The 230,131-nt window shown below is 58.6% G+C and carries 190 protein-coding genes, 2 tRNA genes, 8 pseudogenes and 3 riboswitches (1 of these 203 running past the window's edge); of the genes and pseudogenes, 102 read left to right on the top strand and 98 right to left on the bottom strand.

Annotation, left to right across the window (positions count from 1 at the left end; genetic code table 11):
* A protein-coding gene (locus tag ACZZ0D_RS09540; RefSeq protein WP_282358001.1) for an autotransporter domain-containing protein crosses the window boundary here: on the top strand, window positions 1-217 show its final stretch. The gene continues 854 nt to the left of window position 1, outside the view; the window shows 217 of its 1,071 coding nt (coding positions 855-1,071); its start codon lies off the left edge, out of view; it ends in the stop codon at window positions 215-217.
* Between the two features lie 146 nt (window positions 218-363).
* Here ACZZ0D_RS09540 and glgB read toward each other — a convergent pair.
* From glgB to ACZZ0D_RS09525, 3 genes and pseudogenes are all read right to left on the bottom strand, one after another.
* Window positions 364-2,593, bottom strand: a pseudogene (gene glgB, locus ACZZ0D_RS09535) (1,4-alpha-glucan branching protein GlgB).
* A gap of 2 nt (window positions 2,594-2,595) precedes the next feature.
* Window positions 2,596-5,937 (bottom strand): maltose alpha-D-glucosyltransferase, encoded by a 3,342-nt coding sequence (gene treS / locus ACZZ0D_RS09530; RefSeq protein ID WP_053120593.1) that lies wholly within the window; start codon window positions 5,935-5,937, stop codon window positions 2,596-2,598.
* 195 nt (window positions 5,938-6,132) lie between these two features.
* On the bottom strand, window positions 6,133-8,130 hold the full coding sequence (locus ACZZ0D_RS09525) for an alpha-1,4-glucan--maltose-1-phosphate maltosyltransferase (RefSeq protein WP_463553040.1): 1,998 nt from the start codon (window positions 8,128-8,130) through the stop codon (window positions 6,133-6,135).
* 216 nt (window positions 8,131-8,346) lie between these two features.
* Between ACZZ0D_RS09525 and ACZZ0D_RS09520 the strand changes: the two genes are divergently transcribed.
* Window positions 8,347-8,505 carry a hypothetical protein gene (locus tag ACZZ0D_RS09520; protein WP_003224520.1) on the top strand — a complete coding sequence of 53 codons (159 nt, stop codon included), beginning with the start codon at window positions 8,347-8,349 and terminating at the stop codon, window positions 8,503-8,505.
* Between the two features lie 112 nt (window positions 8,506-8,617).
* On the opposite strand, the gene ACZZ0D_RS09515 is transcribed toward ACZZ0D_RS09520, so the two are convergent.
* The gene (locus ACZZ0D_RS09515; RefSeq protein ID WP_053120597.1) at window positions 8,618-9,130 is read right to left on the bottom strand and encodes an MgtC/SapB family protein; all 513 of its coding nucleotides are present in this window, start codon (window positions 9,128-9,130) and stop codon (window positions 8,618-8,620) included.
* 122 nt (window positions 9,131-9,252) lie between these two features.
* Between ACZZ0D_RS09515 and ACZZ0D_RS09510 the strand changes: the two genes are divergently transcribed.
* The 3 genes from ACZZ0D_RS09510 to mapR all read left to right on the top strand — a co-directional run bounded on the left by ACZZ0D_RS09510 (window position 9,253) and on the right by mapR (window position 12,776).
* Entirely contained in the window at window positions 9,253-9,501 is a 249-nt protein-coding gene (locus ACZZ0D_RS09510) for a DUF3203 family protein (protein ID WP_053120599.1), read from the top strand.
* Between the two features lie 195 nt (window positions 9,502-9,696).
* Window positions 9,697-11,127 (top strand): cytochrome c oxidase accessory protein CcoG, encoded by a 1,431-nt coding sequence (gene ccoG, locus ACZZ0D_RS09505; protein WP_463553039.1) that lies wholly within the window; start codon window positions 9,697-9,699, stop codon window positions 11,125-11,127.
* A 239-nt stretch (window positions 11,128-11,366) separates the two neighbouring features.
* Window positions 11,367-12,776, top strand: a complete 1,410-nt coding sequence (mapR, locus tag ACZZ0D_RS09500) for a GntR family transcriptional regulator MpaR (protein ID WP_463553038.1) — start codon at window positions 11,367-11,369, stop codon at window positions 12,774-12,776.
* A 133-nt stretch (window positions 12,777-12,909) separates the two neighbouring features.
* On the opposite strand, the gene ACZZ0D_RS09495 is transcribed toward mapR, so the two are convergent.
* The 7 genes and pseudogenes from ACZZ0D_RS09495 to tpx all read right to left on the bottom strand — a co-directional run bounded on the left by ACZZ0D_RS09495 (window position 12,910) and on the right by tpx (window position 26,050).
* Window positions 12,910-13,656, bottom strand: coding sequence for an SDR family oxidoreductase (locus ACZZ0D_RS09495; protein WP_053120606.1), 747 nt, complete (start codon window positions 13,654-13,656; stop codon window positions 12,910-12,912).
* A gap of 249 nt (window positions 13,657-13,905) precedes the next feature.
* Window positions 13,906-15,987, bottom strand: coding sequence for a putative bifunctional diguanylate cyclase/phosphodiesterase (locus ACZZ0D_RS09490; protein ID WP_463553037.1), 2,082 nt, complete (start codon window positions 15,985-15,987; stop codon window positions 13,906-13,908).
* A 262-nt stretch (window positions 15,988-16,249) separates the two neighbouring features.
* Window positions 16,250-17,719, bottom strand: coding sequence for an efflux transporter outer membrane subunit (locus ACZZ0D_RS09485; protein ID WP_463553036.1), 1,470 nt, complete (start codon window positions 17,717-17,719; stop codon window positions 16,250-16,252).
* Window positions 17,716-20,816 (bottom strand): annotated as a pseudogene (locus ACZZ0D_RS09480) (efflux RND transporter permease subunit). The gene ACZZ0D_RS09485 and the pseudogene ACZZ0D_RS09480 overlap by 4 nt, the downstream one beginning before the upstream one ends.
* Before the next feature lie 142 nt (window positions 20,817-20,958).
* Window positions 20,959-24,060 carry an MdtB/MuxB family multidrug efflux RND transporter permease subunit gene (locus ACZZ0D_RS09475; RefSeq protein ID WP_463553035.1) on the bottom strand — a complete coding sequence of 1,034 codons (3,102 nt, stop codon included), beginning with the start codon at window positions 24,058-24,060 and terminating at the stop codon, window positions 20,959-20,961.
* Window positions 24,057-25,364, bottom strand: a complete 1,308-nt coding sequence (locus tag ACZZ0D_RS09470; protein WP_463553034.1) for an MdtA/MuxA family multidrug efflux RND transporter periplasmic adaptor subunit — start codon at window positions 25,362-25,364, stop codon at window positions 24,057-24,059. The genes ACZZ0D_RS09475 and ACZZ0D_RS09470 overlap by 4 nt, the downstream gene beginning before the upstream one ends.
* A gap of 185 nt (window positions 25,365-25,549) precedes the next feature.
* Window positions 25,550-26,050: a thiol peroxidase gene (gene tpx / locus ACZZ0D_RS09465; protein WP_008086450.1), complete on the bottom strand. Its 501-nt coding sequence runs from the start codon at window positions 26,048-26,050 to the stop codon at window positions 25,550-25,552.
* Window positions 26,051-26,363: 313 nt separating this feature from the next.
* Here tpx and ACZZ0D_RS09460 point away from each other — a divergent pair, with 313 nt between their 5' ends.
* From ACZZ0D_RS09460 to ACZZ0D_RS09400, 13 genes are all read left to right on the top strand, one after another.
* Window positions 26,364-26,792, top strand: coding sequence for a YciI family protein (locus tag ACZZ0D_RS09460; protein ID WP_463553033.1), 429 nt, complete (start codon window positions 26,364-26,366; stop codon window positions 26,790-26,792).
* A gap of 346 nt (window positions 26,793-27,138) precedes the next feature.
* Window positions 27,139-27,876: a hypothetical protein gene (locus ACZZ0D_RS09455; protein WP_463554786.1), complete on the top strand. Its 738-nt coding sequence runs from the start codon at window positions 27,139-27,141 to the stop codon at window positions 27,874-27,876.
* Between the two features lie 10 nt (window positions 27,877-27,886).
* Window positions 27,887-28,072 (top strand): hypothetical protein, encoded by a 186-nt coding sequence (locus ACZZ0D_RS09450; protein WP_212550704.1) that lies wholly within the window; start codon window positions 27,887-27,889, stop codon window positions 28,070-28,072.
* Window positions 28,072-29,022, top strand: a complete 951-nt coding sequence (locus ACZZ0D_RS09445) for a SphA family protein (protein WP_400749888.1) — start codon at window positions 28,072-28,074, stop codon at window positions 29,020-29,022. Before ACZZ0D_RS09450 ends, ACZZ0D_RS09445 begins: the two co-directional genes overlap by 1 nt.
* 23 nt (window positions 29,023-29,045) lie before the next feature.
* Complete coding sequence (locus tag ACZZ0D_RS09440; protein ID WP_159812048.1) at window positions 29,046-30,026, top strand: AAA family ATPase; 981 nt, start codon at window positions 29,046-29,048, stop codon at window positions 30,024-30,026.
* Window positions 30,026-30,973 carry a DUF58 domain-containing protein gene (locus ACZZ0D_RS09435; RefSeq protein ID WP_463553032.1) on the top strand — a complete coding sequence of 316 codons (948 nt, stop codon included), beginning with the start codon at window positions 30,026-30,028 and terminating at the stop codon, window positions 30,971-30,973. The genes ACZZ0D_RS09440 and ACZZ0D_RS09435 overlap by 1 nt, the downstream gene beginning before the upstream one ends.
* Complete coding sequence (locus tag ACZZ0D_RS09430) at window positions 30,970-31,569, top strand: DUF4381 domain-containing protein (RefSeq protein WP_463553031.1); 600 nt, start codon at window positions 30,970-30,972, stop codon at window positions 31,567-31,569. Before ACZZ0D_RS09435 ends, ACZZ0D_RS09430 begins: the two co-directional genes overlap by 4 nt.
* Window positions 31,556-32,548 carry a vWA domain-containing protein gene (locus tag ACZZ0D_RS09425; protein WP_053120633.1) on the top strand — a complete coding sequence of 331 codons (993 nt, stop codon included), beginning with the start codon at window positions 31,556-31,558 and terminating at the stop codon, window positions 32,546-32,548. The genes ACZZ0D_RS09430 and ACZZ0D_RS09425 overlap by 14 nt, the downstream gene beginning before the upstream one ends.
* A 1-nt stretch (window position 32,549) precedes the next feature.
* On the top strand, window positions 32,550-34,130 hold the full coding sequence (locus ACZZ0D_RS09420) for a VWA domain-containing protein (RefSeq protein ID WP_463553030.1): 1,581 nt from the start codon (window positions 32,550-32,552) through the stop codon (window positions 34,128-34,130).
* Entirely contained in the window at window positions 34,127-35,551 is a 1,425-nt protein-coding gene (locus ACZZ0D_RS09415) for a BatD family protein (protein WP_463553029.1), read from the top strand. The genes ACZZ0D_RS09420 and ACZZ0D_RS09415 overlap by 4 nt, the downstream gene beginning before the upstream one ends.
* Complete coding sequence (locus ACZZ0D_RS09410) at window positions 35,548-36,570, top strand: HAD family hydrolase (protein ID WP_053120639.1); 1,023 nt, start codon at window positions 35,548-35,550, stop codon at window positions 36,568-36,570. Before ACZZ0D_RS09415 ends, ACZZ0D_RS09410 begins: the two co-directional genes overlap by 4 nt.
* 72 nt (window positions 36,571-36,642) lie before the next feature.
* Complete coding sequence (locus ACZZ0D_RS09405; RefSeq protein ID WP_463553028.1) at window positions 36,643-38,223, top strand: arylsulfatase; 1,581 nt, start codon at window positions 36,643-36,645, stop codon at window positions 38,221-38,223.
* Between the two features lie 328 nt (window positions 38,224-38,551).
* The gene (locus ACZZ0D_RS09400) at window positions 38,552-41,056 is read left to right on the top strand and encodes a spermidine synthase (protein WP_463553027.1); all 2,505 of its coding nucleotides are present in this window, start codon (window positions 38,552-38,554) and stop codon (window positions 41,054-41,056) included.
* A 102-nt stretch (window positions 41,057-41,158) separates the two neighbouring features.
* On the opposite strand, the gene ACZZ0D_RS09395 is transcribed toward ACZZ0D_RS09400, so the two are convergent.
* Complete coding sequence (locus ACZZ0D_RS09395) at window positions 41,159-41,836, bottom strand: DUF3313 domain-containing protein (protein ID WP_212550695.1); 678 nt, start codon at window positions 41,834-41,836, stop codon at window positions 41,159-41,161.
* 213 nt (window positions 41,837-42,049) lie between these two features.
* Here ACZZ0D_RS09395 and ACZZ0D_RS09390 point away from each other — a divergent pair, with 213 nt between their 5' ends.
* Entirely contained in the window at window positions 42,050-44,419 is a 2,370-nt protein-coding gene (locus ACZZ0D_RS09390; protein ID WP_463553026.1) for a tetratricopeptide repeat protein, read from the top strand.
* A 216-nt stretch (window positions 44,420-44,635) separates the two neighbouring features.
* On the opposite strand, the gene ACZZ0D_RS09385 is transcribed toward ACZZ0D_RS09390, so the two are convergent.
* A complete protein-coding gene (locus tag ACZZ0D_RS09385; RefSeq protein WP_463553025.1) occupies window positions 44,636-45,610 on the bottom strand; it encodes a hypothetical protein in 975 nt (324 codons plus the stop codon).
* A 521-nt stretch (window positions 45,611-46,131) separates the two neighbouring features.
* On the opposite strand from ACZZ0D_RS09385, the gene ccoN reads away from it, so the two are divergent.
* Window positions 46,132-47,559: a cytochrome-c oxidase, cbb3-type subunit I gene (gene ccoN / locus ACZZ0D_RS09380; protein ID WP_463553024.1), complete on the top strand. Its 1,428-nt coding sequence runs from the start codon at window positions 46,132-46,134 to the stop codon at window positions 47,557-47,559.
* Between the two features lie 15 nt (window positions 47,560-47,574).
* Window positions 47,575-47,796 carry a cbb3-type cytochrome c oxidase subunit 3 gene (locus ACZZ0D_RS09375; RefSeq protein WP_282355004.1) on the top strand — a complete coding sequence of 74 codons (222 nt, stop codon included), beginning with the start codon at window positions 47,575-47,577 and terminating at the stop codon, window positions 47,794-47,796.
* Between the two features lie 189 nt (window positions 47,797-47,985).
* On the opposite strand, the gene ACZZ0D_RS09370 is transcribed toward ACZZ0D_RS09375, so the two are convergent.
* Window positions 47,986-48,477, bottom strand: a complete 492-nt coding sequence (locus ACZZ0D_RS09370; RefSeq protein ID WP_053120651.1) for a hypothetical protein — start codon at window positions 48,475-48,477, stop codon at window positions 47,986-47,988.
* A gap of 199 nt (window positions 48,478-48,676) precedes the next feature.
* On the opposite strand from ACZZ0D_RS09370, the gene ACZZ0D_RS09365 reads away from it, so the two are divergent.
* Window positions 48,677-49,369 (top strand): aspartate/glutamate racemase family protein, encoded by a 693-nt coding sequence (locus ACZZ0D_RS09365; protein ID WP_463553023.1) that lies wholly within the window; start codon window positions 48,677-48,679, stop codon window positions 49,367-49,369.
* 1 nt (window position 49,370) lies between these two features.
* On the opposite strand, the gene ACZZ0D_RS09360 is transcribed toward ACZZ0D_RS09365, so the two are convergent.
* From ACZZ0D_RS09360 to ACZZ0D_RS09340, 5 genes are all read right to left on the bottom strand, one after another.
* On the bottom strand, window positions 49,371-49,880 hold the full coding sequence (locus ACZZ0D_RS09360) for a GNAT family N-acetyltransferase (protein ID WP_463553022.1): 510 nt from the start codon (window positions 49,878-49,880) through the stop codon (window positions 49,371-49,373).
* A gap of 172 nt (window positions 49,881-50,052) precedes the next feature.
* Window positions 50,053-50,526, bottom strand: coding sequence for a YbjN domain-containing protein (locus tag ACZZ0D_RS09355; protein WP_212550690.1), 474 nt, complete (start codon window positions 50,524-50,526; stop codon window positions 50,053-50,055).
* Window positions 50,527-50,742: 216 nt separating this feature from the next.
* The gene (locus ACZZ0D_RS09350) at window positions 50,743-51,951 is read right to left on the bottom strand and encodes a DSD1 family PLP-dependent enzyme (protein WP_463554785.1); all 1,209 of its coding nucleotides are present in this window, start codon (window positions 51,949-51,951) and stop codon (window positions 50,743-50,745) included.
* A gap of 74 nt (window positions 51,952-52,025) precedes the next feature.
* Window positions 52,026-53,354, bottom strand: coding sequence for a D-arabinono-1,4-lactone oxidase (locus tag ACZZ0D_RS09345; protein WP_463554784.1), 1,329 nt, complete (start codon window positions 53,352-53,354; stop codon window positions 52,026-52,028).
* A gap of 76 nt (window positions 53,355-53,430) precedes the next feature.
* Window positions 53,431-53,787 carry a c-type cytochrome gene (locus ACZZ0D_RS09340; RefSeq protein WP_400749850.1) on the bottom strand — a complete coding sequence of 119 codons (357 nt, stop codon included), beginning with the start codon at window positions 53,785-53,787 and terminating at the stop codon, window positions 53,431-53,433.
* A gap of 414 nt (window positions 53,788-54,201) precedes the next feature.
* Between ACZZ0D_RS09340 and ACZZ0D_RS09335 the strand changes: the two genes are divergently transcribed.
* From ACZZ0D_RS09335 to ACZZ0D_RS09315, 5 genes are all read left to right on the top strand, one after another.
* Window positions 54,202-55,827 carry an NADP-dependent glyceraldehyde-3-phosphate dehydrogenase gene (locus ACZZ0D_RS09335; RefSeq protein ID WP_463553021.1) on the top strand — a complete coding sequence of 542 codons (1,626 nt, stop codon included), beginning with the start codon at window positions 54,202-54,204 and terminating at the stop codon, window positions 55,825-55,827.
* 102 nt (window positions 55,828-55,929) lie between these two features.
* Entirely contained in the window at window positions 55,930-56,277 is a 348-nt protein-coding gene (locus ACZZ0D_RS09330) for a DUF3302 domain-containing protein (RefSeq protein WP_053120668.1), read from the top strand.
* Between the two features lie 2 nt (window positions 56,278-56,279).
* Window positions 56,280-57,239, top strand: a complete 960-nt coding sequence (locus ACZZ0D_RS09325; RefSeq protein ID WP_212550686.1) for an HlyD family secretion protein — start codon at window positions 56,280-56,282, stop codon at window positions 57,237-57,239.
* A gap of 61 nt (window positions 57,240-57,300) precedes the next feature.
* Window positions 57,301-58,341 (top strand): FUSC family protein, encoded by a 1,041-nt coding sequence (locus ACZZ0D_RS09320; RefSeq protein ID WP_463554783.1) that lies wholly within the window; start codon window positions 57,301-57,303, stop codon window positions 58,339-58,341.
* An 81-nt stretch (window positions 58,342-58,422) separates the two neighbouring features.
* Window positions 58,423-60,321 (top strand): acyltransferase family protein, encoded by a 1,899-nt coding sequence (locus ACZZ0D_RS09315; protein ID WP_463553020.1) that lies wholly within the window; start codon window positions 58,423-58,425, stop codon window positions 60,319-60,321.
* Here the strand turns inward: ACZZ0D_RS09315 and ACZZ0D_RS09310 are convergent.
* Window positions 60,318-61,217 carry a DMT family transporter gene (locus ACZZ0D_RS09310; protein ID WP_463553019.1) on the bottom strand — a complete coding sequence of 300 codons (900 nt, stop codon included), beginning with the start codon at window positions 61,215-61,217 and terminating at the stop codon, window positions 60,318-60,320. The two genes, ACZZ0D_RS09315 and ACZZ0D_RS09310, sit on opposite strands and share 4 nt — an antisense overlap.
* Before the next feature lie 138 nt (window positions 61,218-61,355).
* Here ACZZ0D_RS09310 and ACZZ0D_RS09305 point away from each other — a divergent pair, with 138 nt between their 5' ends.
* Both ACZZ0D_RS09305 and ACZZ0D_RS09300 read left to right on the top strand, forming a co-directional pair.
* On the top strand, window positions 61,356-61,793 hold the full coding sequence (locus ACZZ0D_RS09305) for an Lrp/AsnC family transcriptional regulator (RefSeq protein WP_053120674.1): 438 nt from the start codon (window positions 61,356-61,358) through the stop codon (window positions 61,791-61,793).
* A 58-nt stretch (window positions 61,794-61,851) separates the two neighbouring features.
* On the top strand, window positions 61,852-62,178 hold the full coding sequence (locus tag ACZZ0D_RS09300; RefSeq protein WP_463553018.1) for a YceK/YidQ family lipoprotein: 327 nt from the start codon (window positions 61,852-61,854) through the stop codon (window positions 62,176-62,178).
* Window positions 62,179-62,247: 69 nt separating this feature from the next.
* On the opposite strand, the gene ACZZ0D_RS09295 is transcribed toward ACZZ0D_RS09300, so the two are convergent.
* A complete protein-coding gene (locus ACZZ0D_RS09295) occupies window positions 62,248-62,919 on the bottom strand; it encodes a Bax inhibitor-1/YccA family protein (protein WP_053120677.1) in 672 nt (223 codons plus the stop codon).
* 122 nt (window positions 62,920-63,041) lie between these two features.
* Here ACZZ0D_RS09295 and ACZZ0D_RS09290 point away from each other — a divergent pair.
* Window positions 63,042-63,129, top strand: a tRNA-Ser gene (locus tag ACZZ0D_RS09290).
* A complete protein-coding gene (locus tag ACZZ0D_RS09285; RefSeq protein ID WP_463553017.1) occupies window positions 63,102-63,380 on the top strand; it encodes a hypothetical protein in 279 nt (92 codons plus the stop codon). Before ACZZ0D_RS09290 ends, ACZZ0D_RS09285 begins: the two co-directional genes overlap by 28 nt.
* Before the next feature lie 28 nt (window positions 63,381-63,408).
* On the opposite strand, the gene ACZZ0D_RS09280 is transcribed toward ACZZ0D_RS09285, so the two are convergent.
* The 3 genes and pseudogenes from ACZZ0D_RS09280 to ACZZ0D_RS09270 all read right to left on the bottom strand — a co-directional run bounded on the left by ACZZ0D_RS09280 (window position 63,409) and on the right by ACZZ0D_RS09270 (window position 68,370).
* The gene (locus ACZZ0D_RS09280) at window positions 63,409-63,951 is read right to left on the bottom strand and encodes a P-loop NTPase family protein (RefSeq protein ID WP_463554782.1); all 543 of its coding nucleotides are present in this window, start codon (window positions 63,949-63,951) and stop codon (window positions 63,409-63,411) included.
* Between the two features lie 197 nt (window positions 63,952-64,148).
* Window positions 64,149-65,885, bottom strand: coding sequence for a diguanylate cyclase (locus tag ACZZ0D_RS09275; RefSeq protein ID WP_463553016.1), 1,737 nt, complete (start codon window positions 65,883-65,885; stop codon window positions 64,149-64,151).
* A 358-nt stretch (window positions 65,886-66,243) separates the two neighbouring features.
* Window positions 66,244-68,370: pseudogene (locus ACZZ0D_RS09270) on the bottom strand (TonB-dependent siderophore receptor).
* Window positions 68,371-68,589: 219 nt separating this feature from the next.
* On the opposite strand from ACZZ0D_RS09270, the gene ACZZ0D_RS09265 reads away from it, so the two are divergent.
* From ACZZ0D_RS09265 to ACZZ0D_RS09255, 3 genes are all read left to right on the top strand, one after another.
* A complete protein-coding gene (locus ACZZ0D_RS09265; protein ID WP_053120679.1) occupies window positions 68,590-69,105 on the top strand; it encodes a sigma-70 family RNA polymerase sigma factor in 516 nt (171 codons plus the stop codon).
* Window positions 69,092-70,081: a FecR domain-containing protein gene (locus tag ACZZ0D_RS09260; RefSeq protein WP_463553015.1), complete on the top strand. Its 990-nt coding sequence runs from the start codon at window positions 69,092-69,094 to the stop codon at window positions 70,079-70,081. Before ACZZ0D_RS09265 ends, ACZZ0D_RS09260 begins: the two co-directional genes overlap by 14 nt.
* Before the next feature lie 118 nt (window positions 70,082-70,199).
* Entirely contained in the window at window positions 70,200-72,590 is a 2,391-nt protein-coding gene (locus ACZZ0D_RS09255; protein ID WP_426620200.1) for a TonB-dependent siderophore receptor, read from the top strand.
* A gap of 58 nt (window positions 72,591-72,648) precedes the next feature.
* Here the strand turns inward: ACZZ0D_RS09255 and ACZZ0D_RS09250 are convergent, their stop codons facing one another.
* Both ACZZ0D_RS09250 and ACZZ0D_RS09245 read right to left on the bottom strand, forming a co-directional pair.
* On the bottom strand, window positions 72,649-72,927 hold the full coding sequence (locus ACZZ0D_RS09250) for a hypothetical protein (RefSeq protein WP_159812071.1): 279 nt from the start codon (window positions 72,925-72,927) through the stop codon (window positions 72,649-72,651).
* 123 nt (window positions 72,928-73,050) lie between these two features.
* Window positions 73,051-74,223: an MFS transporter gene (locus ACZZ0D_RS09245; RefSeq protein WP_053120689.1), complete on the bottom strand. Its 1,173-nt coding sequence runs from the start codon at window positions 74,221-74,223 to the stop codon at window positions 73,051-73,053.
* A 95-nt stretch (window positions 74,224-74,318) separates the two neighbouring features.
* Between ACZZ0D_RS09245 and ACZZ0D_RS09240 the strand changes: the two genes are divergently transcribed.
* Window positions 74,319-75,212: a LysR family transcriptional regulator gene (locus tag ACZZ0D_RS09240; RefSeq protein ID WP_178124156.1), complete on the top strand. Its 894-nt coding sequence runs from the start codon at window positions 74,319-74,321 to the stop codon at window positions 75,210-75,212.
* 308 nt (window positions 75,213-75,520) lie between these two features.
* Window positions 75,521-76,819 carry an MFS transporter gene (locus ACZZ0D_RS09235; RefSeq protein ID WP_053120692.1) on the top strand — a complete coding sequence of 433 codons (1,299 nt, stop codon included), beginning with the start codon at window positions 75,521-75,523 and terminating at the stop codon, window positions 76,817-76,819.
* 41 nt (window positions 76,820-76,860) lie between these two features.
* Here ACZZ0D_RS09235 and ACZZ0D_RS09230 read toward each other — a convergent pair whose 3' ends face one another.
* The 3 genes from ACZZ0D_RS09230 to ACZZ0D_RS09220 form a co-directional block, all read right to left on the bottom strand.
* Complete coding sequence (locus tag ACZZ0D_RS09230; RefSeq protein ID WP_463554781.1) at window positions 76,861-77,790, bottom strand: LysR family transcriptional regulator; 930 nt, start codon at window positions 77,788-77,790, stop codon at window positions 76,861-76,863.
* 153 nt (window positions 77,791-77,943) lie between these two features.
* Window positions 77,944-79,074, bottom strand: coding sequence for an alkene reductase (locus ACZZ0D_RS09225; protein WP_463553014.1), 1,131 nt, complete (start codon window positions 79,072-79,074; stop codon window positions 77,944-77,946).
* Between the two features lie 302 nt (window positions 79,075-79,376).
* Window positions 79,377-79,937: a hypothetical protein gene (locus ACZZ0D_RS09220; protein WP_463553013.1), complete on the bottom strand. Its 561-nt coding sequence runs from the start codon at window positions 79,935-79,937 to the stop codon at window positions 79,377-79,379.
* 212 nt (window positions 79,938-80,149) lie between these two features.
* Between ACZZ0D_RS09220 and ACZZ0D_RS09215 the strand changes: the two genes are divergently transcribed.
* Window positions 80,150-80,359, top strand: a complete 210-nt coding sequence (locus tag ACZZ0D_RS09215) for a hypothetical protein (protein ID WP_463553012.1) — start codon at window positions 80,150-80,152, stop codon at window positions 80,357-80,359.
* Window positions 80,360-80,363: 4 nt separating this feature from the next.
* On the opposite strand, the gene ACZZ0D_RS09210 is transcribed toward ACZZ0D_RS09215, so the two are convergent.
* Entirely contained in the window at window positions 80,364-81,254 is an 891-nt protein-coding gene (locus ACZZ0D_RS09210; protein WP_463553011.1) for a transcriptional regulator GcvA, read from the bottom strand.
* A 109-nt stretch (window positions 81,255-81,363) separates the two neighbouring features.
* On the opposite strand from ACZZ0D_RS09210, the gene gstA reads away from it, so the two are divergent.
* Entirely contained in the window at window positions 81,364-81,975 is a 612-nt protein-coding gene (gene gstA, locus ACZZ0D_RS09205; protein WP_463553010.1) for a glutathione transferase GstA, read from the top strand.
* A 3-nt stretch (window positions 81,976-81,978) separates the two neighbouring features.
* Here gstA and ACZZ0D_RS09200 read toward each other — a convergent pair whose 3' ends face one another.
* Window positions 81,979-82,677: an alpha/beta hydrolase gene (locus tag ACZZ0D_RS09200; protein ID WP_400749777.1), complete on the bottom strand. Its 699-nt coding sequence runs from the start codon at window positions 82,675-82,677 to the stop codon at window positions 81,979-81,981.
* A gap of 138 nt (window positions 82,678-82,815) precedes the next feature.
* Between ACZZ0D_RS09200 and ACZZ0D_RS09195 the strand changes: the two genes are divergently transcribed.
* Together ACZZ0D_RS09195 and ACZZ0D_RS09190 are read left to right on the top strand one after the other, a co-directional pair.
* Window positions 82,816-83,196, top strand: a complete 381-nt coding sequence (locus tag ACZZ0D_RS09195; protein WP_053120702.1) for a RidA family protein — start codon at window positions 82,816-82,818, stop codon at window positions 83,194-83,196.
* Between the two features lie 409 nt (window positions 83,197-83,605).
* Entirely contained in the window at window positions 83,606-85,594 is a 1,989-nt protein-coding gene (locus tag ACZZ0D_RS09190) for a peptidase U32 family protein (RefSeq protein ID WP_463553009.1), read from the top strand.
* 114 nt (window positions 85,595-85,708) lie between these two features.
* On the opposite strand, the gene ACZZ0D_RS09185 is transcribed toward ACZZ0D_RS09190, so the two are convergent.
* The 6 genes from ACZZ0D_RS09185 to ACZZ0D_RS09160 form a co-directional block, all read right to left on the bottom strand.
* Window positions 85,709-85,783 (bottom strand) — tRNA-Gln (locus tag ACZZ0D_RS09185).
* A 127-nt stretch (window positions 85,784-85,910) separates the two neighbouring features.
* A complete protein-coding gene (locus tag ACZZ0D_RS09180) occupies window positions 85,911-86,936 on the bottom strand; it encodes a GlxA family transcriptional regulator (protein WP_463553008.1) in 1,026 nt (341 codons plus the stop codon).
* A 50-nt stretch (window positions 86,937-86,986) separates the two neighbouring features.
* A complete protein-coding gene (locus ACZZ0D_RS09175; RefSeq protein WP_463553007.1) occupies window positions 86,987-88,108 on the bottom strand; it encodes an agmatine deiminase family protein in 1,122 nt (373 codons plus the stop codon).
* Window positions 88,109-88,156: 48 nt separating this feature from the next.
* Window positions 88,157-89,260 carry an extracellular solute-binding protein gene (locus tag ACZZ0D_RS09170; RefSeq protein ID WP_400749768.1) on the bottom strand — a complete coding sequence of 368 codons (1,104 nt, stop codon included), beginning with the start codon at window positions 89,258-89,260 and terminating at the stop codon, window positions 88,157-88,159.
* Between the two features lies 1 nt (window position 89,261).
* Window positions 89,262-90,170, bottom strand: coding sequence for an N-carbamoylputrescine amidase (gene aguB, locus ACZZ0D_RS09165; protein WP_463553006.1), 909 nt, complete (start codon window positions 90,168-90,170; stop codon window positions 89,262-89,264).
* Between the two features lie 4 nt (window positions 90,171-90,174).
* Complete coding sequence (locus ACZZ0D_RS09160) at window positions 90,175-91,227, bottom strand: agmatine deiminase family protein (RefSeq protein WP_463553005.1); 1,053 nt, start codon at window positions 91,225-91,227, stop codon at window positions 90,175-90,177.
* 111 nt (window positions 91,228-91,338) lie between these two features.
* Here ACZZ0D_RS09160 and ACZZ0D_RS09155 point away from each other — a divergent pair, with 111 nt between their 5' ends.
* Complete coding sequence (locus ACZZ0D_RS09155; RefSeq protein WP_463553004.1) at window positions 91,339-92,226, top strand: LysR substrate-binding domain-containing protein; 888 nt, start codon at window positions 91,339-91,341, stop codon at window positions 92,224-92,226.
* Here the strand turns inward: ACZZ0D_RS09155 and ACZZ0D_RS09150 are convergent.
* Together ACZZ0D_RS09150 and ACZZ0D_RS09145 are read right to left on the bottom strand one after the other, a co-directional pair.
* Window positions 92,197-93,357, bottom strand: coding sequence for a radical SAM/SPASM domain-containing protein (locus tag ACZZ0D_RS09150; protein WP_463553003.1), 1,161 nt, complete (start codon window positions 93,355-93,357; stop codon window positions 92,197-92,199). The two genes, ACZZ0D_RS09155 and ACZZ0D_RS09150, sit on opposite strands and share 30 nt — an antisense overlap.
* 121 nt (window positions 93,358-93,478) lie before the next feature.
* Window positions 93,479-94,372 carry a LysR family transcriptional regulator gene (locus tag ACZZ0D_RS09145; RefSeq protein WP_463553002.1) on the bottom strand — a complete coding sequence of 298 codons (894 nt, stop codon included), beginning with the start codon at window positions 94,370-94,372 and terminating at the stop codon, window positions 93,479-93,481.
* Between the two features lie 114 nt (window positions 94,373-94,486).
* On the opposite strand from ACZZ0D_RS09145, the gene ACZZ0D_RS09140 reads away from it, so the two are divergent.
* On the top strand, window positions 94,487-94,879 hold the full coding sequence (locus tag ACZZ0D_RS09140; protein WP_463553001.1) for a RidA family protein: 393 nt from the start codon (window positions 94,487-94,489) through the stop codon (window positions 94,877-94,879).
* Between the two features lie 15 nt (window positions 94,880-94,894).
* On the opposite strand, the gene ACZZ0D_RS09135 is transcribed toward ACZZ0D_RS09140, so the two are convergent.
* Entirely contained in the window at window positions 94,895-96,451 is a 1,557-nt protein-coding gene (locus ACZZ0D_RS09135) for a sensor domain-containing diguanylate cyclase (RefSeq protein WP_463553000.1), read from the bottom strand.
* Between the two features lie 454 nt (window positions 96,452-96,905).
* Here ACZZ0D_RS09135 and ACZZ0D_RS09130 point away from each other — a divergent pair.
* The 6 genes and pseudogenes from ACZZ0D_RS09130 to ACZZ0D_RS09105 all read left to right on the top strand — a co-directional run.
* Window positions 96,906-97,109 (top strand): annotated as a pseudogene (locus tag ACZZ0D_RS09130) (SDR family NAD(P)-dependent oxidoreductase); the annotation flags it as partial.
* Between the two features lie 130 nt (window positions 97,110-97,239).
* Complete coding sequence (locus ACZZ0D_RS09125; RefSeq protein ID WP_053120727.1) at window positions 97,240-98,103, top strand: putative selenate ABC transporter substrate-binding protein; 864 nt, start codon at window positions 97,240-97,242, stop codon at window positions 98,101-98,103.
* A complete protein-coding gene (locus ACZZ0D_RS09120) occupies window positions 98,100-98,897 on the top strand; it encodes a phosphonate ABC transporter ATP-binding protein (protein ID WP_053120729.1) in 798 nt (265 codons plus the stop codon). The genes ACZZ0D_RS09125 and ACZZ0D_RS09120 overlap by 4 nt, the downstream gene beginning before the upstream one ends.
* Window positions 98,891-99,715, top strand: a complete 825-nt coding sequence (locus ACZZ0D_RS09115) for a PhnE/PtxC family ABC transporter permease (protein WP_463552999.1) — start codon at window positions 98,891-98,893, stop codon at window positions 99,713-99,715. The genes ACZZ0D_RS09120 and ACZZ0D_RS09115 overlap by 7 nt, the downstream gene beginning before the upstream one ends.
* Window positions 99,712-100,479 (top strand): phosphonate ABC transporter, permease protein PhnE, encoded by a 768-nt coding sequence (phnE, locus tag ACZZ0D_RS09110; protein ID WP_212550664.1) that lies wholly within the window; start codon window positions 99,712-99,714, stop codon window positions 100,477-100,479. Before ACZZ0D_RS09115 ends, phnE begins: the two co-directional genes overlap by 4 nt.
* Before the next feature lie 188 nt (window positions 100,480-100,667).
* Complete coding sequence (locus ACZZ0D_RS09105) at window positions 100,668-102,347, top strand: MFS transporter (protein ID WP_463552998.1); 1,680 nt, start codon at window positions 100,668-100,670, stop codon at window positions 102,345-102,347.
* 103 nt (window positions 102,348-102,450) lie between these two features.
* Here ACZZ0D_RS09105 and ACZZ0D_RS09100 read toward each other — a convergent pair whose 3' ends face one another.
* Window positions 102,451-102,807, bottom strand: coding sequence for a lysozyme inhibitor LprI family protein (locus ACZZ0D_RS09100; protein WP_463552997.1), 357 nt, complete (start codon window positions 102,805-102,807; stop codon window positions 102,451-102,453).
* A gap of 115 nt (window positions 102,808-102,922) precedes the next feature.
* Here ACZZ0D_RS09100 and ACZZ0D_RS09095 point away from each other — a divergent pair, with 115 nt between their 5' ends.
* Both ACZZ0D_RS09095 and mntP read left to right on the top strand, forming a co-directional pair.
* Window positions 102,923-103,141 carry a hypothetical protein gene (locus ACZZ0D_RS09095; RefSeq protein WP_159812095.1) on the top strand — a complete coding sequence of 73 codons (219 nt, stop codon included), beginning with the start codon at window positions 102,923-102,925 and terminating at the stop codon, window positions 103,139-103,141.
* Window positions 103,142-103,338: 197 nt separating this feature from the next.
* A riboswitch (yybP-ykoY riboswitch) is annotated at window positions 103,339-103,509 on the top strand.
* 6 nt (window positions 103,510-103,515) lie between these two features.
* Window positions 103,516-104,079: a manganese efflux pump MntP gene (mntP, locus tag ACZZ0D_RS09090; protein ID WP_053120748.1), complete on the top strand. Its 564-nt coding sequence runs from the start codon at window positions 103,516-103,518 to the stop codon at window positions 104,077-104,079.
* A 2-nt stretch (window positions 104,080-104,081) separates the two neighbouring features.
* Here the strand turns inward: mntP and ACZZ0D_RS09085 are convergent, their stop codons facing one another.
* Together ACZZ0D_RS09085 and ACZZ0D_RS09080 are read right to left on the bottom strand one after the other, a co-directional pair.
* Window positions 104,082-104,825, bottom strand: coding sequence for a DUF72 domain-containing protein (locus tag ACZZ0D_RS09085; RefSeq protein ID WP_463552996.1), 744 nt, complete (start codon window positions 104,823-104,825; stop codon window positions 104,082-104,084).
* An 85-nt stretch (window positions 104,826-104,910) separates the two neighbouring features.
* Window positions 104,911-106,698 carry a thiamine pyrophosphate-requiring protein gene (locus tag ACZZ0D_RS09080; protein WP_463552995.1) on the bottom strand — a complete coding sequence of 596 codons (1,788 nt, stop codon included), beginning with the start codon at window positions 106,696-106,698 and terminating at the stop codon, window positions 104,911-104,913.
* A gap of 154 nt (window positions 106,699-106,852) precedes the next feature.
* Between ACZZ0D_RS09080 and ACZZ0D_RS09075 the strand changes: the two genes are divergently transcribed.
* The gene (locus ACZZ0D_RS09075; protein WP_463552994.1) at window positions 106,853-107,623 is read left to right on the top strand and encodes an APH(3')-II family aminoglycoside O-phosphotransferase; all 771 of its coding nucleotides are present in this window, start codon (window positions 106,853-106,855) and stop codon (window positions 107,621-107,623) included.
* A gap of 342 nt (window positions 107,624-107,965) precedes the next feature.
* Here the strand turns inward: ACZZ0D_RS09075 and ACZZ0D_RS09070 are convergent, their stop codons facing one another.
* The gene (locus ACZZ0D_RS09070) at window positions 107,966-108,241 is read right to left on the bottom strand and encodes a DUF2798 domain-containing protein (protein WP_463552993.1); all 276 of its coding nucleotides are present in this window, start codon (window positions 108,239-108,241) and stop codon (window positions 107,966-107,968) included.
* Window positions 108,242-108,366: 125 nt separating this feature from the next.
* Here ACZZ0D_RS09070 and ACZZ0D_RS09065 point away from each other — a divergent pair, with 125 nt between their 5' ends.
* From ACZZ0D_RS09065 to ACZZ0D_RS09055, 3 genes are all read left to right on the top strand, one after another.
* Window positions 108,367-109,293 (top strand): LysR family transcriptional regulator, encoded by a 927-nt coding sequence (locus ACZZ0D_RS09065; protein WP_463552992.1) that lies wholly within the window; start codon window positions 108,367-108,369, stop codon window positions 109,291-109,293.
* Between the two features lie 89 nt (window positions 109,294-109,382).
* Complete coding sequence (locus ACZZ0D_RS09060) at window positions 109,383-109,799, top strand: GFA family protein (RefSeq protein WP_463552991.1); 417 nt, start codon at window positions 109,383-109,385, stop codon at window positions 109,797-109,799.
* 96 nt (window positions 109,800-109,895) lie between these two features.
* Entirely contained in the window at window positions 109,896-110,333 is a 438-nt protein-coding gene (locus tag ACZZ0D_RS09055) for a hypothetical protein (RefSeq protein WP_463552990.1), read from the top strand.
* 862 nt (window positions 110,334-111,195) lie between these two features.
* On the opposite strand, the gene ACZZ0D_RS09050 is transcribed toward ACZZ0D_RS09055, so the two are convergent.
* Window positions 111,196-111,588: a hypothetical protein gene (locus tag ACZZ0D_RS09050; protein WP_463552989.1), complete on the bottom strand. Its 393-nt coding sequence runs from the start codon at window positions 111,586-111,588 to the stop codon at window positions 111,196-111,198.
* Between the two features lie 190 nt (window positions 111,589-111,778).
* Here ACZZ0D_RS09050 and yghU point away from each other — a divergent pair, with 190 nt between their 5' ends.
* The gene (yghU, locus tag ACZZ0D_RS09045) at window positions 111,779-112,618 is read left to right on the top strand and encodes a glutathione-dependent disulfide-bond oxidoreductase (RefSeq protein ID WP_463552988.1); all 840 of its coding nucleotides are present in this window, start codon (window positions 111,779-111,781) and stop codon (window positions 112,616-112,618) included.
* A gap of 93 nt (window positions 112,619-112,711) precedes the next feature.
* Window positions 112,712-113,905 (top strand): GAF domain-containing sensor histidine kinase, encoded by a 1,194-nt coding sequence (locus tag ACZZ0D_RS09040; RefSeq protein WP_463552987.1) that lies wholly within the window; start codon window positions 112,712-112,714, stop codon window positions 113,903-113,905.
* Window positions 113,906-114,962: 1,057 nt separating this feature from the next.
* Here the strand turns inward: ACZZ0D_RS09040 and ACZZ0D_RS09035 are convergent.
* The 3 genes from ACZZ0D_RS09035 to ACZZ0D_RS09025 all read right to left on the bottom strand — a co-directional run bounded on the left by ACZZ0D_RS09035 (window position 114,963) and on the right by ACZZ0D_RS09025 (window position 116,974).
* The gene (locus ACZZ0D_RS09035) at window positions 114,963-115,595 is read right to left on the bottom strand and encodes a LysE family translocator (RefSeq protein ID WP_463552986.1); all 633 of its coding nucleotides are present in this window, start codon (window positions 115,593-115,595) and stop codon (window positions 114,963-114,965) included.
* A gap of 307 nt (window positions 115,596-115,902) precedes the next feature.
* Window positions 115,903-116,244 carry a hypothetical protein gene (locus tag ACZZ0D_RS09030; protein ID WP_463552985.1) on the bottom strand — a complete coding sequence of 114 codons (342 nt, stop codon included), beginning with the start codon at window positions 116,242-116,244 and terminating at the stop codon, window positions 115,903-115,905.
* A gap of 85 nt (window positions 116,245-116,329) precedes the next feature.
* Window positions 116,330-116,974 carry an ATPase gene (locus ACZZ0D_RS09025; protein ID WP_463552984.1) on the bottom strand — a complete coding sequence of 215 codons (645 nt, stop codon included), beginning with the start codon at window positions 116,972-116,974 and terminating at the stop codon, window positions 116,330-116,332.
* 169 nt (window positions 116,975-117,143) lie between these two features.
* Here ACZZ0D_RS09025 and ACZZ0D_RS09020 point away from each other — a divergent pair, with 169 nt between their 5' ends.
* The 5 genes from ACZZ0D_RS09020 to ACZZ0D_RS09000 all read left to right on the top strand — a co-directional run bounded on the left by ACZZ0D_RS09020 (window position 117,144) and on the right by ACZZ0D_RS09000 (window position 120,736).
* Complete coding sequence (locus ACZZ0D_RS09020) at window positions 117,144-117,392, top strand: hypothetical protein (RefSeq protein WP_159812110.1); 249 nt, start codon at window positions 117,144-117,146, stop codon at window positions 117,390-117,392.
* 55 nt (window positions 117,393-117,447) lie between these two features.
* Window positions 117,448-118,476, top strand: a complete 1,029-nt coding sequence (gene ahr / locus ACZZ0D_RS09015; RefSeq protein WP_463552983.1) for an NADPH-dependent aldehyde reductase Ahr — start codon at window positions 117,448-117,450, stop codon at window positions 118,474-118,476.
* A 106-nt stretch (window positions 118,477-118,582) separates the two neighbouring features.
* Window positions 118,583-119,740, top strand: a complete 1,158-nt coding sequence (locus tag ACZZ0D_RS09010) for a GGDEF domain-containing protein (RefSeq protein WP_463552982.1) — start codon at window positions 118,583-118,585, stop codon at window positions 119,738-119,740.
* A gap of 7 nt (window positions 119,741-119,747) precedes the next feature.
* Window positions 119,748-120,242, top strand: coding sequence for a PaaI family thioesterase (locus ACZZ0D_RS09005; protein ID WP_463552981.1), 495 nt, complete (start codon window positions 119,748-119,750; stop codon window positions 120,240-120,242).
* A 38-nt stretch (window positions 120,243-120,280) separates the two neighbouring features.
* Window positions 120,281-120,736, top strand: a complete 456-nt coding sequence (locus ACZZ0D_RS09000; protein ID WP_463552980.1) for an HIT family protein — start codon at window positions 120,281-120,283, stop codon at window positions 120,734-120,736.
* Between the two features lie 160 nt (window positions 120,737-120,896).
* On the opposite strand, the gene ACZZ0D_RS08995 is transcribed toward ACZZ0D_RS09000, so the two are convergent.
* The 17 genes and pseudogenes from ACZZ0D_RS08995 to ACZZ0D_RS08915 all read right to left on the bottom strand — a co-directional run bounded on the left by ACZZ0D_RS08995 (window position 120,897) and on the right by ACZZ0D_RS08915 (window position 142,786).
* Entirely contained in the window at window positions 120,897-123,089 is a 2,193-nt protein-coding gene (locus tag ACZZ0D_RS08995) for an OsmC domain/YcaO domain-containing protein (protein ID WP_463552979.1), read from the bottom strand.
* Window positions 123,090-123,205: 116 nt separating this feature from the next.
* Complete coding sequence (locus ACZZ0D_RS08990) at window positions 123,206-124,762, bottom strand: diguanylate cyclase domain-containing protein (RefSeq protein WP_463552978.1); 1,557 nt, start codon at window positions 124,760-124,762, stop codon at window positions 123,206-123,208.
* A gap of 35 nt (window positions 124,763-124,797) precedes the next feature.
* On the bottom strand, window positions 124,798-125,103 hold the full coding sequence (locus tag ACZZ0D_RS08985; protein ID WP_463552977.1) for a hypothetical protein: 306 nt from the start codon (window positions 125,101-125,103) through the stop codon (window positions 124,798-124,800).
* Window positions 125,104-125,193: 90 nt separating this feature from the next.
* Window positions 125,194-126,825 carry a methyl-accepting chemotaxis protein gene (locus tag ACZZ0D_RS08980; RefSeq protein WP_463552976.1) on the bottom strand — a complete coding sequence of 544 codons (1,632 nt, stop codon included), beginning with the start codon at window positions 126,823-126,825 and terminating at the stop codon, window positions 125,194-125,196.
* A gap of 276 nt (window positions 126,826-127,101) precedes the next feature.
* Entirely contained in the window at window positions 127,102-127,749 is a 648-nt protein-coding gene (locus ACZZ0D_RS08975; protein WP_159812139.1) for a response regulator, read from the bottom strand.
* Between the two features lie 42 nt (window positions 127,750-127,791).
* The gene (locus ACZZ0D_RS08970; protein WP_463552975.1) at window positions 127,792-130,884 is read right to left on the bottom strand and encodes a hybrid sensor histidine kinase/response regulator; all 3,093 of its coding nucleotides are present in this window, start codon (window positions 130,882-130,884) and stop codon (window positions 127,792-127,794) included.
* 203 nt (window positions 130,885-131,087) lie between these two features.
* Window positions 131,088-132,275 (bottom strand): response regulator cyclic di-GMP phosphodiesterase PvrR, encoded by a 1,188-nt coding sequence (pvrR, locus tag ACZZ0D_RS08965; RefSeq protein ID WP_463552974.1) that lies wholly within the window; start codon window positions 132,273-132,275, stop codon window positions 131,088-131,090.
* Window positions 132,265-135,035 (bottom strand): annotated as a pseudogene (locus ACZZ0D_RS08960) (response regulator). Before ACZZ0D_RS08960 ends, pvrR begins: the two are co-directional and overlap by 11 nt.
* An 83-nt stretch (window positions 135,036-135,118) precedes the next feature.
* On the bottom strand, window positions 135,119-135,421 hold the full coding sequence (locus ACZZ0D_RS08955) for a hypothetical protein (protein ID WP_463552973.1): 303 nt from the start codon (window positions 135,419-135,421) through the stop codon (window positions 135,119-135,121).
* A gap of 68 nt (window positions 135,422-135,489) precedes the next feature.
* Window positions 135,490-135,873, bottom strand: coding sequence for a hypothetical protein (locus ACZZ0D_RS08950; protein WP_463552972.1), 384 nt, complete (start codon window positions 135,871-135,873; stop codon window positions 135,490-135,492).
* Window positions 135,874-135,903: 30 nt separating this feature from the next.
* Window positions 135,904-136,554 (bottom strand): response regulator, encoded by a 651-nt coding sequence (locus ACZZ0D_RS08945; protein ID WP_463552971.1) that lies wholly within the window; start codon window positions 136,552-136,554, stop codon window positions 135,904-135,906.
* Window positions 136,555-136,727: 173 nt separating this feature from the next.
* A complete protein-coding gene (locus ACZZ0D_RS08940; RefSeq protein WP_463552970.1) occupies window positions 136,728-138,587 on the bottom strand; it encodes an ATP-binding protein in 1,860 nt (619 codons plus the stop codon).
* 87 nt (window positions 138,588-138,674) lie between these two features.
* Window positions 138,675-138,908: a hypothetical protein gene (locus ACZZ0D_RS08935; protein WP_212544476.1), complete on the bottom strand. Its 234-nt coding sequence runs from the start codon at window positions 138,906-138,908 to the stop codon at window positions 138,675-138,677.
* A gap of 153 nt (window positions 138,909-139,061) precedes the next feature.
* Window positions 139,062-140,063, bottom strand: coding sequence for a cytochrome d ubiquinol oxidase subunit II (cydB, locus tag ACZZ0D_RS08930; RefSeq protein ID WP_463552969.1), 1,002 nt, complete (start codon window positions 140,061-140,063; stop codon window positions 139,062-139,064).
* Window positions 140,063-141,439, bottom strand: a complete 1,377-nt coding sequence (locus tag ACZZ0D_RS08925; protein ID WP_463552968.1) for a cytochrome ubiquinol oxidase subunit I — start codon at window positions 141,437-141,439, stop codon at window positions 140,063-140,065. Before ACZZ0D_RS08925 ends, cydB begins: the two co-directional genes overlap by 1 nt.
* 24 nt (window positions 141,440-141,463) lie before the next feature.
* Window positions 141,464-141,676, bottom strand: coding sequence for a hypothetical protein (locus ACZZ0D_RS08920; protein WP_159812128.1), 213 nt, complete (start codon window positions 141,674-141,676; stop codon window positions 141,464-141,466).
* A gap of 81 nt (window positions 141,677-141,757) precedes the next feature.
* A complete protein-coding gene (locus ACZZ0D_RS08915) occupies window positions 141,758-142,786 on the bottom strand; it encodes an AbrB family transcriptional regulator (RefSeq protein WP_463552967.1) in 1,029 nt (342 codons plus the stop codon).
* A gap of 135 nt (window positions 142,787-142,921) precedes the next feature.
* Here ACZZ0D_RS08915 and ACZZ0D_RS08910 point away from each other — a divergent pair, with 135 nt between their 5' ends.
* Window positions 142,922-143,827 carry a LysR family transcriptional regulator gene (locus ACZZ0D_RS08910; protein WP_463552966.1) on the top strand — a complete coding sequence of 302 codons (906 nt, stop codon included), beginning with the start codon at window positions 142,922-142,924 and terminating at the stop codon, window positions 143,825-143,827.
* Between the two features lie 449 nt (window positions 143,828-144,276).
* Here ACZZ0D_RS08910 and ppk2 read toward each other — a convergent pair whose 3' ends face one another.
* Window positions 144,277-145,092: a polyphosphate kinase 2 gene (gene ppk2, locus ACZZ0D_RS08905; protein WP_159812131.1), complete on the bottom strand. Its 816-nt coding sequence runs from the start codon at window positions 145,090-145,092 to the stop codon at window positions 144,277-144,279.
* Window positions 145,093-145,282: 190 nt separating this feature from the next.
* On the opposite strand from ppk2, the gene ACZZ0D_RS08900 reads away from it, so the two are divergent.
* Window positions 145,283-147,409, top strand: a complete 2,127-nt coding sequence (locus tag ACZZ0D_RS08900) for a TonB-dependent receptor family protein (protein ID WP_463552965.1) — start codon at window positions 145,283-145,285, stop codon at window positions 147,407-147,409.
* Window positions 147,410-147,418: 9 nt separating this feature from the next.
* Here ACZZ0D_RS08900 and ACZZ0D_RS08895 read toward each other — a convergent pair whose 3' ends face one another.
* Window positions 147,419-148,333 carry a LysR family transcriptional regulator gene (locus ACZZ0D_RS08895; protein ID WP_426619913.1) on the bottom strand — a complete coding sequence of 305 codons (915 nt, stop codon included), beginning with the start codon at window positions 148,331-148,333 and terminating at the stop codon, window positions 147,419-147,421.
* 83 nt (window positions 148,334-148,416) lie between these two features.
* On the opposite strand from ACZZ0D_RS08895, the gene ACZZ0D_RS08890 reads away from it, so the two are divergent.
* The 6 genes from ACZZ0D_RS08890 (at window position 148,417) to ACZZ0D_RS08865 (ending at window position 155,033) form a co-directional block, all read left to right on the top strand.
* The gene (locus ACZZ0D_RS08890; RefSeq protein ID WP_212550641.1) at window positions 148,417-149,484 is read left to right on the top strand and encodes an LLM class flavin-dependent oxidoreductase; all 1,068 of its coding nucleotides are present in this window, start codon (window positions 148,417-148,419) and stop codon (window positions 149,482-149,484) included.
* 89 nt (window positions 149,485-149,573) lie between these two features.
* Window positions 149,574-150,566 carry a flavin reductase gene (locus ACZZ0D_RS08885; RefSeq protein WP_463552964.1) on the top strand — a complete coding sequence of 331 codons (993 nt, stop codon included), beginning with the start codon at window positions 149,574-149,576 and terminating at the stop codon, window positions 150,564-150,566.
* 91 nt (window positions 150,567-150,657) lie between these two features.
* The gene (locus ACZZ0D_RS08880) at window positions 150,658-152,046 is read left to right on the top strand and encodes an MFS transporter (protein ID WP_463552963.1); all 1,389 of its coding nucleotides are present in this window, start codon (window positions 150,658-150,660) and stop codon (window positions 152,044-152,046) included.
* Between the two features lie 30 nt (window positions 152,047-152,076).
* The gene (locus ACZZ0D_RS08875; RefSeq protein ID WP_463552962.1) at window positions 152,077-152,490 is read left to right on the top strand and encodes a GFA family protein; all 414 of its coding nucleotides are present in this window, start codon (window positions 152,077-152,079) and stop codon (window positions 152,488-152,490) included.
* A gap of 30 nt (window positions 152,491-152,520) precedes the next feature.
* On the top strand, window positions 152,521-153,570 hold the full coding sequence (locus tag ACZZ0D_RS08870; RefSeq protein WP_463552961.1) for a YeiH family protein: 1,050 nt from the start codon (window positions 152,521-152,523) through the stop codon (window positions 153,568-153,570).
* Between the two features lie 89 nt (window positions 153,571-153,659).
* Window positions 153,660-155,033, top strand: a complete 1,374-nt coding sequence (locus ACZZ0D_RS08865; protein WP_463552960.1) for a DUF1329 domain-containing protein — start codon at window positions 153,660-153,662, stop codon at window positions 155,031-155,033.
* A 721-nt stretch (window positions 155,034-155,754) separates the two neighbouring features.
* On the opposite strand, the gene ACZZ0D_RS08860 is transcribed toward ACZZ0D_RS08865, so the two are convergent.
* Genes ACZZ0D_RS08860 through napE form a run of 5 tightly spaced genes read right to left on the bottom strand, consistent with a single transcriptional unit; the run spans window position 155,755 to window position 159,826 of the window.
* Window positions 155,755-156,351, bottom strand: a complete 597-nt coding sequence (locus ACZZ0D_RS08860; protein ID WP_159814502.1) for a cytochrome c3 family protein — start codon at window positions 156,349-156,351, stop codon at window positions 155,755-155,757.
* Window positions 156,352-156,360: 9 nt separating this feature from the next.
* Window positions 156,361-156,846: a nitrate reductase cytochrome c-type subunit gene (locus ACZZ0D_RS08855; RefSeq protein ID WP_159814501.1), complete on the bottom strand. Its 486-nt coding sequence runs from the start codon at window positions 156,844-156,846 to the stop codon at window positions 156,361-156,363.
* 11 nt (window positions 156,847-156,857) lie between these two features.
* A complete protein-coding gene (napA, locus tag ACZZ0D_RS08850; protein WP_463552959.1) occupies window positions 156,858-159,362 on the bottom strand; it encodes a nitrate reductase catalytic subunit NapA in 2,505 nt (834 codons plus the stop codon).
* Entirely contained in the window at window positions 159,359-159,619 is a 261-nt protein-coding gene (locus tag ACZZ0D_RS08845; protein ID WP_159814496.1) for a chaperone NapD, read from the bottom strand. The genes napA and ACZZ0D_RS08845 overlap by 4 nt, the downstream gene beginning before the upstream one ends.
* 30 nt (window positions 159,620-159,649) lie before the next feature.
* Complete coding sequence (napE, locus tag ACZZ0D_RS08840; protein ID WP_463552958.1) at window positions 159,650-159,826, bottom strand: periplasmic nitrate reductase, NapE protein; 177 nt, start codon at window positions 159,824-159,826, stop codon at window positions 159,650-159,652.
* Between the two features lie 805 nt (window positions 159,827-160,631).
* Here napE and ACZZ0D_RS08835 point away from each other — a divergent pair.
* Window positions 160,632-160,991 (top strand): hypothetical protein, encoded by a 360-nt coding sequence (locus ACZZ0D_RS08835; protein ID WP_212550636.1) that lies wholly within the window; start codon window positions 160,632-160,634, stop codon window positions 160,989-160,991.
* Window positions 160,992-161,536: 545 nt separating this feature from the next.
* Here ACZZ0D_RS08835 and ACZZ0D_RS08830 read toward each other — a convergent pair.
* On the bottom strand, window positions 161,537-161,830 hold the full coding sequence (locus ACZZ0D_RS08830) for a DUF7660 family protein (RefSeq protein ID WP_218187433.1): 294 nt from the start codon (window positions 161,828-161,830) through the stop codon (window positions 161,537-161,539).
* Between the two features lie 63 nt (window positions 161,831-161,893).
* Window positions 161,894-162,259, bottom strand: coding sequence for a hypothetical protein (locus ACZZ0D_RS08825; protein WP_463554780.1), 366 nt, complete (start codon window positions 162,257-162,259; stop codon window positions 161,894-161,896).
* A 235-nt stretch (window positions 162,260-162,494) separates the two neighbouring features.
* Between ACZZ0D_RS08825 and ACZZ0D_RS08820 the strand changes: the two genes are divergently transcribed.
* The 5 genes from ACZZ0D_RS08820 (at window position 162,495) to ACZZ0D_RS08800 (ending at window position 167,885) form a co-directional block, all read left to right on the top strand.
* A complete protein-coding gene (locus tag ACZZ0D_RS08820) occupies window positions 162,495-164,156 on the top strand; it encodes an ATP-binding cassette domain-containing protein (RefSeq protein WP_463552957.1) in 1,662 nt (553 codons plus the stop codon).
* A 130-nt stretch (window positions 164,157-164,286) separates the two neighbouring features.
* On the top strand, window positions 164,287-164,847 hold the full coding sequence (locus ACZZ0D_RS08815; protein WP_463552956.1) for a hypothetical protein: 561 nt from the start codon (window positions 164,287-164,289) through the stop codon (window positions 164,845-164,847).
* A gap of 250 nt (window positions 164,848-165,097) precedes the next feature.
* The gene (locus ACZZ0D_RS08810; RefSeq protein WP_463554779.1) at window positions 165,098-166,621 is read left to right on the top strand and encodes a T6SS phospholipase effector Tle1-like catalytic domain-containing protein; all 1,524 of its coding nucleotides are present in this window, start codon (window positions 165,098-165,100) and stop codon (window positions 166,619-166,621) included.
* An 8-nt stretch (window positions 166,622-166,629) separates the two neighbouring features.
* On the top strand, window positions 166,630-167,292 hold the full coding sequence (locus tag ACZZ0D_RS08805) for a DUF2931 family protein (protein WP_463552955.1): 663 nt from the start codon (window positions 166,630-166,632) through the stop codon (window positions 167,290-167,292).
* A gap of 95 nt (window positions 167,293-167,387) precedes the next feature.
* On the top strand, window positions 167,388-167,885 hold the full coding sequence (locus ACZZ0D_RS08800) for a GNAT family N-acetyltransferase (RefSeq protein ID WP_463554778.1): 498 nt from the start codon (window positions 167,388-167,390) through the stop codon (window positions 167,883-167,885).
* A gap of 81 nt (window positions 167,886-167,966) precedes the next feature.
* Here ACZZ0D_RS08800 and ACZZ0D_RS08795 read toward each other — a convergent pair whose 3' ends face one another.
* From ACZZ0D_RS08795 to ACZZ0D_RS08780, 4 genes are all read right to left on the bottom strand, one after another.
* Window positions 167,967-168,332: a DUF6124 family protein gene (locus tag ACZZ0D_RS08795; RefSeq protein ID WP_463552954.1), complete on the bottom strand. Its 366-nt coding sequence runs from the start codon at window positions 168,330-168,332 to the stop codon at window positions 167,967-167,969.
* Window positions 168,333-168,480: 148 nt separating this feature from the next.
* On the bottom strand, window positions 168,481-168,846 hold the full coding sequence (locus ACZZ0D_RS08790) for a DUF6124 family protein (RefSeq protein WP_463552953.1): 366 nt from the start codon (window positions 168,844-168,846) through the stop codon (window positions 168,481-168,483).
* A 534-nt stretch (window positions 168,847-169,380) separates the two neighbouring features.
* Entirely contained in the window at window positions 169,381-169,698 is a 318-nt protein-coding gene (locus ACZZ0D_RS08785) for a DUF7677 family protein (protein ID WP_034154003.1), read from the bottom strand.
* Window positions 169,699-169,880: 182 nt separating this feature from the next.
* Window positions 169,881-170,501 (bottom strand): tyrosine-type recombinase/integrase, encoded by a 621-nt coding sequence (locus tag ACZZ0D_RS08780; RefSeq protein ID WP_463552952.1) that lies wholly within the window; start codon window positions 170,499-170,501, stop codon window positions 169,881-169,883.
* Between the two features lie 215 nt (window positions 170,502-170,716).
* On the opposite strand from ACZZ0D_RS08780, the gene ACZZ0D_RS08775 reads away from it, so the two are divergent.
* The 4 genes from ACZZ0D_RS08775 to ACZZ0D_RS08760 all read left to right on the top strand — a co-directional run bounded on the left by ACZZ0D_RS08775 (window position 170,717) and on the right by ACZZ0D_RS08760 (window position 174,316).
* Entirely contained in the window at window positions 170,717-171,199 is a 483-nt protein-coding gene (locus ACZZ0D_RS08775) for a hypothetical protein (protein WP_463552950.1), read from the top strand.
* 342 nt (window positions 171,200-171,541) lie between these two features.
* Entirely contained in the window at window positions 171,542-172,738 is a 1,197-nt protein-coding gene (locus tag ACZZ0D_RS08770) for an AAA family ATPase (protein ID WP_463552949.1), read from the top strand.
* A gap of 2 nt (window positions 172,739-172,740) precedes the next feature.
* Window positions 172,741-173,388, top strand: coding sequence for an HNH endonuclease (locus tag ACZZ0D_RS08765; RefSeq protein WP_463552948.1), 648 nt, complete (start codon window positions 172,741-172,743; stop codon window positions 173,386-173,388).
* Between the two features lie 574 nt (window positions 173,389-173,962).
* The gene (locus ACZZ0D_RS08760) at window positions 173,963-174,316 is read left to right on the top strand and encodes a CPCC family cysteine-rich protein (protein WP_463552947.1); all 354 of its coding nucleotides are present in this window, start codon (window positions 173,963-173,965) and stop codon (window positions 174,314-174,316) included.
* Between the two features lie 137 nt (window positions 174,317-174,453).
* Here the strand turns inward: ACZZ0D_RS08760 and ACZZ0D_RS08755 are convergent, their stop codons facing one another.
* Entirely contained in the window at window positions 174,454-175,257 is an 804-nt protein-coding gene (locus tag ACZZ0D_RS08755; RefSeq protein ID WP_463552946.1) for a 2OG-Fe(II) oxygenase, read from the bottom strand.
* Between the two features lie 268 nt (window positions 175,258-175,525).
* Between ACZZ0D_RS08755 and ACZZ0D_RS08750 the strand changes: the two genes are divergently transcribed.
* The gene (locus tag ACZZ0D_RS08750) at window positions 175,526-176,497 is read left to right on the top strand and encodes an AraC family transcriptional regulator (RefSeq protein ID WP_401238568.1); all 972 of its coding nucleotides are present in this window, start codon (window positions 175,526-175,528) and stop codon (window positions 176,495-176,497) included.
* Between the two features lie 736 nt (window positions 176,498-177,233).
* Here the strand turns inward: ACZZ0D_RS08750 and ACZZ0D_RS08745 are convergent.
* Together ACZZ0D_RS08745 and ACZZ0D_RS08740 are read right to left on the bottom strand one after the other, a co-directional pair.
* Window positions 177,234-179,152, bottom strand: a pseudogene (locus ACZZ0D_RS08745) (tyrosine-protein phosphatase).
* A gap of 402 nt (window positions 179,153-179,554) precedes the next feature.
* The gene (locus ACZZ0D_RS08740) at window positions 179,555-180,478 is read right to left on the bottom strand and encodes a carbon-nitrogen hydrolase family protein (protein ID WP_463552945.1); all 924 of its coding nucleotides are present in this window, start codon (window positions 180,476-180,478) and stop codon (window positions 179,555-179,557) included.
* A gap of 84 nt (window positions 180,479-180,562) precedes the next feature.
* Between ACZZ0D_RS08740 and ACZZ0D_RS08735 the strand changes: the two genes are divergently transcribed.
* Entirely contained in the window at window positions 180,563-181,477 is a 915-nt protein-coding gene (locus tag ACZZ0D_RS08735; protein WP_463552944.1) for a LysR family transcriptional regulator, read from the top strand.
* A gap of 4 nt (window positions 181,478-181,481) precedes the next feature.
* Here ACZZ0D_RS08735 and ACZZ0D_RS08730 read toward each other — a convergent pair whose 3' ends face one another.
* The gene (locus ACZZ0D_RS08730; RefSeq protein WP_053120827.1) at window positions 181,482-181,736 is read right to left on the bottom strand and encodes a hypothetical protein; all 255 of its coding nucleotides are present in this window, start codon (window positions 181,734-181,736) and stop codon (window positions 181,482-181,484) included.
* A gap of 153 nt (window positions 181,737-181,889) precedes the next feature.
* Here ACZZ0D_RS08730 and ACZZ0D_RS08725 point away from each other — a divergent pair, with 153 nt between their 5' ends.
* The gene (locus ACZZ0D_RS08725; protein ID WP_008088645.1) at window positions 181,890-182,207 is read left to right on the top strand and encodes an ElaB/YgaM/YqjD family protein; all 318 of its coding nucleotides are present in this window, start codon (window positions 181,890-181,892) and stop codon (window positions 182,205-182,207) included.
* Window positions 182,208-182,318: 111 nt separating this feature from the next.
* On the opposite strand, the gene ACZZ0D_RS08720 is transcribed toward ACZZ0D_RS08725, so the two are convergent.
* The 4 genes from ACZZ0D_RS08720 to cobW all read right to left on the bottom strand — a co-directional run bounded on the left by ACZZ0D_RS08720 (window position 182,319) and on the right by cobW (window position 189,048).
* On the bottom strand, window positions 182,319-183,002 hold the full coding sequence (locus ACZZ0D_RS08720) for a vWA domain-containing protein (protein WP_463554777.1): 684 nt from the start codon (window positions 183,000-183,002) through the stop codon (window positions 182,319-182,321).
* Window positions 182,984-183,985: an ATP-binding protein gene (locus tag ACZZ0D_RS08715; protein WP_463552943.1), complete on the bottom strand. Its 1,002-nt coding sequence runs from the start codon at window positions 183,983-183,985 to the stop codon at window positions 182,984-182,986. Before ACZZ0D_RS08715 ends, ACZZ0D_RS08720 begins: the two co-directional genes overlap by 19 nt.
* Before the next feature lie 137 nt (window positions 183,986-184,122).
* Complete coding sequence (gene cobN, locus ACZZ0D_RS08710; RefSeq protein ID WP_463552942.1) at window positions 184,123-187,971, bottom strand: cobaltochelatase subunit CobN; 3,849 nt, start codon at window positions 187,969-187,971, stop codon at window positions 184,123-184,125.
* Between the two features lie 3 nt (window positions 187,972-187,974).
* Complete coding sequence (cobW, locus tag ACZZ0D_RS08705; RefSeq protein WP_463552941.1) at window positions 187,975-189,048, bottom strand: cobalamin biosynthesis protein CobW; 1,074 nt, start codon at window positions 189,046-189,048, stop codon at window positions 187,975-187,977.
* Window positions 189,049-189,148: 100 nt separating this feature from the next.
* A riboswitch (cobalamin riboswitch) is annotated at window positions 189,149-189,360 on the bottom strand.
* A gap of 1,038 nt (window positions 189,361-190,398) precedes the next feature.
* Window positions 190,399-190,618: riboswitch (cobalamin riboswitch) on the top strand.
* A gap of 124 nt (window positions 190,619-190,742) precedes the next feature.
* On the opposite strand from cobW, the gene ACZZ0D_RS08700 reads away from it, so the two are divergent.
* The 4 genes from ACZZ0D_RS08700 to cobM all read left to right on the top strand — a co-directional run bounded on the left by ACZZ0D_RS08700 (window position 190,743) and on the right by cobM (window position 192,891).
* Window positions 190,743-190,940 carry a CbtB domain-containing protein gene (locus tag ACZZ0D_RS08700; protein ID WP_053120833.1) on the top strand — a complete coding sequence of 66 codons (198 nt, stop codon included), beginning with the start codon at window positions 190,743-190,745 and terminating at the stop codon, window positions 190,938-190,940.
* 11 nt (window positions 190,941-190,951) lie between these two features.
* Complete coding sequence (locus ACZZ0D_RS08695; protein ID WP_463552940.1) at window positions 190,952-191,653, top strand: CbtA family protein; 702 nt, start codon at window positions 190,952-190,954, stop codon at window positions 191,651-191,653.
* Window positions 191,650-192,063, top strand: a complete 414-nt coding sequence (locus tag ACZZ0D_RS08690) for a cobalamin biosynthesis protein (protein WP_053120837.1) — start codon at window positions 191,650-191,652, stop codon at window positions 192,061-192,063. The genes ACZZ0D_RS08695 and ACZZ0D_RS08690 overlap by 4 nt, the downstream gene beginning before the upstream one ends.
* Before the next feature lie 81 nt (window positions 192,064-192,144).
* Entirely contained in the window at window positions 192,145-192,891 is a 747-nt protein-coding gene (gene cobM, locus ACZZ0D_RS08685) for a precorrin-4 C(11)-methyltransferase (RefSeq protein WP_463552939.1), read from the top strand.
* A 209-nt stretch (window positions 192,892-193,100) separates the two neighbouring features.
* Here cobM and nfuA read toward each other — a convergent pair whose 3' ends face one another.
* The 3 genes from nfuA to ACZZ0D_RS08670 all read right to left on the bottom strand — a co-directional run bounded on the left by nfuA (window position 193,101) and on the right by ACZZ0D_RS08670 (window position 197,254).
* On the bottom strand, window positions 193,101-193,685 hold the full coding sequence (gene nfuA / locus ACZZ0D_RS08680; RefSeq protein WP_007912592.1) for a Fe-S biogenesis protein NfuA: 585 nt from the start codon (window positions 193,683-193,685) through the stop codon (window positions 193,101-193,103).
* Between the two features lie 57 nt (window positions 193,686-193,742).
* Window positions 193,743-194,765, bottom strand: coding sequence for an acyltransferase family protein (locus ACZZ0D_RS08675; RefSeq protein ID WP_463552938.1), 1,023 nt, complete (start codon window positions 194,763-194,765; stop codon window positions 193,743-193,745).
* A gap of 182 nt (window positions 194,766-194,947) precedes the next feature.
* Entirely contained in the window at window positions 194,948-197,254 is a 2,307-nt protein-coding gene (locus tag ACZZ0D_RS08670; protein ID WP_463552937.1) for a fatty acid cis/trans isomerase, read from the bottom strand.
* A gap of 156 nt (window positions 197,255-197,410) precedes the next feature.
* On the opposite strand from ACZZ0D_RS08670, the gene metH reads away from it, so the two are divergent.
* Entirely contained in the window at window positions 197,411-201,121 is a 3,711-nt protein-coding gene (gene metH / locus ACZZ0D_RS08665) for a methionine synthase (protein ID WP_463552936.1), read from the top strand.
* Between the two features lie 62 nt (window positions 201,122-201,183).
* Here metH and ACZZ0D_RS08660 read toward each other — a convergent pair whose 3' ends face one another.
* Window positions 201,184-207,846, bottom strand: coding sequence for an NEL-type E3 ubiquitin ligase domain-containing protein (locus ACZZ0D_RS08660; RefSeq protein ID WP_463552935.1), 6,663 nt, complete (start codon window positions 207,844-207,846; stop codon window positions 201,184-201,186).
* Window positions 207,847-207,998: 152 nt separating this feature from the next.
* On the opposite strand from ACZZ0D_RS08660, the gene ACZZ0D_RS08655 reads away from it, so the two are divergent.
* Entirely contained in the window at window positions 207,999-208,217 is a 219-nt protein-coding gene (locus ACZZ0D_RS08655; RefSeq protein ID WP_463552934.1) for a DUF2970 domain-containing protein, read from the top strand.
* A gap of 7 nt (window positions 208,218-208,224) precedes the next feature.
* On the opposite strand, the gene ACZZ0D_RS08650 is transcribed toward ACZZ0D_RS08655, so the two are convergent.
* Window positions 208,225-209,298: an ABC transporter substrate-binding protein gene (locus ACZZ0D_RS08650; protein WP_463552933.1), complete on the bottom strand. Its 1,074-nt coding sequence runs from the start codon at window positions 209,296-209,298 to the stop codon at window positions 208,225-208,227.
* Window positions 209,299-209,822: 524 nt separating this feature from the next.
* Between ACZZ0D_RS08650 and ACZZ0D_RS08645 the strand changes: the two are divergent.
* Together ACZZ0D_RS08645 and ACZZ0D_RS08640 are read left to right on the top strand one after the other, a co-directional pair.
* Window positions 209,823-211,482 (top strand): annotated as a pseudogene (locus ACZZ0D_RS08645) (nitrite/sulfite reductase).
* Complete coding sequence (locus tag ACZZ0D_RS08640) at window positions 211,466-211,960, top strand: DUF934 domain-containing protein (RefSeq protein WP_008080464.1); 495 nt, start codon at window positions 211,466-211,468, stop codon at window positions 211,958-211,960. Before ACZZ0D_RS08645 ends, ACZZ0D_RS08640 begins: the two are co-directional and overlap by 17 nt.
* 375 nt (window positions 211,961-212,335) lie before the next feature.
* Here the strand turns inward: ACZZ0D_RS08640 and sohB are convergent, their stop codons facing one another.
* Window positions 212,336-213,367, bottom strand: coding sequence for a protease SohB (sohB, locus tag ACZZ0D_RS08635; protein ID WP_053120855.1), 1,032 nt, complete (start codon window positions 213,365-213,367; stop codon window positions 212,336-212,338).
* 204 nt (window positions 213,368-213,571) lie between these two features.
* Here sohB and ACZZ0D_RS08630 point away from each other — a divergent pair, with 204 nt between their 5' ends.
* Both ACZZ0D_RS08630 and ACZZ0D_RS08625 read left to right on the top strand, forming a co-directional pair.
* Window positions 213,572-214,282 (top strand): histidine phosphatase family protein, encoded by a 711-nt coding sequence (locus ACZZ0D_RS08630; RefSeq protein ID WP_463552932.1) that lies wholly within the window; start codon window positions 213,572-213,574, stop codon window positions 214,280-214,282.
* Between the two features lie 64 nt (window positions 214,283-214,346).
* Complete coding sequence (locus ACZZ0D_RS08625) at window positions 214,347-214,664, top strand: SCP2 sterol-binding domain-containing protein (protein ID WP_053120860.1); 318 nt, start codon at window positions 214,347-214,349, stop codon at window positions 214,662-214,664.
* A gap of 72 nt (window positions 214,665-214,736) precedes the next feature.
* Here the strand turns inward: ACZZ0D_RS08625 and ACZZ0D_RS08620 are convergent, their stop codons facing one another.
* Together ACZZ0D_RS08620 and ACZZ0D_RS08615 are read right to left on the bottom strand one after the other, a co-directional pair.
* On the bottom strand, window positions 214,737-215,240 hold the full coding sequence (locus ACZZ0D_RS08620) for an RES family NAD+ phosphorylase (protein WP_053120862.1): 504 nt from the start codon (window positions 215,238-215,240) through the stop codon (window positions 214,737-214,739).
* Window positions 215,237-215,713 carry an antitoxin Xre/MbcA/ParS toxin-binding domain-containing protein gene (locus ACZZ0D_RS08615; RefSeq protein WP_053120865.1) on the bottom strand — a complete coding sequence of 159 codons (477 nt, stop codon included), beginning with the start codon at window positions 215,711-215,713 and terminating at the stop codon, window positions 215,237-215,239. The genes ACZZ0D_RS08620 and ACZZ0D_RS08615 overlap by 4 nt, the downstream gene beginning before the upstream one ends.
* A gap of 663 nt (window positions 215,714-216,376) precedes the next feature.
* Between ACZZ0D_RS08615 and ACZZ0D_RS08610 the strand changes: the two genes are divergently transcribed.
* From ACZZ0D_RS08610 to ACZZ0D_RS08600, 3 genes are all read left to right on the top strand, one after another.
* Entirely contained in the window at window positions 216,377-217,240 is an 864-nt protein-coding gene (locus ACZZ0D_RS08610) for a LysR family transcriptional regulator (protein WP_463552931.1), read from the top strand.
* Between the two features lie 110 nt (window positions 217,241-217,350).
* Window positions 217,351-218,496, top strand: coding sequence for a sterol desaturase/SRPBCC family protein (locus ACZZ0D_RS08605; protein ID WP_463552930.1), 1,146 nt, complete (start codon window positions 217,351-217,353; stop codon window positions 218,494-218,496).
* Window positions 218,497-218,552: 56 nt separating this feature from the next.
* A complete protein-coding gene (locus ACZZ0D_RS08600) occupies window positions 218,553-219,569 on the top strand; it encodes an SMP-30/gluconolactonase/LRE family protein (protein WP_463554776.1) in 1,017 nt (338 codons plus the stop codon).
* Window positions 219,570-219,677: 108 nt separating this feature from the next.
* Here the strand turns inward: ACZZ0D_RS08600 and ACZZ0D_RS08595 are convergent, their stop codons facing one another.
* A complete protein-coding gene (locus ACZZ0D_RS08595) occupies window positions 219,678-219,842 on the bottom strand; it encodes a hypothetical protein (protein WP_223026004.1) in 165 nt (54 codons plus the stop codon).
* 109 nt (window positions 219,843-219,951) lie between these two features.
* Window positions 219,952-220,194: a YdcH family protein gene (locus ACZZ0D_RS08590; RefSeq protein ID WP_053120870.1), complete on the bottom strand. Its 243-nt coding sequence runs from the start codon at window positions 220,192-220,194 to the stop codon at window positions 219,952-219,954.
* A 206-nt stretch (window positions 220,195-220,400) separates the two neighbouring features.
* On the opposite strand from ACZZ0D_RS08590, the gene ACZZ0D_RS08585 reads away from it, so the two are divergent.
* Complete coding sequence (locus tag ACZZ0D_RS08585; RefSeq protein ID WP_053120872.1) at window positions 220,401-220,922, top strand: DUF4142 domain-containing protein; 522 nt, start codon at window positions 220,401-220,403, stop codon at window positions 220,920-220,922.
* Window positions 220,923-221,225: 303 nt separating this feature from the next.
* On the opposite strand, the gene ACZZ0D_RS08580 is transcribed toward ACZZ0D_RS08585, so the two are convergent.
* On the bottom strand, window positions 221,226-221,495 hold the full coding sequence (locus ACZZ0D_RS08580; RefSeq protein WP_053120874.1) for a hypothetical protein: 270 nt from the start codon (window positions 221,493-221,495) through the stop codon (window positions 221,226-221,228).
* Between the two features lie 252 nt (window positions 221,496-221,747).
* Between ACZZ0D_RS08580 and ACZZ0D_RS08575 the strand changes: the two genes are divergently transcribed.
* The 6 genes and pseudogenes from ACZZ0D_RS08575 to ACZZ0D_RS08550 all read left to right on the top strand — a co-directional run bounded on the left by ACZZ0D_RS08575 (window position 221,748) and on the right by ACZZ0D_RS08550 (window position 227,174).
* Window positions 221,748-222,599 (top strand): STAS domain-containing protein, encoded by an 852-nt coding sequence (locus ACZZ0D_RS08575; RefSeq protein WP_053120876.1) that lies wholly within the window; start codon window positions 221,748-221,750, stop codon window positions 222,597-222,599.
* 2 nt (window positions 222,600-222,601) lie between these two features.
* Entirely contained in the window at window positions 222,602-222,964 is a 363-nt protein-coding gene (locus ACZZ0D_RS08570; protein WP_034155679.1) for an STAS domain-containing protein, read from the top strand.
* A pseudogene (locus ACZZ0D_RS08565) lies at window positions 222,961-223,366 on the top strand (anti-sigma regulatory factor). Before ACZZ0D_RS08570 ends, ACZZ0D_RS08565 begins: the two are co-directional and overlap by 4 nt.
* Window positions 223,363-224,373: an ATP-binding protein gene (locus ACZZ0D_RS08560; RefSeq protein ID WP_463554775.1), complete on the top strand. Its 1,011-nt coding sequence runs from the start codon at window positions 223,363-223,365 to the stop codon at window positions 224,371-224,373. The pseudogene ACZZ0D_RS08565 and the gene ACZZ0D_RS08560 overlap by 4 nt, the downstream one beginning before the upstream one ends.
* Window positions 224,366-225,241, top strand: a complete 876-nt coding sequence (locus tag ACZZ0D_RS08555; RefSeq protein WP_053120878.1) for a sensor histidine kinase — start codon at window positions 224,366-224,368, stop codon at window positions 225,239-225,241. Before ACZZ0D_RS08560 ends, ACZZ0D_RS08555 begins: the two co-directional genes overlap by 8 nt.
* Window positions 225,231-227,174, top strand: coding sequence for a response regulator (locus tag ACZZ0D_RS08550; protein WP_463552929.1), 1,944 nt, complete (start codon window positions 225,231-225,233; stop codon window positions 227,172-227,174). Before ACZZ0D_RS08555 ends, ACZZ0D_RS08550 begins: the two co-directional genes overlap by 11 nt.
* Before the next feature lie 107 nt (window positions 227,175-227,281).
* On the opposite strand, the gene ACZZ0D_RS08545 is transcribed toward ACZZ0D_RS08550, so the two are convergent.
* The gene (locus ACZZ0D_RS08545) at window positions 227,282-229,915 is read right to left on the bottom strand and encodes an excinuclease ABC subunit UvrA (protein ID WP_463552928.1); all 2,634 of its coding nucleotides are present in this window, start codon (window positions 229,913-229,915) and stop codon (window positions 227,282-227,284) included.
* Between the last annotated feature and the right edge of the window lie 216 nt (window positions 229,916-230,131).

Below are 230,131 nucleotides of genomic sequence, written 5' to 3'. Positions count from 1 at the left end.
CTGGCACACGGTGTACACCGGCAACACGGTGACGCTGGATCAGGTCGACAAGATCAGCAGCAGCCGCAACTCGTCGTTTGTCGAATTGGGCTTGGGCCTGGTGGCGCGGGTGACGCCGTCGGTGAGTTTGTATGTGAGCGCGGATTACAGCAGTGATGTGGATGACAATGATCTGAACGGAATTATTGGTAGCCTCGGGGTGCGGATGCGGTGGTAGACAGCGGGTATTGATGTTGTTTGCGCCGGCGCCTTCGCGAGCAAGCCCGTTCCCACAGTAGATCTCCACTGAACACAAAATTTGTGAACACCCGGGATCCATTGTGGGAGCGAGCTTGCTCGCGAAGGCCGCGACTCGGTTCTAGATCAACCCTCAGGTTTAAGGATCAACACCGCCAACGGCGGCAGATTCAGTTCCAGCGACATCGACTGCCCATGGCTCGGCACTTCTTCGGTAAACACCCCGCCACCATTGCCGTAATTGGAACCCGCATACGTGTCAGCATCACTGTTGAGCAACTCCGTCCAGCGCCCGGCAAACGGCACGCCGACCCGATACGCCTGACGCGGCACCGGCGTGAAGTTCGCCACCACCAGCACCGGTTTGCCGTCCTTACTCCAGCGCAGCCAGGCATAAACACTGTTGATCGCATCATCACCAATCAACCACTGGAAACCCTGAGGCGCATCGTCCTGATCGTGCAGTGCCGGTTCTTCGCGGTACAGCCGATTAAGGTCGCCAACCAGTTTCTGCACACCTTTGTGCTCGGAATACTGCAGCAGATACCAATCCAGCTGCTGATCGTGATTCCACTCGCGCCACTGACCAAACTCGCAGCCCATGAACAGCAGCTTCTTGCCCGGATGCGTCCACATGAAACTCAGATAAGCACGCAGATTCGCAAATTTCTGCCAGCGATCGCCGGGCATCTTGTCGATCAGCGAATGTTTGCCGTGCACCACTTCATCGTGGGAGATCGGCAGGATAAAACGTTCGGACCAGCGCGTAAACCAGACCGAAACTCAGCTCATTGTGATGATGGGCGCGGTACACCGGATCCTGCTGAATGTAATGCAGCGAATCGTGCATCCAGCCCATGTTCCATTTGTAGGCGAAACCCAAACCGCCTTGCTGCGTGCTCTGGCTGACCCCCGGCCACGCTGTCGATTCTTCGGCGATTACCAGCGCGCCCGGTGCCTCCAGCTCAACCACGTCGTTCAAATGACGGAGGAAGTCGATGGCTTCCAGATTCTCGCGACCGCCATGGCGGTTCGGCACCCATTCGCCAGCCTTGCGCGAATAGTCGCGATACAACATCGAAGCCACGGCATCCACGCGCAGACCGTCAATGTGGAAATGCTTCAGCCAATGCAACGCCGAAGCGAGCATGTAGCCATGCACTTCAGTGCGCCCGAGGTTGTAAATCAGCGTGTCCCAATCCTGGTGGAAACCTTCCAGCGGATTGCCGTATTCGTACAGCGCGGTGCCGTCGAATTGCGCCAGACCGTGGGTATCGGTAGGGAAATGCGCCGGCACCCAGTCGAGGATCACGCCGATATCCGCCTGGTGGCAGACGTTGACGAAGTCGCCGAACTGTTCCGGCGTGCCGTAGCGCGCACTCGGGGCGAATTGCGAGAGCAACTGATAGCCCCAGGAACCGCCGAACGGGTGCTCCATGATCGGCATCAATTCGATGTGGGTGAAACCAAGTTCTTTCACGTACGGAATCAGCCGCTCAGCCAGTTCCGGCCAGGTGTACTGGCGCGCGACTTCGCCAAGATCATCCAGCTCACATTGCCACGAACCGGCGTGCAGCTCATAAATCGACAGTGGCGCTGAATGTTTTTGCCGATCATGACGGCTGTTCATCCAGTCCTGATCCTGCCAATTGACTTGCAGCGGCGCGGCGACTTTCGATGCGGTGTCCGGCGGCAGGCTGGTGGCCAGCGCCATCGGGTCAGCCTTGAGCGGCAGAATCCCGTGCGCGCCGAGAATCTCGTATTTATACAACTCGCCCGCTTGCAGGCGCGGGATAAACAACTCCCAGACCCCGGACGGATGGCGCAAACGCATCGGATGACGACGGCCATCCCAGACGTTGAAGTCACCGACCACCGAAACGCGTCGCGCATTCGGCGCCCACACGGCAAAGCGCACGCCGTCGACACCATCAACGCTTGTCAGTTGCGCGCCGAGGCAGCTACTGAGGTCGCGGTGATTGCCCTCGGCAAACAGATACAAATCCATTTCACCGAGTAACTGGCCGAAGCTGTACGGATCTTCCGCCACTTGCTCGCCACCGGCCCAACGCGTGCGCAGCTGATACGGTCGCGCCTGATCAAAATGGCCGACAAGCAGCCCCGGTGTTTCGGTCTGTTCCAGAGGCCCGCGTTCTTCGCCGGAGTCCTTGTCCAGCACGACAACGCTCAATGCACCGGGTAAATACGCACGAATAAACTGCCCGCCGGCGCCATCGCCGTGGGGCCCCAGAATCGAAAACGGATCGTGATGTTCAGCACGTACCAGCGCGTCGATGTCCTTCGCCGCCGGCAACAATGCTTCTTTCTGACCCTGTTCCTTGTTCGAGAAACTCATGACTACTCTCCACCAAGATCGGAAAAGGGTTTAAGCCCTGTCAATAACCCATACAAACCGTGCAACGGCACGGGCAGCCACGTCGGGCGATTTTCGGCTTCATAGGCCACTTCATAGGCCGCCTTCTCCAGACCGAACAATGCCAGCGCAGCGTCGGCCCCTTCAGGATCTTGCCAAGCATGATCAAGACTAGCTGCCGCTCGGCGATATGCCTGAACAAATGCCGCTCGCGCTTCATTCAAATAACGTTGCGCGACACGACGACGTGCGTCTTCAGACTCCGCGCCGTGATCAACGTTCTGCACATTGATGGTCATCGCCGCGGCGTAATCGAACGAACGCAGCACGCCGCTGACATCTTTGTACGGACTGTGTTTGCCGCGGCGCTCACTCAATGGCCGCGCTGGTTCGCCCTCGAAGTCGATCAGGTACGCATCACCCTTGATCACCAGCACCTGGCCCAAATGCAGGTCGCCGTGAACACGAATCTGCAAACCACCGACAGCTTTTTTCGCCAGATCCTGGACGTGGGCCAGAATGGTTTTCTTCTCGTCGAGCAAGCGTTTGACCAGTTGCTGATCCGCCGCGCTGAGTTCGCCCTGATGCTGCTTGAGCAGTTTCAGCGCGTGCTCGACTTGCGCGGCGATATCTTTGCCCGTGGCCTGCGCATCCTTGGCCGTCGACACCTGCGGCGCAAAATCGACGTTGTCAGTCGGCGCGGCGAGCACTTTGTGCATCTCGCCCAAACGCTGACCGAGCATGCCGGCGAAGTCCTTCAACTCGCCGAGTGCGTTGTAATGCTGTTCCTGCTCGGACATGGCATCGGCGAGTTCGTCGCGCAGCGCCCGTTCGAGGTTGTTCTGCGTCCATTCCCAGGCATCGCCCTGATTGCTCAGATAGCCTTGGGCGATCATCAACAGATTGTCTTGACCCTTGGCGTCGCGGCGAATCACCGAACCAAGCAGCGGCGAGATATTTTCGAAACCGGCCTCGGTCAGGTACGCGCTCATCTCCAGTTCCGGGTGCACGCCCGAGGCGACTTTGCGGATCAGTTTCAACACCAGGCTGTTGCCGATCACCACCGAACTGTTCGATTGCTCCGCCGACAGGTAGCGCACTTCCGACTCGACACCGAGGCCGAGTTTTTCCAGTTGCGCCGTTGGTGCGAAGCGAATTTCACCCTCGCTCGATTCCAGCACGGTGTTGTTCTGCATGCCTTGCAGCACGGCGCGAATAAACGCTTCGAGGCTGAACGCATCGGTGATCAAGCCGACCTGACGCACGCGTCGAACCCGAGCCAACGCCAGTTGCTGCGGCAATGCCGGGCCGACCTGATCTTCAGCAATGAAACCGAATGGCAGTTGATAACGGCTGGTGTGGCCAGCGCTGGTGACCTCGATTTCGCTGAGCAACACCGGGTGCTGGGCATCGCCGAAGCGCACGCCGTAAGCCATTTGCACGTTGTCGATGGCCGCGCCTTTGCCGGCGAACCAGCGACGGTTTTGCAGCCAGTTCGGCAGGATGTTTTGCTCCAGCGTCGCGCGGGATGGCGCTTCAAGCAGTTCTTCCATGCGTTTTTTCAGCACCAGCGTGGTGAAGTCCGGCAAGCTCTGCGCGGGCTCGACGTGCCAGCTCGGCATCTGGTTTTCCGAGGCCAAGGCAAACCAGTAGAAGCCGTACGGCGCCAGGGTCAGGAGGAAATTCAGTTGGCCAATCGGTGGGAAGGCATTACCGCCCAACATTTCCACCGGCACCATGCCGACGTAGGCCGACAAATCCAGCTCCGCCGCTTGCGCACTGCGCGAGACGTTAGCCACGCAGAGAATGATTTCGTGCTTGCCGTCGGCATCGGTGAATTCGCGGGTGTACGCGAGAATGCGGCGGTTGCTTGGCGAGAGCATTTTCAGCGTGCCGCGACCAAAGGCTTTCGACTGTTTGCGCACGGCAAGCATGCGCCGCGTCCAGTTGAGCAACGAATGCGGATCGCCCGCCTGCGTTTCGACGTTGACCGACAGATAACCGTACTGCGGATCCATGATCGGCGGCAGCACCAGACTGGCCGGGTCGGCGCGGGAAAAACCGCCGTTGCGGTCGATCGACCATTGCATCGGCGTACGCACGCCGTCGCGGTCGCCTAGATAGATATTGTCGCCCATGCCGATTTCATCGCCGTAATACAGAGTCGGCGTGCCCGGCATCGACAGCAGCAGGCTGTTGAGCAGTTCGACGCGACGACGATCGCGTTCCATCAACGGCGCCAGACGTCGACGAATACCAAGGTTGATCCGCGCGCGACGGTCAGCGGCGTAGTAATTCCACAGGTAGTCACGTTCTTTGTCGGTGACCATTTCCAGGGTCAGTTCATCGTGGTTGCGCAGGAAAATCGCCCATTGGCAGTTCGCCGGAATTTCCGGGGTCTGACGCAAAATATCGGTAATCGGGAAACGGTCTTCCTGAGCCAGCGCCATGTACATGCGCGGCATCAGCGGGAAGTGAAAGGCCATGTGGCATTCGTCGCCATTCAGGCCTTTGGCGTCGGTGTCGCCGAAATACAGCTGGGTGTCTTCCGGCCACTGATTGGCTTCGGCGAGCAGCATGCGGTCGGGATAGTTTGCGTCGATTTCGGCGCGAATCTGCTTGAGAACGTCGTGTGTCTCAGGAAGGTTTTCGTTGTTGGTGCCGTCGCGCTCGATCAGGTACGGAATGGCGTCGAGGCGCAGACCGTCGATACCCATGTCCAGCCAGTAACGCATCACCGAGAGCACGGCCTTCATCACTTGCGGGTTATCAAAATTAAGGTCGGGCTGGTGCGAATAGAAGCGGTGCCAGAAGTATTGGCCAGCGACCGGATCCCACGTCCAGTTGGACTTTTCGGTGTCGAGGAAGATGATCCGCGTGCCGTCGTATTTCTGATCGTCATCCGACCACACGTAAAAGTCGCGCGCCGCCGAGCCGGGTTTGGCTTTGCGAGCACGCTGGAACCACGGGTGCTGGTCGGAGGTGTGGTTGATGACCAGCTCGGTGATTACTCGCAAGCCGCGTTTGTGCGCTTCGGCGATAAAGCGTTTGGCGTCGGCCATGGTGCCGTAATCGCTGTGCACGCCACGGTATTCGGCAATGTCGTAGCCATCATCGCGACGTGGCGACGGGTAGAACGGCAGGAGCCAAATGGTGTTGACGCCGAGTTCGGCAATGTAATCGAGCTTGGCGATCAGGCCGGGAAAGTCGCCGATCCCGTCGTTGTTGGAGTCGAAAAACGATTTGACGTGAACCTGGTAAATCACCGCATCCTTGTACCAGAGCGGGTCTTTGATGAAGGTGGCTGCATTGGGTTTCTTCGCCATGTGAAACTCCTGCTGAATTCTCTGGCACCACACAAATACCTCTGAATTGAGGACTCCTGTGGCGAGGGGATTTATCCCCGTTGGGGCGCGAAGCGGCCCCGTTTTTACCAAAACATACCGCGCTGCATGAAATTGGCGACTGCTGCGCAGCCGAACGGGGATAAATCCCCTCGCCACAGGGTGCAGTGCAGTGATTTACGTAGTGGTAATCCGCCAAATCCCGAACGGCTGATATGCCGGGTCAATCCGCATGAACTGGTATTTGCCATGCCAGTCCCAGCGATGCCCGTTCATCAAATCCTCACCGTGGGTCGTCGCGTCGTCCGGCAGGCCCATTTCCCACAGCGGCAGTTCAAAATTCGCTTCCTGCACGTTATGCGGATCGAGGCTGACCGCGACTAGAATGAAGTTGCTGCCATCGGCGCTGCGCTTGCCGAAATAGAGAATGTTGTCGTTCCAGGCGTTGTAGACCTTCAGCCCCAAATGCGTGTGCAACGCCGTGTTCTGTCGGCGGATGCGGTTGAGCTGGGCAATCTCGGCAATGATGTTGCCCGGCGCGGTGAAGTCGCGGACGCGGATCTCGTACTTCTCCGAATCAAGGTATTCCTCCTTGCCCGGCACCGGCGCCGCTTCGCACAGTTCGTACCCCGAATACATGCCCCACAGGCCCGAGCCCATGGTGGCCAGCGCTGCGCGAATCAGAAAACCCGGGCGTCCCGATTCATGCAAAAACGCCGGGTTGATGTCGGGTGTATTGACGAAGAAATTCGGCCGGTAGCACTCGCGCCACGGCGATTCATTCAGCTCGGTGAGGTACGTGGCCAGTTCGGCCTTGGTGTTGCGCCAGGTGAAATAGGTGTAACTCTGCGTGTACCCGACCTTGCCCAGACGCGCCATCATCGCCGGCGTGGTAAACGCCTCGGCGAGGAAGATCACTTCCGGATGCAGCGCGCGCACATCGGCAATCAGCCACTGCCAGAACGGCAACGGTTTGGTGTGCGGGTTGTCGACGCGGAAGATCTTCACGCCTTCATTGACCCAACCGACGACGATGTCACGCAACTCGACCCACAGACTCGGAATCGCATCCGGCGCGTAAAAGTCGACGTTGACGATGTCCTGATATTTCTTCGGCGGGTTTTCCGCGTATTTGATCGTGCCGTCCGGGCGCCAGTTGAACCAACCCGGATGCTGCTTGAGCCACGGGTGATCCTGAGAACACTGAATGGCGAAATCGAGAGCGATTTCCAAACCATGATCAGCGGCGGCTGCAACCAGTCGACGGAAGTCCTCGCGGGTGCCGAGTTGCGAGTGAATCGCCTCGTGACCGCCCTCCTCGCTGCCAATCGCGTACGGACTGCCCGGATCATCCGGCCCCGCCGTCAGCGAGTTATTACGGCCCTTGCGATGCGCGCGGCCAATCGGGTGGATCGGCGTGAAGTACAACACGTCGAAACCCATGTCCTGAATCATCGGCAAGCGCGAGTGCACGTCATTAAAGGTGCCGTGACGTTTGGGGTCGTCGGTGATCGAGCGCGGAAACAGCTCGTACCAACTGGCGAACTCGGCCAGTTCGCGTTCGACGTCCATCGGGAATTCAGCGCTGACGCTCAGGTAGGCGCGGTGATCGGCCTCGGCCATCAATTGCGCACTGCGCGAGTGCAGAAACAGCGCGACCTGCTCGGTTTCGAGCAGCCCGGACAGTTCATGGTGCAGCGCGGCGAGCTGTTCGCTGAGCTGACCTTCGCTGCGTTCGGCGGCCTGCTGCACCATCGTGCGACCTTCCTGCAACTCCAGCGAGACCGGCACGGCGGCGGTGTGCTTCTTTTCCAGTTCGTACTGAAAACTGGCGAAATGATCGATCCACGCTTCGATGCAATACAGAAAGCGACCCTGATGCTCGGGGCGGAATCGACCCTTCCAGCCATTGTTACCCTGGTCGGACATGACCTCGCTTTGCCAGGTCTCCTCGCCTTCCTCGCGCCAGCGAATGCGCACCGCCAGCTTGTCGTGACCGTCGGCGAAGACTTTGCTGGTGACCACCACTTCACGGCCGGCAATCGACTTCACGGCGAACTGCCCGCCATCGAGGGTCGGCATGGTGTCTTCAATGGCGATGCGTGGCAGCAACAAAGCCTGCGACAGCGGAATGTGCGGGTTGTAGCTTAGTTCTGAGGGGTTTTCAGCAGTCATTGAGCATCTCTCCTTAACGCCCAAAGGACGCTCTTGTGCCGGTTCAGCGTTCGCAATCGAGCGCCCGTCCGGAATGAACTCACTTAGGTTCCGAGCGACCGGTGCCGGGAAAAGTTCAGATGAAATTGCCGTTACAGAAAAGCGGATCGAATTCGCCACGAGGTGGTCAATCCACTTAAGCACTTCTCACGCCATGTGCCACACGGAGGTCTACTGATGAACATCCCGATCCCGGCCGAAACGCCTGATCCGAACATCGACAAACCCACTCTTCCGGAAACCGAACCGCAACCGATTCCAGAGCAAGAGCCGCCAGGCACCACGCCTCCGCCGAAAGAAGAACCACCAACGACGATGCCGCCGGTGATCGTCTGATATCCCCTGACATCACCCCTGTAGGAGCTGCCGAAGGCTGCGATCTTTTGATGTTGCTTTTTATAAAGATCAAAAGATCGCAGCCTTCGGCAGCTCCTACACGAATTTGTGGTTAGAGCAGATCGTTTTTCTGTTCATCCTTCTCAAACAAACGCACGATCCGGGGCATCACGCTGAAAATCCCCAGCGCCAGCAAAGTACTCAGCAGCGCCGTCGCCTCCTTGCCCAACCCCGCCGCCACCCCAATCGCCGCCGTCATCCACAGCCCCGCTGCCGTGGTCAGGCCTTTGACGTGACCTTCATCGCCTTCCTTGTTCTTCAAAATCGTGCCCGCACCAAGGAAGCCGATCCCGGCGATAACCCCCTGCAGCACCCGGCTCATCGCATCGGACTCCGCCCCTGACGTCTGTGGCACCAGCACAAACAGCGCCGCGCCGAGCGCCACCAACATGTGCGTGCGCACCCCGGCCGCCTTGCCTTTATGCTCGCGTTCGAAACCGAGAATCCCGCCCAATACCGCCGCCATCACCAGCCGTACGGTGATTCGCGTCAGCTGCGACGCGTCACCAATGTCGGCAAATTCCGCTTGCAGCGTCACCCACACTTCATGCCACCAGGCGTTCATCGTGCCGTCCTTTTTATGAGTCGATAGATGATGGACAGCGGCGACCATTAATCGGTTGCGCCGAACGATCGGCAAAGCATGCGCCCTAACGTTTCAGACACCCCCGGAAAAAGGACAGCCCCATGCCCCTGCGCGTCGATGAATCCAATCCCGAGCAAAAAGTGTGTTTCTTTACCGTCGAACATGGCGAGGAAATTCGCATCTGCGACACCCTGGAAGTCAAAACGGACAGTGAAAAAGCCATGTCTTTCGTTGAGATAGAAGGCAAGCGCGTGTACATCACCGAAGCAGAAGCCGACGCCTTGACCGTAGCAGGTGCCAAGGACGGTCGTAAGCATCTCAAGGCTGATGAGAGTGATTCGGTGATTTGACTGACCTTGGTCAACACCCGGCGCAGACGCCTGCGATAGGCGTTTGCGCCTTTGCCTGCGGGCTGCTTCAAGTTGTCGCAGGACATGTCCAAAAGCGCATCTGATACGCTTTTTATTCAAATACCTGAGTCTGTTATGCAAACAGATCGACGCCCATAGTTCGCTGGCCTGATGGAGGCTGATGAGCGAACGACCATGAGCGAACAAATCCCCGTCCGAACCGTAGACGCATCTCCAACTATAAAAAGCATTCCCGCACGCCCAATGAAGGCGACGGCAAAATCCAGCGACAATCAAATCCACACCCGCAGCTTCACCGGCCTGTTCCGCACCTTGCGTATGAGCGGCGCGGGGTTTCTGTTTTTGTTGTTTTTCGGCACGGTGTGGCTGAACTGGGGCGGGCGTCAGGCCGTGCTCTGGGATCTGTCGGAAAGCAAATTCCACATCTTCGGCGCGACCTTCTGGCCACAGGATTTCATCTTGCTGTCGGCACTGCTGATCATCGCCGCGTTCGGCCTGTTCGCCATCACCGTGTTTGCCGGCCGGGTCTGGTGCGGTTACACCTGCCCGCAGAGCTCGTGGACGTGGATTTTCATGTGGTGCGAGAAGATCACTGAAGGCGAACGCAACCAGCGGATCAAACTGCAAGCGGCGCCGTGGAGCCTGAACAAACTGGCGCGCCGTGCCGCCAAACACACTTTGTGGCTGGCGATCAGCGTGCTGACCGGGCTGACGTTTGTCGGCTACTTCACGCCGATTCGTCCGCTCGCTGAAGAGTTGCTGACGTTGCAAATCGGCGGGGTCAGTCTGTTCTGGGTGCTGTTCTTTACCGCCGCCACCTACATCAACGCCGGCTGGCTGCGCGAAGCGGTGTGCATGCACATGTGCCCGTATGCGCGATTCCAGAGCGTGATGTTCGACAAAGACACCCTGACGATTGCCTACGACGTGGCGCGCGGCGAAAACCGTGGCCCGCGCAAACGCGATGTGAAACCCGCCGAGGCCGGTTTGGGCGACTGCATCGACTGCCAACTGTGTGTGCAGGTATGTCCGACCGGCATCGACATCCGCGACGGCTTGCAGATGGAATGCATCGGTTGCGCGGCGTGTATCGATGCCTGCGATTCGATCATGGACAAAATGAACTACCCGCGCGGGCTGATTCGCTATAGCTCTGAACGCGAACTGCAGGGCGGTAAAACCCACCTGCTGCGGCCTCGGCTGATCGGTTACACGGTGGTGTTGCTGCTGATGATCGGCGCACTCGCCCTGGCGTTGGTTGAACGGCCGATGGTCTCGCTGGACGTCACCAAGGATCGCGGGCTGTTCCGAGAGAACGCTCAAGGCCAGATCGAAAACATCTACAGTCTCAAAGTCATCAACAAAACCCAGCAACGTCAGGTTTACAATCTGAGCCTTTTGGACGGGGACGGCTTTCAGTTGCAGGGTAAGACTGAGTTGAGTCTTGCACCGGGCGAGATTGTCGATGTGCCGGTGTCGGTGGCAATGACGACGGAACGGCCCGCGAGTAGTTCGCAAACGTTGAATTTCAAAGTGAGTGATAGCGATGAGCCGGAGGTTTACAGCGTGGCGAAGAGCCGGTTTGTGGCGCCGATGAATCGCTGAAACCTTGCAATTGCGGCCCCTCACCCCAGCGCTCTCCCAGAGGTAGAGGGAGCCGACCGAGGTGTCTGGCGTTACACATCGACCTGAAAGACCGAGGCGATTATGGATTCAACACAGCACTTTCAGGTCGGCGTACTTCGCCAGCATCCCCCAATCAGTCCCCTCTCCCTCCGGGAGAGGGCTAGGGTGAGGGGCTTTTCCCCTGACACCTATCAATCAACAAGCACCAAGGCTCCTCGATGAAACGCTACGAAAAATTCGCCGACGACATCGCTGAACTGATCCGCTCCGGCGTCCTCGGTCCCGGCCAGCGCGTGCCCTCGGTGCGCTACGCCAGCCAGACCTACGGCGTCAGCCCCTCCACCGTGTTCCAGGCCTACTACCTGCTCGAGCGCCGAGGCCTGATCCGCGCCCGCCCCCGTTCCGGCTACTTCGTCAACGCCCATGCGCCGAGCCCGTTCTCGGAGCCGGTGATCAGCCATCAGGTCAACGAATCCACCGAAGTCGACGTCAGTGAACTGGTGTTCTCGGTACTCGATTCGATCAAAGATCCAAACACCGTGCCCTTCGGCTCAGCCTTCCCCAGCCCGACCCTGTTCCCCCTGCAACGCCTGTCCCGGTCGCTGGCCAGCGCCGCGCGGGAGATGGATCCGCGCATGGTCGTCACCGACATGTCGCCGGGCAACCCGCAACTGCGCCGCCAGATCGCCCTGCGTTACATGGTCGGCGGCCTGATGCTGCCAATGGAAGAGTTGCTGATCACCAACGGCGCCCTCGAAGCGCTGAACCTGTGCCTGCAAGCGGTGACCGAACCCGGCGATCTGGTGGCCATCGAAGCCCCGGCGTTCTATGCGAGTCTGCAAGTGCTCGAACGCCTCAAACTTAAAGCCGTGGAAATCCCCGTGCACCCGCGCGACGGCATCGACCTCAATGTGCTCGCGCAGACGCTCGAACGTCACCCGATCAAAGCCTGCTGGTGCATGACCAGTTTCCAGAACCCGATGGGCGCAACCATGCCCGAGGCGAAGAAACAGGAACTGGTCGAACTGCTGCGCCGTCACCAAGTGCCGCTGATCGAAGACGACGTCTACGCCGAACTCTATTACGGCCAGCAAGCGCCGAAACCGGCGAAAGCCTTCGACACCGAAGGTCTGGTCATGCACTGCGGTTCGTTCGCCAAAAGCCTGGCTCCCGGCTACCGCATCGGCTGGGTCGCTGCCGGGCGCTTCGCGCAAAAAATCGAACGGCTGAAGCTGATGACCTCGCTGTGCGCCTCGATGCCCGCGCAAGCAGCGATTGCCGACTACCTGCAGCACGGCGGCTACGACCGCCACCTGCGCAAATTGCGCTATGCCCTGGAAGAGCAGCAAAGCGCCATGCTCGCCGCCATCGCCCGTTACTTCCCGGCCCAGACACGCGTCAGCCAACCCGCCGGCGGCTACTTTTTGTGGCTGGAGCTGCCAGAGCAGATGGATTCGTTGAAGTTGTTTCAGATGGCGCTGGCACAAGGCATCAGCATCGCCCCGGGGCCGATCTTTTCGCCGACGCAGCGCTTCAGGAATTGCATTCGCCTGAACTATGGCAGCCCGTGGACGGAGGATTCGGAAAAAGCGATGGAGACGTTGGGGCGGATTGTGCGGTCGTTCTGACAGCTTGATGTTGCCGCCGCTACCGCCTTCGCGAGCAAGCCCGCTCCCACACTGGTTATGTGTCGTTCACACATCCAATGTGGGAGCGGGCTTGCTCGCGAAGAGGCCAGAACTGCCCATGCAAATTCAGGTCTTAACGCCCGCCACCCAAATCAACAAACGTCCCCGTCGCATACGAAGCCTTGTCCGACAACAACCAGACAATCGCCTCCGCCACTTCATCCGGTCGCCCCCCACGGGCCATCGGAATCGCTGACTCAAGCTTGCTGACCCGATCAGGATCGCCGCTCAGCGCGTGGAAATCGGTGTAGATGTAACCCGGGCGCACCGCGTTAACGCGAATGCCCTCGCCTGCCACTTCCTTGGACAGGCCGATGGTGAACGTATCGAGCGCGCCTTTGGAGGCGGCGTAATCGACGTACTCATTCGGCGAGCCCAGACGCGCCGCCACCGACGAGACGTTGACGATGCTGCCGCCCTGCCCGCCATGTTTTGGCGACATGCGCAGGATCGCGTGCTTGGCACAGAGGATCGGTGCCAAAACATTGGTTTTCATGATTTTGAGGATGCGGAATTCGGACATTTCGTCGACCCGCGATTTGTGCCCGACGGTGCCGGCGTTGTTCACCAGGGCGGTGACCCGGCCCAGTTCGGTGTCGACGCGCTGAAACAGCGCGACCACTTCGTCTTCGATGCTGACGTCGGCGCGAACCGCAATGGCTTGTGCGCCCAGTGCACGGACTTGCTCCAGCACGCTATGCGCGGCCTGTTCATCCGACTGATAATTGATGCAGATCCGATAGCCTTGTTCGGCCGCCAACAACGCCGTAGCAGCGCCAATCCCGCGCCCGCCACCGGTGATCACAATGACTTTATCCATGCTGGCCCTTCCCCCGAATGCACCCATAACAGTCGGGGGAAAGAATAACCGCCATTGCCGGGTTTTGCATGGGTTGTCGTAAACATCCACCCTGTTGAACACCGCCCCCTGTAGCGAGGGGATTTATCCCCGATGGGTTGCGCAGCAGCCCCAAAAACATCCAGTGCGGTGTGTCAGCAAGAACTGGGTGCAGGTATGAGGGGCCGCTTCGCAGCCCATCGGGGATAAATCCCCTCACCACAAGGAATCTCAGACTTGAGCGAGTTGTTCGCCGCGCACGATGTCCTGCATAAACCGCTCCGCCGGCATCGGGTGCCCGAGCAGATAACCCTGCAACGAATCACAGCCCAATTGCGTCAGAAAATCCTGCTGTACGCCTGTCTCCACGCCTTCAGCAACAATGCGCAAACCCAGCGCCTGGCCCAGCGCGACAATCGCCGAAACGATCGCCGCATCATCGCTGTCATGCTCCAGATCACGCACAAAGCCACGATCAATCTTCAGTTCATTGGCCGGCAAACGCTTGAGGTACATCAGGCTCGAATAACCGGTACCGAAGTCGTCGATCGATAAATCGACGCCCATGTCCGACAACTCCTGCAACACCGTCATGCTCGCATCGGCGTCGCTCATGGCGGTGGTTTCGGTGATTTCCAGGGTCAGGCTGTTGGCCGGCAGACGATGAGTCGCTAACGCTTTGGCCACGCTCTGCACCAACCCGGCATGACAGAACTGCAACGCCGACAGGTTTACTGCGATGCGCCAGTCGGTGTAACCGAGCACGTACCACTCGCGCATCTGGCGGCAGGCTTCATTGAGCACCCACTCGCCGATCGGAATGATCAAACCGGTTTTCTCCGCCAGATCAATGAACTTGTCCGGCATCAGCATGCCGTGCAGCGGATGCTCCCAGCGCAGCAGCGCCTCGGCACCGACCGGGCAACCGTTGGCCGCATCGAATTTGGGTTGGTAATGCAGGCTGAACTGGCTGTGTTCCAGCGCCGCACGCAAATCCTGCAGGAGTTGCAGTTGCTTGCGCGCATTGCTGTTCATCGACGCGTCGAAGAAGCTGTAACCGTTTTTGCCGCCACCCTTGGCGTGGTACATCGCCGCGTCGGCGTTCATCAGCAGTTCTTGCGTGGTCTGGCCATTGCCCGGATACAGGGCGATGCCGACGCTGGCAGAGATCTGCAAATCGTGTTCAGCCACGCGGAACGAGCGTGCGATCAGGCCAACCTGACGCGCCGCCAGGCTCAATGCATCGTTCGTTTCGGCGAGGCGCACCAGCAAAACGAATTCGTCGCCGCCGATGCGCGCGAGCGTGTCCTGACTGCGCAGATCTTCGCGCAGGCGTTGCGCCACTTCGCGCAGCAACTGGTCGCCCATGTGATGGCCGAACGCATCGTTGACTGGTTTAAAGCCATCCAGATCGATGAACATCAAGGCGAAACAGCCGCCCTGTTCATGCACCTTTTTCATCGCCTGATTGATGCGGTCATCGAGCAACATGCGGTTCGGCAAACCGGTCAGCGTGTCGTGCAGGGCCAGTTGCGTCAGTTCGCGGTTGGCTGCGGTCAGCGAGTGCGCCAGATCAGCGGTGCGCGCTTCGAGGCGAGCATCAAGAATCGAGGTGAGCAAGGCGATCGACAGCACCGCCAACGTGGTGATCAGCACCAGACTGTCGAGGCCATTGCCCTTCAGGCCATCGATGGTCGCGCCACAGAAGCTGCCGTCAGGAAACTTCGCAGCGGCCATGCCGGTGTAGTGCATGCCGACAATGGCGATGCCCATGATCACCGCCGCACCGCCACGAATCAGCCGTACATACGGCGAATGCTGGCGCAGGCGAAAGGCAATCCACAGCGCGGCGGCCGAGGCGCCGACCGCGATCAGCAACGATGCGCTGAACAGTGTCGGGTCGTAATCGATGCCTGGGGTCATGCGCATCGCGGCCATGCCGGTGTAATGCATGGTGCTGATACCGGCGCCCATGATCAGCGCACCGAAGGCCAGTTGCCAGATTGGTAGCTTCGGCTGACTGACCAGCCATAGTGCAAAGCCGCACGACAGCACGGCGATCAGCAGCGACAGCGCGGTGATGCCAATGTCGTAACCCAGATCAATCGGCAGTTTGAAGGCGAGCATGCCAATGAAGTGCATTGACCAGACGCCGACCCCCATGGCCAATGCGCCGCCCGCCGTCCAGAAATGCACGGCGCGGCCCTTGGCGGTGGCGATGCGGCCGCTGAGGTCGAGGGCGGTGTACGAGGCGAGAATCGCCACGCATAACGAGATGAGTACGAGGGTGGAGGAATAGCTACCAGTGAGCATGAAAGTTCTCTTGACCACCCAAACCGTACTGCGTCCATTCTCGGCTGGGCAAATGCGGCGATTGTACTGATTGCGCGGAAGAACGCACTGACAAAGTAAGCAAATTGCCATCAAGCCGATGAAACGCTTGTTTGATCGTCCTACAAGGCTCTGGAAAGCACCTCTTACCCTGTAGGAGCTGCCGAAGGCTGCGATCTTTTGACACTGTTTTAAAGATCAAAAGATCGCAGCCTTCGGCAGCTCCTACAGGGGGGGAAGCGCCTTATTGGGTGTCGGTTACGTCCAGTTGGCCATCCCAGCCACCGCCCAGCGCGGCGATCAGTTGCACGCTGGCGATGAGGCGGCTTTGCAGAATGTTCAGCACGCTGCGTTCGTTGCTCAGCGCCGTGGCTTGCACCACCACCACATCGATATAGGCGATCAGCCCGGCCTTGTACTGGTTTTCCGTCAGGCGCAGAGAGTCGCGCGCCGCATCCAGCGCTTCCTGGCGCACGGCGGCTTCGTCCTGATACACCTTGAGCTGCACCAGATAGTTTTCCACTTCGCGGAAACCGTCGAGCACGGTCTGGCGGTATTTGGCCACGGTCTGATCGTACACAGCTTCAGTGCGATCGACTTCGGCGGAACGGATGCCGCCGTCAAAAAGTGGCAGATCCAGTTTCGGCCCGACTGACCAGAAGCGGTTCGGCAAGCTGACCAGGTCTCGCGAGGTACTGCTGCTGTAACCACCGCTCAGACTCAGCGACAGATCCGGGTAATACGCCGCTTTCGCCACGCCAATATTCGCGTTGGCCGCAATCACCGAGCGTTCGGCCGAGGCGATGTCCGGGCGGCGTTCCAGCAGTTGCGACGGCAAGCTCAACGGCACTTGCGGCAGGTTCGGGATGTTCTGGGTTTCGGCAATGTTGAAATCGGCTGGCGCCTGCCCGGTCAGCACGGCAATGGCGTTTTCGAATTGCGCGCGTTGCCAGATCAGGTCGACCAGATCGGCCTGAGTGCTTTTCAGCTGGGTTTGCGCCTGCGCCACCGCATCACGTCCGGACACACCGGCGCGATACTGGTTCTGGGTCATTTTCAGCGAACGCTCGTACGCCGCCACCGTGGCTTCGAGCAAACGTTTCTGCTGATCAATCACCCGCAACTGCAGGTAGTTCTGCACCAGTTCCGACTGCTGGCTCAGACGCATCGCCGCCAGATCGGCATAACTCGCTTGAGCACTGGCCTGATCGGCCTCAAGACCACGGCGCAGTTTGCCCCAGATATCGGCTTCCCAACTGACGCCCAACTGCGCGTTGTAGGTGTCGCGAATACCGCTGGAAGAACTGCTCAAACTCGAACTGCTGCTGCCGGTGCCCTGGCTGGAGCGGGTTTTGCCCACGCTCAGGTCAACGCTCGGATAGAACGCGCCGCGCGCACTGCGTACCAAGGCCTGCGCCTGACGGAACTGCGCTTCCGATTGCGCGACGGTCTGGTTGGAGCTGTTGAGTTTTTCGATCAGGCCATTGAGCTGCTGATCGCCGTACAGCTCCCACCAGGCGCCACGGGCCAGCGAGTCACTCGGATTGGCCTGACGCCAGCCCTCGGCTTCCTTGTACTGAGCGATTTCAGCGGTTTGCGGGCGCTGATAATCGGGGCCGACAGCACAGGCACTGAGCATCGCCACGCACAGCGATAGGCTTAACAGACGCGAGCCGCGCACAGTGGCCATATGGATAAGCGAACGATCAGTCATAGCGGAGTTTCCAGAGCGGCGTCAGTACGCACGCCACGCCATTTGTTGAAACGATGGCGCAGCTTGTCGAGATAGAGGTAAACCACAGGTGTGGTGTAAAGCGTCAGCACCTGGCTGAAAACCAGCCCGCCGATGATGGTCAGGCCCAGTGGCTGGCGCATTTCCGCACCTTCCGCGCGGCTGAGCAGCAACGGCAAGGCGCCGAGAATCGCTGCCAGCGTGGTCATCAAAATCGGCCGCAGACGTTGCAGGCAAGCACTGCGGATCGACTCCAGTGGAGTCATGCCTTGGTGGCGTTCAAGTTGCAGCGCCAGGTCGATCATCAGAATCGCGTTTTTCTTCACCACGCCAATCAACAGGAACAGGCCGAGCAGCGAGATCAGGCTGAACTCGCCACCCAAGGCATAGATCGACAGCAACGCGCCGACCCCGGCCGACGGCAACGTCGACAGAATCGTCAGCGGGTGAATGTAGCTTTCATACAGCACACCCAACACCAGATACACCGCGAGCAACGCGCCAAGAATCATGAACGGCTGGCTCTTCTGCGTGGCGGCGAAAGCATCGGCGGTACCGGCCATTTTTGCGATCACGTCTTCAGGCAAGCCAAGTTTGGCAATCGCCCGTTCGATGGCGGCACTGCCCTGCTCCACCGTCACGCCTTCGGCCATGTCGAAGGAAATGTCCTCGGAGGCGAACTGCCCTTCGTGGCTGACGCGGTCGTCTTCCAGACTGCTTTCATAGTGGGCAAAGGTCGACAACGGCACGCGCGCACCGTCGGCGGTAATCACCTGTACTTGCTTGAGCGTCACCGGATCCTGCGCATATTTCGGATTGACCTCCATCACCACCTGATACTGGTTGAGGCTGTCGTAGATCGTCGAAATCTGCCGCTGGCTGTAGGCGTTGTTCAGCACCGAAGTGACCATGTCCATGTCGATGCCCAGACGCTTGGCCTGATCACGGTCGACAATCAGTGTCACCTGTTGCGCGCCTCGGCCTTCGCGGGCATCAATGGCGGTCAACTCTGGCAGCGCACGCAACGCGGTCACCACTTTCGGGTACCACTCGCGCAGCGAACCGAGATCTGCACTTTGCAGGATATAGCTGTACTGTGAGGTGGTCTGTTCGCGGCCACCGCCGAACTGCAGATCCTGATCCGCCATCAGCATCAATTGCGCGCCAGCCACCTTGGGCATTTCCTTGCGCAGCCGCTCGATGACTTTCTGCGCCGATATTTGACGTTCCTTGATCGGTTTCAAACGCACGAGCATGAAGGCGTTGTTGGTGCCGCCGATAAACCCGGCAACACTTTCCACCGCTTCGGTCCTTGAGCACAGCACGACGGAAGGTCTCCATTTTCGGCTGCATCACACTGAACGACAGACCATCGTCGCCGCGCACGAAACCGATCAACTGGCCGGTGTCCTGCTGCGGCATGAAGGTTTTCGGCACGACCACATACAAGGCAACGTTGACGCCGACCGTGATCAACAGACTGAGCAAGGTCAGGCGGCGATGACGCAGCACCCAATCGAGGCTGGTGGCATATTTGCCAACCATCCAGTCGTTGGTGCGGCGGCTGAAACGTTGCAGACGGTTTTCCTGCCCCGGCGTGTGCGGCTTGAGCCAGCGCGCGCAGAGCATCGGCGTCAGCGTCAGGGACACCACCAGCGATACCACAATCGACGCCGCCAGGGTGATGGAGAATTCGCGGAACAGGCTCTCGATGATCCCGCCCATAAACAGGATCGACAGGAACACCGCCACTAGCGAGACGTTCATCGACAGCAAGGTAAAACCGACTTCCTTGGCCCCGAGGTAAGCAGCCTCCATCGGTTTGACGCCTTCGTCGATGTGCCGGGAAATGTTCTCCAGCACCACGATGGCGTCGTCGACCACCAGACCGGTGGCCAGAATCAGCGCCATCAGCGACAGGTTGTTCAGCGAGAATCCATAGAGGTACATCACCGCAAAGGTGCCGACCAGCGACACCGGTACCGCCAACGTCGGGATCAGCGAGGCGCGGAAGTTACCGAGGAACAGGAACACCACCAGAATCACCAGCGCCACGGCGATCAGCAGGGTCATTTCCGCTTCGTGCAACGTCGCCTTGATCACCGGCGAGCGATCCATCGCCAGATTAAGCTTCACGCTGGCTGGCAATACCGCTTGCAGTGCCGGCAGTTGCGCCTTGATTTCGTTGACCGTCTCGATGATGTTGGCGCCGGCCTGACGGTTGATCACCAGCAACACCGCGGCGTCATCGTTGAAGAAACCGCTGTTGTAGCGGTCTTCCACACCATCGCTGACTTTGGCCACGTCTTTGAGGCGCAATGCGGCGCCATCGGCGTAGTGGATGATCAGCGACTCGTAATCCTTGGCTTTCTCCAGTTGATCGTTGGCCTGAATCTGCCACAACCGCTGGCCGTCCTCGACCGAACCTTTGGGCCGGCGCACGTTGGCGTCAGCAATGGTTTTGCGCACGTCATCCAGCGCCACGCCGTACTGGTTCAGCGCCTGCGGTTCGAGTTCGATGCGCACTGCCGGCAACGAACTGCCGCCGATCTGCACTTCGCCGACGCCCTGCACCTGCGACAGGCTCTGCGACAGAATCGTCGAGGCCAAATCGTAAAGCTGACCTTTTTCCAGCACATCCGAGGTCAGCGACAGCACCATGATCGGCGCCTGCGACGGGTTGACCTTTTTATAGGTCGGCATGCTGCGCATCCCGCTCGGCAACAGATTGCGCGAGGCGTTGATTGCCGCCTGCACTTCCCGCGCCGCACCGTTGATGTCGCGGTCGAGGTCAAATTGCAGAATGACCCGCGTCGAACCCTGGCTGGAGCGGCTGCTCATGGTGTTGACGCCGGCGATGGCGCCAAATGAGCGCTCCAGCGGCGTGGCCACGGTGGACGCCATGACCTCCGGACTGGCACCGGGCAGGCTGGCCTGCACGACGATCACCGGGAAATCCATTTGCGGCAGCGGCGCCACCGGCAGCAGGCCGAAGCTGACACCGCCCAGCAGCATGATCGCCAGGCTCAGCAGCATGGTCGCGACCGGGCGCTTGATGAAATGAACCGGACAGATTCATTGACCGCAATCCCCAGCTTCACACCATTCCCCTGTGGGAGCGGGCTTGCTCGCGATAGCAATTTGTCTGCTCACATAAATGTTGGATGTGCCGGCCTCATCGCGAGCAGGCTCACTCCTACATCGGGAATGCGTGCAGACAGTCATACCGGCACCTCTGCGCTGTCGGCATTGGTTTTGCCAAACCGGCGACCGAGGCGGTCGAAGTACAGGTAGATCACGGGCGTGGTGAACAACGTCAGTACCTGGCTCACCAGCAACCCGCCAACCATCACCAGACCCAGCGGCTGACGCAATTCCGCGCCAGAGCCGGTGGCGAGCATCAGCGGCACCGCGCCGAACAGCGCCGCCAGCGTGGTCATCAGAATCGGCCGGAAACGCAGCAGTGCGGCTTGATAGATCGCCTGCTCGGGCGCCATGCCCTGATTGCGTTCGGCATCAAGGGCGAAGTCGATCATCATGATCGCGTTTTTCTTCACGATACCGATCAGCAAGATGATGCCGATGATCGCGATCATCCCCAGATCATTGCCGCTGAGCAGCAGTGCCAGCAAGGCACCGACCGCCGCCGACGGCAAGGTCGAGAGAATGGTGATCGGGTGGATGTAGCTCTCGTAGAGCACGCCGAGCACGATGTACATGGTCACCACCGCCGCCAGAATCAGCAGCAAGGTGCTCGACAGCGACGCCTGGAATGCTTCGGCCGCGCCCTGGAACTGCGTCTGCACGCCGACCGGCATACCGATGTCTTTCTGCACTTGATCAATGATGTCCACCGCATGCCCCAGCGCCACGCCCGGGGCGAGGTTGAACGACATCATCACTGCCGGGAACTGGCCGATGTGGGTGATCGCCAGTTGTGCCTGACGCTCCTCGACGTGGGCCAGACTCGACAGGCGCACCTGCGCGCCGTCCGTGGTTTTCACGTGAATCTGATCCAGCGCCTGCGGGCCGATTTTCTCGCCGGACTGCGCTTGCAGCACCACGCGGTATTGGCTGGCCTGGGTGTAGATGGTCGAAATCTGCCGCTGACCGAACGCGTCGTACAGTGCATCGGTGATATTCGCCACCGACACACCCAGGCGCGAGGCCGCATCGCGGTCAATCACCAGGTACACCTGCAAGCCTTTGTCCTGCAAATCACTGGCGACGTCGGTCAGTTCCGGGCGTTGCGCCAATGCCTCGACCAAACGCCCGCTCCATTCACTGAGCAACTCCGAGTCTGGCGACGACATGCTGAACTGGTATTGCGTGCGGCTGACGCGGTCTTCGATAGTCAGATCCTGCACCGGCTGCATAAACAGACGGATGCCGACCAGTTTGTCCAGGTTCGGCTGCAGGCGGGCAATCACTTCCGTGGCGGTGAGATCCCGTTGATTGTGCGGTTTGAGGTTGATCAGCAAGCGGCCGCTGTTGAGCGTCGAGTTGTCGCCATCGACACCGATGTACGACGACAGGCTTTGTACCGCCGGGTCTTCAAGAATGATCTTCGCCAGTTCTTGCTGGCGCTCGCCCATGGCGGCGAAGGAAATCGACTGCGGCGCCTCGGAAATCCCCTGAATCACCCCGGTGTCCTGCACCGGAAAGAAGCCCTTCGGCACGATCATGTAAAGGAACACGGTCAACGCCAAAGTGCCGATAGCGACCAGCAAGGTCAGCGGTTGGTGCTTGAGCACCCAACGCAGCATCCGCCCGTACTCGGCGATCATCCAGTCGATCACTGCGCCACTGGCACGGTAGAAGCGGCCCTGCTCATGCGGCTCAGGTTCACGCTTGAGCAGACGTGCGCACATCATTGGCGTCAGGGTCAGCGAGACCACCAGCGAAATCAGGATCGCTACCGCGAGGGTGATGGCAAATTCACGGAACAAGCGCCCGACCACATCCGCCATGAACAGCAGCGGAATCAGTACGGCGATCAACGAAAGAGTCAGGGAAATCAAGGTGAAGCCAATCTGCTTGGCGCCCTTGAGCGCTGCCTGCATGGGGCTGTCGCCCTCTTCGATAAATCGAGAGATGTTTTCCAGCATGACGATGGCATCGTCGACCACAAAACCGGTGGCGATGGTCAACGCCATCAGCGTCAGGTTGTTGACCGAGAACCCGGCGAGGTACATCACACCGAAGGTGCCGATCAGCGACAACGGCACCGCCACCGATGGAATGATCGTGGCGCTGGCACGACGCAAGAACAGGAACGTGACCATGACCACCAGCGCGATGGCTATCAGCAGTTCGTGCTGAACATCGGTTACCGAAGCGCGAATGGTTTGCGTACGGTCTGTCAGTACCGTGACATCGAGGCCGGCCGGCAGGTTGTCGGTGATGCTTGGCAGCAGCGCCTTGATCCGGTCGACCACTTCAATGACGTTGGCGCCCGGCTGGCGCTGAATGTTCAGCAACACTGCCTGATTCTGGTTGGCCCACGCGGCGAGGCGTTCGTTCTCGGCGCCATCGACGATTTCCGCTACGTCCTTGAGCCGCAACGGCGCGCCGTTTTTGTAGGCGAGGATCAGGTTGGCGTAATCCTTGGGCGACGTCAGTTGATCGTTGGCGTCGAGCATCGACACCCGGGTCGGGCCGTCGAAGTTACCTTTCGGCTGGTTGACGTTGGAGGCACCGATCAAAGTGCGCACGTCAGACAGGTTGAGGCTGTTGGCCGCCAAGGCTTCGGGGTTGACCTTGATCCGTACCGCCTGACGCTGACCGCCAGCAATGCTGACCATGCCGACGCCGCTGATCTGGGCGATTTTCTGCGCCATGCGCGTATCGACCAGATCATTAAGTTTGGGCAGCAACATGGTTTTCGAGGTGATGGCCAGGGTCAACACCGGGGTGTCTGCCGGGTTGACCTTGTTGTACACCGGCGGTGCCGGCAAGTCGGTCGGCAGCAGATTGGTCGCGGCGTTGATCGCGGCCTGCACCTGTTGTTCGGCAACATCCATGTTGATGTCGAGGCTGAAACGCAGGGTCAGCACCGACGCGCCGCCGGAGCTGGTCGAGGCCATTTGCGTCAGACCCGGCATCTGCCCGAACTGACGTTCAAGTGGCGCGGTCACGGCGCTGGTCATTACGTCCGGGCTGGCGCCGGGATACAGGGTCATGACGCGGATGGTCGGGTAATCGACCTGCGGCAACGCCGAGACCGGCAGCAGGCGATAAGCGATCAGGCCGGCCAGAACAATGGCCAGCATGCTCAGGGTAGTGGCTACCGGACGGAGGATGAACAGCCGCGAAATGTTCATGCGCCCTTCTTGGCCTTGTCAGTCACGGCAGCGTCTGGCGCGGCGGCAGCGGATTTGCCCTGCAAGTGTTCGGTTGGGGTGGTCGGCACGGCATTGCTGTCGTTGACCACTTCCACTTCACTGCCCTCTTTCAAGCGGTCAGTGCCTTCCAGCACCACACGGTCGCCTGCCGCCAGGCCTTCGGTGATCACGGTGTTATTACCATCGCTGGCACCGATTTTCAGTTGGCGGATGGTGACTTTCTTGTCACCGTCGAGCGCATAAACAAAGGTGCCGTTGGTGCCGAACTGGATCGCAGCAGACGGGGCCAGTACCACGCCTGTGAGGGTGTCGGCCAGCAAGTGCACGTTGACGAACTGATTCGGAAACAGCGCTTGATCGCGGTTGTCGTAACGGGCCTTGAATTTCAGGGTGCCAGTGGCAACGTCGATCTGGTTGTCGAGGCTTTGCAATACGCCAGTGGCTTGCAGTTTGGTGTCGCCACGATCCCACGCTTCGGCCGGCAATTTGGCGCCGCTGCGGTAGCGGGCGAGCACGGTTTCGAGGCTGTTTTCCGGCAGCGTGAAGGCGACGCTGATCGGTTGGGTCTGGGTGATCACCGCGAGGAATGTGGTGTCGTTGGCCGCCACAAGGTTGCCGACGTCAACCTGACGCAGACCGACGCGACCGGCAATCGGTGCACGGATCTTGGTGAATTCAAGATTGAGCTTGGCGTCGTTGACCGCCGCCTGATTGGTTTTTACCGTGCCCAGATACTGGCCGACCAGCGCTTCGGCGGTGTCCAGAGTCTGCTTGGCAATACTGTCTTCCTTGAAAAGACCGCGATAACGCTCGACGTCGACCTGAGCGTTCTTCAATTGCGCCTGATTCTGCAACAAGGTGCCCTCAGCCTGCAGTAACGCATTCTGGTAAGGACGCGGATCGATCTCTGCCAGTAGGTCGCCCGCCTTGACCATCTGCCCTTCTTCGAAATTGATCTTCACCAATTCGCCGCCCACCCGGCTGCGCACATTGATGGTGTTGAGCGCCGTTACCGTGCCCAGCGCTTTGTAATACAGCGGAAAGTCACCGGTGACCGCCGGCGCCACGCGCACCGGAATCGGCCCGGTGCCGCCGCCGAAGCCTGGCCTCATCATCCCCGAACGCCCGGCATGACCGGCCGCCGCCTTATCACCGCCCTCCTTGTGGGCTGAACCGGCCGGCCAGAATTTCCAGCACAGAACAGCGATAACCAACAAGACAAGCAGGCTGATCAGCCAGCGACGGGTGTTGCGGGGGGACGATTGCATGGAGTGATTAACCATTGGGCGCGTGGGCTTCTTTTACGGGAGGCTGAACGATAAGCACTGGTGACGATTAAGCAAAGCAGCTTTACCGGCAATTTACCTTCATCTTACGTTTCAAGGTGTGAGGCAAAACACTGATACACAAATGAAAACGGCCTGGACAGAGCCAGGCCGTTAACAATTGTAAAGCGCTGTGGCAGAGCTTACTTCAGGACGGCCAGAGCAGCGTCGTAATTCGGCTCTTCAGCGATTTCCTTGACCAGTTCGCTGTGCAGCACGTTGTCGTTCTCGTCCAGCACCACAACGGCACGGGCAGTCAGACCTTTCAGCGGGCCGTCAGCAATAGCCACGCCGTAGTTTTCGATGAACTCGGCACCGCGCAGGGTCGACAGGTTCTGAACGTTTTCCAGACCTTCGGCGCCGCAGAAGCGTGCTTGAGCGAACGGCAGGTCAGCGGAGATGCACAGCACGACAGTGTTGGCGACTTCGTTGGCCTGAGCGTTGAATTTGCGCACGGAAGTGGCGCAGGTCGGGGTGTCAACGCTTGGGAAGATGTTGAGGACTTTGCGCTTGCCGGCGAAGTCTTTCAGGGTGACGTCGGACAGATTGCCGGCAACCAGGGAAAAGGCTGGCGCCTTGGAACCGGCTTGTGGCAACTGGCCGTTAACTTGAACCGGATTGCCTTTAAGGGTGACTTGAGCCATGACTTGAGTCCTTCTAACGTTGTGGTTGGAGAGCATGCAAGAAGCGGAAGTTAACCACGAAATTGTCCGACGACCTATGCCCAAAATGAAATTGTCAGGTGCCAGCACACGAAATTGTATACACATTGAAAGCGATTCAATGTAGGAGTGAGCCTGCTCGCGATGGCGGCATGTCATACGACACCAATGCTGACTGACACACCGCCATCGCGAGCAGGCTCACTCCTACAGAAAGCTTTTTCAGCAACGCTGTCGATTCATGTCCGGCCCGTTCGATTAAGCAGTGAACCCCACACTTTTCGGAGTAACCGCCATGCGATTCATGATCCTCGTAAAAGCCAGCGCCGATTCGGAAGCCGGCGTCATGCCCAGTGAAGAACTGCTCACCGCGATGGGCAATTTCAACGAGGAACTGGCCAAGGCCGGCATCCTTGTCGAAGCGGACGGTTTACACCCGAGTAGCAAAGGCGCCCGTGTGCGCTTCTCCGGCGACAAACGTACGGTGACTGATGGCCCTTTCATCGAAACCAAGGAATTGGTCGCCGGGTATTGGATCTGGGACGTTAAATCCAAGGAAGAAGCCGTTGAGTGGGTCAAGCGCTGTCCGAACCCTATGCCGGGCACCGATTCCGACATCGAGATTCGCCAGATATTTTCCGCTGAAGACTTTGGCGCAGAATTCACTCCTGAGGCTCGCGCCCAAGAAGAGCGCATCCGCGACCAAGCAAAGAAAAACAGCTAAGCCCCTCACGCCCCTGTAGGAGCTGCCGAAGGCTGCGATCTTTTGATCTTGTCCGTAAAAACAAAATCAAAAGATCGCAGCCTTCGGCAGCTCCTACAGGCGAGTTAACTTTTTAGTACACAACCGAATAGTGAACAAGTACACAAAACCAACGAATTAATACATTCGACTGGCAGACTTTGGATAAGCTGCTAGCGTAAACAAGACGTGTCCTAGAGGCTTGAAAAGAAAGGGATTACGCCGTACGGCCGACAAGTGCCGAGTTGTCCATTGAGCCACCAGGGAATCGGGGATGAAGTTCAATCGAGTGGGGAAGACTCTTTTTCTGGCAAGTTCGCTGGCGTCTATGCCGTTCGCGCAAGCAGACAACGCCGAAGACTCCAATAAAAGTAACAACCCGCTGAACGTGGCGCCGGGCGCCAATCTTCAGGACTACTACACCCCCAAACTCTACGACAGCAACGCTCATACCAATGACGTCCTGCTGCGCGGCACGTTGCCGATCGCCCCGAACGACTTCATCGGTGTGCCGCAGCTGGTGCGCGCGACACTGCCTATCAGCACCCGCCCCGATCCGCATAACGGTTACAGCACCGGGATGGGCGATCTAAACCTGTTCGACATTTTTATTCTGAAAACCGAAGGCGTGCAGCTGGGCATTGGCCCGCTGATCACCGCGCCGACCGCCGAACAGGACGAGCTCGGCACCGGCAAATGGCAAGGGGGCCTCGCGGCTGTCGCGATCGACGCCTCCCTGCGCGGATTGCTCGGCGCACTGGTGCAGTATCAAAGTTCCTTCGCTGGCGACAGCGACCGCGCCCACGTTGAAAGCGCGACCATGCAGCCGTTCATCATCCATAACCTGGAAAAAGGCTGGTACCTGCGCTCCACCGGCACCTGGACGTTCGACCTGAAAAACGACACCCACTACATCCCGCTCGGTCTGGGTGTGGGCAAAGCCTGGAAATCGGGCGGCAACATCCTCAATGCTTTCGTCGAACCGCAGTGGACTGTCGATCGCAAGGGCGATGGCCTGCCGCAATTCGTCGTGTATACCGGGATTAACGTGACGTTTGGCAAGTAAGGAAAACGCTATGCAAGTCACCCTCAAGGCCGCCGGCTATAGCTTGATGACGATGTTTGTCAGCTGTGGCGTCGGCGCCCAGGAATCCATCGCCAGCCCGCAAACTGATCGGAGCGCTGTCTACGCAGCGACCGAGCGCCCGGCGGCGCCACTATTCGAATATTTATACAGCCAGAACTTTAAGCGGAGTCGTTGATGGTCAAGCCTTACGTTGTGCGCCCGTTACTGGCGCTGTGCATGATCGGCAGTCCGCTGCTGTACGCCGCCGAGGGCGGTGTTGGCCGGCCAATTACCGGTCAGCAGGTGTTTTCCAACGCCGGTATCGTGCCGCCTGAGCCGGGCTGGGTCATGTCGTTGACCAGCATCTGGTACGACGGCTCGCTCAAGGGCAGCACAGGGGCGCCGATTTCCGGCGCGGTCAGTGGCGGGATCGACATGAAAGTGTCGTACACCATGGCCAACTTTACCCATGTCTGGGACACCGGCAAAGGTCGCTGGAACTACGCCTCGGCCGTTGGCATTCCGGTGCAGTACACCGACATCAAAGCCAGCATCACCGGCCCGCGCGGGCGCACGCTGGGTGACAGCGACTCCGGCACCCAATTCGCCGACGCCCTGATCACGCCGATCGCCGCCGGTTACCACTTCGACGAGTTGAACCACATCTCGCTGTCCCTGCCGATCTACGTGCCGACCGGTGCCTATAACGACGATCGACTGGCCAACCCGGGGCAGAACAATTACACGTTCATGCCGACCGTGGCGTTCACCCACCTCGACGGCAAGGGTGGCGAGCTGACGCTGTCCAGCGGTCTGGAGTTCTACACCGAGAACGACGCCACCGATTATCGCAACGGCAACATCTTCACCCTCGACGCCCTGTGGACCCACGGTTTCGGCAATGGCTGGAGCGCCGGCGTTGCGGCGGGTTATATCCAGCAACTGACCGACGACAAAGGCCAGACTGCCGATACGTTCAACGGTTATCGCGGTCGTTCCGTTGGCGCCGGCCCGGTGGTGGGCTGGTCGGGTAAATTCGCCGACGCCCAAGCCAATATCAGCGCCCGTTGGGTACCGGAGTTCGACACCAAAAATCGTCCTGAAGGCAACGGCTTCAGCGTCAACATGACCCTGGCATTTTTCTAGACCCGGACACAAAGGACTGCCCCATGACTGCACTTACCGACCTCAATGCCCTGCAAGCCAGCATCGCCGAATCGGTGCTCGGTCAGGATCAAGTGATTCGGCAGATCCTGCTGGGCCTGTTGGCCAACGGCCATTTACTGTTGGAAAGTCTGCCGGGGCTGGCCAAGACGCGTACGGTCAAGGCGCTGGCCAAACACCTCGACGCGAAAATGAGCCGTATCCAGTTCACCCCGGATTTGCTGCCGTCGGACATCACCGGTGCCGAAGTGCTGCATCAGGTTGAAGGCAAAAACGAGATCCGTTTCCAGCCCGGCCCGCTGTTCGGCAACCTGATTCTTGCTGACGAAATCAACCGTGCCCCGGCCAAGGTTCAGGCGGCGCTGCTGGAAGCGATGGAAGAACGCCAGATCACCGTGGCCGGCACCAGCCATCCGTTGCCGGATTTGTTCATTGTGGTCGCCACACAAAACCCGATCGAACAGGAAGGCACGTATCCGCTGCCGGAAGCGCAGATGGATCGTTTCCTGATGAAAGTGCTGCTCGATTATCCGAGCGCCGACAACGAAAGCCAGGTGCTGCGCCTGCTGCGCGCCGAAGAGTTCGCACAAGGCGCCAACACCGCGCCGAGCAAGGGTTTCAGCCTGTCGCAGGAGGTAATTTTCGCGGCACGCAAGGAAGTCAGCGCGGTGCATGTGTCACCGGCCATCGACAGTTATCTGATCGACATCATCAACGCCACCCGCCACCCCGCCGATTACGACGAAGACCTCGCGCGCTGGATTTCGATTGGTGCCAGCCCGCGTGGCGGCATTGGTCTGGATCGTTGCGCCCGCGCCGATGCGTGGCTGCAGGGGCAGGATTTTGTTTCGCCGGACAATGTGCGCGCGGTGGTGCACCCGGTGCTGCGTCATCGTTTGCAATTGAGTTATGACGCGGTGGCTGACGGCGTTAATGCCGATCAAGTGCTCGATCGGATTCTCGATAAAGTAGCGATTCCGGCCTGATGTCAAATACGAAGAGCAGCGACGGCCTGGTCTATGTTTCTCTCGCGCAGTTGATGGCGCTGGAGTTCAAGGCCCGTGACCTGAGTTTTCTCGCTCGTCAGCCGCAAGGCAGCATCCTTGCCGGCAACCATGCCTCGCGCCTGCGTGGTCGTGGCTTGAACTTCGATGAACTACGCCGTTACCAGCCGGGCGACGACCTGCGTCACCTCGACTGGCGTGCTTCGCTGCGCACCGGCAAACCGGTGGTGCGCACTTTTACTGAAGAGCGTGATCGTCCGGCGTTGATCGTGGTTGATCAGCGCATGTCGATGTTTTTCGGTTCGCAACGCAGCTTCAAATCCGCCCTCGCCGCCGAACTCGGCGCACTGGCCGCGTGGATGGTGTTCAACGCCGGCGACCGGGTTGGTGGGATGGTGTTCAACGATCAACGTATCGACAGCATCGCGCCGTTGCGCAGCCGTAAACGCGTTGAAGCGCTGCTCAGCCGCATCGCCGAACAGAATCAGGCGCTCGACGCGGCTAACCCGGATGCCGAAGGTGAAGACCAGCTCGACAAAGTCTTGCAGCGTTGCCTGGCGCTGGCCGGTCACGACCATTTGATCTGCATCGTCAGCGACTTCGCCGGGGCCGGCGAACGTACGTTGCAACTGATGCGCCAGCTGTCGGCGCACAACGACGTGATCGCCCTGCAAGTCTACGATCCGCTGGCATTGAAGCTGCCGAATAATGGTCGCTTGCTGATTACCCAAGGCCAGTTGCAGGTAGAACTGGCCATCGAAAAACGCAATGTGCATCAACCGCTGGGGGATTTTCTCGGTGGTCGTTTGAAGGACGTCGCCACCCTGCTGCGCCGCAGTCAGGTGCCACTGATGATGTTCAGCACCGCCGAAGAAGCCCACGCGCAACTGCGTGCCGAACTGGGCAAAAGCGCCGGGGCACGGCGATGAATCCGAATATCCCGAGCATCGAACAACTCAAAGAGTTGGCCCCGCCCGCGCCGGTCAGTTATGCGCCGCAGACGTGGGGTTGGTGGGTGTTGCTTGGGCTGCTGATCGTATTGGCAATCGTGATTGGCGTGCGCCGTTACCTGCAATGGCGCCGCGATGAATACCGCCGTGAAGGCTTGGCGCGACTGACGCAATTGCGTAGCCGCAGTGACGACCTCAATGCGTTGCGCGAATTGCCCGAGCTGCTCAAGCGAGTGGCACTCTCGATGCCTGGCCAATCTCTCAAACGCACTGCGATTCCTGTAGGAGTGAGCCTGCTCGCGAAGGGGCCAGTACATTCAACAGTTTCATCGACTGATGCGACGCCATCGCGAGCAGGCTCACTCCTACAGGGGGTTGCGGCGTTGGGGAGGGAGGATTGGCAGCGCTTCTTGCAAGCGCACAGCAAGAAGCCGCTCCCGGCCGATTTCAGCGCACAACTCGCGCAACTCGCCTACGCCCCCGACGACACCCTGCGCGCCCTCCCCACGCCGCAGCGTCAGGCATTGTTCGACACGTGTCAGGACTGGGTGGAGCATCATCATGTGGCAGCTTGATTACCCATGGTTGTTGCTTCTGCTGCCGCTACCGTGGCTGGCTTACCGCTACCTGCCGGCCTACAACGAAGCGCGCAGCGCCGTGCGCGTACCATTTTTTGCGGCGATGAGCCGCGCTGTCGGCGAAGCGCCCACCCATGCCGGCACTCGGCGCAACGTCTGGCAATTACTCTTGAACCTGTTGGTCTGGGCGCTGATTTTGCTCGCCGTGGCACGTCCGGTGTTCGTTGAAAAACCCATCGAACGCCAGCAACCGGTGCGCGACCTGATGCTCGCCATCGACATCTCGCAGTCGATGGAAACCGAAGATTTCACCAACGCCAACGGCGAAAAAATCAATCGCCTCGCCGCCGTCAAAGACGTGGTGCAAGGCTTTATCGACAAGCGCAAGGACGACCGCCTCGGCCTGATCGTCTTCGGCAGCGGCGCTTATCCGCAGGCACCGCTGACCCTCGATCATGCGAGTCTGTCGCTGTTACTAGCCGACACCGGCATCGGCATGGCCGGGCCGAACACCGCGATCGGCGATGCCATCGGCCTCAGCCTGAAGCTGTTGGATAAAGCCCATGAGCAGGAAAAAGTGCTGATTCTGCTCACCGATGGCAACGATACCAGCAGCGCGATCACCCCCGATCACGCCGCCGAAATGGCCGCCAACAAAGGCGTGATCATTCACACCATCGGCATCGGCGACCCGAGTGCTTCGGGCGAGGCCAAGGTCAATCTGCCGGGTCTGGAGCAGATCGCGAAAACCACCGGCGGCCAGTTCTTCCGCGCTGAAGACCGCTCCGCGCTCGATCAGGTTTACAGCACCCTCGACCGTCTCACCCCGCATCAGGTGAAAACCCTCAGTCATCAGCCGCAACGCGAGTTGTTCTATTGGCCGCTGGGGGCGGCGATGTTGCTGCTGGGCCTGTATCACCTCGGCGCGCTGCTGTGGCCTCGGCTGTCATTCGCCCGTCAGCGGCAGGAGGTCTGAGATGGACATCAACCTCAGCGACTTCCATTTCCTGCGCCCGTTCTGGCTTCTGCTCGCGCTGTTCGGCGCGTTGTTGCCGTTGATCTGGCGCCGCAGCCGAGATCTGCAACGACAGCTGCGCGGCAACATCGCCGAGCATTTGCTGCCGCACCTGTTGATCACGCCACAAGACAATCAACGCCTGCGCCCGGTGCATCTGCTCTGTGCGCTGTTGATTCTCGGCGCCATCGCGGCGGCCGGGCCGACCTGGGAACAAGATCGTCCGGACTTTCTCGAAAACCGTGCACCGCTGATCGTCGCTGTCGATCTGTCACCGTCGATGGACGCCAGCGATGTGCAACCGACGCGACTGGAAGCGGCCAAGCACAAACTGCATGACCTGATTCAGCGTCGCGCCGGTGCCCGTACGGCACTGATTGCCTACGCCGGCAGCGCGCACCTGGTGTTGCCGCCGACCGACGATCCCGCCCTGCTCGACTCATTTATTCAGGCGTTGGGCACCGGGTTGATCGACAAACCGGGGAAAAACGTCGCCGAAGTGATTGAGCAGGCGAAACGCTTGCTCAGCGCAGAAAAGACGCCGGGCAGCCTGCTGCTGATCACCGACGGCGCCGATACCGCGCAACTTGATGGTCTCGACAAGCAGTTGAGCGGCAGTCAGTTGCAAGTGTTAGTGCTGGCGGTGGGCAGCGAGGACGGCGGCATGATCCACGACGCCAGCGGGCAGCCGCGCACCGATGCCAACGGGCGCCCGGAACTGGGCAGTTTTGATCAAGCGGCAATCAAACAATTGGCTTCTGCTGTCGACGCGCCCCTCGGCAGCCTGACCCTGAATGACGATGATCTGGACTGGATCGAACTGCACGCGCAACAGCACTTCCAAAGCGCCAGCGCCGAACAGCGTGAATTGCACTGGAAAGACGCCGGTTATTGGCTGTGCTGGCCGTTGCTGTTGCTGGCATTTTTCGGCGTGCGCAAAGGCTGGAGCGTGAACTGGATGGCGGCGTTGCTGCTGGCCGTGGGGCTGGGTGGCATGCCGGCTCCGGCGCAAGCGAATGCACTGACCGACGCCTTCTTCACTCGCGATCAGCAAGGTCGCTGGGCCTTTGAGCACGGGCACCTGCCTCAGGCAGCGGCGCTGTTTGTCGATCCGTACTGGAAAGGTGTCGCTGCGTATCACGCGTCTGACTATGACTTGGCGCTGGCGACTTTCGCGCGCCTGGACACGCCACAGGCGTACTTCTATCTGGGCAATATTTACGTGCGCCGTTTCAAGTTTGATGAGGCGATCGCCGCGTACACCCAAGCCTTGAAACTGCAGCCGCAATTCCCGGAGGCCACGGCCAATCTGGCGTTGGCGCAGGCGTTGCTCAAAGACACCGAAAGTGCCGAGAAAAACGCGCCTGAGACCAAACCGGATGAAGTGAAATTCGACAAGGCGAAGGGCAAGGGGCAGAGCAAGAAGGTCGAGTCGGAGCAGGCGGCTTCGGATGCGCTGTGGTTGCAGAACCTGACGACATCGCCGGCGAAGTTTCTCAAGCAGAAATTCAGCTTGCAGGATCAGGCGGGGGTTAAGCCATGAATCTCCGAAACCGAGTTGCGGCCATCGCGAGCAGGCTCACTCCTACATTGATTTTGTGTACGGCAAAGATCCCCTGTAGGAGTGAGCCTGCTCGCGATGAGGCCAGAGCAATCACTACAAAACTCAGCATTTTGTTCCTGACAGGCCTGCTGAGCCTCAATGCCCTCGCAGCCGCCCCACAACTCAAAGTCCAGGCCCATCTGCAACCCGCCGAAGGCGCCATGGTCGGAGGCCTGATCGAGCTGCAAGTCGATGTCCTCACCGACACCTGGTTCACCAGCGCCGCCACCCTCCCCGATCTCACACTCGACGGCGCTCTGGTCATGCCCCCGGACGGTCAGGCCCAGCACCTGAACCAGACCATCGACGGCCAATCCTTCAACGGTTTGCGCTACACCTACCTGATCACGCCGAACGTCGCGCGATCGTTCGATATCCCGGCCCTCACCGTCAGCGCCACCCCCGGTCAGGCTGAAAGCGAAATCAGCGCACACAGCGAACCGCTGCAATTCAGCGCCGCCCGGCCGCCCGGTTTCAACCCCGGGGAAACGCCACTGGTTGCCACCGGACTGACCTTCAGCCAGAACGTGATCAACTCGGCCACACCACTGAAAGTCGGCGACAGCATTACCCGGCAACTCACCTTGAAGGCCGACGGCGCACTGGCCATGTCCTTGCCGATCCCGGCACTGGGCGATGTCGACGGCCTCAGCCGCTATGCGAAAACCCCGCAAGTCACCAGCCTTGATGACGGCCGTGGCGACATTCTCGGCGGCCAGCGCATCGACAGCGTCACCTATCGCATCGACCGCGCCGGTTCGCACACACTGCCGGCCATCGAAGTGAAATGGTGGGACGCGAGCAGCAATCAAACGCGCACCGCGCAAGTGCCGGCAGTGACGTTCGCTGCCGCCGCCAACAGCGCCTACAAACCTGTGTTCTCCATCGCCGAAGACCTCAAGCAACTCGGCCAGAATCGCCTGCGGTTCTCCACACAATGGCTGATCTGGCTCGTGGCGCTCATCGCGATTATCGGCCTCGGCTACCTGAGCCGCCCGGCCCTGACTCGCGGCTACCGCACCCTGCAAGCGCGCAAACAAGCGCGGCACGCAGCGTGGTTGCAGTCAGCCGATTACGCCTGGCAACAAATCAATCCGCAACTTGAAGCCAAACCAGCGCAACTCAGTGCGCTGTATCTGTGGCTGCGCCGCAGTCGACTGGGCCTGAAGCTCGTCGATGCCGGCCCGCGTCTGCAAGGCCTGTTGCGTGGGCTTTACGGTCGCGAACCGGCCACCGAGCAGACACTTGTCCAACTGCGCCAATCGTTGACTACGCTTCACAGTCAGGCCGAACAGCAGCACGCGAAACCGGCCTCGGCGCTGCGCCCGCTCAACCCTGTACACGAGAAGGATTTCCCATGACGCACCCGTTGCTGCACCGCCAACGTTTTGGCCTGGCTCTGCTGTTCGGTCTGGCCCTGCCGCTGCTGGCCCAGGCCAACGAGCCGCTGCCTTCGTGGAACGACGGCCCGGCGAAGAAAAGCATCATCGAATTCGTGCAGACCGTGACCGACCAGACGAGCAAGGACTTCGTCAAACCCGCCGACCGCATCGCCGTGTTCGATAACGATGGCACGCTGTGGAGCGAGCAACCGGCGTACTTCGAATTGCTGTTCGCTTTCGACGAGGTCAAGCGCACCGCCGATCAGCACCCGGAATGGAAAACCACGCAGCCATTCAAAGCGGTGATCGAAAACGACCACAAGGCCCTCGCGGCGTCAGGCATGGAAGGCCTGCTGAAAATCGTCGGCGCCACCCACAGTGGCATGACCACCGAAGCGTTTGATGATTACGCGAAAACCTGGCTGAGCCAGGCCCGTCATCCGAAAACCGGCAAGCCGTACAGCGAGATGATCTTCCAGCCGATGCTGGAAATGCTCGACTACCTGCGCAGCCAGGATTTCAAGACCTACATCGTCTCCGGCGGCGACACCGGCTTCATGCGCGCCTTCGCCGAGAAGGTTTACGGCATTCCGCCGGAACAGGTGATCGGCACCACATTTGTCACTTCTTTCGAATACAAGGATGGCAAGGCCTCGATCGTGCGCACGCCAAAACTGGCGCACAACGACGACGGCCCGGGCAAACCGGAAAGCATTGATGCGGTGATCGGCAAGCGGCCGATTCTCGCCTTCGGCAACTCCGACGGCGACCTGCAAATGCTGCAGTGGACGGCCGCGGGTACCGGCAAACGTTTCATGGGTTTGGTGCACCACACCGACGCCAAGCGCGAGTGGGCCTACGACCGCAAATCAGACATCGGCAAGCTCGACAAAGCTCTCGATGAAGCAAATTCCCGCGGCTGGACCGTGGTGGACATGGCGACCGAATGGCGCCGGATCTACCCGTTCGATCCGCCGGTAAACGAGCAGGTGCAATAAAAAAAGCGTGCTGCAGGACTGCAATAAACGTTATCAGCAATAAATGACCCCCCGCGAAAAGGAGCAAGTCAGATGACTCGCATACGCAAGTGGCTACCGAAATTCGCCTTGGTTGCGACCTCGGTGATGGCGCTGTCGGCAACCGCCACAGCGGCTGAAAAACCCAACATCCTGGTGATCTTCGGCGACGACATCGGCCAGACCAACATCAGTGCCTATTCAATGGGTGTTGTCGGTTACAAAACGCCGAACATCGACCGGATTGCCAAAGAAGGCATGATGTTCACCGATTACTACGCGGAGAACAGCTGCACCGCGGGTCGATCCTCGTTCATCACCGGTCAGACGCCACTGCGTACCGGTCTGTCGAAAGTCGGCATCCCCGGCGCTCCGGTAGGCCTGCAAAAGCGTGACATCACCATTGCTCAGGCACTCAAATCTCAGGGTTATGCGACCGGTCAATTCGGCAAGAACCACTTGGGCGACAAGGATGAATACCTGCCGACCAACCACGGTTTCGACGAGTTCTTCGGCAACCTGTATCACCTGAATGCCGAGGAAGAACCTGAGCGTCCGTACTGGCCTAAAGATGACCCTGACTTCGTCAAGGCCACTTCCCCACGCGGTGTGATTCACAGTTTTGCCGATGGCAAGATTGAAGACACCGGCGCGTTGACCGCCAAGCGTATGGAAACCATCGACGACGAAACCACCGCTGCTGCGCAAGCGTTCATCGAGAAACAGGCCAAGGCGGACAAACCGTTCTTCGTCTGGATGAACACCACCCGTATGCACTTGTTCACCCACGTCCGTGATTCGATGAAGGGCCAAAGCGGCATGCCCGGCAACGAATACGCAGACGGCATGGTTGAACACGACGGCGACGTCGGCAAACTGCTGAAAACCCTCGATGACCTGAAAATCACCGACAACACCATCGTGGTTTACACCACCGATAACGGCCCGAACCAGTTCTCCTGGCCGGACGCGGCAACCACGCCGTTCCGCAACGAGAAAAACTCCAACTGGGAAGGTGCGTATCGCGTACCAGCCATGGTTCGCTGGCCGGGCAAGATCAAACCGGGTGAAGTCTCCAACGAGCTGTTCTCAGGTCTGGACTGGTTCCCGACCTTGCTCGCAGCCGCCGGTGAGACCGATGTCACCAACAAGTTGCTCAAAGGCTGGGCGCCGACTTCCGGTGGCACCAACTTCAAAGTGCACCTGGACGGCTACAACCAACTGCCTTACTTGACCGGCCAAAGCCCTAAGAGTGAGCGCAAAGAGTTCTACTACTTCAACGACGATGGCGTGCTGGTGTCGATGCGCTTCGGCAACTGGAAAGCCGTGTTCTGCGAGCAACGCGCACCGGGCGGTTTCAAGGTCTGGAGCGAACCGTTCGTGTGCCTGCGCGTACCGAAAATCTTCAACCTGCGCATGGACCCGTATGAACGAGCCGATATCGTTTCCGACCAGTACTACGACTGGACGACCAAAAACGTTTATCTGACCGAAATGGCTGTCGGCAAGTCCGCAGCATTCCTGCAGACCTTCATCGAGTATCCACCAAGCCAGAAACCGGCCAGCTTCAGTGTTGACCAGATCCGTGCTGCGGTAGATGCGAAAATCGCTGAAAAAATGAAAGCTGCACAGTAAGACCGCAAGACTGCCGCCCGCCTTCACCGGCGGGTGGACTTATTTTTAGTCGGATATCCCCCTTGTAGGAGCTGCCGAAGGCTGCGATCTTTTGATCTCCATTGATAACCATAAAGATCAAAAGATCGCAGCCTTCGGCAGCTCCTACAGGGAGCAGGCCCGATCATTTGTATTGATCGTTCCCACGCTCTGCGTGGTAACGCATCCCGGGATGCTCTGCGTCCCATGCCAAAGCGGACGCGGAGCGTCCAGTGAGGCATTCCCACGCAGAGCGTGGGAACGATCAGCACAGTCGCCGTTTTTATCGAATTGAAATAAGGCAATCCGCATGTCCTCACGTATCGCCAGCAAGCCGTCGGCCATACCCGCCTCGCACACCGTCTCCCCTTCACTGCTGATCCCCGCCCTGCTGCTGTGCATCTCCGGTGCCGCAGCACTGGTCTATCAGGTGCTGTGGATCAAGCAACTGTCGCTGGTGGTTGGCGTCGAGGTGTATGCGATCACCACGGGCATCAGCGCATTCTTCGCCGGTCTGGCCATCGGTGGCTGGCTGTTCGGACGCTGGGCGGATCGCTTGCAGCAACCGGTGCTGCTGTATGCCGGGCTGGAAGTACTGGTGGCGATATTGGGCGTTGGCGCGACCGTGGCCATGAGCATGGCGGCCAGTCCGTTCGCCTGGCTGCAGGATCACGTCGGTGTGTTCGCATGGTTGCTGCCGTTCGCCCTCGTGGGCATTCCGGCGGTGTTGATGGGCGGCACGCTGCCGGTGCTGGTGCGTTCGCTCGCGGCTGATCCGGGCAAGGCTGGCGGTCAGTTGTACGCCGCGAACACCTTGGGCGCGATTGTCGGCACATTGCTCGCCGCGTTCTTTTTGATCGCCACCCTCGGTGTACGAGGCAGCTCGCTGGCCGCAGCGATGCTCAATCTGTTGGCGGCGGCTGGCGCCTTGTGGTTCGCCCGTCAGCATCCGGCACCGGTTGTCACGCCGATCCATCACTATCCGGAAAAAGCTGCGGATCGCACGGCGCTGTGGCTGTATTCCATCGCCGGCGGTGTGGCGCTGGGTTATGAAGTGGTCTGGTCGCAATCGATCGTGCAGTTCATGAGCACCCGCACCTATGCGTTTGCCGTGGTTTTGGCGACGTACCTGACCGGCCTGTTTATCGGCAGTGCCCTGCTCGCGCGTCGCGTTGATCGCATTCGTGATCCGTGGGGCGTGTTCGGCTTACTGATCGCCGGTGCAGGACTGATCGCACTGTTGGAAATCGCCCTGCTCGGTCGTTGGCTGATTTACGCCCAGACCCAGACCGAGATGTGGTTGCTGAGTCTGGGCGCCAGTGAGCTGCTCGGCATGAGTGCTCGCTTTGCCGTCGCGGCGCTGAGCATTGTGTTTGTGCCGACATTGCTGCTGGGGGCGGCGTTTCCCTTGGCGCTGCGTTTGAGTGTCGGCCATGAGCGCGTCGGTCGCGATGTCGGCGCGGTGGTGGCGTTCAATACCTTGGGCGGGATTGTCGGGGTGATGCTCTGCGGCTTCCTGCTCATTCCGCTGCTGGGGCTGGTGCGCACGCTGGGCCTGCTGGCGATCATCGCGGCAGGCATCGGCTACCTCGCCGTGCGCAAGGGCCATGGTGTGAAGAAAGGCCGGCGTCAGGCAGTGGTCGCACTGAGCCTGGTCTCGGTCGCATTGGCGGTGCTGACGCCCGTCGACAAAATCGCCGGCCTGCTGCCCGGCGCACGCAACGGTACGTTGGCGTTTTACGAAGAAGGTCGTGGCGGCACTGTGGCGGTGGTCGCCCAAGGTCGCGGCGAGAACAATTTCCATCGTCTGTACATTCAGGGCGTCTCGAACACCGGCGATGCCATGCCGTCGCTGCGCTACATGCGCATTCAGGCGTTGCTACCGCTATTGATCCACAAAGGCGAACCGCGCTCGACCCTGGTGATCGGTTTCGGCACCGGCATCACTGCGGGCGCCATGCTGCGCTATCCGGGGCTGGAGCATCGCGTGGTTGCCGAGTTGCTGCCGTCGGTGGTGAAAGCGGCGCCGTTGTTCAAGGGCAACTTCAATGCTGCCAGTGATCCGGGTGTGGAAGTGCGTCTGCGTGATGGTCGTCAGGAATTGCTGCGCAGTGCGCAGACCTACGACCTGGTCACACTGGAGCCGCCACCGCCCTCCGCGGCCGGCGTGGTCAATCTGTACTCGCGCGACTTCTACCAATTGGCCGCGAGTCGTCTGCAGAAAAACGGCATCGTCGCGCAATGGCTGCCGCTGCCGACGCAAAACATCGACGACTCGCGCTCGCTGGTGCGCAGCTTCCTTGATGTATTTCCGTATGCCTCGCTATGGACCAGCGAATTCCACGAGATGTTATTGGTGGGTTCGATGGAGCCGATGGAACTGGACGCCGCGAAAATCACCGAACGTTTCCAGCAGGACAGTGTGCGCAGCACCTTGCAGGATGTCGGCATCGGTTCAGCGGCGGCGTTGCTTGCGACGTGGGTGACCGATCGCGCCGGCCTTGAGCGCTTTGCCGCCGATGCACCGGCGGTGACCGATGATCAGCCGCGCATTGAGTACGCGCCATGGGTGCGCAGCAAGGAAATCACCCGAGTGCTGCCGGCATTGCTGGATCTGTATCAGCCACCGCCACTGGTGAATGCCGATGCCGCTTTCACTGAGCGCATGGAAACCCATCGTCAACGGCTGATGCAGTTCTATCGTGCGAGCCTGCATGCGTATGACGGCGATCGGGATGCGTGGGGGCGGGACATGCGCGAGGTGATGCAGTGGGATGGCGCGAATCCGTATTACCGCTGGTTTACCGGGCAGTAATGCTGCCGAATGTAGGAGCTGCCGAAGGCTGCGATCTTTTGATCTTGCTGTTTATAAGATCAAAAGATCGCAGCCTTCGGCAGCTCCTACAAGGTTTTGCGGTTACTTGGACTCGGATTTCAGTTTCAGATAGGTCTGGTGCATATCAGACGCCCAGCCATCGATCACGGCTTTAACGTCTTCGGCCTTCAGCGCCTGTGAATCATTTTCCAGCGGTTTGCCAGTGCCTTTGCGCACAACTTGCGCCACGACCTTATTGCTGCCGCCGTCCATGAACACCGCTTCAGTGGCCAGGGTGGTTTCCTGATCACGGATGCCGGTGGCCGTGCTGACCGCCGCGGCTACCAAAGCAATCGGGATCACTTCATACGCGTGCAGCCCTTCGGTTTTGCTGCTGACGGCGGTGATGGCCGGACGCAGTACGATCACACCCGGCCCAGGCCCGGTGGCCAGTGGCAGCGATTTGCCCAGCTCACGCTTGAGCGCCTGATCGTAATAGCTGGTGATGCCATTGAGGGTTTGCTGAGAGATTTTTGCGGTCGGTTGCGGCTTCGGATAGAGCTGGCTTGGCTCGACGTAAACGCTGGTGAATTTATTGATGTCGAGTTTCGGATCCATCCAGCGCATCACCTCGGCACCCGACGGTGACTTGGCTTCCTTGAGCTGACTGTAATCCTTGAGAAACCCGGAGTACTCATCTGGAGCGACGGTTTTGCTCGAGCAACCCACCACGCCAAGGGTGGCGATGCACAGCGTGCCCATCATTACTGCTAGCTTCATGCTGTAACTCCTGTCAGAAAGCCGAAAGATTTGCATAAGGGGAGTTACAGGTATAGCTAAAACCTCAACTTTTGCGATGTAAAAGCAGAAAATTCACACGAGGCTGCGCGCCCGATCACAATGGTCATTTGACAGACGCCGGTCATCCGGCAAAGCTGCACCGAGCTTGAATGCACACCAGACGGTAAATGCACCTGAACCACGGAAGTCGTAATGCCCAAGCATAAAAATAAAGCGGTACAACCTGACCCTGATTCGTCTCAATCTTCACTTTCTCGTTACCTGTTCCCTGTCTCCATCGGCGTGCTGCTGGCGGCCGTGGCGGGGATCGGCTGGTTTCTGTTCAGCCCTGCGCCCGTTACCGCGCCGCTCACGGTGCCCCCGATCAGCGCGCCGGCTCCCGCGCCTGCCGCGCCCAAGCCGCAAGCGGTCGCACTGAAACCGGCGAGCATGGTCGATGAGCAGCAATGCCAAGGCTGCCACACCGAGCAAGTCAAAGACTGGCAAGGCTCGCACCACCAATTGGCGATGCAACCGGCGAACGCCGAGACCATGCTCGGTGACTTCAATAACGTCACGTTCAAGGCTGAAAAAGAGACCACGAAGTTCACACGCAAGGGCGACGAGTTCTGGGTCAATACGCAGGGCATCGACGGCAAGAACGCCGATTTCAAAGTGGCCTACACCTTCGGCATCGCGCCGCTGCAGCAGTACCTGATCGAGGTTGGCGAAGGCCGTTTGCAGGCGCTTGGCGTGGCCTGGGATACCCAGAAAAACCGCTGGTTTCATCTCTATCCCGGCCAAGGCGTGAACTTCAAGAATCCGCTGCACTGGAGCAAGCCGAGCCAGAACGCCAACTTCATGTGCGTCGAGTGCCACACCACCGGTTTCAAGCGCAATTTCGATGCCGCCAGCAATACCTTTAACAGTCAGTGGAACAGCCTTGGCGTCGGTTGTCAGGCCTGCCATGGCCCGGCCTCCAATCACCTGGAATGGACGCAGAAAAAGGGCGACCTGATCCATCAAGGTTTCGACGTCGACCTCAAGGACAAGAACGCCACGGTCGAGATCGAAACCTGCGCCCGTTGCCATGCGCGTCGTGCGCCGCTGGGTGATGGCTACACCGTCGGCAAACGCCTGATGGACGATTACCTGCCGAGCACCCTCACCCGCGAGTTGTATGCGCTGGACGGCAAGATCAAGGACGAGGTGTTCGAACACGGCTCATTCCTGCAAAGCAAAATGTTCGACAAAGGTGTGCGTTGCAGCAATTGCCACAACCCGCACAGCAACGAACTGAAAGCGCCGGGCAACGCGGTGTGCCTGCAATGCCACAACACCGCCGGCAAAACCTCGATTGAAGGGGTCGACGGCAAAGGCCTGCAAGCGAAGAATTACGACTCCATCGAACACACGCGTCACACCATGGGCCAACCGGGTTCGCAGTGCGTGGATTGCCACATGCCCGGCAAGTTCTACATGGGCAACGACTTCCGTCATGACCACAGTTTCAGCATTCCCAACCCGGAACGCGCGCAGAAGCTCGGCACGCCGGACGCGTGTCTGACCTGCCATCAGGGCAAGGCTGGCGACAAAGTCACCGCGCAGTTCAACCTGTGGCGCGCTTCCACCGCGCCGCAAGCACCGCGTTATGACGAAAGCCTGTGGCTGATCCGCAATGGCCAGCCCGGCGCCGCCGACGCGCTGTTTACGCAACTGCAACGCAGCAATCTGCCGGCAATCCAGCGCGCCACCCTGCTGGCGGAATTGCCGCTGTATCCAAGCGAACAGGCGTTGAAACTGGCGACACAGGATCTGAAAAATCCTGAGCCGCAAGTGCGTGAAAGCGCAGCGCGGGCAATCAGTGCGTTTCTGCCTCCGCCTGAACGTGCGCCATTGTTGTCGCCACTGTTGGGCGATCCGGTGAAAGCGGTACGCATTGTGGTCGCGCGCGATTTGCTCAGCGTCGCCCGCAGCAGCGGTCTCGGTGCGGCGCAAGCCAACTGGGAAGCCGCGATTGGCGAGTACGAGGCGGTGCAGAAGAGTCTGCTGGAACGCGCCGAAGCGAACCTCAATCTGGCCATGCTCTATCAGGCCAGTGGGCGCAGTTCGGAAGTTGAAGCGTTGCTGCGAGATGCGCTCAAACGTGATCCGGACTTCTACCCGGCGCTGGTGACACTGGTGCAATGGCTGGAGGCCAGCGGCCGCAGTCAGGAAGCGCAGACACTGCTCGACGACAGCATCAAGGAACACCCGGACGCGGCGCTGTTGCAGCACACTCGGGGTTTGTCATTGATCCGCGCCGGCAAGACGACTGAAGCGATGGTTGCGCTGCACAAAGCTGCGCAACTGGAGCCGCAGAATGCCCAGTACGGTTATGTGCTGGCGGTGGCGTTGCACGAGGGCGGCAAGGTCGATGAAGCGTGCGCGATTCTTGAAGGCCTGCTCAAAGTGCAACCGGCGAACCGTAATGCGCGGCTGTCGCTGATCCAGTACTACCTCGACAGCGGCCAGGAGCCCAAGGCGCAGGTGTTGTTGCAGGGGTGGAAGAAGATGAATATGGGAGATCCGGCGCTTAAGTGATTGGCTGGAAAATGTCGTCCCCTCACCCTAGCCCTCTCCCGAGGGAGAGGGGACTGACCGAGTTGTCGGGCGAGGTTCATCGACCTGAAATACCGCGTCGATTATGGATTCAAAGACAATCCTGCAAGTCGGCGCACTTCCTCAATATCCCCCAATCAGTCCCCTCTCCCTCCGGGAGAGGGTTAGGGTGAGGGGCTTTTGATGGTTAAACCACAATCACCAGGAAGACGTCTCCCCACTCCTCAACGCCATCTCCCGCCGACTACTCGCCCGCATCGCCTTGATCAGCGACACCGTGCCCACCAGCAATATCGCCGCACCAAACACAAAGTCGATGTTGTACAACTGAAAGTCCTGCACCGGCCCGACCAGCATCACCCGCACCACAGCAATCCCCACCAGCGTGGCCAGAAAATCGATCCCCGGTTCGTCGCGATAAAACACCAGCATCAGCGGCAGGCACAGCACCAGCAACATCAACAACACCACGACTTTGAACGAGTCCTTACGCTCAACGCTAAAGGCACATTCGTGCGCCCCGTAAGCCTTGTAATCCTCGTCGCGGATCAGCGAGTTTTTCTCGTTGATGTAGTCGACGCGGTTGTACTTCTGGATTGGCGTGAAGGTGTTGGACATTTCCATCAGCGTGGTGATGTTCCTGAAACGCAGGTCGATGCGCTCGCTGCCCTTGAGGTAATAGAGCACCGGTTTGTAGCCATAGCGATAGGTGTCAAACGGGAACGCGGCGACCTGGCCCTGAACGCCGATCGGACGTGGTTCCAGTTCGGCGTAAGCGCTTTTGTTGGATGAGGCGAGGTTGCGACTGAGCGGCTGAACCTTGACTTGTTCAAGGAAGATCGGCGTGGCGCCGAAGGTCCACTGTAACGGTTCCATTCTCAGGCGCAGTTCATTGCGACCGAGGTCGTAGCGATTGAACGTGCGCTCGGACACCACCAATGAGCCGCCGACAATGAACTCGCCGCGCAGATTATTGGTGACGCGCAAGGTCAGTTGATCCTTGCCCAGCAACGCTGCTTGCGTGGACGGTGGCGTGCCGCACCACGCGGTACTTTCGCCAACACCGCCGAGCTGGCCGTTGCGGTTTTCCTTGAACACATAGAAGTAACTGGCCCACAGCGTCAGCATCAACAGCACCGCTGTGAGACCCAAAATCTTTTTGCCCACACTCACAAACCCGACTCCCTTCATCGATTCCATCGTCCAGCCGAATCCCGCTGGCGGGCGGGACTTTAACAAAATGCCATCATCGACCCAAGGAAATATCCCCGATGGCAGAGGCCCGTAAGGGTTTCCCCCACATCCAATGGCCGCAATACTTCTGCTGCCACACTGGCCCATTGTGGCGAGGGGATTTATCCCCGATGGGTTGCGAAGCAGCCCCAAAACCTGCCGACCCGGTACATCAGACACACCGCATGCAACGGGCTTGCGACTGCTGCGCAGCCGAGCGGGGATAAATCCCCTCGCCACAACGGAGTTCTCCTGACAGTGTCGGCGAAGCGATAAACAGGCTCGTCGAAGGTACAAAAAACCATATCAGACCGCGTCAGATAGCCGCAGGCAAAGCAAAAATCTGATCCGCACAAATCAACAATTCCTGAGCCTGTTTTGTTTTCCACGGTATTCCTACAGTGCAGCCCATGCCAGACCGGGTGGCTTGGCAAGACTTTGCAACCGTGGATGAACTGACCATGAGCACAGCAACAATCGGACAGGCTTATAACTACAAGGTCGTCCGCCAATTCGTCATCGCGACTATTTTATGGGGTGTCGTGGGGATGGCGATGGGGGTATGGATCGCCTCTCAATTGGTATGGCCGGACATGAATCTGGACTTGCCGTGGACCACCTTCGGCCGCTTGCGACCGTTGCACACCAGCCTGGTGATTTTCGGCTTCGCCGGCAGCGCGCAATTCGCCGCCAGTTACTACGCAGTACAGCGCACCTGCCAGGTGAGGCTGTACTCGGACACCCTCGCAGCGTTCACTTTCTGGGGCTGGCAATCGGTGATCGTGATCATGCTAATCACCCTGCCGCTGGGCTACACCACCACCAAGGAATACGCCGAAATAGAATTTTCCGGCGCGGTGTGGATGGCCGTGGTCTGGGTCGCCTACGCCGTGGTGTTCTTCACCACCGTGGTGCAGCGCAAAACCAAACACATTTACGTCGGCAACTGGTTTTTCGGCGCGTTCATTTTGGTGATTGCGATGCTGCACGTGGTCAATCATCTGTCGATTCCGGTCGACTGGTTCAAGTCGTATCCGGTGTATTCCGGGGCCACCGACGCGATGGTGCAGTGGTGGTACGGGCACAACGCGGTGGGTTTTTTCCTCACCACCGGTTTCCTCGGGATGATGTATTACTTCGTGCCGAAACAGGTCAATCGGCCGGTGTATTCGTATCGGTTGTCGATCGTGCACTTCTGGGCGTTGATCACCCTGTACATCTGGGCCGGCCCGCATCACTTGCATTACACCGCGCTGCCGGACTGGGCGCAGTCATTGGGCATGGCCATGTCGCTGATCCTGCTCGCGCCGAGCTGGGGCGGGATGATCAACGGCATGATGACGCTCTCCGGCGCCTGGCATAAATTGCGCACCGACCCGATTCTGCGCTTCCTCGTGCTGTCGCTGGCGTTCTACGGCATGTCGACGTTCGAAGGGCCGATGATGGCGATCAAAACCGTCAACGCCCTCTCCCACTACACCGACTGGACCATCGGCCACGTTCACGCCGGGGCGTTGGGCTGGGTGGCGATGATCACTTTCGGCGCGACCTACCACATGGTGCCGAAAGTCTTCGGCCGCGAGCAGATGTACAGCACGCCGCTGATCAACCTGCACTTCTGGCTGGCGACGATTGGCACGGTGTTGTACATCGCCTCGATGTGGGTCAACGGCATCACTCAGGGCCTGATGTGGCGGGCGATCAACGAGGACGGCACGCTGACGTACTCGTTTGTCGAAGCGCTGCAGGCCAGTCACCCGGGGTTCATCGTGCGTTTTGCCGGCGGGGTGTTCTTTCTTAGCGGGATGTTGCTGATGGCTTACAACGTCTGGCGCACGGTGCGCGTGGCTGATGTGGCATTGGCTCAGCGTGAAGCGCAGATTGCCTGAGGCTGGGAGGCCGTCATGATCGAGGTGTTTTTTGATGGGCTGGGCGTGGTGTTTTTGTGGCTGGCGGTGGAGTACTGCTTGCGACGGGAGACGGCGGAGAGTCTGGATGAGGCGAGTATGGTGCCGTTTGCTGATGATCCGGAGGTGGCGCGGCGGGTTGAGTTGGCTACCGGGAAAAGCGTGAAAGCGGTGGCACCGGAGGTGGTGAAATCGGGTTGGGGTAATCTGGAGATTTGAGGTGGGTCTGGGGTTGCCCTCACCCTAGCCCTCTCCCGGAGGGAGAGGGAACTGACCGGGTTGGATATTCGAGGTACATCGACCTGAAAGTCCTGAGTCGAACTTGCAATTGAACACAACAAAGATCGGCTCCCTTTCCCCTCGCCCCCTTGGGGGAGAGGGCTGGGGTGAGGGGGTATGCCCTTGATCTTAGCCGCGTTCGCGGGGGATAAGGCTCTGCAATTGCAACGCCAAAAAATTCGCATCGAACACAAACGTGTCCGGATCTTTCAAACCATTGGTCTTGCGCCACTGCCACTCGCCGCCCGGCAGCCCCACCAACGAAATACTGCCGTAACGCGCCGCCGTCAGACCCATTACCGCCAACGAAATCTGCCCGGCGCTGCCCATCACATCCGGCACAAACTCCACCGGTTTTCCGGCAATCACGATGCTCAGTTTCTCGGTCTTGAACGTCGAGGTCTCGACCGGCGTACTCGGGCCGAACGCAACGTACGCCTCGCGGCTGACTTCCAGCAGATTCGGCGCCTGCACCGGCTCCAGCCATCGCTGAATATCGCCGAACAGCCCTTCGATCCGGCTCGCCCAGACCTGCGACTGCGTTTCGAACAGTTGCTTTTTGTGCGCTTCGCTTTCGGCGTAATGACGAAGCATCTCGCCCAGTTGCTGTACGTCGCTCATTGCTGTGTGCCTCGGAAAGGATCCTGCGATGTTCGATAGTGGCAGATCGAAGCCCCGGTGTACGGTAAATCGCCTGCGGTTTTGCAACACACCGTGACACTTGCGTGAAAGATCAGCGGTACAGTCAATTGCTGCTGGCATCAGGCCTTGAAGAAAAGGACACTCGGGGAAAACACAGATCATTGATCGAGGAATTTCAATGCGCACCATCGGCCTGATCGGCGGTATGAGCTGGGAGTCCAGCGCCGAATATTATCGACTCATCAACCAACAGGTTCGCGACCGGCTCGGGCCACTGCGTTCGGCGCAAATACTGATGTACAGCGTCGACTTTGGCCCGGTCGAACAAGCCCAGCACGCCGGGCGCTGGGACGATGCGGCGGCGATTCTGGTGGACGCTGCACGCAGGCTCGAAGCCGGCGGCGCTGATTGCGTGGTGCTGTGTACCAACACCATGCACAAGGTCGCCGAGCAGATTCAGGCAGCGATCAACATTCCGTTTTTGCACATCGCCGAACCGGCAGCCCAGGCTGCGATCGCAATCGACGCACGCACCGTTGGCCTGCTCGGCACAGCGTTCACCATGGAACAGGATTTCCTCAAGCAACGTCTGATCGCTCAGGGTTTGAAGGTTCTGGTGCCGGACGAAGCCGAACGCAAGGACGTGCACCGGATCATCTACGACGAACTCTGTGTCGGCGTGATCAGCGAAGCCTCGCGGCAGACCTACCAAAAAGTCATTGAGTCCCTGACCGCACGCGGCGCGCAGGCGATCATCCTCGGTTGCACCGAAATCGGTATGTTGGTCAAACCCGCACACAGCGCCCTACCCCTGCTCGACACCACCGAACTGCATGCACAGTCGGCGGTGGCGTTCGCACTGGGCGACTGAGTCAGGTTTTAGTGCTGCGTCGCAGACGGGCCATGCTCAGGGTGTCGACCCATTGCCCGTCACGCACCGCGTAATCGCGGAACAGCCCTTCATCCTCGAACCCGAACTTGCGGTAGAGGCTGATCGCCGCTTCGTTATCGGCATACACCGAAAGCTCGACGCGGTGCAGGTTCATCCAGTTGTCGGCGACGTCCAGTGCCGCCGTCAACAGTTTCGACCCGACACCCTTGCCCTGCCACGCCACCGCAACGGCCATGCCGAAACTGCCGGCATGCGCCCGGCGAATCCGTGAAAACGCTTCAAGCCCGAGATTGCCGATCACTACACCTTCATGCAGCGCCACCAGCTTCACCGCCCGATCGTTTTCCGCCTGCAACCGCTGCCGCCAGACTTCGGTGGATTGAAACGGCATCTGCAACACCTGCCGCGCGACGGCCGGGTCGTTATAGAGCGCAGTGATGCCCTCGATGTGGGCTTCGCTGGAGCGTTCGATATGGATGTCGTCAGGCATGGTAGATCCGTCCGTGATCTCTATGTGGCCGTCCACTCTAAACCGACAACGCCCTCATCCGCCACAGACAAACCCGTGTAGGAGCTGCCGAAGGCTGCGATCTCTTGATCTTGATCTTAAAAACCAGGATCAAAAGATCGCAGCCTTCGGCAGCTCCTACAGGGGGATTGTGTTAGGTCAGGGCGACTTCTTCTTGCTCGGCGACGGCGACGGTTGCCGGGGTGGCTTGCGCGGTCTGGCTGAAATCGCGCAGATAGACGATGAACTCCTGCAACAGGCGATCCCACAATTCGAGGTTGCCGCGCAGGTGATCGTTGCTGACCCCGGCGCCGACCACCACGTCCATTTCCATCACCAGAAATTCGCCCTGCAACGACAACCGCGCAAAACGCCGAGTGGCGTTCCAGCGTTCCGCGACGCCGGCCGGCAGCTCACCTTGCACGCGCAATGCGCAACTGAAGGTGAAGTCGACGTAGCTGCCCTGCTCCGCCGCCGGATTGCCGAAACGCACGGCGTAGCCAATGCCCTGGCTGGCGCTGAGTAGCTGGACGATGCCGTTCTGTTCGGTCTGGTTGACGCGATAACCGGCGGCTTGCAGCACGTCGGTCAAGGATTGCGGGGACACCTGGGTGATCAATTGAGTCATTGGATCTTCCTTGTTCTTCAGATTGAGACGCCATGCTTGGGCTGATTCGGTCATGGCGTTTTCAAGCGTAGACCGTTCTGCGGTTTCGGCACGGGCCGCGAAAAAAATGTGGGAGCGGGCTTGCTCGCGAAAGCGGTGGATCAGCCACACATGCGTTGACTGACACTCCTTCGCGAGCAAGCCCGCTCCCACAGGGGTTTTGCGGTGGCTGAGGGATCAGGAATAGACCGGCCAGGTGTCGACGATTTTGCCGCCGCGCACCGCCAGCAGGTCGCCAAATTGCAGCAGTACGGCTTCAGTCTGGGTCGGGCGCAGGAACACTTGATCTTCGATATTCAGGCCCACCGCGCTGGAGCCGTTGACCATCTCCTGATTCGAGCTGCGCCCGTATACCGTGTTGCTTTGCAAACCCTGCGGCGATTCGAATTCGGCCATCCAGTTGCCGCCGTAGATGAAAAAGGTCTCGCGCTGATTCGCGTCCCACCAAGAAAACAGCCGCGACTTGTCGTCCAGCGCCGGGATGTTCACCGCGCCGGTGCTTTTCAACACCGGCGTGGCGATATAGGTCGCGGGTACATGCTCGGTCAGCGACGGCAAATCGTAGTGCGTCGGCTTGAGCATCGCCGTGCCCACCGACACTTCCGTGCTGAGTTGCTCGTTTTCATGCATGCGATAACTCGGGCTACCGGCAGTGTTCAGGCACAAATCTTCGTGCCACAAACCGGGAAACTGCTGTCGAGTGAAATCAACGCAGCGCTGATAAATCACCATGACCTTGGCGAACAATTCCTCGGGCGAACCGAGTATCCCCGGCACGCCCATGCCCACGAACGGGTCGTAGCCCATAAACCCGGCAAACTGCAGATGCTGCGGGTTGGCGCTGATCAGCTTGAGCATCTGCCCCAGTACATTCACATCGCTGACCCCACCACGATGCAAGCCAACATCCAGCTCGATGCTGATGCGCATCCGCGTGCCCAGGCCCTGCGCGAGTTGCAGGTATTGCTGCAATCGTTCAGGGCCGTCGAGCAGCCATTGCAACTGTTTCGACGGATCAAACGGGCCTTTGTGGGTTTGGTAAAACAACTCGGCTGAACGTACCGGCAACGGCTTGCCGAGCAAAATATCCGACTGCGGAAACGTCACCGCATCGTGATTGAGAAACGGCTGATGAAACGACATCAAACGCTGTGTCCCTGCGCGTTGCGCGATGTAGCTCAGCAGCCCCGGCGACGGCAGTGATTTCTCCACCAGGCGCAACTGTTTGCCGCCGCGCTTCACCGATTGCATGACCACGTCGATGTTGTGATCGAGTCGATCCAGATCGATCAGCAGCACCGGCCGCATCGGGCCTTTATCTTTCAACTCGCGATTGAGCGCACGAAAATAATCGCTGTACGGCCCGCCACGATCGCCCGGCCGCAACCACGCGCCAACCCCGACCAGCAAGGCGCCGACGCCCAATGTACCGAGCAGGAAGTTACGTCGATTAACCGCCATCAGCTCACCCCCAGAATCGATGACAAATGCGCGTTCAAGAATCGCCCGCTAGGATCCAGCGCCTGGCGCACGTCGACAAACTCGCGCCAGCGCGGGTACAGCGGTTGCAGGTTTTTCGCGTTGAGCGTGTGCAATTTGCCCCAGTGCGGGCGGCCGTTGTACTTCCAGAAAATCGGCTCGACCGCCGCAAAGAAATTGTGATGATCCATCTGGTAATGCTGGTGCACCGAGATCGAACAGCTGTCGCGGCCCTCGAACATGCTCAGCGGAATGTCGTCGGCTTTGACGTAGCGGTACTCGATGGGAAACCAGGTGCGCAGATCCTTGTCCTGAATCAGCTTGAGAATCTCGCGCAGACAGGCCGGGCCGTGTTCGGCGGGCACCGAATATTCCATCTCGTTGAAGCGCACGGTGCGCACGTTGGCGTAGATGTCAAACGAGTCGCCGATGCGATCATCGAAACTCGCCAGATGGCGCAGGCTGTTGAGCATGGTGCGGCGCAGGTCGGGGAAGTCGCTGCCATATTTGTCGATCTTTTCGATCAGAGTGACGAACTCGTTGCCGCCCTCTTCTTCCGGCGGGATGGGCGGCGTGGCCGGCTCATCGGTTTCGTTGAGGGCGATGGACAAGGCGTAGTCGGAGTGGGTGACGACGAGCATTTCCCAGTGCTGGTTTTCGCTGGTGTTCTTGTCGATGTCTTCCAGCAGCTCTTCGGTCTTGGCGATCCATTGGCGTTCGCGCAGGCGATAAGCCGGACGGTTTTGCAGACGAATTTTGGTCGCCACGCCTAGGGCGCCGAGGGAGACGCGCGCCGCGTTGAACACCTCGGGATGACGCTGACTGTCGCAGTCGAGCACCTCGCCATTGGCGGTCACCAGTTGCATGCCGCAGACGTGGGCTGAGTAGGACTGAAAGTTTTTGCCGGTGCCGTGGGTCGAGGTGGAGATCGCGCCGGCGAGGGTCTGGTAGTCGATGTCGGCCATGTTTTGCAGGGCCTGGCCGATGTCTTTCAACGGTACGCCCATGCGCGACATTGGTGTGCCGGCGGCGAATTCCGCCTGTAAGGTTTTTGCATCGTGATCGAGCAGGCCATTGAAGTAGCTCAGCGACAGCAGCGTGCCGTCGGTGGGCACCAGAGCGCTGAAGGAATGCGCCGAACCGACCGGGCGGATCTTGCCTTGGGCCAGTTTGATCAAACTTGTCAATTCGTCGAGATTCTTCGGCGCAAGGCGCGCCGCCGGCAGGCAACTCTGCCCGCCCGACCAGTTGCGCCACGGAATCAGCCGTGGCGCGCGCATCAATTGGCCGAGAGCCGGATTGCTCGCCAACGCGCTGAACGCGCCGATGATGCTAGCCCGTTGCAATAACTGGCGCCGTGTCAGATCCATCGTCATGCCGGGCACCTTATTGTGGGAGCGGCTGGTCGGCCATGAAGCCGATCAATTGCAGAAATTGTTCTTCGCTGCACTCGACGCACTGACCCATCGGCGGCATGCCGTTGTAGCCGTTGATGGCGTGGTCGAGCAGCGTGTCGGCGCCTTGCTGGATGCGCGGTTCCCAGGCTTTGCGATCACCGGTGAGTGGCGCGTTGGCGGCGGGATTGGCGTGGCAGAGCTGGCAACTGTTGGCGTAGATCTGCGCCAGTGCCGGGTCTTTGGGCATGGCGTTGCTGGCGGTGGTGGCCGGGGGTTTGGGGTCTTCGCCGCAGCCAAACAGCGCCACGGATAAAGTCAGCAGTAATGTGATGGGAATTGCCCGCATGACGATCCTCAAGGGTGGCATCGCTTATTGTTGTGATCACACCTTAAGGCAGGCGCGCCAGCGGGTTGAGGGCATTGCGGGACAGTGAGGGGGGCAAACGGGGCCAGTAGAAAACTCTCAAAACACCACAAATCCATTGTGGGAGGGGGCTTGCTCCCGAAGGTGGTCGATCATTCAACAATGATGTCGCCTGACACCACGCCTTCGCGAGCAAGCCCGCTCCCACACTGGATCGCATAGGCCTGATAGATCAAAAGATCGCAGCCTTCGGCAGCTCCTACAGGGATACTTTGTGACCACCCCTTTTGTTCTGGGGGTTTGGGTGACATTCGGGTGACATTTGCGGGTTTAAATTTCGCGGCATTCAGGCGTATAACCGTTACAGACTTTCAAATTGGCACGCGGGGTAGCGACATGAGCACAGCAAACATCCTTGGCAATCTGTTCCCTTCTGTCAGCGACATCCCGGAAAAATATCGCCTCGACGGTCAGGTCGAGCAACGTGAATATCTGGTCGACGGCCAGTTGCGCCGCTGGGACGGCCCGCTCGCGACGGTGCGCAGCCCGGTGTATCTGCACCGTGACAATGGAGACGAGCAAGTCATCCTCGGCAGCACGCCGTTGCTTGATGCCGACACCGCCCTCACCGCCCTCGACGCCGCCGTGCGTGCCTACGACCGTGGCCAGGGCCTGTGGCCGACCATGCGCGTGGCCGAACGCATTCAGCACGTCGAAGCCTTCCTCGGCCGCATGCGCCAACAGCGCGACGCCGTGGTGAAACTGCTGATGTGGGAAATCGGCAAGAACCTCAAGGACTCGGAAAAAGAGTTCGACCGCACCTGCGATTACATCGTCGATACCATCAACGCGCTCAAGGAACTCGACCGCCGCTCCAGCCGTTTCGAGCTGGAACAGGACACCCTCGGCCAGATCCGCCGCGTACCACTCGGCGTCGCGCTGTGCATGGGCCCTTACAACTATCCGCTGAACGAGACCTTCACCACGCTGATCCCGGCGCTGATCATGGGCAACACCGTGGTGTTCAAACCGGCCAAGCTCGGCGTTCTGCTGATCCGTCCTCTGCTTGAAGCTTTCCGCGACAGCTTCCCGACCGGCGTGATCAACGTGATCTACGGCAGTGGCCGCGAAACTGTCAGCGCGCTGATGGCCAGCGGCAAGATCGATATTTTCGCCTTCATCGGCACCAACAAAGCCGCCAGCGACCTGAAAAAACTGCACCCGAAACCACACCGCTTGCGCGCCGCCCTGGGTCTGGACGCGAAGAACCCGGGCATCGTCTTGCCGGAGGTCGATCTAGACAATGCCGTCAGCGAAGCCGTCACCGGCTCGCTGTCGTTCAACGGCCAGCGCTGCACCGCATTGAAAATCCTCTTCGTCCATGAAGACGTGGTCGACAGCTTTATCGAAAAATTCAACGCCAAACTGGCCACGCTGAAACCGGGCATGCCGTGGGACAGCGGTGTGTCGCTGACGCCGTTGCCGGAGGCTGGCAAAGTCGATTATCTGCACGGTCTGGTGGCCGACGCGCAGAGCAAAGGCGCGCAAGTGGTCAACCCCAATGGCGGCGAATCCCGCGAGTCGTTCTTCTACCCGGCGGTGCTTTACCCGGTGAACCCGCAGATGCGCGTTTATCAGGAAGAGCAGTTCGGCCCGGTGGTGCCGATCGTGCCGTACCGTCACCTCGATACGGTGATCGATTACGTACTGGAGTCGGATTTCGGCCAGCAGTTGAGCATCTTCGGCACCAACCCGGTGGCGGTCGGCCGACTGGTCGACACCTTTGCCAATCAGGTCGGGCGGATCAACCTCAACGCACAATGCCAGCGTGGCCCGGACACTTATCCGTTCAACGGGCGCAAAAACTCGGCCGAAGGGACGTTGTCGGTGCACGACGCCTTGCGGGTGTTTTCGATCCGCACGCTGGTGGCGACCAAGTTCCAGGACAGCAACAAGGATCTGATCAGCGAAATCATTCGTGGCCGCGATTCGAGTTTCCTGACCACGGACTACATCTTCTAAGCGAATTGGGAAGTCATCAGCTTCTCGTCTGAATACGTGAAGCTCCCGGCATTTCAGTGTCTACACTGATTCCAGCGCTGCACTGGATGCCGGGAGCTGAACATGCTTGATTACGTCGCGTTGGGTCTGTTGGTGTTTGTCGGTCTCGTGCTGTTCTACGGGATCATCGTGCTGCATGACATTCCGTACGAAATTGCCGTTCACCGTAATCACCCGCATCAGGATGCGATCCATGCCACGGGCTGGGTCAGCCTGTTCACCCTGCACGCGTTGTGGCCGTTTCTGTGGATCTGGGCGATGGCGTATCGCGAGGATCGCGGTTGGGGTTTCGGTGACGGCAAACCGGTGCAGAACCACGTGCTGCGGCTGGAGCAGCAAGTCATAGAGCTGCAAGGTCGCATTGAGCGGCTTGAAGCGCAGTCACCGCGCTCTGATAAAGAGGGGAACTGAGCATGGATCTGCTGCTCATCCTCACGTACGCCGCATTCTGTGTCGCGCTGTTCAAGATCTTCCGCATCCCGCTGAATAAATGGACGGTGCCCACCGCCGTTCTGGGCGGAATCCTGATCATCGGTGCGCTGATTTTCACCATGAACTACAACCACCCCTACTCCGAGGTGGCGCGTTCCTACTTCGTCTCTGTGCCAGTGATTCCCATCGTCAGCGGTCAGGTGATCGAAGTACCGGTGCACGGCAACGAGCCGCTGGAAAAAGGCGATGTGCTGTTTCGCATTGATCCGACGCCGTTTGAAAACCGGGTGAAATCGCTGAAGGCGCAACTGGTCGCGGCCAAGGGCGATCGTTATCGCATCACCGAATTGATCCGCCGTAACTTCGGCACTCAGCGCGAACTGGATGCCGCCATCTCACGCACCGATGACCTGCAGGCGCAACTCGACAACGCCCAGTTCGAGCTGGACAACACCACCGTTCGCGCGCCGAGCAAAGGTTTCGTCACCCACGTTTCGTTGCGTCCGGGGATGATGGCGAGCAAGTTGCCGCTGCGCCCGTCCATGGTGTTTATTCCCGAAGAAGGCCAGTATTTTGCTGCGTGGATGCGTCAGAACAGCCTGCTGCGTCTGACCGTCGGCGACGAGGCAGAAGTCGCCTTCGACGGCATTCCCGGCAAGGTCTTCGAAGGTCGGGTGAAAAGCGTCATCGGCGTGATTGCCGAAGGGCAGATTCAACCGTCCGGCACGTTGATCAGCTACACCGGTTCGCCCCCGGCCGGGCGAGTGCCGGTGATCATTGAGATCACCGATCCGGACTACGCCCAGTACGCCAAACAGATGCCCGGCGGCGCTTACGGTCAGGCGGCGCTGTACAGTCAGCACTTTCATCACATCGGCGCGATGCGCAAAATTCTCCTGCGCATGGCGGCCTGGATGAATTACATTTTCCCTTTCCATTGATCTGAAAAACACTGACGAGAGGTTCGCACTGAGTACTCACAGCACCCATCGACTGCCACCGCTGTTGCGCCGAATCCTGCGACCGTTGCTCGATCCGTACCGGCGCTACCGCCACGCCCGACTGATCCACGCCGTGCGTGTTGCCCTCGGGTTGCTGGCGACGATTCTGCTGACCACCGGCATCAATCTGCCCCACGGCGAGTGGGCTTCGGTGACCATGTTGGTGGTGATTGGCGGCTTGCAGCACCACGGCAACATCGGCAAAAAAGCCGCCGAGCGCGCCACCGGCACGTTGATCGGCGCCGCCGTAGGCTTGGTTCTCGTGGCGCAACAGGCGTGGCTCGGCATGCCGTGGCTGACGTACTTTGCGATGGCGGTGGTCTGCGGATTCTTCTCCTATCACGCCATCGGCAAGGGGGGTTACACCGCCCTGCTCTCGGCGATCACGGTGTTTATCGTCGCCGGGCATGGTGACAACCCGATCACCGACGGCTTGTGGCGCGGCGTCGATATTCTGATCGGCATCGCCCTCGCCCTGGCCTTTTCCTTCGCGCTGCCGCTGTACGCCGTGTACTCGTGGCGCTACAACCTCGCCGATGCGCTGCGCGATTGCGCCACGGTGTATGGACGGATCATCAGCGGCCAACCGGTCAGCGCCGATGAACATCTGAAACTGATGGGCCGTTTGGGCGCGGTGATGGTGCAACTGCGCTCGCTGATGCCGTCGGTGTCCAAGGAAGTGAAGATTTCCATGACCGAACTGGATGCGATCCAGCGCAACCTGCGCATGTGCATCAGCACCCTGGAAATCCTCGGCAACACCCGCCCGGACGCTAACGACCCCGAGGCCATGGCGCATCTGCAATCAGCGCTTAAGGCCGAACACCGGCAGATTCGGGTGCAATTGATCGGCATGGCACGGGCGTTGAAAACCGGCGCAAGCCAACGTCTCGATCGACCTGTGGAGTTGCCGGACGCCGGCCTGGACGCACCGGTTTACAGCGCGCTGGACGGTTATCGCTTATTGACCCGACAGCTCGCCGCGAACATCGGCGACATGCGTCAGCGGCTGGCGAAAACCGCGCCGCGCTGGAACATCTGACGCGCGGCGAATTTTCCCGTGTAACAACGCAGACATGATCACTACAATGCGCCATCGCAAAGTACGTGAATGGATGCGCACATGCAGTTCAGGGAAAACATCAATGCTTTGAGGGCACTCGCCGTTTTGTCGGTGGTGCTCTTTCACTTCAACGTCCTCGGTTTCGATGGCGGCTTTGCCGGGGTCGACGTGTTTTTCGTGATCTCCGGTTTCCTCATGACCGGGATCATCTTCAACGGCCTGCAACAACAGAAGTTTTCCCTGCTCGGCTTCTACGCCTCCAGAGCCCGACGGATCATCCCGGCGCTGGCGACACTGTGCGTGGCGCTGTTGATTTTCGGCTACGTGTATCTGCCGCTGGATGATTTCCGCGAATCGATCCGCACGATCAAAAGCAGTCTGCTGTTCAGCTCGAACTTCTTGTTCGCTAAAGACGGCAACTACTTCGACGCACCGCTGCACGAGAACTGGCTGCTGCACACCTGGTCGCTCTCCGTCGAATGGCAGTTCTACATGCTCTACCCCGTGCTGGTCATGGGGCTGTACAAATTCTTCGGTTCGCAAAAGACCCGCTATGCGCTGCTCGCACTGGCGGTGATCTCATTCGCCGCATCGGTAGTGGTGACGGAGAAAAATCCGACCTTTGCCTTCTATATGCTGCCCACCCGCGCGTGGGAAATGATTGCCGGCGGACTGGTCTTTCTGTTTCCGCTGCGGCTCAGCCAGCGTAAAGGCTTACTCAGCGAAGCGTTTGGCTTGATCGCGATTTTGATCAGCGTTCTGGGCTTTTCCGAAAACGATCTCTGGCCAGGTTATCTGGCGCTGCTGCCGGTGCTGGGGACGATGCTGGTGATTTACGGCAATACGCATTCGCTGTTCAGCCGCAACAAGGCGCTGCAATTTACCGGGAGCATTTCCTACTCCGTTTACCTCTGGCACTGGCCGCTGGTGGTGCTGCTGTATCTGTGCGGTTTGCTCAGCAGTTGGCCGCATGTGCTGGGCGGCATTGTTCTGTCATTCGTGCTCGGTGCGCTGTCCTTCCGATACGTAGAATCGAAAACCCGCAAGATCACCACGCCGCCGCGCACGCTGTTCAAGTTCGCCGCGCTGACGGTGGCGGTCATTGTCGTGGCGTCGGTGACCTCGTCGCTAGTGAAGAAGTATCCCGCTGCGCGGTTTGCATTCGTCGACCTCGGACAACCGCAATACGCCAGCAAACTCTACCCAAAAGCGTGCTACGCCAACGCCTACGACGCGGCGGACTGCAAACTGGGCACCGGGGATGTTTCGGTGATTCTGTTCGGCGACAGCCATGCCGAATCGACCGCCGCTGCGGTGCAGATGAACAATCCGCACGCCGCGCTATCGTGGTCACGCGGTGGCTGTCCTCAATTGCAGAACTTCGAAATGCACGACAAGGATCTTCAAGCCAAGTGCCAAGCCTTCAACCATGAAAAGCTGCAGATCTTGAAGGATTCGTACAAGGGTGTTCCGGTGGTGCTGTTCAGTCGGGCCGCGCTGTACTCCGATCCCGGCCGGGGCAACAGCTATCGCATTCACTTCCCTGACAGCCCCAAAGGTGAATCGGCCTTCATCGACGAATACGTGGCCGAGTACAGCAAAACCGTGTGTGAGATCGCGCAAAACCATCCGGTGTATATCGTCCGGCCGATCCCGGAAATGCCCTTCAGCGTATATAAAGGCCTGAACCTCAATCAGCGGATTTTCCAGCAGACCGCCGATATCTCAGTGCCTTTGGTCGACTATCAAAAACGCAACAGGATCGCCAATTTCACCATCGAAGCCGCTGCCAAACAGTGCAACGCAACAGTAATCGACCCGACGCCATTGCTGTGCCCCGATGGCGATTGCATGGGCTCGCTGAATGGCGAGCCGCTGTACTTTGATGACAATCATCTGGTCGATGCCGGCAATCAGCTTTTGAAAGGCGCGTTCAAAGATTTGATCAAAGCCATTTAAGGGCGTGCAGCGACACCGGCTCTGGACTTGAAACCCCAGCCCTGTTGCATGCCCGCTGCCGCCAGCAGAATCGCTGCCACGCCGAGCCATTGCAGCGGTTGCAGTCGATGACCGAAGGCGAACCAATCGACGAAAATCGCCGCAATCGGATAGATGAACGACAGCGCACCGGTCAGTGCGGTCGGCAGTTTCTGGATCGCGCCGTAGAGCAACACGTACATCAGGCCGGTGTGGACGATGCCCAGCGTGATCAGGCTGGCCCACGCACTCGGCGCTTGCGGCAGCGCGGAGAAATGCGCGAATGGTGCGAGCAAGAGTACGCCGGTGCAGACCTGAATCAGCGCGATCAGATGCGGCGGTGTGCCGGTCAAACGCTTGATGATCAGCGCGGCTATCGCGTAAAGAAACGCCGCGCCCAGCGCCAGGGCAATGCCCAAAAGGTAATCGTTTCCGCTCTCGCCCTGCGTACCGTGGGCGCTGACAATCGCCAGCATCCCCATAAATGAAATCGCCAGCCAGAACAGTTTCTGCAGGGTGATTTTTTCGCCGAGAAACAGCGCCGCCAACCCCACCAACATGAACGGCTGCACGTTGTACACCGCCGTGCCGATGGCAATTGAGGCTTTCGAATATGAGGCGAACAACAGCAGCCAGTTGCCGACAATCGCCACACCGCTGAGCACCGCCAGCAAGAATGTGGTGCGAGTGAGGATGCCCGGGCGCAGAAAGCCGAACGCAGCGCAAATCAGCAACAAGGTGCCAGCGCCGAACACGCAGCGCCAGAACACCACGTCCAGCACCGGTTGCCCGGAGACCAACACGAACCAGCCGATGGTTCCTGATATCAGCATGGCGGCGGTCATTTCAAATGAGCCGCGGCGGGTTGTTGTGTCCATCATTTATCTCCTGTCTTTGTGACAAAAGTATGCCTAGCGGACAGGGGCTCTCTCCAGAGCAAAAGACAGGCTAAACTGCGAATCTGCCTTTTTTATCGCGGGTGATTATCGGAAATCGCCTAATCCGGGAGTAGATACATGACTGACGATATCGACCAGATTCTGATTAGCGCATTGATGGAAGACTCGCGCCGCTCGCTCAAGGCATTGGCGCAGATCAGCGGATTGTCGTCACCCAGCGTGGCCGAGCGCTTGAAGCGTCTGGAAGAACGCGGCGTACTCAAGGGCTACACCGTCGAGATCGATCCGAAATGCTTCGGCTATCAACTGCAAGCCATCGTCCGCGTGCGCCCGTTGCCGGGGCAGTTGCAGGAAGTCGAGCGGCAGATCATGTCGATCCCCGAATTCACCGAATGCGACAAGGTGACGGGCGAAGACTGCTTTATCGCCCGCCTGCATGTGCGCTCGATGGAACAACTGGACACCCTCCTCGACCGCCTCAATACGCTGGCGGAAACCAACACCGCGATCGTCAAGAAAACTCCGGTCAAGCGCCGTCTGCCACCGATGGCGTGAGTGCTTTTTCAGCACGTTCAGCGTAGATTGAGTTTTTTCCGGCGAAGGATTGGCGGTAATGAAAACTCAGGTCATGTTGATTGCAGCGGTGATGCTCAGTGGTTGCGGGACGGTGCAGACGGTCGTGCGCAGCGATGAAGCCGCGGCCAAGAGCCTCAAGGACGAAAAAACCTACTGCGGCGCCGTGCCCCGAATCTACAGCGGCGTGACCTACGACTTCTGCCTGATGCACGCGGAAGTGAAGGACGGTGTCGACACCTTCGACTACAACAATGCCAACCCCGGCGTGCTGATCGATGCAGCGGCGTCCGGCGTCCTCGATACGCTGTTGCTGCCTTACACCATCTATAAACAGCACACAGACGGCAGCATCATTATCAATTGATCCCGTAAGCTTTCCTGCAGACAACAAAAAACCCGCCGAGGCGGGTTTTTCGTTTTCTAACGACAGCGATCAGTCGTCGCGGCTCATGATGCCGAAGATCTGCAACAAGCTGATGAACAGGTTGTAGATCGATACATACAGGCTGATGGTCGCCATGATGTAGTTACGCTCGCCGCCATGGATGATGGCGCTGGTCTGGAACAGAATGCAGACCGACGAGAACAGCACGAAACCTGCGCTGATCGCCAGTTGCAGGCCGCTGATCTGGAAGAAGAAGCTAGCCAGCGTTGCGCCCAGCAGGACGAAGAAACCAGCGGTGATGAAGCCACCGAGGAAGCTCATGTCCTTGCGGGTAATCAACACGTAAGCCGACAGACCACCGAAGACCAGTGCGGTCATGGCAAATGCCGAGCTGACCACTTCAGCGCCGCCCTGCATGCCCAGGTAACGGTTGAGGATCGGGCCGAGCAGGAAACCCATGAAACCGGTCAAGGCAAACGCCGACACCAGGCCCCACGCGGAGTCGCGGAGTTTGTTAGTGAGGAAGAACAGCCCGTAGAAGCCGATCAGCACCACGAAAATGTTCGGGTAGCCAACGCGCATCTGCTGCGCAACGAAAGCCATCACGCCGCTGAATGCGAGGGTCAGAGCCAGTAGGCCGTAAGTGTTGCGCAGGACGCGGCTAACCTCTAGCTGCTCAGCCTGCACGCCGTTATTAACTGCGTAATCCTGTTCGCGCATGGCGACACTCCTGTTGGTTTGAAACGTTCAGTCGCAAAGATCATAACAGACGCTCTGTAACAAGCCATGCAGAGAGTTTGACAGTGTGTTTCATTCAGGTATTATGGCGCCCGCAACGCAACGGAGGTGTGGCCGAGTGGTTTAAGGCAACGGTCTTGAAAACCGTCGACTGTAACAGGTCCATGAGTTCGAATCCCATCGCCTCCGCCATATTTGGTACCGACAAAGCCCTGATTATTCAGGGCTTTGTCGTTTCTGCAATTCGATTTTCCTGGTCATCCCTTTCTGGATTGTTTCCGCAACTTTTCGGTCATTTCCGCAACTCTATCCCTTCGATATCGATGATCCGACCTCGACACTCAGGTGAGTTTGGCTATCTTCAACAGGCAGCTTCCGGCCAAAAGCAGACGTTCAAAAATGGCAGGTATCGACCCGAAGCGGGCATTACTAAAGCGTGTTGAGTCGTGCCTCAGCCGTTCCGGTCTCGAGCTATTGCGCTACTTGCGACAACGCATGAATGACATCCGCAACCATCTTTTCAGCACTGTTCATCCCGTCAATCCGTAAGACCGGAGCGGTCTGCTCTGATAGCCACGCCTCGTGCCACGCCCAGTTGCGTCCTGAAAAGTTCGGATCGTCATACTGCGAAGCCCATTCCCGAAAGGCTACATGTATCTCATGCATGTCACCGCCCGGTGCTATCCGATCTCCAAAACGCTCCTTTTCACGGGCGGCCAGCCGTTCAAGGCGAGTGGGTGTTGGAGTTACAACGAAAACAATCAGATCGACATGGGTAATCAGTGCTTCTCCCCAGACCATGCAAGAACCGGTCAGCACCCAATCGTCATCACCGAACTTTTGCTGGATCAATGACACGCGCTCACTGGGAGTTCGCTTGGTCGTAAAAGGAGGGTCAGTGCGCATCCAGAAGTAATCATCGACATCGACTTGGCGTACACCGAGCAGAGTTGCGACGTTTTGACCCAAAGTAGTCACGCCCGCACACGAAGCACCTGTAATGTAAATCCGCAATTTTTCCTCCATGAATACAAGTCTGTTTCGAGGCAGGCAATATATCCCTTACTCGATTGGGTCTCACTTTTTTCTGGGCTGCAAATGACTGCTTCTGATCGGAAGCAGTAGTTCCCGGATGTCCGCTTCTGGCCGGATCCCGTCCTTCCCGACAGGGAGATTTTGTTCACCCCGTCTTGAATTATTGCTCTGAATACTCAAATGGGTATCGGGCCTAATGAAAGGCAGTCATCGCAGATCACTCTGTTTCTGCCGTTCTGCTTCGCTAGGTAAAGACGTCCATCAGCTTTGGCTACCAGATGATCCAGATGATCGCAGCCGTCACCTCCCAACTCAGCTACTCCGATGGACACGGTAATGCGTATCTCGGTCGATGGTGCCGTGCGCGACAAGGTTCGAGGATCGGGAAGGCAGACGGAATTAGCGATGGCATTCCGTATTTTTTCCGCAATCGAAGTCGCCTCCTTCAGAGTTGCACCGGGTAGCAGCACACAGAACTCTTCGCCGCCATATCGAACTACCAAATCCTGCGTACGCACCAACGCACGACATAACGTCGCCAGATGCTTGAGAACTTCGTCACCAGCCGAATGCCCCCAGTTGTCGTTGATGGCTTTGAATTTGTCTATATCGAGCATCATCAAGGCAATGGGTTTTTCGCCACGTAGGCGCTTGGTCATCGTCGCGAAATCAGCCATCAAGCGACGACGATTGGCCAACTGAGTCAATGTATCTATCAGGCTTAACTCGCTCAATTGAGCAATGAGCGCCAATTGTCTTTTCAGCAGTAGATCCACAATCAATAGTGTCATCAACATCAACAAACCCAAAGAAATCCAGATCCACACAAACACATTGCTAAATTGCGATACGACCGTCCAACGGAGGTTTGCTTTCGAAATTTTGTCGATCAACATGAGCCCCGAACGATCGAGCTTGCGATAGAGAAAATAGTCGCTCCCTGTTTCAAATTCGCCGGATGCCCGCTGAAACAACTCGGACACGGTGACTGAAGGCCGGTTTTCCAAGGTTATCTTGAGCCAGTCCTCCTCTCGCGTGGAGAAACTTTTCTCGTTTGAACCTATCAGAACGCCTCGCTGATCGAGCAGGACATGTATTTCCCCGGGAGACGTCGTCTCTTGCATGTAAGCTTGCAGCCGTTGTTGAGGCACATCGAACACGATCGCACCCCTGACCTTTCCGTTGACTAGCAACGGTGTCCCGAACTGCAAGCGATTCCCTGAAGAGATCGGACGGCCCACGCGTGCGAAGAATGCAATAGAAGAACCGAATTGCGCCGTAGGGCTGCTCTGAAGCAGGCTCGAGGTAGCAATCTCATGCAGCGCAGGTTCGACCTGATCGGCATCGATCGCGGGATGGGCCACGATTACGCCGGAAGTAGACAGGTACAGGACATTTGCAAGATTCTTACCTTGCTGATACTGCACGGGCAGGAGCTGGCTCATCAACTGCGCCAGTTGCAGATCTTCGCGTAATTGAGCGGGATCACGCTGGAACTCGGGAATCGTCTGCAAACGCGTAACGCCAAGGGCTAGAATAGGAGCGTTCTCTGGCGCAACCGGCAAATTCCAAACATCATTTTTTGCCGAGTACTGTGTCATTTTTGGCGCGAGTTCAGAATTGGTATTTTCTGGATTTTTTCGTTCATTGAGCAGAGTGCGTTCTGCGGTTGAACGCAGGAAGCGCAGTTGCTCCTTCAAGGTATCGATTCCGGAATCGACGGCGATGGCCTGCAACTGCAAATTGTACTGACGAGAGTTAATTTCACGATGCCAACTCACCCAGTACTGGCGGCCAGCCAGTACCGTGGTCACGATGAATACCGCGAAAAAACATAACATCACGATGCGCCTGGGGCGGGTATCTCCAGAGAAGAAGCGTCGAATACCCTTCGATAGCCGCTGCCATTGCATTTGACGCCCCCACGATCAGAGATGAGCAGTAAAGATAGATCACCCTAGATGCACCTGCTTCTAACGTCAGATACATCGGCCATGGGTGGTGATCTCGATTGCTCTGCATTTGCTTTCCTCAACGCACAAAAAGCCCCCAATCTTTGTCGTTAAGGAATGGCTAAAAGGGGTCGAAAAACACAGCCACCTGACTGGCCGCTACTGGCCGAACGCGGACAATACAGGCCACGTCATAAATGCAGCTGTTTTACTCTTCCAGTGCAAATCCATAGTCGCCGTTTCTGCCATTCGGGAATGGCGCACATTGCCTCACCTCCCGCGTGATCGCGGCAGGTGAGGCCTGCACCGGCATTGCACGTTAAAAGGTGTAGGCAATACCGACTTGTACTGTTCGCGGCGCTCCCGGATAGGCATAGACGTTACCGAATGCACCCTCTTCATAATCACGGTCAAACAGGTTCTTCACGTCAAGATTGAGCCGCACCTTGTCATTGACCTTATAGAAGCTGAGCAGGTCGACCACGGTGTAGCTGCCCATCGAAAACGCGGTGTTGGCGGTTTGTCCCGCGCGCTCGTCGACGTACTTGAGCCCGGTGCCCAAGCCCAACCCCTTAAAGGTGCCATCCTGGAACTCATACATATTCAGCAGGCTGAAGCTGTTTTTCGGGATGTTCAGCAGTCGCGTGCCGGAGCGTAATACGTTGTCTTTGGTCACTTCGGCATCGACATAGGCGTACCCACCAATCACGCGCCATTCGGGCGTCAGGTTGCCGGCCACGTTGACGTCGAAACCACGACTGCGCACCTCACCCGCCGCGACGCTGAAGGTCGAATCAACAGGATCGGTGGTCAGCACGTTACGCTTTTCGATCTGATAGATCGCCGCGTCGACACTCAACTGCTGATCCAGCGCTTCCCACTTGATGCCCATTTCGTACGACTTGCCTTTCTCCGGCTCGAACCCGCCGCCCTGACGACTGGCGCCGGTGTTCGGTTTGAACGAGCGCGCGGTGTTGGCATAGATCGCTAATGTGTCGGTCAAGTCGTAGGTGACGCCGATGCGCGGCGTTACCGCGTTGTCACTCGCCTGCCAGCTCTTGGCGCCGGGCACATAGGTTTCGTAGTCATGTTCAAAGCGCTCGAAACGCGCCCCGGCCAGTACTTTCAGTCTGTCAGTCAACGCCACCTGATCCTGCACGAACGCGGCATACGTCTTGAGATTTTCCATGTCATCAGTGGGCGTGCGGGTGAGTGCCGGACGTGGTTGGCCGTACACCGGATCGAAGATGTCGATCGGGTACGCACCAACGGCTCCGCTGGAGCGTTGAATGATCGACTTGTAGTCGTAATCCTCATACTCGATACCGGTGAGCAACGTGTGCTGCAAACCCGCGATTTCGAAATGGCCAGTCAGATTGAGCTGGGTATCCTTGTCGGTTCACTCCAGCTTGCGATAGTTGAAATTGCGCCCCAGAGTGCGGCCGTCAGCGGCAATACCGTTGGCCTCTATGGCATTGCCCTTGAGCGATCCGTCGAGCCACTGGAAGCCGCCGCCTAACGTCCAGTCGTCGTTGAGCATGTGCTCGAAACGCAGTTGCGCCATGTTGTTGTCGTTATGCAGTTTACCAACGTCTTTTTCGCCAAAAAAACTGTCGCGCGAGGCAGTCCCTATCTGCTTCGCATAGCGAGTAACGCCTCGATCCAGAGGCGCGTTGTTGCGCATGAAATCGCCTTCGAAAATCAGCTTGGTCGCGTCGGTTGCCTGCCAGGTGAGCACGGGCGCGATGCCGTAGCGCTCGGTTTCAACGTGATCTCGAAAGGTGTCGCCGCCCTCGCCCACTACGTTAACTCGGTAGGCCAGACGCCCTTCCTCGTCGAGCGGGCCGGAAGCATCCAGCGTGCCGCGCTTCATGCCCTGATCATTGAGTTGGCTGCCAAGAGTGACGGCGCGCTCGGGCAACGGCTGTCTGGACACCACGTTGAAGGTGCCGCCAGGATCACCCCGACCATAGAGCATGGTGGCCGGGCCGCGCAGCACTTCGAGGCGTTCGATCGTGTTGGCATCCGGCATGTTCGGATAGCCGCGGTTGATCGGGAAACCGTTGCGATAAAACTCGCCGGTGGTGAAGCCACGCACGGTAAATGTGGTCAGGCCCTGGCCACCAAAATTGTTCGCCCGCCCGACGCCACCGGCGTAGTCCAGCGCGTCCTGCAAACGGGTGGCGCCCAGATCCTCGACCACATCCTTCGAAACCACACTGATCGATTGTGGGGTTTCGTGGATCGACGTGTCGGTACGTGTGGCACTGGCCGATCGAGTCGCCCGATAACTCTGCACCGGGCCGTCCGCCCTCTCGTAATTGGCAGTACCGATGACATCGGTTGCGTCGAGTTCGAGCGTTGAGGGTGTCCCCTCCACTTGTTCAGCCCAAGAGGCAGGCGACAAGGCTTGCAGCACACAAATGGAAAGCAGGGTTCGACGCATGAAGAGAGAAACCTTTACGAATAGGCCAATACAGGGAGTAAAACCGCCAAAATCCCGCGCATGCTATACAAACACATTCGCAATTGACACAAATTCCCATTAACGTATGCAGCACTCGTATAACTCGCCCCGCGCAGACCCTGCGCCCGCATTTGCCTGAGGTGCTATCGCCTGAGTAGAATGCGAGTCATTATCAATCATGTACTTACCGGGATGCCGATGAGCAGCGACGACACACTAGGCACTGCAGATCTAGCGCTGCTCTATCGCACCCACCACTCGTGGTTACATGGCTGGTTGAGCCGACGCATTGGTTGTCGCGATAACGCCGCAGACCTGGCGCAAGACACCTTTGTGCGTCTGCTCAAATCCCGGCAATCAAGCCCCTTGCGCGAACCCCGTGCCTATCTGAGCAGCATTGCCCGCGGGCTGATGATTGATCAGTATCGTCGTCGCGAACTCGAACGTGCTTACCTGGAAAGCGTCGCGTTGCTGCCTCAACACGAGGTGCCCTCGGAAGAAAGCCGACTGCTCATTCTCGATTCGCTGGAGCGCATCGACCGCATGCTCGACATGCTCAAACCGCGAGTTCGCCAGGCGTTTTTATTTGCCCGGCTCGACGGTTTGACCTGTGCGCAAATAGCCGAAAAACTCGGCGTTTCCCGGGCGACGGTGGAGCGCGACCTGGCCACCGCCCTGCAACACTGCTATCGGTTGCGTTATGTCGAGGCATGAGTCGCAGGCGCTGGATCCGGCCGTTGTAGACCAGGCCATCCACTGGCAGGTGCGCCTTCGCTTCAACAAGGCAGATGAGCAAACGCAGCGCACTTTTGAGCTTTGGCTGCAGCAGCGTCCGGAGCATCGATTGGCGTGGCAGCGTGTGGAATCGCTTGGGGATGAGTTCGCGAGCATGCCGCCGCAATTGGCCCGACAAACCCTTGATGGTTCCCGCCATGGCCTGCGCCGACGGGAAAGCCTGAAGCTGTTAGGCCTTTTGGCCACGGTTGGCGCCGCCGCCTGGCTCGGCCGGGACTACACACCCGTACCGGCCATGCTTGCGCAGCAACGCAGCAGCACCGGCGAGCAGCGCCGCGTGCAACTCGATGACGGCAGCCTTGTCCAGCTCAATAGCGACAGCGCTGTCGACAGTGATTTCGACGCCCAGCGACGTCTGCTCATTCTGCGGCGTGGTGAGGTCATCGTGAATGTCGGCGCGGATGAACACGCGGCGCGCGCGCGTCCCTTTTGGGTACAAACACGCGACGGAATCATGCGCGCGCAAAGTCCCCGCTTCCTGGCGCGGGAACGTGACGACGGCACCTTGCTCGCGGTTCAGGGAGGCACCGTCACGGTATTTCCTGGCGCCAGTCAAACCCTGGCCGCCAGCAGTAGCCGCAGTGCCCAGACCGCCAATCAGCTGCTGTTCACATCAAGTGGCGCCCGTGAGTTCAGGGACAATGGCCTGGATGTCTGGGGCTGGAATGATGGTGTGATCAGCGCACGCAATATGCGTCTTGGGGATTTTATCGCGGAGTTGTCGCGCTACCGCCCCGGCGTATTGCGCTGCGCCGAAGAGGTTGCCGACCTTCGGGTTTCCGGCACTTTTCAGCTCGCCGACAACGATCAGGTACTGACATTGGTCGCGCAGTCGCTGCATTTGCGCGTTGATTATCGGACGCGTTATTGGGTGACGTTGACCGCTGCCAGTTGAATAAGCTTCTTTTGTCTTATTTAGCAAAAATAATGAGGTAGTTTCTCATTCTCGTTCGACTTGTAAGGAAGGCCGACTTACAGGCCAATCTGTCGATACCCTTCCTTGGAGCGAGAAAATGAGTTCGTCCGCGGTCACACAGCGCCATCCACTGAGCCACGCCGTACACGGTGTGATTCTGGGTTTGATGGTCAGCAGCTACGCCCTGCCGTCGCTGGCGCAATCTTCGAGCGCCGAACAGCGCAAACAGGTTCAGCAGTGGAATATCGCTGCCGGCCCACTGGCGCCGGCGCTTGACCGCTTTGCGCGCGAGGCTGGCATCAGTCTTTCCTACGATGCATCGAGCGTTGCGAATCGCACAACGGCAGGCGTGAACGGCACGCTGGATACGTCGACCGCACTGTCCACGTTGTTGCAGGGAAGCGAATTGCAGATCGAGCAGCAAGGCCCGTCCGCTTACCTGCTGACACCTCAACCAGCGCCTGCCGGCCCACTTGAACTCGACGCAACGGGTATCGAGGACTACCGCCTCGCCCCCCTCATCATTAATGCCAAGGTCAGGGTCAGTGCCGACGACGACGCCAACTCGGTGGTCGCCAAGGAACTCTGGGTTGGCGGCAAAGTGGCCACCAGCATTCTCAATACACCGGCATCGGTATCGGTGGTCACCAACAAGGAAATGGAACAGCGCAGCGTCAGCACCACGGAAGAGGCGCTGCAATACACGCCGGGCGTGATCACTGACTTCTACGGTACGGATGACCGTAACGACTATTTCCAGATCCGCGGTTTCCAGGCGACCACCTACCGTGACGGCTTGACCCTGAGTTCGATGCGCGGCGTGCGCGAAGATCCATTCGCTTACGAGCGCATCGAAATTCTGCGCGGCGCCAACTCCACCCTGTTCGGCCCCGCGGATCCTGGAGGCTCGGTAAACTTCGTGACCAAACAGCCGCGCTTCGAGCAGTTTGGCCAAGGCTATGTGACCTACGGCTCCTTTGACCATGTCGAGACAGGCATCGATGTCGGCGATGCGTTGAACGACGAAAAAACCCTGGCTGGCCGCTTTACTGCCAAAGGCCAAAACAGCGACCGCGAGTACGATCACTCGCAGGACGACAACCAGTTGTTTATGGGTGGCCTCACCTGGGCACCGACGGATTACACGTCGGCGACGATGATTCTGGACTACCTGAAAACCGAAAGTTCGCCCAACAGTGGTGGCTATCCGCTGGACAAAGAATACGACCGCAGCAAGTTCTATGGCGAGCCCAGCTACAACTTTCACGATGTCGAGCGCACCAGCCTCAGCGGTAACATCACCCATGACTTTGACAACGGTTTCGTACTGCGCAGCAACCTGCGTTACAGCAAGTTGACCGATGATTTCGGCTACGTTTACCTCAGCGACAGCGCCGCGCGAGTCGGTACTACCGTTGACCGCTATCAGTTTGGAACGGACACCGAAGCCGATCAGTTCAACGGCAATCTGATGCTGCAATACGATGCCCGTTTCGAGAACATCGACAGCAGCAGTCTGGTCGGCGTGGAGTACCTCGATTCAACCACCAAGGAAAGCTCGGTCTACGCCCCGACGACCTCGATTGACATTGCAAACCCCGTCTTCACTGGCGTTTCACGCTCAATCGCGCCGTATGCCGTGAACAAGCGAGACGCGACCACCAAAGCCGTATTCCTGCAGCAGAACCTGTCGTTCTACGAGCGTTTCATCGTCACCGGGGGCGTGCGCAACGACTCGATGGATCTGACCAGCAAAGGCCTGGAATCGACTGAGAAAGACACCTTCTCCGAAACCTCTTACCGAGGTGCATTGACCTACATCGTCAACGATGAGGTGTCGACCTATGTGAGCATGGTGGAATCCGTCTCGCCGCCGCAGGTTGGCGTCACACCGCAGACGGGCAGGCAGTACGAAATAGGCGTGAAGTATGCGCCGATGGGGATGGACGCCCTGTTCTCCGCAGCCGTTTATGACCTGACCCAGGAAAACGTCACCATCGCCGTGGTGCTGCCGAGCGGCATCATTGAGCAACAGACGGTAGGCGAATCGCGTGCGCGTGGTCTCGACCTGGAGGCCAAGGCGCAGGTGACGCAGAACCTCAGCCTGATCGGTGGTTATTCCTATATGGAGTCCGAGGTACAGCGCGGTTCGTTGTACGACGGCAGCTCCCTGAAGGGCAATGAATTCGCCACGGCACCCAAGCATTCCGCTTCGCTCTGGAGTTATTACGACGTCCCCGCCACGGATGTCAGCGTTGGCTTGGGTGCGCGCTACGTCGGCTCGTATTACTTCGACGCCGCCAACTCCGGCAAAAGCGATGGCACCACGCTGTTCGACGCCGCGTTCAACTACAAAATCGCCAAGGGCACCGACCTTGCGGTGAACCTCAGCAACCTGCTGGATGAGCAGCACGTGGTCGGTTCCGGCACCGCGAACTTCTACAACCCGGGCCGTGAGATTACCGCCAAAGTGAGTTACAAGTGGTAAGCCGGTAGGCAGGCCTTCTCGCACATTGGAAGCGGTACCCGCTGTACGGCGGGTACCGTCAACCTCGATACACACTAGCTTGATGACCTGCATGATAATCCTCACCCGCCACCGCACGCAGATAGGCTTCGTCTGCGTCCCTTCGCAGGTCGCACCATTCGGTCAGCGTTAACATGCCCAACCGATCCATTTCGTCGGACTGGCGCAACAGTTCGTCGTGCCAGGCATCGGGGCAGTCCATGCGCAGTGCTCGATTCTCCGACATCCGATGCCAGGCATCCAAAGCCAGCAGTCTTGCTTCTTGCTCAGTCGTCAGCTGATTTCTGAAAACATTCATCACATCTACCCCCGAACATTTCCCGGTTGAGCAGGCTGTTTTGAAATAGGTTCAAAAGGGCTGACGAAGCACCGTCTTGCGCAAAGTTCGAATCACTCGTGATGGCGCCTGACCGCCCTCTCGTTAGGGTTGGGTCAGCGCCGCTGCACTTGCTTTCGAGCGCCAGGTAAACGCCAGCACCATCAGCAGGCCCAGACTCGCCATCGCTGCACCGGCCAGGGAGATCGCCGGATAACCCAGCCCGGCATTGATCACCGCGCCGCCCAGCGCCGCGCCAATCGCATTACCAAAATTGAAGGCACCGATGTTGACCGCCGAGGCCAGATTGGGCGCGTCTTTGGCCGCTTCCATGACGCGCATCTGCAGCGGTGGTACCAGGGCGAAGCTGGCGATACCCCAGATCAAAATGGCCACCGCGGCCGGCAAAGGCCAGCGCATCAGGACGGTAAACGCCAGCAAGATCACAATCAGCACGCTCAGCGAAACGATCAGTGTGCGATCGATCGAACGATCCGCAGCCTTGCCGCCCCACATGTTGCCCAGTGTCAGGCCCACACCGAATAGCACCAGCATGGCGGTGATGAAAGCGGAGGACGCGTGGGTCTCGCTGCTGAGGATCGGTGCAATGTAGGTGAAGACCGTAAACATCGCACTCGAGCCGACGACGGTCAGGGCTAACGCGCCCAGCACCGGGCCTCGGCCCAGCACGCGTATTTCGGCCAGTACGCCCACGCTTTGCGGTGCGCGCAGATTGGGCAGCGCGAACCACAACGCCGCCATGGTCACCACGCCAAGGCCGGTAATCCCCCAAAATGCAGTGCGCCAGCCGAACAACTCGCCAAACCACGCGGCCAGCGGCACACCGCCGATGGTCGCCAGGGTCAGGCCCATGAACATTGCCGCGACCGCCCCGGCACGTTTCTCCGGCGCGACCACACTGGCAGCAACGACGGAGCCAACGCCAAAGAACGCTCCGTGATTCAGTGAGGTCACCACCCTGGCGATCATGAGGCTGTAGTAATCGGTCGCCAGCGCTGACATCAGATTACCCAAGGTAAAAATCGCCATAAGACCGATCAGCAACGTTCGGCGCGGAATTTTGCCGGTGGTGAGGATCATCAACGGCGCGCCGAGCAGTACGCCCAACGCGTAAGCACTGACCAGCAGGCCTGCGGCGGGAATTGACACGCCGAGATCCGCAGCAATGCCCGGCAGCATGCCCATCGGGGCGAACTCGGTAACGCCGATGCCAAAGGCACCAATGGCGAGTGCAACAAGGGGTGGATTGATACGCATGGAAAGGCTCCTTATCTATGCCGCCAATGCTACGATCCAAGCGTTTGAGGCGGTAGATAGCGATTTCGGCAATCACCTTTGCGTAAGAGGCACAAATGGACGTCAATGGCAGGTCAGGTGAAATGAGTGTGTTCGTCACGGTGGCGCAGGAAGGCAGTCTTTCGGCGGCGGCGCGCGCCTTGGGGCTGACGCCCTCGGCAGTCAGCCGGATCATCGCGCGCGCCGAACAGCGTCTGGGCACGCGCCTGCTGTTGCGAACCACGCGAGCGATCACCTTCACCGCTGAGGGCGAAGCATTCTTGCGGGGCGCCCGACGTATTCTGGCGGACATGGACGAGGTTGAAGACGCCATCGCCGATCAAGGCGTACCCAAGGGCCGATTGCGCGTCAGCGCGGCGCTTGGCCATGGTCGGCTGGCTATCGTGCCGTTGGTGGCCGCGTTCAGCGCGCAGTACCCGAATATCGTCGTCGACCTCACGCTCGGCGACGAAGTGGTCGACATCCTCGCTGGCCAGGCCGACGTGGCGGTGCGCTTTGGCCATCTGCCCGACAGCCCGCTGACCGCGCGCAGGATCGGCACAACCGGCCAAGTGGTGGTCGCATCGCCCGCGTATCTGCAGCGTCACGGCACCCCGCAAGAACCGCAAGACTTGCTCCGTCACAACTGCCTGCGCTTCAACTTTCGCCGTGCCGAACCCAACTGGCCGTTTATGCGCGACGGCCGCGAGTTTTCCCTGAAAGTCAGCGGCAACATCGAATGCAGCAGTGGTGAAGCACTGGCACAACTCGCCCGAGTCGGCGCCGGCATTGCGCGCATCGGCGAGTTCAGCGTCAGCGAGGATCTGCAGCGCGGCGACCTCATACCGCTATTGGAAACCTGGAACCCCGGCGATCAGGAACCGATTCATGCGGTGTTCGTCGGTGGCTCGACAATGCCGGCGCGAGTGCGCTTGTTCGTCGACTTCTTGCTCGAGCATCACCGGATGTAAGCGGTGTTCATGGTTCGATGCTCAGGCGGCGGATCTGCCGTAACTCACCTGCGTCCTAACGTCGCAGCAAACAGCTATTGGCAAATCCTGCACAAGCCTTAGAATCCCGCGCTCTCAAACAGTCACCCGAGTCGGTGGCTGAAAGCATCGCTGTTAAAAATCACGTACCAGAATGGCTGGCCACACTTGCTCAAGTGCGGCCGATTGAACTGCCCTGCCCGTTCGGCGGGCGCTTGCACAACACACTTCGGTTTGGCATTGCCCTGCGCAGAGACGCACGTTCCGCTGCCCGATCCCTTGAGGTTTCTATGTCTCCGCGTTTGCTGGCCATGGCGCTGGCGCCCCTGCTCGGGCTGTTCATTATTGCCTTGGGCAACGGATTTCTGTCGTCCCTGACCACCCTTCGCCTGGACGCCGCCGGTGCATCGGCGACGATGATCGGTGTCGTGTCATCGGCCTATTTCATCGGTCTGACCTTGGGCGCCTTGTTCAACGATCGCCTGATTCTGCGCATCGGCCATATCCGTGCCTACGGCAGCTTTGCCTCGCTGATCGCCGTAACCATCCTCATGCAGGGTTTGTTTTACGACACGTGGGGCTGGTTCGCCCTGCGCCTGATCAATGGTTGGGCCACGGTCGGCGTGTTTCTGGTGATCGAGAGTTGGCTGCTGCTGGCGGGTGACGCGAAGATTCGCGGACGCTTGCTCGCGCTGTACATGATCGTCTTGTACGGCGCTGGCGTGCTGGGCCAGGCAACGCTGGGCAAGATCACGGGTTTGAGCGACAGCGCACCGTTCATGGTTGCCGGCATGCTCGCATCGCTGTCGGTGCTGCCGATTGTGATCCTGCCGCGCGTGTCGCCTCTGCTCGATCAGGTCGAGCCGCTCAAGCCACGGCAACTGCTGGGCGTGACGCCGACCGGGCTGGTCGGGTGTTTCGGCTCGGGCGTGAGCATCGCGGCGATTTACACGTTGCTGCCGCTGTACCTGCAACGCATGGGTCTGAACGTGGGTGAAGTCGGCAGCATGATGGCCTGGACGATCCTTGGCGCCATGCTTCTGCAATACCCGGTCGGACGCTGGTCTGACCGTCAGGATCGCCTTCAGGTGCTGACCCTTCTGACGGTGGCGTGCACGGTGTTATCGCTGGTGATCGTGTGGCTGCCGTTGTCGTCGACGATGCTCGCGGTGATGCTGTTCTTGCTCGGCGGCGGCGTGTTTGCGCTGTATCCGGTTGCCGTCAGTCATGCCGCCGACCGCGCCCCGGCGGAAGCGTTGGTGCCGATGATTCAGGGTTTGCTGCTGATCAACTCTTTGGGCTCGGCGATCAGTCCGATGATGATCTCACCGGTGATGAACTCGTTCGGCGCAAACGGTCTGTTCTGGGTCTTCGCCCTGGTCAATCTGTGCATGGTCACGTTCTTTTTCTGGCGACGCGGCAAACGCCCGGTTCCGGCCAACCCCGCGCCTTTCGCAGCCGCAGCGACTTTCTCGCCGACAGGCGCGGAATTGCGCGTGACCGAAGATTTGCGCCAAGCGGTGCAAGAGCACCCGCCCATGGTCGATGCATTGAGCGGCGAGCCGGCGCCGCAGTGCGAAACGCGCTGAGTCTCACGCCAGTGCGGACGCTGGCGGCCCGCGCCTAAGCATCAATCCCCCAGATCATCCCAATAAGGCGGAGTGCCGATCGCTTTGATGAAGTACTCCCACACCACGCGAACCTTCTGGGAGCGCATGCGATTCTCCGGGGACAGCAGATGGATCGGGCTAGGCGTTGGCTCCACCGATCCTTGCCAATCCGGTAACAGCCGAATGAGTTGCTGGCTCACGAAACTCTCGCGGCTAAACAGCCAGGACGGAAAGAACACGATCCCCCTGCCCGCCAGCGCCGCTTCCACCAAGACCTGACCATTGTTACTTCGAAGCGGCCCCTGCACGTCGATGATGTCGGCCTTGTCGCTGCCAGGCTTTGTGAAATACCAGCGCTGCGCCCCGCCCGTGCCCTTGTAAACCAGACAGGCGTGATGCCGCAGATCCTCTGGCGACGCGGGTTTGCCGTGCTTCGCGATGTACTGCGCACTGGCGCAAAGGACGTATTGCTGATCGCAGATTTTGCGGCCGATCAACCCGGAGTCGCCCAGGTGTCCGACCCGGAAGATGATGTCGACGCCCTCCTGCACCGGGTCGATAAAGGCATCGGTGACGGTCAGCTCGACCGTCAATTCGGGATACTGGTCATACAGACCGTTCAACAGTTTGACGATGTGCAGGCTGCCGAACGCGACCGGTGCGTTAATCCGTACCAGTCCACGAACCTCGCCACCCTTGCCGGTGATTTCCTCATCAGCGGCATCAAGCAGTTCGAGCACTTCGCGGATTTGCTGGTAGTAGCGCTCACCCGCGTCCGTCAGTTTCACTGCGCGGGTGTTTCGATACAAAAGTTGCTGACCGACCTCTCGCTCCAACGCCGCGATGAAGCGAGAAACGGAGGACGCCGGTACGCGAAAGTGCCGAGCCGTCGCCGAGAAACTTCCAGTCACGGCGACCATGGCAAAGTACCGGTGCGCTTTGAGGTGCATAAAAAGTCCGATCATCAAGAACAGTTGATGGGCACTACAGCAGAACTTCGTCTGCTTGTCCCGCCGCGAGATCCTTTCAGGCCTGTTTGCACCGGACACGAAAAAGCAGCCGCCCCGAATAACGGTGGCGGCTGCCAATGTGTCAGCGGCTACTTAGCCTTTATAAGGCGGGTAATCGACATAACCCTCGGCGCCACCGCCATAGAAGGTTTCGCGCTTGGCTTCGCTCAGCGGCCAGTCGTTCTGCAGCCGCGCCACCAGATCAGGGTTGCTGATGTAAGCGGTGCCGAACGCGGCGAGGTCGATGATGCCGTCATTAATCAAGTCATCCGCACGCTGGCGCGACATGCCGCCCGCCAGAATCAACGCGGTGTCAGGCAGTTTCGACTGAATGGTCGACAGCAAATCGAGGAATGTTTCCTTCGGCCCGCCACCACCGCCCTCGGTACCCGGAGCCGGAAACCCGGACTGATCCATCATATGAACGTAGGCCAATTGCCGCGCGCCAATCTCGGCTGCCAACGCGGTGTAGGTTTCATCGATCTGCTCATACAACGGCATGTCGAACAGCTGACCATACGGCGAAATACGGATGCCCACCCGAGCCGCGCCAATGCGTGCGACCACGGCATCGATCACTTCCAGAGTGAAGCGCAGACGGTTTTCCAGGCGATCCGCCGAGTACTGATCGGTTCGATCATTGACCAGCGGGTTCATGAACTGCTCGAACAGATAGCCATTGGCACCGTGAATTTCCACGCCATCAAAACCCGCCTCGATCGCGTTGTGCGCAGCCTGGGCGAACTCACCGACGATCCGCGACACCTCGGCCGTTTCCAGTTGGCGTGGCGCCGGTGGCTGTACCAGCGCCGGCTTGCCGTCAGCGTCGTAACCAAACGCAGTCGCGCCGACCGCTTGCTTCGACGTGGCGCTCACTGGCAGTTTTCCACCTTCCTGAATCGACGGGTGCGAGACGCGACCGACATGCCAGAGCTGCGCAAACATCTTGCCGCCCACCGCATGCACCGAGTCGGTGGTGAGGCGCCATCCGGCGATCTGCTCGGCCGTGAAGATACCGGGGTTGAACAGATAGCCCTGCCCCTCACGGGAAATCGGCGTGCCTTCGCTGACGATCAAACCGGCGGTAGCGCGTTGTGCGTAATACAACGCGATGCGTTCATCGGCAGCATCATGGGGTGCGCGCGAGCGGGTCAGCGGCGCCATGACAATACGGTTTTTCAGCGTGGTGTCGCCCAGCGCGAATTCGTTGAAGAGTTTGGACATTGGAGTTTCCGATGTAGATCGAATGTGGCGACGATCAGCGGGAGCGACAGTTTGACGATGCGAACTGTCTCGAACTCGCGCCAAAGGCCCTGAGTTGCAACGATGGATCGATGCTAACTTCTGAGCCAGACGGCAACAATCCGCCGAAATCGCAAATGACTATTGCTTTTTCAGCAACGGGATTCGGCTTTTCTCTTCGGAATTTCTGGAGGGTTGTTGCTGGTGCGAGAGAGATAAAGCAAATGGGCGGCTACTTGAGCCGCCCATTTGAGGGTCACGCTTGAATCCATTTCAGGAAAGGCCTAGTTCTTCAACGCAACCTGTTTGGCCTCGATTTTCAGATCACTGAGGCGCTTGAGCATGGCGATGATGTTGACGCGAGCAGAGCCTTCATTGGCCAGGCGCAGACGTTTGACGCCGATAACGGAATCACCGAAACCCGCGGTAAAAGGCGTACGGATGATTTCACGCAGAACAACCTTGTTGGTCGCGGCTTCCACCAACGTGTACTCCACCTCACTGGTAACCTCGAAATTCAGCCCGAACAGCGGCTGGTCAACGCGCAGCAAATTCGCCCGCAGGGCATAAGCAGCGGATTCGCTGCCCAGCAAATCAGCGTTTGCGAGCGATTGCTTGAGTGCAGCGCCAAAGTCAGGGCTGTCGATTTCCGACGTCCACAGAGGATTGGTTTTATCCCCGCCATTCACTTCCGAAACCCGTACGTTATTTTTCAGCTGTGCGTCATAGGTGCTTGCCTTGTCTTGATCGACCGCGACCGTCATGCCGGAAATTTGAGCGGACGTGGCACAGCCCGTGCAGAGGGCGATCAGGGCAGAAGCTAAAAGCAGGCGCAGATAAGTCATTCGAAAATCCTTGAGAGTGTAAAATCCAACGAAGTCGCGAATGCTAGCACTTAGCCACTTTTTCAGCCACCTGGCGATTCCTAGGTTCTTGGCAACTGACTGAAAAACTTGTCCTGTTGGTATCGCAATGGTTGGATAGGCCGGCAGGACGAGGAAACATGTTTGTCGAAGCCGCTCTATTCAGCGGCTGGACTCAGTGAACAGGTTGATCAATGCCGAAGAAAACGCCACCAAACAAAGAAGCCGCCAGCGCCGCCGAAATCGAGCGATCGATTCAGGCCTTGAACAAAATGGCTGAGCGCCTGTGGGGCGATGGTCGCGAAGCTGAGGCTAAAGCCCTGCTTGATGCGCTGGATGCTTTGAATCGCGCACTCGACCGGATCCGCATTGGCGAGAGTCGCCGGGTGGTTACGCTGCACTGAGTTCTTAAGCGTTTGATCGCGCTAACAACCAGTTTCTCAACGCGGTGTTCTTCTTCGAACCTGCGGTTTCATGTGGCGTAACCAGATAGAAACCCAAGTCATCCTGCAAACGCAGAGCAAACGGCGCCACCAGCCGTCCCGCGCGCAAATCATCCTCGACATACGTCGAACGCCCGATGCACACGCCCTGCCCGTCTATTGCCGCTTGCACGGCCATCAATGCCAGATCGAAAGTTAACCGTGATCCTTCCGCCAATTGCTGCGGCTGACCTGCCGCGGCGAGCCACGCCGCCCAGTCTTGAGTGGTCATGCCGCTGACTTGCAGCAAGGTGTGATGGGCCAGGTCTGCCGGGGCGTTCAACGGATTGCTGTGCAACAACGCCGGGCTGCACACCGGGAAAATTTCATCGGACATCAGCCAATCGGCGCGTAACCCCGGCCAGTCGCCACGGCCGTAACGAATCGCCGCATCAATGCCGCCCTTGCGAAAATCTACCAGATCGGTGGAAGCGCTGACCCGCACGTCGATGTCGGGAAAGGCTTGCTGAAAGGCTGGCAAGCGCGGCAGCAACCATTTTGATGCCACCGAGACCAGCGTGCTGATGGTCAGCACGCTGTTATGGCGAGACTCAAGCAGTTGTTCGGTGGATTGGTGTAGAGCTTGAAACGCCGTGCGGATGCCGGGCAGATAAGCTTGTCCGTCGTCGGTGAGCGCGAGTCCGTCCTTCAGTCTCAAAAACAACTGAACACCGAGTTCCTCTTCGAGCCGGCGGATCTGATGACTGATGGCGGTCTGAGTGACATTCAGCTCAGCGGCAGCCAAGGTAAAGCTCATGTGGCGGGCGGCGGCGTCAAAGGCGCGCAATCCATTGAGTGAAGGCAGTCGGCTAGCCATCGTTCGTTCAGTGCTCATGAGATTTTGTCATACGCTAGCACTGGAAATGACCTTTGCCAAAGCCTTGGCGGAAAACGATTCTGACGCTTCTCGATTGCCAGGAAGTGCCATGAAACTGTATTTCGCGCCGATGACCTGCTCTTTATCTCCGCACATTGTGCTGCGGGAATTGGGGCTGCCGTTCGAGCTGATTCGCGTCAATAACCAAACCAAACGCACCGCTGACGGGCGTGATTTTCGCGAGATCAATCCCAAGGGTTATGTGGCGGCGTTGATGCTGGACGACGGCAAGGTGCTAACGGAGGGGCCGGCGATTCTGCAGTTCCTCGCCGATCGGGTGCCGGGGCATGCGCTGGCGCCGGCCAATGGCACGTGGGAGCGCGTGCGTTTGCAGGAGTGGTTGAACTTCATCAGTTCGGAAATTCATGGCGCCAGTGCGCCGCTATTCAGCAGCGAGATCCCGGAACCGGTGAAGGATATTTTCAAGTTGAAGCTGTACAAGCGTCTGGATTTTTTGAGCCAGACGCTAGCCGAGCAGGATTATCTGCTGGGTTGGTTTAGCGTCGCCGACGCCTATCTGTTCACCGTTCTGACTTGGCTGCCGACCTTCAACATCAGTATTGAGGATTGGCCGACGCTGGCTGCTTACATGCAGCGCATCGCCGCTCGACCGAGTGTCCTTGCAGCCCTCGCGGCTGAGGCGGCGACGCAGCCGGTCTGATCCCTAAGGTTTAACCGCAGCGGTTGCCGCCTCATCGATAAACGCCGCGACTTCGGCAGCACGCGAGGCCAACGACGCATGGCTGGCATCCAGTGTGATGATCTTTTTCGCACCGAGTTTTGCCGACATCTGCCGCTGATTGTCGGGATGGATCATGTGATCTTCCGTGGAGATCTGATACCACGACGGCTTGTTCTTCCATGCCGGATTGCTGATCGTGTCGCCGAAGGTGCTGGCCAACGGTGCCTTCTGTGCGACGGCCATGACCAGTGCTTCATCAGCGCTGAGATCCTGGCAAAAACTTTCGTGAAATTTATCGGCTTTGAGCCAGAGGAAACCGTCGCTGTCCGGCGCAAGATTCGGTGCGGCGGCGGGCAGGTGTTGCTGGGTCAGACCGCCGGGGCTTTCGCCGGCATCCGGGGCGAACGCGGCGATGTACACCAGGCCGACGACGTTCGGCTGATTGCCCGCCTCGGTGATCACTGCGCCGCCGTAAGAGTGGCCGACCAGCAACACCGGGCCGCTTTGTTGCGCGATCATTTTGCGCGTGCGTTCGGCGTCGTCGGCGAGGGATGTCAGTGGCATCTCCACCGCGTGAATATCGGTGTAGCCCTTGCGCGCCAACTCGAGGATGACTTTGCCCCAATGCGCGGCGCCACCCCAGAATCCGTGAACCAGCACAATCGTCGGTTTGTTGCTCATGGCCCTGCTCCTGTCTGAGAAGAGAAGATCGTTTGCCAATACCGCGCCGAAGTATGGTGCCGAATGCCGAAACGGGCCATGTCGGTGACGAATCTGTAAACTGGCGCGATTCTTAGTCGCTCACACAAGGGATCACCCATGGCCAACCAAGACATCATCTTCACTCCCGATCCGGACGCGGACTCCATTTCCTCGGACGTGACCACGTTCAACGGGATCATGATGTCCACGCAGATTCCGACCCGTGCCGATGGCAGCCTGGAACTCGGCGATATCACCCTGCAAAGCGAATGCACCCTGCAAGCGCTGAAGGTTGCGCTGGAACGTGCGGGCAGTTCGATGGATCGCGTGATGCACCTGACCATCTACCTCACCGACATGGCCGATCGCGCCGCGTTTAACGAAGTTTACAAACGCTACTTCGCCAAGCCATGGCCGGTACGTGCTGCGGTTGGCGTTGCGTCCCTGGCCGTCGAAGGCATGCGCGTAGAAGTCACCGCCATGGCTGCCAAGGCTTGATTTTCACCCCAGCCTTGCGCCGAACCAACTGACGCCTTCGCGAGCAGGCTAACTCCCACAGGTTTCTATGTCGCCCACCTACTCGGCGACCACCGCTGGATCCTGTGGGAGCGGGCTTGCTCGCGAAGGCGTCAGGTCAGGCAACATCTTTATTGAATGCACCACCGCTTTCGCGAGCAGGCTCACTCCTACAGGTTTGTGTGTCGCCCACCTATTTGGTGACCACCGCTGGATCCTGTAGGAGCTGCGGCACGCTGCGATCTTTTGATCTTGATCTGAAAAGGTCAAAAGATCGCAGTGTGCCGTAGCTCCTGCAAGGGCCCGGTGCCATCGGGCAGCACGGGCGTGCCGGGCGCGCGTTTCGGGGGTAGAATGCGCGCCTAACCGTGACAGCCTGACTAAAAAAACTATGTCCTTGCCCAAGCATCATCTGGAATTGCTCAGCCCTGCCCGCGATGTCGCCATCGCCCGTGAGGCGATCCTGCACGGCGCCGATGCCGTGTACATCGGCGGCCCGAGCTTCGGTGCCCGCCACAACGCCTGCAACGAAGTCGGCGAAATCGCCGAACTGGTCGAATTCGCCCGCCGTTACCACGCGCGCATTTTCACCACCATCAACACCATCCTGCACGACAACGAACTGGAGCCGGCGCGCAAGCTGATCCATCAGTTGTACGACGCCGGTGTCGACGCGCTGATCGTTCAGGATCTGGGTGTGATGGAGCTGGACATTCCGCCGATCGAGCTGCACGCCTCGACCCAGACCGACATCCGCACCCTTGAGCGAGCGAAGTTCCTCGATCAGGCCGGCTTCTCGCAGTTGGTATTGGCCCGTGAGCTGAACCTGCAAGAAATCCGCGCAATCGCCGACGAAACCGACGCTGCCATCGAATTCTTCATCCATGGCGCGTTGTGCGTGGCCTTCTCCGGCCAGTGCAACATTTCCCACGCGCAAACCGGGCGCAGCGCCAACCGTGGCGACTGCTCGCAAGCCTGCCGCTTGCCGTACACCCTGAAAGATGAAAAGGGTGGCGTGATTGCCTACGAAAAACACCTGCTGTCGATGAAAGACAACAACCAGAGCGCCAACATCCGCGCGCTGGTCGAGGCCGGCGTGCGTTCGTTCAAGATCGAAGGTCGCTACAAGGACATGGGCTATGTGAAGAACATCACCGCCTATTACCGCCAGCGCCTCGACGACGTGCTCGAAGACCGCCCGGATCTGGCCCGCGCTTCCAGCGGCCGCACCGCGCATTTCTTCCTGCCTGACCCGGAAAAAACCTTCCACCGTGGCAGCACCGATTACTTCGTTACCGATCGCAAGATCGACATCGGCGCCTTCGATTCGCCGACCTTCACCGGCCTGCCGGTGGGCACCGTCGAGAAAGTCGGCAAACGCGACATGCAGGTCATCACCCACGAACCGCTGTCCAACGGCGACGGCTTGAACGTGCTGGTCATACGCGAAGTGGTCGGTTTCCGCGCCAACATCGCTGAAGCCAAGGGCGAGTTCGAAGAGGACGGCGAGAAGCGCTATCGCTATCGCGTCGAGCCGAACGAAATGCCCGAAGGCTTGTTCAAACTGCGCCCGAATCACCCGCTCAATCGCAACCTCGACCACAACTGGCAACAGGCGCTGCAAAAGACCTCGTCCGAACGTCGCGTCGCCCTGAGCTGGGTCGCACGTCTGCGTGAAGAACAGCTGGAAGTCACCGCCACCAGTGAAGAAGGCATCAGCGCCAGCGTCACCCTCAACGGCCCGTTCGGCGTTGCCAACAAGCCTGAGCAAGCGCTGGAACAGTTGCGCGATCTGCTCGGCCAGCTCGGCACCACGCAGTACCACGCCACCGACATCAAGCTGGATGCGCCACAGGCCTTCTTCATCCCCAACTCGCAGCTTAAAGCCCTGCGCCGTGAAGTGATCGAGAACCTGACTGCCGCGCGTGTCGCCGCTCACCCGCGTGGCGGCCGTAAAGCCGAAACCAGCCCGCCGCCGGTGTACCCGGATTCGCACCTGACCTTCCTCGCCAACGTCTACAACCAGAAGGCGCGCGACTTCTACCACCGTCACGGCGTGAAGCTGATCGACGCGGCGTATGAAGCTCACGAAGAGCCGGGCGAAGTGCCGGTGATGATCACCAAGCACTGCCTGCGCTTCTCCTTCAACCTGTGCCCGAAACAGGCGAAAGGCGTGACCGGCGTGCGCACCAAAGTCGCGCCGATGCAGTTGATCCACGGCGATGAAGTGCTGACGCTGAAGTTCGATTGCAAGCCGTGCGAGATGCACATCATCGGCAAGATGAAGGGCCACATCCTCAACCTGCCGCAACCGGGCAGCGTGGTCGGCCATATCAGCCCTGAAGACCTGATGAAAACCATTCCGCGCGCACCGCACTGAGTGGACGGCGTGCGCGGTGCTTCGGCGCCGCGCACGCCTGTATCACCAAGCCTGGCCAAATCGCAGGCATAAAAAAACGCCAACTTCTTGCGAAGTTGGCGTTTTTTTCGAATATGGCAGGGGCGGCTGGATTCGAACCAACGCATGGCAGGATCAAAACCTGCTGCCTTACCGCTTGGCGACGCCCCTACTGCTCTGTCCAGCTACTTCGTTAGGTTCGCTGTGAGAACGGGGCGCAATTTACCAAGGTTTGTGAGGTTTGGGAAGCACGAAGTGAAATATTTTTTGTTTTAAAACAGAGACTTCCAAAACGCGCCTATTTCACCAGACGCTTTTCCTTTGAAGGCCGGTAACCAAAGAACGCGCTGTAGCACTTGCTGAAATGGCTCGGCGAGACAAAACCGCAGGCCACCAACACTTCAACCTGCGACAACTCGGTGTGTTGCAGCAAACGCCGCGCTTCGGTAATCCGCAGTTCCAGGTAATAGCGCTGCGGCGTGGTGCCCAGTTGTTCCTTGAACAATCGCTCCAGTTGCCGACGCGAGCGCCCGGCGTACACCGCCAGTTGTTCCAGCTCCAGCGGCTCTTCCAGATTGGCGTCCATCAGCTTCACCACTTCACGCAGCGGCGCACTGACGCAGATGTTCTCGTCAGGCTTGATCCGCCGGTAACGCGATTCCTCAAACGCCAGAATGTCTTCGATGCCTTCAACCAGCGCCTTGCCGTACAGGCTTTTGATCCAGTCCAGCGCCATGTGGAAAGCACCTGATGGACTCGACGCCGTGAGCCGATCGCGATCGATCACATACGGTTCGCTGCTGACGTGGGTGGCTTTGGCGATTTCGGTCAGTGCCGGGCGATGCTCCGGGTGGATCGCGCAACGATAGCCATCGAGCAAACCCGCGCGGCCGAGAAACCACGAACCATTCCACAAACCGGCGAGACTGATGCCCCGCTCCGCCGCCGCTTTGAGCAGATGGATAAACTCATCACTCGCACGCAGCTCAGTGCGATAACCGCCGCACACCACCAGCAGATCCAGCTCTTCAAGCGCTGCCAAATCAAGGCGTGTATCGGGCCGAATCACCAGCCCCAGATCACTGACCACTTCACCGTCGCCCAAGCCGAACGTGCGCGAGGCAAACAACCCCGGGCGCAGCAGATTGGTGGTCACAACCGTGTCCAGCGCCTGAGTAAACGCCGGCAGCGAAAAGTGTTCCAGCAGCAGAAAACCGGTACGGGTCAGGCGCGGGCTATCAGCGCTTTGCTCATTCAGATAGCGGAGGTTTTTCCCCTTCATGCCTCCGCTGAATTGGCGTCGTTCGATCAAGTTTTGTTCCATCGGTCATGTTGTTATGCGCCGATAGTTGGCTTGATCCGCGAAAGAGTCAATCACGCCTGTGGTTGATGGCTGGTTACGCAGTGAATCCCGCCGCCACCGGCCGCGATGGCATCGATGTTCAGCTGCACGATGTCGCGATCCGGGTACAGCGCGGACAGCAGATCGAAGGCCTTCTTGTCCGCCGCTTTGTCGCCGAATTCCGGGGCGATGATCGCGCCGTTGATCACGAAGTAGTTGATGTAGCCGGCAGCAAAGTCCGGGTTGTTTTTGCTGAACTTGCTTTTGCGCGGATTGAGTGGCGGCGAAATCGTGTGGATCTGCAATTTGCGGCCGTCAGCATCAGTGGCGTTCTTGAGAATTTCCAGGTGCGCCAGCGTGACCTTGTGATCGTAGGATTCAGGGTCGGTGTCGAGGTTGGCGATCACCACGCCTGGCCTGATGAAGCGCGCGTAGAAATCGACGTGAGCATCGGTGATGTCCTTGCCCTTGATCCCCGGCAGCCAGATGATTTTGCGCAGCCCCAAACGCTCTTTCAGTTCCGCTTCGACGTCGACCTTGCTCCAGTCCGGATTGCGATTGCGGTTGATCCAGCTGCTCTCGGTCATGATTCCGGTGCCGTGGCCATCGACTTCGATAGCACCGCCCTCGCCCGTCAACTCACTGCGGATATAGGTCGCTTGTGCGCCGTTGGACACGAGCGCGGCGATTTTCGCGTCTTTGCTGTGCTGCTGTTTATCGCCCCAACCGTTGAAGTTGAAATCCACCGCGCCCAATCCGCCTTTGTCATCGATGACAAAGTTGGCGCCGATGTCGCGCATCCAGATGTCGTCCAGCGCCGTGGTGACGTAGGTGATGTTGCGGGTGCCACAAAATTCTTCGGCAATGCTGCGCTCGTTCTGGCGGCAGAACACCGTGACTGGCTCATATTTGGCGATGGCACGGGCGATGCGACCGAGGGCTTCCTGGACGTCTTCGGTGAAGTCTTCCCAGATCGCGTCCTGCGCGCCGAAAGCGATGTAGGCACGTTCGTGCTTGTCGCCTTCGTCGGGCATGAACCAGCGCCCCTGAGCGGCCGCAAGCACCTTGCCCGGCGACAGACCGAGGCCCATGAACGCAGCGCCCACACCGGCGGCAACCGTTACTTGTTTGATGAACTCACGACGAGTCGACATGCTGTTTCTTCCTGTAAAAACAGGGCCGGCGAACACGCCGGCCGTGGATCATTGGCCAGTGGCAGTTTTGAATTTAGTCCAGGTACGCATGCGTGCGCGCATGTCGGCCTGAGGGATGTCTTTGCCCGGGATCAAACGCGCATAGGTCGCTTCGTCGAGGTAGATGTCCGGGTTGTCGCGCATACTTGCATCGACACTCGCCCGCGCCTTGGCGTTGGACGTCGGGTAACCAGTGAAATTGCTGATCGCCGCCATGTTCGCCGGGCGCATGACAAAGTTGATGAACGCGTAAGCGTATTCCGGGTGTCTGGCGTCGACCGGAATGGCCATAGTGTCCATCCACACCGTGGTGCCCTCGCGCGGCACACGGTACTGAAACTTCGTGTGCTTGCCGGCGCTGTCCGAGGTGCGCTGGGCTTGAGTCATGTCGCCGCTGTAACCCAGCGACAGGCACAGGTTGCCGTTGACCAGATCGGTCACTGGTTGCGACTGGAATTTGCGGATGTACGGACGCAGCTTCATCAACAATTCACTGGCTGCTGCCAGATCCTCGGCTTTGCCGCTGCGCGGATCGCGACCGAGGTAATTGAGCACCACCGCCAGCGCTTCGTCCGGCGAATCGATCATCGAAATTCCGCAGTCGGCAAACTTCGCCGCCAGCTCCGGTTTGAACAACATGTCGAGGCTGTTGACCGGCGCATCAGCCATGCGCTTTTTGATCTCTTCCTCGTTGTAGGTCAGGCCGATGGTGCCCCAGGTATACGGCACCGTGGCTTTGCTGGAGTGCTCGTAATGGCTGCGCAGTTTCTGCAAACCGGGCTCAATGTCGGCCAGTTCCGTCAGTTTCGATTGATCCAGCGGCATCAGGCTGCCGGCGCGCATCAGGCGCTCGGCCACGGTGTCGCCGGGGAAGATCAGGTCGTACCCGCTGCCGCCGGAGAGCATCTTCGCTTCGAGGGTTTCGCTGCCGTCCATGACGTCGTAAATCACCTTGATCCCGGTCTCGGCGGTAAAGCGGCTCAGCGTGTCTTCGGCAAAATAATCGGCCCAGTTGTACAGCCGCAAGGTTTTGTCTTCGGCGTGCAGCGACGGCATTACACAGATCAGGGCCAGGCCCATCGCGCCGAGCAATCGTTTGTGGTGGGTAACCATGTCAAACCCCTTGAGTGTTCCAGCGTGCATGAAGGTGGCGACCGTCCTGACTCAGCAGCGGCCCATACATTTCCGGACGACGATCGCGGTAGATGCCCCAGCTCAAACGTTCTTCACGCATGGCCGCCAGATCGACGCTTTGCAGTAAAAACCCGGTGCTGTCACGGTCGGCTGTGGCGAGTAACTGGCCCTTGTGATCGCTGATGAACGAGGAACCGTAGAAGCTCATTTGCAGGCTCGAATCGGTGGTCGCGATTTCGCGCCCGACGCGGTTCGACGCCACCACCGGCAGCAGATTGGCAGCGGCGTGACCACGCATGGTCATCTGCCAATGGTCGCGGGAATCCAGCGCCGCGCAGCCCGGCTCGGAGCCGATGGCGGTCGGATACAGCAGCACTTCAGCGCCCATCAAGGCCAGGCAACGCGCGGTTTCCGGGAACCACTGATCCCAGCAGATGCCGACACCGAGACGGCCGAACGCGGTGTCACAGACTTTGAAACCGGTGTCACCGGGGCTGAAATATTCCTTCTCCTGATAGCCGATGGCGTTGGGAATGTGCGTCTTGCGATACACGCCCAACAAACGCCCGTCGGCATCGGCCACGCTCAGCGAATTGAAGTACGCGTTGCCGGCCTTCTCGAACCAGCTCAGCGGCAACACCACGCCCAACTCGCGGGCCAGTGTGGCGAAACGCGCGAGCACGCGGCTGTCGCGATACTCCTCGGCCAACGCCATGTGTTTATGGCTTTGTTCGATGCAGAAGTACGGCGTGGCGAACAGTTCCTGCAAAAGGATCACTTGCGCGCCCTGCTTCGCCGCATCACGGACGAGTTGCTCGGCACGATCAAGGTTGCCGGGTAAATCCCAGGTGCACGGCATCTGTGTGGTAGCAATGGTCAGCGTTGTCATGATTTCAACCCTTCATCGGCCAGGCAGGCTGCTGCTGGGTGATGCAATGCACACCGCCGCCGCCGTGCGCCAAATGGTTGATCTGCACCGGCACCACTTCACGACCGGGGAAGGCTTTTTCCAGCACTTTCGCTGCGACGTTGTCCGCGTCGATGCCATAGGCCGGCATGATGATCGCGCCGTTGGCGATGTAGAAATTGGTGTAAGAGGCGCAGAACACTTCCGCTTCGGTGTCGACCGCGTCGGTGGCTTCGAACAGTTCGATCAGCGCGAATTTGCGTCCTTGCGCATCGGTGGCCAGCTCCAGCGCTCGACGGTTTTCCCGCGCCACTTCGGCGTACACCGACGATTGATCGTGCGTCGCATCGACCAGCAACACACCGGGACGGGCAAAAGCGCAGACGCCGTCAACGTGGCCATCGGTCATGTCGCCGGTGACATAATCCGGATCGCCCGGCAGCCAGATGGTTTTCTTCACGCCGAGCAGGCGGCTGAAGATCTCTTCCATCTCGGCTTTGCTCATGCCCGGGTTGCGATTGGGGTTGAGCAGCACCGATTCGGTGGTGATCAGCGTGCCTTCGCCATCGACATGAATCGCCCCGCCCTCGTTGCTCAGCGGCGTACCGAAGCATTCCAGACCGAGGTGATTGAGCGCGCGGCGCGCCAGGCTTTCGTCCAGATCGTGCGCCGACTTGCCGCCCCAGGCGTTGAAGCGCCAGCTCACGCCAGCCAGGCCTTGCTGCGGGTGGCAGACAAACGTCGGGCCAGAGTCGCGGCACCAACTGTCATTCACCGCCAACGGGATCAACTCGATGTTCGGCCCGCACAAGGCTTTGGCGCTGGCAATGGCCGATGGATCGACCACCAGTTTCACCGGCTCAAACCGGGCGATGGCATTGGCGACGCGAGCGAAATCTTCCTGCACCTGCGCCAGCGTCACGCGCCAACTGGATTCCCACAACGTCTGGTTGTGCGGCCAGACCATCCACGTCGCGGCATGAGTCACCCACTCTGCCGGCATCATCCAGGCGCTGTTTTTATTGTCGTTGTGCTGCATGATAAGCCTCGTTAGTTAAGCCGCTGTGTTCAATGCGCTTATGCTACGGGCCGTAAAATCGGCAAACAAACGATGGATTTAGCAGACAACTGATTAGCGGAGCTTATCAATATGCTTAAACACTGGCCGCCGCTCAGCTCCCTGCGCGGCTTCGAAGCGGCCGCTCGACTGGGCAGTTTTCACAAGGCCGCTGAAGAGCTGAGCCTGACGCAGTCGGCGATCAGCCAGCAGATCCGCAGCCTTGAGGCGTATCTGGAGCAGCCGCTGTTTTTTCGCAGCGGACGCAGCGTGGCGCTGACCGATGCCGGCCACGATTTGCTCAGCACCACCCAGGCCATGCTGCAGCAATTGGCGGTGGGGATTCGCCGTTTGGGCCAGTATCAAAAGCCCAATCAATTGGTGCTCAACACCACGCCGGCGTTTGCCCGGCACTGGTTGTTGCCCCGACTGGCGGATTTCCGCGCGCTGCACCCTGAGGTTGATCTGTGGATCTACAGCACCGACGAAGTGCCGGACATGGCCACGCAAACCATCGATCTGGCGGTGCGCGACGACATCAGTTCACAGGCTGAATGCAGCTTCAAAGTGCTGCACGCCGATAGCCTCTATCCGGCATGTCACCCGAGTGTTTTGGCTCTGCCGGCGGCACGGCGCACGACGTTGCATGGCGAGCGGGAAATGGATTGGAGCCATTGGGCGGTCGAGGCCGGAATCGATGTCGGCCAGCAGGATCAGGGCCTGAATTTCTCCGATCCGGGATTGCTGCTGGACGCCGCATGTTCGGGGCTTGGCATCGCACTGGTGAGCCAGTTGCTCAGCCGTCAGGCGCGGGCTGACGGCGTGTTGCAACCGCTGGTGGAAGACAGCATTCGTGGGCCGAACTGGGCGTTGCTGACCCACCGCGACAGTGAAAATGATCCCATGGCGAAAAGCTTTATCGCGTGGTTATCCGCCAATCTGAGCATTGACTCAAATGACGGAAAAAACGCCAGCGCCTAAACGTCCCTCAAGCCGACCACACAGCACGTAGTGCTGATAGCCGCTGGCAAAGCCACCATTGGAAACCGCGACCCGGACATCTTCGTTCAATTGAAGATACTGAGCTTCATCAAAGTTTTCGGCGCTGACTTCGCCGGAGCGCCCCAGTTGCCGGCTATCCACGGCAAGCCCTTGGCTGTTGCGACTTTCGAAATCAATGATGCGATTGACTGCGTGCCGCTCCAGCACACCCTGATTGGGGTACATCGAGTAGACGTGCAGGCCTTTTTTCGCACAGCGATTGCACATATCGACGCAATTTTTCTGCGTCGACTTGCGCCCCATGAGCTCAGCAAGGGGCATGTCGAGGTACTTGCCGACCTGATATTCGGTCTGATTGAAAATCGTGCAGCACAGCACGGTATTGCCATTGCAATCGATCACCAGCCAATCATCTTTGAGCGTGCAAGCTTGCTTGGGATAGTGCTGGACAACGTTGATCAGATCGTCGTACGGCGGCAACGCAAGGCGTTCCAGGGTTTCATAATCGGTTGCCGTGACGGAAGGATCGCGCTCGACGATAGCCAGCGTCTTCTCCAGCGGCATCATCACCGAATAACCCGTCGAGAAATCAAAACCCAGGGCTTCACTGAACTCGCGCATCAGTGATTCTTCTTCGATGTTATCCAGATAGCGATGATAGTAAACGTCGATACGAGTGTTTAAACCCAGTCGCTGCTTAATCTCAGACAGAGCAATCATGTTCTGTTTCACCACTTCGATATCGCCGCCTACATGACCCTTTTTGTAGGTGTCCTGGTAGAAGCCTGACAGCGATATACGGAAGTAACCTGGCTCGGCCGCCAAGGCTTTCTCCATGTTCTTGGCAAGATTCAAATTGGTACTGATGCCACTTTCCATGCCGGCAGCGTTGATGACCTCAATAAACTCGCCAATTTTTGGATGAACCAAAGGCTCAGTCCAGTTGTAGAGAAAAATCGTGCGAACACCCTCGCCCTTGGCCTTCTCGACAATTTGTTTGAACATGTCGAGCTGCATGGCTTTTTTGAAATTGAGATTTTCCGAGTTGCCCATCGGGCATGAAGGGCAGCTCAAATTGCAGGCGCCGACGATATCGATATACATGTTCATTTGGGTGTTGCTCCATGATTCGAAAGCCGTGCATCTCATCACTGCACACTGTCGATTCGCCGGTTGCGTTGGTTTTTTGACGACATTGACAGCCTCACCTGCAAATACCGCACCAAGTGTTTCAGGCCATTAAATTCACCACCCAGTCGATGAACACGCGCAACTTGAGACTGATATGCCGGTTCGGCGGATAAGCGATATAGAGGGGCATGGGTTCGAGCTGCCAGTCTTCGAACAGGCGTACGAGCTCACCTTTAGCGACGTGGGCATCGGACATGTAAGTCGGCAACCACAACACGCCCATTCCGGCGAGACCGGCAGCCAGATAGGCATTGCCGTCATCGACCGCCAGCACATGCCGACCCTTGATTTGTAGCTTTTCACTGGCGTTGTGCAAGGCATACGGCACCGGTTTGCCGGTACGCGCCCACAGAAAACCAACTACGCGATGATGGGAATCCTCCAGATCGCGCGGGTGTTCGGGGACACCCTCGCGGGCAAGATAGGCCGGTGCCGCAAACACGCCCAACTGCAGATCGGCAACCTTGCGCGCCATCAACGACTGATCGAGCAACTCGCCGCCACGCACCACGCAATCCACGTTTTCATCAATGATGTCGACGATCCTGTCGCTGACGCCCATGTGGATTTGAATGTCAGGATATTGCCGATGAAAGTCGGGCAGCGCAGGCATCAGAATGTGCCGGGCGAATGGGCTCGGGACGTCGACGCGCAAGCGGCCTGAGGGCACCACCGCTGCGCCAGGCAGATTACTCTCAGCGTCATCCATATCCGCCAACAGCCTGACGACTCGCTCGTAATACGCCGCGCCATCGGCGGTGATATTGACCTTGCGTGTGGTGCGATTGAGCAACTTCACCCGCAGCCGGGCTTCGAGTTGCTGCACCAGTTGCGTCACGGTGGTCTTGCTCATGTGCAAGGTTTCGGCGGCTTTGGTGAAGCTCCCCGCCTCGACCACCCGGGCGAACGCCTGCATTGCGTCAAATCGATCCAAGGTTCGCGCCTCGATTGTTTGGGATTCACAAACAGTGAACGCCAAGCTTGCGCGTTTATCGCCCGCCTGCAAATACCTACAGTGGCTTCATGAACTCACCGATGGAGCCCCCCCATGACTCAGCGCGATGTCGTTTTTCCGGCCGCACGCCGTACCCTTTATGAGCGCAATCGCTACTCGCCAGCGATTCGCTCCAACGGTTTTCTATTTGTCTCGGGGCAAGTCGGCAGCACCGACGACGGTACGCCGGAGCCGGATTTGCAGAACCAGGTTCGGCAGGCGTTCAACAACCTCAACGCCATTCTTACTGAGGCCGGTAGCACGTTCGAGGACGTGGTCGACGTGACGATCTTCATCGTCGATCCGCACAGCAAATTCGAGACGATCTGGAATGTTGTGCTCACCGAATTCTGGGGCGATGCGCCGCATCCGACGGTCACCGCAGTGGGTGTGACGTGGCTGTATGGCTTTGATTTCGAGATCAAGGTGATTGCCAAACTGCCGTAAGCGATTTTCGGCCTTTCATACAACTTTGTTGCGTCCGCTCTGCTTGGCGGCGTAAAGGCGTTCATCTGCGAGTTTCAACACGCTTGGGGATGTCGCAGTGTCTGCATCGCGGCACGCCACACCGATGGACATCGTCAACTTGCCCACCTGCGGCACCTCGGTTTCTTCGAGGTGCGCGCGGATTCTTTCGGCAATCATCCGCGCGGTCTCCAGCGGGGTATCCGGAAGAATCAGTGCGAACTCCTCACCACCGGAGCGGCACGCCCAGTCACCCGAGCGCGAGTTCTGTTTGAGGATGTCGGCAACGCTTCGCAGGGCCACGTCGCCGGCGTCATGTCCAAAGGTGTCGTTGACGCGTTTGAAATGATCGATATCCAGCGCCAGCACGGAATACCCCTGCCCGGACTGATCCAGCAGGTTCAGCGCAGCGTCCATGGCGCGACGATTGGCCAGGCCTGTGAGGGGATCACTTTGCGCTTCATGACTGAGCTGACCGAGTTTCTGATGGAGCAATTGCACCCCGGCCAGCATCGCCTGACGGATTGCAGCGGCGTCGCGGTACCAGGCATGCACCCGGTTCAAGCGCTCCGTGGTGTCAGGCGCGGCCAACTGGTCGGCGGCCGCAGACAACTGCCGTAGCGGTCGAGCAATCAACGCTGTCCCGGCGAGGATCAGCGCCAGCCCGATCAGCCCCGCAGGAATCATCCCCACGACCATATCGCGCATCAGTTGCCCCAACGGCGCAAGGCTGCGCTCCCGAGGTTGCTGAACCACCACCGCCCAATTAGCGTCCGGCACCCGGGCATAGCCGGCGAGCATGGGCACACCTTTATAGTTATCGCCTTGCAAGGTTCCACTCTCACCACGCAGCGCGGCATCGACCGTCAGACTCCAGCCCAACACTTCGCCGATCCGCTTCGAGTCGGGGTGATACAGCAGGCGCCGATTACTGTCGGCGACGAAGGCGAACGTGCCACCGTGATGAAAGTGACGACTGATAACGGTGTGAAACGCACTCTGTTCGAGCAAGTAGACAGAGCCGCCAACCACACCAAGAAACGTACCTGACGCACTGAAGACCGGCTGCGAAACAAACACCACCAGATTGCCTGCCGAGGAAACGTACACCTCGCTGACCAAAGGTCGTCGCTCTTTGAGGGCTTGCTGGATACCCTGCGATTGCAGCGTGGCACCGACGATCTGCAAGCTGTCCGGATATGCCTGAAGCACTTGCCCGTTCGCATCGAGAATCGTCACCGAGTTGAAATCGGTGTCCTGCGCCTGCAAGCGCATGGCTTCTCTGCGCAATGCCCCAGGCTCATCCCAGTGATCGCCCAGCACCGTCGCGCTGTAACTCAAATGATTGTGCGCGGCGCCGAGAAACTCGCCGATGCTCGAAGCTACTTTCGCCGCGTAGGCGCCATTGGCTTCCAGCGTCGCGTGAATCAACGCGTCGCGCTGTACGCGATAGGCGACATAGAGGCTGTTGCACAGCGTCGCCACGACCGATAGCAGGACAAACAGCAGTATCAGCCCGCGCAGGTCGATTGGCAGCGGTCTGGAAAGCTTCATTCCGCCACCCACTGCGTGGATATCAACATTGGGGCATTGAGCGATCTGGGTAACAGTAGATCCATGAACAAGACTTTTGCTGAGGGGAGCGAAGCAGGAAACCGTCGCTGCCACGTTGGGAATGTCATGGAGGATAGGCAGAGACCTTGCCTTTGTCACAGCCCGGAATAGTGCGGTAACAGTTTCTCGGGGGTGAGTAATAAACAAACCTGTGGTGAGGGAATTTATCCCGATGGGGCGCGCAGCGGCCCCTCTTTTAAAAGCTGGGAGCGCTGCGCACTCCATCGGGGATAAATCCCCTCGCCACAGGAGGTAGCGTTCATTGTCCATAAATATTCCGACACACCCAACCGTTTGCCATTTCCGAGGTCGTCTGTTTGCATGCTGTACGGAATCAGCAACTGGATCAGGGAAACGATCGATGAATATTTTGATGGTGGGTGCGAGCAAAGGTCTGGCGGTGACTTGCCTCAATCTCGGCTATCTGAATACCGAGCCCCCCCTGAGCACACCAATCTGCTTCGCGGCGCAGCGTGGTGAGGGACATTTGATTCCCGTACACGATGTCGTCGAGGTGGTGCGCATGATCCTTAGTTTGTCTCCGGCCAGCTACGTCAGCGAACTGACCTTGCCTGCGATCCTCGACGAACGTTTCTGAACGCGTCACCCCCGATAGCACTGGCCTTTGCACGCGTGAGTACGTATAACCTCGCCGATTCGTCTACCCTCACGTAGCGCCCTCTTTCAGCTCTTCACATCTTTTTGCCGCTCATGAAACGGAGATTTCCATGCTCAAACGAACTCTGGCATTGACCGCCGGCCTGGCCCTGTCCCTTTCTACGTTGATGGCTCAAGCCGCAGACGTTTTGCGCGTCAGCGCGATTCCCGATGAAGCGCCGACCGAACTGCTGCGCAAGTTCGAACCGCTGGGGGCTTATCTGGAGCAGCAAATTGGCATGAAAGTACAGTTTGTGCCGGTGGCCGATTACCCGGCCGTGGTTGAAGCACTCGCTACCGATCGCCTCGATATGGCCTGGCTGGGCGGTTTCACCTTCGTTCAGGCACGTTTGAAGACCGACGCCACCACGCCGGTGATCCCGTTGGTGCAGCGTGAACAGGATGCGCAGTTCACCAGTAAATTCATCACCGCTGACCCTAACGTGCACAGCCTCGCTGACCTGAAAGGCAAGACCTTCGCCTTCGGTTCGGTGTCATCGACCTCCGGCAGCCTGATGCCGCGTTACTTCATGCTGAAAAACGACGGCATCAAGCCGGAAGCGTATTTCAGCCGCGTTGCCTACTCCGGCGCTCACGACGCCACCGTGGCCTGGGTGCAGGCCGGCAAGGTTGACGCCGGTGTGCTGAACGCCAGCGTCTGGCAAAAACTGGTAGACGCCGGCAAGGTCGACACCAACAAGGTGAAAGTCTTCGCCACCACCCCGACCTACTTTGATTACAACTGGACCGTGCGCGGCACCCTTGATCCAGCACTCGCGGCGAAGATCAAAAAAGCCTTCCTTGATCTCGACCCGGCCAACCCTGAGCAGAAGAAAATTCTGGATCTGCAAGCCGCCAGCCGCTTCATCGACACCAAGCCCGAGAACTACAAGGGCATCGAGGAAGCCGCCCGCGCCGCCGAACTGCTGAAATGACCTTAAGCCTCAAACAGGGCAGCCTGCGCCACGCCAATGGCGTCGATGCCCTGCGCGGTATCGATTTGCAGATTGGCGTTGGCGAACAGGTTGCGATCATCGGCCCGTCAGGGGCTGGCAAGTCGAGTCTGCTTAATCTGCTGGCCACCGCGTTGCGGCCCAGCAGCGGTGAAATCGAAGTACTTGGCGAGCGCGCCTGGCACTTGTCTGCCCGCCTGCGTCAACGCCTGCGTGCACGTATCGGCCTGGTGCATCAGGCACCGCCGCTGCCGCCGCGTCAGCGCGTGGTCACGGCGGTACTGGCCGGCAAACTCGGCCAGTGGAGTCTGGGCAAAAGTCTCTTGAACCTGCTGCATCCACTGGATGTGGCCGGTGCGCGTGCGGCATTGGCGCGACTGGATCTGGGCGACAAACTGTTTGCCCACTGCCAGCAATTGTCTGGCGGCCAGTTACAGCGCGTCGGCATTGCTCGTGTGCTGTATCAAGCGCCGGAGATTTTGCTGGCCGATGAACCGGTGTCGGCGATGGATCCGGTGATGGCCGGGCATACCTTGTCGATCCTTTCGCGCCATGCCCGTGAGCACAACGTCACACTGATCGCGAGCCTGCATGCGGTCGATCTGGCGTTGTCGCACTTCCCACGGATCATCGGTTTGCGCGAAGGGCAGATTCTGTTCGACAGCCCGTCCGATCAAGTCAGCCCGGACATGCTCGACGCGCTGTACGCCAACGAAAAGCTGCAATCGCCGACCGCTGTGGCCGTGCCTTTGACTGTGCAGATTCCACGATGCTGAAAGCCGATTCACGCGATCCCGCTGCATGGCCACGGCTGCTACTGACGTTGCTGACCATTGCTTTGTTGTGGCCGGGGATTCAACTCAGCGAACTGGATCTGAGTGTGCTTTTGCCCGACAGCCAAAATGAAATGGGCCAGTTTGTCGCGCAATTCTGGCCGCCAGCGCACGACGAAGCCTTTCTGCAAATCCTGCTTAAAGCCACTCTGCAAACCCTGGCCATTGCCACTGCCGGCATGGCTTTGGCGTTGCTGCTGGCGGTACCTGCCGGTTTGATTGCCAGTCGCGCCCTGTCACTGTCCGCCGCCTCTCGCGGTGGCGTGCCGAGTCGTTTGGGACGTTTGCTGCGCTGGCCGGTTCGCGGGCTGCTGATTTTCCTGCGCAGCGTGCCGGAAATTGTCTGGGCACTGCTGTTCGTGCGTGCGGTCGGCCTCGGCCCGGCAGCGGGCGTGCTGGCGATTGCCATTACCTACAGCGGCATGCTCGGCAAGGTCTACGCGGAGATTTTCGAATCCACCGACCAACGCCCGGCGCATGCGTTGTTGCAGGCTGGCAGCGGCCGACTGGCGGCATTCGCTTACGGCACGCTGCCCAATGTCGGCGCGGAATTGCTCTCGTACACCGTGTATCGCTGGGAATGCGCGATCCGAGCTTCTGTGGTGATGGGTTTCGTCGGTGCGGGTGGCCTGGGTCAGCAAATCGATCTGTCGATCCGCATGTTCGCTGGCGGTGAAGTCGCCAGCATGTTGCTGACGTTCCTGCTGCTGGTGCTGGCCGCCGATCAACTCAGCCGCTTGCTGCGCTGGAGGCTGGCATGAATCGCCTGATCAATCTGCTGCTGATCGCCGCTATCGGGGTTGCAGTGATTGCGTCCTTCGCCTACCTGGGTCTGGATCTCGGTGAACTGGGCAGCGCCACCAGCCTGAAGCAGATGGGCGCTTACGTGCAGCGTTTTCTCAGCCCGGATTTGAGCGCGGGTTACCTGAAAGCGATCTTCCACGGCTCCATGGAAACCCTGGCCATGTCCGCTGTCGGCACGCTATTGGCGGCAGTTGTTGGCATTGTTCTGGCGCTGCCGGCGGCGGGACGTTTCGGCTGGCCGCTGCAAAGTGTTGCGCGCCTGCTGCTGAATGCCTTGCGGGCGATTCCGGAACTGGTCTGGGCGGCGCTGATGGTGCTCGCTGCCGGCCTTGGCCCGAATGCCGGCGCCCTCGCCCTCGCCTTACACACCACGGGAGTACTCGGCCGGTTGTTCGCCGAAGCGCTGGAAAACACGCCGCCGCAACCCGCCGAGGCGATCCGTTTGCAGGGCGGCAACCCGATTCTCGCCTTCTGCTACGGCACCCTGCCCAATCTGGCGCCGCAACTGCTCGCCTACATCCTCTATCGCTGGGAAAACAACATTCGCATGGCCAGTGTGCTGGGTTTTGTCGGTGCTGGCGGTCTCGGCCAGATGCTCTACGTGAGCCTCAGCCTGTTTCAGGAAGCGCAGGCCAGCACGGTGATTCTGGCGATGCTGGTGCTGGTGTTCATGGTGGACTGGTTGAGTGCGTGGAGCCGACAGCGTTGGGTCAAGGCGTAAGTGCCGATGCTGGCGAGTGGATATCTGCCAGAAGCTGATTATGCTTCAGGAAAGCGTGCACAACTGCCCGACGGCAAACTGTGCACGCTTTACGCATCAGCGCTTCAGGCATCTGCCACAAGGCCAGGGTGAGATAAGCGGTATTGGGGGACTCCGGCCTACAACAATAAGCACGACGGAGAACACCCATGGCCACGACTTACACAACATCCACCGGCAGTCCACCGCGCAGCGGCGGCATCACCAAGGAGGAGCGCAAAGTCATCTTCGCCTCCTCGCTGGGCACCGTTTTCGAGTGGTACGACTTTTACCTCTACGGTTCGCTGGCGGCAATCATCGCCAAGCACTTCTTTGCCGGCGTCAACGAAACCACCGCGTTCATCTTTGCCCTGCTGGCGTTTGCGGCAGGCTTTGCGGTGCGGCCGTTCGGCGCGATTGTGTTCGGCCGGCTCGGCGACATGATCGGGCGCAAACATACGTTTCTGATCACCATCGTCATCATGGGCGTCTCGACTGCGATTGTCGGTTTGCTGCCCGGTTACGCGACCATTGGCGTCGCTGCACCGGTGATTCTGATTACCCTTCGACTGCTGCAAGGCCTGGCACTGGGCGGTGAATACGGCGGCGCGGCGACTTACGTGGCCGAACACGCGCCACGTAATAGACGCGGCTTCTTTACCTCGTGGATTCAAACAACCGCGACCCTCGGCCTGTTTCTGTCGCTGCTGGTGATACTCGCCTGCCGCACCGCGCTGGGCACTGAAGCGTTTGAAGAGTGGGGCTGGCGGATTCCGTTTCTGCTGTCGATCCTCCTGCTGATCGTCTCGGTGTACATCCGCCTGCAACTGAGCGAGTCGCCGGTGTTCCAGAAAATGAAGGACGAAGGCAAAGCGTCGAAAGCGCCGCTAACTGAATCATTCGCCCGTTGGGACAACCTCAAAGTGGTGATCATGTCGTTGCTCGGCGGCACGGCCGGGCAAGCGGTGGTTTGGTACACCGGGCAGTTCTATGCGCTGTTTTTCCTGTTGCAAACGCTGAAGATCGACCCGCAAACCGCCAACTTGCTGATCGCCGGATCACTGTTGATCGGTACGCCATTCTTCGTGATTTTCGGCAGCCTGTCCGACCGCATCGGGCGCAAGCCGATCATCATGGTCGGCTGCATTCTGGCGGCGCTGACCTACTTTCCGATCTTTCATGCGCTGACCCAGTACGGCAATCCTGATGTGTTCATCGCTCAGGAGAAAAACCCGGTCAAGGTGATCGCCAACCCCGAACAGTGTTCGTTCCAGTTCGATCCGGTGGGCAAGGCCAAATTCACCAGTTCCTGTGACCTGGCCAAGACGCTGTTGGCGAAACGGGCGATTCCGTATGAGAACGTCACCGCCGAACCCGGCACCGTGGCGCAAGTGCGTATTGGCGACAAAGTCGTCGAGAGTTTCGACGGCAGCGCCCTGCCCGCCGCCGACTTCAAAACCCGCAATGATGCCTTCACCGCGACACTGGGCACTGCGCTGAAAGAAGCCGGTTATCCAGAGAAAGCCGACCCGGCAAAAACCAATTACCCGATGGTGCTGCTGTTGCTGGCCATTTTGGTGATCTACGTGACCATGGTGTATGGGCCGATTGCGGCGTGGCTGGTGGAGCTGTTTCCGACGCGCATTCGCTACACCTCGATGTCGCTGCCGTATCACATCGGTAACGGCTGGTTCGGCGGGTTCCTGCCAACGGTGGCGTTCGCGATGGTCGCGGCCACCGGGGATATCTACTACGGCTTGTGGTACCCGATCGTGATTGCGGTGATGACGGCGATACTGGGTACGTTCTTCCTGCCGGAAACCAAGGATCGCGACATTCTCAAAGACTGACCCGCCCCCTTGTAGGAGCTGCCGCAGGCTGCGATCTTTTGATTGTGTTTTTTAAGGTCAAAAGATCGCAGCCTGCGGCAGCTCCTACAGGAGTGTTGCGGTGTCAGAACGGGCCCTGGGTGACCACGCGGGTGTCGATGATCTGCTGCAATGCTTGAATTCGCTGCTGATAAACGTCGGTGAGGCATTTCACATCAGCGGCGCATTTGCCACGGGTTTTCAGCCACGCCTGTTGCTCGTCAATCAAGGCACCACGGCCACCCATCGGCAGAAACCGGCGATCCAGTTTGTAGAGCAGCGCCATGCTCACGTCCATGTCGTTGAGCGCGCGGTTGGCGCACACCGCTTTTTCATCGGCAGCTTTGGCCCGGTCGCAGTCGAAACTGGCGCCGTAAGCAGCATGGCCGATGATCAGGGCAGACAAGCCGAACACGGTTGAAAGTAGAGTTTTGTTGCGCATGGGTTGGGTCATCCAGACAGCGATTGATCCCTCTTGGGCTAATGCATGAGCGCAAAGTTTCTGAACGCCTGCCAAACCACCGCCTCCAATGTTTACACCACTGGAGGTCACCACCATGAACAGCAACGACGACAAAACCCCGAATGCCCCACCTACCGACACATCCGGCAAACCGGTGAACGTGGTCGAGCGTGATCTTGAAGACCACGATGACGACACCAAAGGTGTGGATGAGGTGATTACGCCTTCGTCTACCCGGGTGAAAGAGCAGGATGCCGAGACGCTGCAGCGCAAGGTCGATGAGATTGAACGCAAAGTGGCGGATGGCAACTAAGGTTTGCTGCTTGACAGATAACCTTGTGGCGAGGGGATTTATCCCCGTTGGAGTGCGCAGCGCTCCCAGCTTTTAAAGAGGGGCCGCTGCGCGACCCAACGGGGATAAATCCCCTCGCCACAGAGTTCGCTGTCAAATGCAAATACCCGCTTGAGCTGGCCTTTTAACGAAATTTTCATACTCCCCCGCCTATGATCCCGCACCTCGTTGGGGAGTAGCCTGTTTCCGTGCACTGCGGAAGCGTTCGTATCAACATTCTCGGCAACATGCCGTGGTGCGAACACCTTTTGGTTGGTGAGACCGACGACACATCCATGCCTAAAGTCGGGCGTGTGGTTGTGTCGTTGACTCATAGCCCGACTGGAAGTATCTCCGTGAATCCTGTTTCCCTCATTTTCCTCGCGCTGGCCATGTCCACGGATGCGTTTGCAGCCGCCATCGGCAAAGGCTCCAGCCTGCACAAACCTCGCCTCACGGAAGCCCTGCGTACCGGTCTGATCTTCGGCGTGATCGAAGCCATCACCCCCATTATCGGCTGGCTGATCGGCCAAGCCGCGAGCCAATGGGTTGCCGAATGGGATCACTGGATCGCCTTCACCCTGCTCGTGGTGCTCGGCCTGCACATGATCTACAACGGTCTGAAGCATGAAGAAGAGGAAGAAGAAAAACCGGGTTCGCATTCCTTCCTGATTCTCGCCGTCACCGCGTTTGCCACCAGCATCGACGCCCTTGCCGTGGGCGTTGGCCTGGCGTTTGTCGACGTGAATATCTGGGTGGCTGCGGCGGCGATCGGTCTGGCGACCATGACCATGGTGACCATCGGCGTGATGCTCGGCCGGGTGTTGGGCTCTATGGTTGGCAAACGTGCTGAAATCGTTGGCGGTGTGGTGCTGATGATCGTCGGTGCGACGATTTTGTATGAGCATCTCGCGGTCTGAGATTAGCCGTTAGACGGCGCCGTCAGTGCCAACGCGTTGCCTGGCGCGGCCCCGCTGGCGGTGTTGTCGAAAATGCACCAGGTCGTCGCGCCATGCGCATCGGCGGCCTGCAATACGTTGGCGAGGCTCTCCAAATAGGAGTCATCGTAAGCACTGTGGTAAATGCGCGGTGAACCGTGCAGCCGCCAATAACGCGTTCCGTGCCAGCCAACCGCGGAAGAATCACTGCTGATGCGCGACGGATCGACCACAGCCTGAGCGATCCGGTAAGCGATCAACAATGATTCGGCAGCCACCCATGACTCATGACGCGGCTCCAGCACCACGTCGCCGTCGAAGCGCTGGCGCAACGCATTGAAAAACGCTTCGGCACTGACCGCATCAAATGCCAGTGACGGCGGCAATTGCAGCAACAAACAGCCCAATCGATCAGCCAAACCGCTGCACTGCGCCAGGAACTCATCGAGTTCTTCGTCGCAGTCCATGAGCCGGCGTTCATGACTAATCTGTTTGGGCACCTTTACTGAAAAGCGAAACCCCTCCGGCACCGAATCCGCCCAACGTTCATAGGTTGAGCGGCGATGTGGGCGGTAAAACGAGCTGTTGATTTCCACGCAGTTGAGCCGCGCCGCATAGCGTTGCAAATGCGTGCCCTCCTCCGCAAATGCCGGCCAATGTTCACGCCCGAGACTCCAGCCGGCACACCCAATGAAAATCAAACAGCACCTCCGAAACTCCACTCCCATGTAGGAGTTGCCGCAGGCTGCGATCTTTTGATCTTACAAACAACGTCAAAAGATCGCAGCCTTCGGCAGCTCCTACAGGGGGACGTTATTTTTTGCTAGGGAGAACTGAGCTCAAAACCTGCTTGGCGGTTTGCACCAGAATCCCCGCCTCGTCCGCATCGCCCTTGAGCAACGTCGTGGCGAATTTCTTCGCTTGTTCAAGCTTGATGTGCGGCGGTAGCGGCGCCACGTTCGGGTCGGTTTTGAACTCGACCAGCACCGGCACATCGGAAGCCAAAGCCTGTTCCCATGCGCCTGCTACGTCCTCTTCGCGGTCAACGAAAATCCCTTTCAGGCCGATGGAAATGGCGAACAAGTGATACGGCACATCGGGAATGTTCTGCGACGCCTCGAACTTCGGATCGCCCTCCATCACTCGCTGTTCCCACGTCACCTGGTTGAGATCTTCGTTGTTGAAGACCGCGCAGATCCATTTCGGGCTCTTCCACTGCCGCCAGTATTTGGCGACGGTGATCAGCTCGGCCATGTTGTTCATCTGCATCGCGCCATCGCCCACCAGCGCAATCACCGAGCGTTCGGGATAGGCGAATTTAGCGGCGATTGCATAAGGCACAGCAGCGCCCATCGAGGCCAGCCCACCGGACAACGAACACATCATGCCGCGACGAATTTTCAAGTCACGGGCGAACCAATTGGCGCACGAACCGGAGTCGCTGGTGATGATCGCTTCATCCGGAACTCGCGGTGACAGCTCATAGACCACTCGCTGCGGATTGATCGGCTTGGCCTTGGCCATCGCGCGTTTTTCCAGAGTTTTCTCCCAGCTACCGCGCCAGCCTTCAACTTTCTTGCGCCACTTACCCGAGTTTTTCTGTTCGAGCAACGGCAGCAACGCCGCGAGGGTTTCCGCCGCGTCGCCGACCAGATTGACCTCCATCGGGTAACGCAGGCTGAGCATGTCGGGCTGCAGATCAATCTGCACACCACGCGCCTGCCCCTCTTTGGGCAGAAACTCCGAATACGGAAAACCCGAACCGATCATCAGCAAGGTGTCGCACTCGGTCATCAGCTTGTAACTCGGCTCGGTACCAAGCAGGCCGATGCTGCCGGTCACCCACGGCAAATCATCCGGAAGCACCGCTTTGCCAAGCAGCGCCTTGGCCACGCCGGCGCCAAGTTTTTCGGCGATGGCAATCACTTCATCCGTCGCCTGCAATGCGCCGGCACCGACCAGAATCGCGACTTTTTCGCCTGCGTTCAAAACGTCTGCCGCACGCTGCAAATCTTCGTCATAGGGCAGCACTTTCGGCTTGGTGTAACCGACGCCGGAATGCGCGGTGCCGTGCGCGCGGGACGGCGCCTGATATTCGAGATCCTGCAAATCATTGGGCAGGATCAGCGCGGTCACCCGACGTTCGCCAACCGCCGTACGCACCGCCCGGTCGAGCAAATGCCGCACCTGCGAAGGCGCCGATGCCTGCTGCACAAACGCGCCGGCGACGTCCTTGAACATCGACACCAGATCCACCTCTTGCTGATAGTGACTGCCCAACGCCGTGCGCGCCTGCTGCCCAACGATGGCCAGCACCGGCATGTGATCCATCCGCGCGTCGTAAAGCCCGGTGATCAAATGCGAAGCCCCGGGGCCGGACGTGGCAATGCACACGCCCAGCTCGCCAGTGAATTTCGCGTGGGCCGAGGCCATGAACGCGGCCATTTCCTCGTGCCGCGCCTGTACAAATTCAATCTTGCCTTTAGCTCGATCGAGCGCGCCGAACACGCCGTTGATGCCGTCGCCCGGATAACCAAAAATCCGCGTGACGCCCCATTGGCTGAGCCGCTCAACCAAAAAATCGCCTACTGTCGTTGTCATCTCGATCCTCGTCTTTTCGCCGGTGTAAGGGTCTGGACAGTCGAGCGGACGGCGAAGTTTCGATTGATTAACGGGACACAGTTTCGTGTTTGCGATCAAAACCGCCGGGGCGGCACAATGCGCGTCTGCGTTTTTGATCTCAGGGATGAATGCAATGGACTTACTCCGTAACTGGCAGCGGCGCTTTGCCGAGGCCACCGTCGAACAACAAACCATCGGCGAATCCCGTGCCGACGTTTGGCGCATAGCGTCTGCGAATTCAGCACCGCTGTTTGTGAAGTCCGAGGACGTCATGCAGTGGGGCGAACTGCCCGGCGAGGTCGCGCGGCTGCGCTGGATGGCAAGCCAGAACCTGGCCGCGCCGCACGTGCTTGAAACCGCCATCGAAGCAGATAAAAACTGGCTATTGATGACCGCAGTGCCCGGGCGCGATCTGGCCAGCAGCCCGCACCTTGCGCCGCAGCAGATCGTCACACTTGTCGCCAACGCTTTGCGTGAACTGCATGAGGTTGCAATCGATACCTGCCCGTTCGATCACAGCCTCGACCCGAAAATAAAACTGGCTCGTGAGCACGTGAATGCCGGGTTGATCGATGAAGAGGATTTCGACGATTCACGCCTTGGTCGATCTGCTGAAGATGTCTTCCAACAGATGCTTGCGGATCGCCCGGATCACGAAGATCAGGTGGTGACTCACGGCGATGCGTGCCTGCCCAACTTCCTCGCTGACAACGGTCAGTTCAGCGGTTTTGTCGACTGCGGCCGATTGGGAGTCGCGGATCGTTATCAGGATTTGGCTTTAGCTGCGCATAGCATCACGCACAACCTCGGCGAGGCGTGGGTGCCGGTGTTTTTCGAGGTTTACGGCGTGCAGCCGGATCAGCGGCGGATTGCCTTTTATCAGTTGCTTGATGAGTTTTTCTGAAAGTCGGTGTCCAGAACTCATCACTCAACTGACTGTGAGGCCATTCGCGAGCAAGCCCGCTCCCACATTTGCAATGCATTCCAAAGTGGGAGCGGGCTTGCTCGCGAAGAGGGAGCATCAGATTACTGATCTGTTGACTGACACACCGCGATCGCCAGCAGGCTAGCTCCCACATTGGGTTTTGCATGTATTCAGTTAGAAAGGTTGTGGGCCAAATAAACCTGTAGGAGCTGTCGAGTGAAACGAGGCTGCGATCTTTTGATCTGCCGTTGAAAAGGTCAAAAGATCGCAGCCTGCGGCAGCTCCTACAAGACGCCATCGCGACCGGCACAGTATTCGAGTTCAACGATGCGGATGCACCGTCATCGAAACCAGTTTGATCACGATCGGCCGCACCACGAGGATGCACAGAAACGCCACCGGCATCGCCAGCTTGTAGGCGTGCAGCGCATTATTCAGGTAGTCGTTATCAATGCCTGAATTGGCGGCGGTAATCACCAGCGACATCAGAAAAGCCATGATGGTCGCCATGTACAACGCAAACACATACGGCGTCGCTCGCGCCGAAAGCTTGCGGCGGCTGACATAAACGGCTTCTGCATTGCTTCTTTGATTCATAGGGCTTTCCATCCATTGACAGGGAGCGGGCACGTTAGCAAAGCCCTGGCCCCTCAACTAGACGGCCAAATGCAGGTGCTTTATAAAGCAGAACTTACGAATCAATCCCTTCCGGCAGGCCATCGATGAATCTGTTAGCGGCGATTGCCAGTTTTATCAAAGTGGTCGAATCCGGCTCTATCGTCGGCGCCGCCAAGGCTTTGGGCGTCAGTGCCGCAGCGGTCAGCCAGACCATCAATCGCCTGGAAACACACCTCGGTGTGCGTCTGTTGCAACGCACTACCCGGCGCATGGCACTCACCGAAAACGGCGCGGTGTACTACGAAAAGGTCAAGCGCATTGCCGCGGATCTGGAGTCCGCGCAAAGTTCGATCAATCGCGAAGACAGCGAACTGCAAGGTCGCTTGAGCATCGCCTCGACCTCGGCGTTCGGCCGGCATGTGCTGGCGCCGCTGATTGCCGGTTTTGCCGCGCAACATCCGCGCCTGCTGATCGAATTGTCGACCACCGACGGCAAGATCAATCACATCCAGGACGGCATCGATCTGAGCTTGCGGATCAAGCCGCAACTGGAGGACGGCATCGTCGCACGCAAGATCGTTTCGTTGCCCTTCATCATGTGCGCCGCGCCGGCCTATTTGCAGCGCGCCGGTTGGCCGCAATCGCCTGATGATCTGCAAAACCATGCTTGCCTGGCATTTCGTTATCCCTTGGACGGGCGTTTTCTGCGCTGGAGTTTTATCCGCGATGGTCAGCGTTATGACGCCGATATCAACGCGACCGCGATCTGCGACGACATCGACGCGCTGACGCAAATGGCAATCCACGGCGCCGGCATCACCCGACTGGCGGAGTTCGTCGCGGCTCCGTATCTGCAAAACGGCCAGCTGCTGCCGTTGTTTGCACAACGCGACGACGCAACTCATGCAGTTGTCGAACCCATGGAGATTTTCGCCTGCGTGCAGGAGCGCGCGGCGATGACGGCCAAAGTCAGAGCGTTTATCGAATATTTGACCGAGCACCTGAAGCAGCGCTGGCCGATGGATTTTTGATACAAGTCGAACTCGCCCAAACGCGCGGAATCAGGCACAGTCGCGCCTCGGTGATCGCTGTACATCCTTCATGGAGAACCAAAACAATAATGCTCACACCTTCACCCCAAACCTTCCGCGGCAGTTGCCTGTGTGGCGCGGTCAAATACCAGATCCGCTCACGGCCCAAAGCTCTTTCACACTGCCATTGCAGCCAATGCCGCAAAAGCCACGGCGCAGCATTTGCCAGCTACGGCAGCGTGATGCGCAGCAACCTGGAATTGTTGCAGGGCGGTGAAGACCTCAAGTCCTACCAGTCTTCAGAATCGGTGGTGCGCCAGTTCTGCTCGCACTGCGGCTCGTCGATGTTCTGGTCGCGGGCACAGGGTGAATTTGCCGAGTGGGTGTCGGTGGCGCTGGGCACGCTGGATACGCACTTCTCCTCAGATAACCAGAAGCACGTCGAGCTGACGTCTAAGGCGTCGTGGTACGAGATGGCGGATCAACGGCCGAAGAGCCGCGCGTGAAGAGGGTAAACGGTGGTCGGGTTGATGCGACGGTTTCAGACGCCCGACGATCTGCTTAACTGAGTGGTTGCAGTTCTTCATTAACGGAGGCCAGCCATGAAATTCAGTCATTCACTCACCGCACTGTTGGTAGTCGCCAGCCTGTTCGGTTGCGCCTCTTCATCTAGCCCCGGCGCAAATGTGACGCTCACCGCCACTCGCCAGAACAGCGGGCAGATCGGCAACGTCACGCTCGCCGACTGGGGTAAGGAAACTGGCTTCAGCTTCTTCATCAGCGGCGCGCCCAACGGGGCTTCCATGCCCTTGCGCCTGTACACCTTCGTCAACAAAGGCAGCTGCGCACAGCCTGGGCCCGTGGCTTATGCGATGAACGACAAGGTCAACACCGAACGCCAACCGGTGCGTGGTTGGGCCTTCTCAAGAAGCGCGCCGGTGCCGTTGTCGACGTTGCTGGCCGGTGAGTATTACGTGGTGGTGCGCACGGCCGCGACTGATAGGAATGTCGATATTTTCTGCGGCGATATCCGCCATTAATTGAAGCTGTGTCTGACACACCGCTTTCGCGAGCAAGCCCGCTCCCACATTTGATTTGGGGTGTGACCGAGATTTTGTGTACGTCCGAGAAACCTGTGGGAGCGAGCCTGCTCGCGAAGGCGTCAGCACAGTCAACATCTTGATCGCCTGACACACCGCTTTCGCGAGCAGGCTCGCTCCCACATTTGATTTGGGGTGTGACCGGGGATTTGTGTACGGCCAAGAACCTTGTGGGAGCGGGCTTGCTCGCGAAGGCGTCAGCACAGTCAAAACCTTCATTGCCTGACACACCGCTTTCGCGAGCAGGCTCGCTCCCACATTTGATTTGGGATGTGACCGAGATTTTGTGTACGCCCGAGAACCCTGTGGGAGCGAACCTGCTCGCGAAGGCGTCAGCACAGTCAAAATCTTCATTGCCTGACACACTGCTTTCGCGAGCAAGCTCGCTCCCACATTTGATTTGGGATGTGACCGAGATTTTGTGTACGCCCGAGAACCCTGTGGGAGCGAGCCTGCTCGCGAAGGCGTCAGCACAGTCAACATCTTGATCACCTGACACACCGCTTTCGCGAGCAAGCTCGCTCCCACATTTGATTTGGGGTGTGATCGGAATTTTGTGTGCGGCCGAGAAACCTGTGGGAGCCGGGCTTGCCCGCGAAGGCGGCGGCACAGACAACATCTTCATTGCCTGACACAGCGCTTTCGCGAGCAGGCTCGCTCCCAGATTCGATTTGGGGTGTGATCGGGATTTTGTGTGCGGCCGAGAAACCTGTGGGAGCCGGGCTTGCCCGCGAAGGCGTCGGCACAGACAACATCTTCATTGCCTGACACACTGCTTTCGCGGGCAGGCTCGCTCCCACATTTAATTTGGGGTGTGATCGGGATTTTGTGTGCGGCCGAGATTCCTGTGGGAGCCGGGCTTGCCCGCCAAGGCGTCAGCACAGTCAACATCTTCATTGCCTGACACACTGCTTTCGCGGGCAGGCTCGCTCCCACATTTAATTTGGGGTGTGATCGGAATTTTGAGTGCGGCCGAGATCCCTGTGGGAACCGGGCTTGCCCGCGAAGGCGTCAGCACAGTCAACATCTTCATTGCCTGACACAGCGCTTTCGCGAGCAGGCTCGCTCCCACATTTGATTTGGGGCGTACACGGGCCTTTGGGTTCGACAGAATATCTGTAGGAGCAAAGCTTGCTCGCGAAGGCGTCGGCACAGACAACATCTCCATCGCCTGATACACCGCTTTCGCGAGCAAGCTCGGCTCCTACAGGGATTTGGGATGTAACCGAGGTTTTGTGTGCGGTTGAGAACCTTGTGGGAGCGAGCCTGCTCGCGAAGGCGTCAGCACGGTCAACATTAGTGTGGCAGGCAGTCCGGTTTTACATGCATCACCTTTGATTGGGTATATTCCTCCTCGTGCATTCATCTACGACGAGGTCTGTTTCATGAGCAAGTCGCCTTACGTTCCGCCCAAAGTCTGGAAAAACGACGCACCGTCCGGCGGCCAGTTCGCCAGTATCAATCGGCCGACTGCCGGGCCGACTCACGACAAAACCCTGCCCGTCGGCAAGCATCCATTGCAGCTGTATTCCCTGGCCACGCCGAACGGCGTCAAGGTCACCATCCTGCTCGAAGAGCTGCTGGCATTGGGGTACACCGCTGCCGAGTACGACGCCTGGCTGATCCGCATCAACGAGGGCGACCAGTTCTCCAGCGGTTTCGTCGAGATCAACCCGAACTCGAAAATCCCCGCCCTGCTCGATCGCAGCGTTGAACCGCCGATCCGCGTGTTCGAATCCGGCGCGATCCTGCTCTACCTCGCGGAAAAATTCGGCGCCTTCCTGCCCAAAGACCCGGCTGGACGCACCGAAACCCTCAACTGGCTGTTCTGGCAAATGGGCGCAGCGCCCTACCTCGGCGGCGGCTTCGGCCATTTCTACGCCTATGCGCCGGAGAAGCTCGAATACCCGATCAACCGCTTCACCATGGAAGCCAAGCGTCAGCTCGACGTACTGAATCGACGGCTGGCGGAAAGTCCGTACCTGGCCGGCGACAGCTACACCATCGCCGACATCGCGGTGTGGCCGTGGTACGGCCAACTTGTGCGCAACAACGTGTATTCGGCGGCCGAGTTTCTCGCGGCGCAGGAATATACCCACCTACAACGCTGGGCCGAGGACATTGCCCAACGTCCGGCGGTGATTCGCGGCCAGCGGGTCAATCGCACGTGGGGCGATGAGGCGAGTCAGGTGCCTGAGCGGCATTCGGCTGAAGATCTGGATTGAGGCACCCGAGCGGTTCCTGACAACACAGCGCCCATTAGTCATGGCGCGCGATTAGCGATAGTCTTTGCCAGAACTCATCTCGAAGCGCCCGCCATGACCGACCCGCAATTCTCAGCCGACATCGACGCGATCAGCAGCATAGACGCCGTGCCGGTGATTTTGAGCATGGTCAAACACCTCACCGGCATGCGCTTTGCGGCGGTCGCTCGTGTCACTGATCACAACTGGGTGGCCTGCGCTGTCGATGACTCCATCGATTTCGGCCTGAAACCCGGTGGCGAGTTGGTGCTGGAATCAACCATCTGTCACGAAATCCGCCAACACCAGCAACCGGTGATCTTCGGTCACGCCAGCACCCACCCGATCTTTTCCACGCACCACACGCCGATAACCTATGGCCTGGAAAGCTACATTTCCATTCCGATCGTCAAAGCCAATGGCGATTTTTTCGGCACGCTGTGCGCCATCGACTCAGTACCGGCCAATCTCGATGAACCGGCCATCGCGAAAACCCTAACCCTGTTCGCCCAGTTGATCGCCATGAGCCTTGACACGCAAAGCCATCTGGCGGCCACCAAGGTTGAACTGGCCGATGCCAATGAACTTGGCCGATTGCGTGAGCAGTTCATCGCGGTGCTTGGGCATGATCTGCGCACGCCGTTGAGCGCGATTCGCATGAGTGCCGATCTGCTGGAAACCAAGACCGAGGAAAAACGTTCGCTGAATCTGATTTCGGCGATCCGCAACAGCTCGTTGCGCATGGGCGTGCTGATCGAAAACATCCTCGACTTTGCCCGTGGGCGATTGGGTGGCGGGATTCCGATCCAGCGCAAACTGGTCGATGACCTGCAACAGACGCTGCAGTTGACCCTTGAAGAAGTGCAGGCGTCACACCCGCGAGCGACGTTCACGCACACGCTGAATATGCCGAGCGGCGTGTATTGTGATGCGCTGCGCATCAGCCAGTTACTGTCCAATCTTCTGGGTAATGCGGCCACTCACGGTTCGGTTCACGCGCCGATTGTCTTGAACGCCTACGCCGAGAACGATGAAATCGTGATCTCGCTGACCAACCAGGGCACGCCGATTTCGGCGCAATTGATGCCGCTGCTGTTCGAACCGTTTTCCCGTTCGGAAGCCGGCCATCGCAAAGAAGGGTTGGGGTTGGGGCTGTATATCGCGGCGCAGATTGCCACGGCGCACAACGGCACGTTGAGCGTGACCTCAGACGCCGAGGCGGGAACACACTTTGTGGCGCGGTTCCCGGCTCAGTTCAAGTGGGTTTGAGGCGATGGCTGCTTAAGACTGGTCGGCTGTCAGGCCGCCATCGCTGGAAAGCCAGCCCCCACAGTGTTTTTTGGTGTGACCGGGATTTTGGAAACCACCAGAAACCTGTGGGAGCGTGCTTGCTCGCGAAGACGGCGGCAGGTTCAGTATCCTCGTTGCAGGTACACCGCTTTCGCGAGCAAGCCCGCTCCCACAGTTGAAACTGAGTACTTCTGCCATAAATTGGTCGGCTGTCAGGCCGCCATCACTGGCAAGCCAGCTCCCACTGTGTTTTTTGGTGTGACCGGGATTTTGGATGCACCGCAGAAACCTGTGGGAGCGGGCTTGCTCGCGAAGGCGGCGGCAGGTTCAGTATCCTCGTTGCAGGTACACCGCTTTCGCGAGCAAGCCCGCTCCCACAATTGGAACTGAGTACTTCTGCCAGAGATTGGTCGGCTGTCAGACTGCTATCGCTGGCAAGCCAGCTCCCCCAGTGTTTTTGGTGTGACCGGGATTTTGGATGCACCGCAGAAACCTGTGGGAGCGGGCTTGCTCGCGAAGGCGGCGGCAGGTTCAGTATCCACGTTGCAGGTACACCGCTTTCGCGAGCATGCTCTGCTCCTACAAAAGCAAAAGCAACATCAAAAGATCGCAGCCTTCGGCAACTCCTACACAGGATGAGCGCAAGCTCGGCTGCAGCTTTTGATCTTGCGCTACCCGCCCCGTCGGAAGGCTGAGTGGAGGGATTTATCCGGAGGTGGGAGCGCAGCGACCGTTTGGCGCAGCCAAATGCATCGAGAGGAGGTGCAGCGCAGCAAACCGTAGGCGATGCGCCCGGATGAATTCCGTAACGAAGGAACCCCGAGCCCCAGCGAGCGGGCCGAACGCTGGGGCAAAGCCTTTTGGGTTACCTTTTCGGCGTCTGGAAAAGGTGACCCGCCGTAAGGGCGGAACCCTAAGCCGCCGTTACCGCAGCAATGGATATGTACCCAGTCAAAAAAAATCCAGCCGCCCAATCCGACGCCTTCGCGAGCAAGCCCGCTCCCACAATTGGAACCCAGCACATCAAAAAAACTGTCTACCGACGCATCGTCAGAATCGCCGCCCCGAAACCGATGAACGTCGTCCCCACCACCCGGCTAACCCACCGCGACAGCGCGGGGCGGGTCAGTACGCCTTTGGCGCATGACGCCAACGCCGCGTAGACGCTGAGCGATGACACCGACAGTGCCATGAAGATCGACGTCAGGATAAAAAACTGCGGCAGCAGCGCCGCGTCCTGATCGATGAACTGCGGGAACAGTGCGGTGAAAAACATCGTCGCTTTCGGGTTGGTCACTGCGGTGAGGAATGCCGATTTGAACAGCTTGCCGCGACTCGGGCGGTTTTTGCTGGTATCGCTGTCACTGCCAACTGCGAGCATTGGGCCCTTTTTCAGCAGTTGCTTGACCCCGAGGTAGAACAGATAGCCGGCGCCGAGAATCTTCACTGCGTTGAAGAGCATCTCAGAACTGGCGAGCAAGGCGCCGAGGCCCAGCATCGCGGCGGCGGACAGGCAGAACAGGCCGCTGGCGTTGCCCAGGGAAGACCAGATCGTGCTGCGCTGTCCGTGGGCCAGGCTGTTGTTGATCGCCATCAACGTCGCAGGGCCAGGGCTGGCGATTGCGATGGCGCCGACCAGGGTGAAGGTCAGAATCGAGTGAGAATCCATTTTCAGTGCTCGCGACAGGTGGGTGTCGGCATGTTACAGCAGCCAATCTGTCACACAACCTCAGGCCAATCATAGAACCTGTGGCGAGGGGATTTATCCCCGCTGGGGCGCGCAGCGGCCCTTTCTTTTAAATCTAAAGCGGGGCTGCTTCGCAGCCCAACGGGGATAAATCCCCTCGCCACAATGAATGCACTCATCCCAATCACAAGGCAAAAAAAACCCCGCAACCCAATAAAGGCGCGGGGCAAAGAATTGGTTGGTTGCGGCCAACCAAAGGAGCTCTTTCAGATACGTGTTCGCACAGTCTTCAGATGCAATCCTGTGCAGCACGTTCAAAACTGGAGGGCAGCAAGTTCGAGGCGAGCAAGTGCCGTTCATAGATAAACACCTTGCCGCCAGTGCCGGCCTTGTAAGCCTCCAGCACGTTGTCGGCGGAAATCTTGCTCGGCACCACGATCCGGTAGCTGCGCTGGGTCTGTGAAACGGTCGGGCTCAATTCACTGCCCTGCAACTTCGGCACCACGCAATCAGCGTATTGCGCCGGGGTCTTGCTGGTCTGCAAGGTCAGGCTCGGCGTGTTTGGGGCAGAAGCACAACCACCGAGCAGCAAAGAGACAACAGTCAAAGCATGCACAAATAAAAGACGCATCAGTTCAATCCTGAAAATAAAAGGTTCGGTTCAACTGGCAACGGTTCAGCCTCACGGAGCCGCCATCGCCATTTATGTGTTGGGTTCAGCTCGCGGCGACCAGGGCCTTGAGCGAAGCGTCGAACTGCTTCAACGCATTCAGTTGCAGGTCACGCTGCTTGTCGATCTGCGCAGCGACGGCACGCGCTGCCAGGTTATGCACCCAGACCGACGGCAAATTTTTCTCCACCGCGCCTTCGGCCTTGCCGATGTATTGCAGATTGGCGTCGTAGAACTTCGCGGTAAAACGCGCTTCAACCAGGCTATTACGCTGCGTTAGCAAGCGATTGAACGTGTCGAGCTTGACCACCACGTCCGGATGCGCCTGAATCAAGGCATCGAGATTCTCGTAAACGGTCACCGACAAAAACTGCTGCTGCAACGAACTGATCAACCAGTCGACCGCCAACTCCGGATCGGAACTGGCGACAAACGCTTCACGAATCCGCGAGTCCAGCGCATCTTTTGCGCCGTTCGCCGCCATGTCGTGGTAACGCTCCAGGTATTGCAGGTTTTCCAAGGTGTTTTCGCTGTACAACACACCGACCGTTTGCGTGTGTTTCAACGCCGCACTGCTGGCCGTGATCGGTTGCAAGTGACACGACCGGGCGTCGTCTGCGTAGGTCGGTGCTGCGGCAACCGCCCCGCCCATCAGCAGGGCGACCAAAGCCAGTCGGGTCAATGTGTTCATCGCGCAAATTCCTTGAGCAGCGTGTTCGATGGGGGCAATTTTCCGCCTAACGCCGCTAAAGCAGAACTTCCGTTTCGTGATGATCACTATTACTTCCAGCGATAGTTGCGCGCCGTGTAGATTGATACACACTCAATTCCAACGAAAAATAATCACAGAGGATCTTTCCTTGAGAACGTTTGATCTGATCCGCGACGCCGTGTTGCCCGACTTCCGTGATCGGGTGGCCGAATACCTCGTCCAGTACGAAAGCGTCCTGCTCGACAAAGACATCCACGACCCACAGCTCATTCTCGACACCGCCAACCAGTTGCGCGGCTACCTGCGTGGGTTGAACACCACGCGGGTATTGGGCATGGCTTATTGGGAAGAACTGGATCGACGGGTGGTGGACACCTGGCTCGCGCCGGCGCAATGACCGACTAGACTCCTCGGGCTGTCACAGTCCCTGTGAGTCCTACCGGAGGTGCCCCATGAGCAACACCGAATCCACCCACTTCAACGGCTGGGCCGCCACCGCTGCCGGCGCACCGCTGGAGCGCTATAGCTACGACCCCGGCGCGTTGGGCGAAGAAGACGTTGAAGTCGCCGTCGAATATTGTGGCGTCTGCCACTCCGACCAGTCGCTGATCGACAACGATTGGGGCATCAGCCGCTATCCTTTTGTGCCGGGCCATGAAGTGGTCGGCAAAATCGTGCGCATGGGCCCGCAAGTGCGCGGCCTGAAAATGGGTCAACGCGTGGGGATCGGCTGGTACAAGGGCAGTTGCATGCACTGCTCGTCCTGCATCAGTGGCTCGCAACAACTGTGCGGCACTGCGCAACCGACCATCATCGGCAGCAACGGCGGCTTCGCCGATCGCTTGCGCTCGCACTGGGCGTGGGCGATTCCGGTACCTGAAAGTCTCGATCCAGCGCTGGTCGAGCCGTTGTTCTGCGCCGGTTCAACGGTGTTCAACCCGCTGCTGCAATTCGGCGTCAAACCGACCGACCGCGTCGGTGTGGTCGGCATCGGCGGCCTCGGCCATCTGGCGCTGCGCTTTCTCAATGCGTGGGGCTGCGAAGTCACCGCGTTCACCTCATCGCTGAACAAACAGGAGGAAGCCAAGCGTCTGGGCGCACACAACGTCGTCGCCTCCACCGACAGCAACGCGTTGAAAGCGATTGCCGGCACCCTCGACTTTCTGCTGATCAGCGCCAACGCCGACCTCGATTGGCCAGCCATGCTCGCCACCTTGCGCGGCAACGGCCGGTTGCACTTCGTTGGCATCGTACCCAGCGCGATCCCAGTGCATGTGTTCGATCTGATTCCCCAGCAAAAATCGTTGTCGGCCTCACCGGTTGGCTCGCCGGGCACCATGGCGACCATGCTCGAATTCTGCGCGCGGCATCAGATTCTGCCGCAGGTCGAGATGTTTCCCATGAGCAAGGTCAACGAGGCCGTCGACCATCTGCGCAGCGGCAAGGCGCGCTATCGCGTGGTGCTCGACGCCAGTCAGTAACCGTTCGGCGCGGCGGCGATTGCCGTGCGCGCCGCCCTCCTGCCAAAACACCCGCAAACGCTTACAATCGCCGGTCTTAATGCCCAATAGACAGGCTCGCTCAGAAATGCCGCTCGACCCTATTACAATGCTGACCATCTCGATCGCGCTTGCAGCCGCCGCGGCGCTGTATCTGGCAATCGAGTGGCGCAGTATTCGCGAGCCTTCCCTGCTGTTCTGGAGCGCCGGTTTCGCCACGATCACCGTCGGTTCCACCCTCGCCTTGCTACGCAGCAGCGGTTTTTTGCTGATCGGCATCTGGTTCGCCAACGGTCTGCTGGTGACCGCACACTTTCTGTTCCTGCTCGGTGTCGCGCGCTTCACGCAGACGCGTCTTTCGAGTGCCTGGTACCTGATTTTCGTCACCTGGCTGGTGATGCTACTGCTGCCGGACGGGCCGCTGTGGTCGAAAGTCATGCTCGCGGCCAACTCGTTGCTGGTGGCGCTGGCAACGCTCAAAGGCAGTTTTCTGCTACGCCCGCACGGTAAATCCCTGAGCGTCGGCGCCGTGCAACTGCGCTACGTGTTACTGGTGCACGGGGCTTTCTATGTGGCCAAGGCGCTGACCGTGGTTATCCCCGGCACGTTGATTGATCTGGCGGCGTTTCGTGGTGAGATCATCCAGATATCACTGGTCGAAGGCGCGATGGCGATCATGCTGATTGCGCTGTCGATGACCGGCACCGAGCGCTATCGCCGCGAAAAAGAGATCGCCCGCCTCGCCGAACGCGACCCGCTGACCGCCCTCTACAACCGCCGCGCCCTGGAAAAACGTGCGCCGCGCTTGCTCGCCGATGTCTCGGCTGAACGCCCCGGCGCCCTGCTGCTGATCGATATCGACAACTTCAAACTGGTCAACGATCAGTACGGCCATATCGCTGGCGACCGCTTGCTGATCGCCTTGAGCGAGATGATTCGTTCGCTGCTGCCGCGTAATGCGCTGACAGCTCGACTGGGTGGTGACGAATTCGTCATCCTGCTCAACGGCGCCTCCAGCGACCGTATCGTCGAACTCGGCAACGTGCTGCGCGAGCAGTTTCTCGGCACCACTGCGCAGACTTTCCCCACCACCGAACCGGTCACCTTGAGCCTCGGCGCCACCCTGTTCGAGGCGCCGCCGGCCAGTCTGGCGGCGCTGATCGAGCAAGGCGACGCCGCGCTTTATGAATCCAAACGCGGTGGCCGCAACCGCATTCGCCTCACCGGGCTCCCACTTTCAGGATGAAAACACCATGACCAGCCTCGACACTGCTTTGCAAGACAGCGCCGCACCAGAAGGCGTTTGCTACGGCTGCGGCGGTCGCAATCCGCACGGTCTGCACATCAAAAGCTACTGGCATGAAGACGGCGTGCACGTCCTCGCCGAGCACGTGCCGGACGCCAAATACTGCGGTTGGCCGGATCTGGTCTACGGCGGCTTGATCGCGATGCTGGTCGACTGCCACTCCAACTGGACGGCGATGGCCTATCACTACCGTGCCGAAAATCGCGAGCCGGGCAGTTTGCCGCGCATCGACTGCGTCACAGGCAATCTGGGCATCAAATTCATCAAGCCAACGCCGATGGGTGTGCCGCTGACGTTGAAGGCCAGGGTTGAAGGCGAAGTCGGGCGCAAGTCGCGGGTGATCTGCGAAGTGTTTGCCGGTGAAGTGCTGACAGCGGTGGGCGATTCGGTGTTTGTGCGTGTTGATGCAAGTTCGTTGGCGGATGCTGCGCACGGTCGTTAAGGTACTTTTGAACTCAAACATTTCATCAAGGATTGTGAATGTCGCTTATCTCGCAACGCGTCGAAATGGCCCGCAATGGCAGCAACGATAAAGTCATCTGCCGAATGCCTTCAGGCTGGGCGGTCATGGGCGATGTGCAGTTTCTGCCGGGTTATTGCCTGCTGCTGCCCGACCCGGTGGTGCCGAGTTTGAATGATCTGGACGCGGAGGCCCGGGCGGTTTACCTGCTCGACATGGCGCGCCTCGGGGATGTGGTTTTGGCGGTCACCGGTGCGCTGCGCATGAATTATGAAATTCTGGGTAATTCAGAGCCAGAGCTGCATTGCCATTTGTTTCCCCGTTACGCCACGGAACCGGACAACAAACGCAAAATGCCTGCGTGGTTTTATGACTGGAAGACAGCGGTGCCTTATACGGAGGATGTGCATGGGGCGTTGCGGTTGAAGATTGCGCAGATGCTGGAGCCCCTCACCCTAGCCCTCTCCCAGAGGTAGAGGGGACTGATTGGGGGGATGCTTTGGAGGTTCGCCGACCTGAATGTGCTTTGCCGAATCCATAATCGACCCGGTCGTTCAGGTCGATGTAACACGCAAGACACCTCGGTCGGCCCCCTCTCCCTCCGGGAGAGGGCTGGGGTGAGGGTAACAATTCAAGCTACTGAAAATCAGCCCGAGCCGAATGCAATTTCTTGTAGCTCTCAATCAAACGCAAATGCCGGTCCAGCCCTTCCAGCTTCATGCTGGTCGGCGTCAAACCGTAAAACCGCACGCTGCCATTCACCGAGCCAATCGCCGCATCCATCCGCTCATCACCAAACATCCGGCGGAAGTTGGCTTCGTAGTCTTCCAGCAGCAAATCCTCATCCAGTTCCATCTCCAACACCACGTTCACCGCTTGATAGAACAAGCCGCGCTCAACCGTGTTGTCGTTGTATTGCAGGAACGCTTCAACCAGATCCTTCGCCTGTTCAAACTTCTGCAATGCGAGATAAATCAGCAAACGCAGTTCCAGAATCGTCAACTTGCCCCACGGCGTGTTGTCGTCGAATTCGATGCCGATCAGCGTGGTGATGTCGGTGTAATCGTCCTGCTCGCTGTTTTCCAGGCCTTGGGCGAGGTTGCGCAGGCCGACTTTGCTCAAGCTGTGCAGGTTGAGGATGTCAGCGCGGAATTGCAGGGCTTTGTTGGTGTTGTCCCAGATCAGGTCTTCGATCGGGTAGATCTCCGAGTAGTCCGGCACGAGGATGCGGCACGCCTTGGCGCCGATGTGCTCGTAGACCGCCATGTAGACTTCTTTGCCCATGTCCTCGAGGATGCCGAACAGCGTCGCGGCCTCTTCGGCGTTGGAATTTTCGCCTTGTCCGGAGAAGTCCCACTCGACGAATTCGAAGTCCGGCTTGGCACTGAAGAAGCGCCACGACACCACACCGCTCGAGTCGATGAAGTGTTCAACGAAGTTGTTCGGCTCGGTCACCGCTTGCCCGGAGAAGGTCGGCTGCGGCAAGTCGTTCAAGCCTTCAAAACTGCGACCCTGCAGCAATTCAGTCAGGCTGCGTTCCAGCGCTACTTCCAGGCTCGGGTGCGCGCCGAACGAGGCGAACACGCCGCCGGTGCGCGGGTTCATCAGGGTCACGCACATCACCGGGAATTCACCGCCCAGCGACGCGTCCTTGACCAGCACCGGGAAGCCCTGCTCTTCCAGACCTTTGATGCCGGCGAGGATGCTCGGGTATTTCTCCAGCACTTCCTGTGGCACATCCGGCAAAGCCATTTCGCCTTCGAGGATTTCGCGTTTCACCGCGCGCTCGAAGATTTCCGACAGGCACTGCACCTGCGCTTCGGCGAGCGTGTTGCCCGCGCTCATGCCGTTGCTGAGGTAGAGGTTTTCGATCAGGTTCGACGGGAAGTACACCACTTCGTCATCCGACTGGCGCACAAACGGCAGCGAGCAGATGCCGCGCTGGGTGTTGCCGGAGTTGGTGTCGTACAGGTGCGAACCGCGCAACTCGCCGTCGCGGTTGTAAATGCCGAGGGTGTACTCGTCGAGGATTTCAGTCGGTAGTTCGTCTCTCGCGCCGGGCTTGAACCATTGCTCGTCCGGGAAGTGCACGAACTCAGCGTTGGCGATTTCTTCGCCCCAGAACTGGTCGTTGTAGAAGAAGTTGCAGTTCAGCCGCTCGATGAACTCGCCCAATGCCGACGCCAGCGCGCCTTCTTTGGTCGCGCCTTTGCCGTTGGTAAAGCACATCGGCGAATGCGCGTCGCGGATGTGCAGCGACCAGACGTTTGGCACGATGTTGCGCCACGAAGCGATTTCGATCTTCATGCCGAGGTCGGCGAGAATGCCGGACATGTTGGCGATGGTCTGCTCCAGTGGCAGATCCTTGCCAGCGATGTAGGTGCCCGCCTCGGACGTGGAAACCGGCATCAACAAGGCTTGCGCATCGGCGTCGAGGTTATCGACTTCTTCGATGATGAACTCAGGGCCGGTCTGCACGACCTTCTTCACCGTGCAGCGATCAATCGAACGGAGGATGCCTAAGCGATCCTTGTCGGAGATGTCCGTTGGCAGCTCGACTTGAATCTTGAAGATCTGGTTGTAGCGGTTTTCCGGGTCGACGATGTTGTTCTGCGACAGGCGAATATTTTCCGTGGGGATGCTACGGGTGTCGCAGTACAACTTCACAAAGTAAGCCGCACACAACGCCGACGAAGCCAGAAAGTAGTCGAACGGTCCCGGTGCCGAGCCATCGCCTTTGTAGCGAATCGGCTGATCGGCGATCACCGTGAAGTCGTCGAACTTGGCTTCAAGTCGAAGGTTGTCGAGAAAATTGACCTTGATTTCCATGCGGGATTACCAGAATACGGCTAAACGAATGGCCGCCATTATCCGGTTTTTGCGCGGGAAGTCTTGCGGTTTCGGGAACGGCCGCTGACCGGTTCCAGAGAACGCAACCCCGGTAGCTACCCCGCTTTAGCCACCGTGTCGAGCATCTGCGTGAAGAAGCGCACAGCGTTCTTGCCGGATTTTTTCGCCTCATACATGGCTTTGTCGGCCTGATCCACCAGCTCAATCGGCGTGTGGCCTTGATCCGGGTAGAGGCTCACGCCAATGCTCGGGGTGACGGACACCGGATGACCTTTCGCCAGAATCGGCTCGCCCACGGCGGCGAGCAGTTTGCGTGCAATCGGTTCGATCTGTGTGGCCTCGTGAATATCTTCAAGGATGAACGCGAACTCGTCACCACCCAGTCGAGCCACGGTATCAACGTCGCGCAATACGCTTTTCAAACGTTTGGCCACAGTGATCAGTGTGTCATCGCCAACGCCATGCCCCAGGGTGTCGTTGATTTCCTTGAAGTGATCCAGATCGAGAAACATCACCGCGACTTTCAAACCGGAGCGATGAGCGCGAGCGAGGGCCTGGGTCAGACGTTCGCGAAATAACAGGCGATTGGGCAGCCCGGTCAATACATCGTTGGTTGCCAGGTAGCCCTGAAACTCCTGATCGGCGTGCTGTTGGGTGATGTCGCTGCAAACCGCCACGTAGTTGAGATCGGTTTTGTTCAGGCCCGCAATCGCGGTAATCGACTGTGATTCAAGATAGAAATCACCATTCTTCTTGCGGTTCCACACTTGCCCTTTCCAATGCCCTTCATTAATCAGGCATTGCCACATCTCTTTGTAAAACTCCGGGGACTGCCGGCCGGAACTCAACATGTTCGGGTTGCAACCCAGCACTTCCTCTTCCGTATAACCGGTCATGCCATAAAAGGCCGGGTTAACTTTGGTGATATGCCCGTGGCGATCAGTAATGATCACGCTGTCCAGCGTGACGTTGAACACCTGATTGACCAACCACAGATGTTCACGGGATCGACGCACGGCATTGTCCCGCTGGTATCGCCAACGCAGCGCCAGGCCGGCGACCCCGACGATTCCCAGACAGAACAACAAGACGGCGACGCTGACAAACCGTGCAAATACCTGTTGGCTCAGAGCAGAAAACTGGGCGGCCTGTTCAATGTTGGTGTCGATGTCCCGGGCAATCAACTGATCGATATGCTCCAGATAGGGAATGCGCGCCTGGTACCACTGCGCTGAGTAATCATTGCTCGCCAAACGTTTAAGGCTGGCGCGTACGATGGCACTGGCTTTGGGCAACTCGGCTCTGATCTGGCCGGCAAGCAACGTCTCCTTCGTACTGCTGATACCGTTGGGATCGTACAGCGCCCATTCCTTATTGATGACCGCCAATTGCGCATTGATCGCTTGGGTGTATTCCGCTGTTTGCGCAGGATCGCGCAAAGCGAACGTACGCCAGTGCAATCTACGGATATCAAAAAGTGCAGAGCGGATGGTCGACAGGTGGCCAATGGTTGCAACATTGCCGTTAAACATCGTACTGACATAACTGTCGACTTTCTTCACCGCGAACACGCCACCCACAGCCAGCAGAATAGCGAGGGTGATGCCGGTCGACAGGACAACCAGAAAGCGCGGACTAGAATCAATAGCCAAAAAATTTCGCATTATTATTATTCGCCACCAATAAACTACAGGACGCGTGAAGACCATTCATTATTGACCACTAACTTCAATACCCGAACCCCTGGTTGACATAACACCTTGGACACGAGGTTATGATCAAGCCAGGCGTTAAGCTCATAGATCCTGACAGGCGACGCTCCCGGATAACTTCTCAGCAGCATGACGATTTCATTCTTCGCATGAAAGTTTGCATGCAGAAATCGACTGTCGACGTATTGATTGATAAACCAGTTAACATCGCAGGTTTCGAGCCGCGATATATAAATGGTACGCAAGCTTTCCGGATAGTGAGCTTTGAATTCGGGAATCATGTTAACTCCTGCCGCCGTGTTAGTTAAATCGTCGTCCTTAAGCATTTCTGCCGATTGTCTGAAACCTGCAACGGGCCAACCGCTGCCTACTTAGAATTCGAAACGAGTGACCAGTTTGTTCAGGTTGGTCGCCAACACCGACAACTCATTACTGGCGGTAAATATCTGATCCGCCGCTGCCGTACTTTGCATTGACAGGTTATTGATGCTGACCAGGTTTTGATCGACCGACTTCGCCACTTGCGCTTGCTCTTCGGAAGCCGTGGCAATCAAGCAGTTTCGTTCATTGATGTCGAACACCGCTTTGGTAATTTCGGTAATCGCCACCCCGGCCTCGCGGGCGATGCTCAGCGTGGCGATGGCCTCAAGATCGGTCTGTTTCATCGAAGACACTGCGCTTTCCGAACCGGCCTGAACGCCTTCGATCATCTTCTCGATTTCCTGGGTGGATACTTGAGTGCGATGCGCCAGTGCACGAACTTCGTCAGCCACCACGGCAAAGCCGCGACCCTGCTCGCCCGCCCTCGCCGCTTCTATGGCCGCGTTCAGTGCCAGCAAGTTGGTCTGCTCGGCGATGGCTCGAATCACGTCGAGTACTTTGGCGATACTTTGCGTCTGCAACGCCAGTTGTTCGATCTGCGTGCCCGTACTTTGTACGGCGCCGCTGAGGTTTTCGATGGACGCAATGGTTTCACTGACGCGCTCCATGCCCGTGCGTGCCGAGCGTTCCGATTGTTGCGTCGAGACGGACGCCGCCACCGCATTGCGCGCCACTTCCTCCACTGCTGCGGTCATCTGGTTGACGGCCGTTGCCGCCAACTCGGTTTCACTGCTCTGCTGTTGAACGCTGGCATTGGACTCATAGGTGATGGCGCTCAACTCTTCCGAAGAGGCCGCCAGCATGGAGGACGACTCGGAGATATGCAGGATGGTCTGTTTCAGGTTGGTGAGCATTTCTGCGGTCGAGGTCTGCAACTCGGTGATTTCGTCCCTGCCGGACACCTCCACTTCGCCCACCAGATTGCCGGCGGCAATTTTTTTCGTCGACGCCAACAGCGCGCGGACTGGCAAAATAATGCTCCGGGTGAAGAGCATGGTGATAACGGCGGTGGCGAGCACCGCCAGCAACACGATGATGATGGTCGCGGTGGTGCTGTGTTGGGCTTCGACCTGAGCCATCGCGCCGGAGGTTTCCGAGCGATCACTCATCAGGCTTTGCAGACTTTCCGCTGCGGCCATCACATGATCCGCTGCAGGCGCAGTATTGGATCGGATAAACGCGACGGTGTCGTCTTCGGAGCCTTTGCGGCCAATCAACAGAAGTTGATCAACCTGCTTCAAATAATCCTCAACATTGGCATGCAGAATATCGTAGCGCGCCTGCTCTTCAGGCCCATAAATCAAGGGAACATAGGCCTGAGTTTCGGCACTCAATGAATTGCGCAACTCTGTCAGTGTTGCACCGGCCTTATCGATTTCAGCGGCGCCCCGTGAACTGCTGATGGCAAAAAACAAATTGGCCAGGCGCAACTTATAGGTCGCGGTTTCAATCTTGGCGGCTTGACGCACGCTGGGCAGGCAATTGTCACGCAAGTCACCCACGGCCCATTGCACATTATTCATGCGCCACAATGATTGCCCACCCAATATCAGCAGCAACAGACAAGTAAGGCCGAAGCTCAATAATGTCCGAGGGACTAATTTAATGCTTCTGATAGACATCTACATCACCGTGTTCGATAGTTTATGTAACTTACTTGTCCCACAACACTAAACCGAAGAAACCGGCCCACGCCTGCGCATTCAAGCCAGGCAACGATGGGCGTCCACTTACAAAGCGTGCTCATGAGAAAATATGGAAACGTCCGCCGAAAAGCCCGGCTAACCGTTATTTCAGGCACAGTACGTTTGAACAAACAGCCGGGCTATCAGGCAATCCTGAAAAATGAAGGGTGTTGAGACGAAAAAACCTGGATTAGAACAATCCAGGTGATGGACTTATTGGAACAAATTGGCCTCAAGACAATAGGTTATGAGGTCTTGATCACTGGCCACTTCAAGTTTGCGCATCGCCGCCACTTTCTGGCTACTGATGGTCTTCGCGCTGCGGTTCTGGTTGATCGCGATATCCCGCAAGCTCATGCCAGAAACGAACAGCCGAAGGATTTCCAGTTCACGCAAGGACAGCAAGGCAAGCCGCTCGTCAATCTGGCGATTGTTTTCGACCACGGTGATCTTGTTGAACCCGGGGGATTTGTAGCGACGCTTTTGGCTAAGTGCATCCAGCGCCCGTTGCACCTCCGCATGCAACTGGCTCTTTTGCACCACCCCGGCCACGCCGAGTTCGTAAAGCCTGGAAAGAATCAGGTTGTTCGAGACCATGGTCAGCACAAGGATCTGCATCGACGGATAGCTGCGCACCAAATACTTGATGAGTTTCAGCCCGTCTCCGTAGATCGAGTTTTCCGGCATGTTGTAGTCGGTCACCAGTATGTCCGGCCTGACAGTCTCTAACAGTCCAGCCAGTCCGCTAGAGCTGGTCGCCTCCCCTATCACTTGAAAACGGCCATCACGCTCAATGAGCTCGCGAACGCCCAACAGGACAATCGGGTGGTCATCAGCGATGACGACGGTGATTTTTTGCATGCTCATTGCGCACTCACATTAATTCGAATCGATTTGCAGCCATCATAAAGAACCCACTAAATCTTCCAGTGCAGACAGCGCTTGTTCGACTTCGCCGATCAACTCGGCATCGAGACGCTGGTCACGTACTTTGTATTCCAGTTGCGCAAACGACGCCGACAACTGATCAGCGCGCACCACTGCCAGGGCGCCGCTGACCGAGTGCAACACTTGCGCAAGTTCCTCAACCTGCGCCATGCCGAGCGCGGATCGGGCACTCGCCATGTCCGTCTGCATGGTGCTTTGAAACAACGCGCGCATCGCCTCGGACAGGACAATCGGCACGGCGCTTACAACCCGGGCAGAAGGTTGCGCTATACCCGCAACATCCTCGGACTTCAAACTCGCCAGCACCCTGAGCAAATCCGCGAGGCTCAAGGGTTTCACCAGCCAGGCGTTCATGCCGGCGGCAAGGCAGCGCTCTCCTTCGTCGCGCATGGCGTTGGCGGTGATACCGAAAATCGGCAAATCGCTGTCGGTCTCACGGATCGATCGGGCCAGTTCATAACCGCTCAGCACAGGCATATTCACGTCGGTCAACACCGCATCAAAGCGCTCTTGCTCCCAAAGTTTCAGCGCCTGCAAGCCGTTGCCCGCCAACAGGACATTACAACCCAGCGCCTCCAGTTGCTCTTTGAGAATAGCCTGATTAATCAAGTTGTCTTCTGCCACCAGCACGTTCAGATTCAGCGACGGCCAGGCGCTGTTCAGGGGCGCCGCAGCCGTCACACTCTGTTGGTTTTTCTCCATCATCAGCGCATTGGCAATGGCTTTAACGAAGTGAGCGCTGACGCGTAAACCGTTGTCCGTGCGCTCCGCCACCCGGGAACCATCACTCAGGCAAGTAATCGTTCTGCCCGACCACTGGAAGGGCAGTTCTGCGCTGCCAAACACATCAATCAGCACGGCGCCTGAATGGACGTCCGCTGACTTGTTCATGAACGCCGTTGCACGACAGCCCCAACGGGTCAACCATCCACAGATATTGTCGGCCACTTCCCGTGCCGGAGCGCGGACGTAAACATCGATGCCTGCGAGATCAATGTCCGGACTCAGGGCACTGGCTTCATCAGGCTTGTCGAGCGTTAACCGCAGGGTGAAACTGCTGCCCAGCCCCGGCTCACTGATGACCGTAATCTCGCCGCCCATCAGTTCCGCGAAACGGCTGCAGATCGATAAACCAAGCCCGGTGCCACTGATCAGATTACTGGTGCGCGCCTGATAGAACGGTTCAAACAAGTGCCGTTGTTGCTCGGCAGTGATGCCGATGCCGGTATCCGCCACCTGAAATTCGAGGATGACTTGATGTTCCTCATCTTTCAGCACGCGACAGCGCAGAACCACTCTGCCGATGTTGGTGAACTTGATCGCATTACTCAAAAAGTTATTGATGATCTGCGCGATCCTGACCTCGTCGCCTACCAGCACATTCGGGATGCCGGGATCGATGCAGGCGTAAATCTGCAAGCCCTTGGCCCTGGCATTGGCAACGTGCGCAGAGATAACGTTTTCGGCGAGATCCAGTGGATTGAAGATCATCGAGTCGAGCTTCATTTCGCCTGACTCGATTTTCGAAACGTCCAATACATCACTGATTATTTGCAGAACCGTCGATGACGAAATACGGATAGTTTGCAGGTACTCAAGCTGCCTCTTTTCAAGAGGCGTTAAACCGAGAAGTTCCAGGGTGCCCAGAACGCCGTAGAGCGGTGTGCGAATCTCGTGGCTCATGGTCGCGAGAAAGATGGTTTTCGCTTCGTTGGCTTTTTCTGCCTGCCGTTTGGCATCACGCAACGCCGCAGCGAACTCCTGGTTTTGCGTGACATCGGAAAAGGCGCACAACAGCACATCCTGTTCCTGATACCTGGCCGTCGACGCGTTGATCAGGTAATAGCGGCCCTGCATCACCATGCACGCTTCACCTTCAAGCGTTGTCGCAGGGTGGCGCAGCATCTCGACCAGGGCGTGAGAAACCGGCCGGTTATTCTGTGCCTGCTGATTCTCGATAACGAGTGCACCATCATTCAGGCGAATGGCAATTAACGCCGCTGGGCCATTCTCGATGACCGACTGATTGAACGCCTCACTTTCGACGAGTTGCACTTGGGCGCTATTGGCCGGCAGCACGATGCGGTTGTAGAAAGTCCGGTACAGCCATCTGAAAGCGAAAAACAATAGCAGCGATATCACCAGCAATCGCAGCAAGGGAAACAGTGCCCAACGGAGCAGGCTTGCGTAATCAATGAAGTACTGCGCGGCCCAACGCTGACCGCTGATTGATTGATCAATCACCGAGATCGACAAGCCATTGTCACTGAAGAACAGGCCTTCTTCCTGCACCGGCGTATCCAGTAGCCCGGTCAATACGGCGCCCTTCGGTGAGATCAATGCGAAGTGACCATGAAACGGCAAATCCGTGTTTCGGCCGACGCCACTTAGCCGTTTAGTGTCCAGCAAAGTGGCCACCACCATATGTTCCATACCACTTTGTGTGCGAATCGGGCCGGTCGGTAAATCACCCACGACGTAGGCCAATACTTTGCCACTCCAGCCTACGTCCTGTGCATTCCCCGGCACGTGGCTCCAGTGAACTTTCGGCGTTGTCGAAGAGATCGGTGTTGCCGCCACCTGTTGATTGATCTGTTGCACCAGATCCTTGTAATTCTGCAATGAAAGAAACGTCTGGCTGCGGAACTTGCCAATGGCCGGCACGGCAATACTGCCGGAAGTTTCCGGACTGAATGCGAAGACCTGTGGCGAGAGAAAATTGGATTGGGCCCAAAAACGGCTGTAATAATTGGTCAGATGCCAGCCTAAAGAAGACAACACCGCCAGGCTTCCCTCGCGCAGACCTGTTGGCTGGGCCACGGTAAATGGCAGAGAAAAGCTGCTTTCGCTGACTTCAAATATTTGATGATCGACGTCGCTGTATTGCGCAGTGGGTTTCAGGGTGCCTGGAGCCGTCAGCGTCTGTTCGGTGGTGGTCGCCATTTTATCGGCGATTGCTTGCAGGAACGTTTCCTGCTCGCGAACGTTCTCGATGATTCGCGAGAAGTGTGCCCTCGCCTTTTCTTCCTCGCCGCCGAGCAAAAGCATGATCGCCCTGAAGTTGGTCAGGGCACAACACCGCCACTACGCCCAACGACAGCAGAAGCCCGCCGCTGAGTCGCGTGGAGCTTTTAGCCAGTTTTCCAAACAGGGTGTCCGCTCTCATCAATCGCCTCGAAAAGGATGTAACGCGCCAGGCGCCCTTCAATAGTAGTCAACGTGGCTATTTTGAAAGGCGAGCCGTGCATGGTTCAGCAATGTGCACGGGTATTTTCGCCAAGCAGGCGTAAGAACAGATCGGACTCGATGGCTTTCGAAATAAGGAAACCCTGAATTTGATCGCAGTGCATTCTTTTCAGCAGTGCAAGCTCTTCGGCTGTTTCAACACCTTCAGCCACCACGTTCAAACCCAGTTGCCTGCCGAGCGCGACGATGCTGCTGAGTGCCGCGGCGAGGTGCTCGTTCTCGACGCTACCGTGGACTAACGACCGGTCTATTTTGAGCTCGGTAAACGGTGTCGAGGCCAGATTGAAATAGGAACTGTAGCCCTTGCCAAAGTCATCCTGGGCCAGGCCGAAACCTTTGAAGCGCAGGCGGCACACACCGGCGAAATAGTGTCCCTGATTATCGGTGGTTGAGCTTTCCATCAACTCGAAACCGATTTTAGTGGGGAACCCGCCTTCGCTGAGTACGCGCTCATATAAACGATCGGGTAAGTCGTCATCATTGAGCAGATGGGTCGGCAAGTTGATCGTCACCGGCACGTCGTAACCTTGTTGCTGCCAGCAAGCCTGGGCGGCAATCGTGCGAGAGACGACGCTCATCAGTAACTCTTCCTCAAGGTTATGACGCACGAGTTCCGATAGAAAGTCGCCCGGCAATAACACTCCGAGCGTTGGATGAGCCCAGCGCACAAGTGCTTCCGCCGCAACAATGCGGTCACTGGCAATCGACTTTTTCGGCTGAAACCAGGGATGTATCTGCCCGTCGGCAATTGCATGGCGCAAACAGGCGATGCCGAACTCCTGCGGCATTTCTTTATGGGCATGCGCACTGGCGCCGAGCTTTAGCATCTTGTCGTGCAGAGTTCGCAGTGCAATCAGATCCACCGGTTTGGAGATCAGACCCACCACCTCAAAACCCAGGCTTCTGGCCGCCAGACTGGCGCTGATCATGATTCGCCGCGAGGCACTGCTCATGATCGCCAACGCAGGTTTGTACGGTAAATGCCCAAGCCGCTGAATAAACTGCAGACCGTCCATGCCGGGCATCATCAGATCACTCAAGACCATGTCGAAATGATGAGTTTTCATCAGCGTCAATGCTTCGTCACCGTTGCGCGCAGCCATGAGCGAGATGTCGTGCATTGAGCCGTACAAGTCCAGAAGATGCCTTTGCTGAAAGGGATGATCCTCGACCACTAAAACGCTATAGGCCACGTGTGCTAGTCCTTTTGTACTGTTGCAAACAGTTGGAAAGTGCCGCCAGACCGAACGGTTTAACCAGCAACTGTTGCATGCCTGCGCCAAAACAGCGTTCACCTTCATCGCGCATCGCATTGGCCGTCGCGCCGATAATCGGCCCGGTGCAACCGATGCTGCGCAGTTGTCTCGCCAGTTCGTATCCATTCATGTTCGGCATGTTGATATCGGTGAGAACGACATCGAAGTGTTCCCCCCGCCACAGCGTCAGCGCTTGCGTACCGTCGCTGGCCAACGCCACTTCACACCCCAGTGTTTGCAGTTGGTCTTTCAAAATGGACTGATTGACCTGATTGTCTTCAGCCACCAGTATCTTCAAATTCAGTCGTTCGACTACGTCGCTGACGACCACCTCGTCGATAATGGCCTTGCGGCCTTGCGCTTTTCGAACGGCATCGCGGATGGCGTTCAAGTCATTCAACTGCACGGCACTGTCGTCTTCGCGCTCTTCCAGGCTGATCAACACACGCGGCCCGGTTCAGGCCGGGTAGATCGGCCGCCACTCAGCGGGATGCACTTCGACCAGGACGGCGTTTTCTGTGCCGCCCGTGTTGGCGGGCCAGCCGGTTTGCACGCGCGCGCCCCACTTGCGCAGCCAGTCGGCGATGTAATCCGCCATGGCCAGCGACGGCGAACAGACGTACACCAGACCTTGCAAAGGCACCGGTGCCAAAAGGATGTCATCCGCCGGCAACAGGTTTTCCAGTGGCACGCTGAGGGTGAAGCTGCTGCCCAGCCCCAACGTGCTGACCACCCGCACGCGCCCCTCCATCAATGCCGCCAATCGCTGGCAGATCGACAGGCCCAATCCGGTGCCGGCGACAACGTTAGTGTTGCAACCGGCCTGGTAAAACGGCTCAAACAGAAACGCCTGATTTTCCTGGGAAATGCCGGGGCCGGTGTCTGACACCTGCCATTGCACTTCCAGGACATCACCCTCGGCGACGCACAACTTCGCACGCAACACGATCTGCCCACTCTCGGTGAACTTCACGGCGTTATTCAGCAAGTTATTCAGGATCTGGCGGATACGCGTTACATCACCGTGCAACACCGAAGGCATGTCAGGATCGATAAACGAATAAAGCAAAATGCCTTTGCCCCGCGCCGCGCCCGTGTAGTTTTGTACGACGTCGCGCACCAGTTCCAACGGTGAAAACTCACTGACTTCCAGCGCCAGTTGCCCGGCTTCGATCTTCGACACGTCCAGCACATCACACACCAGGTTCAGCAACGCCGCCGACGAGTTACCGATCGCGTGCATGTAGGCTTTCTGTTGCGGGCGCAGTTCGGTCTTTTCCATCAACTCAAGCGTGCCCAGTACACCGTATAAAGGCGTGCGTATCTCGTGGCTCATGGTGGCCAGAAACAAGGTTTTCGCTTCGTTCGCGGTGTCCGAGGTCTGCTTGGCCATTGCCAGCGCAGCTTCCACCTGTTTGTGCGAACTGATGTCGCTGAAGGCACAGAAAAGCACGTCTTCGCCGTTGTAGCGGGTCGGTGCGAAGCTGACATACAAGTGCCGACCGTTGCCCGCCTCAAACGCATCCGTCAGGTTCGATGCTTCTTCGTCAAAGGCTTGGTCAATCCAGTGATGACACAGGCGTTCGCGCCCGGAGCATTCGCCCAGCCATTGCTCGGACAAGCGGTTTTCCAGCACCACGGTGCCGTCGACACGGCGCAATACGCAGAGCGCAACCGGCGCGGTCTGTATCACGGCACGGCAAAAAGCCTCGCTTTCGATCAGCGCATCGATACGTTTTGTGGCAGGCGTGATGAGACGACGCTCGATGCGGTGCACCAGTTTATAAACCAGCAGCGCTGTGAGAAAAACCAGAACGAGAGAGATACAAAGAGGCCACCAGAGCACCTTCAACAACGAATACAGTTCGAGGGTGTAGGAAAGTTTCCAGTCCGAGTAACCGAGCTTTTTTTCCATCACCAACTGATCCGGCACAGCCCCGACACCGAATAAACCGAAGTCCTCGCCGATCTTCAACATCGGTGAACCGGGCGCGGATTGATCGCTGGGCGCACTGCTCATCATCACGTCGCCATGGGGGGGAGCATCATGAATTGCCCGGCGCGTTCATCATGCAGGCTGCTGGAGACATCCGCAGCGTCCATTTCCAGACCGATCCAGCCTGATTCCGCCTGAGACGAATCCACTCGGCCGAACAGGTACAAGCGCGGCGGAAATGCACTTTGATCACTGAGCCAGAGTTCGCGCGCAGCACCCGGCGCCTGATCATCGAGGGCGCGCAACTTCCTCAGCACATCCAGCGAAATCGGCGTAATAAACGGCAGGGCTTTACTCAGGTATTCACCGCCCTTGTCTTTCTCTTCAGGGACGTAAAGCAGGTTCAGGCGATTGTCTTTGAAATAGTCATTCATCGGCCCGGTCAGGCGCACGCCCCAATCGCTGGCGTGGTCAGCAGCTTCATGGCCTGCCGGGGCTTGCGGATCATTTACCGCAGACAGCACCAGCCATTTGAGCAGTGATTCACGCTGGGTAAAAAACACCCGTGCATTGGCAATAGCGTCGCTCATAAAACCCTGGCGACGGGAAATTTCGCTATTGAATATCGAGGTGATTGAAATGACCGCGCCGACGATTGTCCCGAGCACCAGCAGTTGCGCGAACAGTCGCAACAACCTTCTGGCGGCCTTGGGCGTCGAAAAGTATGAGTCGGCGGGTTGCAGAAATTGCTTCAGTTTCATCGCGCCAGATTAGGCGCAGCAGGTGTTCGGCGAACATCAGCTAAACCTTAAAAATACCGGGACGATTCTCACTAAGCCTGCTGTTACTGGATCGAACCTTTATTAGCCCGCGCTTGCCGTAGTTTGCTCATGCCACCGTCGGGGCCGAGAAAGCGTTTCATCGAATGTTGATGCTCAACTTGCATGTAAGCGGTGAAATGCGCGATCAGATCCAGCACTTCCATGCCCACTTCGTCACCGCAATACAACATCGCGGCGAAACGCCCCATGATCTCCGCATTGACGTTTGCGCGCTCACGCATGACATAAGCGGGCGTGTCCTTATCGACGCCTTTGAAGAGCACAGGAACAATCGCCAGGCCAATAGCGTCAATCAGCTCGACCATTTCCTCTTCAGATATTTTCAAGGCTGCACCCACTGTCAAATCGATGCCGGTTTAAGTTGAAGAAAATGTTAATGCATCATCATCGTGGTGATACCGGCGCCGATCGCCGCGCCAGTAATGGCGGACAGACCGATGGCGATAGTGACTTTGATAATGACGCCGTGGAGCGCACTCCGCGTCTGTTTTTCCAGTTGCTGCATGGCTGAGCGCTGCTTGATTTCAGCCACACTCATGACACTGCAAAGCTGGCGGTAGGCCTTGGAAAAGTCTTCATTGGCCGAGTAGACACTGACGCCAAAGTTGGCTGCCGCGTGGACAACCGATTCGCGAACGGCGGCAACCGAGGCGGTGGCCTGCCTGATTTCAGCGACGATGCTGTGCGCCCCCTCCACCAGCGCCGCGTCTACCGAGTTTTGTTTCAAGTGCATTTTTTCAGCAGCGGGAATGTCCATCGCTCTAACCCCAACAATACCGTCCGGTATTTAATTAAACATGCGACTGCGAATGCAGTAGCCAATCAATTCCTGATCACTGACGACACTCAGCTTTTTCATGGCTGACAACTTGTACGCACTGACCGTTTTAACGCTGAGTCGCTGATCCTTGCCAATGCTGCGAAAACTCAGGCCCGCCATATACAAACGCAGCACGTCGAGTTCCCGCGCACTTAACCGTTGCTGTGCCACATCGGCAGCACTTGCAGCTGTCACCATCGACGGACAGTGATCCGCGCTTTGCTCAGGCGATACAGGGCTCGCCAATCTGTCGAGTGTCGATTGCACGTTCATCAGCATGTGTTTCTTTTGTATAACGCTGGCACCCAGCTTGCGCAGTCGCGCGAACACTTCCAGGTTGGCAATCATGGTCATCACCACGATGTCGATGTGCGGAAAATGTCGGGCCAGATAACCGACAAGTTTCAGTCCATCGCCGTAAACCGAGGCTTCCGGCATGTGGTAATCAGTGATGACCACGTCCGGCGCGTGCTCGTTTATTGCCGCGACCAGTTGCGTCGAGCTCGTGGCTTGTCCCACCACTGCAAATCGCGCATCCCGCGCAATCAGCTCGATGAGCCCCAACAGCACAACGGGATGGTCGTCGGCCAGAACGACTTTGATCTTTGTCTCAAGCATCTATTAACGACACTCCCGGCGTGATCATTTTTGGAATGGCCTCCGCGAGGAGGATTGTGCGGCTTCGGGGGGGATTGTCTGGCAGAGGGGCGCGGCAAACCATCAGGAAAACCTGAAAAAACCGACTTTTAGTGGTGAAGGGATAGCGCTGTGAACAACGTGAGCGCGGCTGATTATTTCGCCAACAGCTCGCGCACCCGCCCACCCAGCGCATCGACGGCAAACGGCTTGGTCAGCACGTGCATGCCGTCCTCGAGCTGACCGCCGCCAAACACTGCGCTCTCGGCATAACCGGTGATAAACAGGGTCTTCAGCTGCGGGCGCAATTGCAGCCCCGCTTCGGCCAGTTGCCGGCCGTTCATGCCGCCCGGCAGGCCGACGTCGGTGACCAGCAAATCGATGTGCACATCGGAGCGCAACAGCTTCAGCCCGGCGACGCTGTCGGCGGCTTCGATCACCGTGTAACCGAGTTCGCCCAGTACATCGACGAGCAGCATGCGCACGGTCGGCTCATCGTCGACCAGCAACACGGTCTCGCCCAGTTGCGAGGCCGCGACGGACTCATCGGCCGCGTCATTTTCGTCCTGGCTGGCTTCAACGTGGTGGCGCGGCAGGTAAATCGACACCTGGGTGCCCTCACCCACCGTCGATTGAATCTGCACCTGCCCGCCGGATTGCTGGGCAAACCCGTAGATCATCGACAGCCCGAGGCCAGTGCCCTGACCGATCGGTTTGGTGGTGAAAAACGGTTCGAACACATGCGCCATGACGTCCGGCGACATGCCGGTGCCGGTGTCACGAACGCTGACACACAGGTAATCGCCTTCGGGCAGATCAATGCCGCGCGCTGCCTCGCGATTCATCCACTGATTGGTGGTTTCCAGGGTGATGCGACCGCCATCGGGCATGGCGTCGCGGGCGTTCAGGCAGAGGTTGAGCAGCGCGTTTTCCAGCTGACTCTTGTCGACAAACGCCGGCCACAGCTCCGAGCTGCCGAGCGTCTCGACGACAATGCCCGGCCCGGCGGTACGCTGGATCAGCTCGGCCATGCCGTACATCAGCGTATTGACGTTGGTGGCGTGCGGTTCGAGGGTTTGCCGGCGCGAGAACGCCAGCAGGCGATGGGTCAGCGATGCCGCACGCTTTGCCGCGCTTTGGGCGGCGACCATGTACCTGTCGACTTCGCTCAGGCGCCCTTGGCCGATGCGCCGGCTCATCAGCTCAAGCGCACCGGAAATACTGGTCAGCAGGTTGTTGAAATCGTGGGCGAGGCCCCCGGTCAGTTGCCCCACCGCTTCCATTTTCTGCGACTGGCGCAGTTTCTCTTCGGCCTGCATCAATTCGGCGGTGCGCTCGGCGACGCGCTGTTCGAGGGTCTCGTTGAGTTCGCGCAAACGCGCGGCGGTCTGCCGTTGCTGCTCTTCGACTTCACGCAACGCCTCTTCGGCGATGGTGCGTTCGAGCAAATCAGCGGCCTGGCGCGCGAGAATGTCCAGCAGGCGCAAATCGCGTTCGGAGGGATGGTGCGGTTTGTTCCAGTGCGTCGAGATCATGCCGAGCAGATGGCCATCGCGCGACATCAACGGCGTGGTCTGCGCCGAACGGATACCGGTGCGGCGGAATGCGAGCAGGTCTTCGGTGCCGGCAATGTCGGCCCACTGTTCGAAATCGGGAATGATCGCGCGCTGGCCGAGTTTCAGCGCCAAGGTGCAACTGCTATAGGCCGCCGGGCTGACGTAATGCCAAAAACCGACCGCCTCGGCCGGCAGGCCATGGGCGTACAACAATTGCAGCTCGCCACCATGGCCGGCGCCGTGTTCCGGCGTACAAAGCAATTGCATTGTGCCGAACTGTGAACCGGTGATGAACACCGCTGCATCGACGATTTTGCCGTAGAGCGCTTCGCGATCCTGCTCGCCGATCAGGCTGACGCTGATGCTGTGCAGCAGCTCGATGTCCGACAGCGCGGTTTGCGCCGCCGAAACATTGCCAGGAGCCAGGTCTGGAGGAAAAGCGGCGTAAAGGCCAGTCATGAAAGGCTCCCGAGAGCTGCAGATAATCGGGCGGCAGGTTACCAGCTAACGTCGGATTAAGGGATGCGGCGTGCTGGCGCGCCGCCATCATCCGACGAGCAGCGCCTCATGCACCTCAATCGACGGGATCGCCACCTCGGCGCGGCGACTGTCGAGCCAGCCTCGGGTTTTACCGACATCGAAGATTTGCCCCTGCTCAATCAGGGTCAGCAAGAGTTCATCGGCCACGCGATAACGCCCGCAGTCAGGGCAATCGCGTTCTTCCCATGGGCCTTGGCAATGAATGCGCTCAGCGCCCCCCGCACAAATCAGACAACTCATGACAGACACCTTTTTATAGTTTTCAACCGACCCGTCGTATGGCCGGTTTTGTGGTTGTCTGGTCGACTCGATGGAGGGGATGAAAGTTCTCGGGGCTGACGTTTTCAGAACAGTCAGGTCGTATCTGCCAGTATCTGGCCAGCCAATACGCTCTCAAGAAGACTTGATCGGCCGCACTTTGCCGCTGAAGACTTTGAAGCCAAAGGTGTTGTAAACCAGGGTCACCGGGATCAGCACGGCGAAACCAATCAACATGAACAGTTGGCTTTTCGGGCTGGACGTGGCGGCTTTCAAGGTCAGATCCGGCGGTACGATCAGCGGAAACAACGCAACCAGCATCAGCGCGAATGCCAGCACAAACACGCCCAGCGCGGCGAACAGCGGTACGCCATCGAAGCGGCTGCGAAACCCCGACCAGAACACCGCTGAAAGAATGGCGAGCACCGTCAGCGTCGGCGCCCAGACGCGAATATCGGTCAGACGTTGCATGTATTGGGGCTGCAACGTTGCCGTCCATATCACCAGCACAATCAACAGCATCACAGTGATCAGCGCCAACACCCGCGCCTGGCGTGCGCAGCGCCGCTGCAAGTCGTCGACGGTTCGCCAATACAGCCAGCAAGCGCCGAGCCACGTGTAACCGAGCACCAATACCACGCCGCAGAACAGCGGAAACGCCCCCAGCCATTCCACACCGCTGCCGGTGTATTGGCTGCCCTGATGCGGCACGCCTTGCACCAGCGTTCCCAACACCACGCCCTGAATCGCGCCCGCCAGCAAAGAACCGCACAACAGCGCGCCATCGACCCAACGCTTGATCGCTTCGTTGGGCGAGTGGTCGCGAAATTCCAGCGCCACCGCGCGCAGAATCAGCGCGAGGAACATCAGGATAAAAGGCAGATAAAGCGCCGGCAGCAAAATCGCGTAGGCCAGCGGAAACAGCGCGAGCAGCCCGCCGCCGCCCAGCACCAGCCAGGTTTCATTGGCATCCCAGATCGGCAGAATGGTTACCGCCATGGCGCGGCGGTGCTGGCTGTTTTCGGTCAAGCCGAGCAGCACACCGACGCCCAGATCCGTGCCGTCGAGCAGCACGTAATTCATCACCGAAAAGGCCAGAGCGCCCGCGCACAGCAGCGTGATCCAATCGGTGTCCATCAGGGATGCCCCGTTTCATCGGCCAGCGTCGGCTGCGGCCCGGACTCGTCCTGCTTTGGCGGCTCGCGCAATAAACGCAGCAACACCCACAGGCCGATGCCAAAAATCAGCAGATAAAACAGCAGAATCAGCCAGGTCGAAGCCAGTACTTGCGCGCGGGACACCGAGGACAGGCTCTCGGCCGTACGCATCAAGCCGTAGACGGTAAACGGCTGGCGACCCACCTCGGTGACAACCCAGCCACTGAGCATCGCGACAAAACCCGCCGGCGCCATGCACACGCTGGCCCATAACCAGCCGCGCGACGTGTACAGGCGCTGACGACGACGGAAAAACAGGCTGACCACGCCCTGCCCCAGCATCAAAACGCCCAGTCCGACCATCAGCCGAAATGCAAAGAACACCGGCGCTACGGGAGGAATGTCCTGCGCGGGAAATTCATCGAGGGCGGCGATGGTGCCGCTGAGATCATGGGTCAGGTACAACGAAGCCACTCGCGGAATCGCCACTTCCCAGTGATTGTGCCGCTGCGCCATGTCGGGCCACGCGAACAGCCGCAACGGTTCGCCCGCGCCCTCGGCTGGACGCGTCCACGAACCTTCAATGGCGGCGACTTTCTGCGGCTGCACTTTCAAACTGTGCTGACCATGCAGATCGCCGACCACGATCTGCACCGGCATCAGCACGACGAGCAGCCACAGCGCCATGGAAAACCCCAGCCGCGCCCGTGGATTGTCGGCGTTTTTGAGCAACTGCCAGGCACTGATGCCGGCCACCAGCGTCGCGGTGCCGAGCAACGCTGCCAGCGTCATATGCACCAGCCGATAGGGAAACGATGGATTGAAAATGATCGCCCACCAGTCTTCGGCGATAAAACGGCCGTCGGCGGCAATCGAATACCCCGCCGGCGTGTGCATCCAGGAATTCGCCGAGAGAATCCAGAACGCGCTGATCAGCGAGCCCACCGCCACCGCGCAGGTGGCGAAAAAATGCAGGCGCGGGCCGACCTTCTTCATGCCGAACAGCATGATGCCAAGGAAACCCGCTTCGAGAAAAAACGCCGCCAACACTTCGTAAAACATCAGCGGGCCGAGAATATCGCCCGCCTGAACCGCCAGCCGCGACCAGTTGAGGCCGAACTGATACTCCAGAATCAGCCCCGAGGCAGTGCCCACCGCGACATTCAGGGCAAATACTTTCAGCCAATAGCGGTAAACATCGAGATAAATCTGCCGTCCGCTCTTTAACCAAAGCGCCTCGAGCACAAGCAGAAAATTGGCCAGGCCGATGGTGAACGCGGCCAGCACGATGTGAAAACTGATGGTGATCGCAAACTGGCTGCGCGCCGCCATCAGCGCTGAGTCGAGCGAGTCCATGGCGTCACTCAACCGTTGCCGGTTTTATCTGCGCGCTTGATCGGGATGCGTGAACACGCTGCCCGCATCGCGCACCAACTGACGCCATTCGGCGCTGGTGATCAGCCCTTGCTCCTCCATGTCATCGGCGGCTTTGAGCAACTCGTCGTATTGTTCTTCCGGATCCAGGCGCATTTGCGATTGCGTCGCCAGTTTGCGCCATGCCGCCAGTGATTCTTTCTTCCGCTGATCGAACATAGGGGATTTCTCATCGAGTGCTTAATCGATAGAGATAAGTCCTTCCTGGGTCGTTCAGCGCGGGCGACGGATGGAGGGTGTTTATGCCGGTTGCGGATTCTCCTGAAAGAATCGCTTGGGCAGCACTGCCGGGCACAGATGGATGATCGACATGCGCACCACGTGATTGAGCATCACGAACGCCGGGTCGAGTTTGAGCAGCAACGCCGCTGCCGTCATCACCTCGACGCCGCCCGGCACCCACGACATGAACAATGCCAAAAACGGCTTGCCGGTGAACTGGCTGAACGCGAAGGCAATCGCCAGCGTCGAGCAGAACGTCAGCGCGGTGACCACCAGCCCGGCGCGGATGTAGCGGACGAAATCCTTGAGGGTGATGTCTTTGAGACGAATACCGATCAGGCCGCCGAGCAGGATCAGCGCGACAATCGCCAGTGGCTCGGGCACCTGCAAATCGGCGTGAAACCCGACATTGGCCGCCGCTGTGCAGAGCAACCCGGTGAGCATGTACGGCGCGGGGACATCGAAGCGTTCCAGCAGATACCCGGCGATTACTGCCGCCAGCGCGGGCGGGATCACCCGCAGGTAATCGTCCAGCGCGCCCAGAGTCGGTGCCGTGTTGTCTGCATGACCGCCCGCGATGAGCGTCACCACCAGCAACAACGCGAGCAACCGCACGATGTGCACAAAGGCGATCCGCCCCGAGGCCGGGCCCTCCGCGCTGGTGACCGTCATCACCGCCGCCATCGCGCCGGGTATCGAACCGAGCAAGCTTTCCACATGGCCCCAGCGTTCCATGCGCCGCAGCCAGTTGTAGCCGACGACGATTTGCGCGGTCATGCAGATCAGCAGGCCGAGCAGAATGCTGAAATCGCTGAGCTCGCCGAGCATTGAAGCGGTGACGATCGAGCCGACGCTGACGCCGAGCAACAACTGCACGGCGGCCACGAACGGGTAAGGCATACGCATGCGCACGCCGAATTTGCTTAACGCGGTGACCAGGCAGATCGCGCCGATCAGTTCGCCCAGCGGCAGGCCGGTCAGATAGCCGAGCCATGCGCCCAGCGCCGCTACGGGGATCGGGATGAGGCTTTCGAGCAGAGTCTTCATTGAATATCCATGTTGTTCTGAAGGCGATGTTGAGAAGCCGCAGGAATTTTTAGAAATATTTTTAAACATTTTTATAAGATGAACGCTGCACGGATCCAATACCGATTTCCGACCGATTGATACCCAAGGATGAACATGCTCGATCTGCGCCGCCTGCGTTACTTCCTGATCGTCAGCGACGAATTGCACTTCGGCCGCGCCGCCGCACGCCTGCACATCGCCCAGCCACCGCTGACCCGGCAGATTTCGGCACTGGAAAAGGAACTGGGGTTTCAGCTGTTTGATCGCAGTAGCCGCAATGTCACGCTCACTGCAGAGGGGCGGCATTTTTTACCGCATGCGCGGGCGCTGCTGGAGCAGGTGGAAATGACGGAAGGCATTACGCGCAAGCTGGCGACGGGCTCTGCCGGGCATTTGGCGGTGGGGTATGCGAGCTCGATTGCGTTGTCGGATGTGTTTAGCGAGACGCTTAAGCGGTTTTGTTCGTTGTATCCCGAAGTGCAGGTGACGGTGGATGAAGGCGCTTCGAATCATCAGTGTGCGCAGTTGATTGAGGGGCGGCTGGATATTGGCTTGGGTCGTTTGTTGCCGGTTGGCGAGGATGCGCGAGTGCAGGCGATCTGTTTGGGCAATGAGCCGTTGGTGGCGGCGGTTGCCAGTGATAGCGCGCTGGCCTCGCAGGATCGGGTGACGTTGGCTGAACTGAGCGCTTATCCGTTGATTGCGTTTCCGCAGGATTATGGTTCGGGGTTGAATGACATCGTTGAAGCGCTTTTTCGCCTGCATGGGCTGACGCCGATCGCTGGGCCGACGGGCAAACAGATCACCTCGATTGTTGCGCTAGTGGCGGCTGGTCGAGGGGTTGCGGTGGTGCCTGAATGTGCGCAGGCGTTGGTCAAGCGTGGCGTGGTTTATCGACCGCTTGCTGAGCCAGGTGCCGTAGCGCCGCTGTTGCTGCTGACACGCAAGCACGAGCGCAGTGCGCGGGTGCAGGCGTTTGTCGAAGTGATCAAACAGACAACACCAAACTGTAGGAGCTGAGCTTGCTCGCGAAAGCGGAATGTCTGTGCCGAAGATGTTGCCTGACCCACCGCCTTCGCGAGCAAGCCCGCTCCCACAGGGATTTGTGGGGTTATCGCAAATTTGTGTACGGCGCAAAACCCTGTAGGAGTGAGCTTGCTCGCGAAAGCGGGGTGTCTGTGCCGAAGATGTTGTCTGACCCAAAGCAATCCCCAGCAGGCTAGCTCCCACAAAGATTTGTGGGGTTATCGCAAATTTGTGTACGGCGCAAAACCCTGCAGGAGCGAGCCTGCTCGCGAAAGCGGGGTGTCTGTGCCGAAGATAGTGTCTGACTCAAAGCAATCGCCAGCAGGCTAGCTCGTACAAAGATTTGTGGGGTGTTCGGGGATTTGCATACGACCGAGAACCCTGTGGGAGCCGGGCTTGCCCGCGAAGGCGGCGATGGGTTCAACATCGCCCCCGGCTGCGTATCAGAACTTTTCCGCCACACGCCGATACGGATAATTCGGATCCTTGTACTTGCCCGCCTTCTGCCGCTTCGGCAGTTCGACCTTCTCGCGCTTCACATCCTCATAAGGAATGCGACTCAGCACATCAGTGATGATATTCAGCCGCGCCCGACGCTTGTCATTCGAATCCGCCACCAGCCAAGGCGCATGCTCGGTATCGGAATGCTTGAACATTTCATCCCGCGCCCGCGAGTAGTCGTACCAGCGGCTGTAGGATTTCAGATCCATCGGCGTCAGTTTCCAGATCTTGCGACCGTCATTGATCCGCGCTTCCAGCCGCCGCGTCTGCTCTTCCGGGCTCACTTCCAGCCAATACTTCAGCAAAATCACCCCGGACTGCACGATCGCATGCTCAACCCACGGGATCGACTTGAGAAACTTGTCCGCCTGCTCATCCGTGCAAAAGCCCATCACCCGCTCGACACCGGCGCGGTTGTACCAACTGCGGTCGAAGATCACCACTTCCCCCGCCGCCGGCAGATAAGGCAAATAACGCTGCACATGCATCTGGCTCTTCTCGCGATCCGTTGGCGCCGGCAGCGCCACCACGCGGAAAACCCGCGGGCTCACACGCTCAGTCAGCGCCTTGATCGTACCGCCCTTCCCCGCGCCATCGCGGCCTTCAAAAACAATACAAACCTTGACGCCCTCGGCGATCACCCACTCCTGCAACTTGACCAGCTCAACGTGCAGTTTGCGCAGTTGCTCAAGGTAATCCTTGTTTTTCAGCTTCGGACTTTCAGGCGCCTTGGCGTCCTTCTTTTTGTCTTTTGCCATGACCCGGCCCTCTCGAATGAATGCAGAAACAGAATGTTTATTGACGACACACACCAGACACGTGAGGTTAGTTCATGACCTGCTGTTTGCCATCGCCGGGTAAAAAGCAAAATTGCCATGTGTTTCCTTCGTTCTTTCCTGCGTCGCACTGTTCATTCATTGCCCGCCCTTGCCTGTCTGGAGTTTTTCGATGCCGTCGCCAAAATCCCTGCCCACTGCCCTGCTGGGCCTGGCCCTTGCCTGCCCGGCGATGGCCGAGACTCAAGGTCTGGAACTGGGGCAAGTGCTGATTTCGGCCGATGAGCAACGCGGTTCGGATGCGTCGGTTGAAGAAGCCAAAGAACGCCTCGAGCAAGTGCCCGGCGGCACCAACGTGGTCGATATGCGCCAACCGTTGCAGGGCCGCGTCTCGAGTAATCAGGATGTGCTGGCCTATCAACCGGGCGTTTACGCGCAGTCGGCGGGCAACGAAGGCGTGAAGATTTCCGTGCGTGGTTCGGGCATCAATCGCGCGCCGGGCGCCCACGCCTCGGGCCTTTACACCATGCTCGACGGCCTGCCGCTGACCGGCCCCGGCGGTACGCCTTACGAATTGCTCGAACCGCTGTGGGTCGATCACGTTGAAGTGCTGCGCGGCGCCAACGGTTTCGACCGTGGCTCACTGGCCCTCGGCGGCGCCATCGATTACGTCAGCCACACCGGCTACAACGCGCCGAAACTGCAAGTGCGCTACGCCACTGGCAGCCACAGCTATCAGCAGCGTCAGGTCAGTTCCGGGCAAGTGCTCGGCGACTTCGACTACTACGTGTCGCTGACCGATTCCAACGCCGACGGCTATCAGGATCACACCGCCAGCGAAAGCAAAGGCGTGATCGCCAACTTCGGTTATCGCTTCAACCCGAACCTGGAAACGCGCTTCTACATCCGCTACCGCGAAACCGACAACGACCTCGCCGGCCGCGTGACCAAGCACTCCATCGAGCACGATCCGCGCGCGGCCAACCCGTCTTACGTGGCGCGCGACGACAGCCGCAAGCAACCGGGCAGCACCTTCATCGGCAACAAAACCACCTTCTACATCGACGACGATTCAAGCATCCAGACCGGCCTCGTCTACCACGACTACCCGATGGATCTGCGCGAAGGCCCGAACCGTTTGAAAGTCGCCTACACCGACGTCAGCGGCACCTTCGACTACAAACGTCGCGACACGATCTTCGGCATGGAAAGCCGCAGCAACGTCGGCCTGCGCGTGACCAAACACCTGCCCAATGATGGCGCCAGCGAATTCGTGCGCATTCCCACCGGCAACACCGCCGGTTATGCGCCGGGCACAAAAATGCGCGATTTCACCTATCAGGGTTCGGACACCGTACTGCACTTCGGCAACGACCTGGAAATCGCCAACGACCTGTGGCTGACCACCGGCCTCGCCGCCATCTACACCCGCCGCGAAAGCGACGTGACCTATCCGCAAAGCGGTGGCAAAACCAGCATGAACGACTGGGACTACGCGCCGCGCCTCGGCCTGCGCTACCAGATCAACCCCGATCTGCAAGTGTTCGGCAACCTCAGCCGCTCCGTCGAAGCGCCGCACCCGTGGTCGCTGATCTACAGCTCCAACGTGCGCTTCCCTGCCGGTAACGGCGCCGCGACGGGTACGCAAAAAGACCCGATCAAGCTGCAAAACCAGACCGCGACCACGCTGGAGCTCGGCGGGCGTGGCAACAGCGCCATCGGCGATTGGAGCCTGGCGTGGTACTACGCGCAGGTGCGACATGAACTGCTTTCAGTGCTGCCGGATGCGAACGCCGTCACGCCGTATGAATTGAACGCCAGCCCGACCGTGCACCAAGGCGTTGAAGCGAGCCTTAACAGCAAACTCTGGTCGGCTGCCGATGGTCGCCAGTTGAGCCTGCGTCAGGCGTATACCTTCAGCGATTTCCACTATCGTGACGACGACCGCTTCGGCGATAACCGCTTGCCGGGCCTGCCGATGCATTACTACCAAGGCGAATTGCGCTACGACTGGCCGCAGGGGTTCTTCGCGGCGGTGAACACGCAACTGGTGTCGAAAGTTGCCGTGGATTACGCGGACAGTTACTACGCCGATCCGTACGCACTGTTTGGCGCAACGCTCGGCTACAACGCGCCGAAAGGTGATTGGCAGGGTTGGGTCGACATGCGCAATCTGACCAACAAACACTACGCCGCGACGGTCACGCCGGGGTATGACGACAAAGGTCAGGATGCCGCGCGGTCGACGCCGGGCGAAGGCATGGGGGTTTACGTCGGGGTTTCGTGGAGCCTGCTGTAAAGCCGAGCGTCAAGCCAGCGCACACTGCCTGACCAGATCGCGCATCCATTGCAGGCCTGCGTCGGCGTCGAATCGCGTGTGCCAGCAGACGATCAACTCCGGCTCGGGAAACTCGATGGGCGGCGCGTGGCAGCTGAGTTTGTAAGCCTTGGCAAATGCCTGTGCGATGGGGCTCGGCAGGTTGCAGATGTAGCCGGTTTGCGAAGCGATCACCGGCATCGCCATGAAATTCTGCACCACCGCACCAATCGGGCGGCGTAACGATTGCGCCGCCAGGGTGCGGTCGATGATGTTGCCGCCGCGCTCGTGCATGCTGATCACCACGTGCGGGCGCTCCAGATACAACGCCATCGGGAAACGCCCGGCCTTCAGGCCTTCGCGCTGCCAGATCAGGGTCTGCAACTGAACGGTGGCCAGTTTCTCACTGCGCACGCCGGCACCAAGCACGGCGGGTGTGTTGATCATCAGATCAATCGCCCCGCTCTCCAGCATCAGCGACAGCGCCAACGGATCCGGCAACGGCACGACTTCGATGACGACCCCGGCGGCCGTGGTACTGATGTGCTGGAGCAGTTTCGGCAAGATCATGAACTCGACGAAATCCCCCGCCGCAATCCGAAAGGTTCGTTGCGTGGTGCCCGGTGAGAACGTGCTGCCGCCCTGCAACACTTGATCGATCTTCTCCAGCGCCTCACGCACCGGGCCGATGATTTCGGTGGCCCGCGAGGTTGGCAGCAGGCCAGTGCGCCCCAGCACAAACAACTCATCGCCCATGCGCTCACGCAACCGGCGCAAGGCATGGCTGACGGCGGACTGACTCAACGCCAGACGCTCGCTGGCGCGGGTCACGCTTTGGGTTTCCCAGAGCGTGAGAAACACCACCAGCAGGTTCAGGTCGAGCGTACGGATATTAATATTGTGCATACCGGCAATGTTACCTATTCATTTTACTCAGCGTAAAGCCTTTGATGAAGTGCACCCATCGTTCACCTGACGGGAGCCTCACAATGAATAATAAAATCCCCCTGAGCATGGGCTGGTTCTGTCCAACCCTCGGCGACACCAGCGCTTTTGGCGACCCAAGCCAAGATATTCCACGCTCGCTGGAACACTTCGAACGCGTGGCCATCGCGGCCGAAAACGCCGGTTTCGACTACATGCTGATTCCGGTCAGCGCGATCTGCTGGGACGCCTGGATGGTCGCCGCATTTCTTGCCTCGCGCACCAAACACCTGAAAATGCTCGCCGCGCTCAAGCCTGGCTACATCCACCCGGTGGCTCAGGCAAAAATGATCGCGACCTTCGACCAGATGTCCCAGGGCCGCATTTACCTCAACCTGATTGCCGGTGTCAGCGACAAAGACGCTGTCGCCGAAGGCCAGTTTGCGGAAAAAGAACAGCGCTACGATCAGCTCCTTGAAGAAGTCGAGTTGATGAAGCGCCTGTGGACTGAACAGGACGTCGAGCACAACGGCAAATACTTCCAGGTGAACGGGCCGAAAATCATACCGTCGACGTTCCAGCAACCGCACCCGCCCTTCTTCCTCGGCGGCGGCTCGGAGCAGGCGGCGGAGATTTCAGCCAAGCACTCGTCGGTGCACCTGTTCTGGGGCGATTACCCCGAGCGCATCGCCGGGCAGATCATCGAAATGCGCGCCCGCGCCGCCAAATACGGTCGTGAAGATGAACTGCAATTCGCCATGCGCTTGCAGATCATCTGCCGCGAAAACGAAGACGACGCTTGGGCCGCCGCAGACGCGCTGATTGCCGGTGCAGAAAACTCGGCACTGGCCGCCGCCGTGCAAATGGCGGCAAAAAGCAATTCTGTCGCCAGCCAGCGAGCAGCCGAATTGTCGAAAACCGTCGGGCGCAAAATGACCCCGCACCTGTGGACTGGCATCACCGAAGTCCGCCCCGGCGCTGGCGTTGCAGTGGTCGGCAATCCCCAGCAAGTCGCCGCGCAACTGATGGAATTTGTCGAGGCCGGCTGCACCGGTTTCTGCCTTTCCGGGTACCCGCATCATGAAGAGGCTGAGCGCTTCGGCCGCCTGGTCATGCCATTGCTGTGCCCGTGAATCACTGAAGCTCTGCCCTTGAAGCATGCGTGTTTGTCAGAACAACAATAAATTCGCCCCGATACGTTGGCGGCGATGGAGTCCCCAGCATGAACAATACGAGTTTTGACCCAAGACAGTTCCGCCAGGCCCTCGGCGCCTTCACCACCGGCGTCACCATCGTCACCACGCGCGGCGCCGACGGCCAGGACTACGGCTTGACCGCGAACAGTTTCAATTCGGTATCGATTGACCCGCCGATGGTGCTCTGGAGCCTGAACAAGGACTCGACCTCCGCCCACGCATTCACCGCGTCCGAATACTTCGCCGTGCATATTCTGGCCACCGATCAGGAACACCTGTCGAACCTGTTCGCCAAGCGCGGCGTCGACAAGTTCGCCGGGCTCACCACCGGTCGCGGCCCCGACGGCATTCCGCTGCTGGAAGGCTGTTCGGCACGTTTTCAGTGCCGCACCACCTACCAATATGAAGGTGGCGACCACGTCATTCTGGTCGGCGAAGTGCTCGCCTTCGACCGCTTCGATACGCCGCCGCTGGTGTTCCATGGCGGCGGTTACCGGCGCCTGATGCAGCCAGCGCCAGCGGTGGACAACAGCGTTTACGGCGAGAACTGGCTGGGTTTCCTGCTCGGTCGCGCCTACTACCAGATGCAATTGCCGATTCGTCAGCAACTCAAGACGATGGGAATGAGTGATCTGGATTTCGAACTGCTGGGCATGCTCAGCTTCGGCGAAGGCAAAACCCTGACGCAATTGCGGCGCCTGTTCGAATTCGTTGGCAAGCACCTGCCTCGCGAGCACCTCGACCTGTGGGTCGACAAGGGCTTGTTGACGCTGGAGGCGTCTGACGAAGAATCGGAGCGCATCTACTTCACCGAGTCCGGACGGCAACTGACCATCCAGTGGCTGGCGTTTGCCAAAGCGGCAGAAATGAGCGCCCTCGAATCACTCGACTACGAAGAAGCCCAGCAGTTGAAATTGCTCATCGGCCGGGTCATTCAGCACACCGGCGAAACCCTGCCGGAGCACTGGCGCAAGGAAAACATCTGGCAGGACAACAATCTCTGGCAGCAACCCGGCTAAGCGTTTATTGCCATGGCCAATGCGCGCCGCACACGCGCGCATTGGCAGCGTTCAACAATAAAAACAACGCACGCCAAGAGGTCATCCAACGATGTCCAGCACAAACGGTTTCCAGGCCAGCACCGTCACCGCCTCGCCCGTGGAACTCACCCATCGTGGGCAGGCTTATTACACGGTCAGCGTTCTGCTGATCGCCTATGTATTTTCGATCATGGATCGGCAGATCCTCACGCTGCTGGTCGGACCGATTCAGCATTCGTTGCAGGTCAACGACAGCTGGATGGGGGTTCTCCACGGCTTCACCTTCGCGGCGTTCTACTCTCTGGTCGGTCTGCCGATTGCGCGCCTGATCGACCGTGGTAATCGTCCGCTGGTGATCACCGTCGGCATCGGTTTGTGGTGTCTGGCCACGGCGGCCGGTGGGCTAGCAACCGAGTTCTGGCATCTGCTGCTGGCGCGCATTGGCGTGGCGGTTGGCGAGGCGGTGCTGTTGCCGGGCGCGGTGTCGCTGATCAGCGATTTGTTCACCCCGCACAATCGCGGACGTGCTCTGGGCGTGTTCGGCATGGGCGCCTCGTTCGGTGCCGGCGCCGGCTTGCTCGCCACCGGGTTGGTGCTCGGCTATTTCACCGCGCACCCACTGACCTTGCCTTGGCTGGGCTTGCTGCAACCGTGGCAGACCACGCTGATGTCGATCGGCCTGCCGGGCTTGCTCGTTCTGGTACTGATGATCGGCGTGCCAGAACCGCGTCTGCGCAAAAACGCGATGGGACTCAGCCCGACCGTGCGCGTGGAGATTCCGCTGCGCGAGGTGCTGGCCTATCTGCGCGAAAACCGCCGCACCTTTACCGCGATTTTCCTCGGTGCCGGCTGCTTCTACACCGCCGTCTACGGCAGCGGCAGTTGGGTGCCGACCTACTTTGTCCGCGAGTTCGGCTGGAGCTATGCGCGCATCGGCGCCTTGATGGGCGCGATCATGTGCGTGTGCGGCCCGATCGGTGTGATCTTCGCCAGTTGGCTGGGTGAATACTGGCGCAATCGCGGCGTGACCAACGCCAACCTGCGCATCGCCGTGATCGCCAGCGTGCTGCTCGCCCTCGTTAGTATTCCGCTGTTGTTGGCTTCAAGCGTCGAACGCGCAGTGCCCTTTCTGGTGCTGGCGGCGACCCTGTGGACTTGCCTGTTCGGCGTCGGTGCAGCGCTGATCGTCGAAGTCGCACCGGCGCCGATGCGCGGCCAGTTCATGGCCATGTACACCGGCGCACTGAGCCTGCTGGGCGCCGGCTGCGGGCCGGTGATGGTCGGCGTGCTGACCGACTACGTGTTCAAGGATCCGAACGCTATCAAGTATTCGATTCTTTGCGTCGTGCTGTTCGGTTGCAGCCTCGCCGCGCTGGTGTTTTACAGCGCCCTGCGCAGCATCCGGCACACCGCGCAAAACGCCCTGCAATGGCCATCCGGATCCATCGCTCAGCCCTGATTTTTTCCTCGACCTAAAGAGACTTTAACCATGAGCACCCTTAATGGCAGCTGCCTGTGCGGCAACGTTCAGTATTCGACCCTCGCCGTCCCGTTGGTGACCGCTGTATGTCATTGCACGGACTGCCAAAAACAATCGGGCAGCGCGTTTTCCATCAACGTCGTGGTGCCCGCCGAGGGCTTCGAAGTTGAGGGCCTCAGCCTTAGCAGTTTCGCCAGCGATGGCGGCAGCGGCATGCCCGTGCGGCGTTTCTTCTGTGGCGCCTGCGGCTCTGCGCTGTACAGCGAAGTGGCGACGATGCCCGGCCTGTTTGTCATCAAGGCCGGCACGCTCAGCGACCCGTCCGTGGTGCAACCGGCGATGCATCTGTGGTGCCGATCAGCGCAACCGTGGGTGGCTATCGACCGCACCGTGCCGTGTTTCGAGCAAGCACCGACCGATTGACGCGAGCACTTTTTCGGGAACGTGACAGACATGAACAAAACAATAAAAAACCCACCTTATGCCGCGCCGATCAGCGCGCCCCGGCAACTGCTCAGCCGTTGCCGACAGATCGGCCCCGGCCTGCTGGTGAGTCTGGCAATCGCCATGGCGTCAGCTTTCATCGCCGATCATTACGGCGGCCCGACGCTGCTCTATGCCCTGCTGTTCGGCATGGCCTGTCACTTTCTCAGCGAGGATGGCCGTTGCCTGCCGGGCATTGAATTCGCCGCACGCGCCCTGCTGCGCATCGGTGTTGCGTTGCTCGGGGCGCGAATTACCCTGGGGCAGATGGGATCGTTGGGCTGGGAAACCGTCCTTGCTGCGGTGTGTGCGGTGGCCGCGACGATTTCCATCGGCTGGCTGTTGGCGCGGATGTTGGGTGTGCGCGCCGATCTTGGCGTGTTGACCGGCGGTGCGGTGGCGATCTGCGGCGCGTCGGCAGCATTGGCGATCTCGGCGATTTTGCCCAAACACAAGGACAGCGAGCGCGATACGTTGTTGACAGTGGTCGGTGTGACCAGCCTGTCGACCGTGGCGATGATCACCTATCCGATCATCAGCAAACTGTTGGGATTGTCGCCCGAGCAGGCCGGGATATTTCTCGGCGGCACGATTCACGACGTGGCTCAGGTGGTCGGCGCGGGCTACATGATTTCGCCGGCGACCGGCGACATCGCCACGGTGGTGAAGTTGTTGCGCGTGGCGTTGCTGGTGCCGGCGGTGGTAGTCATTGCCTGGATGTTTCGCCGTCAGCACAAAGCCTCCTCTGACAACAACCGACGGCTGCCGATGATCCCCGGATTTCTGCTGGCGTTTGTTTGCCTGGTGGCGATCAACAGTGGCGGCTTGCTGGCGCCCTCGGTGTCAGACGCGATGAATGAATTGTCGCGCGGCTGTCTGGTGATCGCCATCTCAGCGCTGGGCTTGAAAACTTCGCTACAAAAACTTGCCTCGGTCGGTTGGCGACCGATTGCCCTGCTGGTCGGTGAGACGGTGTTCCTTGCCGCACTGGTTATCGGCCTGTTGTTCCTCAGTCGATAAATCGCTTTTTTCTAACTGCGCTTCACCCACATCACCTCGTTCAACCGAGGTGCGAACTTCAACGCGATCACAATCATGAGTACCCCACCATGAAAACAACAAAAACACTCGCGCATATCGCTACTTTGAGCCTTTCGTTGCTGGCCACTGGTGTCATGGCCAAGGTTTCTCCCGAAGAAGCCGCGCAGTTGGGCACGACGCTGACGCCGATGGGCGCGGTGAAAGCCGCCAATGCCGATGGCAGCATTCCGGCCTGGAGCGGTGGCTTGCCGACCAGTGCCGGCAGCGTCGATGCCAAGGGTTTCTTGAGCGATCCATTCGCCAATGAAAAGCCGCTTTTCGTGATCACCGCGGCCACCGCCGAAAAGTACAAAGACAAGCTCACGGCCGGGCAACTGGCGCTGTTCAAGCGTTACCCCGAGACCTACAAAATCCCGGTCTACCCGACGCATCGCACGGCGTCGGCGCCGGCGGACATTTATTCGGTGATCAAAAACAGCGCGGTCAAAACCGAGGAAGTCGACGGCGGCAATGGCCTGAGCGGTTTTAGCGACACGCGCTACTACGCGTTTCCGATCCCGAAAAACGGTGTTGAAGTGCTGTGGAATCACCTGACCCGCTATCGCGGCGGCAACCTCAACCGCTTGGCCACCCGTGTTCAGCCGCAAGCCAACGGCGACTTCAACATGGTGCAACTCGAGGACGAGATTTCCTATCCGCGCGAACTGCCTGACCTCGACAAGAGCAAAGCCGAAAACATCCTGTTCTATTTCATCCAGCGCATCACCGGGCCTGCGCGCCTGGCGGGGAATGTGCTGCTGATCCACGAAACCATTGATCAAGTCAAAGAACCGCGCGATGCCTGGCTGTACAACGCCGGCCACCGCCGCGTTCGCCGTGCGCCACAAGTCGCCTACGACGGCCCCGCCACTGCCGCCGATGGACTGGCGACGACTGACAACTACGACATGTTCAACGGCGCGCCCGACCGTTACACCTGGGAACTGGTCGGCAAAAAAGAACTGTATATCCCCTACAACAGCTACAAGCTCGACTCGCCGAACCTCAAGTACGCCGACATTCTCAAGGCCGGCCACATCAACCAGGATCTGACGCGATATGAACTGCACCGCGTCTGGGAAGTGGTGGCCAAACTCAAACCGGGCGAGCGCCACATCTATGCGGTTCGCCACATGTACTTCGATGAAGACACCTGGCAACTGGCGGAAGTCGACCACTACGACGGTCGCGGCCAACTCTGGCGCGTCGGCGAAGGCCACGCCCAGCAGTACTACCACAAGCAAGTCCCGGGCTACACCGCCGAAGCGCTCTACGACCTGCAATCGGGTCGTTACTCGGTGCTGGGCTTGAAGAACGAAGAGAAACGCAGCATCGAGTTCGGCGCAACGGCCTCGGCAGCCAGCTACACCCCGGCGGCACTGCGCCAGGCTGGCGTTCGTTAGCAGGTGTAGAGGGCACAGATGGCGGCAGATCCGGCATCACGGTGCCTGACACACCGCTTTCGCGAGCAGGCTCACTCCTACAGGGGATTTGTGTTCTGACTCAGATTTTGTGTACGACAGAAAATCTGTAGGAGCTGAGCTTGCTCGCGAAAGCGGCGGCACATCCAACATCTTCTTGGCTGATACACCGCTTTCGCGAGCAGGCTCGCTCCTACAGGGGATTTGTGGTGCGTCTCAGGTTTTGTGTACGACAGGGAAACCTGTGGGAGCGGGCTTGCTCGCGAAGACGGCGGCACATTCAACACCAATGTGGCTGACACACCGCTTTCGCGAGCAGGCTAACTCCTACAGGGGATTTGTGGTGCGTCTCGGATTTTGTGTACGCCAGGGAAACCTGTAGGAGCTGAGCTTGCTCGCGAAGGCGGCGGCACATCCAACATCAATGTGGCTGACCCACCGCTTTCGCGAGCAGGCTCGCTCCTACAGGGGATTTGTGGTGTGTACCGGATTTTGTATATGGCCGAGAAACCTGTGGGAGCGAGCTTGCTCGCGAAGACGGCGGCACATTCAACATCACCTAACCTGACCCACCGCTTTCGCGAGCAAGCCCGCTCCCACAGGGGATTTGTGTTCTAACTCAGATTTTGTGTACGACAGGGAAACCTGTAGGAGTGAGCCTGCTCGCGAAGACGGCAGCCCGATCAATACTAATCCCCCTGAATCACCACCCCTTCACCCCACTCATATCCGGCAACTTATGCGCGATGCCCTTATGGCAATCAATGCATGTCGCCTCTCCATTCGCCAGTGCTGTCGAATGCATCGCCGCCGCGCGTTTGCCCTGGCGGGTAAAGTCCATGAACTCGAAGTTATGGCAGTTCCGGCACTCGCGTGAATCATTGGCCTTAAGCCTCGCCCACTCATGCTCCGCCAGTTCACGACGCAGTGTGAGGAACTTGTCGCGGGTATCAATGGTGCCAAACAACTTGCCCCACACTTCTTTCGACGCCTGCATCTTGCGCGCGATCTTGTGTGTCCACTCATGCGGCACATGGCAATCCGGGCAACTGGCGCGGACGCCGGAACGGTTGGTGTAGTGGATGGTGTCCTGCAACTCGACATAGACGTTATCGCGCATCTCGTGGCACGAAATGCAGAACTTCTCGGTGTTGGTCATCTCCAGCGCGGTATTGAATCCGCCCCAGAAAATGATCCCGGCAACAAACCCGCCCAACGTCAAAAACCCCAGGCTGTAATAAACGCTCGGCCGACAGAGGATGCCCCAGTAATCCTTAAGCAGGGCGAACAGTGCTTTCATGGCGCCTCCTCAAGGTTTCTGCGCAGCATTGGCGTCGTCTTGCAGGATCTTGTCGATGGTTTCAAAGCTGTTGCCCACCAACGGCTGCACCTCTTTTTGCGGCACGTGGCACTGGTTGCAGAAGTAGCGACGCGGTGACACCGCCGCCAATGCCTGGCCATCGCGATCCATGTAATGCGTGATGCTGATCGCGGTCGCCTGACTGCGCGCACTGTTCGCGCGGCTGTGACACGACAGGCATTTGTTGCCGTTCTTGTCGATCTGATAGCCGCGAATGCTATGCGGAATCGTCGGTGGTTGATCCGGGTAATTGCGCTCGCGCTTGAGATCCTTGTTCTCGTCGTTGGCAATCGGCGGCGCGGGCGAGTTCTGGGTGATGGTGCCGCCCAGACGCCGGCCGTCGGGGGCCGGGGCATCCAGCGGGTAATCGACTTCGGCGGCAATCGTCACGCCGATCACGGCGAGCAATACCCACGGCAGGATTCGAAAAGGCATCACGGTTCTCCTCAAGCCGCGCTGATCAACTCGATGCGGATGGCGCATTTCTTGTAGTCGGTCTGCTTGGAGATCGGGTCGGTGGCGTCGAGCGTGACTTTATTGATCAACTTGTTGGCGTCGAAAAACGGCACGAAGACCAATCCGCGCGGCGGTTTATTGCGTCCGCGAGTTTCGATGCGCGCACGGATTTCCCCGCGTCGACTGATCAGCTTCACTTCGCTGCCACGCCGTGCCTTCAAGGCTTTCGCGTCCTCGGGGTGCATGTAAACCAGCGCATCCGGCACCGCTTTATAGAGCTCCTCGACCCGTTGCGTCATGGTGCCCGTGTGCCAATGTTCGAGCACCCGGCCGGTGCTCAACCAGAACGGGAAATCTGCGTCCGGGGCTTCCGCCGGCGGCTCGTAAGGCAAGGCGAAGATGATCGCCTTCTTGTCCGGATACCCGTAAAACTGCACTTCGCTGCCGGCCTCGACATACGGATCGAGCCCCTCGCGATAGCGCCAACGGGTTTCTTTGCCGTCGACCACCGGCCAGCGCAGCCCACGTTCGTCGTGATAACGATCGAAGGCCGCGAGATCATGGCCGTGGCCGCGACCGAATTGCGCGTACTCCTCGAACAGACCTTTCTGTACGTAAAAACCAAAGGCCTTGGCCTCATCATTTTTGAAGCCAGCCACTATCTGCTCGACCGGGAACTGGTCGACCTGACCGTTCTTGAACAGCACCTCGAACAGGCTTTTGCCCTTGTACTCCGGCGCACTCGCCAGCAACTCGGCAGGCCAGACTTCATCGGTGGTGAAGCGCTTGGAAAACTCCATCAACTGCCACAGATCCGACTTCGCATCACCCGGTGCGCTAACCAACTGATGCCAGAACTGCGTACGCCGCTCCGCGTTGCCAAACGCGCCCTCCTTCTCCACCCACATCGCGCTGGGCAGAATCAGATCGGCAGCCTGGGCAGACACCGTCGGGTAAACATCCGACACGATCACAAAGTTCTCCGGCTTGCGCCAACCGGGCAGCACCTCCTGCATGATGTTCGGCCCGGCGTGCATGTTGTTGCTGGCTTGCGTCCAGTAAACATTGAGCACGCCGTCTTTGAGCATGCGGCTCTGCTGTACCGCGTGGAAGCCGACTTTCTCCTGAATCGTGCCGGCCGGCAGCTTCCAGATCTTCTCCGCCGTGGCTCGGTGTTTGGGATTGGTCACCACCAGATCAGCCGGCAGACGATGGGAAAACGTTCCGACTTCGCGCGCGGTGCCACAGGCCGAAGGCTGGCCCGTTAGCGAGAATGGACTGTTGCCCGGCTCGCTGATCTTGCCGGTGAGCAAATGGATGTTGTAGATCAGGTTGTTGGCCCAAACCCCGCGCGTGTGCTGGTTGAAGCCCATCGTCCAGAACGACACGACCTTGCGTTTAGGGTCGGCGTACAACTCGGCAAGGCTCTTGAGCCGCTCAGCAGAAACACCGGTTTCTTTCACCGTGCGCTCCAGCGTGTAGGGTTTGACGAACGCGGCGTATTGCTCGAACGACATGTCCGTCCACGTGTTGGCCTTGTCGGCATTTTTCGCCTGTTTCTCCCGTGGATCGTCCGGGCGCAAGCCGTAACCGATGTCATCGGCACCTTTGGCGAAGCGCGTGTGTTTGCTGATGAAATCCTGATTCACCGCGCCGGTTTCGATGATGTGATTAGCGATGTAATTGAGGATCAGCAGATCGGTTTGCGGCTTGAACACCATCGGGATATCGGCCAGTTCGAAACTGCGATGCTCGAAAGTCGACAGCACCGCGACCTTCACATTCGGCTGGCTCAAGCGCCGGTCGGTCACGCGACTCCAGAGAATCGGATGCATCTCGGCCATGTTCGAACCCCAGAGCACAAAGGCGTCCGTGACTTCGATGTCGTCGTAGCAGCCCATCGGCTCATCCGCGCCAAACGTGCGCATAAAACCCATCACCGCCGAGGCCATGCAATGGCGCGCATTGGGGTCGATGTTGTTGCTGCGAAAACCGGCCTTCATCAGCTTGTTGGCGGCGTAACCTTCCCAGACCGTCCACTGCCCGGAACCGAACATGCCCACGGACTCGGGGCCTTTGGCTTTCAGGGCCTGCTTGAATTTCTCCTCCATGATGTCGAAAGCCTTGTCCCAACTGATCGCCTGGAACTCGCCCTGCTTGTCGAATTTGCCGTCCTTCATGCGCAACATCGGCTGGGTCAGACGGTCGACGCCGTACATGATTTTCGACAGAAAATAGCCCTTCACACAGTTCAAGCCACGATTGACCTCGGCCTTGACGTCGCCATGGGTGGCCACGACTTTGTTGTCGCGCGTGGCCACCATCACACTGCAGCCCGTGCCGCAAAACCGGCACGGCGCCTTGTTCCAGTCCAGCGTGACCATGTCGGCTTCGGTAATCAGATTGCTCGCCGACGTGACAATCGGCAGCCCGGCCGCCGCTGCCGCAATCGCAGCGGCCTGGGCTTTGACGAATTCGCGGCGCGACATGCTCATTGGGAGTCTCCTGCGGGTTCGAGGAGTTCGTGATAGATCAACGCGGCGTTGAGCACACCGGGCAAGTTATTGATCTGTTCAATGCGTTGCAGGATCTGGTTTTCGTGCGTGGCTTCAAGTACCACCACGAGTTTTCCGGCAGCACTTTCATGATGCAACTCCAGACCGTCCAACAAACGCAAGTTGGCTTTAACCGCATCAAACAGTTCTGGCCGGGCAAGTACCACAAGGCTGGCGATATGCAGCGCTTCTTCCATGTGCTGACTCCAACAGAGTGCTGAGGACGATCAGTTAGGCGGCCCAGGCGGGCCATAAAGCATTTGGAAAAACCAGATCATGAAGCCGTAACCACCGACGATGGCGATGGAAAGCAATGGAAACAGGCACACGACCAGGAAAAGGAATAGAAGCGTTTCCTTGCGGCGCTGTGTTTTTGGCTCATTTGGCTCGTTGAATGTTGGCACTGTGATGCCTCCGGCCTGATGGGGAATCAGACTAGAACAGTTGGCAAAAACACAACGGCGAGTGAGGGGTTTTAGCGATCAATGGCAACTTTATTAGTTGGGTTAGTGCGATTGGGTTTAGCCGGTGAAGTTGTTAAAGCTTTTAGAAACTAAACACCGCGCACCGCGTTTCATTCGCAACTAATATAATTTCTTATTAAAAGAAAATGAGCTTCGCCCTACCCCAAATTCCGAGTACAACCCCAACCCCTGTAGGAGCCGAGCTTGCTCGCGAAAGCGCCAGTACATCCAACATCACCTAACCTGACACACCGCCTTCGCGAGCAGGCTCGCTCCCACAGTAAATTTGTGGTGTGCCCCGAATTCTCTGTTCGGCACAAAACCCCTGTAGGAGCGAGCCTGCTCGCGAAGACGGCGGCACTCCCACCATCACCTAACCTGACACGCCGCCTTCGCGAGCAGGCTCGCTCCCACAGTAAATTTTTAGTGTGCCCCGAATTTCATGTACGACAGAAAACCCCTGTGGGAGCGAGCTTGCTCGCGAAGACGCCAGCACATCCACCATCACCTAACCCGACCCACCGCTTTCGCGAGCAAGCCCGCTCCCACAGTAAATTTGTGGTGTGCCCCGAATTCCATGTACGACAGAAAACCCCTGTGGGAGCGAGCTTGCTCGCGAAGACGCCAGCACATTCAACACCTAAAAAACTAACCCACCCTGCCCAGTCGCAACAATGGCAAACCACCCCCACCCTGCTAACCTCACCCCAACCCCGCTAAGCATCCCCCACCACTGGATACCTCGATGAACTTCCGATGTCCTGACTGCAACCATCTCGTCAGTCACATCCCGCCCACCCACAAATGCCCCGACTGCGGCCACTTCTCCCACGACTGGCTCATCGATGACTGGGAAAGCTTTGCCGCCATCAAACGCAGGCACATCCACTACAACCTCATCATCATGGGCCTCGTCCTGATCAACATCCTGGCCGCCATCCTTTACCAATCAACCAACCCCTTCCAATGGCTGATCAACCTGATATTCCTCCCCGCCTTCATCAGCTGGATCCTCTGCCGCCAACAGCTCAGCCAAAAAGCCCACTACAAAGGGCATAAAGGCAACATCGTGTTCCCATGGTTCGCAGGCTTCGGCGGGCTATAACTAATCGCCCACCCCTGTAGGAGTGAGCCTGCTCGCGATAGCGCTCATCCAGCCAACATCAACATTGAATGACCCACCGCCATCGCGAGCAGGCTCACTCCTACAAGGATTTTGCCTGCTTACCCAGACCCCAAACCCGCCACCGACTGTGGGAGCGGGCTTGCCCGCGAAGGCGTCAGCCCATCCAACCCAAATCCAACAGCCATCAATCCCGCCGCGCCACGGTAAACCCCTGCCAGGAAAAATAGGCAAGTCTCAATAAAACCTTCTGTGGCGAGGGAGCTTGCTCCCGCTGGACTGCGCAGCAGGCCCTCTTTTTGATTTCAAAAAAATGGGGCAGCGCTGAACGGATCAGACTACAACCGAATGCGTATTTGCCTACGAAATCTTCGGGAAGTGGCTGGCTTGGACTGTGCTCCCCGCCACTCGATCGTGAAGATTTCGCCCAAGGCAGTACGCCGTTCTAACCATCCAGAACAGGCCAAACCCTTGGGCGTTTTTTATCGAAAAACGTGCGGGCCTAAAGCAGATGAACTGTGCCCCGCTCACTCATAAAACTTGCCAGCCAACAAAATAGCCGCACACCGCCGCCAGACATTCGACACTGCCGCATCCGCCTGAGCATTCCTCGAAGTAGCAACCGCCCAAGCAGCTGCCGCATCAAGAAACGTATCAACCGATCCATTTTCCCAGCCCGATGCGCCCGCCTCATAAGGAGACGATGCAGTCGCCTCCAACGCCCGCTCACGGGAGAAATCTGCACCCAGCGCAGCGACGAACTCGGTGAACGATTGCTCATCGGTCACACGTTCCAGCAACTCATCAAGATCTACAGACATAATCATCCTTGCGTCGAAAGGTTAGCGCCGAAAAACACGTGATAATCACGAGGAGCCCAAGCGCTACGCATCAACCTCAACATAACTCGACTCCCCACCCCCACTCGCCCCCGATAGCCAGCCCCAGACAAAACTCAACGTCGTCCGCCCCGCCTCATCAACCCCCACCGTCCCCCGCGACCAACCGGAAAGCATCTCGCCCTCCGTCGTCAAACAATGGAAAAGCAGCTCAATCGTATCGACCCCAGTCACCCGGCCAACTTGATGCCCCGTACGAATCCGCCCGCCCTCATAAGTACTCAAAATGCCCGAGCCCTCGACACGGTAATGAAACACCGTGTCTGCCCCCGACAACCCTTGCGTGTTATTCGCTACGGCAAATCGACGGTCGTGCAAACGCTCGGTGATTTGTGAAAAAGCAGATTCCATAAAGGCTGCGTCCTTGTGTTCAGAGTTTCCGTTCCGGTTGCCGATCATCCTAACCCAGCGTCCGACCATCATTGGGTGGTGCCTGCCACGCAAGCGCAAAAACTACAACATCGAAGGCAATCGCCTACAGCCACCTCGGATCTCACCGACTTGTTTGTCCTCAGGTCAAACCCTATCGTTGAGCGCTTGCTGCAACCCAAGCAACTCGCTTTAACCCCATCAAGAACGGATTCATATGAACTGGGTCAGCCATTACCTGAAAAGTTTCAAAATAATCTCGAACAACTATCGATGGTTTACCGCCAGCTTCATCGCGGTATCCACACTGTTCATACTCTGCAGTGCCCTTAATTCCTTGCTTCCAGTACTACTGAGAAATGCCGCAAACACCTTTGACGGCGCTCCGAACGCAAGCACTCAATTCCTCTTATTCGCAGGTTGCTACGCCTTACTCTGGACAGTCTCACAAGTGCTTTCCAGCGTTCGCGGCGTCTTTTCGGCGTGGATACTCGCCAAGTGCGACGCGACTCTTTACGAAACCATCCTCACCCGAATTTTTCAGTACGCTCACAGCAAACAGCGAACGCTCGACCCTGGCTATGTAGCGGCTGACATCAATCGATCGGCCAGCAGTTTCAGCCTGGTCACCGTGGGCGTTTTCTGGACAATCGTTCCTATCGCGGTTGAAATCATCGTCGCCATCAGCGTGCTTTACACCATCATGGGTGCGGCTTACGCGATGCTGTTTCTCGTCGCCTGCGTCGCACTGACATCCCTGGCCATCTACGTCGCCAAGTCCAGTTCAAGCATTCATCGCGCCTTGTTTGAAGCCGACAACAACCTTTCAAGCTATACCGTCGAAAGGCTTGGCAGGGTTTACGACATCAAGATCAACAACAGCTTGCCCAAGGAACACGCCCTTGGCCGAACCTTCTTCGACAACTACGTCAAAACCATCAGAGACGCCAACCTTCGCATGGGCATTCGGATTGCCTGCCAAGGCATGGCGATTGGCGCCGTACTGACATTTTTCATACTGTTATCCGGCCTGTACTACCGCACGAATTTTACGGCTGGCGATTTCATCATGATCGTTGGATACATCACCCTGTTCACCCTGCAACTCCATCTATTGGCGGGCACACTGTTCAACCTTCAAGCCCACCTCATATCGTTGAACGACGGCATCAAATACATCGAAGAAGACATTAAAGAGCAGTACCACCCGAAGCATCACGCAGACGTCGAAGGCTTTACGCTCACAGGCGTAACACTGGCAAAGGACAACAGAACCATCCTGAACAACATCAACGGTCAGTTGATGTCTGGCGTAAATATCATTTCAGGAAAATCCGGCGCGGGAAAAACAACGCTGGTAAACATTCTTTTGGGTCTCGAAGAATCCCATGCAGGAACGGCCCTCTACAGAGGACACCGGATCAGTGCGGCACTCACCGAACACATACTGTCAGAGGTTTCCGTCGCGCCGCAAAAACCGGTTCTAGTGTCCGGTACGCTCGAAGATAATCTGCTGTATGGCGCTGATGACGTATGCCAAAACAGACTGCAGGAAATTGTCGAACTGCTCGGATTCACACGGCAAGGCACTGACGCTGAAGCCTTGCTGGCAACTGAAATAGACGTCGCCGGCAGCGGATTGAGTGGTGGTGAGAGACAGCGAATCGCCATCGGCCGGGCGATATTAAGAGACAAGCCCACGCTGATACTGGATGAACCCACTGCCGCGCTTGATGAACGAACCGCGCACAAAATCGTTGAATGGCTCGCCATGCATACACGCAACTTGATCATCGTCACCCATGACGAAAAGCTGAAAAAGAAGTACGGCATAAAAATAGAATTGAATGAGACCACCGCTGACTCTGTTCAGGTGTGACCCGGCGGAGTGCAAAAATCAGGATCGCCGGGTGCGAAGGCAACTTGCCCAAACGCTGTTCCACGCTAAGTTTAAGGTCAGTAACAACAACGACCCCGCCCTCGCCCAGTACGAATCCACGGGAGGCTTGATGAACAACTTCCCGATCGTGGCCACCGTTCTCTCGATGATCCTCGGCCTCTCCGTCACTCGCCTCCTGCTCGGCGCTCTCACGGTATTCCGCATCCGCCGCGTGGCCGCGCCAGACTGGGTGCCGCTGGTCTGGGCGGTGATGCTATTCACCACGCAACTGGAATTCTGGTGGGCCGTCAACGCACTGTCGACGGTCAAACAGACCTTCTCGTTTCTCGAGTTTCTACTGCTGGTGATGCTGACACTGTCGCTGTTTGTCACGGCGGCGTTATTGCTGCCGAGCCGTAGCGAAGATGAGCAGAGCGGATTGCGCGTCTACTTCGAACAGGACGGGCGATATGCATTGCTGTCGCTGTCCACGTACCTGTGCCTGGGGCTGGTCGTCAACGTCATGTTGTTCGACGCCTCGCCTTTAGCACTGTGGGGCCTGCTGGACGTGATCATGATTGTGCTGCCAATCTGCGCGTTCTTCGCGCGATCGCGTAAAGGCTATACGACCATCACCCTGATCTACGTGCCTCTGAGCGTGATCGACTTCATCATTTCGCTGGGGACCTGAAGCTCCCTTCTTGCCACTGAAACCCGCTAAACCTACAGGGTGATCCCCTCCGCTATTTTCTTTCATACGCGCATTTTTATCGGCTCTGGAACAAGGCCTAGGTGGTTGTGTTTTCACCGCGAATAACAAGACGTTTCCTACAGATTGGCCTATGACCTGACTGTTAGCCTCCGGCTTCCCTTACATGGAAAGTACAGAGAGGCCAGGATTGAGCGAGACATCCGATTGGGTAACGGCTTGCGATCACATCATGCCGAACGTTTGCCGGCCCGCCCCCGTTAACGCCCTGCGAACGCGCGCAACATCCAGGCCCGCCGTGCCGCCACAGCGCCAAACACTCATCGACAGTGGCCCGCGTACCGCCAGCGCAACAACCAGGATTGCCCTGCGCATCGGGGTGTTTTTTGATGGCACCGGAAACAATGCGGCGAACACCGCATTGGGTTTGGCGTGTGGCGCCCAACATCCCATCAAGCCAGAGGATCGGGGCGCCAGTTGCAAGCCCTATATGAGTGATCCTGATAGTAGCTATGGGTGTGACACTACGAACATATCCAAGCTCTTCGATCGTTATCAGGTTGCCAGTGAGCCCACTGCCGATGGCATGAACATATTGTCGTTGCGAAAGGTGTACGTCGACGGTATTGGCACCGTGTCGGGAAAAAAAGACAGTCTGATGGGTGCAGGCATGGGGCGCGGTGACACAGGGGTTGTCGGACGGGTTGAACAGGCATTTCAATCAATCGACCAGCATATAAAAAACACCCTCCTTGAAAACCCTGGTGGCGAAATAACCTCGCTCACCTTTGACACCTTTGGCTTCAGTCGAGGCGCTGCGGCAGCAAGGCACTTCGCGAATGAGGTGGCGCTCGGAAAAAAAGGACTACTCAAGCAAGCCTTGGAAGCGAACGAAGAAGGCTTCGGCAAAACCTTTCTCGACTTTTATAAAAGCGATATCAACATGGGCTTCATTGGCCTGTTCGATACCGTCGCGTCCATCGCCGGGTGGAGTAACTTCGGCAGGGTACAAAGCGCTACAGCACCTGGACTCCATTTGTATCTACCTCGTTCGCTGTTCTCAAACGTGGTGCATTTGGTGGCGCGCGATGAGCGCCGGGCAAATTTCCCATTGAGCCGAGTGAAGCCAGATCATCTGGAAATTAGCTTGCCCGGGGTGCATTCGGATATCGGCGGAGGCTATTTTGCTGAAGCGGAGGAATGTGTTCTGGTGGGGCCTATGCAAGGGCTAACCGTGACAAAGGGAACGGCTATTACAACGACCTCAATCTATCGTGATGCTGAGAAACAAAAAGCTCGGATGGTTGCGGAAGGCTGGCCTGCGTCCATGTTGGATATCGTCACTCCAAATCCGAAGCTACTGGATGTCGACTCGCAGGATCGAATGGCCGACCGAGAGGAACGTGTCTATGCAGGGCTACAGTTCGCGCGCCCTGTTCGGGGTGATTTATCCCGAGTGTATTTGCGGGTCATGTACGAGCTTGCAAAGCAAAAAGGCGTGCGTTTTCAGGAAATCCCGGAGATGCCTGACTATCAGGTTTGCGCTGAGCTCCAAGCGCTTTGTGATAGGTTCGTTTCTGGTGATTACAGTGTTTCCCCATCTGAGGAAGCACTGTTGAAGCTGCGTTACATCCACACCTCTGCCCACTGGAATAACCCTTTGGACGACAGTAATCAGCACGAACTGAAATTGTTCTACATCAACGCCCCTACAGAAGACGGGATGCGAGTTCAGCACCCGCATGTACCCGATTGAGGTCAAGGATGAACAGATTATTCATGGCACTGGCCAGCATGTTACTGATTGGCGGGTGTCAGGCTACTGACCCGTTATCGAGTGAAAATGACCAGCATTTGCGGTGGTGGAGCCTCGACTTTCAAGGGCCGGATTACATGCTCGGGGAAGTAGAACTGCGCATAGTCGAGGACATCGATGGTCAGCAATTTCGCCTCTCAGGCGGTGGCCCAATAGGAACCGATACCCCAGAGGATGGCACCGAATCAGCGAAGGGATGGCACGACACTGGCGGTAAAAGCATCAACCCAGTGAGTGGAGCCGGGTTACCCAAACGAATTTTCGTTCGCTGGCAATCCATTGTTGAACCTAAAACCTACAAAGTCTGGGTGGATATATCAGAGGAAGCCCGACAAGCCTTGAAAGCTTCAATCGCTCGGCGATGCCCGGAAACGCCAAACAAACGCGCCCCTTATGCCGCCTCAATGACGTTGGGATTAGCGCCAGGTGGTGTCGTCCAAGTCTGGGTGAAGGACAGCTGCTTCAAACCCATTAATGTCGGTCGCGCCCAAGCTGAAGTGGAACCTCTAGGCCCGAGCCAGGGAAAGACCGAAGGCCGTTATGCCTACAAGCTCAACGATAAAACTCAGCGTTACATCGAACGCTTCGGCATCCCTTATGGAAGCTGGTAATGCCGCGACTGGCGCTACTCGGGGCGTTCAAACTATGGCAGCAAGAAAATGCCAGATCTTTCTCAGCAGTCACGTACACGTTTGGGATACTTGTTATGCCTGTTTCCACTGGTCAAAACACCGCTTTCGTATTATGCGCAGCTTCCGATAAAGACCTTGAACATCTGGTAACCATTAGAATTGAGGCCATGCGCGAGAGCCTTGAGCGGCTCGGTCGATTCAACCCGCATCGTGCGCGCGAACGATTTCTTGATGGCTTCGACGCCCGCAACACACGCCGCATAGAAGTATCAGGTCATGTGGTTGGTTTTGTCGTTGTCAAAGACCACCAAGGCGAGCGATTGCTTGATCACTTGTATGTGATCCCCAGTGCTCAAGGAGCAGGGATCGGCTCTGGCGTTCTCACTCAGATTTTCAAAGAAGCCGATGAGGTCGGGCGCGCCATCAGGGTTGGCGCGCTCAAGGAAAGCGCTTCAAATCGTTTTTACACTCGCCATGGCTTCGTATTCGTCGAAAGCGGTGAATTCGATAATTATTATGTTCGGGTCAGCGGGAATGCTGATAATTCCGCAGACACAGATCGGTTGGTCTAAACGCGGTCGCGCTGAGGAAGATCAAGGTGGCGAACGATGCGTAGCTCCGTCCCCAATCGTCCGCCACAAGTTACCTAGCGCTTAAGCCGAAGCCTTCAGCTCAACATTATCCAGCGCCTTATTCACCGCCAACTCCCCCAACATCACAACCTGCGCAATCCCCAACAACGTATTGCGATTCGGCCCCTCCAGCATCCCGGCAAAATCCCCAAGCATCACCGTCGCCGAGGCCAAAGACTCACACGCATTGACCAGCAAAGTCTCAGTATCGGATTGCGGATTAACCATGAACAAAGTGCTGGGGCTATACGGCGTGGCCATGATCTTCTCAGGCGCCAGATAATGATCGAGCGCCCGCTCCGCCGCATCGTGAAGCTTCCTCGAATCGAACGATTCATAAGGCGACGCCGGATCCGTCACCGACGCCTTCGGTGGTGCAGTGCTCATCAACTAAAACTCCAATCAGCAAACATCAAATAAACCCCTGTAGGAGCTGCCGAAGGCTGCGATCTTTTGATCTTCTTCTTACAACCAAACGCAAAATCAAAGAATCGCAGCCTGCGGCAGCTCCTACAGGGCGATCGCGGCGGAATCGCTAGTGCGGCAAGCGACGGCCATCCAGCACTCGATTGACCATAAGCTCACTCAGCATGATCACCTGATGCAGCATCAACAGCGCCCGGCGTTGTGAGTTGTCGACGCCATTGCCGATATCACGCGCCATGTCACTCGCGGCGGCTAACGATTCGCACGCTTCGACGAGCAGGGTTTCTTCGTCCACGGCGGGGTCGACCAGGAAGATCTGGCTGGTTTTGCGGGAAGGGATTGAGAGTTTCAGTGCGTCGGGGTTGAGGTAGAAATTGATGGCGCGCTCGGTCGCCTCTTTTATCTTTTGAGGTTCGAGCGTTGGGTCGTACGGGATCGGATCGGCGTCCGGTGGGTTTGGTGTTGGTTTGAACATAGAGGACTCGCTACCTTATAAGAAATAAAGAGCCGTCACTCTCGCTACCAAACGATGGGTGGCGGCCATGCGTGGGTTGGTAGACCGGTCAAGATAGCAAACCCCGGCGCTCACGAATGAGCCCCACGCATGGCCACCATAAAAGCTGAGCCTCAAAATCGAGACTGCATAAGGTGTCGTCATACGGCTATCAAGAAGCGGGCTACCAAACCCGATCACTGTTTTGCAGTGACAGGCAAACGATATACCCCATCCCATAGCCGCATATGCCGGCGGATTCTGAGCTGCGCGTAGGCAATGGCGCAAGGCGTTGTAGCCTTTATGGCGTAACGATTTGTGTAATTTAAACGCGCTTGCTGGCTTACGTTTAAGTAATGGAAAACGCCCATCCTCACCTTGGCGTCATGCTACGACTGGGCATGCCTCATAATTTAAACCACGTCCAGCCGCATTTACCTCCCACCCATTAACGAACGGCCGCTTTCGGCCAATAGCTGCCATTCGGCCCTCGTGTCTGCGAGCTAAAACAATGTCTTAGCGTCCGAGTGAGGGCGGCCCATATAACTCAGTTTCCCAGTCTTCAAGAGGCGGCTTTACTTTGAAAGATGGGTCGCAGTATGACCTTAAGTAGTCAGTCGCTCTCCTTTGGGCGTAGGTGAAATTGAGCACGTTGCCTTCACCGTCCATCTCTATGACGTTCGCGAATATCGCGAAGACCATCTCAATTGCACTCGGCTCAGAGCCATAAATGTCGATGTACTCCACGTTTTCAAGCATGTAGTGGCTTCCACTTGCCATGTAGTACGCAAACGTTCGGAGTGCTCCACTGAAATCATTACTCAGCTTCTTCATGTACATTTTCTTTTAGTAAATGTTCTGGATTTAACTGCTTCATAATCAAGCATTGGCTTTTTTTGCCGTTTTATTGTGGTCGAGAAAGGCCTGAACCGGCCAATGAGCATTAGCAATCGATTGCTGACAGTCTGCTTATGGCCGGTTAGCGACGGTCAGGGCTCGACCGTCGCTATGCATATTCAAACCTCGGTCTGTTCCGCCATCTCTAGGGCGTCGTCGACTTCAATTCCCAGATATCGAACGGTGCTCTCCAGCTTCGTATGGCCAAGCAGCAGTTGAACCGCTCGCAGATTCTTCGTCCTGCGATAGATCAGCGATGCCTTCGTACGCCTCATTGTGTGAGTGCCATAAATAGCTGGATCAAGGCCAATTGCTTCCACCCAGCCTTTGACGATACGTGCGTATTGACGTGTTGATAGATGGTCTGAGGTATGCAGCTGGCTCGGAAAAAGGCAGTCCTCGCTCCGGAGTTGGGCCTGGTGTATCCAGGCTGCGATAGCAAACCGTGTTTGTTCGGTGATCTCGAACTGCACTGGCCGCAGCGTTTTCTGCTGCATCACGATGGCGCGTGGTGATACGTGCTCGCCATGGGCGACGTCACGCACACGAAGTTTGGTTAAGTCGCAGGCCCGAAGCTTGCTGTCGATGGCCAGATCGAAGAGCGCAAGATCACGGGTTCGTTCTGCAATTTGAAGCCTTACCCGGATGGCCCAGATATCTCTCAGTCTGAGTGGAGCTTTCTGCCCTACCAGTTTTCCTTTGTTCCAAGGCTGGCGGCTGCAGGTAGCGAAGATGTTCATGACGAGTCCTCCACGTGTCGAAGGACAAGGATGGCTGACCAGAGAAAGGGTCGCTAACCGGCCATTTCCGGCCGCTCGCGGAGATAGAATAGCGGTTGCCGGTTATTTCTGTGATGAGCTGATGCTCTGTCCGAACGATATGAGGCATAACTCGTAGTCGGTGCCTTATGAAAGGTCCACCCTTAAAAATTCAAACACTCAGCGTTGGAATGAGAATGTCCGATAAAACTATTTATGCCAAAGAATTCGCGATCTGTGTATCGATGTCAGATTTAGTAACCTGGGAAGGTGATCAGACGTCTCCCAGCGTCTACCTGCAGGCGGTATTTTCGACCCTTGAAATTTCCGTCAATATTCTCGAACTCCACGAGTTGTATTTCGCCCACCTTTACAACGGCTACGGCGACGTGCATGTTTATCATGCTCGAAATAACGGAGGCAGTATTTTCGCAATCGACTTGTATCGAGAGCTCACAGACCAGCTAGATTTGACAGGTCTATTTCTACGTATTGAAAGCCCCAAATTTGATCAGGCACTCGCCCATCTCCGGTCGTTCTATGACAGCGCGAGGTGCCAAGTAGCATTTGAGCAGGCAGGCTACTCCAAGCGACTTCGTGAAACGCTTGATGAAAGCAGGTACCCTCGACTGGTCGAAGAAGATCACGCCTTCGTACAGCAGCATTTCACTCATCGGTGACGCTAGCCAATCAGCCCCCTTTTCTGGGGCAAGGCCCGTTGTGACAGGCAATAATCGGCCAAAAGCTGCCATCCATCAATGACCGTTGTCAACCCATTGCGAGAGTTCAGACATTCGTGATCTGTTCTAATATAGTGTCCGGGTAAAAGATAAGGAGTCTTCTCGATTCGATAGGATGAGGTCGATACCGAATGTCTCAGCTTGGCGCAGGGGAGTCGAGAAGCTTCGATTTAGTTGCGAGGATTACTGCTATTTGGGCATGCTCCTCGTGGATCCAATGATTCAAAAACCTTAGTGAAACATTTGTTTCGTCTTTATCTAAATGGAAGTTGCGAGGTTGAGGTGCTGACTGATATTGGGTTTAATGAAGCTATTGCGGATGACGATGCCGTAGCGATTATTGTAGGGCCTAACGGATCTGGAAAGAGCTTTTATTTGCTAGATATTGCGAAGGAATACCGACAAAGAAGAAGTGTCACGGTTCTTTCAAACACGCCCTATGGGCGTCTAAATAGTTTGAAGGGCGTAAATAAATTTTCAGTCGGACGGTTCGGTGCATCACCCAAGAAAATGATTAAAGAAGCTGTGCTTGAGGCTCTTAAACGAGAGGATTCTGCTTTTTACCATATCAGTTCGATACTCGAGTATTGTGGGTATTATTCTCGCTTCGGCTTTCGCTTAGAAGGCTTCACTTTGAGAAATATCCAACAATTTAAAAGCTTCATAGATGACGCTGGTAGTTTCTTTGGTACTGAAGAAGGGATGCGGGATTTTGAAATCGCTCAGAGCTTTATCTCTCGTTGGAATCCGGGGGAAGTGATTTGGATCGATCCAGCGAGGTCTACTCATGAGTTTTCTCAAAGCCGTGAGTTTGCGGCGATATTGAGGTGCGAAAGTTTTCTGGTGCGGGCCAAGATTATAAAGGAGATTAGCGTTTTTCTTGAAAAGCAAGGAAGCAATAAGTTTGAGCTGAGCAATGCGAGCTCCGGGGAACTCTCGCTAATCTGCTCTCTGATATTTTTATCTATAAGTGTAAAGCAAAACTCGATAGTTCTCATAGATGAGCCGGAGAACAGTCTGCATCCCGCTTGGCAACGTGAATACATTGGCAAAATAATTGCAGCATTAGCCTATCGAAATGTATCTGTGATCGTCGCCACGCACTCCCCACTCGTTGTTTCAGGGGCGTTAGCGGAACATTCAAATCTAGTTTCTGTTCATCAAATGACAGGCACTGGCCCGGTGCGATTGAGGCTTAATCATAGTTCGGCTAGCAGCGCGGGAATCGAAGCGATTCTTTGGAAGGCATTTGATGTTGTTACGCCTGCTAACCACTTCGTCAGCGAAGAAATCGTAGATGCAATGAACAGGTTTGAGCGAGATCAGTTGAGCAGAAGCGATTTGACTTCCCTAATCAGAACAATGCAGGAAAAAAGTTTTGATAATCAGCAGGGAGAATTTTTTGATGCAGTTCTAGAGTTGGTAGATAAGGTAGATAAAAACAAGAGAATAAAAACCAAGCCAGCAGACGGTATTTAAATATGGCAGACGCGTATCATCCACGGTTGACTGAGATCAATTTGACAGACGATGAAGTGACTGCTATTCAGGCAGCGCTCGCCTCATCTAGTCCATGGAAGGTAGAGGGAGAGCATATTCAGAGTGCGAAAAATAAGCTGCGTGATTTTCATCTACTCCGGCATGAAGAGAACTGCTGTTATTGCAGGATGAATTTGCATGGCCTTGGTCACTTTACGATTGATCGCGAGCATATACTGCCAAAAGGCAAGGATCGCTACCGTTCACTTAGTTATACCGTGTGGAATCTTTCTGCCTCCTGCAAAAGATGCAATATGCAATACAAAGGAGAAGATGACGACTTTGTTTTGGATAAAAATAATTCAGTGAAATACCAAAGTTCAGAAAATTATTTGATTGTGCATCCCAGCTTTGATGAATGGGAGCAGCACCTATCGCGCGAAAGCAAGCAAGTCAATAGAAAAAACATGGTGAAGTTTTCCATAGTCGATGGTAGTGCTAAAGGGCAATATACGTATGATTATTTTAATTTGATGGGTTTGGAGGTTGATTCCTTCACTTCTGCACAGGCAGTTAATGTGCTTGGAAGACGAGAAGACAGTGAGGCCGGAATCGAAGTTAGGTCACTTGCTGCTAAGCATGGGCAATAGTAAGAACTCTTTTGGCAGGATGTCTTGAGTTTGCCCTCAACCGAAAACTTTTTGGCCAGTTTCAGCCCTTCACGAAAGGCTGAAACCGGCCGAAGGCAGAGGTTTCATCGGAAATCTTCCGCTGCAATTGGGAAGACTTGTGAACTTCTTACAATCGTCGTTCAGTCCTCCTCTCTAGAACATGTCAGTAGTTAGTCGTGACCAGATTTCAAGTCTTGTTACACGCTGTGGATAATCAAAGCTAATCGAAGTAACTCACTCAAGTATTTCGTTTATACACTGATTTGCGAGCTCAATCAGTTAGATGCTCGTAGTCTTTTTTTGCAAAACATACCGTGGAATCTAGAGCGCTATTAATCGTACTAGAACCAGGCTGAGCCGTATTGGTGGGCAGCCCGTTTTCCGAAAACAGGTTCAGACAAGCGTCCGTTTTTTGCCGGAAAGCGGTCACTTGCGAGGGGCCGCTTTTGGCCGGTTGCGGCCTGTCATGAAGGGCAGCCACCGACCCGTTGCAACCGTTCAGCACGTGGCTAAAATCAACCGTCAATAGACTGCCACCCATAAGTGAAAACTGATGTTTACCTGCCCATGCTGCGGATATGCAGTCTTCGAGGAACACCCAGGGTCATACGACATTTGCCCAATTTGCTTCTGGGAGGATGACGTGTTCCAACTCTATTACCCTCACCAGGTGGATCGACCGAATAGATGTAGCTTGATCGAGGCGCAGGTCAATTTCGTCCAATTCGGTGCGTGCGAGCGAAAAATGTTGAAGAATGTGCGAATGGTTAGCGAAAGCGATATGCGGGATGGTAAGTGGTTCCCTCTTTGGTCTCGCCGAATCGCCATTCCAGATCCCGACTCCAACAACCCGCATACTCAACACATGAAGTCGAAGTACGACCTCTACTATTGGCTGCGGACCTAGCAGCGCAAATTGGTACTAAGTCCAAATTGGTCGGAAGCAGTCTATTCAAAACGGCTGCTTTTGGCCGAAAAGAGACCTAGCGGGAGCTACTCCCCCCGCATGAACAAATATGGCCCTGCCCTCTCACTAGCGAACTCTCACCCCTTCTTCCTAAACAGTTTTTCCACGTAGTACGTCACGCTCCACCGATCCTTCGGCCGCGGCTTATAGTGCGTTTTATTCCTCTGCCCCGGCTCCCCACCCACCCCACTCGCCGTGTAGTAATAAAGCGCAATCGACCGTCGAGTGATGTGCTCCGGCGTAGTCAACGGCTCCGGATGACCATGATTACTATCCTTATCCGTATTAAAAATCACACACCGGTTATAAACCGGCAGCACCTTCTTCAGGCATTTCTTCATCCCCACATCCCAAAGCTCCAGGTTGCCCCCGTACTCCTCCTGCCAGTCCTCTGTCAGGTAAATAATCACGTTCAACCGCCGCTCAACGTTGAGCTTTTTGTTCAGCCGAAAATCCGAATGCACGCCCAGGAAGCCGCCGGTTTTGGTTTCATGTAATCCGCCGCCCGCGAAGTAAGGGTCTGGAATCAGCCCTTGAATGCCGGTGAGTTTTTCGAGGAATTCCAGCATCGGTGCGGAGTTGAAGGTGTTGAACACGTTCTTCAGGTACGGGCTGCAGGCGTTGGGGCTGATCTGGCGTTTGAGTTGGCCTTTGTAGCCGCGCTCGTAGATTTGTTCGTTGTTTGTCGGTTCGACCGGGAAGTGTTGGCGGATGCTGGCGATGACGTCAGCTTGCAGGAAGTTGTCGATGACGATGTGCGGGAATGGCGTGGCTTGGGTGTATTCGCTGGTCAGCGATTCGCCGAAAGCGCTGGCGGCGTTTTGGTCGAAGTCGAGTTCCGGGGTCAGGGTGATGGGGAGTGTTTGCGTGTTGGCTTGCATTGCCGCTCCAATGTTCTTCAAGTCTTTCAGGTCACGTCAAACAGGGCCAGGCGCTCGGCGCGGTGCCGCTGTTTGTTCGCTGGGTACAGTGGCGAGCAGGTTGCCATGTCGGCAAAGGCCTGCCGAGTGTACTTTTCCGAAACGTGCTGTGGCGCTGTAACGACATGTTTCCGGCTGTCACAAACTGGTCATATTTCCTCTGCTAATCTCCTCGGCGCCCTACCCCTACACCCCTGTCCTAGAGCCCCCACACGAAGGTGCCGCCACGGTGTTTCCGACTCCCGTTCGCCAGCAAATTATCCTGCGCTCCGACAACCTCCGTTCGGATGACTTCGGTGCACTTTTTTCGAAGTTGTTTGGTAATCGCTATGCCGACAATCCGCCGCTGCCGTCGAACATCATTATTGGTGGGGTTTACGGGCGGCACGATGGTGTGAGTTTTCGGCGGATGCATTATCACGGCGATTTCACGGTGTCTTTTCCGGATCAGCAGGATGAGATTACGTTTGTCATTCCTACGGCGGGCAAGATTGTTTTTAACCATGCGACGGAGTCTGTGGGCGTGACGCAGGTGGGGCTGGCGATTGATAAGGCTGAGATTCGCTCGATGCGGTTTTTTGATGATCATGCGCATCATGGGATTTCGGTGAATCGGCATCAGTTGACGGAGCGGTTGTCGGCGCTGTTGGGTAAACCGATTCTGGAAAGGATTGTGTTTGAGCCGAGTGTGAATCTGGACTCGGCGGCGTTTCAGGGGATCAAGGCGTTGATTGATCTGGCGACGGGCGCGGAGTTTGATGCGTTGATCAACAGCGGGACGTTGATGCCGTCGCGGTTGCGCGAGATGTTGATTGATGCGGTGCTGGAGGCGTGGCCGCACAACTTCACCGAGGCGCTGCGGCGGCCGGCGCCGATGGTCGCGCCCCGGCATGTGAAGTTGGCGATGGAGTTTATTCAGGCGCATCCGGAGCAGTTGGTGAGTGGTGTGGATCTGGCGCGGTTGAGTAATGTGAGTCAGCGGGCGTTGCAGGAAGGGTTTCGGCGGTTTGTCGGGACGTCGATTGTGGCGTATCAGCGGCAGGTGCGGCTGGAGCGGGCTTATGAGGTGTTGGCGCGGCGGGAGTCGGGGTCGGTGACGGAGGTGGCGTTGAGGTTTGGGTTTAGTAATGTGGGGCGGTTTTGTCAGTATTTTCAGGGGGCTTATGGGGTGAGTCCGGCGGAGTTTCGGGCTCGGGGGTGATTGGATTTTGAAGCTGTAGGGTTAATTGTGGCGAGGGGATTTAGCGAAACGTCGCACCGCCCCGATGGACTGCGTAGCAGGCCCATTTTGGGGCCGCTGCGCGACCCAACGGGGATAAATCCCCTCGCCACAAGGGGGTGGTGTGATTCTTCAGGTTATTGGTTGAATCTCAGGGCTGCAGGGTCAGGCTGATGGATCTGGGGTGACTCATTAGTAGCTTGGGACACCGTTGTGGTGAGGGTATTTGGGTTGTTGGTTGAATCTCAGGGCTGCAGGGTCAGGCTGATGGATTTGGGGTTACTCATTAGTAGATTGGGATACCGTTGTGGTGAGGAGATTTAGCGAAACGGCGCACCGTGCCGATGGTCTGCTTGGCGTGGGGTCACTTTGAGGTTTTGTGGTGGGGCAGCCCCTCACCCCAGCCCTCTCCCGAGGGAGAGGGAGCCGATTGGTGGGTTTTTCAAAATTTGAGTTCGACTCGGTATGCCACGTCGGTGTAGCTCTCCCTATCCACGCGGTCAGTCCCCTCTCCCTCCGGGAGAGGGCTAGGGTGAGGGGCTTTTGGGTGACTGGTTAGTTGCTTGAAACAGTATTTGTGGGAGCGAGCCTGCTCGCGAAGCCTGTGAGTCAGTCGACGTTGATGTTGGTTGATCCTGCGCATTCGCGAGCAGGCTCGCTCCCACATTGGGTTTTGGGTGTTTAGTAGATTTAGGGTCGTCCTTGACCCTGGTTTGTTTTAGAAGGCGTAGCTGGCTTTTAGGCCGCCGTTGAAGCCGTGGCTGTCGCCGCCGCCATTGGCGCCGATTTCTGCGCCCAGGCTCAGGGCGCCGAGGCTGGCCATGACGTTGACCCCGCCAGTGAACTGATCGCGGTTGTCGAAGGCGGCGCGTTGTTCGATATCCAGCCCTAGCAGGTGGCTTTGGCTGTCGACTTCGTTATCCCCCAGTGTGCGTTCGTAACCCACTTGTACGCCCGGCACCAGTTGCCATGCGCCCATCGCCACCGGGGCGAAACCGACGTTGAGGTTGGCGACGGCGCTGCGGCGGGTGGCGGTGTTGTCGTCGACGTCGAGGGCCAGTTCGCTGCCCTTCTCTGTGAAGCCGTTGAGGTCGAGGTGGCTGATGCGAAAGCCCAGGCTCGGCTCGAAAACCATGCCGTTGACCGGGGCGCGGTAGCCGAGGGCCAGCGTGGCGCCGGTGAGGTTGCCGTGGGTGTCGCCCTTCGCTGAGCCGAGGCCGCCGCCGAGGTCGCGTTTGCTGTCGTAGTCGATGTAGCCGGCGCTGGCGTTGGCGTCGACGAACAGGCCTTGTTCCAGGCTGGTGAAGCCGTAGCGGGCGCCGACGTTGAGGAAGGTGAAGTCGGTGTCAGCTTCGCCCCCCGCGCCGCCGACGGTGCCTTTGCTGTAGCCGAAACCGCCGCGTGCGCTGAGTTGTTCGCTGAAGCGTTGGGTGACCCCGACCATCAGGCCTTGGCTGTGTTCGTTGCTGCTTTCGGCGTGGGACGAGCCGTCGGTGCCGAGGTAGCCGGCCAGCGCGGTCGTCCACAAGCGGTATTGGCCGACTTTGAGGTCGGTGCCGCTAGCGAACGGTGCGGCGGCTTGTTCGATCATCGCGTTTTGACGCAGCAAGTAGCTGGCGGCGTCGGCGTGCACCTGGCCGCCGACCTGGGATTCGACACCGCCGAGGGTGCCGGCGTCGATGGCCGATTGCAGGTAATAGTTGTAGGCGCTGTAGGTGCCGGACAGATTGGTGTTTTGTAATTCGCGGAGCAGTTCGGCGCCGGCAGCGGCGTTGCCGATCAATCCGGCCTGACCCGGCAGGCTGTTGTATTCGACGAGTTTGCCGCGCAGGACGTAGATGGTTTCCTGCGACAGGCCGAGGCCTTGTTTGAGGTAGTTGTCCATCGTGCCGTATTGCGCGGTGACTTCATCGAGACCGGCCTGCAAGTAGCTGGCCTGCACGCCGAGCAGCGGCCCGTAGACGGCGGCCATGCTTGGCGGCATCGCTTTCAATGTGGCGGCGACGCGGGCGGCGGTGTAGTCGTTGGTCGCGAGGTAGTTGGCCATGATGGTTGCGTTGTCGACACCGGCGATGCTTTGCAACACGGCGGCGGTCAGCCGGTGCGGTCTTTACCGGCGGTGCAGTGGAACAGTTGCGCGGCGTCGACGCTGGCCAGCGCGTTGAATAGCGTGCCGAACTGGCTGCGCATGCCGGCATCGTTGACGAAGGCACGGTTGGTCTGTTCCATCATGGCGACGGCGTCGGCGGCGCTGTTGAAACTGATGTTGGTGATGTTCGAGCCGGAGGTGGTGGAGCCGATGATGTCGATGTTTTGGTAATTCGCGCCGTTGAGCATGGTGTCGGGCGTGCCGGCGATTTCGCTCGGGGTGCGCAGGTCGTAGACGGCTTTGATGCCGAGGCTGTTGAGCGTCGCCAAGTCCGCCGCCGACGGCGTGATCGCGTTGGAGCGGTAGAACACGCCCGCGCGCATGGTGCCGTCGTGGGCGGTGGAATAGGCAGTGGTGATGCCGGCGACATCGCGGAAGTTGTCGATGCTTTTCAAGCGCGGCGTGTCGAGGGGCACGGACTCGGCAGCGTGAGCAGCGGCGATGGACAGGCTCAGTACGGACAGCGAACACACAAGACGTTGAAACACGGTGCAGCCTCATTGTTTAAGCGTTGGGCTGCTGACTATGCGGAGCGAAGTGATACGGAATATGACAGTTTCGGTTTGTCGCGAAATGGCTGCGCGATTGGGCCATCTGCTGCGTGATTGGGCTGTGGGGGTATAAATTTTGGGGTGTCAGTTGGGTTGGTTGTTGGCTGGGATAACGCTTTCGCGAGCAAGCCCGCTCCCACAATTGAACTGCGTTCCCCCAGAGGTTGTGTGGTTTGCAGGTGGTTTGTGTAGGAGTGAGCCTGCCGGTTTTATGAACACCGCTGAAACCTGTGGGAGCGGGCTTGCTCGCGAAGGCGCTGGGTCAGTGCCGGTGATGTTGGCTGTCACGCCGCTTTCGCGAGCAAGCTCGGCACCTACAAAGTCCGCGGTGGTTTGGGGTTATTGGGTGAACCGCACGCCTGGTTTTGCGCGTTCGTCGACGCTGAGTTCGAAGATGTCCGGGCGGGCGTAGTGGCCGACGACGTCGTAGTCGTAACGCGCGCGGATCAAATCATCCGTGTCGATTTCTGCGCTGATCAGGCCGGCTTCATTGCGCAGCGGCCCGGCCAGAACGTCGCCCATCGGCCCGATGATCACGCTGCCGCCGGCGATCAATGGTCGCTCGGCAGGCCAGTTGGCAATGTCCACACCCAACTCGCTAGGCGACGCCTGCACCTGGCACGCACTGACCACAAAACAGCGCCCTTCATGAGCAATGTGGCGCATGCTGACCTGCCACATTTCACGCTCATCAACCGTCGGCGCGCACCACACTTCTACGCCCTTGGCGTACATCGCGGTGCGCAACAGCGGCATCATGTTTTCCCAGCAGACCACCGCGCCGAGCTTGCCCACCTGCGAGTCGAGCACTGGCAGCGTCGAGCCATCGCCCTTGCCCCAGATCAGCCGTTCAGTACCGGTCGGCATCAGCTTTCGGTGCTTTGCGACCAAACCCTCCTGCGGATCGACATACAGCACCGTGCAATACAACGTGCTGCCCGCGCGCTCAATCACGCCGATCACCAGATTGGCGCCGGTGCGCGCCGACAAACCGGCCAGCGCCTCAGTCTCGACACCCGGCACATCGATGGCGTTGGCAAAATACCGCGCATACGCCTCACGCCCTTCCGGCAAGCGATAGCCCAATTGCGTGCCGAAGCCCTCGCCTTTCGGATAGCCGCCGAGCAGCGCTTCCGGCATTACCACCAACGCAGCGCCGGACTCAACGATGGCCGCTTCATAACTGAGGATCTGTTCGAGGGTTTCGCCTTTGCCACCCGGCAAGGAGCCGATTTGCAGCGCAGCAACAATTGATTTGGCCATGTCGGTTCACTCCATAAGATCAGGTGTTGCTGATTCTCCGGCCGCACGGGATCATGAATAAAGCCCGATTCACTGCTGAATGATATGAGCCCTATGAATATCGCCACCGTCGACCTCAATCTGCTTAAAGTCTTCGAAGCCCTGCATGAAGAGTCCAGCGCCAGCCGCGCGGCACTGCGTCTGGGCGTGACGCAATCGGCGGTCAGCGCGGCGTTACGGCGTTTGCGCGATGTGTACGGTGACCAATTGTTTGTGCGCACCGGGCGCGGTCTGGCGCCAACGCTGAAAGCCAATCAGTTGAAACCGGTGGTCAGCGAGGCGTTGAACAAGTGTCGGCAGAGTCTGGCGATGGTCGACCCGAGCACGCAGCAGTACGAGGGGCGCTCGGTGACGGTGGGTCTGTCGGATGATTTCGAGATCGCTTACGGCCGGCGCCTGATCGAGGAAATTGCCCGCAGCGCGCCGAAGTTGCGCCTGATCTTCCGCCAGACCCACAGCCAGATCGTCGCCCGCGATCTGATGGAGCGCAGCATTGATCTAGCGATCACCGCCGGCGGTTTTGCCGAGCGGTTGCTCAGTCGTCAGGTGTTGGGTGAAGGCGGTTATGCGTGCCTGGTCGATCCGGCGAGCCTGGCGCCCGGTCAGCAGCAGATCGACCTACAAGAATTTGTAGCGCGCGAGCACTTGCTGGTGTCGTCCGGGGGATTTATCGGGATTACCGATGAGGGGTTGGCGGCGCTGGGTTTGAGTCGTCGGGTCTGCGCCTCGACCACGCATTTTGCCGCGCTGCCTTATCTGCTCAAGGGCAGCCAGGCAGTGGCGACCATCCCGACGCACGCCGCCGAGAGTATCGCGGCGATCAGCGGGCTGACGTTGCTGCCCTGCCCGCTGCCGTTGCCGCGTTATCCGATCGAACTCGGCTGGCGCACCAGCACACAGATCGATCCAGTGGTGGTGAAGGTTCGCGAGGCGATTGCCGCCACGTTCACACCGGGCTGAGGCGTTACTTGTTCGCCGCCATCAGGCGATTGACTTCACTGCGCACCATGTTGGCGAATTCCGGCGGCGACATGGTGTCCAGTTCCGAACGTACCCATTCCGCCCATTTGCCTTTGCGCTTGCCGCGCTCGCCGAACAAACGAGCTGCTTCGCCTTTGGCTTTGCCCAGATTGTTCTGCCAGAGTTCGAACAGACGGGATTTCTCGTCCTCGAGCGCCGCGCGCTCAGCGAGGGATTTGTCGGCCAGATTGAAACTCATGGGGATTTATCCTGCTGCGTAAAATGGCGACATCTTACACGCTCGGCGGAAATCTCCTGCGCAGGTTTTGCCTGTTGATCTACATTCAGTGCAACTTTTCGCGCACCGTCGCACTCCATTGATCACGTCCATTCAACTGCAAGGAGTCACCCAATGGCCCGGAAATCCGCCGTGCAAGCCGCCCAGGATCAAATCAAGGATCAAGCCTTCAGTGAGCTTCAGGCGTTGATCGAAGAATCCGACAAACTGCTGAAGAACAGCGCTTCACTGGTTGGCGAGGAAGCGGAAACCCTGCGCGGGCAAATCGCCCAGAAATTGCAGCAGGCACTGGAATCGGTGTCGAGCGTGCGCGACCGTACCAAGCCTGCGGTAGACGCCACCGAAAGCTACATCGGCGGCCATCCATGGCAGACCGTGGCCATCTCGGCCGGTTTTGGTCTGGTGGTGGGGTTGCTGCTCGGTCGTCGTTGATTTCTTAAGACCGAGTTGACGCCATCGCGAGCAGGCTCACTCCTACAGGGGAACGCATTTCAAATGTAGGAGTGAGCCTGCTCGCGATTCGATTCTGAAAGCGCACAAATGTCAGACCGACAGCAGCTCATCAATATGCCGATACTCAGCCGCCAGCTCCGCCGCCAATTCCCGCGCCCGCCCCAATCGAATCGGCCCTCGCTCAATATCGATCAACAGCCCCGGACACGCCAGCGCAGGCAACCCTGACCACGCCTTCAACCGCCCATCCGTCACCACCAGCAACCGCTGTTGTTCAGCTGGAAAACGCTTGCGCCGCACCGTCAACCATTGCTGCGCCTGTGCCAACGCTGCCACCAACGGCGTGCCACCGCCCGCGCCCAGGGCATCAAGCCAGACGCGCAAGCCACTTGACGCTTTCAACCCCTGCACCTGCCACTTCGGCGTTGATCCACTGGCCGTCAGCAACGCCAACGGCGCGCGCTGGCGATAAGCATCATCGAACAGTTGCGCGAGCAGACCTTTGGCATCGCTCAAGGCCTGATGCCGGCGGGTAGACGCCGAGGCATCGACTATCACCAGCCACAACTCATGCGGCGTACGGGTGCGCAGTTGAAAGAGCAAATCGGCGCGAGTTTGCGGGCGGCCGTTGAGCAGCGTCGCCGGCCAGTTCACCGAACCGCTGCGAGCGGCGTGGCGTTTGCCTTGGCGTCCGTTGTGCAGCCGACCAGCGCGGGGTCTGGCATTCGCCCCCGCGTCGGATCGGGGGCGAATGCCTAAAGCTTTTTTGGCCAGCTCGGCACTTCGCGGCGAGCACCGGTGGCGAGGGCCGGCGCGGGCATATCGCCCCACTGCCCCTGCCCTTCGCTTGGTTCGGATTGAGCGTTGCTCGGCGATTGCGGTGGTTGTTGCGGACTCGACACGGACTGCTCGCGACGGCGATGGCGCAGTGCGAATTCAGCAACGGCGTCGATATCCGCTTCGCTGATCGCCTCTGCACCGCGCCATGCCGCGTGCGCCCGAGCGGCGCGCAACCACACCAGATCCGCGCGCAAACCGTCGACACCGGCAGCGAAGCAACGCTCAGTGATCTGCGCCAGTGCGGCGTCGTCCAGCGGGATGTTGGCCAATGCACTTCGCGCATGCTCGCAACGCTCGCGCAGGGCTTGTTGCTGGGTTTCCCACTGCGCGCAAAACCCTTGCGGATCGCTGTCGAAATCCAGCCGACGTCGAATGATTTGCCCGCGCTCGGTCGGCGCGGTGTGGCCGCTGAGGGCGACATTCAAACCGAAACGGTCGAGCAATTGTGGACGCAACTCGCCCTCTTCCGGGTTCATCGTGCCGATCAACACAAACCGCGCCGAGTGGCGATGGGAGATGCCGTCTCGCTCGATCAGGTTGGTGCCGCTGGCGGCGACGTCGAGGAGCAGATCGACGAGGTGATCGGGCAGCAGATTGACCTCATCGACGTAAAGCACACCGCCGTCGGCCTTGGCCAAAACGCCGGGAGAGAATTGCGCGCGGCCATCGCTGAGGGCCGCGTCGAGGTCGAGGGTGCCGACCAGACGTTCCTCGGTGGCGCCCAGCGGCAAGGTGACAAACTGGCCGCTGGCGAGCAGATCGGCGAGGCCACGGGCCAGGGTCGATTTGGCCATGCCGCGCGGGCCTTCGATGAGCACGCCGCCGATTTTCGGGTCAATGGCGGTGAGGCACAGGGCGAGTTTCAAGTCATCGGCGCCGACCACGGCGGAGAGGGGGAAATGCGGGGTGTCGGTCATCATCATTACTCGGTCATGGTCGGTGAAATGCTTTTAATTGTGGGAGTGAGCCTGCTCGCGATGGCGGTGTGTCAGCCTACAACGAGTTAACTGACACACTGCTATCGCGAGCAGGCTCACTCCTACAAGGAATCGCACTAGATATTTTCTTCTATGTCCAACAACAGATTCTCCAGCGCTTCTTTATAAGCCCCCGGCTCCTGCCACATCCCGCGCTGCTGCGCCTCTAGCATCCGCTCAGTCATATCACGCAGCGCATGCGGATTATGCTCACGGACAAAATCCCGCGTCGCCGGATCGAGCAAATACGCATCCGCCAGCAACGCGTACTGGTGATCATCGATCAACTGCGTCGTCGCATCAAACGCGAACAGGTTGTCGACCGTCGCCGCCATTTCAAACGCGCCTTTGTAGCCGTGACGCTTGACCCCGTCGATCCATTTCGGATTGGCTGCCCGCGAGCGAATCACCCGGTTCAGCTCTTCCTTCAACGTGCGGATTTTCGGCAGATCCGGCTGGCTGTGATCGCCGTGATAACTGGCCGCCGCTTCGCCGCGCAACGTTTCGACGGCGGCGAGCATGCCGCCCTGGAATTGGTAGTAGTCGTTGGAATCGAGCAAGTCGTGCTCTCGGTTGTCCTGATTCTGCAACACCGCTTGCACCTGGCTCAGGCGCTGGACGAATTGTTCGCGGGCGGCAGTGCCTTCGTCAGAACCGCCGTAAGCGTAGGCGCCCCAGTTCAGATAAACCTCGGCGAGATCGTCGCGGCTTTGCCACAAGCGACCGTCGATGGCGCCCTGCACGCCCGCACCGTAGGCACCGGGTTTGGCGCCGAAAATCCGCCAACCGGCCTGACGTCGTGCAGTGTCTTCGTCGAGGCCGGATTGCAGCAGCGCCTCGCGTTCGGCGCGGACTTTCGCGGCCAGCGGATTGAGGTCATCCGGCTCATCCAGCGCGGCAACGGCTTGCACGGCGGCGTCGAACAGGCGAATCAGATTGGCGAAGGCATCGCGGAAGAATCCGGAGACGCGCAGCGTGACGTCGACACGCGGGCGGTCGAGCAGGCTCAGCGGCAGAATCTCGAAATCGTCGACACGCTGACTGCCCGTCGCCCACACTGGACGCACGCCCATCAGCGCCATGGCTTGTGCGATGTCGTCACCGCCGGTGCGCATGGTCGCGGTGCCCCACACGGAGAGGCCGAGCTGGCGCAAGTGATCGCCGTGGTCTTGCAGGTGGCGTTCGAGGATCAACGTGGCCGACTGGAAACCGATGCGCCACGCAGTGGTGGTGGGCAGGTTGCGTACGTCGACCGAGTAGAAATTGCGCCCGGTGGGCAGGACGTCGAGGCGGCCACGGCTGGGTGCGCCGCTGGGGCCTGCGGGGACGAAGCGGCCGCTGAGGGCGTCGAGCAGGCCACGCATTTCGGCGGGGCCGCAGGCGTCGAGGCGTGGGGCGACGACTTCGCGCAGATTCTCAATGATTGCGCAGACCTCCGCCCAACGCGGTTCCTGTAGGAGTGAGCCTGCTCGCGATAGCGGTGTGTCAGTAAATTCAATGTTGGCTGACACTCCGCTATCGCGAGCAGGCTCACTCCTACAGGGGGTTTGTAGTGTTTCGGAGATTAGGGTTGTGGCGAAGAGTTCGAGGCGTTCGCGGGTGTCGCCGGCGGTGCGCCAGGATTCGTCGCTTTGCGATTGCAGTGCTGCGGGACGTGGGCCTGTCCATGGCTCGGCCAACGCACAATCGAGTGGATCGAAACCCAGTTCGAATGCCTTGGCGAGTGCTCGCAACAGACTCGATTGCGCGCCTTTGCCGTCACCTCGTGGGATACGCAGAAGCGCCAACAACGTATCAATGCGCAAGCGCCCCGTCGGCGACTCGCCGAAAATATGCAAGCCATCGCGAATCTGCGATTCCTTCAGATCACACAAATACGTGTCCAGACGCGGCAGCCAGATCGCCGCATCGGCGTCGCTGTCCAGCCCGGCATCAAGCTGCAACTCACGATCAATCTGCGTATCACGCACCAGTTGCAGAATGTCGCGCTGCAACTCACGGGCGCGGCGCGGATCAAGCAGTTGCGCCTCGTAATATTCGTCGGCCAACAGTTCCAGATTGCGCAGCGGCCCGTAGGTTTCGGCGCGGGTCAGCGGCGGCATCAGGTGGTCGATGATCACCGCTTGCGTGCGCCGCTTGGCTTGGGCGCCCTCGCCCGGATCGTTGACGATAAACGGATAGATATTCGGCAGCGGCCCGAGCAGCGCGTCCGGCCAGCAGTTCTCCGAGAGCCCGACGCCTTTGCCCGGCAGCCATTCGAGGTTGCCGTGCTTGCCGACGTGGATCACGCCGTGGGCGCCGTAGGTGTTGCGCAACCAGAAATAGAACGCCAGATAGCCGTGCGGCGGCACCAGATCCGGATCGTGATAAACCGCGCTCGGATCAACCTGATAACCGCGCGCCGGTTGAATGCCGACGAAGGTCAGGCCGAAGCGCAGACCGGCGATCATCATGCGGCCGTCACGGCACATCGGATCGTTTTGCGGCGATCCCCAACGCTCAATTACCGCAGCGCGATTGGCCTCCGGCAGTGCGTTGAACATCGCTAAATAAGCGTCCATCGCCAGGCTTTGCTGGCACGGACGCAGGTCAATGGTGTCGAGATCGTTGCTGACGCCACCGAGCAATTGCTGGATCAACTCGGTGCCGCTGCCCGGCAATTCTGACGAGATCGGATAACCCTCGGCCTGCAACGCGCGAAGAATATTCAGCGCCGCCGCCGGGGTGTCGAGGCCGACGCCATTGCCGATGCGCCCATCGCGGGTCGGGTAGTTGGCAAGAATCAACGCGATGCGTTTTTCACCATTCGGCACCCGCGCCAGTTCGATCCAGCGCCGCGCCAGCTCGGCGACAAAATCCATGCGCTCAGGCTGCGCGCGATAGCAGACCACATCGGACTGACTGCGCTCGCTGCGCCACGCCAGATCCTTGAAGCTGATCGGCCGGCTGATGATGCGCCCGTCGAGTTCCGGCAAGGCAATGTGCATCGCCAGATCACGCGGGCCGAGGCCCTGCTCGCTGTCGCGCCAGCCGGGCTCGTTGTCCTGCGCGCAGATCGCCTGAATCACCGGAATGTTGCGGCGAAACGGCCGCAGGTGCGGCGCTTCGGGGCTGGACTGGGCGAAACCGGTGGTGTTCAAAATCACCCCCGCCTCGACCTCGTCCAGCCAATCCTCGACCACCGCGAGGCAGCCGGGCTCTTTCAAACTGGCCACCGCAATCGGCAGCGGATTAAGCCCCGCCGCCTGCAAGCGCTGGCAAAAAACATCGATGAACGCGGTGTTCGCCGCTTGCAAATGCGAGCGGTAAAACAGCACTGCCGCGACCGGTTGCGCAGGCAGCCATTCGGCTTGCCAGTCACTCAGTGCAGCAGTGTTTTTAGTCGGGTGGTAAATCGCCGTGCGTGGCAGGGTTTGCGGCTCATCCCATGCGTAATCGCGGGCGAGCCAACGGTTGGCCATGCAGCGGAAGAAATCCAGCGCATTGCCCAGACCGCCCTGACGCAAGAACTGCCAGAGGCGGTCGCGATCCTCGGCATTAACGGTGCTCAAGTCGCTGAGTTCCGGATCGGGACGATCATCGCCCGGCACCAGAATCACCTGCACGCCGCGTTCGGCCAACTCGACCAGACGCTCGACGCCATACCGCCAATAGGCGATGCCGCCGTGCAGCGAAATCAGAATCACCTTGGCGTGGCGCAGCACTTCATCGACGTACAAATCGACCGAAGCGTGATTCTGCACCTGCATCGGATTGGCCAGACGCAGGCTCGGATAATCCTCAGGCAACTGCTGCGCCGCTTCGGCGAGCAGCGCCAGACTGGAGTCGCCGCTGCACAGGATCACCAGCTCGGCGGGGGTTTGGCCAAGGTCGGCAATGTTGTCATCCGAGACGAAACCGCCGGGCTGAGTCCTGAGCAGGTGCATGGTTTAAACGCTGAGCGCGGCGCGCAGTTGCGCTTCGAGTTGGGCGGCATCGAGTTCCTGACCAATCAACACCAGACGCGTGACGCGCGCTTCATCGGCGCCCCACTGACGGTCGAAATGCTTGTCGAAACGCGTGCCCACGCCCTGAATTAACAGACGCATTGGCTTGTTCGGAATGGCGGCGAAACCTTTGACACGGAGGATGCCGTGCTTCACCACCAGTTGCGTCAGGGCATCGAGCAGCAGGCTTTCGTCGGCTTGCGGCAGTTCGATGGAGATCGAATCGAAAGCGTCGTGATCGTGGTCATCGTGGTCGTCATCGCCTTCACCGTGATGGTGATCGTGATGGCTGTGGCGGCTGTCGATGTGCTCTTCGGAACTGGCGCCGAGACCGATCAATACGTCGAGCGGCACACGACCGTTGCTGGCTTCGATGATTTTGACGGCGGGCGGCAATTCTTCGGCGACTTCAGCGCGAACGCGAGCGAGGTCTTCCTGGCTGGTCTGATCGGCCTTGTTGAGGATTACCAAGTCGGCGCTGGCCAGTTGATCAGCGAACAGCTCGTGCAGAGGCGATTCGTGATCGAGGTTCGGGTCGAGTTTACGCTGCGCGTCGACCTGATCCGGAAACGCGGCGAAGGTGCCGGCGGCTACGGCCGGGCTGTCGACCACGGTGATCACCGCATCAACGGTGCAGGCGCTGCGGATTTCCGGCCACTGGAAGGCTTGCACCAATGGTTTTGGCAGGGCCAGACCCGAGGTTTCGATGAGGATATGGTCGAGGTCGCCGCGACGGGCGACCAGTTCGCGCATCACCGGGAAGAATTCTTCTTGAACGGTGCAGCACAGGCAGCCGTTGGCCAGTTCGTACACGCGGCCAACCGCTTCTTCTTCGCTGCAACCGATGGTGCATTGCTTGAGGATTTCACCGTCGATGCCCAACTCGCCAAACTCGTTGACGATCACCGCGATGCGACGGCCCTGAGCGTTGTCGAGCATGTGCCGCAGCAGCGTGGTTTTGCCCGAGCCGAGGAAGCCGGTGACGATGGTGACGGGGAGTTTGGCCAGTGTTTTCATCGGTATGCCCTTTGGCAAGCGGCGGGCATACGGGACGAGAACCGGCAACGCGCGTGCGTGCCCGGAGAGTTCGCCACCGGATCACCCCGCCCGGTTGAAATTGAGAATCTGTGACGAGGCAGGTCTCCTGGCTGACGGCGTTCAGGCGCGGGGCCTGGCGTTGGCTGCGCCTTCCCGCTGGCTCATGGGTTGAGCTGGCAGTGGCGTGGCAGCGAACAGCGCCGTTCACAGTTGCGGGGGCAGCCGCGGCATTGACCGCGTTCCCTTCTTAGCTTCGGCATCGGCCGAAGAACCTCGAATGCGCAAGGCTACGCATCGGGTGGTGACCGGTCAATGGGGTTGGGTTTTGGTTATGTGAGCATATCCGTTGCTGCGGTTGCTGCTACTGGCGGTTTCGCTCTTACAGCGAGTCACCTTTTCCAAACGCCGAAAAGGTAACCGAAAAGGCTTGGCCCCGGCGTACGGCACTTCGCTGAGGCTCAGTGTTCCCTCGCTACGGTGTCCATCCGGGGACATCGCCTACGGTTTGCTCCGCTGCACCTCCTCTCGATGTGTGCGGCTGCGCCGCACGGCGCTACGCGCCTGATCCCCGGATGGACACCTACGCTCGGCCTGCCGAAGGGGCTGAAAATCAAAAGCCAGATCAAAATCAACAGCCCGATCAAGATCAAAGGCCCCTCACCCTAGCCCTCTCCCGGAGGGAGAGGGGACTGATTGCGTGGATTGGGAGAGGTACGCCGACGTGGAATACCAAGTCGAACACACATTTTGAAAAGCCCACCAATCGGCCCCTACATAAGCCCTCACCCTAACCTTCTCCCGGAGGGAGAGGGGACTGATTGCGTGGACTGGGAGATATACGCCGACGTGAAAGACCGAGTCGAACACACATTTTGAAAAGCCCACCAATCGGCTCCCTCTCCCTCGGGAGAGGGCTGGGGTGAGGGGCAGCAACAACACAAATCAAAAGCCGTGCACGCCCCGCTCCTCACCACACAATAGGCCGAGTGTCAGCTCGCCTGCTCTTGATCTTGATCTTGAGCTCCGAGCCCGTCGGCAGGCTGAGCGGAGGGATTGATCCGGGGGTGGGAGCGCAGCGACCGTTTGGCGCAGCCAAACACAGCGAGAGGAGGTGCAGCGAAGCAACCCGTAGGCGCTGCCCCCCGGATCAATCCCGGAGCGAAGGAACCCGAGCCCCAGCGAGGGCCGAACGTCAGGGCAAAGCATTTTCGGTTACCTTTTCGGCGTTTGGAAAAGGTGACTCGCCGTAAGGGCGAAACCCTAAGCCGCCGTTACCGCAGCAACGGATATGCCCCCCATCCAATTGACTCAAATCCCCCCTCATGCTCTCCTACACAACTTGTTACGGGTGCCCTTCACAGGGTGAAACGGGAAACCGGTGAATCATGTGCTTTACTCAAGCCATGTCAGTCCGGTGCTGCCCCCGCAACGGTAAGCGAGCGAAGCGTCAAAACCACTGTGCCCAAAAGCATGGGAAGGAGACGCTTGCAGGTCGGCCTGACGCCAACCCCTCGTGAGCCCGGAGACCGGCCCTTAACACACAGCGCGCACCTCGTGCGCAGCTGAACATAACAAACCCGCGGTGGGCGGGCGCTGTTCGAACCTCTGCGAGCCCGACCCGCAGGGGTTTTCATGCGCTCAAATCACCCACTGACACTCCAGAGGGAAGCGCCATGTCGATCATCAGCAGCACCGGCAGCAACACGGACAAAATCGCCAGCACCGCCACACTGAGCCAACGCCTGACCGCCGCGATCTTCGCGTCGATCCTCGGCGCCGGCCTGGTCTACTTCGCCGGCTTCTCGCACATCGAAGCGGTACACAACGCCGCCCACGATACCCGCCACAGCGCCGCGTTCCCGTGCCACTGAGACCTGCCGACATGATCAAGCGTATCGCGCAAACCGCAGGGTTTACCGGCCTTCTGGCCGCCCTGCTCCTCACCCTGCTGCAAAGCTTCTGGGTCTCGCCACTGATTCTTCAAGCGGAAACTTTCGAAAAATCCGAACCCGTCGCCGTGCATGAACACGCCGAAGGCGCCATGGCCGGCCACACCCACGACGCCGAAGCCTGGGAGCCGGAGCCCGGCTGGCAGCGCGTGGTTTCGACCACTGGCGGCAATCTGGTCGTCGCCGTCGGTTTCGCCCTGATGCTCGCCGGTCTCTACACTCTCCGTGCGCCCACCAAAACTTCGCAAGGTCTGCTCTGGGGTCTGGCCGGGTACGCCACGTTCGTCCTCGCGCCGACCTTGGGTCTGCCACCAGAACTGCCGGGCACCGCGGCGGCTGATCTGGCTTCGCGACAGATGTGGTGGATCGGCACGGCCGCCTCTACCGCTGTCGGCCTGTCGTTGATCGCGTTCAGCCGTCACTGGCTGATGAAAGTCCTCGGTGTGGCGATCCTCGCCGTGCCGCACGTGATCGGCGCACCGCAGCCGGAAGTGCATTCGATGCTCGCCCCTGAAGCATTGGAAGCGCAGTTCAAAATCGCTTCGCAGCTGACCAACATCGCGTTCTGGCTGGCCCTGGGCCTGATCAGCGCCTGGTTGTTCCGCCGCAAAAGCGATGGCCAATACCACGCATGACGAATGACAGCGCAGCGCCGACCTTCGTGGTCGGCCTGGGTTGCCAGCGCGGCTGCCCCGTCAGCACGCTGCGCGCGCTACTTGATCAGGCGTTACAGGCGCATCGCATTGAGTTGCAAGCGATCAAGGCCTTGGCCAGCATCGACCTGAAGCGCGACGAGCCCGGTTTGCAAGAGCTCGCCGCGCAACTGGCGCTGCCGTTGCTGTATTTCAGCAGCGAAGAACTGGCCAGTTATCAGGAACGCCTCAGCCACCGTTCCGAGATCGCTTACGAGCGCACCGGTTGCTACGGCGTCGCCGAAAGTGCCGCGCTGGCCCTCGCCGAACAGCTGATTCAGGCACCGGCAAAGCTGCTGATTTCCCGACAAAAATACGCTCAGGCCACCTTCGCATTGGCCGGCGCTGCCTAAATTCCCGATAATCCCCGCCATTGATCATGAGCAATCTTCATCTGAAGTGTTGGCCATGCCTTTTTTTCACAGGATTTAGCGATGACCGTCTACTTCATCGGCGCCGGCCCCGGCGACCCGGAACTGATCACTGTCAAAGGCCAGCGGCTGATTCGCAGCTGCCCGGTGATCATTTATGCAGGCTCGCTGGTACCGGCGGCAGTGCTGGACGGTCATCAGGCTGAAACAGTGGTCAACAGCGCCGAATTGCATCTGGAACAGATCATCGAACTGATCAAAACCGCGCACGCGAACGGTCAGGATGTGGCGCGAGTGCATTCCGGCGATCCGAGTCTGTATGGCGCGATCGGTGAGCAGATTCGTTATCTGCGCGAGCTGAATATTCCGTTTGAGATCGTTCCCGGCGTGACGGCGACGGCGGCGTGTGCGGCGTTGCTGGGGGCGGAACTGACCCTGCCGGATGTCTCGCAAAGCGTGATTCTGACCCGCTATGCCGATAAAACCGCGATGCCAGCGGGTGAGGAATTGGGCAGTCTGGCCCAGCATGGCGCGACCATGGCGATTCATCTGGGCGTTAATCATTTGCCGAAGATTCTGCTGGAGTTGCTGCCGCATTACGGCGCGGATTGCCCGATTGCGGTGGTTCACCGGGCGACGTGGCCGGATCAGGATTGGGTGGTGGGGACGCTGGCGGACATTGCCGAGAAGGTTGAAGCGAAAGGGTTTCGGCGTACGGCACTGATTCTGGTGGGTCGGGTGTTGGGGAGTGAGGTGTTTAGCGAGTCATCGTTGTATCGCGCGGGGCATGCACACCTTTACAGGCCCTGAAAGCAAAAGATCGCAGCCTTCGGCAGCTCCCACAGGGAAATACATTCCAATGTAGGAGCTGCCGAAGGCTGCGATCTTTTGATTCTGTGGCTTCAGACAATGCATTCATCACGGGAAAATGCATTGCCTGAATTGAAACTGCTGCGCAGTTCATCGGGGATAAATCCCCTCGCCACAGCGCCGTTTTTCTTGTCCGCAGCGAACACCACTTAGTAGTAGGCGTTTTCTTTCTGCGTGTGGTCAGTCACGTCACGAACGCCTTTCAGCTCCGGAATGCGCTCAAGCAAGGTGCGCTCAATGCCTTCCTTCAACGTTACGTCCGCCTGGCCGCAGCCCTGGCAGCCGCCGCCGAATTGCAGAACGGCGATGCCGTCTTCAACCACATCGATCAGGCTGACCTGACCGCCGTGGCTGGCTAGCCCCGGGTTGATTTCGGTTTGCAGGTAGTAGTTGATGCGTTCGTTGACCGGGCTGTCGGCGTTGACCATCGGCACTTTTGCGTTTGGCGCCTTGATGGTCAGCTGGCCACCCATGCGGTCGGTGGCGTAGTCGACAACAGCGTCGTCAAGGAACGCTTCGCTGAAGTGGTCGATATACGCGGTGAAGCTTTTCAGCCCCAGCGCGGTGTCTTCAGGTTTTTCTTCGCCCGGCTTGCAGTAGGCAATGCAGGTTTCGGCGTACTGGGTGCCAGGCTGGGTGATGAAGACGCGGATGCCGATGCCCGGGGTGTTCTGCTTGGAGAGCAGATCAGCCAGGTAATCGTGGGCGGCGTCGGTAATGGTAATAGCGGTCATGGAAACTCCTCGCAGGCTTGGGCGCAGTTTACGCCAATCGTTGCGCCGGACAAAGTCCTAGTATTTTTGTCGGGAAAGATTCTCGTCGGGCTCGCCATCGACCCGCGCCTTGAGCCAGCGGTAACTGCGTTTTTCCACCCATTCGTAGCTCAGCCACGAACCAACGCCGATCGCCAGCGCACAGACGACGAACATCAGATACGGGTTGATCCCGTAGCGACGCGCAATGAAACCGCCCGCCGAGAGCACCAGCACGTGCATCAGGTACACCGAATACGAGCAGTCGCCGAGCAGTTTCAGCAACCGGCTGCGCTCGAAATAACGCTCCAGCGCCATGCACGACATCACCAGCACCGCACTCGGCACGCCCCAATTGAGCAGCCGTGGCGCCGGCACCAAGTGATAAATCGCCAGCAACGCCGCGACAATCCCGGCCAGCGGCAGCCATAAACCGGCGCCAATCCAGCCGCGACGATGGAGCATGCCGATGCCAATCCCCAGCAGAAACTCGTAAACGATGTCCGAACGATAGAACTCGCTGATCCAGCCAAACCCCGTCCACGCCTGACTCACCGCAAACAGCAGCGCGGCGACCACCAGCAGGCGCACTTGCAAGCGAAACAGCAGCGCCCAGGCAAACAGCACGTAGAAGAGCATTTCGTAATTCAGCGTCCAGCCGACATTGAGCGTCGGGTAGATTCCGTAGCCGCCGGGATTTTCAGTCGGAATGAACAGCAGCGACAGTAGAAAATGCCCCCAATCCACGGTTTGATCGGGCAGCAACGGCTGGGCGAACACCACCAACAACGCCATTAGCGCCGTGTACAGCCAATACGCGGGGACGATGCGAAACAGGCGATAGAGCAGAAACCGCGCGGGGGGCAGCGGCTTATTTTCGGTGGAAAGGAAGATCACCAGACCACTGATGACAAAGAACACATCGACGCCCACCGCGCCTTTGTCGATGAACCACTGCCCAATCGGCCCGCGCGCTTCGAAGTCGAAGAAAATCTGCATGAAATGGTGGCAGACCACCGTCCACGCAGCCAGCGCACGCAGGGCTTGCACTGAAATCAACATCACCCGCTCCCTTCCACACCCTCAAATCCACCTCAATCCCCTTGTGGGAGCGGGCTTGCTCGCGAAAGCGGTGTGTCAGGTGACATCCATTTTGAATGTACCGACGCTTTCGCGAGCAAGCCCGCTCTCACAGGGGATTTGTGTGGTCGCTGAAATTGGGACAGCAGGCTCGGCTTAAAAGATCAAAGATTCTCGTACCGGTTCATATCGAGCACGCCCTCTTCCACCGGGTCGGTTTCGTGGATGTAGCGGCTCAGATCATGGAAATAGAACCAGAACTGCGGATGACTACGGCGAATCCCCCAGCGCTCGACGATTTTCTCGAATTGCGCCTGATCCCTGGCACTGTCCATCGCATCGACAAACGCCGGCACCTGATCAGCCGGGATATTGAAGATGAAATTCGGATAGCTGCTGAGTACACCGGGATAAATGGTCAACGTGTCCAGCCCTGGCTGATAACGCAGCGATTCTCCGGTGAGGAACGCCACGTTGCTGTGCGCGCGGTTGCGCAGCAGGCTGTAGACCTCGCGTTTGCCGCTGGCCGTTTCGATGCGCAGCATGGTCGCTTCGGGCAACTGATCAATTACCTTCAAACCGGCGGCCGGCCGCGAGGTGAGGCGACTCAGCGCCTGTTCGGCGTTCTGCAATGCGGGGTCGATATTCGGCCGTGAACAGTAAGCGTTGTCGCAACGGTTGATCGGATCAGGTCGCGCATTCAGGTCGCCGTACCGCGCCAGCAACTGCATGGCGAAGTCGTATTTCGGATCTTTTTCGTTGAGTTTCAGCGCGGTCGGTTTGTCGTCGTCGATCGACTCGTAATCCAGCCACATCTTGAACTGACCGCTGCTCTGGTACCAATCATCGAGGTAGTCCTCGCGCGAATCAGCAGGCATCAGACGCAGGAAATTCTGCTCGGCGCCGTTGCGGATCAGGTCGAAATACAGGCGGGTTTGCGCCTGATGGGAGACGTTGCCGAACACATCGAAGTTGACCGCCAACTGATAATAGGTGCGTTCCAGCAACGGATAGTCGAACAACCACATGGTTTGCGGCACTTCGCCGATCAGGCCTTTGGTCACCGAAGCACTGTCGAAGTGACGGAAGATGCTCAGCAGCGCGTTGTCGTTGCCGGCCCACAGCGTCGACCAGCTCGGCGCAGGGACTTCGGCATAGCTGTCGCGGCGCAGGGCCTCGTATTCATTCCGTTTGTCGCGGTAGTTGTGCCACAGGGTCAGCACGCTGCCGACGTCGTCGTTCTGCCCCGGCATCGCCAGCAACGGCGTGGCCTGGCCGCGATAGTTCGGGTCGGTGATGTACAGGTCGTGCTCCGGGGCCTGGAACAGCGCCCAGAAGTTGTCGCGGATCACGTCCGTCGCGATCTGCCCACGGCACACCGGGCCGCGAATAAAGGTGCGGACAAAGTACTCGGCGTTATCGAGCATGAACTGATACCGCGCCTGCGCCGGAATCGCCTCGAACGTAGCGAATGGATTGGCACGGCTGTTCGGCCCATAACCCGGCAAGGCGTTGACCTGCCAGTTGCCGCTGTAAAACAGGCTTTTCACCCGCGCCATTTTCGCCGCGCTCAGCGGGTAGGTAATGTGGGTTTTGTGCACGATCACCCCTTGCACCGGCCACAAGCGGTAATACACCTGCGTGCCCGGATCGTCGTTCGGGCGGCGGGTGGCGATCAGGTCGATCGGTTGACCCGTCGGCGTGCGCGAACGCACCCACTGGAAGAAATGCCCCGGCTCGCCGTCCTTGAAATAAAGGTGCGCGAGGAACAAATGTTCATAGAGCCAACGGCCGACAAGGCTTTCGCGGGCGCCGGGAGCGTTGAGCAAGTTTTCCCACTGAACGATTTGCAGGGATTCTTTGGCGCTCGGTGCCAGGCCTTGCTCGTCGATCGGCGCACCGGAGGCGAGCCAACGCTGCAACGTCTGGTATTGCTGATCGGTCAGGCCAGTGACCGCCAGCGGCATGCCCTCTTTCGGGTGAGCACCGGCGTAGCCTTCAAATTCGGCAGGCATTGCGCATTGATTTGCGCGGTTTAACCCCAGAACAATGTCTTCGGGCAACTTGGCGTTAGGCGTCAGCGGCGTCTTGTGCCCCAGCTCGAGCATCCGCGCCATCAGCGCCGCTTGGCTGCCCTGCGCATCGAGTACCGAATAGAAGTCTTTCTGCTGCCAGGCACGTTTACCGAAGGCGTCATAAAACAATCGGGTGGTCGGCGCCGCTTTAGTGCGCTCGCCGTCATACACCGGCATTTTGCTCGCGCCACGGGCCGCGCCTTCGCCACTGCCAAGATTGAGCTGGCAGGCGGAGTCGTAGCACGCATGGCAGGCCACGCACTTCTCGGTGAAGATTGGCTGGATGTCGCGGGTGTAGGAAATAGATGGGGAAATGGCAGGTGCAGCCGCTGGCTCTTGCGCCACGGCGCCCCAGCTGAGAAACAGCAACACAAAACCCATGACGCGGTAAGACATGCTGCTGATCCCGATTTTATAAAAAAACGCCGCGATTCTACATTATGACGTCCGTACCAACATGAGCGATATTCATGCAAAAGCGCCACATGCTCTAAAACCGCACAGGTTTGTTATGATCCCGCTCCTTCGTAATGGTCTTTCCGAGTAGTCCAAATGTCCGATCGCAGCGTCCGCCTTCAAGCTCTCAAGCAAGCTCTCAAAGAGCGCATCCTGATACTCGACGGCGGCATGGGCACGATGATCCAGAGCTATAAGCTCGAAGAGCAGGACTATCGCGGCAAACGCTTCGCCGACTGGCCGAGCGACGTCAAAGGCAACAACGACCTGTTGGTGCTGACCCGCCCTGACGTGATCGGTGGCATCGAAAAAGCCTATCTGGACGCCGGCGCCGACATTCTCGAAACCAATACCTTCAACGCCACGCGTATTTCCATGGCCGACTACGGCATGGAAGAGCTGGCCTACGAGTTAAACGTAGAAGGCGCACGACTGGCGCGCAAGATTGCCGACGCCAAGACTGCCGAAAACCCGGAAAAGCCGCGTTTTGTTGCCGGCGTACTCGGCCCGACCAGCCGCACTTGCTCGCTGTCGCCAGACGTCAACAACCCGGGCTATCGCAACGTCACCTTTGATGAACTGGTGGAAAACTACACCGAAGCCACCAAAGGTCTGATCGAGGGCGGCGCCGACCTGATCCTGATCGAAACCATTTTCGACACCCTCAACGCCAAAGCGGCGATCTTCGCCGTGCAAGGCGTGTTCGAAGAGCTGCACATCGAACTGCCGATCATGATTTCCGGCACCATCACCGACGCCTCCGGCCGTACCCTGTCGGGCCAGACCACTGAAGCGTTCTGGAACTCGGTGGCGCACGCCAAGCCAATCTCCGTCGGCCTCAACTGTGCGCTCGGCGCCAGTGAATTGCGTCCGTATCTGGAAGAGCTGTCGAACAAGGCCAGCACCCACGTTTCCGCGCACCCGAACGCCGGCCTGCCGAACGAATTCGGCGAGTACGACGAACTGCCGTCGGAAACCGCCAAGGTCATCGAAGAATTCGCCCAGAGCGGTTTCCTTAACATCGTCGGCGGCTGCTGCGGCACCACACCGGGGCACATCGAAGCGATCGCCAAAGCCGTCGCCGGTTACGCGCCGCGTCAGATTCCGGACATCCCTAAGGCCTGCCGCCTCTCGGGTCTGGAGCCGTTCACCATCGATCGCAGCTCGCTGTTCGTTAACGTCGGCGAGCGCACCAACATCACTGGCTCGGCGAAATTCGCCCGGCTGATCCGTGAAGACAACTACACCGAAGCGCTGGAAGTCGCCCTGCAACAGGTCGAGGCCGGCGCGCAGGTGATCGACATCAACATGGACGAAGGGATGCTCGATTCGAAGAAGGCCATGGTGACCTTCCTCAATCTGATCGCCGGTGAACCGGACATCTCGCGCGTACCGATCATGATCGACTCCTCCAAATGGGAAGTGATCGAAGCCGGCCTGAAGTGCATTCAGGGCAAGGGCATCGTCAACTCGATCAGCATGAAAGAAGGCGTCGAGCAGTTCATTCATCACGCCAAGCTGTGCAAGCGCTACGGCGCCGCCGTGGTGGTGATGGCGTTCGACGAAGCCGGCCAGGCCGACACCGAAGCGCGCAAAAAAGAAATCTGCAAACGCTCTTACGACATTCTGGTCAACGAAGTCGGCTTCCCGCCGGAAGACATCATCTTCGACCCGAACATCTTCGCCGTCGCCACCGGTATCGAAGAACACAACAACTACGCTGTGGACTTCATCAACGCCTGTGCCTACATCCGCGATGAACTGCCGTATGCGCTGACCTCGGGCGGCGTGTCCAACGTGTCGTTCTCGTTCCGTGGCAACAACCCGGTGCGCGAGGCGATTCACTCGGTGTTCCTGCTGTACGCAATCCGCGCGGGCCTGACCATGGGCATCGTCAACGCCGGTCAACTGGAGATCTACGATCAGATCCCGCAAGAGCTGCGCGATGCCGTTGAAGACGTGGTGCTCAACCGCACGCCAAACGGCACCGACGCCCTCCTCGCCATTGCCGACAAGTACAAGGGCGACGGCAGCGTCAAGGAAGCCGAGACCGAAGAGTGGCGCAGCTGGGAGGTCAATAAGCGTCTGGAGCATGCGCTGGTCAAAGGCATCACCACGCACATCGTTGAAGACACCGAAGAATCGCGTCAGTCATTCGCCCGTCCGATCGAAGTGATCGAAGGCCCGCTGATGTCCGGCATGAACATCGTCGGCGACCTGTTCGGCGCCGGCAAAATGTTCCTCCCGCAAGTGGTGAAATCCGCCCGTGTGATGAAGCAGGCCGTAGCGCACTTGATTCCGTTCATCGAACTGGAAAAAGGCGACAAGCCGGAAGCCAAGGGCAAGATCCTCATGGCCACCGTCAAGGGCGACGTGCACGACATCGGCAAGAACATTGTTGGCGTGGTGCTCGGTTGCAACGGCTACGACATCGTCGACCTCGGCGTGATGGTGCCGGCCGAGAAGATTCTGCAGGTGGCCAAAGAGCAGAAGTGCGACATCATCGGCCTCTCTGGTCTGATCACGCCGTCGCTGGATGAAATGGTGCACGTTGCGCGCGAAATGCAGCGTCAGGACTTCCATCTGCCGCTGATGATCGGTGGCGCGACCACGTCCAAAGCGCACACCGCGGTGAAGATCGAGCCGAAGTACAGCAACGATGCCGTGGTCTACGTGACCGACGCTTCCCGCGCGGTCGGCGTGGCGACGCAGTTGCTGTCGAAAGAATTGAAGGCCGGTTTCGTCGAGAAGACCCGTCTGGAATACGTCGATGTGCGTGAGCGCACCGCCAACCGCAGCGCCCGCACCGAGCGTTTGAGCTACGCCGCAGCGATCGCCAAGAAGCCGCAGTTTGACTGGGCGACTTATCAACCCGTTAAACCAACCTTCACTGGCAGCAAGGTTCTGGACAACATCGACCTGAAAGTCCTCGCCGAATACATCGACTGGACGCCGTTCTTTATCTCCTGGGATCTGGCCGGCAAATTCCCGCGAATCCTCGAAGACGAAGTGGTCGGTGAAGCTGCGACTTCGTTGTACAAGGATGCGCAGGAAATGCTCGCCAAGCTGATCGACGAGAAGTTGATCAGCGCCCGTGCGGTGTTCGGTTTCTGGCCGGCCAATCAGGTGCATGACGACGACATCGAACTGTACGGCGATGACGGCAAGCCATTGGCCAAACTGCATCACTTGCGCCAGCAGATCATCAAGACCGACGGCAAACCAAACTTCTCGCTGGCCGACTTCGTTGCGCCGAAGGATAGCGAAGTGACCGACTACGTCGGTGGTTTCATCACCACCGCCGGCATCGGCGCCGAAGAAGTGGCCAAGGCCTATCAAGACGCTGGCGATGACTACAACTCGATCATGGTCAAAGCGCTGGCCGACCGTTTGGCCGAAGCCTGCGCCGAATGGCTGCACCAGCAAGTGCGTAAAGAGCACTGGGGTTATGCCAAGGACGAAACCCTCGACAACGAAGCGCTGATCAAAGAGCAATACAGCGGTATCCGCCCTGCCCCGGGCTACCCGGCCTGCCCGGATCACACCGAAAAAGCCGCGCTGTTCGCGCTGCTCGACCCGGAGGCCGAAGAAATGCGTGCCGGCCGCAGCGGAGTGTTCCTCACCGAGCACTACGCGATGTTCCCGGCGGCAGCGGTCAGCGGCTGGTACTTCGCCCATCCGCAGGCGCAGTACTTCGCGGTGGGCAAGGTCGACAAGGATCAGATCGCCAGCTACACCTCGCGCAAAGGTCAGGAACTGAGCGTGACCGAACGTTGGCTGGCGCCGAATCTGGGCTACGACAACTGATCAACGCAGCTTGAAAAAAACCTCGGTAGACCGTCTGGCTACCGAGGTTTCATCCCTCTCTCTTACACGCTGAACTGTTGCCGTTCAGTGTTCGTCATCTCAAGCAACAACCCGGTTTCCTGGGTTTTGAATTCCACCTCCAGCGCCCCGACTTCCGTCAGGTAAGCCTCGGTTATCTCTGTATAACGATCTTCCAGCTCGCCCTGAATTTGCGCCTGTTTGTCTTTTAAAGCAGCGAATCGCCCTGGGTATTTGCGCTTCAATTGGGCGATCCAGTAATCGCGCGTGACCAGATCCTCCATGAAGTCAGCCGACTGCTCGGCTGCAATCACTTCCGCGTAAGCGGTGTCCAGTGTGGCGGCGCTGACGTTGCCACTGTAGAGCATGTCTTTCGGCTGCCCCGGCAGTTCCAGCCTGTCACCCAGACCAATCCGATACGCCAGCCGCACTTCCGCCGGATCCGGCCTGCCCCCTCGTGCCTGGCGTTGCAGCACATCGCGATCGGCAATTTTTTCAATTCGGCCGAGGCGAAACAGTTTTCTACCCAGTTTGAACAGCACACTGTCCTGCTGATTCAAGGGCGTGGATTTGACGGTTTCGAACTCGAAGACCTTCACCTCAATGTCGCTGAATAACAGGATGCGCCCGTCACCACAGGTCTGCGCCGATTGCGCCATCGCAAAGACCGTGCGCCTCAAGCTTTCATCGCTGTCAGCGGCTTTCAACACCCGATGTACACGACGAGTGAGGTCAGTGCGCCCAAGCGCAAAGTCCTTGGTGCCCTCCATGCGGTCGAGCAGATTGAAGAACGCCGCACTGTCAGGCTGCTGCTCAAAATCGCGCCAGATTCGTGTCAGTTCCTGAGCGTCATTTGACGCTGGATCGATCCAGCGCTGACGCGCCTCGTCACCGGTGACATGGCCGACATCCACCTCTTCATCACTGAGCGGCGACGTATCACTGTCGAAAATGCTGTCAGCCTCCTCACTGTCCAGCACCTCGTCGAGCTCTTCGGCAGACCAGCCCATGATGGTTTCACCGGGATTAATCTCGTTGCGCAGCATTATCAGGCTCTGCCCGTTCAGACTGTCATTGCTCGACAAATCCACGCCTTCACGCAATCGGCTGTAGCGCTCAGTCATCAAGGCCGGGGGCACGGCTTCGAGCATGTTGTCTCGCAGATTCAGCGTTGTGAGCGAAGGCAGTTCGAGCACTCCTTCAGGCCACGCTATTAGACGATTGGTTTGCAGATTGAGTGCCTCAAGCTGGGCGAGTGGACTGACGTCCAGCGATTCCAGCCAGTTGTGCGACAGGTTCAGCGACTGCAACTGAGTCAACGTCGCAAGTTGCGTTGTCAGTTGTGGCGTCGATCTCAGCTGGTTTCCCGAGGCCGACAGGTGCTTGAGGTCGTTGATCGCAAAAACAGGCGCGGGCAGGTTCGCCAGAAGATTGCTGTTTAGCTCCAATGTATGGATGCCTTGGAATGCTCCGAGAAAACCGTCCAGGCCCTGCTCGCTAATAAAAACCTTGTTCAGTTTCAATGTACCGACATGAGAGAAATCCCCTGCCAGCGTCGGCAAATCACCTAAGGGGTTCTCGGACAGATCAAGGGTGAAACCGGCGCTACCCCGTTCGGCCGCAGGTAATTCCCGCAGATTCTGCCGCCAGCACGCCAGTATCTGATCGGCGGCTTTGCGCCGTTCCACAGCGCTGACCCAGAGCGGCAGACTCATTTCTCGCAACTGAAACGGCGGCTGAGTGATCCATTGGTTCAGGGATTCGGTCAACGTCTGAAACTGCATGTCCCAATGATCCATCCGGGCGAACAACGCTTCCGCCCCGTGGCTCAGTGTCAGTTCATCAATTGCCTGCAACGCCTCGGTGTCCCGCAGATCCGGGTCAAGCCTTTGCAGGCGCGCCTTGGGCGTCATTCTCGCCAACTGCGCTGCGGGCTCCACGCTTAACGGCAACAACAGTTCCGGAAACTGGCTGACCAAGGGCGGAAAATACGCGGGGCCGCCCAGGGTGAAACCCTCACGCAAGTCAGTTCTGGAAATGCCCATTGGTGCAAATTCATGACTCTTGGCCAGCAGATCGTGACGGGCCTTGGTCGTCAGTCGACATCCTCCCAGATCGACCTGGAGACGGCCATACCCGCTGAAAACGGCGTCGGGAATGTCCACGACTGCGCTGTTGTTCAGCTCCAGCCGGGTCAGCGCAGGCAACTCCAATACGCCCTCGGGCCAAGCAGCAAGCGCGGTGTGGCCCAGACGCAAACGCTTCAGCCCTCGTAAAGTCGTAACGTTCAGCGACTCGACGCGGTTGTAGCGCAAATCGAGGGTTTCCAGACCTGACAATCCGTTCAAACGTGCCTGTAGCGAGGGTGTGATGGTCAGATAATTGTGCTGCAGCCCCAGGTCTTTCAGCTTTGGCAGTTGTTTGAGTGTCGAGGGCAAATCGAACAGCTGATTGCGGCTCAGATCCAGCGTCCGAAGCTCGCTGAAGTGCGGCAGAAATTGATTCAAGGCATCAACCGGGGCCACGACTTCCGACAACTTGAGCGCCAATACGTGGGAAAAATCCGTGGTGGCCAACGCGGATAAATCAGGCAGGTCACCCAGTGCTGCCCCTGACAAGTCCAGTATCAACACGTTGTCAGGCGCAACAACCGGCAAGGGGAGCGAGGTGGATGATCCCGGTCGCGGCTCGGCATTTACAGAGGCGTCCCCAGCAAGGCCGAAGCGTTGGCGCAAGCCCTCACGCCAGCATTCGCGAATCAGTCGAGCAGCGTTCCGTCGGGCATTCAGATCGACAGTCCGGCCGTTGACGATGGCCAACCGTTCCTGCCAGTCGGTCAGTTGCCCGGACACCATTTGCAGATCCTGGCGCAAAGCATTGATGTGATCGAGTAGCGCCCGGCCCGACAGCCCTCGCGCCTTGACTTGTCTAAGCGCGGCGGCGGAAAGATCGCTGCCGCAATCCATCGCAATCTGCAGTGAGTCGCGACTGTAACGCTCGAGTATCTGTTCGCTGTCCAGCACGTGCGCAGGGTTGTCTCGTACGTATTCATAGGCTTTGACGAACTGTTCAGCGTCGAGCCTGGCCCAGTTGAGATCCAGCCCGCGCCACAGCTTTTCGTGACCTGCGTACAGCTCGGCAGGCAACGCCTTGATGTTGGCGTGTCGCAGGTTCACTTGTTCAAGCCCGGGCAACTCCAGAATGCCCTTGGGCCAACGCTCGAGAGTACCCGCCACATTCAATGCGCGCAGTCGGGGCAATTGGCTGACATCCAGCGCACTGGATATTCCGCGCAACGTCAGACTTTCCAACTGCGGCATGACATTCACCAGCGACTGCGCCGCCTCACTGAACTCGCTACCGAGATTCCCCCCCAGCAACAACTCACGAATACCGGGGAGCATTTTGAGCTTCTCGGCCAGCCGTGCCGACTGCAGGGGATCCCACACATACAGCTCAAGTGAACGGATGTTAGGAAACTGCCGCATAAACGATTCGCTGCTTTGACTGAGCAAACTGTCGACACTCAATTGCACACTGCTCACGTGCGGGAAATGCGCCGTCAGCTCTGGCAACACGCCGGCGTTCCCCCAATCCAGATGGATCCCGGCCGGGACATCGACCAGCCCCCGCAGCCGCCAGGCGTCCTTGACCATTTGCGCCGTTTGTTGACGGGCCAACGATGCGCCCCCCTCGGCGCTCCACTGCTCTAGTTGAATGGCAAGCGTCTCGTACTCCATGGCGCGCAGGTTGAGCAAATGCACAATTTGCGTCTCGGTACTTCCACCGAGCAACAGGTGATTGATCATCGTCTGCGCCGAGTCATCTGAAAAGTCTGGATACAGGTCGCGCACCCTTGAGGTCAACGATGGGTTGACCATTGCACTCGCCCCACGACCGCTCAACGGGTAGCCAATGCGACCATTAACCAGGCGTGTCGGCGACTTGAAGCGTCGACCGGGCGGGTTCGGAAATAATGTTTCGAACATTTGATTGCGATGCCTCTGCGCATATTGGATCAGCAGGCTTTGCAACTCGGCGCTCTGCCCCACGTTCGGCAGCCCGAGCCTTATACGTGCATCGTCCGGCAAAGCGTGCATCAACGACTGATGAAAGTTGTCGCCCTGCCGCGGCACACTGTTTAACGCATTACCCTGGCTGTCGAAGGCTTGAAATTGCCCGGTCTGGTGGTGTTGACCACCCTCGGTGACCAGGTATTTGACGTCTTCGGCCGAATCGTTGCCGATACTCGCAAGGATCTTGCCGGTGCAGTCGTGTTGACGTACCTCCAGACGCAATGATTGCGGCCAGCCTGGTTGTTTCTCCAAAGCACGCAGGGCCAGACGCTGACTGTCAAAGGACGCCAGGCCTGGCTGCTGCATGCCCGCCAGCGCCCGGTTCATTCGCCCGACTCTGGCGCGAGTGCGCGCCTTCAGCAGGAGACTCACCGGCAGCCGCCCGCTACGTCGGTTAAACCGGCGCTCCTGAGCGGTGGCGGCATTCAACACCTCTTGTGCGGCGTCATTCGACAGACTCGGAAAGGTGCCTTGCAGTTGTTTGATTTCAGGCGTCAGCGCCGTTTCGACGGGAACACCATTCCGAAACTGGCGCAAGGTATCGGACAAGACCGAGGGCATGGATTGGTGGTCGATGTGCATTTTGCGCAGCACGCTGTCGTCGACCCCGCTGATTCGTGCGATGTTCTCCAACGCTGCCGTATCCAGCCCATCGGTTACGTGGCCCAGCCGTCTCAGCAGCGTCGCCCGATCCCATTGCAGCGGGCGCTCGAAATCGTGTCGCCAAGCGCCCTGGCCATTGGAACGCAGCGCTGGCTGATAGGCATTCGGGTCGCTCGGATGTTTGAGGCGCCAGCGTCCGAGGGTCGTGTCAAAGGTTTGCTCATACACCTCGCCCTCAAGGCGGATAAACGTTCTGCTACCCACTGCATATTGCCCAAGTGAGTTGGGTTCGAGCGTGGACGGCAACACAACCGGGCTTCTGTACTGCGCAACACCCGGCCGCCAGAGTTGCTCGTCACCGAACGGCAGTTTGACTTTGACCATCCCGTCGACAAACGGCGTCGAGAGGATTTTCGGCGCTCTGCTTGCGGCCGCGCCGAGCACGGCCATAAACGCCAGATTGGCTGCGACAGCGCTGAGATAACTCCATGCCTGATCACTGTCGCCAATGCTCCAGGCCTGCGCTCCGTGGTAGACGTCCAGCGTTAATTGTACGGCCATCACGGCCATCATCACTTCGCCCAGCCCTGGTATAAAGAACGCTGCGACGTTCAGTATGTTCAAGCCCCATTCGGCATAGTGCGCCAACCGCGCATACCAGGCGTCATGGTCGACGGTGGCAGTCGGCACCGCCAATTGCGCGGAGGATTCTTTCAGGCGCGTCTGGTGGCGGGTGTACAACTCGTCGAACAAATTCTCGGCAAAAAAACTTTCCGCCAGATCCAGCACCGGGTCGTCTCGATAAACCCGTTGATAGATCCCGTCGAAATGCCCGAACAACGTTTGTTCGCGGTGTGGTGCATCTGGATCCCACTTCAGCGTTTGCAACGCTGACTGAACGCTGCCGAGAAACCTGCCTGCGTCGCCATGCGGGATGAGACGTAGAAACGAACGCTGATAAGCGGCGTCTCGCAGGCGCAACGCGAGATCCCGCTCGAATGCCCTGAGCGATGCGTACTCCTTGATTGGCGCCACCGGGTCGCCCGGTATGCAGACGATGATTCGAGAGTCGGTATAACCGAACACGCTGAACAGGTTGGTGCCGGGATTGCTCAAGCTCAGGTCAATTTTTTTCTGTTTACGCCGATTCGCGCCCAGCACGAACATTTCGCTGGCAGGCAGGCCCAAAACATGCAATTGGCTAAACGCAACGGGTTCGCCGTCCAGCGTCGTCGCCGGCTCTTCGTTGAGTACGCCGAGCACTGCCAGGTAGGCGGTCGGGCTCAGCAGCGACTTCAGGCGAGCAATGTGCGCATGGGCCCTCAGGCTTTCTTTCCACGCTTCAATGGTCTGTGCCTTGACCGTTGCAGCGGTGTCGGCCGCATCAAATATTGCCGCCAAGTGCTGCTGATATTGCTTGCCGATATCCAGCTCACGGCATAACAGCGCAAAGTCGCCGGGTTTGATCGCCAGCTTCTTGATTCTGTAGCACTGGGAGTGGCCGAATTTGGGGTAATACCAGCCATAAGATCCGTCATTTTCATCAACAATGGGCGCCCTCTCCCCCTGTTCCGCGATGATGTCTGTTTCAGCGAAGGGCTGCTCGTCGGCAAAATTTCGTAATGCCAATTGCAGCAGGTTTTGATCGGTGATGAGCCTGTCGCGGTAAAGCTCGGTGTAAAGCCAGGTGTTGGCCGTATCGACCTTGATGCCAAACTTTTCAAGCAGCGCGTCTTCGAGCAAGGGTTGCGCAAATTCGACGACACCCTTGAGCCCTTTGAGGGTTTTCGCCAGATTCTGACTGGACGTGCGGCTGCGTTGCTGAGTGTCGCGCACGATTTGCCGTTGCACCTCGGTCAGCGCTTCAAACCACTCAGGCATCGCCCCTTCGGGCAGACCTCCGGGTGTTCTTGCCTGATCCAGCTGCTGGATATTTGCAGGACTGAAGTGACGCAACCTTTGTTGCAGTTTGTGTTTAACGAATGGCGTGTGCAGGCCCTCTTGCCGGCCCGATAGGAGTGCTCGCATCTGAAATCCTGACGACTTGTAAATGAGACGTCAGTTCATCACCGGCGGCGCTGGCGATGGCGGTACATATATATATGCCGTCACTTTTGTCAGCGAGCCACAGGGAATTAATTAGCTATGCTTGCTGTTCACACTGTGATGACGAGAGATTTATGGACGATCCAGTCGACAACAAACCGCCGACCTTTTGGCAGATGCTGCACAGCGTCGTGGCCGCCGCGTTCGGGGTGCAGAGCGGCAAGAATCGGGCAAGGGATTTCACCCATGGCAAGCCCAGCCATTTCGTGGTGCTGGGGATTTTGTTCACGGCAGTGTTCGCGCTGACGTTGTTTGCCATCGTCAAACTGGTGCTGCATTTCGCCGGGGTTTGACGGGGGGTCAGCGCATCAGCGTTTGCAGGTTGAACGGGTAACGATAGGAATCCGGTTGCCCCTTGGCGGATAGCTTGCGGAAATGCACGCCGTAGTCCGGAGAGTCGCCCATGGCCAGCATTTGCCGAGCCTGGGGCTTGTCGATCAGTTGCAGCAAGGGGATTTGCCGATCGCTGCCGCCGTAGCGGTTCAGATCCACGCCCTTCTCGCAGTCGTGCAACTCGACCAGCGCCCAGCCGCCCAGCGTGAAATGGCCGCCGACCAGGGCGCTCAATCGACCGTCGACGAACGCCTGCAATGCCGCCGGTGAAGTGTTGACCGCACTGAACAACGCATCCTTGCCCGGGACTTTGCCGGTTTCGGCGTAGGCACGCATCGCCCCGAAGGCCATTTCATCGTTGGCCGACCACACCAGCGAAACCTTTGGATAGCGGCCGAACAGTTGTTTCGCCTGTTCGTAGGCGCGCTCTTGAGTCCAGCCGCTGTAAACCAGTTGGCGCAAACGCACATGCGGATGCTCGGCCAACGCGCGCTGCATGCCGTGCTCACGCAATTGCGCTGACGGGGTGATTTTCAGTCCGGAGAACGCCAGCATTTCAATCTGCTCACCTGCTGCCACCGGCGGATGCACGCGGATCAGCTCCTTCATCATCAAGTAGCCGCCCTCCTCGTCGTTCGGCACCAGACTGCCGATCTGATCGCCGCGCTCGCCGACCAACGCCTGTTGATCCGCCGTCAGGGCGTTATTGACCATGAACAGCTTCACGCCACTGTTGTGAGCCAGGCGCAGAATTTGCGGCGCGATGTACTGTTCGTTGACGAAAATCAGGTAGTCGGGTCGATTCGGCCCTTGCAGCGCGATGCGCGCCTGGGCCAGGGTGAGTTCAGGTTGGCGTTGCGAATAAAGGATCTGCAGATCAATGCCGAGGTCGCGAGCGGCTGCCTGCATGAACTGCGAATAGCTGACCCAAAAGGCTTCCTGCGTCGAGCCCGGATTGAGGAACAGCACAGACTCCGCTCGCGCAGCGGTTGACAATAGCGCGCTGAACAGCAGCAAGCCGAGGTGCAAAAACTTCAACATGAGTCATCCGGGCCCAAGAGAAAATGGCCGCGCATTATAGCCATCGAATCACCGGCTATTAATGCCTGATCCCGTTTTTGTCCGACAATCGTCGCAAGCGGGGCCCGGATGAGTCGTTTACTGATGGCTGACCCAGAAGACCGCCGTTCCTACTACGAGAATGATCAGGAACAAAATAGCCCACGCATCGACGCTACTGTCGCTTTTTCTTGCCTTGGTCGGATTGCTCATTGCATCGCCTCTTGTCGGTTTTATCGGTGATTGCAGAAAGACTCGACCACAGTTAAGACGATGATTGTCCGCACTACAAATGTGGATTAGTTGACAGTGATTCTCGTTAGGCGTTTTGGTTCTTTACATATACTCAAACATCACTTTTGCGCATAACCCCAAACAGGTATATTGCCCCGGCTCCGTTAGGGAGAGCGCGGCCGTGCGCGCAGAATTGCAGAGGCACAATCGGACTCCAGCAAGCGAAAACGCAGTGCTACTCCGAATGGCCCAAGCCTGAGAACAGGACTTATATGTACGTATACGACGAGTACGATCAGCGGATCATCGAAGGACCGCGTCAAGCAGTTCCGTGATCAGACCCGACGCTATCTGGCAGGTGAGCTGAGCGAAGAAGAATTCCGCCCCCTGCGCCTGCAAAATGGCCTCTACATCCAGCGTTTTGCGCCGATGTTGCGTGTGGCGGTGCCTTACGGCCAGCTGACTTCGCGTCAGATGCGCATGATGGCCAAGATTGCCCGCGACTACGACAAGGGCTACGCCCACATCAGTACGCGGCAGAACGTGCAGTTCAACTGGCCGGCGGTGGAAGACATTCCGGACATTCTGGCGGAACTGGCCACCGTGCAGATGCACGCGATCCAGACCAGCGGTAACTGCCTGCGCAACGTCACTACCGACCAGTTCGCCGGTGTCGCCGCCGACGAGGTGATCGATCCGCGCCCATGGTGCGAGATCGTCCGCCAGTGGACGACGTTCCACCCGGAATTCGCCTACCTGCCGCGCAAATTCAAAATCGCCGTCAACGGTTCGACCGCTGACCGCGCCGCCATCGAAGTCCACGACATTGGCCTTGAGCCGGTGCACAACGCTGCTGGCGAACTGGGCTTCCGTGTACTGGTCGGCGGTGGCCTCGGTCGTACGCCAGTGGTTGGCGCGTTCATCAACGAATTCCTGCCATGGCAGGGCCTGTTGAGCTACCTCGACGCCATTCTGCGTGTGTACAACCGCTACGGCCGTCGCGACAACAAGTACAAGGCGCGGATCAAGATCCTCGTCAAAGCGCTCACGCCTGAAGTGTTCGCGCAGAAAGTCGACGCGGAAATGGAACACCTGCGCGGTGGCCAGACCACGCTGACCGAAGCCGAGCTGCAGCGTGTGGCCAAGCACTTCGTCGATCCGGACTACAAGGCCCTGGAAAACCAGACCGCTCAGTTGGCCGACCTCGACAAAGAGCATCCGGGTTTCGCTCGCTGGCGCACTCGCAACACCCTGGCGCACAAGAAGCCGGGTTATGTCGCCGTGACCCTGTCGCTGAAACCGACCGGCGTTGCCCCGGGCGACATCACCGACAAGCAGCTCGACGCCGTCGCCGATCTGGCCGACCGCTACAGCTTCGGTCAACTGCGCACCTCGCACGAACAGAACATCATTCTCGCCGACGTTGAGCAGAGCCAGTTGTTCACCCTGTGGGGCGAGTTGCGCGAAGGCGGTTTCGCCACACCGAACATTGGTTTGCTAACCGACATCATCTGCTGCCCTGGCGGTGATTTCTGCTCGCTGGCCAACGCCAAGTCGATCCCGATTGCCGAATCGATCCAGCGCCGTTTCGACGACCTCGATTACCTGTTCGACATCGGTGAGCTGGATCTGAACATCTCCGGTTGCATGAACGCTTGTGGTCACCATCACGTCGGCCACATCGGCATCCTCGGCGTGGACAAGAAAGGCGAAGAGTTCTATCAGGTCTCCCTCGGCGGCAGCGCCAGCCGTGACGCGAGCCTGGGCAAGATCCTCGGCCCGTCCTTCGCTCAGGAAGTCATGCCTGACGTGATCTCGAAGCTGATCGACGTGTACGTTGAACAACGTACCGAGGACGAACGCTTCATTGACACCTATCAGCGTATTGGCATCGACCTCTTCAAGGAACGCGTCTATGCAGCGAATCATTAAGAACAACGAAGTCGTCGACGAAACCTGGCACTTGCTGCCAAAAGATTTCAACATCGACGAGATCAGCAACTGCGACGACTTGATCGTACCGTTGCAGCTGTGGCGCGAACATAGCCGCATGCTCAAGGCCCGCGACGGCGGCCTGGGTGTCTGGCTGGACGCTGACGAAGAAGCCGAAGAAATCGGTGAAGACGTTGCCGAGTTTCAGGTGATTGCCCTGAACTTCCCGGCGTTCACTGACGGCCGCAACTACTCCAACGCCCGTTTGCTGCGCGACCGTTACGGTTTCAAAGGCGAACTGCGCGCGATTGGCGACGTACTGCGCGACCAACTGTTCTACATGCACCGTTGCGGTTTTGACGCCTTTGCCGTGCGCCCGGATAAAGACCCGTACGAAGCCCTTGAAGGTCTCAAGGACTTCTCGGTGACCTATCAGGCCGCCACCGACGAACCGCTGCCGCTGTTCCGTCGCCGCTAATCCACGTTAGCCGCAACACCTGAATCTGAAACCGGAGCTGATCCGGTTTCAGATTTTTTATTGCCTGTCCTTTGATAATGGCTAATCAACAGGCCCGAACGTTGGTACTTCAACAGGTGCCAAATGAGCTCTAAAACGATCCAGCGCAGCTTGAGTCAATCGATTGAACAGCGCCTTACGTAGATTGCCGTTATTCTCGGCTATCAGCCTAGAAGGTGAGCGGCGAGAAAAATGCAGGACGTTTCCGCGATGGGCGAGGAAATTTCGCTAGGGGGGATGGGTGTTTAAGATCAAAAGATCGCAGCCTTCGGCAGCTCCTACATGGGGATAACTGTAGGAATTGCCGAAGGCTGCGATCTTGTGGACGTGCCGCTATTACCAGAAGCGTTGCTGGGTCAACCGGCTCCACCAGCTCAACAGGACGCGATCCACCGAACCACTGGCCGCCATGCCGATGCGCTCTTGCAGGCTCTTACGCTCGGCGTAATGCAAGTGATAAACCTCAGACTTCTTCGCACGTTCTGCCAAGTACTCATCGCTGGTCTTGAGTTCATCGACCAGTTGCTTATCCAGCGCCGCAACACCCAGCCAGACTTCACCGGTAGCCACTTCGTCGATCGCCAGTTGCGGGCGATAGCGTGACACGAAGTTTTTGAACAGTTGGTGGGTGATGTCGAGGTCTTCCTGGAATTTCTCGCGGCCCTTTTCGGTGTTTTCGCCAAATACCGTCAGGGTGCGTTTGTATTCGCCGGCGGTCAGCACTTCGAAATCGATGTCGTGCTTCTTCAGCAGCCGGTTGACGTTGGGCAACTGCGCGACCACACCAATCGAGCCGAGGATCGCAAACGGCGCGCTGATGATCTTCTCGCCAATGCACGCCATCATGTAACCGCCACTCGCGGCCACCTTATCGATGCACACGGTCAGCGGCACGCCGGCTTCGCGGATACGCGCCAGCTGCGAGGACGCCAGACCATAGCTGTGCACCATGCCGCCGCCGCTTTCGAGACGCAGAACGACTTCGTCTTTCGGTGTCGCGAGAGTCAACAGTGCAGTGATTTCATGACGCAGGCTTTCGGTGGCCGAGGCTTTGATATCGCCGTCGAAATCCAGCACAAACACCCGCGCTTTGGCGTCAGGTTTGTTCTTTTGTTTCTTCTCGGTTTTCTCGGCTTTGGCCTGGCCCTTGCGCAGCGCCTTGAGCTGATCCTTGTCGAGCAATGTCTGCTCCAGGCGTTCACGCAGGCCCTTATAGAAATCATTGAGCTTGCTGACCTGCAACTGACCGGCAGATTTGCGTCGGCCCTTGCTGCGCAACGCGGCAAAACTGGCGAGCACCACCAGAATGGCGATCACCAAAGTAACGGTCTTGGCCAGGAAACTGGCGTATTCGGTGAAAAACTCCACAGAGACTCCTTAAAACAATGCGCGGATGCGAAACACACGCGGGATGACGCCAGCATACCCATGCACCGGCCCGTCGGCCAGCCGTGAAACCTCTGGCAACACGCCTGTAACGGGCATTTCAAACAAGCGTATGTTTTTTCATTGACAGCTCTCCGTCATCCTCATAACCTCGCCAAACCTTCAACGTACCGGGATGACGCGGACGTGGGCAGCATCTATCTGATTCGACATGGCCAGGCCTCCTTTGGTGCAGACGACTATGACGTCCTGTCGCCGACCGGTGTGCGCCAGGCAGAAATCCTCGGTCAGCACCTCGCTGAGCTGGGGATCAGCTTTGATCGTTGCATTGCCGGAGACCTGCGTCGTCAGCAACACACGGCTACCAGCGCACTGGAACAGTTCAGCGCTAAAGGCCTCAATGTGCCAACGCTGGAAACCGATGCCGCGTTCAACGAGTTCGATGCCGACGCGGTGATCCGCGCCCTGCTCCCGGACATGCTGGCAGACGAGCCGGAAGCTCTCGACATCCTGCGCAACGCCGCGCAGAACCGTGGTGAATTCCAACGCATTTTCGCCCTGATCATCGAGCGCTGGCTGGCCGGCACTTATGACACACCAGGGCTGGAAAGCTGGCTGGGTTTCGTCGAACGGGTTCAGGGCGGGCTGCATCGCATTCTCGATCTGGCGGACAAAAACCAGAAAATCGCCGTGTTCACTTCCGGCGGCACCATCACTGCCCTGCTCCACCTCATTACACAAATGCCTGCCAAACAGGCCTTCGAACTGAATTGGCAAATCGTCAACACCTCGCTCAGCCAGCTGAAATTCCGCGGCCGCGAGGTGGCACTGGCTTCCTTCAACAGTCACGCACATCTGCAACTGCTGAAGGCCCCGGAACTCATCACTTTTCGCTGAGTCCGGATGACTGTGACCCTTGCTGTAACCACCCAGCTCCTATGACCAAAAAAAGGATCGAATCATGACCTCCGTAGCTGATGCCGTAAAAGCAATGCAAGCCAAGTTCAACCCAGCCGCTGCTGCCGGTCTGGATCTGGTCTTCGGTTTCAACATCACTGACGAAGACAAGCAATACTCGCTGATCGTCAAAGACGGCACCTGCGACATCCAGGAAGGCGAAAACCCGGACGCCAACTGCACGCTGGTGCTGGACAGCGAAACCCTGAAAGGTATCGTCAGCGGCGAAACCGACGGCATGCAGGCTTTCATGGGCGGCAAGCTGCGCGTTGAAGGCGACATGATGCTGTCGATGAAACTGTCCGAACTGTTCCCTGCTTAATAGCAGCGTTCAGCGACACAACAATCCCGCCCTTTGTGGCGGGATTTTTGCGTTCATGAGCCGGAGAAATGGTCAGTTCAGCGCCAACTCTTCCAACAATCGGGTATCCAGGCCGAAACGCTCCTGCGAGATCATGCGGAACTGCCCTTCGGCCAACTCGCAGCTCACCAGCAAATTCCATGAGTGCCGGGTCGCCGCCGAGGGCACCAGCAAGAAAGGGTGTTCGGCGAGTAACGCATCGGCAAAATCTTGCTGATTCGGTGACGTCCGTGCAGGACTCATCCAGTAGGGATTCGGCAATTCTTCCGGCTGGACGACCCGAACCAGGGCCTGATCGGATATCTCAAAGCACGTAAGGACATGGGGTTTTGTATCCAGACGATTAAAACTGCCGTGTGCCGCCACTTCGAGAATGGCCGTGGACGGATCGACTGACGCGTATACAACACGCCGTCCAGGACGGTTCCAGCGTCCCCCCTTACGCTCGGAGCCAATGCCACTGCTCCACGTGCATTTGTAGGCTTCCGGGTCGACACGCCAGGCAAACCAGCGATCATCCCAAGGCAGCGGGTTCATTGATAAACCCCGTATTTTGTCCGGTGCAGGTAGGCGTCGACCACTTGATAACCGAAAGGATTCTCGACCAGCTCAATCGGCTTGTAGCCGTTGAGCCATTTGGTCGGCTTGCGCAACCATTCTTCGGCCTCCGCCTGACCGTCGAAGACCTCGGTGGCAACTTCCAGCACATGGGCATATTGAAAGGCAACCATGCTTTGTTGCTGGCTGAGCAGGAAGGGTTTGCTGTCTTTGAGCAAGCGCCGCACGGTTCGGATGGATTTGCCGGTGATCATCTGAACAAGCTCACCCTCCTGGTAAAGCTCAGAGGTGGCGATCAGATTGACGACGTCCTGCAGTTCGAAACCTTGCTGCGTGTACCGGATGATAAACATAGGGTCTTCACCCCACTCCCTGCCGCGCAAGAGTACGTCGACAGGTTTGCCTTCGACCCGCTTCAGCCCCGTAAACCGAAGCGGTTTAGCAGTGGACATCGCATTGGTCTCCGAGGGGCACCTGGCTCGAACATCGCGCCAAAAATAGCGAGGGTGATAACGCGCTGCGTCGTTTTCAACGTGTATGTTTTGCATGATCCATCCGTTGTCAGGGGCCCGAACGTCCGAGCCGTAAGCGACTTCAATGTCACGTCCGATGTTATAGAACAGGCGTCCGACGACCAACCTGAAACAGTTGTCGGAAATGTCCCGGTATTTGCGAAAAACACTCCGGCATCCGTAGGACGTTACTGGCAGTCAATACGCACGCACAGCAGTAATCATCGGGAAACGTTGACCCTGATCACAGCTGATACCACTCGCAACACTTAATCTTCCCGCTCCATCGAAGGCCAAGGACGGCTCAACGGGCATGGCTGGAATGGTTGCAGATTGGGCTCGTAACGTTGAAGTGGTCAGTTGATTTTGGCGGTGTCTGCTTTTCCCCTCACCCTAGCCCTCTCCCCGAGGGAGAGGGGACTGAAGGGGGGATATTGGCGATTTACGCAGACCTGAAAGTTCGGCTTTGAATCCATAATCGACTCAATCTTTCAGGTCGATGTTTGACGTCAGACAGCTCGGTCAGTCCCCTCTCGCCCCGGGAGAGGGTTAGTGAGGGGCTTTTGCCCTTACAATACGCCGACCTCCCAAACCGGCCCGCCCATGGACATCGACCTCGCTCGCACCTTTCTCGAAATCGTCCGCCACGGCAGTCTCGCCGCCGCTGCGCAGAAGCTGTTCGTCACACAAACAGCGATCACCGCCCGCGTGCAAAAACTCGAAAGCCAACTGGGCAGTACGTTGTTCGTACGCAATCGCGCCGGGGCAAAACTGACGCCCAACGGCGAAGCGTTCGTGGTCTATGCCAATCAACTGGTGCAAACCTGGGAAGCCGCGCGTCGTGATCTACCGCTCCCCGAAGGCCTGCACAACGTGTTGCACATCGGTGGTGAAGTCAGCCTGTGCAATCCGCTGATGCTCAGTTGGGCCGCTGAACTGCGCGAGAAAATCCCTGGGCATGCCCTGCGCATGGAAATTCGCGACGGTGAAAACCTGCTGCGGCAACTCGAACTCGGCGTTCTTGACGCCGCGCTGGTCTATCAGCCGGAATACTGGCCGGGACTGCAGGTCGAGCAAGTGCTGGAAGAGAAACTGATTCTGGTACGCGCACCCGAGCGTCCCGATCCCTACGTTTACATCGACTGGGGCCCGGATTTCCGTCGTCAGCACGACGCCGCCCTGCCGGAAAAAGCCAAAGCTGCGCTGAGTTTCAACCTCGGCCCGCTGGCTCTGCAATACATCCTCGAACACGGCGGCAGCGGCTATTTCCGTACCCGCGTGGTTCGCACGTATCTGGAAAGCGGCGCGCTGGAAGCGGTGACCAAAGCGCCGGAGTTCAGCTACCCGACGTATCTGGTGTATTCGCGAGATCGCGACTCGGCAACGCTGCAACAGGCCTTTGATCTGCTGCGCGAGGTGATCAACACCGATGACGACTGGTCTCAGCGCTGGAACCCACTGAGCTGATAGCCGTTTTACACCGAAGCATGGCGCATGTGACCTCAAGGTTCAGCCTGCACAAATGGCCGGATCGGCTACGCTGCCGGGTATAACAACGATACCCGCAGGTGAACGCAGTGAGGCAGACCACCGAGGCATTTCGCAGCCGCTACCGTGCGGCCATTCATCCGCGCTACAACCCGTGGCTGCACGGGGTTTTCGTGCTGCTGTTCGGCGTGCTCGCCATCGCCGGATTCTGGGGCACCGTGCAGCAAGTGCGGCCGCTGGAATGGCTGACCGTGCCGTTGAGCCTGTTGCTGTTCAACTTCGGCGTGTACATGGTTCATCGCCATCTCGGCCACCATAAAAAAGCCTTCGCGAAGATGTTCTACGCCCGGCATGCCGGTGATCATCACAGCTTCTTCACCCCCGGCCACATGACCTATGACAGCGCCCGCGACTGGCGGGTGATTCTGTTCCCGGCATGGCTGATCGTCATTCACACGCTGCTGATCACCCTGCCGCTGTGGTGGCTGATCGCGCAGGTGAACGCCAATGTCGCCGGGCTCTTTGCCGGGTGCATGGTGCTTGGTTACTTGACTTACGAAGTGTTCCACGCCTGCGAGCATCTGCCGCCGAACAACCCCCTGACACGCTTGCCGTGGATCCGGCAGATGCGCCGTTTGCACGAGTTGCATCATAGGCGCGAACGCATGCAGGAACGTAATTTCAATATCGTTTTTCCGCTGATGGACTACCTGTTCGGCACCCTTTACTGGGAGTCGGAACCCGCCCCTTTGAGCTATTCGACAATGCCCATGACCCGCCTGCAGCACCAGATCGATATCGCCGGTGAGCCGATCGCCGTGCTCGCCTACGCCGCCAGCGTTAACCGCTGGCCAGAGTGGCATCCGTCATCGCTGAAGATCGACGGTGCACACGGCCCGCTGCATGCCGGCTCGCGTTTCGAAGAGGACATTCATGCCGGCGGCCGCTCAGGGCATTTGCGCTGGGAAGTCACCGAATACCTGCCGGGCCGCCGCTGGTGCGCGCGGGCTCAAGGTGATCATGGCTTGTCGTTGCTGCTGACGTATGAGTGCGCGGCCGAAGGTAACGGCACGCGGTTTGTGCGCACGCTGGATTATCGCTTTGAAGGTTTGGGCATGCGCATCGCCAATCACCTGCTGCTCAAACGCCGGATTGATCGCGAATCGGCGGCGTCGATGTTGGCCTTGCGCGACATGGCTGCTCAGCACTTGGCTTCGGCGAGGGCCAGCGCGTGAAGGTGCGGCACGTTGTGTTGTTACTGCTCGTCATCGTCATCGGATATTTACTGCTGATGCCGACCAAAATCGAACCGGTCGCCTGGTCGCCGCAGCCCGCGCCATCGCTGAAAGAAGGCCCCTACGCCGAGAACCAGAAACTCAAAAGCGCAGCGCAAGTCGGGCCGAGCGATATCGAAGGACCGGAAGCGCTGCTGCTGGAAGAGGATTACCTGATCACCGGCCTGCATGACGGCCGACTGATCCGCACCAGTCTCGATGGCACGCAGCGCCAAGTGCTGGCCGATACCGGCGGGCGTCCGCTGGGATTGGCTCGGCATCCGAACGGCATGCTGGTCATTGCCGACGGGGTCAAAGGCTTGCTGTCGCTGGATGCGCAAGGGCAATTGATCCCGCTGACCACCGCCGCCAATGGACTGGCCTTCGGTTTCACCGATGACGTGGCGATCGATGCGCCCGGGCATTTCGCCTACTTCAGCGATGCGAGCAGCCGCTGGGGTTACGGCCATGACGGCGAGGCGATCATCGAGCACGGCGGCGATGGGCGTTTGCTGCGTTATGACTTTCAAACCGGCAAGACCAGCGTGCTGCTCGACAAACTGGAGTTCGCCAACGGCGTGACCCTCGGCCCGGACGACGCCTATGTGCTGGTCAATGAAACCGGGGCTTATCGCATCAGCCGCTATTGGCTGACCGGGCCGAAAGCCGGCACTCACGACCTGTTTATCGACAATCTGCCGGGGCTGCCGGACAACCTCGCGTTCAATGGCCGTGACCGGTTTTGGGTGGCGCTGTATGCGCCGCGCAATACGCTGCTGGACGCCACGGCGGGGCATCCATTTCTGCGCAAGATGATTGTACGGGCGTTGAAGCTGGTGCCGGCGCCGGTGGACAAGCGCGGATTTGTGCTGGGGCTGGATCTGGACGGCAAGGTGATTGCCAATTTGCAGGATGCCAGCGATGGCAATTATTCGCCGATTACCACGGTTAGGGAGTATGGGCGGTGGTTGTATTTTGGGTCGTTGAAGGCGACGCATATGGCGCGGATGTCGTTGGATGGGGCCCTTAAGTGAATCTGGTGGATTGATGTTGAATTGAACGACGCCTTCGCGGGCAAGCCTTGCTCCTACAGTTGAAATGCAATCATCTGTAGGAGCAAGGCTTGCCCGCGAAGGCGTCAGTCAGTTACTGGATTTATCGAATTTGTCGGGATCTTCGTCTTCCGGCAGATCCTCATCCAGCTCTTCCGGATTAGCCGTCGTGTGCGCCGGGCTATTCGGCTCAGGATGCGTCGGAACCGGGTCAAAAGCGCCCTGCTCTTCACTGGGGAATTTGGGATCGTTCATAAGGCACCTCGCAAAGAGTCGATGATTGAAGACTCTGAACATTCGAGGTGCCGGTCGGGGCTGTCGTTCCAGTCAATCCGCAACCGATGGTCGGCGGATCAACCCGCCTTCAGGATCGCGCCTGCAATTGCTCGACAATCTTGTCTTTAACCTGCAAGCGTTTCTCTTTGAGTTTTTTCAGCGTGTCATCGCTGGGCGCATCCGAGGTCGCCGTCTCGGCCTTGACTACATCGGCGTCTGCCTGGGAATACTTGTTGATCAGTGCGTCCAGATGTGGATCCGCGGTGCGTTTTTGCTGGATCTCTTCCTTCGTAAGCTTCAAATCCTGTAACAAGTCATGAGTCACCGGCATGGAACACCTCCGTCAATTGATCGGCTGGCCCGCGCGACCGATTGCGCAGGCCAGTTATCAGAATGGCCTCGGTTGGGGCGTTCTGTCGACCACCTGTCAGACCAGCGGTGCCCGTTCGTCGCCCTGTCGCAAATGCGATAAAACCTTTAAACGCCGCGCTGCCTCCATTGAGTATCACCAACAAAAACCTGCGTGGAGATACACCAATGGACGGATTCAACTTGCGTCATCTGTTTTTGGCTGTCGCTTTGAGCACCGGTATGGGCAGCGCTTTCGCCGCGACTGACAATGATTTCGTCGATAACGCCGCTGCCGGTGGTATCGCTGAAATCGAAGCGAGTCGCCTGGCCCTGGAAAAGAGCTCATCGGCCGACATCAAAGCGTTTGCCAACATGATGATCACTGACCATGGCAAGGCTAACGATGAGCTGGCGAGCATTGCCAAGGCCAACGATATCGAGGTGCCGGATACTACGACGCTGGTCAAACAGGCCAAGGAAAAAATCCTCGACATGCGTGATGAGTCGTTTGATGCGGCCTACGCTAACAATCAGGTGAAGGCGCACGAAGAGACCATTGAGCTGTTCAAGAAACAGGCGAATACCGTGACGGATGACAAGGTCAAGGGCGCGACTGAATTGAAGGCGTTTGCGCAGAAAATGTTGCCGGGGCTGGAGAAACATCTGGCGGCGGCGAAAGAGCTGCAGGCCAAGCATCCTAGCAAGTAAAGGCTTTACCCTCACCCCAGCCCTCTCCCGGAGGTAGAGGGGGGCCGACCGAGTTGAATGTTCGAGATACGTCGACCTGAAAGGTCTGCATCGAACTCATGATCCAGACGCTAACTCAGGTTCAAGTATCGAAATCCAGAGTCGAACTCAGATTTTGAACAACACAAAGATCGGCTCCCTTCCCCCTCTACCCCTTGGGGGAGAGGGCTGGGGTGAGGGGGATCGATCCAGACAACACCACAGTATCCAAGCGAATAAAAAAGCCGCATCCAAAAGATGCGGCCTCATCATTTACGCCCAACCTCAACCCCCATCCGTATCAATATCCGCATCCGTCTCCTCCCCGGGCTCCGCACGATCCGGCTTAGGCTCAAACCCCGGGCTGAACTCGTTGTCATTGTCCGTATGCTTGTTCTTCTGATCCACCGCCGGATCGGCACTTTGCGCCTGGCCGTCCTCACCCTGCTGCTGCGTCGGCGCAGGCTGCCCCGGCACTTGCGGATCGATTGCCGGATCGTTACGGTTGATCGGTTCGGAGGATTGATTCTGTTGCGGATTGGTTTGCTCGTTCATAATCACCTCGTTCGTCAAAGCAAGCGCGACTGAAACCAGCCGGGCCTTGAAGATTCGAAGCCTGCACCACGTCAACGTTCAAAACATCTCCACTCCCCGTCACGCCGACTAGAGTTACCGGGGCGTTCGTTGCGCCAGATCAAAAATATCCTGGCGGGATCGAACAACTATTTAGAACGGCAAATGTCGATGTCTTCGCGCCGATCAATTTTTATCGAATCGGCCCCAAATTCGTTACGGAGCAACAGGCACATGGCAGCACTGCAGAACAGCACACTCGATGCGATGAAAAACAAGCAAACGCAACTGCTGAGCGAATGGATCAACGGCCTGCAAGCCAGCGGTTCCACACGCAATCTGAAAGAACACGACCTGCAGCAACAAACCTCCGAATTTCTGCAACTGGTGGTCAGCGGTCTCGAGAACGACAACGGCACCAACATCGCCACGCCAGGTTGGGAGGCGACCCGCCAGTTCCTCGAAAAGCTCTCGCACAGTCGCGCCCTGCTCGGCCAGGATTCGCAGCAAACCGCCAGCTTCATTTTCGCCCTCAAAGGCCCGCTGTTTAACCTGCTGCAAGCTCACTACAAAGAACAACCGGCGCTGCTCGCCGAACAACTCTGGGAAATATCCGAGCTGCTCGACGCGTTCGGCATGCACACCATCCGCACCTTCCAGAAATCCCGTGAAGCGGTGATCAAGCGTCAGCAGGAAGAACTGCTGGAACTGTCGACCCCGGTGGTCAAGCTGTGGGACGGCGTTTTGGCGCTGCCGATGATCGGCACGCTCGATTCGCAACGCACGCAAGTGGTGATGGAATCGCTGCTGCAACGCATCGTCGACACCGGTTCGGAAATCGCCATCATCGACATCACCGGCGTGCCAACCGTCGACACTCTGGTTGCGCAACACCTGCTGAAAACCGTCACCGCGATTCGTCTGATGGGCGCTGACTGCATCATCAGCGGCGTGCGTCCGCAAATCGCGCAAACCATCGTCCACCTTGGCCTCGACCTGCAAGGCGTGGTGACCAAAGCCAACCTGGCAGACGCGTTGAAACTGGCCCTGACCCGTCTGGGTATCAGCCTCGTCAAGACGGCTTAAGCATGGAACGTATCCCGATTCTTCAGATGGGCGACTTTTTGCTGGTGACCATTCAGGTCGACATGCATGACCAACTCGCCCTCACCCTGCAGGACGATTTGTCCGAACGCATCAGCAAAACCTCGGCGCGCGGGGTGTTGATCGACATCTCGGCGCTGGACATGGTCGACTCGTTCATCGGCCGGATGATCGGCACGATTTCCGGCCTGTCGAAAATCATGGACGCCGAAACCGTGTTGGTCGGCATGCAGCCCGCCGTCGCGATTACCCTGGTTGAACTCGGCATGACTTTGCCCGGCGTGAGCACCGCGCTGAACGTCGAGCGAGGGATGAAACTGCTGCGAGAACGAGTATTGCAACAATGACCGTGCGCAGTAGCGGTACTCAACCGATCCATATCGAGCAAGACGTGGTACTCGCGCGTCAGACCGCGCGCAAGCTCGCCACCGAGTGCGGCATGCGCCTGATCGACCTGACCAAAATGGTCACGGCGGTCAGCGAGCTGGCGCGTAACACCATGGTCTACGGCGGTGGCGGCGACATGGACTGGCAGATTCTCGACGAGGATCACAAGGTCGGCCTGCGTCTGACGTTTCGCGATGAAGGCCCCGGCATTCCCGACTTGAAACTGGCGATGACCGATGGCTGGACGCTCCGGCAGCGGCATGGGGCTGGGCCTGACCGGCGCTAAACGACTGGTAGAAGAGTTCGAACTCGACACCGAACCCGGCAAAGGCACTCGAATAACGATTACCCGATGGACATGAATATCCGCTCCAGCCTGACCCAGGTGCTGCCGATCGAGGACAGCAGCCAGATCGGCTACGCACGGCGTACCGCGCAGCAATTGGCCGAACGGCATGGCTTCGATGAACGCGATGCGGGGCGTGTTGCACTGGTGGCGACAGAGTTGGCCAGCAACATACTCAAGCACGCCAGCCACGGTGAAATGCACTTGCGGGTGTTGCCGCGCCCTGATGGTTTCGGCATCGAAATGCTCGCCGTGGATCGCGCCCAGGGTTTTGATCTGGAGGCTTGTCTGGCCGACGGCTTCTCCACCGGCGGCACCCAAGGCATCGGTCTCGGCTCGATTTCGCGCCAGGCCGAAGTGTTTGATGTCTACGCCGATAACCGTGGCGCCGTGCTGTTGGCGCGACTGTATCCGCGCGCTGACCGGGGGCCAGACATTCGCTTCGGTGTCAGCCAGCACTCGCTGCACAACGATCCCGCGTGCGGCGACGTCTGGCACCTGGCCTATGAGGACGGCAACATCAGTGCGTTGATCATCGACGGTCTGGGCCATGGCGAAGAAGCCGAACGCGCCGGCCTTGCAGGCGCCGAAACCTTCGCCCTGACGCCGTTCGCCGAACCGGTCATGCTGATGGAGGACATGCATCGCGACATGATCGGCAGCCGGGGCGGCGCTGTCGCGTTTACCCAGTTCAACGCGCACCGCGACAGTCTGACTTTTGCCGGCGTCGGCAACATTGGCGCCAGCCTGATCTCCGCCGACAAATCCCGCGGGCTGGCCTCGCACCCAGGCATTGTTGGCGTGCAATACCGGAAAGCCCGACCCTTTGACTATGCTCACGTGAACGGACATCTATTGATCATGTACAGCGACGGCTTGCAGTCCCGTTGGAACCTTCAAGACTACCCCGGCCTGGTGCACCGCCATCCCGCCGTGATAGCCAGCGTCCTGCACCGCGACTTCTGTCGCGGGCGCGACGATGTAACGGTGCTGGTCGTTGCCCTGGAGGCCGCCCATGGCTGAGTCGCCGATTCTCAACAGCGCCGAACAGGCCGCGCTGATTGCGCAATTGCAGAGCGAAACCGCGGCCCTGCGCGAAGAGCTCGATGAAACCAACCAGGGCGTGCTGGCCCTGTACGCCGAACTCGATATTCAGGCTGAGGAGCTGCGCCAGGCCTCGGACTTGAAGAGCCGTTTTCTGTCGTACATGAGCCACGAGTTCCGCACGCCGCTGGGCTCGATCCTGAGCATCAACAGCCTGCTCGCCGATGAACTCGACGGCCCGCTCAGCCCTGAGCAGCACAAACAGGTCGCGTTCGTCAGCACTGCCGCTCGCGAGCTCAGCGACATGGTCGATGACTTGCTCGATCTGGCGAAAATCGAGGCCGGGCGCATCACCATTTCGCCGGCGTGGTTCGACATGTTCGACCTGTTCTCGGCACTGCGCGGGATGTTCCGGCCGATTGTCGATGCTTCGGCGGTCGATCTGATTTTCGAAGAACCGGTCGGCCTGCCACGGCTGTACACCGACGACAAGAAACTCGCGCAGATCTTGCGCAACTTCATTTCCAACTCGCTGAAGTTCACCACACGTGGCGAAGTGCGGGTGTCGGCGCGGCTCGAAGGCATCGACAAAGTACGTTTTGCCGTCAGCGACACCGGTATTGGTATCGCTGCCGAGCTGCATGGCGCATTGTTCGAGGACTTTTCCCAGGTCGACTCGCCGTTGCAGAAACGTCTGCGCGGCACCGGGCTGGGCCTGTCGCTGTGTAAACGCTTCGCGGCCCTGCTGGGCGGTGAAGTCGGCCTGGAAAGCACGCCGGGGGTCGGTTCGACCTTCTTCGTGATCATTCCGCTGGCGATCGCTCTGGAGAACGTCGATGAAACGTGACATCCGCCTGTTGATCGTCGACGACAACGTCGCCACCCGCTACGCCCTGCGCCGGCGTCTGGAACGCCACGACTACCAAGTGCTGGAGGCCGGCACCGGGACTGACGGACTGGCGTTGATCGAGAGCGAACCGCTGGATGCGCTGATCCTCGACGTCAACCTGCCGGACATGAGCGGTTTCGACATTGTGCGCATCTTGCGTGCCGATGCGCGCACCGCGTTGCTGCCAGTGATCCACGTGTCCGCCGCCTCGATTCAGACCGGCGACATCATCACCGGTCTCGACGCCGGCGCCGATGCTTACTTGATTCACCCGGTCGACCCGGACGTGTTGCTCGCGACCCTGCGCACACTGCTGCGAGTGCGCGACACCGAAAACGCCCTGCGTGAGAGCGAGGCGCGATTCCGCGAGATTTTCGCCAACGTGTCGGCACCGATTGCCGTGCTTGATGCGCAATTGAAAGTGCATGAATGTAATCACGCCTTCGCTCAGCTGATTCTTGACAATCAGGATCCGCAAACCCTGCGCGAATGCTTCGCCGACGATCAAAGCGCAATCCTCAACGAACTGCGCCTGCGCCTGGTCGATGGCGAACGCTGGAAAGGCACGCTGAACATGCGCGTGCTCGGTGAGCTTCGCGAGACTGAATGGCAGATTTCGCCGTACCGCACGCCGGAGCTGAGCCTGGTGTTCGTCGAAGACGTCACCGAACACCGTCATCGCGAACGCTCGCACCTGGCGCGACTGGACGACACCACCACGCAACTGGCCAAGGAAGTCGCCGAGCGTGTGCGTGCCGAATCGCAACTGCTGCAAGTGCAGAAAATGGATGCGCTGGGCAAACTCACCGGCGGCATCGCCCACGACTTCAACAACCTGCTGACCGGCATCATCACCAGCCTGGAATTGATTCAGAAACGCGTGGCTGACGATCGACCGGAAAAGGTGCAGTTCTACGCCAAAGCGGCACTGAACTCGGCAATGAGCGCCGCCGCCCTCACCCATCGCTTGCTGGCCTTCGCCCGTCAGCAACCGCTGGACACGCGGCCGGTGGACATCAACGAGCATGTGCGTTCGCTGGAAGAACTGCTGACCCGCACCATCGGCGAACGCATCAACCTCAAGCTTGAGCTGACCAGCAAACCGGCGATCGCGCTGGTCGACCCGGTGCAACTGGAAAGTGCGGTGCTCAATCTGGTGATCAACGCCCGCGATGCGCTGCCCTCGGGCGGTAATGTCTGGGTCAACACTTACGCCGCTTATTCCCATGGCGATCCGAACCTGGCCGATGGCGCTTACGTCGCACTGTCGGTGCGCGATGACGGCACGGGCATTGAGCACAACGTGATCGACAAGGTCTTCGATCCGTTCTTCACCACCAAACCGCTGGGCCAGGGCACAGGGTTGGGGTTGTCGACGATTTACGGTTTCGCCCGCCAGTCCGGTGGCGATGCGCACATTCGTAGCGTGGCGCGACGTGGTACCGAAGTGACAATCATGTTGCCGGCGACCAGCGATCCGACCGGTGCTGACATTCCGGCGCCGGTGGTCGATCCGCAGGGCACCGGTGAGCATGTGCTGATCGTCGAGGACATGCCGTCGGTGCGGATGTTTGTCACTGAAGTGCTGGAGGATGCCGGTTATCGCTGTACGCAGGCGGCGGATATCGAAACGGCGCTGGAACGATTGCAGAACGATGCGTCGATCAATCTGCTGCTGACTGATGTTGGTTTACCGCGCATGAGCGGGCGGGAACTGGCGGACGTGGCGCGGGGCTGGCGTGAGGGTTTGCCGATCCTGTTTATGACCGGGTATGCGGAAACGGCGATCAATCGGCAGGTTTTTCTGGGCACGGGCATGGACATGCTGGTCAAACCGTTCCAGATCAGCGAACTGCTCGACAAAGTCCGCCGCACCCTCGACGGTGCCTGACAGACCGCTTTCGCGAGCAAGCTCGGCTCCTACAGTGTTCTGCGGTGTACTCGGAACCATCGTAGGAGCTGAGCTTGCTCGCGAAGAGGCCTGCCAGGCCAATACACCTATCGGTTCAACGCGCGGGCCAAAAACGGCGCAGTCTTGCTCTTCTTGCTCGCCGCAACCTTCTGCGGCGTGCCCGCCACCACAATCCTGCCGCCCTGATCGCCCGCACCCGGGCCGATGTCGATCACCCAGTCACTCTGCGCGACCACGCGCATTTCGTGCTCGACCACAATCACCGTATGACCCGCCGTCACCAGCGTATCCAGTTGTTCCAGCAACCGGTCAACATCGCGCGGATGCAATCCTGTGGTCGGTTCATCGAGCACATACAACGTCGCGCCGCGTTGATTGCGTTGCAACTCGGTGGCCAGTTTGATTCGCTGTGCTTCACCGCCGGACAACTCTGTGGCCGGTTGCCCGAGGCGCAAATATCCGAGGCCAATATCACGCAGCACTTCCAGCGAACGACGAATCCCCGGCTGCCCGGCAAACACCGTCACCGCCTCATCGACCGTCAATTGCAGCACCTGCGCGATGCTCAAGCCCTCCCACAGCACCGCCAGCGTCTGCGGGTTATACCGCGCGCCATGACAGGTCGGGCACGGCGCATACACGCTGGGCATAAACAACAATTCCACACTGACGAACCCTTCGCCCTCGCACGTGGCGCAACGGCCCTTGGCGACGTTGAAGGAGAACTGCCCGGCGTCGTACCCCGCCGAGCGCGCCTCGGGGGTGGCGGCGAACAGCTTGCGCACGTTGTCGAACAGCCCGGTGTAGGTCGCCAGATTGGAGCGCGGTGTGCGGCCGATGGGTTTCTGATCAACTTGCACCAGCCGTTTGATCGATTCCAGTCCAGCCGTGACCTGGCCGCTGCTGACCTGCGGCGCATCGTCTTCGAGGCTGAGCTCTTCCGCTTCGCTTTCAACCGTCGGCCGCCCTAGTTGCGCGCCGACCAGTTCGAGCAATGCCTGACTGACCAGACTCGACTTGCCCGAGCCGGAGACACCGGTGACCGAGGTAAAACAGCCCAAGGGAAATTCAGCACTGAGGTTGTTGAGGTTATTGCGGGTGATGCCATCAAGTTTCAGCCACGCCGTCGGCTTGCGCGCGGCGCGAGTTTGTCGCTGGGTTTCAGCAAACAGATAAGCGCGGGTTTGCGACTCTTTAATATCGGCCAATCCCGCTGGAGGGCCGCTGAACAACACCTGCCCGCCCTTCTCGCCCGCCGCCGGGCCTACGTCGATCAACCAGTCAGCGCGGCGCATGGTTTCCAGATCATGCTCGACCACGAACAGCGTGTTGCCGTCCGCCTTCAGCCGCTGCAAAGCCTCGAACAACGCCTCGCCATCCGCTGGATGCAAACCGGCAGAAGGTTCATCGAGCACATAGATCACGCCGAACAACTGCGAGCCCAGTTGCGTCGCCAGGCGCAACCGTTGCAGCTCACCGGACGACAACGTCGGCGTGCTGCGCTCCAGCGCCAGATAACCGAGACCGAGATCGGTCAGGGTGCTGACCCGCTCCAGTAGATCCTCGGCAATGCGCTGCGCCGCCAGACGCTTCTCCAGCGACAGGTTCGGCGTGTGTCGCACATCCGGCGCACTCGCGTGACCACTGCCGCCGTGGGCCACCCTTTGCTGACGAGCCTCGCGGGTTTGCGCATGGCTCAGGGTTTCGCCGGTTTCTTCGGCGTGCTGCAGATAACTCTGCGCCGCCACAGGCTTCAACACTTCCGCCACTTGCAACAACGGCATCTGCGACAACTCACCAATGTCGTACCCGGCAAAGGTCACCGACAACGCTTCACGCTTAAGGCGTTTGCCGTCACATAACGGGCATGGACTGCCGAGCATGAATTGCGAAACACGCTTCTTCATCAGCGCACTTTGCGAATGGGTGAACGTGTGCAAGATGTAGCGACGCGCGCCGGTGAAGGTGCCCTGGTAGCTCGGCTCCATTTTGCGCTTGAGGGCGACGCGGGTTTCTTCCGGGGTCAGCCCGGCGTACACCGGCACGGTCGGGGTTTCTTCGGTGAAGAGAATCCAGTCGCGCTGCTTTTTCGGCAGTTTCTTCCACGGAATGTCGACGTCGATGCCCATGGTCACGAGGATGTCGCGCAGGTTCTGCCCTTGCCACGCCAGCGGCCAGGAGGCCACGGCGCGCTGGCGGATGGTCAGGTTCGGATCGGGCACCATCAGCGCTTCGGTGACTTCATAGACCCGGCCGAGGCCATGGCAGTCCGGACAGGCGCCCTGCGGGGTGTTCGGCGAAAAGTCTTCGGCGTACAGCATCGCCTGCCCCGGCGGGTAACTGCCGGCGCGCGAATAGAGCATGCGGATCAGGCTCGACAACGTGGTCACGCTGCCCACTGAAGACCGCGTGCTCGGCGTGCCGCGCTGTTGTTGCAGGGCCACGGCGGGCGGCAGGCCCTCGATGGAATCGACATCGGGCACGCCGACCTGATCGATCAGCCTTCTCGCGTAGGGTGCGACGGATTCGAAGTAGCGGCGCTGGGCTTCGGCATACAAGGTCGAGAATGCCAACGAGGATTTGCCCGAACCGGACACACCGGTGAACACCACCAGCGCATCGCGGGGGATGTCGATGTCGACGTTCTTCAGGTTGTGTTCACGCGCGCCCCGCACACGAACCATGCCGGCGGGCGCTTTGGAATTACGCTTGGAAGTCATTGGCGGGCCTTGATCGAAGAACAGAAAAAACGTCTATGACTAATGAGGCCTCATTGATTGCGGAGTTCATTGTGGCGAGGGGATTTATCCCCGTTGGAGTGCGAAGCGCTCCCCTGCATTTTTTCCAGTTCAACCACATTCTCAGGGTTTACGACTGCTGCGCAGCCGAACGGGGATAAATCCCCTCGCCACAGGTAACTCCCTACAGAGCTCGAG

It is taken from the genome of Pseudomonas sp. AC193 (genome assembly GCF_979258075.1).
This window is presented reverse-complemented; position numbering and strand designations above follow the sequence as displayed.

What these genes read in the sequence shown, in the direction of transcription:
- ACZZ0D_RS08980 (WP_463552976.1), bottom strand. Translation starts at nt 126,825, where the DNA reads ATGTCTATCAGAAGCATTAAATTAGTCCCTCGGACATTATTGAGCTTC.
- ACZZ0D_RS08735 (WP_463552944.1), top strand. Translation starts at nt 180,563, where the DNA reads ATGAGCCCTATGAATATCGCCACCGTCGACCTCAATCTGCTTAAAGTC.
- ACZZ0D_RS09115 (WP_463552999.1), top strand. Translation starts at nt 98,891, where the DNA reads ATGCTGAAAGCCGATTCACGCGATCCCGCTGCATGGCCACGGCTGCTA.
- ACZZ0D_RS08805 (WP_463552955.1), top strand. Translation starts at nt 166,630, where the DNA reads ATGAACAGATTATTCATGGCACTGGCCAGCATGTTACTGATTGGCGGG.
- ACZZ0D_RS08740 (WP_463552945.1), bottom strand. Translation starts at nt 180,478, where the DNA reads ATGGCCAAATCAATTGTTGCTGCGCTGCAAATCGGCTCCTTGCCGGGT.
- ACZZ0D_RS09295 (WP_053120677.1), bottom strand. Translation starts at nt 62,919, where the DNA reads ATGCGCGAACAGGATTACGCAGTTAATAACGGCGTGCAGGCTGAGCAG.
- ACZZ0D_RS08860 (WP_159814502.1), bottom strand. Translation starts at nt 156,351, where the DNA reads ATGAAAGCACTGTTCGCCCTGCTTAAGGATTACTGGGGCATCCTCTGT.
- ACZZ0D_RS08895 (WP_426619913.1), bottom strand. Translation starts at nt 148,333, where the DNA reads ATGCACAATATTAATATCCGTACGCTCGACCTGAACCTGCTGGTGGTG.
- ACZZ0D_RS08985 (WP_463552977.1), bottom strand. Translation starts at nt 125,103, where the DNA reads ATGATTCCCGAATTCAAAGCTCACTATCCGGAAAGCTTGCGTACCATT.
- ACZZ0D_RS08880 (WP_463552963.1), top strand. Translation starts at nt 150,658, where the DNA reads ATGTCCAGCACAAACGGTTTCCAGGCCAGCACCGTCACCGCCTCGCCC.
- ACZZ0D_RS08650 (WP_463552933.1), bottom strand. Translation starts at nt 209,298, where the DNA reads ATGTTGAAGTTTTTGCACCTCGGCTTGCTGCTGTTCAGCGCGCTATTG.
- ACZZ0D_RS08760 (WP_463552947.1), top strand. Translation starts at nt 173,963, where the DNA reads ATGTTTACCTGCCCATGCTGCGGATATGCAGTCTTCGAGGAACACCCA.
- ACZZ0D_RS09405 (WP_463553028.1), top strand. Translation starts at nt 36,643, where the DNA reads ATGACTCGCATACGCAAGTGGCTACCGAAATTCGCCTTGGTTGCGACC.
- ACZZ0D_RS08755 (WP_463552946.1), bottom strand. Translation starts at nt 175,257, where the DNA reads ATGCAAGCCAACACGCAAACACTCCCCATCACCCTGACCCCGGAACTC.
- ACZZ0D_RS09000 (WP_463552980.1), top strand. Translation starts at nt 120,281, where the DNA reads ATGTCGCTTATCTCGCAACGCGTCGAAATGGCCCGCAATGGCAGCAAC.
- ACZZ0D_RS09365 (WP_463553023.1), top strand. Translation starts at nt 48,677, where the DNA reads ATGCGCACCATCGGCCTGATCGGCGGTATGAGCTGGGAGTCCAGCGCC.
- ACZZ0D_RS08725 (WP_008088645.1), top strand. Translation starts at nt 181,890, where the DNA reads ATGGCCCGGAAATCCGCCGTGCAAGCCGCCCAGGATCAAATCAAGGAT.
- ACZZ0D_RS09235 (WP_053120692.1), top strand. Translation starts at nt 75,521, where the DNA reads ATGTCTCCGCGTTTGCTGGCCATGGCGCTGGCGCCCCTGCTCGGGCTG.
- ACZZ0D_RS09075 (WP_463552994.1), top strand. Translation starts at nt 106,853, where the DNA reads ATGGACTTACTCCGTAACTGGCAGCGGCGCTTTGCCGAGGCCACCGTC.
- ACZZ0D_RS08940 (WP_463552970.1), bottom strand. Translation starts at nt 138,587, where the DNA reads ATGACTGGCCTTTACGCCGCTTTTCCTCCAGACCTGGCTCCTGGCAAT.
- ACZZ0D_RS08715 (WP_463552943.1), bottom strand. Translation starts at nt 183,985, where the DNA reads ATGACCGACACCCCGCATTTCCCCCTCTCCGCCGTGGTCGGCGCCGAT.
- ACZZ0D_RS09095 (WP_159812095.1), top strand. Translation starts at nt 102,923, where the DNA reads ATGAACAGCAACGACGACAAAACCCCGAATGCCCCACCTACCGACACA.
- ACZZ0D_RS09485 (WP_463553036.1), bottom strand. Translation starts at nt 17,719, where the DNA reads ATGACTGATCGTTCGCTTATCCATATGGCCACTGTGCGCGGCTCGCGT.
- ACZZ0D_RS08570 (WP_034155679.1), top strand. Translation starts at nt 222,602, where the DNA reads ATGGAACGTATCCCGATTCTTCAGATGGGCGACTTTTTGCTGGTGACC.
- ACZZ0D_RS09335 (WP_463553021.1), top strand. Translation starts at nt 54,202, where the DNA reads ATGAGCACAGCAAACATCCTTGGCAATCTGTTCCCTTCTGTCAGCGAC.
- ACZZ0D_RS08560 (WP_463554775.1), top strand. Translation starts at nt 223,363, where the DNA reads ATGAATATCCGCTCCAGCCTGACCCAGGTGCTGCCGATCGAGGACAGC.
- ACZZ0D_RS08765 (WP_463552948.1), top strand. Translation starts at nt 172,741, where the DNA reads ATGGCAGACGCGTATCATCCACGGTTGACTGAGATCAATTTGACAGAC.
- ACZZ0D_RS09490 (WP_463553037.1), bottom strand. Translation starts at nt 15,987, where the DNA reads ATGCTCACTGGTAGCTATTCCTCCACCCTCGTACTCATCTCGTTATGC.
- ACZZ0D_RS08660 (WP_463552935.1), bottom strand. Translation starts at nt 207,846, where the DNA reads ATGCGAGCACTCCTATCGGGCCGGCAAGAGGGCCTGCACACGCCATTC.
- ACZZ0D_RS09200 (WP_400749777.1), bottom strand. Translation starts at nt 82,677, where the DNA reads ATGAGCAACAAACCGACGATTGTGCTGGTTCACGGATTCTGGGGTGGC.
- ccoG (WP_463553039.1), top strand. Translation starts at nt 9,697, where the DNA reads ATGAGCGAACAAATCCCCGTCCGAACCGTAGACGCATCTCCAACTATA.
- ACZZ0D_RS08695 (WP_463552940.1), top strand. Translation starts at nt 190,952, where the DNA reads ATGATCAAGCGTATCGCGCAAACCGCAGGGTTTACCGGCCTTCTGGCC.
- ACZZ0D_RS09425 (WP_053120633.1), top strand. Translation starts at nt 31,556, where the DNA reads ATGTGGCAGCTTGATTACCCATGGTTGTTGCTTCTGCTGCCGCTACCG.
- ACZZ0D_RS09310 (WP_463553019.1), bottom strand. Translation starts at nt 61,217, where the DNA reads ATGGACACAACAACCCGCCGCGGCTCATTTGAAATGACCGCCGCCATG.
- ACZZ0D_RS09225 (WP_463553014.1), bottom strand. Translation starts at nt 79,074, where the DNA reads ATGTCCAAACTCTTCAACGAATTCGCGCTGGGCGACACCACGCTGAAA.
- ACZZ0D_RS09355 (WP_212550690.1), bottom strand. Translation starts at nt 50,526, where the DNA reads ATGACTCAATTGATCACCCAGGTGTCCCCGCAATCCTTGACCGACGTG.
- ACZZ0D_RS09455 (WP_463554786.1), top strand. Translation starts at nt 27,139, where the DNA reads ATGCCGTTCGCGCAAGCAGACAACGCCGAAGACTCCAATAAAAGTAAC.
- ACZZ0D_RS08855 (WP_159814501.1), bottom strand. Translation starts at nt 156,846, where the DNA reads ATGCCTTTTCGAATCCTGCCGTGGGTATTGCTCGCCGTGATCGGCGTG.
- ACZZ0D_RS09120 (WP_053120729.1), top strand. Translation starts at nt 98,100, where the DNA reads ATGACCTTAAGCCTCAAACAGGGCAGCCTGCGCCACGCCAATGGCGTC.
- phnE (WP_212550664.1), top strand. Translation starts at nt 99,712, where the DNA reads ATGAATCGCCTGATCAATCTGCTGCTGATCGCCGCTATCGGGGTTGCA.
- ACZZ0D_RS09085 (WP_463552996.1), bottom strand. Translation starts at nt 104,825, where the DNA reads ATGGGAGTGGAGTTTCGGAGGTGCTGTTTGATTTTCATTGGGTGTGCC.
- ACZZ0D_RS09470 (WP_463553034.1), bottom strand. Translation starts at nt 25,364, where the DNA reads ATGGTTAATCACTCCATGCAATCGTCCCCCCGCAACACCCGTCGCTGG.
- ACZZ0D_RS09025 (WP_463552984.1), bottom strand. Translation starts at nt 116,974, where the DNA reads ATGAACACATTGACCCGACTGGCTTTGGTCGCCCTGCTGATGGGCGGG.
- ACZZ0D_RS08910 (WP_463552966.1), top strand. Translation starts at nt 142,922, where the DNA reads ATGCTCGATCTGCGCCGCCTGCGTTACTTCCTGATCGTCAGCGACGAA.
- ACZZ0D_RS08970 (WP_463552975.1), bottom strand. Translation starts at nt 130,884, where the DNA reads ATGCTTTTGCTCGGCGGCGAGGAAGAAAAGGCGAGGGCACACTTCTCG.
- ACZZ0D_RS09520 (WP_003224520.1), top strand. Translation starts at nt 8,347, where the DNA reads ATGAACATCCCGATCCCGGCCGAAACGCCTGATCCGAACATCGACAAA.
- mapR (WP_463553038.1), top strand. Translation starts at nt 11,367, where the DNA reads ATGAAACGCTACGAAAAATTCGCCGACGACATCGCTGAACTGATCCGC.
- ACZZ0D_RS08600 (WP_463554776.1), top strand. Translation starts at nt 218,553, where the DNA reads ATGCCGACCAAAATCGAACCGGTCGCCTGGTCGCCGCAGCCCGCGCCA.
- ACZZ0D_RS09070 (WP_463552993.1), bottom strand. Translation starts at nt 108,241, where the DNA reads ATGAATCAAAGAAGCAATGCAGAAGCCGTTTATGTCAGCCGCCGCAAG.
- ACZZ0D_RS09285 (WP_463553017.1), top strand. Translation starts at nt 63,102, where the DNA reads ATGAGTTCGAATCCCATCGCCTCCGCCATATTTGGTACCGACAAAGCC.
- ACZZ0D_RS09400 (WP_463553027.1), top strand. Translation starts at nt 38,552, where the DNA reads ATGTCCTCACGTATCGCCAGCAAGCCGTCGGCCATACCCGCCTCGCAC.
- ACZZ0D_RS09180 (WP_463553008.1), bottom strand. Translation starts at nt 86,936, where the DNA reads ATGGAACAAAACTTGATCGAACGACGCCAATTCAGCGGAGGCATGAAG.
- ACZZ0D_RS09250 (WP_159812071.1), bottom strand. Translation starts at nt 72,927, where the DNA reads ATGAATGTTTTCAGAAATCAGCTGACGACTGAGCAAGAAGCAAGACTG.
- ACZZ0D_RS08700 (WP_053120833.1), top strand. Translation starts at nt 190,743, where the DNA reads ATGTCGATCATCAGCAGCACCGGCAGCAACACGGACAAAATCGCCAGC.
- ACZZ0D_RS09215 (WP_463553012.1), top strand. Translation starts at nt 80,150, where the DNA reads ATGCCGAAGAAAACGCCACCAAACAAAGAAGCCGCCAGCGCCGCCGAA.
- ACZZ0D_RS08615 (WP_053120865.1), bottom strand. Translation starts at nt 215,713, where the DNA reads ATGTCCACTGCTAAACCGCTTCGGTTTACGGGGCTGAAGCGGGTCGAA.
- ACZZ0D_RS09080 (WP_463552995.1), bottom strand. Translation starts at nt 106,698, where the DNA reads ATGACAACGACAGTAGGCGATTTTTTGGTTGAGCGGCTCAGCCAATGG.
- ACZZ0D_RS09010 (WP_463552982.1), top strand. Translation starts at nt 118,583, where the DNA reads ATGCCGCTCGACCCTATTACAATGCTGACCATCTCGATCGCGCTTGCA.
- treS (WP_053120593.1), bottom strand. Translation starts at nt 5,937, where the DNA reads ATGGCGAAGAAACCCAATGCAGCCACCTTCATCAAAGACCCGCTCTGG.
- ACZZ0D_RS08890 (WP_212550641.1), top strand. Translation starts at nt 148,417, where the DNA reads ATGAATAATAAAATCCCCCTGAGCATGGGCTGGTTCTGTCCAACCCTC.
- ACZZ0D_RS08790 (WP_463552953.1), bottom strand. Translation starts at nt 168,846, where the DNA reads ATGTTCAAACCAACACCAAACCCACCGGACGCCGATCCGATCCCGTAC.
- metH (WP_463552936.1), top strand. Translation starts at nt 197,411, where the DNA reads ATGTCCGATCGCAGCGTCCGCCTTCAAGCTCTCAAGCAAGCTCTCAAA.
- ACZZ0D_RS09155 (WP_463553004.1), top strand. Translation starts at nt 91,339, where the DNA reads ATGCTTAAACACTGGCCGCCGCTCAGCTCCCTGCGCGGCTTCGAAGCG.
- ACZZ0D_RS08915 (WP_463552967.1), bottom strand. Translation starts at nt 142,786, where the DNA reads ATGAAGACTCTGCTCGAAAGCCTCATCCCGATCCCCGTAGCGGCGCTG.
- ACZZ0D_RS09420 (WP_463553030.1), top strand. Translation starts at nt 32,550, where the DNA reads ATGGACATCAACCTCAGCGACTTCCATTTCCTGCGCCCGTTCTGGCTT.
- ACZZ0D_RS08690 (WP_053120837.1), top strand. Translation starts at nt 191,650, where the DNA reads ATGACGAATGACAGCGCAGCGCCGACCTTCGTGGTCGGCCTGGGTTGC.
- nfuA (WP_007912592.1), bottom strand. Translation starts at nt 193,685, where the DNA reads ATGACCGCTATTACCATTACCGACGCCGCCCACGATTACCTGGCTGAT.
- ACZZ0D_RS08775 (WP_463552950.1), top strand. Translation starts at nt 170,717, where the DNA reads ATGTCCGATAAAACTATTTATGCCAAAGAATTCGCGATCTGTGTATCG.
- cobM (WP_463552939.1), top strand. Translation starts at nt 192,145, where the DNA reads ATGACCGTCTACTTCATCGGCGCCGGCCCCGGCGACCCGGAACTGATC.
- ACZZ0D_RS09415 (WP_463553029.1), top strand. Translation starts at nt 34,127, where the DNA reads ATGAATCTCCGAAACCGAGTTGCGGCCATCGCGAGCAGGCTCACTCCT.
- ACZZ0D_RS08810 (WP_463554779.1), top strand. Translation starts at nt 165,098, where the DNA reads ATGCCGAACGTTTGCCGGCCCGCCCCCGTTAACGCCCTGCGAACGCGC.
- ACZZ0D_RS08950 (WP_463552972.1), bottom strand. Translation starts at nt 135,873, where the DNA reads ATGGACATTCCCGCTGCTGAAAAAATGCACTTGAAACAAAACTCGGTA.
- ACZZ0D_RS09390 (WP_463553026.1), top strand. Translation starts at nt 42,050, where the DNA reads ATGCCCAAGCATAAAAATAAAGCGGTACAACCTGACCCTGATTCGTCT.
- ACZZ0D_RS08575 (WP_053120876.1), top strand. Translation starts at nt 221,748, where the DNA reads ATGGCAGCACTGCAGAACAGCACACTCGATGCGATGAAAAACAAGCAA.
- ACZZ0D_RS08825 (WP_463554780.1), bottom strand. Translation starts at nt 162,259, where the DNA reads ATGGAATCTGCTTTTTCACAAATCACCGAGCGTTTGCACGACCGTCGA.
- ACZZ0D_RS08900 (WP_463552965.1), top strand. Translation starts at nt 145,283, where the DNA reads ATGCCGTCGCCAAAATCCCTGCCCACTGCCCTGCTGGGCCTGGCCCTT.
- ACZZ0D_RS08820 (WP_463552957.1), top strand. Translation starts at nt 162,495, where the DNA reads ATGAACTGGGTCAGCCATTACCTGAAAAGTTTCAAAATAATCTCGAAC.
- ACZZ0D_RS09275 (WP_463553016.1), bottom strand. Translation starts at nt 65,885, where the DNA reads ATGCAATGGCAGCGGCTATCGAAGGGTATTCGACGCTTCTTCTCTGGA.
- ACZZ0D_RS08830 (WP_218187433.1), bottom strand. Translation starts at nt 161,830, where the DNA reads ATGTCTGTAGATCTTGATGAGTTGCTGGAACGTGTGACCGATGAGCAA.
- ACZZ0D_RS08875 (WP_463552962.1), top strand. Translation starts at nt 152,077, where the DNA reads ATGAGCACCCTTAATGGCAGCTGCCTGTGCGGCAACGTTCAGTATTCG.
- ACZZ0D_RS09135 (WP_463553000.1), bottom strand. Translation starts at nt 96,451, where the DNA reads ATGAAGCTTTCCAGACCGCTGCCAATCGACCTGCGCGGGCTGATACTG.
- ACZZ0D_RS09315 (WP_463553020.1), top strand. Translation starts at nt 58,423, where the DNA reads ATGCAGTTCAGGGAAAACATCAATGCTTTGAGGGCACTCGCCGTTTTG.
- ACZZ0D_RS09175 (WP_463553007.1), bottom strand. Translation starts at nt 88,108, where the DNA reads ATGTCGACTCGTCGTGAGTTCATCAAACAAGTAACGGTTGCCGCCGGT.
- ACZZ0D_RS08800 (WP_463554778.1), top strand. Translation starts at nt 167,388, where the DNA reads ATGCCTGTTTCCACTGGTCAAAACACCGCTTTCGTATTATGCGCAGCT.
- ACZZ0D_RS08785 (WP_034154003.1), bottom strand. Translation starts at nt 169,698, where the DNA reads ATGAAGAAGCTGAGTAATGATTTCAGTGGAGCACTCCGAACGTTTGCG.
- ACZZ0D_RS09230 (WP_463554781.1), bottom strand. Translation starts at nt 77,790, where the DNA reads ATGCACCTCAAAGCGCACCGGTACTTTGCCATGGTCGCCGTGACTGGA.
- ACZZ0D_RS09065 (WP_463552992.1), top strand. Translation starts at nt 108,367, where the DNA reads ATGAATCTGTTAGCGGCGATTGCCAGTTTTATCAAAGTGGTCGAATCC.
- ACZZ0D_RS08945 (WP_463552971.1), bottom strand. Translation starts at nt 136,554, where the DNA reads ATGCTTGAGACAAAGATCAAAGTCGTTCTGGCCGACGACCATCCCGTT.
- ACZZ0D_RS08675 (WP_463552938.1), bottom strand. Translation starts at nt 194,765, where the DNA reads ATGTTGATTTCAGTGCAAGCCCTGCGTGCGCTGGCTGCGTGGACGGTG.
- ACZZ0D_RS09170 (WP_400749768.1), bottom strand. Translation starts at nt 89,260, where the DNA reads ATGGTTACCCACCACAAACGATTGCTCGGCGCGATGGGCCTGGCCCTG.
- ACZZ0D_RS09245 (WP_053120689.1), bottom strand. Translation starts at nt 74,223, where the DNA reads ATGCGTATCAATCCACCCCTTGTTGCACTCGCCATTGGTGCCTTTGGC.
- ACZZ0D_RS09435 (WP_463553032.1), top strand. Translation starts at nt 30,026, where the DNA reads ATGTCAAATACGAAGAGCAGCGACGGCCTGGTCTATGTTTCTCTCGCG.
- ACZZ0D_RS08555 (WP_053120878.1), top strand. Translation starts at nt 224,366, where the DNA reads ATGGCTGAGTCGCCGATTCTCAACAGCGCCGAACAGGCCGCGCTGATT.
- ACZZ0D_RS09265 (WP_053120679.1), top strand. Translation starts at nt 68,590, where the DNA reads ATGAGCAGCGACGACACACTAGGCACTGCAGATCTAGCGCTGCTCTAT.
- ACZZ0D_RS09475 (WP_463553035.1), bottom strand. Translation starts at nt 24,060, where the DNA reads ATGAACATTTCGCGGCTGTTCATCCTCCGTCCGGTAGCCACTACCCTG.
- ACZZ0D_RS09005 (WP_463552981.1), top strand. Translation starts at nt 119,748, where the DNA reads ATGACCAGCCTCGACACTGCTTTGCAAGACAGCGCCGCACCAGAAGGC.
- ACZZ0D_RS09035 (WP_463552986.1), bottom strand. Translation starts at nt 115,595, where the DNA reads ATGGATTCTCACTCGATTCTGACCTTCACCCTGGTCGGCGCCATCGCA.
- ccoN (WP_463553024.1), top strand. Translation starts at nt 46,132, where the DNA reads ATGAGCACAGCAACAATCGGACAGGCTTATAACTACAAGGTCGTCCGC.
- ACZZ0D_RS08610 (WP_463552931.1), top strand. Translation starts at nt 216,377, where the DNA reads ATGGACATCGACCTCGCTCGCACCTTTCTCGAAATCGTCCGCCACGGC.
- ACZZ0D_RS08955 (WP_463552973.1), bottom strand. Translation starts at nt 135,421, where the DNA reads ATGGTCGAGCTGATTGACGCTATTGGCCTGGCGATTGTTCCTGTGCTC.
- ACZZ0D_RS08885 (WP_463552964.1), top strand. Translation starts at nt 149,574, where the DNA reads ATGAACAATACGAGTTTTGACCCAAGACAGTTCCGCCAGGCCCTCGGC.
- cobW (WP_463552941.1), bottom strand. Translation starts at nt 189,048, where the DNA reads ATGAAAACACTGGCCAAACTCCCCGTCACCATCGTCACCGGCTTCCTC.
- ACZZ0D_RS09440 (WP_159812048.1), top strand. Translation starts at nt 29,046, where the DNA reads ATGACTGCACTTACCGACCTCAATGCCCTGCAAGCCAGCATCGCCGAA.
- ACZZ0D_RS08545 (WP_463552928.1), bottom strand. Translation starts at nt 229,915, where the DNA reads ATGACTTCCAAGCGTAATTCCAAAGCGCCCGCCGGCATGGTTCGTGTG.
- ACZZ0D_RS09100 (WP_463552997.1), bottom strand. Translation starts at nt 102,807, where the DNA reads ATGCGCAACAAAACTCTACTTTCAACCGTGTTCGGCTTGTCTGCCCTG.
- ACZZ0D_RS09360 (WP_463553022.1), bottom strand. Translation starts at nt 49,880, where the DNA reads ATGCCTGACGACATCCATATCGAACGCTCCAGCGAAGCCCACATCGAG.
- ACZZ0D_RS09255 (WP_426620200.1), top strand. Translation starts at nt 70,200, where the DNA reads ATGAGTTCGTCCGCGGTCACACAGCGCCATCCACTGAGCCACGCCGTA.
- ACZZ0D_RS09375 (WP_282355004.1), top strand. Translation starts at nt 47,575, where the DNA reads ATGATCGAGGTGTTTTTTGATGGGCTGGGCGTGGTGTTTTTGTGGCTG.
- ACZZ0D_RS09030 (WP_463552985.1), bottom strand. Translation starts at nt 116,244, where the DNA reads ATGCGTCTTTTATTTGTGCATGCTTTGACTGTTGTCTCTTTGCTGCTC.
- ACZZ0D_RS09305 (WP_053120674.1), top strand. Translation starts at nt 61,356, where the DNA reads ATGACTGACGATATCGACCAGATTCTGATTAGCGCATTGATGGAAGAC.
- ACZZ0D_RS08865 (WP_463552960.1), top strand. Translation starts at nt 153,660, where the DNA reads ATGAAAACAACAAAAACACTCGCGCATATCGCTACTTTGAGCCTTTCG.
- ACZZ0D_RS09325 (WP_212550686.1), top strand. Translation starts at nt 56,280, where the DNA reads ATGGATCTGCTGCTCATCCTCACGTACGCCGCATTCTGTGTCGCGCTG.
- ACZZ0D_RS08640 (WP_008080464.1), top strand. Translation starts at nt 211,466, where the DNA reads ATGCAGCGAATCATTAAGAACAACGAAGTCGTCGACGAAACCTGGCAC.
- aguB (WP_463553006.1), bottom strand. Translation starts at nt 90,170, where the DNA reads ATGACAACGCTGACCATTGCTACCACACAGATGCCGTGCACCTGGGAT.
- ACZZ0D_RS09105 (WP_463552998.1), top strand. Translation starts at nt 100,668, where the DNA reads ATGGCCACGACTTACACAACATCCACCGGCAGTCCACCGCGCAGCGGC.
- ACZZ0D_RS09515 (WP_053120597.1), bottom strand. Translation starts at nt 9,130, where the DNA reads ATGAACGCCTGGTGGCATGAAGTGTGGGTGACGCTGCAAGCGGAATTT.
- ACZZ0D_RS09195 (WP_053120702.1), top strand. Translation starts at nt 82,816, where the DNA reads ATGGCCAACCAAGACATCATCTTCACTCCCGATCCGGACGCGGACTCC.
- ahr (WP_463552983.1), top strand. Translation starts at nt 117,448, where the DNA reads ATGAGCAACACCGAATCCACCCACTTCAACGGCTGGGCCGCCACCGCT.
- ACZZ0D_RS09525 (WP_463553040.1), bottom strand. Translation starts at nt 8,130, where the DNA reads ATGACTGCTGAAAACCCCTCAGAACTAAGCTACAACCCGCACATTCCG.
- ACZZ0D_RS09330 (WP_053120668.1), top strand. Translation starts at nt 55,930, where the DNA reads ATGCTTGATTACGTCGCGTTGGGTCTGTTGGTGTTTGTCGGTCTCGTG.
- ACZZ0D_RS08975 (WP_159812139.1), bottom strand. Translation starts at nt 127,749, where the DNA reads ATGCAAAAAATCACCGTCGTCATCGCTGATGACCACCCGATTGTCCTG.
- ACZZ0D_RS08550 (WP_463552929.1), top strand. Translation starts at nt 225,231, where the DNA reads ATGAAACGTGACATCCGCCTGTTGATCGTCGACGACAACGTCGCCACC.
- ACZZ0D_RS09160 (WP_463553005.1), bottom strand. Translation starts at nt 91,227, where the DNA reads ATGCAGCACAACGACAATAAAAACAGCGCCTGGATGATGCCGGCAGAG.
- ACZZ0D_RS09220 (WP_463553013.1), bottom strand. Translation starts at nt 79,937, where the DNA reads ATGACTTATCTGCGCCTGCTTTTAGCTTCTGCCCTGATCGCCCTCTGC.
- ACZZ0D_RS09340 (WP_400749850.1), bottom strand. Translation starts at nt 53,787, where the DNA reads ATGCGGGCAATTCCCATCACATTACTGCTGACTTTATCCGTGGCGCTG.
- ACZZ0D_RS09055 (WP_463552990.1), top strand. Translation starts at nt 109,896, where the DNA reads ATGAAATTCAGTCATTCACTCACCGCACTGTTGGTAGTCGCCAGCCTG.
- ACZZ0D_RS08620 (WP_053120862.1), bottom strand. Translation starts at nt 215,240, where the DNA reads ATGAACCCGCTGCCTTGGGATGATCGCTGGTTTGCCTGGCGTGTCGAC.
- ACZZ0D_RS09260 (WP_463553015.1), top strand. Translation starts at nt 69,092, where the DNA reads ATGTCGAGGCATGAGTCGCAGGCGCTGGATCCGGCCGTTGTAGACCAG.
- ACZZ0D_RS09300 (WP_463553018.1), top strand. Translation starts at nt 61,852, where the DNA reads ATGAAAACTCAGGTCATGTTGATTGCAGCGGTGATGCTCAGTGGTTGC.
- ACZZ0D_RS09370 (WP_053120651.1), bottom strand. Translation starts at nt 48,477, where the DNA reads ATGAGCGACGTACAGCAACTGGGCGAGATGCTTCGTCATTACGCCGAA.
- ACZZ0D_RS09040 (WP_463552987.1), top strand. Translation starts at nt 112,712, where the DNA reads ATGACCGACCCGCAATTCTCAGCCGACATCGACGCGATCAGCAGCATA.
- ACZZ0D_RS09190 (WP_463553009.1), top strand. Translation starts at nt 83,606, where the DNA reads ATGTCCTTGCCCAAGCATCATCTGGAATTGCTCAGCCCTGCCCGCGAT.
- ACZZ0D_RS09410 (WP_053120639.1), top strand. Translation starts at nt 35,548, where the DNA reads ATGACGCACCCGTTGCTGCACCGCCAACGTTTTGGCCTGGCTCTGCTG.
- ACZZ0D_RS08590 (WP_053120870.1), bottom strand. Translation starts at nt 220,194, where the DNA reads ATGCCGGTGACTCATGACTTGTTACAGGATTTGAAGCTTACGAAGGAA.
- ACZZ0D_RS08845 (WP_159814496.1), bottom strand. Translation starts at nt 159,619, where the DNA reads ATGGAAGAAGCGCTGCATATCGCCAGCCTTGTGGTACTTGCCCGGCCA.
- ACZZ0D_RS08780 (WP_463552952.1), bottom strand. Translation starts at nt 170,501, where the DNA reads ATGAACATCTTCGCTACCTGCAGCCGCCAGCCTTGGAACAAAGGAAAA.
- ACZZ0D_RS08730 (WP_053120827.1), bottom strand. Translation starts at nt 181,736, where the DNA reads ATGAGTTTCAATCTGGCCGACAAATCCCTCGCTGAGCGCGCGGCGCTC.
- ACZZ0D_RS09445 (WP_400749888.1), top strand. Translation starts at nt 28,072, where the DNA reads ATGGTCAAGCCTTACGTTGTGCGCCCGTTACTGGCGCTGTGCATGATC.
- ACZZ0D_RS08585 (WP_053120872.1), top strand. Translation starts at nt 220,401, where the DNA reads ATGGACGGATTCAACTTGCGTCATCTGTTTTTGGCTGTCGCTTTGAGC.
- ACZZ0D_RS09395 (WP_212550695.1), bottom strand. Translation starts at nt 41,836, where the DNA reads ATGAAGCTAGCAGTAATGATGGGCACGCTGTGCATCGCCACCCTTGGC.
- ACZZ0D_RS09150 (WP_463553003.1), bottom strand. Translation starts at nt 93,357, where the DNA reads ATGAACATGTATATCGATATCGTCGGCGCCTGCAATTTGAGCTGCCCT.
- ACZZ0D_RS08925 (WP_463552968.1), bottom strand. Translation starts at nt 141,439, where the DNA reads ATGGACTCGCTCGACTCAGCGCTGATGGCGGCGCGCAGCCAGTTTGCG.
- ACZZ0D_RS09495 (WP_053120606.1), bottom strand. Translation starts at nt 13,656, where the DNA reads ATGGATAAAGTCATTGTGATCACCGGTGGCGGGCGCGGGATTGGCGCT.
- ACZZ0D_RS09125 (WP_053120727.1), top strand. Translation starts at nt 97,240, where the DNA reads ATGCTCAAACGAACTCTGGCATTGACCGCCGGCCTGGCCCTGTCCCTT.
- ACZZ0D_RS08625 (WP_053120860.1), top strand. Translation starts at nt 214,347, where the DNA reads ATGACCTCCGTAGCTGATGCCGTAAAAGCAATGCAAGCCAAGTTCAAC.
- ACZZ0D_RS08920 (WP_159812128.1), bottom strand. Translation starts at nt 141,676, where the DNA reads ATGTTCGATCAGCGGAAGAAAGAATCACTGGCGGCATGGCGCAAACTG.
- cobN (WP_463552942.1), bottom strand. Translation starts at nt 187,971, where the DNA reads ATGCACCTGCTCAGGACTCAGCCCGGCGGTTTCGTCTCGGATGACAAC.
- ACZZ0D_RS08795 (WP_463552954.1), bottom strand. Translation starts at nt 168,332, where the DNA reads ATGAGCACTGCACCACCGAAGGCGTCGGTGACGGATCCGGCGTCGCCT.
- ACZZ0D_RS09240 (WP_178124156.1), top strand. Translation starts at nt 74,319, where the DNA reads ATGGACGTCAATGGCAGGTCAGGTGAAATGAGTGTGTTCGTCACGGTG.
- ACZZ0D_RS08870 (WP_463552961.1), top strand. Translation starts at nt 152,521, where the DNA reads ATGAACAAAACAATAAAAAACCCACCTTATGCCGCGCCGATCAGCGCG.
- ACZZ0D_RS09210 (WP_463553011.1), bottom strand. Translation starts at nt 81,254, where the DNA reads ATGGCTAGCCGACTGCCTTCACTCAATGGATTGCGCGCCTTTGACGCC.
- napA (WP_463552959.1), bottom strand. Translation starts at nt 159,362, where the DNA reads ATGAGCATGTCGCGCCGCGAATTCGTCAAAGCCCAGGCCGCTGCGATT.
- tpx (WP_008086450.1), bottom strand. Translation starts at nt 26,050, where the DNA reads ATGGCTCAAGTCACCCTTAAAGGCAATCCGGTTCAAGTTAACGGCCAG.
- ppk2 (WP_159812131.1), bottom strand. Translation starts at nt 145,092, where the DNA reads ATGGCAAAAGACAAAAAGAAGGACGCCAAGGCGCCTGAAAGTCCGAAG.
- ACZZ0D_RS09450 (WP_212550704.1), top strand. Translation starts at nt 27,887, where the DNA reads ATGCAAGTCACCCTCAAGGCCGCCGGCTATAGCTTGATGACGATGTTT.
- ACZZ0D_RS08580 (WP_053120874.1), bottom strand. Translation starts at nt 221,495, where the DNA reads ATGAACGAGCAAACCAATCCGCAACAGAATCAATCCTCCGAACCGATC.
- ACZZ0D_RS08655 (WP_463552934.1), top strand. Translation starts at nt 207,999, where the DNA reads ATGGACGATCCAGTCGACAACAAACCGCCGACCTTTTGGCAGATGCTG.
- ACZZ0D_RS09510 (WP_053120599.1), top strand. Translation starts at nt 9,253, where the DNA reads ATGCCCCTGCGCGTCGATGAATCCAATCCCGAGCAAAAAGTGTGTTTC.
- gstA (WP_463553010.1), top strand. Translation starts at nt 81,364, where the DNA reads ATGAAACTGTATTTCGCGCCGATGACCTGCTCTTTATCTCCGCACATT.
- ACZZ0D_RS08835 (WP_212550636.1), top strand. Translation starts at nt 160,632, where the DNA reads ATGAACTTCCGATGTCCTGACTGCAACCATCTCGTCAGTCACATCCCG.
- ACZZ0D_RS08670 (WP_463552937.1), bottom strand. Translation starts at nt 197,254, where the DNA reads ATGTCTTACCGCGTCATGGGTTTTGTGTTGCTGTTTCTCAGCTGGGGC.
- ACZZ0D_RS09460 (WP_463553033.1), top strand. Translation starts at nt 26,364, where the DNA reads ATGCGATTCATGATCCTCGTAAAAGCCAGCGCCGATTCGGAAGCCGGC.
- cydB (WP_463552969.1), bottom strand. Translation starts at nt 140,063, where the DNA reads ATGGACACCGATTGGATCACGCTGCTGTGCGCGGGCGCTCTGGCCTTT.
- yghU (WP_463552988.1), top strand. Translation starts at nt 111,779, where the DNA reads ATGAGCAAGTCGCCTTACGTTCCGCCCAAAGTCTGGAAAAACGACGCA.
- ACZZ0D_RS08935 (WP_212544476.1), bottom strand. Translation starts at nt 138,908, where the DNA reads ATGAGTTGTCTGATTTGTGCGGGGGGCGCTGAGCGCATTCATTGCCAA.
- ACZZ0D_RS08995 (WP_463552979.1), bottom strand. Translation starts at nt 123,089, where the DNA reads ATGGAAATCAAGGTCAATTTTCTCGACAACCTTCGACTTGAAGCCAAG.
- ACZZ0D_RS08815 (WP_463552956.1), top strand. Translation starts at nt 164,287, where the DNA reads ATGAACAACTTCCCGATCGTGGCCACCGTTCTCTCGATGATCCTCGGC.
- ACZZ0D_RS09060 (WP_463552991.1), top strand. Translation starts at nt 109,383, where the DNA reads ATGCTCACACCTTCACCCCAAACCTTCCGCGGCAGTTGCCTGTGTGGC.
- ACZZ0D_RS09430 (WP_463553031.1), top strand. Translation starts at nt 30,970, where the DNA reads ATGAATCCGAATATCCCGAGCATCGAACAACTCAAAGAGTTGGCCCCG.
- ACZZ0D_RS08595 (WP_223026004.1), bottom strand. Translation starts at nt 219,842, where the DNA reads ATGAACGATCCCAAATTCCCCAGTGAAGAGCAGGGCGCTTTTGACCCG.
- ACZZ0D_RS09140 (WP_463553001.1), top strand. Translation starts at nt 94,487, where the DNA reads ATGACTCAGCGCGATGTCGTTTTTCCGGCCGCACGCCGTACCCTTTAT.